Annotated in this window: 192 protein-coding genes, 4 tRNA genes, 1 pseudogene and 2 riboswitches (2 of these 199 cut by a window edge); of the genes and pseudogenes, 110 read left to right on the top strand and 87 right to left on the bottom strand. The window is 49.4% G+C overall.

What is annotated here, in order from left to right:
* The 3 genes in view from HGH92_RS05620 to HGH92_RS05610 are tightly spaced (at most 28 nt apart) and all read left to right on the top strand, a layout consistent with a single transcriptional unit that may run on beyond the window.
* Positions 1-529: the 3' end of a HEPN domain-containing protein gene (locus HGH92_RS05620; RefSeq protein ID WP_168869764.1), read on the top strand. 1,583 nt of this gene lie to the left of the window's left edge; only the last 529 of its 2,112 coding nucleotides appear in the window; its start codon lies off the left edge, out of view; its stop codon occupies positions 527-529.
* Between the two features lie 28 nt (positions 530-557).
* Positions 558-1,334: a uroporphyrinogen-III C-methyltransferase gene (gene cobA / locus HGH92_RS05615; RefSeq protein ID WP_168869763.1), complete on the top strand. Its 777-nt coding sequence runs from the start codon at positions 558-560 to the stop codon at positions 1,332-1,334.
* A complete protein-coding gene (locus HGH92_RS05610) occupies positions 1,335-1,925 on the top strand; it encodes a bifunctional precorrin-2 dehydrogenase/sirohydrochlorin ferrochelatase (RefSeq protein WP_168869762.1) in 591 nt (196 codons plus the stop codon).
* Here HGH92_RS05610 and HGH92_RS05605 read toward each other — a convergent pair whose 3' ends face one another.
* On the bottom strand, positions 1,926-2,267 hold the full coding sequence (locus HGH92_RS05605) for a DUF488 domain-containing protein (RefSeq protein WP_168869761.1): 342 nt from the start codon (positions 2,265-2,267) through the stop codon (positions 1,926-1,928).
* Positions 2,268-2,320: 53 nt separating this feature from the next.
* On the opposite strand from HGH92_RS05605, the gene HGH92_RS05600 reads away from it, so the two are divergent.
* Positions 2,321-2,971 carry an HD domain-containing protein gene (locus tag HGH92_RS05600; RefSeq protein WP_168869760.1) on the top strand — a complete coding sequence of 217 codons (651 nt, stop codon included), beginning with the start codon at positions 2,321-2,323 and terminating at the stop codon, positions 2,969-2,971.
* Between the two features lie 112 nt (positions 2,972-3,083).
* On the opposite strand, the gene HGH92_RS05595 is transcribed toward HGH92_RS05600, so the two are convergent.
* On the bottom strand, positions 3,084-3,605 hold the full coding sequence (locus tag HGH92_RS05595) for an acyl-CoA thioesterase (RefSeq protein WP_168869759.1): 522 nt from the start codon (positions 3,603-3,605) through the stop codon (positions 3,084-3,086).
* A 338-nt stretch (positions 3,606-3,943) separates the two neighbouring features.
* On the opposite strand from HGH92_RS05595, the gene HGH92_RS05590 reads away from it, so the two are divergent.
* The 3 genes from HGH92_RS05590 to HGH92_RS05580 all read left to right on the top strand — a co-directional run bounded on the left by HGH92_RS05590 (position 3,944) and on the right by HGH92_RS05580 (position 8,676).
* Positions 3,944-5,596: a CTP synthase gene (locus tag HGH92_RS05590; RefSeq protein ID WP_168869758.1), complete on the top strand. Its 1,653-nt coding sequence runs from the start codon at positions 3,944-3,946 to the stop codon at positions 5,594-5,596.
* Positions 5,597-5,827: 231 nt separating this feature from the next.
* Positions 5,828-7,672, top strand: a complete 1,845-nt coding sequence (gene yidC / locus HGH92_RS05585; RefSeq protein ID WP_168869757.1) for a membrane protein insertase YidC — start codon at positions 5,828-5,830, stop codon at positions 7,670-7,672.
* 74 nt (positions 7,673-7,746) lie between these two features.
* On the top strand, positions 7,747-8,676 hold the full coding sequence (locus HGH92_RS05580; protein WP_168869756.1) for a M20/M25/M40 family metallo-hydrolase: 930 nt from the start codon (positions 7,747-7,749) through the stop codon (positions 8,674-8,676).
* A 3-nt stretch (positions 8,677-8,679) separates the two neighbouring features.
* Here HGH92_RS05580 and HGH92_RS05575 read toward each other — a convergent pair whose 3' ends face one another.
* The 5 genes from HGH92_RS05575 to HGH92_RS05555 all read right to left on the bottom strand — a co-directional run bounded on the left by HGH92_RS05575 (position 8,680) and on the right by HGH92_RS05555 (position 10,792).
* Positions 8,680-9,300, bottom strand: a complete 621-nt coding sequence (locus HGH92_RS05575) for a SprT-like domain-containing protein (protein ID WP_168869755.1) — start codon at positions 9,298-9,300, stop codon at positions 8,680-8,682.
* 6 nt (positions 9,301-9,306) lie between these two features.
* Positions 9,307-9,636 (bottom strand): hypothetical protein, encoded by a 330-nt coding sequence (locus HGH92_RS05570; protein WP_168869754.1) that lies wholly within the window; start codon positions 9,634-9,636, stop codon positions 9,307-9,309.
* A gap of 56 nt (positions 9,637-9,692) precedes the next feature.
* Positions 9,693-9,866, bottom strand: a complete 174-nt coding sequence (locus HGH92_RS05565) for an AtpZ/AtpI family protein (RefSeq protein ID WP_168869753.1) — start codon at positions 9,864-9,866, stop codon at positions 9,693-9,695.
* A 16-nt stretch (positions 9,867-9,882) separates the two neighbouring features.
* Positions 9,883-10,302: a polymer-forming cytoskeletal protein gene (locus tag HGH92_RS05560; RefSeq protein ID WP_168869752.1), complete on the bottom strand. Its 420-nt coding sequence runs from the start codon at positions 10,300-10,302 to the stop codon at positions 9,883-9,885.
* A 157-nt stretch (positions 10,303-10,459) separates the two neighbouring features.
* Entirely contained in the window at positions 10,460-10,792 is a 333-nt protein-coding gene (locus tag HGH92_RS05555; protein WP_246496591.1) for a hypothetical protein, read from the bottom strand.
* A 270-nt stretch (positions 10,793-11,062) separates the two neighbouring features.
* On the opposite strand from HGH92_RS05555, the gene HGH92_RS05550 reads away from it, so the two are divergent.
* From HGH92_RS05550 to HGH92_RS05540, 3 genes are all read left to right on the top strand, one after another.
* Positions 11,063-14,113, top strand: coding sequence for a tetratricopeptide repeat protein (locus tag HGH92_RS05550; protein ID WP_168869750.1), 3,051 nt, complete (start codon positions 11,063-11,065; stop codon positions 14,111-14,113).
* Positions 14,114-14,354: 241 nt separating this feature from the next.
* On the top strand, positions 14,355-16,757 hold the full coding sequence (locus tag HGH92_RS05545) for a transglycosylase domain-containing protein (protein ID WP_168869749.1): 2,403 nt from the start codon (positions 14,355-14,357) through the stop codon (positions 16,755-16,757).
* Between the two features lie 162 nt (positions 16,758-16,919).
* The gene (locus tag HGH92_RS05540; protein WP_168869748.1) at positions 16,920-18,077 is read left to right on the top strand and encodes a thioredoxin family protein; all 1,158 of its coding nucleotides are present in this window, start codon (positions 16,920-16,922) and stop codon (positions 18,075-18,077) included.
* Between the two features lie 71 nt (positions 18,078-18,148).
* On the opposite strand, the gene sucC is transcribed toward HGH92_RS05540, so the two are convergent.
* A complete protein-coding gene (sucC, locus tag HGH92_RS05535; RefSeq protein ID WP_168869747.1) occupies positions 18,149-19,360 on the bottom strand; it encodes an ADP-forming succinate--CoA ligase subunit beta in 1,212 nt (403 codons plus the stop codon).
* 128 nt (positions 19,361-19,488) lie between these two features.
* On the opposite strand from sucC, the gene HGH92_RS05530 reads away from it, so the two are divergent.
* The 8 genes from HGH92_RS05530 (at position 19,489) to HGH92_RS05495 (ending at position 27,980) form a co-directional block, all read left to right on the top strand.
* The gene (locus HGH92_RS05530; protein ID WP_168869746.1) at positions 19,489-20,310 is read left to right on the top strand and encodes a purine-nucleoside phosphorylase; all 822 of its coding nucleotides are present in this window, start codon (positions 19,489-19,491) and stop codon (positions 20,308-20,310) included.
* 39 nt (positions 20,311-20,349) lie between these two features.
* Positions 20,350-22,308, top strand: coding sequence for a putative porin (locus HGH92_RS05525; RefSeq protein WP_168869745.1), 1,959 nt, complete (start codon positions 20,350-20,352; stop codon positions 22,306-22,308).
* A gap of 173 nt (positions 22,309-22,481) precedes the next feature.
* A complete protein-coding gene (locus HGH92_RS05520; RefSeq protein ID WP_168869744.1) occupies positions 22,482-23,498 on the top strand; it encodes a hypothetical protein in 1,017 nt (338 codons plus the stop codon).
* A gap of 84 nt (positions 23,499-23,582) precedes the next feature.
* Entirely contained in the window at positions 23,583-23,978 is a 396-nt protein-coding gene (locus tag HGH92_RS05515; RefSeq protein ID WP_168869743.1) for an HYC_CC_PP family protein, read from the top strand.
* 80 nt (positions 23,979-24,058) lie between these two features.
* Positions 24,059-24,604 (top strand): heavy-metal-associated domain-containing protein, encoded by a 546-nt coding sequence (locus HGH92_RS05510; RefSeq protein WP_168869742.1) that lies wholly within the window; start codon positions 24,059-24,061, stop codon positions 24,602-24,604.
* Positions 24,605-24,622: 18 nt separating this feature from the next.
* Positions 24,623-25,477 carry a hypothetical protein gene (locus HGH92_RS05505; protein ID WP_168869741.1) on the top strand — a complete coding sequence of 285 codons (855 nt, stop codon included), beginning with the start codon at positions 24,623-24,625 and terminating at the stop codon, positions 25,475-25,477.
* 6 nt (positions 25,478-25,483) lie between these two features.
* Complete coding sequence (locus HGH92_RS05500; RefSeq protein ID WP_317166379.1) at positions 25,484-26,053, top strand: AraC family transcriptional regulator; 570 nt, start codon at positions 25,484-25,486, stop codon at positions 26,051-26,053.
* A gap of 253 nt (positions 26,054-26,306) precedes the next feature.
* Positions 26,307-27,980, top strand: a complete 1,674-nt coding sequence (locus HGH92_RS05495; RefSeq protein WP_168869740.1) for a murein L,D-transpeptidase — start codon at positions 26,307-26,309, stop codon at positions 27,978-27,980.
* A 73-nt stretch (positions 27,981-28,053) separates the two neighbouring features.
* Here the strand turns inward: HGH92_RS05495 and HGH92_RS05490 are convergent, their stop codons facing one another.
* Together HGH92_RS05490 and icd are read right to left on the bottom strand one after the other, a co-directional pair.
* Complete coding sequence (locus tag HGH92_RS05490) at positions 28,054-29,283, bottom strand: NADP-dependent isocitrate dehydrogenase (protein WP_168869739.1); 1,230 nt, start codon at positions 29,281-29,283, stop codon at positions 28,054-28,056.
* 288 nt (positions 29,284-29,571) lie between these two features.
* Complete coding sequence (icd, locus tag HGH92_RS05485) at positions 29,572-30,843, bottom strand: NADP-dependent isocitrate dehydrogenase (RefSeq protein WP_168869738.1); 1,272 nt, start codon at positions 30,841-30,843, stop codon at positions 29,572-29,574.
* A 190-nt stretch (positions 30,844-31,033) separates the two neighbouring features.
* Here icd and HGH92_RS05480 point away from each other — a divergent pair, with 190 nt between their 5' ends.
* The 6 genes from HGH92_RS05480 to HGH92_RS05455 all read left to right on the top strand — a co-directional run bounded on the left by HGH92_RS05480 (position 31,034) and on the right by HGH92_RS05455 (position 35,550).
* On the top strand, positions 31,034-31,639 hold the full coding sequence (locus tag HGH92_RS05480) for an SGNH/GDSL hydrolase family protein (RefSeq protein ID WP_168869737.1): 606 nt from the start codon (positions 31,034-31,036) through the stop codon (positions 31,637-31,639).
* Positions 31,640-31,682: 43 nt separating this feature from the next.
* A complete protein-coding gene (locus HGH92_RS05475) occupies positions 31,683-32,351 on the top strand; it encodes an FAD-binding oxidoreductase (RefSeq protein ID WP_168869736.1) in 669 nt (222 codons plus the stop codon).
* A 255-nt stretch (positions 32,352-32,606) separates the two neighbouring features.
* Positions 32,607-33,347, top strand: coding sequence for a LiaF transmembrane domain-containing protein (locus HGH92_RS05470; protein ID WP_168869735.1), 741 nt, complete (start codon positions 32,607-32,609; stop codon positions 33,345-33,347).
* 48 nt (positions 33,348-33,395) lie between these two features.
* Complete coding sequence (locus HGH92_RS05465) at positions 33,396-33,749, top strand: DUF4288 domain-containing protein (RefSeq protein ID WP_168869734.1); 354 nt, start codon at positions 33,396-33,398, stop codon at positions 33,747-33,749.
* Positions 33,750-33,770: 21 nt separating this feature from the next.
* A complete protein-coding gene (locus HGH92_RS05460; protein WP_168869733.1) occupies positions 33,771-34,835 on the top strand; it encodes a sensor histidine kinase in 1,065 nt (354 codons plus the stop codon).
* Positions 34,813-35,550, top strand: coding sequence for a LytR/AlgR family response regulator transcription factor (locus HGH92_RS05455; RefSeq protein ID WP_168869732.1), 738 nt, complete (start codon positions 34,813-34,815; stop codon positions 35,548-35,550). Before HGH92_RS05460 ends, HGH92_RS05455 begins: the two co-directional genes overlap by 23 nt.
* Here HGH92_RS05455 and HGH92_RS05450 read toward each other — a convergent pair.
* Entirely contained in the window at positions 35,545-35,934 is a 390-nt protein-coding gene (locus HGH92_RS05450; protein WP_168869731.1) for a thioesterase family protein, read from the bottom strand. The genes HGH92_RS05455 and HGH92_RS05450 overlap by 6 nt on opposite strands.
* Before the next feature lie 102 nt (positions 35,935-36,036).
* Here HGH92_RS05450 and HGH92_RS05445 point away from each other — a divergent pair, with 102 nt between their 5' ends.
* Together HGH92_RS05445 and HGH92_RS05440 are read left to right on the top strand one after the other, a co-directional pair.
* Positions 36,037-36,462 (top strand): MarR family winged helix-turn-helix transcriptional regulator, encoded by a 426-nt coding sequence (locus tag HGH92_RS05445; protein ID WP_168869730.1) that lies wholly within the window; start codon positions 36,037-36,039, stop codon positions 36,460-36,462.
* Between the two features lie 47 nt (positions 36,463-36,509).
* Positions 36,510-38,102 (top strand): MFS transporter, encoded by a 1,593-nt coding sequence (locus HGH92_RS05440; protein ID WP_168869729.1) that lies wholly within the window; start codon positions 36,510-36,512, stop codon positions 38,100-38,102.
* Between the two features lie 9 nt (positions 38,103-38,111).
* Here HGH92_RS05440 and HGH92_RS05435 read toward each other — a convergent pair whose 3' ends face one another.
* The gene (locus HGH92_RS05435) at positions 38,112-39,983 is read right to left on the bottom strand and encodes an Nramp family divalent metal transporter (protein ID WP_168869728.1); all 1,872 of its coding nucleotides are present in this window, start codon (positions 39,981-39,983) and stop codon (positions 38,112-38,114) included.
* A gap of 75 nt (positions 39,984-40,058) precedes the next feature.
* Positions 40,059-40,718 (bottom strand): metal-dependent transcriptional regulator, encoded by a 660-nt coding sequence (locus HGH92_RS05430; RefSeq protein WP_168869727.1) that lies wholly within the window; start codon positions 40,716-40,718, stop codon positions 40,059-40,061.
* Positions 40,719-40,847: 129 nt separating this feature from the next.
* Here HGH92_RS05430 and HGH92_RS05425 point away from each other — a divergent pair, with 129 nt between their 5' ends.
* Complete coding sequence (locus tag HGH92_RS05425) at positions 40,848-41,798, top strand: hypothetical protein (RefSeq protein WP_168869726.1); 951 nt, start codon at positions 40,848-40,850, stop codon at positions 41,796-41,798.
* 163 nt (positions 41,799-41,961) lie between these two features.
* On the opposite strand, the gene HGH92_RS05420 is transcribed toward HGH92_RS05425, so the two are convergent.
* From HGH92_RS05420 to HGH92_RS05405, 4 genes are all read right to left on the bottom strand, one after another.
* A tRNA-Val gene (locus HGH92_RS05420) sits at positions 41,962-42,036 on the bottom strand.
* A gap of 32 nt (positions 42,037-42,068) precedes the next feature.
* Positions 42,069-42,143: transfer RNA gene (locus HGH92_RS05415), tRNA-Val, on the bottom strand.
* A gap of 38 nt (positions 42,144-42,181) precedes the next feature.
* Positions 42,182-42,256, bottom strand: a tRNA-Val gene (locus HGH92_RS05410).
* A 200-nt stretch (positions 42,257-42,456) separates the two neighbouring features.
* On the bottom strand, positions 42,457-44,610 hold the full coding sequence (locus HGH92_RS05405) for a cation:proton antiporter (RefSeq protein ID WP_211092537.1): 2,154 nt from the start codon (positions 44,608-44,610) through the stop codon (positions 42,457-42,459).
* Positions 44,611-44,777: 167 nt separating this feature from the next.
* On the opposite strand from HGH92_RS05405, the gene HGH92_RS05400 reads away from it, so the two are divergent.
* The 4 genes from HGH92_RS05400 to HGH92_RS05385 all read left to right on the top strand — a co-directional run bounded on the left by HGH92_RS05400 (position 44,778) and on the right by HGH92_RS05385 (position 47,937).
* Positions 44,778-45,086 (top strand): ATP-dependent Clp protease adaptor ClpS, encoded by a 309-nt coding sequence (locus HGH92_RS05400; RefSeq protein ID WP_168869724.1) that lies wholly within the window; start codon positions 44,778-44,780, stop codon positions 45,084-45,086.
* A gap of 15 nt (positions 45,087-45,101) precedes the next feature.
* Positions 45,102-45,740, top strand: coding sequence for a leucyl/phenylalanyl-tRNA--protein transferase (gene aat, locus HGH92_RS05395; RefSeq protein ID WP_168869723.1), 639 nt, complete (start codon positions 45,102-45,104; stop codon positions 45,738-45,740).
* 57 nt (positions 45,741-45,797) lie between these two features.
* The gene (locus HGH92_RS05390) at positions 45,798-46,406 is read left to right on the top strand and encodes a DinB family protein (RefSeq protein WP_168869722.1); all 609 of its coding nucleotides are present in this window, start codon (positions 45,798-45,800) and stop codon (positions 46,404-46,406) included.
* A 115-nt stretch (positions 46,407-46,521) separates the two neighbouring features.
* Positions 46,522-47,937 (top strand): MFS transporter, encoded by a 1,416-nt coding sequence (locus tag HGH92_RS05385; protein ID WP_247654830.1) that lies wholly within the window; start codon positions 46,522-46,524, stop codon positions 47,935-47,937.
* Positions 47,938-47,945: 8 nt separating this feature from the next.
* Here HGH92_RS05385 and mtaB read toward each other — a convergent pair whose 3' ends face one another.
* On the bottom strand, positions 47,946-49,223 hold the full coding sequence (gene mtaB / locus HGH92_RS05380; RefSeq protein WP_168869720.1) for a tRNA (N(6)-L-threonylcarbamoyladenosine(37)-C(2))-methylthiotransferase MtaB: 1,278 nt from the start codon (positions 49,221-49,223) through the stop codon (positions 47,946-47,948).
* A gap of 102 nt (positions 49,224-49,325) precedes the next feature.
* Here mtaB and HGH92_RS05375 point away from each other — a divergent pair, with 102 nt between their 5' ends.
* From HGH92_RS05375 to priA, 3 genes are all read left to right on the top strand, one after another.
* A complete protein-coding gene (locus tag HGH92_RS05375) occupies positions 49,326-49,775 on the top strand; it encodes a DUF4258 domain-containing protein (RefSeq protein WP_168869719.1) in 450 nt (149 codons plus the stop codon).
* A 70-nt stretch (positions 49,776-49,845) separates the two neighbouring features.
* Complete coding sequence (locus HGH92_RS05370; RefSeq protein ID WP_168869718.1) at positions 49,846-50,619, top strand: lysophospholipid acyltransferase family protein; 774 nt, start codon at positions 49,846-49,848, stop codon at positions 50,617-50,619.
* Positions 50,616-53,057 carry a primosomal protein N' gene (gene priA / locus HGH92_RS05365; RefSeq protein ID WP_168869717.1) on the top strand — a complete coding sequence of 814 codons (2,442 nt, stop codon included), beginning with the start codon at positions 50,616-50,618 and terminating at the stop codon, positions 53,055-53,057. Before HGH92_RS05370 ends, priA begins: the two co-directional genes overlap by 4 nt.
* On the opposite strand, the gene HGH92_RS05360 is transcribed toward priA, so the two are convergent.
* Positions 53,058-55,031, bottom strand: a complete 1,974-nt coding sequence (locus tag HGH92_RS05360; RefSeq protein ID WP_168869716.1) for a hypothetical protein — start codon at positions 55,029-55,031, stop codon at positions 53,058-53,060. It abuts the gene before it with no gap.
* 14 nt (positions 55,032-55,045) lie between these two features.
* The gene (locus HGH92_RS05355) at positions 55,046-55,702 is read right to left on the bottom strand and encodes an oxidoreductase (protein ID WP_168869715.1); all 657 of its coding nucleotides are present in this window, start codon (positions 55,700-55,702) and stop codon (positions 55,046-55,048) included.
* Positions 55,703-55,744: 42 nt separating this feature from the next.
* Here HGH92_RS05355 and murB point away from each other — a divergent pair, with 42 nt between their 5' ends.
* Positions 55,745-56,758 carry a UDP-N-acetylmuramate dehydrogenase gene (murB, locus tag HGH92_RS05350; protein WP_168869714.1) on the top strand — a complete coding sequence of 338 codons (1,014 nt, stop codon included), beginning with the start codon at positions 55,745-55,747 and terminating at the stop codon, positions 56,756-56,758.
* A gap of 110 nt (positions 56,759-56,868) precedes the next feature.
* Here the strand turns inward: murB and HGH92_RS05345 are convergent, their stop codons facing one another.
* From HGH92_RS05345 to HGH92_RS05325, 5 genes are all read right to left on the bottom strand, one after another.
* Positions 56,869-57,831: a YpdA family putative bacillithiol disulfide reductase gene (locus HGH92_RS05345; protein ID WP_168869713.1), complete on the bottom strand. Its 963-nt coding sequence runs from the start codon at positions 57,829-57,831 to the stop codon at positions 56,869-56,871.
* Positions 57,832-57,844: 13 nt separating this feature from the next.
* Positions 57,845-58,537 carry a type 1 glutamine amidotransferase gene (locus tag HGH92_RS05340; RefSeq protein ID WP_168869712.1) on the bottom strand — a complete coding sequence of 231 codons (693 nt, stop codon included), beginning with the start codon at positions 58,535-58,537 and terminating at the stop codon, positions 57,845-57,847.
* 81 nt (positions 58,538-58,618) lie between these two features.
* On the bottom strand, positions 58,619-59,506 hold the full coding sequence (locus tag HGH92_RS05335; protein ID WP_168869711.1) for a class I SAM-dependent methyltransferase: 888 nt from the start codon (positions 59,504-59,506) through the stop codon (positions 58,619-58,621).
* A 138-nt stretch (positions 59,507-59,644) separates the two neighbouring features.
* Positions 59,645-60,604, bottom strand: coding sequence for a YeiH family protein (locus HGH92_RS05330; RefSeq protein ID WP_168869710.1), 960 nt, complete (start codon positions 60,602-60,604; stop codon positions 59,645-59,647).
* 94 nt (positions 60,605-60,698) lie between these two features.
* Positions 60,699-61,538: a hypothetical protein gene (locus tag HGH92_RS05325; protein WP_168869709.1), complete on the bottom strand. Its 840-nt coding sequence runs from the start codon at positions 61,536-61,538 to the stop codon at positions 60,699-60,701.
* 181 nt (positions 61,539-61,719) lie between these two features.
* On the opposite strand from HGH92_RS05325, the gene HGH92_RS05320 reads away from it, so the two are divergent.
* Complete coding sequence (locus HGH92_RS05320; RefSeq protein ID WP_168869708.1) at positions 61,720-62,244, top strand: hypothetical protein; 525 nt, start codon at positions 61,720-61,722, stop codon at positions 62,242-62,244.
* A 2-nt stretch (positions 62,245-62,246) separates the two neighbouring features.
* Here HGH92_RS05320 and HGH92_RS05315 read toward each other — a convergent pair whose 3' ends face one another.
* The 11 genes and pseudogenes from HGH92_RS05315 to HGH92_RS05265 form a co-directional block, all read right to left on the bottom strand.
* On the bottom strand, positions 62,247-62,624 hold the full coding sequence (locus HGH92_RS05315) for a hypothetical protein (RefSeq protein WP_168869707.1): 378 nt from the start codon (positions 62,622-62,624) through the stop codon (positions 62,247-62,249).
* A 99-nt stretch (positions 62,625-62,723) separates the two neighbouring features.
* Positions 62,724-63,293 (bottom strand): hypothetical protein, encoded by a 570-nt coding sequence (locus tag HGH92_RS05310; RefSeq protein ID WP_168868725.1) that lies wholly within the window; start codon positions 63,291-63,293, stop codon positions 62,724-62,726.
* A 55-nt stretch (positions 63,294-63,348) separates the two neighbouring features.
* Positions 63,349-63,786: a phosphohydrolase gene (locus tag HGH92_RS05305; RefSeq protein ID WP_168869706.1), complete on the bottom strand. Its 438-nt coding sequence runs from the start codon at positions 63,784-63,786 to the stop codon at positions 63,349-63,351.
* A gap of 95 nt (positions 63,787-63,881) precedes the next feature.
* Positions 63,882-65,813, bottom strand: a pseudogene (gene nagB / locus HGH92_RS05300) (glucosamine-6-phosphate deaminase); the annotation flags it as partial.
* Between the two features lie 127 nt (positions 65,814-65,940).
* A complete protein-coding gene (locus tag HGH92_RS05295; protein ID WP_168869704.1) occupies positions 65,941-68,235 on the bottom strand; it encodes a beta-N-acetylhexosaminidase in 2,295 nt (764 codons plus the stop codon).
* Between the two features lie 26 nt (positions 68,236-68,261).
* Positions 68,262-69,035, bottom strand: a complete 774-nt coding sequence (locus HGH92_RS05290) for an endonuclease/exonuclease/phosphatase family protein (protein ID WP_168869703.1) — start codon at positions 69,033-69,035, stop codon at positions 68,262-68,264.
* A 105-nt stretch (positions 69,036-69,140) separates the two neighbouring features.
* Complete coding sequence (locus tag HGH92_RS05285) at positions 69,141-70,025, bottom strand: alkaline phosphatase (RefSeq protein WP_168869702.1); 885 nt, start codon at positions 70,023-70,025, stop codon at positions 69,141-69,143.
* Positions 70,026-70,105: 80 nt separating this feature from the next.
* A complete protein-coding gene (locus tag HGH92_RS05280) occupies positions 70,106-70,870 on the bottom strand; it encodes a copper homeostasis protein CutC (RefSeq protein ID WP_168869701.1) in 765 nt (254 codons plus the stop codon).
* Between the two features lie 83 nt (positions 70,871-70,953).
* On the bottom strand, positions 70,954-72,006 hold the full coding sequence (locus tag HGH92_RS05275) for a N(4)-(beta-N-acetylglucosaminyl)-L-asparaginase (RefSeq protein WP_168869700.1): 1,053 nt from the start codon (positions 72,004-72,006) through the stop codon (positions 70,954-70,956).
* A gap of 32 nt (positions 72,007-72,038) precedes the next feature.
* On the bottom strand, positions 72,039-73,004 hold the full coding sequence (locus HGH92_RS05270) for an ROK family protein (protein WP_168869699.1): 966 nt from the start codon (positions 73,002-73,004) through the stop codon (positions 72,039-72,041).
* Positions 72,976-74,892: an MFS transporter gene (locus tag HGH92_RS05265; protein WP_211092536.1), complete on the bottom strand. Its 1,917-nt coding sequence runs from the start codon at positions 74,890-74,892 to the stop codon at positions 72,976-72,978. Before HGH92_RS05265 ends, HGH92_RS05270 begins: the two co-directional genes overlap by 29 nt.
* A 194-nt stretch (positions 74,893-75,086) precedes the next feature.
* On the opposite strand from HGH92_RS05265, the gene HGH92_RS05255 reads away from it, so the two are divergent.
* Positions 75,087-76,427 carry a sugar MFS transporter gene (locus tag HGH92_RS05255; protein ID WP_168869698.1) on the top strand — a complete coding sequence of 447 codons (1,341 nt, stop codon included), beginning with the start codon at positions 75,087-75,089 and terminating at the stop codon, positions 76,425-76,427.
* Positions 76,428-76,662: 235 nt separating this feature from the next.
* Entirely contained in the window at positions 76,663-77,838 is a 1,176-nt protein-coding gene (galK, locus tag HGH92_RS05250) for a galactokinase (RefSeq protein ID WP_168869697.1), read from the top strand.
* Between the two features lie 100 nt (positions 77,839-77,938).
* Here galK and HGH92_RS05245 read toward each other — a convergent pair whose 3' ends face one another.
* Positions 77,939-79,333: a Gfo/Idh/MocA family protein gene (locus HGH92_RS05245; RefSeq protein ID WP_168869696.1), complete on the bottom strand. Its 1,395-nt coding sequence runs from the start codon at positions 79,331-79,333 to the stop codon at positions 77,939-77,941.
* Between the two features lie 260 nt (positions 79,334-79,593).
* Between HGH92_RS05245 and HGH92_RS05240 the strand changes: the two genes are divergently transcribed.
* The 14 genes from HGH92_RS05240 to HGH92_RS05175 all read left to right on the top strand — a co-directional run bounded on the left by HGH92_RS05240 (position 79,594) and on the right by HGH92_RS05175 (position 100,748).
* Positions 79,594-81,651: an alpha-L-fucosidase gene (locus HGH92_RS05240; protein ID WP_168869695.1), complete on the top strand. Its 2,058-nt coding sequence runs from the start codon at positions 79,594-79,596 to the stop codon at positions 81,649-81,651.
* Between the two features lie 414 nt (positions 81,652-82,065).
* Positions 82,066-82,860: a GNAT family N-acetyltransferase gene (locus tag HGH92_RS05235; protein ID WP_247654829.1), complete on the top strand. Its 795-nt coding sequence runs from the start codon at positions 82,066-82,068 to the stop codon at positions 82,858-82,860.
* Between the two features lie 57 nt (positions 82,861-82,917).
* Positions 82,918-84,108: an argininosuccinate synthase gene (gene argG / locus HGH92_RS05230; protein WP_168869694.1), complete on the top strand. Its 1,191-nt coding sequence runs from the start codon at positions 82,918-82,920 to the stop codon at positions 84,106-84,108.
* Between the two features lie 15 nt (positions 84,109-84,123).
* Positions 84,124-85,107, top strand: a complete 984-nt coding sequence (gene argC, locus HGH92_RS05225) for an N-acetyl-gamma-glutamyl-phosphate reductase (RefSeq protein ID WP_168869693.1) — start codon at positions 84,124-84,126, stop codon at positions 85,105-85,107.
* A gap of 33 nt (positions 85,108-85,140) precedes the next feature.
* On the top strand, positions 85,141-86,265 hold the full coding sequence (locus HGH92_RS05220) for an aspartate aminotransferase family protein (RefSeq protein WP_168869692.1): 1,125 nt from the start codon (positions 85,141-85,143) through the stop codon (positions 86,263-86,265).
* A 5-nt stretch (positions 86,266-86,270) separates the two neighbouring features.
* Positions 86,271-87,221 (top strand): N-acetylornithine carbamoyltransferase, encoded by a 951-nt coding sequence (locus tag HGH92_RS05215; RefSeq protein ID WP_168869691.1) that lies wholly within the window; start codon positions 86,271-86,273, stop codon positions 87,219-87,221.
* Between the two features lie 2 nt (positions 87,222-87,223).
* Positions 87,224-88,012 (top strand): acetylglutamate kinase, encoded by a 789-nt coding sequence (gene argB / locus HGH92_RS05210; RefSeq protein ID WP_168869690.1) that lies wholly within the window; start codon positions 87,224-87,226, stop codon positions 88,010-88,012.
* 3 nt (positions 88,013-88,015) lie between these two features.
* On the top strand, positions 88,016-89,080 hold the full coding sequence (locus HGH92_RS05205; RefSeq protein ID WP_168869689.1) for a M20 family metallo-hydrolase: 1,065 nt from the start codon (positions 88,016-88,018) through the stop codon (positions 89,078-89,080).
* A 21-nt stretch (positions 89,081-89,101) separates the two neighbouring features.
* Complete coding sequence (gene argH, locus HGH92_RS05200) at positions 89,102-90,436, top strand: argininosuccinate lyase (RefSeq protein WP_168869688.1); 1,335 nt, start codon at positions 89,102-89,104, stop codon at positions 90,434-90,436.
* A 68-nt stretch (positions 90,437-90,504) separates the two neighbouring features.
* Positions 90,505-91,176, top strand: a complete 672-nt coding sequence (locus HGH92_RS05195) for a hypothetical protein (protein ID WP_168869687.1) — start codon at positions 90,505-90,507, stop codon at positions 91,174-91,176.
* Positions 91,177-91,308: 132 nt separating this feature from the next.
* Positions 91,309-91,758 (top strand): hypothetical protein, encoded by a 450-nt coding sequence (locus HGH92_RS05190; RefSeq protein WP_168869686.1) that lies wholly within the window; start codon positions 91,309-91,311, stop codon positions 91,756-91,758.
* A gap of 211 nt (positions 91,759-91,969) precedes the next feature.
* Positions 91,970-95,338 (top strand): hypothetical protein, encoded by a 3,369-nt coding sequence (locus HGH92_RS05185; protein WP_168869685.1) that lies wholly within the window; start codon positions 91,970-91,972, stop codon positions 95,336-95,338.
* A gap of 61 nt (positions 95,339-95,399) precedes the next feature.
* Positions 95,400-99,806 carry a DUF6443 domain-containing protein gene (locus HGH92_RS05180; RefSeq protein ID WP_211092535.1) on the top strand — a complete coding sequence of 1,469 codons (4,407 nt, stop codon included), beginning with the start codon at positions 95,400-95,402 and terminating at the stop codon, positions 99,804-99,806.
* Between the two features lie 3 nt (positions 99,807-99,809).
* Positions 99,810-100,748 (top strand): hypothetical protein, encoded by a 939-nt coding sequence (locus HGH92_RS05175; protein WP_168869684.1) that lies wholly within the window; start codon positions 99,810-99,812, stop codon positions 100,746-100,748.
* Positions 100,749-101,600: 852 nt separating this feature from the next.
* Here the strand turns inward: HGH92_RS05175 and HGH92_RS05170 are convergent.
* The gene (locus tag HGH92_RS05170) at positions 101,601-103,976 is read right to left on the bottom strand and encodes a TonB-dependent receptor (RefSeq protein ID WP_168869683.1); all 2,376 of its coding nucleotides are present in this window, start codon (positions 103,974-103,976) and stop codon (positions 101,601-101,603) included.
* Between the two features lie 12 nt (positions 103,977-103,988).
* A riboswitch (TPP riboswitch) is annotated at positions 103,989-104,084 on the bottom strand.
* 201 nt (positions 104,085-104,285) lie between these two features.
* Between HGH92_RS05170 and HGH92_RS05165 the strand changes: the two genes are divergently transcribed.
* The 4 genes from HGH92_RS05165 to der all read left to right on the top strand — a co-directional run bounded on the left by HGH92_RS05165 (position 104,286) and on the right by der (position 107,208).
* Positions 104,286-104,693 (top strand): single-stranded DNA-binding protein, encoded by a 408-nt coding sequence (locus HGH92_RS05165; protein WP_168869682.1) that lies wholly within the window; start codon positions 104,286-104,288, stop codon positions 104,691-104,693.
* Positions 104,694-104,802: 109 nt separating this feature from the next.
* Positions 104,803-104,874, top strand: a tRNA-Met gene (locus HGH92_RS05160).
* Positions 104,875-104,988: 114 nt separating this feature from the next.
* Positions 104,989-105,858 carry a GTPase Era gene (gene era, locus HGH92_RS05155; RefSeq protein WP_168869681.1) on the top strand — a complete coding sequence of 290 codons (870 nt, stop codon included), beginning with the start codon at positions 104,989-104,991 and terminating at the stop codon, positions 105,856-105,858.
* 36 nt (positions 105,859-105,894) lie between these two features.
* Positions 105,895-107,208 (top strand): ribosome biogenesis GTPase Der, encoded by a 1,314-nt coding sequence (gene der, locus HGH92_RS05150; RefSeq protein ID WP_168869680.1) that lies wholly within the window; start codon positions 105,895-105,897, stop codon positions 107,206-107,208.
* A gap of 44 nt (positions 107,209-107,252) precedes the next feature.
* On the opposite strand, the gene HGH92_RS05145 is transcribed toward der, so the two are convergent.
* From HGH92_RS05145 to topA, 3 genes are read right to left on the bottom strand one after another with little or no spacing between them, the layout of a single operon-like run.
* Positions 107,253-107,582, bottom strand: coding sequence for a hypothetical protein (locus HGH92_RS05145; RefSeq protein WP_168869679.1), 330 nt, complete (start codon positions 107,580-107,582; stop codon positions 107,253-107,255).
* A 37-nt stretch (positions 107,583-107,619) separates the two neighbouring features.
* Positions 107,620-108,492 carry a transglutaminase-like domain-containing protein gene (locus tag HGH92_RS05140; protein ID WP_168869678.1) on the bottom strand — a complete coding sequence of 291 codons (873 nt, stop codon included), beginning with the start codon at positions 108,490-108,492 and terminating at the stop codon, positions 107,620-107,622.
* Between the two features lie 29 nt (positions 108,493-108,521).
* Positions 108,522-110,876: a type I DNA topoisomerase gene (gene topA / locus HGH92_RS05135; RefSeq protein ID WP_168869677.1), complete on the bottom strand. Its 2,355-nt coding sequence runs from the start codon at positions 110,874-110,876 to the stop codon at positions 108,522-108,524.
* Between the two features lie 333 nt (positions 110,877-111,209).
* On the opposite strand from topA, the gene HGH92_RS05130 reads away from it, so the two are divergent.
* From HGH92_RS05130 to HGH92_RS05115, 4 genes are all read left to right on the top strand, one after another.
* Complete coding sequence (locus HGH92_RS05130; RefSeq protein ID WP_168869676.1) at positions 111,210-111,974, top strand: Rossmann-like and DUF2520 domain-containing protein; 765 nt, start codon at positions 111,210-111,212, stop codon at positions 111,972-111,974.
* 149 nt (positions 111,975-112,123) lie between these two features.
* Entirely contained in the window at positions 112,124-112,645 is a 522-nt protein-coding gene (locus HGH92_RS05125) for a KdsC family phosphatase (RefSeq protein ID WP_168869675.1), read from the top strand.
* Positions 112,646-112,658: 13 nt separating this feature from the next.
* The gene (locus HGH92_RS05120) at positions 112,659-113,600 is read left to right on the top strand and encodes a geranylgeranylglycerol-phosphate geranylgeranyltransferase (RefSeq protein WP_168869674.1); all 942 of its coding nucleotides are present in this window, start codon (positions 112,659-112,661) and stop codon (positions 113,598-113,600) included.
* Between the two features lie 25 nt (positions 113,601-113,625).
* The gene (locus tag HGH92_RS05115; protein WP_168869673.1) at positions 113,626-114,198 is read left to right on the top strand and encodes a Maf family protein; all 573 of its coding nucleotides are present in this window, start codon (positions 113,626-113,628) and stop codon (positions 114,196-114,198) included.
* 361 nt (positions 114,199-114,559) lie between these two features.
* Here the strand turns inward: HGH92_RS05115 and HGH92_RS05110 are convergent, their stop codons facing one another.
* Both HGH92_RS05110 and HGH92_RS05105 read right to left on the bottom strand, forming a co-directional pair.
* A complete protein-coding gene (locus tag HGH92_RS05110) occupies positions 114,560-115,741 on the bottom strand; it encodes a homoserine dehydrogenase (protein ID WP_168869672.1) in 1,182 nt (393 codons plus the stop codon).
* Between the two features lie 60 nt (positions 115,742-115,801).
* A complete protein-coding gene (locus HGH92_RS05105) occupies positions 115,802-116,980 on the bottom strand; it encodes a trans-sulfuration enzyme family protein (protein ID WP_168869671.1) in 1,179 nt (392 codons plus the stop codon).
* 180 nt (positions 116,981-117,160) lie between these two features.
* Positions 117,161-117,279: riboswitch (SAM riboswitch) on the bottom strand.
* Positions 117,280-117,408: 129 nt separating this feature from the next.
* Between HGH92_RS05105 and HGH92_RS05100 the strand changes: the two genes are divergently transcribed.
* Positions 117,409-118,710, top strand: a complete 1,302-nt coding sequence (locus HGH92_RS05100; RefSeq protein WP_168869670.1) for a DUF2851 family protein — start codon at positions 117,409-117,411, stop codon at positions 118,708-118,710.
* Positions 118,711-118,875: 165 nt separating this feature from the next.
* On the opposite strand, the gene HGH92_RS05095 is transcribed toward HGH92_RS05100, so the two are convergent.
* Positions 118,876-119,283: an OsmC family protein gene (locus tag HGH92_RS05095; RefSeq protein ID WP_168869669.1), complete on the bottom strand. Its 408-nt coding sequence runs from the start codon at positions 119,281-119,283 to the stop codon at positions 118,876-118,878.
* 187 nt (positions 119,284-119,470) lie between these two features.
* Here HGH92_RS05095 and HGH92_RS05090 point away from each other — a divergent pair, with 187 nt between their 5' ends.
* The 5 genes from HGH92_RS05090 to HGH92_RS05070 all read left to right on the top strand — a co-directional run bounded on the left by HGH92_RS05090 (position 119,471) and on the right by HGH92_RS05070 (position 127,329).
* The gene (locus HGH92_RS05090; RefSeq protein WP_168869668.1) at positions 119,471-120,307 is read left to right on the top strand and encodes a hypothetical protein; all 837 of its coding nucleotides are present in this window, start codon (positions 119,471-119,473) and stop codon (positions 120,305-120,307) included.
* A gap of 36 nt (positions 120,308-120,343) precedes the next feature.
* A complete protein-coding gene (gene lipA, locus HGH92_RS05085) occupies positions 120,344-121,243 on the top strand; it encodes a lipoyl synthase (protein WP_168869667.1) in 900 nt (299 codons plus the stop codon).
* A 384-nt stretch (positions 121,244-121,627) separates the two neighbouring features.
* On the top strand, positions 121,628-122,962 hold the full coding sequence (locus tag HGH92_RS05080; RefSeq protein ID WP_168869666.1) for a TolC family protein: 1,335 nt from the start codon (positions 121,628-121,630) through the stop codon (positions 122,960-122,962).
* Positions 122,963-122,980: 18 nt separating this feature from the next.
* Positions 122,981-124,117 (top strand): efflux RND transporter periplasmic adaptor subunit, encoded by a 1,137-nt coding sequence (locus HGH92_RS05075; RefSeq protein WP_168869665.1) that lies wholly within the window; start codon positions 122,981-122,983, stop codon positions 124,115-124,117.
* Positions 124,118-124,146: 29 nt separating this feature from the next.
* Positions 124,147-127,329, top strand: a complete 3,183-nt coding sequence (locus HGH92_RS05070) for an efflux RND transporter permease subunit (protein WP_168869664.1) — start codon at positions 124,147-124,149, stop codon at positions 127,327-127,329.
* Positions 127,330-127,406: 77 nt separating this feature from the next.
* On the opposite strand, the gene HGH92_RS05065 is transcribed toward HGH92_RS05070, so the two are convergent.
* The 4 genes from HGH92_RS05065 to HGH92_RS05050 all read right to left on the bottom strand — a co-directional run bounded on the left by HGH92_RS05065 (position 127,407) and on the right by HGH92_RS05050 (position 131,513).
* Positions 127,407-127,724, bottom strand: coding sequence for an SdpI family protein (locus HGH92_RS05065; RefSeq protein ID WP_168869663.1), 318 nt, complete (start codon positions 127,722-127,724; stop codon positions 127,407-127,409).
* A gap of 164 nt (positions 127,725-127,888) precedes the next feature.
* Positions 127,889-128,599, bottom strand: a complete 711-nt coding sequence (locus HGH92_RS05060) for a hypothetical protein (protein ID WP_168869662.1) — start codon at positions 128,597-128,599, stop codon at positions 127,889-127,891.
* On the bottom strand, positions 128,580-128,801 hold the full coding sequence (locus HGH92_RS05055) for a hypothetical protein (protein WP_168869661.1): 222 nt from the start codon (positions 128,799-128,801) through the stop codon (positions 128,580-128,582). Before HGH92_RS05055 ends, HGH92_RS05060 begins: the two co-directional genes overlap by 20 nt.
* 6 nt (positions 128,802-128,807) lie before the next feature.
* Complete coding sequence (locus tag HGH92_RS05050) at positions 128,808-131,513, bottom strand: AsmA family protein (protein WP_168869660.1); 2,706 nt, start codon at positions 131,511-131,513, stop codon at positions 128,808-128,810.
* Between the two features lie 131 nt (positions 131,514-131,644).
* Between HGH92_RS05050 and HGH92_RS05045 the strand changes: the two genes are divergently transcribed.
* Positions 131,645-132,238, top strand: a complete 594-nt coding sequence (locus HGH92_RS05045; protein WP_168869659.1) for a TrmH family RNA methyltransferase — start codon at positions 131,645-131,647, stop codon at positions 132,236-132,238.
* 486 nt (positions 132,239-132,724) lie between these two features.
* On the top strand, positions 132,725-133,114 hold the full coding sequence (locus HGH92_RS05040) for a hypothetical protein (protein WP_168869658.1): 390 nt from the start codon (positions 132,725-132,727) through the stop codon (positions 133,112-133,114).
* Between the two features lie 238 nt (positions 133,115-133,352).
* On the opposite strand, the gene HGH92_RS05035 is transcribed toward HGH92_RS05040, so the two are convergent.
* From HGH92_RS05035 to HGH92_RS05015, 5 genes are all read right to left on the bottom strand, one after another.
* Positions 133,353-134,039 (bottom strand): hypothetical protein, encoded by a 687-nt coding sequence (locus HGH92_RS05035; protein WP_168869657.1) that lies wholly within the window; start codon positions 134,037-134,039, stop codon positions 133,353-133,355.
* A gap of 5 nt (positions 134,040-134,044) precedes the next feature.
* The gene (locus HGH92_RS05030; protein ID WP_168869656.1) at positions 134,045-137,314 is read right to left on the bottom strand and encodes a type VI secretion system Vgr family protein; all 3,270 of its coding nucleotides are present in this window, start codon (positions 137,312-137,314) and stop codon (positions 134,045-134,047) included.
* A gap of 127 nt (positions 137,315-137,441) precedes the next feature.
* Positions 137,442-138,890: a hypothetical protein gene (locus HGH92_RS05025; RefSeq protein WP_168869655.1), complete on the bottom strand. Its 1,449-nt coding sequence runs from the start codon at positions 138,888-138,890 to the stop codon at positions 137,442-137,444.
* Between the two features lie 137 nt (positions 138,891-139,027).
* On the bottom strand, positions 139,028-141,403 hold the full coding sequence (locus HGH92_RS05020) for a ribonucleoside-diphosphate reductase subunit alpha (RefSeq protein ID WP_168869654.1): 2,376 nt from the start codon (positions 141,401-141,403) through the stop codon (positions 139,028-139,030).
* Between the two features lie 133 nt (positions 141,404-141,536).
* The gene (locus HGH92_RS05015; protein WP_168869653.1) at positions 141,537-142,511 is read right to left on the bottom strand and encodes a ribonucleoside-diphosphate reductase small subunit; all 975 of its coding nucleotides are present in this window, start codon (positions 142,509-142,511) and stop codon (positions 141,537-141,539) included.
* Between the two features lie 449 nt (positions 142,512-142,960).
* On the opposite strand from HGH92_RS05015, the gene HGH92_RS05010 reads away from it, so the two are divergent.
* Both HGH92_RS05010 and HGH92_RS05005 read left to right on the top strand, forming a co-directional pair.
* Entirely contained in the window at positions 142,961-143,602 is a 642-nt protein-coding gene (locus HGH92_RS05010; protein WP_168869652.1) for an ATP-binding cassette domain-containing protein, read from the top strand.
* A 1-nt stretch (position 143,603) separates the two neighbouring features.
* The gene (locus HGH92_RS05005; RefSeq protein WP_168869651.1) at positions 143,604-144,725 is read left to right on the top strand and encodes a hypothetical protein; all 1,122 of its coding nucleotides are present in this window, start codon (positions 143,604-143,606) and stop codon (positions 144,723-144,725) included.
* 194 nt (positions 144,726-144,919) lie between these two features.
* On the opposite strand, the gene HGH92_RS05000 is transcribed toward HGH92_RS05005, so the two are convergent.
* Together HGH92_RS05000 and HGH92_RS04995 are read right to left on the bottom strand one after the other, a co-directional pair.
* Complete coding sequence (locus HGH92_RS05000) at positions 144,920-145,492, bottom strand: NADPH-dependent FMN reductase (protein WP_168869650.1); 573 nt, start codon at positions 145,490-145,492, stop codon at positions 144,920-144,922.
* A gap of 17 nt (positions 145,493-145,509) precedes the next feature.
* Positions 145,510-146,988: a hypothetical protein gene (locus HGH92_RS04995; protein WP_247654828.1), complete on the bottom strand. Its 1,479-nt coding sequence runs from the start codon at positions 146,986-146,988 to the stop codon at positions 145,510-145,512.
* Between the two features lie 229 nt (positions 146,989-147,217).
* On the opposite strand from HGH92_RS04995, the gene leuC reads away from it, so the two are divergent.
* The 6 genes from leuC to HGH92_RS04965 all read left to right on the top strand — a co-directional run bounded on the left by leuC (position 147,218) and on the right by HGH92_RS04965 (position 153,139).
* Positions 147,218-148,615 carry a 3-isopropylmalate dehydratase large subunit gene (gene leuC, locus HGH92_RS04990; protein ID WP_168869648.1) on the top strand — a complete coding sequence of 466 codons (1,398 nt, stop codon included), beginning with the start codon at positions 147,218-147,220 and terminating at the stop codon, positions 148,613-148,615.
* A 21-nt stretch (positions 148,616-148,636) separates the two neighbouring features.
* Positions 148,637-149,386 carry a methyltransferase domain-containing protein gene (locus tag HGH92_RS04985; protein ID WP_168869647.1) on the top strand — a complete coding sequence of 250 codons (750 nt, stop codon included), beginning with the start codon at positions 148,637-148,639 and terminating at the stop codon, positions 149,384-149,386.
* A gap of 14 nt (positions 149,387-149,400) precedes the next feature.
* Positions 149,401-150,000, top strand: a complete 600-nt coding sequence (leuD, locus tag HGH92_RS04980; RefSeq protein ID WP_168869646.1) for a 3-isopropylmalate dehydratase small subunit — start codon at positions 149,401-149,403, stop codon at positions 149,998-150,000.
* A 39-nt stretch (positions 150,001-150,039) separates the two neighbouring features.
* Entirely contained in the window at positions 150,040-151,119 is a 1,080-nt protein-coding gene (gene leuB, locus HGH92_RS04975) for a 3-isopropylmalate dehydrogenase (protein ID WP_168869645.1), read from the top strand.
* Positions 151,120-151,146: 27 nt separating this feature from the next.
* Positions 151,147-152,652 carry a 2-isopropylmalate synthase gene (locus tag HGH92_RS04970; RefSeq protein WP_168869644.1) on the top strand — a complete coding sequence of 502 codons (1,506 nt, stop codon included), beginning with the start codon at positions 151,147-151,149 and terminating at the stop codon, positions 152,650-152,652.
* A 124-nt stretch (positions 152,653-152,776) separates the two neighbouring features.
* Positions 152,777-153,139 (top strand): hypothetical protein, encoded by a 363-nt coding sequence (locus tag HGH92_RS04965; protein ID WP_168869643.1) that lies wholly within the window; start codon positions 152,777-152,779, stop codon positions 153,137-153,139.
* Between the two features lie 67 nt (positions 153,140-153,206).
* Here the strand turns inward: HGH92_RS04965 and HGH92_RS04960 are convergent, their stop codons facing one another.
* Complete coding sequence (locus HGH92_RS04960; protein ID WP_168869642.1) at positions 153,207-153,884, bottom strand: M15 family metallopeptidase; 678 nt, start codon at positions 153,882-153,884, stop codon at positions 153,207-153,209.
* 145 nt (positions 153,885-154,029) lie between these two features.
* Between HGH92_RS04960 and HGH92_RS04955 the strand changes: the two genes are divergently transcribed.
* From HGH92_RS04955 to HGH92_RS04905, 11 genes are all read left to right on the top strand, one after another.
* Entirely contained in the window at positions 154,030-154,812 is a 783-nt protein-coding gene (locus tag HGH92_RS04955) for an SDR family NAD(P)-dependent oxidoreductase (RefSeq protein WP_247654827.1), read from the top strand.
* Between the two features lie 75 nt (positions 154,813-154,887).
* On the top strand, positions 154,888-155,643 hold the full coding sequence (locus HGH92_RS04950; RefSeq protein ID WP_168869641.1) for a hypothetical protein: 756 nt from the start codon (positions 154,888-154,890) through the stop codon (positions 155,641-155,643).
* A 24-nt stretch (positions 155,644-155,667) separates the two neighbouring features.
* Positions 155,668-156,519, top strand: coding sequence for a fumarylacetoacetate hydrolase family protein (locus HGH92_RS04945; protein ID WP_168869640.1), 852 nt, complete (start codon positions 155,668-155,670; stop codon positions 156,517-156,519).
* Positions 156,520-156,525: 6 nt separating this feature from the next.
* Entirely contained in the window at positions 156,526-156,855 is a 330-nt protein-coding gene (locus HGH92_RS04940) for an L-rhamnose mutarotase (protein ID WP_168869639.1), read from the top strand.
* 109 nt (positions 156,856-156,964) lie between these two features.
* The gene (locus HGH92_RS04935) at positions 156,965-157,792 is read left to right on the top strand and encodes an amidohydrolase family protein (protein ID WP_168869638.1); all 828 of its coding nucleotides are present in this window, start codon (positions 156,965-156,967) and stop codon (positions 157,790-157,792) included.
* Positions 157,793-157,815: 23 nt separating this feature from the next.
* Positions 157,816-158,598, top strand: coding sequence for an SDR family oxidoreductase (locus HGH92_RS04930; protein WP_168869637.1), 783 nt, complete (start codon positions 157,816-157,818; stop codon positions 158,596-158,598).
* Positions 158,599-158,655: 57 nt separating this feature from the next.
* Positions 158,656-159,894: a sugar MFS transporter gene (locus HGH92_RS04925; RefSeq protein WP_168869636.1), complete on the top strand. Its 1,239-nt coding sequence runs from the start codon at positions 158,656-158,658 to the stop codon at positions 159,892-159,894.
* Between the two features lie 62 nt (positions 159,895-159,956).
* A complete protein-coding gene (locus HGH92_RS04920) occupies positions 159,957-160,733 on the top strand; it encodes an MbnP family protein (protein ID WP_168869635.1) in 777 nt (258 codons plus the stop codon).
* Between the two features lie 8 nt (positions 160,734-160,741).
* Positions 160,742-161,806 (top strand): cytochrome-c peroxidase, encoded by a 1,065-nt coding sequence (locus HGH92_RS04915; RefSeq protein WP_168869634.1) that lies wholly within the window; start codon positions 160,742-160,744, stop codon positions 161,804-161,806.
* A gap of 70 nt (positions 161,807-161,876) precedes the next feature.
* A complete protein-coding gene (locus HGH92_RS04910) occupies positions 161,877-162,182 on the top strand; it encodes an ArsR/SmtB family transcription factor (RefSeq protein ID WP_168869633.1) in 306 nt (101 codons plus the stop codon).
* Between the two features lie 43 nt (positions 162,183-162,225).
* Positions 162,226-163,188: a zinc-binding dehydrogenase gene (locus HGH92_RS04905; protein ID WP_168869632.1), complete on the top strand. Its 963-nt coding sequence runs from the start codon at positions 162,226-162,228 to the stop codon at positions 163,186-163,188.
* 66 nt (positions 163,189-163,254) lie between these two features.
* Here the strand turns inward: HGH92_RS04905 and HGH92_RS04900 are convergent, their stop codons facing one another.
* The 4 genes from HGH92_RS04900 to HGH92_RS04885 form a co-directional block, all read right to left on the bottom strand.
* On the bottom strand, positions 163,255-163,827 hold the full coding sequence (locus HGH92_RS04900) for a DNA-3-methyladenine glycosylase I (RefSeq protein WP_168869631.1): 573 nt from the start codon (positions 163,825-163,827) through the stop codon (positions 163,255-163,257).
* Positions 163,815-166,016 (bottom strand): DUF4954 family protein, encoded by a 2,202-nt coding sequence (locus tag HGH92_RS04895; RefSeq protein ID WP_168869630.1) that lies wholly within the window; start codon positions 166,014-166,016, stop codon positions 163,815-163,817. Before HGH92_RS04895 ends, HGH92_RS04900 begins: the two co-directional genes overlap by 13 nt.
* Positions 166,017-166,030: 14 nt before the next feature.
* Entirely contained in the window at positions 166,031-167,866 is a 1,836-nt protein-coding gene (glmS, locus tag HGH92_RS04890; protein WP_168869629.1) for a glutamine--fructose-6-phosphate transaminase (isomerizing), read from the bottom strand.
* Positions 167,867-168,132: 266 nt separating this feature from the next.
* Complete coding sequence (locus HGH92_RS04885; protein WP_168869628.1) at positions 168,133-170,502, bottom strand: S9 family peptidase; 2,370 nt, start codon at positions 170,500-170,502, stop codon at positions 168,133-168,135.
* A gap of 101 nt (positions 170,503-170,603) precedes the next feature.
* Between HGH92_RS04885 and HGH92_RS04880 the strand changes: the two genes are divergently transcribed.
* Entirely contained in the window at positions 170,604-171,140 is a 537-nt protein-coding gene (locus tag HGH92_RS04880; RefSeq protein WP_168869627.1) for a histidine phosphatase family protein, read from the top strand.
* Between the two features lie 93 nt (positions 171,141-171,233).
* Here the strand turns inward: HGH92_RS04880 and mgtE are convergent, their stop codons facing one another.
* A complete protein-coding gene (mgtE, locus tag HGH92_RS04875; RefSeq protein ID WP_168869626.1) occupies positions 171,234-172,610 on the bottom strand; it encodes a magnesium transporter in 1,377 nt (458 codons plus the stop codon).
* Positions 172,611-172,669: 59 nt separating this feature from the next.
* On the bottom strand, positions 172,670-173,545 hold the full coding sequence (locus HGH92_RS04870) for a bestrophin family protein (RefSeq protein ID WP_168869625.1): 876 nt from the start codon (positions 173,543-173,545) through the stop codon (positions 172,670-172,672).
* 146 nt (positions 173,546-173,691) lie between these two features.
* Between HGH92_RS04870 and HGH92_RS04865 the strand changes: the two genes are divergently transcribed.
* The 6 genes from HGH92_RS04865 (at position 173,692) to hutG (ending at position 180,576) form a co-directional block, all read left to right on the top strand.
* Positions 173,692-174,105 carry an SET domain-containing protein gene (locus HGH92_RS04865; protein ID WP_168869624.1) on the top strand — a complete coding sequence of 138 codons (414 nt, stop codon included), beginning with the start codon at positions 173,692-173,694 and terminating at the stop codon, positions 174,103-174,105.
* 372 nt (positions 174,106-174,477) lie between these two features.
* The gene (locus tag HGH92_RS04860; protein WP_168869623.1) at positions 174,478-174,969 is read left to right on the top strand and encodes a MarR family winged helix-turn-helix transcriptional regulator; all 492 of its coding nucleotides are present in this window, start codon (positions 174,478-174,480) and stop codon (positions 174,967-174,969) included.
* Positions 174,970-175,007: 38 nt separating this feature from the next.
* Positions 175,008-176,576 carry a histidine ammonia-lyase gene (hutH, locus tag HGH92_RS04855; protein ID WP_168869622.1) on the top strand — a complete coding sequence of 523 codons (1,569 nt, stop codon included), beginning with the start codon at positions 175,008-175,010 and terminating at the stop codon, positions 176,574-176,576.
* Positions 176,554-178,224 (top strand): urocanate hydratase, encoded by a 1,671-nt coding sequence (gene hutU / locus HGH92_RS04850; RefSeq protein WP_168869621.1) that lies wholly within the window; start codon positions 176,554-176,556, stop codon positions 178,222-178,224. Before hutH ends, hutU begins: the two co-directional genes overlap by 23 nt.
* 119 nt (positions 178,225-178,343) lie before the next feature.
* Positions 178,344-179,591, top strand: coding sequence for an imidazolonepropionase (hutI, locus tag HGH92_RS04845; protein ID WP_168869620.1), 1,248 nt, complete (start codon positions 178,344-178,346; stop codon positions 179,589-179,591).
* On the top strand, positions 179,575-180,576 hold the full coding sequence (hutG, locus tag HGH92_RS04840) for a formimidoylglutamase (RefSeq protein WP_168869619.1): 1,002 nt from the start codon (positions 179,575-179,577) through the stop codon (positions 180,574-180,576). Before hutI ends, hutG begins: the two co-directional genes overlap by 17 nt.
* Positions 180,577-180,663: 87 nt before the next feature.
* Here the strand turns inward: hutG and HGH92_RS04835 are convergent, their stop codons facing one another.
* Positions 180,664-181,491, bottom strand: coding sequence for a CHAD domain-containing protein (locus tag HGH92_RS04835; protein WP_168869618.1), 828 nt, complete (start codon positions 181,489-181,491; stop codon positions 180,664-180,666).
* A gap of 105 nt (positions 181,492-181,596) precedes the next feature.
* Between HGH92_RS04835 and HGH92_RS04830 the strand changes: the two genes are divergently transcribed.
* Positions 181,597-182,187, top strand: a complete 591-nt coding sequence (locus HGH92_RS04830) for a hypothetical protein (RefSeq protein ID WP_168869617.1) — start codon at positions 181,597-181,599, stop codon at positions 182,185-182,187.
* 96 nt (positions 182,188-182,283) lie between these two features.
* Here the strand turns inward: HGH92_RS04830 and purU are convergent, their stop codons facing one another.
* The gene (gene purU, locus HGH92_RS04825; RefSeq protein ID WP_168869616.1) at positions 182,284-183,150 is read right to left on the bottom strand and encodes a formyltetrahydrofolate deformylase; all 867 of its coding nucleotides are present in this window, start codon (positions 183,148-183,150) and stop codon (positions 182,284-182,286) included.
* A 65-nt stretch (positions 183,151-183,215) separates the two neighbouring features.
* Between purU and HGH92_RS04820 the strand changes: the two genes are divergently transcribed.
* Positions 183,216-183,689 carry a metallophosphoesterase family protein gene (locus HGH92_RS04820; protein WP_262888726.1) on the top strand — a complete coding sequence of 158 codons (474 nt, stop codon included), beginning with the start codon at positions 183,216-183,218 and terminating at the stop codon, positions 183,687-183,689.
* Between the two features lie 32 nt (positions 183,690-183,721).
* Complete coding sequence (locus HGH92_RS04815; RefSeq protein WP_168869614.1) at positions 183,722-184,795, top strand: DUF4421 domain-containing protein; 1,074 nt, start codon at positions 183,722-183,724, stop codon at positions 184,793-184,795.
* Here HGH92_RS04815 and HGH92_RS04810 read toward each other — a convergent pair.
* From HGH92_RS04810 to HGH92_RS04800, 3 genes are all read right to left on the bottom strand, one after another.
* Entirely contained in the window at positions 184,792-185,373 is a 582-nt protein-coding gene (locus HGH92_RS04810; protein ID WP_168869613.1) for a TIGR00730 family Rossman fold protein, read from the bottom strand. The genes HGH92_RS04815 and HGH92_RS04810 overlap by 4 nt on opposite strands.
* Before the next feature lie 15 nt (positions 185,374-185,388).
* Entirely contained in the window at positions 185,389-186,018 is a 630-nt protein-coding gene (locus HGH92_RS04805; protein ID WP_168869612.1) for a hypothetical protein, read from the bottom strand.
* A 90-nt stretch (positions 186,019-186,108) separates the two neighbouring features.
* Positions 186,109-188,382 carry an aconitate hydratase gene (locus tag HGH92_RS04800; protein WP_168869611.1) on the bottom strand — a complete coding sequence of 758 codons (2,274 nt, stop codon included), beginning with the start codon at positions 188,380-188,382 and terminating at the stop codon, positions 186,109-186,111.
* A gap of 294 nt (positions 188,383-188,676) precedes the next feature.
* On the opposite strand from HGH92_RS04800, the gene HGH92_RS04795 reads away from it, so the two are divergent.
* Positions 188,677-188,898, top strand: coding sequence for a PspC domain-containing protein (locus tag HGH92_RS04795; RefSeq protein WP_168869610.1), 222 nt, complete (start codon positions 188,677-188,679; stop codon positions 188,896-188,898).
* Positions 188,899-189,051: 153 nt separating this feature from the next.
* On the opposite strand, the gene HGH92_RS04790 is transcribed toward HGH92_RS04795, so the two are convergent.
* Together HGH92_RS04790 and kdsA are read right to left on the bottom strand one after the other, a co-directional pair.
* Positions 189,052-189,459 (bottom strand): hypothetical protein, encoded by a 408-nt coding sequence (locus HGH92_RS04790; RefSeq protein WP_168869609.1) that lies wholly within the window; start codon positions 189,457-189,459, stop codon positions 189,052-189,054.
* A gap of 68 nt (positions 189,460-189,527) precedes the next feature.
* Positions 189,528-190,349, bottom strand: a complete 822-nt coding sequence (gene kdsA / locus HGH92_RS04785) for a 3-deoxy-8-phosphooctulonate synthase (RefSeq protein WP_168869608.1) — start codon at positions 190,347-190,349, stop codon at positions 189,528-189,530.
* A 252-nt stretch (positions 190,350-190,601) separates the two neighbouring features.
* Between kdsA and HGH92_RS04780 the strand changes: the two genes are divergently transcribed.
* Positions 190,602-191,540 carry an NAD-dependent epimerase/dehydratase family protein gene (locus HGH92_RS04780; RefSeq protein WP_168869607.1) on the top strand — a complete coding sequence of 313 codons (939 nt, stop codon included), beginning with the start codon at positions 190,602-190,604 and terminating at the stop codon, positions 191,538-191,540.
* A gap of 118 nt (positions 191,541-191,658) precedes the next feature.
* Here the strand turns inward: HGH92_RS04780 and HGH92_RS04775 are convergent, their stop codons facing one another.
* The 9 genes from HGH92_RS04775 to HGH92_RS04735 form a co-directional block, all read right to left on the bottom strand.
* Positions 191,659-192,906, bottom strand: coding sequence for a sulfate adenylyltransferase subunit 1 (locus HGH92_RS04775; protein WP_168869606.1), 1,248 nt, complete (start codon positions 192,904-192,906; stop codon positions 191,659-191,661).
* Positions 192,907-192,939: 33 nt separating this feature from the next.
* A complete protein-coding gene (cysD, locus tag HGH92_RS04770; protein WP_168869605.1) occupies positions 192,940-193,848 on the bottom strand; it encodes a sulfate adenylyltransferase subunit CysD in 909 nt (302 codons plus the stop codon).
* Between the two features lie 39 nt (positions 193,849-193,887).
* Entirely contained in the window at positions 193,888-194,571 is a 684-nt protein-coding gene (locus HGH92_RS04765; protein WP_168869604.1) for a phosphoadenylyl-sulfate reductase, read from the bottom strand.
* Positions 194,572-195,055: 484 nt separating this feature from the next.
* Positions 195,056-195,475, bottom strand: coding sequence for an RrF2 family transcriptional regulator (locus tag HGH92_RS04760; RefSeq protein WP_168869603.1), 420 nt, complete (start codon positions 195,473-195,475; stop codon positions 195,056-195,058).
* A 160-nt stretch (positions 195,476-195,635) separates the two neighbouring features.
* A complete protein-coding gene (gene dapB, locus HGH92_RS04755) occupies positions 195,636-196,352 on the bottom strand; it encodes a 4-hydroxy-tetrahydrodipicolinate reductase (RefSeq protein WP_168869602.1) in 717 nt (238 codons plus the stop codon).
* A gap of 37 nt (positions 196,353-196,389) precedes the next feature.
* Positions 196,390-197,091 carry a DUF5683 domain-containing protein gene (locus HGH92_RS04750; RefSeq protein WP_168869601.1) on the bottom strand — a complete coding sequence of 234 codons (702 nt, stop codon included), beginning with the start codon at positions 197,089-197,091 and terminating at the stop codon, positions 196,390-196,392.
* Between the two features lies 1 nt (position 197,092).
* On the bottom strand, positions 197,093-198,001 hold the full coding sequence (locus tag HGH92_RS04745) for a ParB/RepB/Spo0J family partition protein (protein ID WP_168869600.1): 909 nt from the start codon (positions 197,999-198,001) through the stop codon (positions 197,093-197,095).
* Entirely contained in the window at positions 197,998-198,798 is an 801-nt protein-coding gene (locus HGH92_RS04740; RefSeq protein ID WP_168869599.1) for a ParA family protein, read from the bottom strand. Before HGH92_RS04740 ends, HGH92_RS04745 begins: the two co-directional genes overlap by 4 nt.
* Positions 198,799-198,866: 68 nt before the next feature.
* Positions 198,867-199,547 carry a metal-dependent hydrolase gene (locus HGH92_RS04735; protein WP_168869598.1) on the bottom strand — a complete coding sequence of 227 codons (681 nt, stop codon included), beginning with the start codon at positions 199,545-199,547 and terminating at the stop codon, positions 198,867-198,869.
* A gap of 398 nt (positions 199,548-199,945) precedes the next feature.
* Here HGH92_RS04735 and HGH92_RS04730 point away from each other — a divergent pair, with 398 nt between their 5' ends.
* From HGH92_RS04730 to lon, 4 genes are all read left to right on the top strand, one after another.
* Complete coding sequence (locus HGH92_RS04730; RefSeq protein ID WP_247654826.1) at positions 199,946-201,202, top strand: metallophosphoesterase; 1,257 nt, start codon at positions 199,946-199,948, stop codon at positions 201,200-201,202.
* Positions 201,203-201,358: 156 nt separating this feature from the next.
* The gene (locus HGH92_RS04725; RefSeq protein WP_168869596.1) at positions 201,359-202,267 is read left to right on the top strand and encodes a hypothetical protein; all 909 of its coding nucleotides are present in this window, start codon (positions 201,359-201,361) and stop codon (positions 202,265-202,267) included.
* Between the two features lie 112 nt (positions 202,268-202,379).
* Complete coding sequence (locus HGH92_RS04720) at positions 202,380-202,988, top strand: porin family protein (protein WP_168869595.1); 609 nt, start codon at positions 202,380-202,382, stop codon at positions 202,986-202,988.
* Between the two features lie 270 nt (positions 202,989-203,258).
* Positions 203,259-205,661, top strand: coding sequence for an endopeptidase La (gene lon / locus HGH92_RS04715; RefSeq protein ID WP_168869594.1), 2,403 nt, complete (start codon positions 203,259-203,261; stop codon positions 205,659-205,661).
* Positions 205,662-206,032: 371 nt separating this feature from the next.
* Here the strand turns inward: lon and HGH92_RS04710 are convergent, their stop codons facing one another.
* The gene (locus tag HGH92_RS04710) at positions 206,033-206,767 is read right to left on the bottom strand and encodes a pyridoxine 5'-phosphate synthase (protein ID WP_168869593.1); all 735 of its coding nucleotides are present in this window, start codon (positions 206,765-206,767) and stop codon (positions 206,033-206,035) included.
* Positions 206,768-206,987: 220 nt separating this feature from the next.
* On the bottom strand, positions 206,988-208,316 hold the full coding sequence (ahcY, locus tag HGH92_RS04705) for an adenosylhomocysteinase (protein WP_168869592.1): 1,329 nt from the start codon (positions 208,314-208,316) through the stop codon (positions 206,988-206,990).
* A 487-nt stretch (positions 208,317-208,803) separates the two neighbouring features.
* Between ahcY and HGH92_RS04700 the strand changes: the two genes are divergently transcribed.
* The 4 genes from HGH92_RS04700 to HGH92_RS04685 are packed head-to-tail and all read left to right on the top strand — an operon-like array spanning position 208,804 to position 221,829.
* Positions 208,804-216,120: a Calx-beta domain-containing protein gene (locus HGH92_RS04700; RefSeq protein ID WP_168869591.1), complete on the top strand. Its 7,317-nt coding sequence runs from the start codon at positions 208,804-208,806 to the stop codon at positions 216,118-216,120.
* A 35-nt stretch (positions 216,121-216,155) separates the two neighbouring features.
* Positions 216,156-217,070 carry a type IX secretion system membrane protein PorP/SprF gene (locus HGH92_RS04695; RefSeq protein WP_168869590.1) on the top strand — a complete coding sequence of 305 codons (915 nt, stop codon included), beginning with the start codon at positions 216,156-216,158 and terminating at the stop codon, positions 217,068-217,070.
* Positions 217,071-217,104: 34 nt separating this feature from the next.
* A complete protein-coding gene (locus tag HGH92_RS04690) occupies positions 217,105-219,306 on the top strand; it encodes an OmpA family protein (RefSeq protein WP_168869589.1) in 2,202 nt (733 codons plus the stop codon).
* A gap of 36 nt (positions 219,307-219,342) precedes the next feature.
* A complete protein-coding gene (locus HGH92_RS04685; RefSeq protein ID WP_168869588.1) occupies positions 219,343-221,829 on the top strand; it encodes a Calx-beta domain-containing protein in 2,487 nt (828 codons plus the stop codon).
* Positions 221,830-222,107: 278 nt separating this feature from the next.
* On the opposite strand, the gene HGH92_RS04680 is transcribed toward HGH92_RS04685, so the two are convergent.
* From HGH92_RS04680 to rplU, 7 genes are all read right to left on the bottom strand, one after another.
* Positions 222,108-222,602 carry a GNAT family N-acetyltransferase gene (locus tag HGH92_RS04680; protein ID WP_168869587.1) on the bottom strand — a complete coding sequence of 165 codons (495 nt, stop codon included), beginning with the start codon at positions 222,600-222,602 and terminating at the stop codon, positions 222,108-222,110.
* A 10-nt stretch (positions 222,603-222,612) separates the two neighbouring features.
* Complete coding sequence (locus tag HGH92_RS04675) at positions 222,613-223,248, bottom strand: DsbA family protein (RefSeq protein ID WP_168869586.1); 636 nt, start codon at positions 223,246-223,248, stop codon at positions 222,613-222,615.
* Between the two features lie 130 nt (positions 223,249-223,378).
* Positions 223,379-224,119, bottom strand: a complete 741-nt coding sequence (locus tag HGH92_RS04670; protein WP_168869585.1) for a PrsW family intramembrane metalloprotease — start codon at positions 224,117-224,119, stop codon at positions 223,379-223,381.
* On the bottom strand, positions 224,116-225,804 hold the full coding sequence (locus tag HGH92_RS04665; protein ID WP_168869584.1) for a helix-hairpin-helix domain-containing protein: 1,689 nt from the start codon (positions 225,802-225,804) through the stop codon (positions 224,116-224,118). Before HGH92_RS04665 ends, HGH92_RS04670 begins: the two co-directional genes overlap by 4 nt.
* Positions 225,805-226,326: 522 nt before the next feature.
* A complete protein-coding gene (locus HGH92_RS04660; protein ID WP_188103555.1) occupies positions 226,327-226,722 on the bottom strand; it encodes a hypothetical protein in 396 nt (131 codons plus the stop codon).
* A gap of 64 nt (positions 226,723-226,786) precedes the next feature.
* Positions 226,787-227,065 (bottom strand): 50S ribosomal protein L27, encoded by a 279-nt coding sequence (gene rpmA / locus HGH92_RS04655; protein ID WP_078672044.1) that lies wholly within the window; start codon positions 227,063-227,065, stop codon positions 226,787-226,789.
* 53 nt (positions 227,066-227,118) lie between these two features.
* Positions 227,119-227,421, bottom strand: a complete 303-nt coding sequence (gene rplU, locus HGH92_RS04650) for a 50S ribosomal protein L21 (RefSeq protein WP_168811125.1) — start codon at positions 227,419-227,421, stop codon at positions 227,119-227,121.
* Between the two features lie 389 nt (positions 227,422-227,810).
* Between rplU and HGH92_RS04645 the strand changes: the two genes are divergently transcribed.
* From HGH92_RS04645 to rseP, 3 genes are all read left to right on the top strand, one after another.
* The gene (locus HGH92_RS04645; RefSeq protein ID WP_168869583.1) at positions 227,811-229,310 is read left to right on the top strand and encodes a GH3 auxin-responsive promoter family protein; all 1,500 of its coding nucleotides are present in this window, start codon (positions 227,811-227,813) and stop codon (positions 229,308-229,310) included.
* 63 nt (positions 229,311-229,373) lie between these two features.
* Entirely contained in the window at positions 229,374-230,540 is a 1,167-nt protein-coding gene (locus HGH92_RS04640) for a 1-deoxy-D-xylulose-5-phosphate reductoisomerase (protein ID WP_211092534.1), read from the top strand.
* An 85-nt stretch (positions 230,541-230,625) separates the two neighbouring features.
* Positions 230,626-230,686: the beginning of an RIP metalloprotease RseP gene (gene rseP, locus HGH92_RS04635; RefSeq protein ID WP_168869582.1), read on the top strand. It continues 1,286 nt past the right edge of the window; only the first 61 of its 1,347 coding nucleotides appear in the window; its start codon is at positions 230,626-230,628; its stop codon lies off the right edge, out of view.

Below are 230,686 nucleotides of genomic sequence, written 5' to 3'. Positions count from 1 at the left end.
CAATGAATATTATGACCGTCAGGGTGAAAAATATTTCTACGAACTGCTGAAACCACTGGCTGATCTCAGCACCATCACCCCGGCAGATTATATCGATTGGGGCCAGGCGGAAGACTACGCCACCGCTATCGGTGTAGGTGAGTGCGCCGGCGTTATCATCGACCTGGTAGCTACGCTGCTGCTGGAAGCGGAAGAAAAAGTCGAGCTCGCCAATATTGCCATCAGTAAAGGCGCTTATGCAGATGGTATCTACCATGCTTACTCTTCCTTCGTACAGGGCGCCAAAGCGCTGCTGCTCGGTGAAGGCGTAAGCGGCAACACCCAGATCGGTATCATCAACGATTTCGATAAAAACTTCGTGGCCACCGGCAAATTCAGCTTTGAAACTGACTTCAAAACACTGGTGCTGCAGATTAACGGTAACGAGCCTACGGAAAATTTCGCTAAAACCTACTTCCAGCAGGCACTGTCTTTTTATAATGCAGCCCAGGCTTACCGGCAGAAATCCGCTGAACCGGCGCAGGCATAATTTTGATCATCTTTTAATACTACACATCATGCAACAGATACAACCGAAACTCACATTGGTAGGCGCCGGTCCCGGCGATCCGGAACTGATTACCGTGAAAGGAATGAAAGCTATTCAGGAAGCGAAGGTGATCCTCTACGATGCCCTCTCCAGCAACGAACTGCTGGATTACGCTCCTGCCGGTTGCCTCCGCCGCTTTGTCGGAAAACGTGCTGGCATGCATGTGTATTCCCAGGATGAAATCAACCGCATGATTGTAAAATATGCGCTCAGCTACGGCAGCGTGGTAAGGCTCAAAGGCGGCGACTCTTTCGTGTTTGGCCGCGGTCAGGAGGAAATAGCATTTGCCCAACAATTTGGCATCACGGCAGAAGTAGTACCGGGCATCTCCAGTGCTATTTCTGTCCCGGGTGTCAATAAAATCCCGGTAACCGCCCGCAATGTCAGCGAAGGCTTCTGGGTGATCACCGGCAATACCCGCAATGGTAACCTCTCCCGCGACCTGGAATACGCTATCCAGGCCAACACCACCGTGGTAATTCTCATGGGCATGAGCAAACTGGCGGAAATTGCCGGCATCTTTGCCAACAGTGGCAGAGGCGATACCCCCGCCGCTATTATCCAGAACGGAACACTGCCCAACCAGCAAATCGGTATGGGCCGCGTGGCCGACCTGCAGGAAATTGCAGCTGCGCAACAGTTATGCAATCCGGCTATCATAGTGGTAGGGGAGGTAGTACGATTTCATGAAGATTTTGCCACCCTGCAGTCTAAAGTAGCCGAAGAACTCAAAATCGCTGTATAAATGGAAAATCAGTTATTTCCGGTTTTTTTTAAGCTCAACCGCCTCCACGTCCTCGTGGTAGGCGGTGGCCATATTGGGCTGGAGAAAGCAAATGCCATCCTGCAAAACTGCGCGGAAAGCAATATCACCGTCGTATCGCTGGACTTTCTGCCTGAACTGCAAGACATCGCCCGGCAGTATCCCAATGTGGAGCTTATCCGCAAACCTTTCTCCTGCGGGGACCTGCTGGGAAAAGATCTGGTCATTGCCGCCACAAATGACAAAACATTAAATTATACCGTCTGGGAAAAAGCGAAAGGCGCCAAAGTACTGATCAATGTGGCAGATACGCCGGAGCTGTGTGACTTCTACCTGGGATCTATTGTGCAGAAAGGAAACCTGAAGATTGCCATCTCCACCAACGGCAAATCGCCCACCGTGGCCAAACGGCTCAAACAGGTATTGCAGGAGGCCATCCCCGATGCCCTTGATGAAGTATTAAATAAATTACATATCATCCGTGACAAGCTGAAAGGCGACTTCGCCGCCAAAGTAAAACAGCTGAACAATATCACGGAGGTGCTTGTGAAACCGGAAAACGAAAACGCCTGATTAACCCTTCAGCACTTCCAGCAGTACCTGCGCCTGGTTGTGGACCGTATCTTTAGCCCCGTACAATAATGTTACCCGGTGATGTCTGGCCCGCTGCCGGATATCCTCCAGCAAATCCTTTTTCTCTTTCAGCTCTGCCAGATAACGGGTACGGAACTCTGCAAATTTCCCGTCCTCATGATGAAACCATTTCCGCAGGGCCTCGCTCGGCGCTATGTCTTTCAACCACTCGTCCACATGGGCTTTATCTTTGGACAGTCCCCGCGGCCACAGGCGGTCTACCAGGATCCGGTATCCGTCGCTTTCGGAAAAATCTTCATATACGCGTTTAACCTGTATCATATCCTGATAACGGCCGGATGGCGGGAAAAGTTTTACGTATTATCTTTACCGTTATGCAAAATAATCAGGAAATCATTGATGCCACCGTAGCCTATGTGAAGGCATCGCTGGAAGGAGCGGAAGGAGGCCACGACTGGTGGCATATTTACAGGGTATGGCAATTGTCCCGGCAGATTGCCGCCCATGAAACCGCCGACATGCTGGTAGTGGAGCTGGGCGCGTTGTTGCATGATATTGCGGATTCCAAGTTCCATAACGGCGATGAGACCATTGGTCCCGCCCGCGCCCGTGCCTTCATGGTAGCGCAGGGATTGTCCGAGGAGATCATCGTTCATGTGGAAAACATCATCCGGTATATTTCATTCAAAGGCGGTCACAATGACAATGCTTTCCGTTCCCCGGAACTAAGCGTGGTACAGGATGCTGACCGGCTGGACGCCATTGGCGCCGTGGGCATCGCCAGGGCCTTCAACTACGGCGGGTTTAAGAACCGCGCCATTTATGACCCCACAGTGAAACCTAATATGGTGATGACGAGAGAGGAATATAAAACCAACACAGCGCCTACCATTAATCACTTCTACGAAAAACTGTTGTTGCTGAAAGACCGGATGAACACCCATACGGGCAAAGCCATGGCGGCGGAGCGGCATCAGTTTATGGAAATGTTCCTGGAGCAGTTTTATAAAGAGACCGGCTTCTGAAAATGACAGTTATATATTAAAGACAGCAAAGACGGCAGAAAATAACATATTAAATCAACAGTACACGCCTCGAACAATAAATGTAGCCCAGGGCTTAAGCCCTGGGATGAAATTATTTATCGAAGAACAGCGCTTTCAGTTCGTCTGCATCCTCCGGTTTCATTTTACCGCCCAGGATAAGGCGTAGCTGGCGGCGGCGGAGGGCGCCGTCATATAATCTTTTTTCCTCTTCCGTGTCGGTGATAATGCCGGGAACGGGGCGGGAGTTACCGTTAGGGTCAAGGGCCACAAATGTCATAAAAGCTTCATTGGATTTGTAGCGGTATTGTTGTACCGGGTCTTCTCCCCACACGCGCATGTGTACTTCCATGGAAGTATTGAAGGCGCGGCTTACTTTGGCTTCTATATGTACCACATTGCCCAGTTTAATGGGGTTCTCGAAAGAAATATTATCTACGGAGGCGGTGACCACAGGGGCGCTGCAGTGTTTCATACAGGCCAGTGCGGCAGCAATGTCCATCCAGTACATCAGGCGGCCTCCCATGAGGTTGCCGAAAGTATTGGTATCGTTGGGCAGAACGAGTTCCGTCATCTGTATGAGCGAGTCCTGCGCTCTCTTAGGCGTTAAAGTCATCTTTTTATTTATGTATTTCGGACGCAAATTTACAGTTTCTATTTGTTAGGAACGAAAGTCTCTGTAATAACAGCAGGTGTCAATGCAGGTTTTTAACAAATAATTTCGCTCACTTGAAAATTCTTTAAAACCCACTGTGGTTCAATGATAAGAGCTGAAGAGAAACCCGCAAAAATTAACAAACAAATAAAGCCACTGCGTAAAAAACTTGGGAGCGAAGCAAATTTGTGTAACTTTGCATGACCTCCGGAAGTAGTTTACTTGACAGGTATAACACCAAACGCAATCTGGCACTTCCCCCATTTAGGTCAAGTATTTTTAGCTGAATTTTAGTTTTTATGGCAAAATATATCTTCGTTACGGGAGGTGTTACTTCCTCTTTGGGTAAAGGAATTATAGCTGCTTCGCTGGCAAAACTCTTGCAGGCGCGCGGCTTTAGAGTGACTATTCAGAAGTTCGATCCATATATCAACGTGGATCCGGGAACGTTAAACCCTTATGAGCACGGGGAATGTTACGTAACAGAAGATGGCGCGGAAACCGATCTGGACCTCGGACACTATGAGCGTTTCCTGAACACGCCTACGTCCCAGGCCAACAATGTTACCACCGGCCGTATTTATCAGACTGTTATCAACAAGGAAAGAGAAGGCGCCTACCTGGGCAAAACCGTACAGGTGATCCCGCACATCACTGATGAAATCAAACGTCGTATCCTCCTGTTGGGCAAAGACGGCAAATATGATATCGTGATTACTGAGCTGGGCGGTACCGTGGGCGATATTGAATCGCTCCCTTATATTGAGGCTGTACGTCAGCTGCAATGGGAACTGGGCGAAGAAGACTGCCTGGTGGTACACCTCACCCTTATTCCTTACCTGCGCGCAGCGAAGGAACTCAAAACCAAACCTACTCAGCACTCAGTGCGCCTGTTGAGCGAATATGGCGTTCATCCGGACATCATCGTTTGCCGTACGGAAGAGCCGATGTACCGCGATCTGAAAAAGAAAATCGCCCTGTTTTGTAACGTACAGGTAGATGCGGTGATTGAAGCGAATGATGTACCGACCATCTACGAAGTGCCGCTGGAAATGATGCGCGAAAAACTGGACGTTTCAGTACTGAAAAGACTGAACCTGCCTGTGGAAAAAGAGCCAGAGCTCACCAAATGGCGTGAATTCCTGGACAAGCTCAAATATCCGAAATCCAAAGTGACCATCGGTCTGATCGGTAAATATGTAGAGCTGCAGGATGCTTACAAATCTATTCTCGAATCATTTATACATGCCGGTTCACTCAACGAGTGCAAGGTAATTGTACAGAATATTCACTCTGAGCATATTACACAGGAAAATGTGTGCGAAAAGCTGAAAAACCTCGATGGTCTGCTGGTAGCGCCGGGCTTCGGTCACCGCGGCATCGAAGGTAAAATTGTGGCTATTCAGTATGCCCGTGAAAACAACCTGCCTTTCTTTGGTATCTGCCTTGGTATGCAGATGAGCGTCGTGGAATTCTCCCGCAACGTGCTCGGCTGGAAAGACGCGCACTCCGTGGAAATGAACCCCGACACTTCCCATCCGGTGATCAACCTGATGGAAGAACAGAAAAAAGTGACCGCCAAAGGTGGTACCATGCGCCTGGGCGCTTATACCTGCGACCTCACACCGGGTTCCAGGGCTTCTGAAATTTATGGCGGCGCTACTACCATCAGCGAAAGACACCGTCACCGCTATGAGTTCAACAACGAATACCTGGAGCAGATCGAAAAAGCCGGTATGATTCCTTCCGGTAAAAACCCTGAAAGCGGTCTCGTGGAAATGATCGAAATCCCGGGACATCCTTTCTTTGTGGGCTCCCAGTTCCACCCTGAGCTGAAAAGCACCGTGGAAAGCCCTGCACCGCTCTTCGTGTCGTTTATTAAAGCCGCTAAACAATACGCGGAAAATAAAAACGGTAAAACGAAGGTGGCAGAAGAAAAAATCGCCCAGTAATCTTCAGATATAATAATTGTATAATGTATAAAATTTAAAATGCAGCGGATAGGCCAGGCAGCCATATTCGCTGCATTTTAAATATATAAATAATCGGAAAATCAGGAGTGGCCGATATTTTAGCCGGGCCCAACATGGGTTTCACCTGTTTAACAGGCCTTTCACCTAAAAAGGGGTGCTCAAATGATAAATCCTGCTTACCTTTGCTGCCTAAATTTTTAATTGCATTTCATGGATAGAAATTCGGTTATTGGGTTTTTACTGTTAGGTGTTTTACTGGTAGGATATATTTTCTATAACCAGAAACAACAGGGAACCATCGCCAGGGAGAAAGCCCGGCAGGATTCCATTGCAAATCTGAACAAGCCTAAAGCGCCTGTTGCCGATTCACTGATGGCCACTGCTAACGGAGGAACACTGGATTCAGCCCACCAGGCTCAACTGGCCGGCGAATTTGGTCTTTTTGCCACCGCTGCGGTAGCACCGGTGCAGACAACAGTGATGGAAAACGATGATGTTAAAGTTACCTTCTCTAATAAAGGTGGTCAGCCAATCAGTGTTCAGCTGAAAAAATTCAAGACTTCTGAAGGCGGTCCATTAATGCTGGCACAGGGATCTTTTAACCGTCTCTCTGTAGAAGTACCTGCCAGCGCCACTAAAGTGCTGAACAGCGCTGACCTGTTTTTCACTGCCGGCCCTGTACAGAAACTGGCAGACGGCGGACAGTCCATCAGCTATCGCCTGAATACTTCCAATCCTGCGGTATACCTGGAATTTGTGTACGGTATTAAACCTGGCAGCTACATCGTTAATTATAATGTGCATGCTGTTGGTTTCCAGAACATCCTGCCAGGCAATCAGAACTACCTGACCCTGCAATGGAACAGCCAGAACGACAAACAGGAGCATGACATGGAGAACGAGCGCCTCAACAACCAGGTGCACTACATGTTTGCCAACGATAAACATGACTATTTCACGCTGCAACGTACCAGCCACGAAAAACTGGACAACAAACTGAAATGGATCAGCGTAAAGCAACAGTTCTTCAATACCACCCTGATCGCTAAAAGCGGCAGCTTCGACGCGGCAGACGTGAACACCAAAGTGCCACAGAGCGGCAATATCGTGGGACAGGCCTTCACCTCCCTCACGATCCCTTACAACCGCGCCAATGATTTCTCTTTCCCGATTGATATCTACTATGGCCCTAACCACTACAAAACACTGAAGTCTTTCGATCTGGGCCTGGAAAAAATCATTCCGCTGGGCTCCGGTATCTTCGCCTTCGTAAAATATGTGAACAAATGGATCATCATCCCGGTGTTTAACTTCCTCAGCGGATTTATCGGTAACTATGGTGTGATCATCATCCTGCTCACTATCTTCATTCGTTTGCTGATTGCGCCTTTCACTTACCAGAGCTATGTGTCTCAGGCCAAGATGAAAGTGCTGAAACCGGAAATCGATGAGCTGCGCGCCAAACACGGCGATGACCAGCAGGCTTTCGGTATGGACCAGATGAAACTGTTCAAGAGCGCCGGTGTGAACCCGCTGGGCGGCTGTTTACCAGCCCTGCTGCAGCTGCCGATCCTGGTGGCCATGTACAGCTTCTTCCCGTCTTCCATTGAGCTGCGCCAGGAAAGCTTCCTGTGGGCAAAAGACTTGTCTACTTACGACTCTATCCTGAACCTGCCGTTCAACGTGCCTTTCTATGGCAACCACGTGAGCCTGTTCACCATCCTGATGACCATCACGAGCCTGGTCCTGGCCTTCTACAACCGTGGTATGACTGATCAGAGCAATCCGGTGATGAAGTACATGCCTTACATCATGCCTATCATGCTGTTGGGTATCTTCAACCGCCTGGCTGCCGCGCTTACTTTCTACTACTTCCTGTCCAACGTGATCAGCATCCTGCTGCAATGGGTGCTCCAGACTTTTGTCATCAACCACGACAAGATCCACGCACAGATCCAGGAGAACAAGAAAAAGCCTGTTTCCAAATCCAAATGGCAGGAAAAGCTGGAAGAAGTTCAGCGCCGCCAGCAGGACATGCAACAGCGTAAAAAATAAGCAGCAGATAATTATCCAAATAAATAGTAAAGCCCCCAGCCCTCCGCTGGGGGCTTTTTTCAACCGATAGTCATATGAAGAAAAGCTTGTTATTGATGATGCTGCTGGCAGGAGGAATGTCTGCCGCCTATGCACAGGACACCATCCCTGATGCCCGCCGCATACAGGAAACCGTGAATTATCTCGCTTCCGACAAACTGAAGGGCAGAGGTACTGCCGAAAAAGGAAGCCGTACCGCCAGCCGTTATGTAGCCCGGCAGTTTAAGAAACTGAGACTGAAGCCCGCCAACGGCGGCAGCTATTTCCAGGATTTTACCTTTGACCGCAACGCGCACAAAAATATCCCGAGCCGTAACGTAGCGGCTTTCCTCGATAACGGTGCCGCCCGTACGATTATCATCGGCGCGCACTATGACCATCTGGGCACCGCCGGTCTTTTCGATGGCAAATATCCGATAGGCCAGATACACAATGGCGCCGATGACAATGCGTCCGGTGTGGCCGGATTGTTGGAACTGGCCCGTCATTATGTGAAAAACGCTGGTAAAGAGCCATTTAATTTCCTGTTCATCGCTTTCGGGGGTGAGGAGCTGGGACTGCAGGGGTCGAAATATTATACTGCACATCCGCTGATGCCGCTGGACAAAGTACATTTTATGCTGAATATGGACATGATAGGCCGCTACAATCCGGAAAGAGGCATCGGTATTGGTGGCTATGGCAGCGCACAGGAATGGCCGGAAGTGTTTAAAGATGTGCAGCAACCCGGCATAAAATACTTCACTGATGCAGCCGGCAAGGGTGCGTCCGATCATCATAACTTCTATATCAGTAAAGTGCCGGTATTGTTTTTCCACACTGGCGGGCATGATGATTACCACAAGCCCACAGACGACGCGCCTAAATTGCAGGCAGCGTCCGAAGCGGGTATTCTGCAGCTGGGGATTCAGCTGATCAATAAAGCCATGGCTTTCCCGGAATTACATTATGTGGGAGAAAAATAAGGACTAGTTCAGCACTTCTACTTCGTAGACAGGACTGAACAGATAAATACGTTTAGACGCTACCTCTTCACAGCGGTAGCGTTTTCTTATTCTTTCTCCTTTGCGGAAGATGCGGCCGTCTTTGGTTTTGAAGAGTTGATGCAGGGGGAGCTGTTCTACAAGGAAGTGCGTGTCTTTGCGGTCGTCGTAATTACGGAGCACACGCATCAGGTTTTCGTCGGCGCAGCTGCTGGCCGCGGGGTTGGTCATGCTCTGGCGTACGGCCTGTTCCACGTCATGTGGCAGGTATCCTTTGCCTACAAAGCCGCGGAGAATGTCAGAAAATTCCTGTTTCCATTCCTTGCCATGTGCCGGTACCCGGTTGGCGTATTTGTTAAAGGTGGTAAGGTGAGCGATTTCATGCAGTAAGGTAATAAGAAAAGAATACCTGTTCAGCGATCCGTTGATGCTGATCCGGTGTCCTTTTCCATTTCCATCGGGGTGACGGTAGTCACCCAGTATGCTTTGCCTTTCCCGGGTGATGGTGAGATGGACTTTATATACCTGTAAAAACTCCATCACCTGGTCAAAGGTGCCTTCGGGCAAATAGGACGCTAATGCATGCAGGGGCGCCTCTTTTTTCACAGCCAATTACTTTTTAAGCCTGGTAAGCCGGAAGAGGCTCCATGTTTCAAATACGGTGTACAACAGGTACAGGGACAACAGCAAAAAGATGGTCACTTTACTGACGTCGGGCCGGTAAACGAGCACATAAATGGCAATACCAATTACGCACAGCATCAGTTTGCTGAGTGTGGAACCGTATACAGCGCGGATGAAGGCATTGTGGTTGGCAGAGGCGAGCCCTTTGCGGCTCATCAGGTAGGAGGCCAGTGTGATAAGTGCCATAGCCAGATTGCCGGCCAGCAGCACATAAAAGTGTATGCCGGTTTCCAGCAATCTGGGCTTGAAAAATATCATCAGGCCGTTTAGAACGCCAAAAATCGAAAATAATCTGATTAAAAATCTATCGCTCATTACCGACGGGTGTCTTTTATAATTTGCCACAAAAGTATGGCTAAAGCCAATAAAGAAAAAATGATCAGGAACAGGGGGAACCGCCAGCCCATTTTCTGGTCCAGCTTGTACCCCGCAAACACTCCCAACCCTAATGTGGTCATCATTTGAAACGCCAGTCCGGCATAGCGCATGACCGGATTATTACGTTTATTCGGCTTCCTGGAGGACGGATTTTCCATGTTTCTGCGTTTCTGGCTGCTGGTCGTCCATGTAGCAACGGCCGTTGAACTTGGCAGTAGGCTCCATTTCGAAATGAGCAGTATACACATCTCCCTTTACGAGTGCATTCCCTTTCAGGAACAACAGCTCTTCCACTTTGATGATACCGGTCACTTTACCGAGGATGTCTGCGCTCTGACATACCAGGTCGCCGGTAATGTCGCCTTCCGGACCTACCACGATTTTAGCTTTGGTGGACACCAGCCCGTTTACCTGGCCGTCTATCCGGATATCTCCTTCACATACGATATCGCCCTGGATAGAAGTGCCGCTGCCTATAATGTTAATAGTCGACGTGGGTAACAGGTTCTTGCTATCACCCTTAGAGTTTGATTTGTTATTAAACATAGGTTTTCAGGTTTTTCAGCTTTAATAATGTAAATATATTTAAATATTTTGTTATTTGATTATTTGGTTATTGGGCAGAGATATGGACATGGCTATTCTGAACAATCAATCACAATCAATCAAATAACAAAATTCCTAAATGGCAAAATTTCTAATTTTAATACGTGCTGTTATCTACTTTCGGCACTTTTAACATGGTGGTATCCAGTTTGCCGGTAAATTCCCCGTTGATCACCTGTTTGATGTTTTTCAGGTAGAGATCCCGTTGATTAATGGCTGTTTCCAGTGAATCCGCCCGCATTTTCAGGTGGATGAACTCCTTGCGTTGTTTCAGGTCTCCATAGCCCGGGATATAATAACGTAATGGCGTAAATACTACTGTGGCCACAGTAATGGCTACCAGTAATACAAACAGGGTGCTCAAAGCTATATAAACACTCATTCTGGACAGTTTGAAGGAGGTCACTTCTTCATAGGTGTCATCATTCATAATCACCAAACGGTATTTATGACTGAGTTTTTCAAGGTTTCGTCTGTTGTTTTTTTTCCCCTTCTTGGCCATTTTTTTGGTGTGCTTATAGAGATTTATTCGTTTTCAGGCGGCTAAAGTTAATCAATCCCACCAATCAATCCACTATTTTATCCTATCTTTAAAATATTTTTTCAAACTTACAGTTATATATACAGCCTATACACCCTGGCATCCATGAATCGCTATAAATCGCTACGTCATTATCCGGTATTAATTTTTTTGTTGTGCATGGCTCCGGCGGTTTTGGCTCAAATCAAGCCCCGCAACCAGGCGCAGCAGCAGCAGCCACGACAACAGGACCCTCAAAGTCAGTCCCAAAAGCCGCTACTCAACAAGCCGCTCTTCAAACCAAAAGAGCCACGCATACAGGACAGGCGGCCACCTTCCGAAGTGATGCTGGAAAAAAAACACTGGACTTTCAAACGCAGGTTCTTTCAGAACCTGGCGACCCGCTATAACTATTACTTCCATGCCCGGGTGAAGCTGGACAAGGTGGTGAAAACCGTCAACCGCGACGGGCAGGACAATTACAACGTACTGCTGCCATTTTACCCTACCAGCCTGCAAAGTCAGGGATTCAGCAAAACGGAACTGGACTCCGTGATCGAAAAAACCAATATGGCCATCCAGTTGCACGACCCCCGCGGAAAATGGATCGACGACTGTTTCCTGCTAATGGGTCGCGCCTACTTCTATGAAGGCGATCTGGAAAATGCCAATAAAACCTTTCAATATATCAACCTCACTTTCGCGCCCAAGAAAAAAGACGAATACAAAACCGTTGTGGGCGCCAGTGAAAATGATCATATTTCCATTGCCACCCGCGAAAAACGGAAAGGTATCCTCGGCCGCTTCAAACACGTGTCCGCCCGTAACGATGCCTTCCTCTGGCGTGCCAAAACCCTGCTGGAACAGAAAGAATATGATGAAGTACAGGCACTGCTCAATATCCTGAGCACCGATCCTTACTTCCCGGCCCGCCTCGATGGCGGCCTGGCCGAAGTGAGGGCCTACAGCAACTATATCCAGGGCCGTTACCCCGAAACGATTGAACCGCTGAAAGTAGCCATCGATAAAAGCCGCGACAGGGTGGCCAGGGCCAGGATGCATTTTATCCTCGGTCAACTGTACCTGCAACAGCACCACGCCGATTCGGCCATGGACAAGTTCCGCGATGTGATCGCGTCCAGGCCGGACCCTATGATGGACTTTCAGGCCCGTCTCCAGATCGCTAAAATCAACGCAAAAAAAGAAGGGGGACTGGCGCGCAGCCAGGACGGTCTGCGCCACATGCTGAAGAAAGAGCGCTTTAGCCGCTTCCGGGACGCCATCCTCTACACCATGGGCACCCTCGCATATCCCGCAGATGCGGAAGCAGCCCTTGGTTACCTGCAGAAATCACTCAAAGCCGGTGGTGACAACATGGTGCAGCGTACGCTCACCTACAAGGCCATCGCCGATATCTATTATGATCAGCGCCAGTACCTGGACGCCAAAAAATATTACGACAGCACCGCCGGCACCATGACGCCCGACTTCGTGGATGCGGCCACTGTCAATGTACGCAAAACAGTTCTTGCCGACGTAGCTGCCAAACGTGCTGTAATTCAGCGGGAGGACAGCCTGCAGCGGATTGCCGCCATGCCGGAATCCGACCGCAACATTTTCCTCGCTAAAATGGCGGCCACCCTTAAAACAGCCGCTGCGGAAAAGAAAAAGAACGATGCCATGCAGGGCGCCAATTCCTATGACAACCCGGCCTTCGGGATGAACAACAACGGCGCCTACAGCCCCAAAGAAGAAAAAGGGGACTGGTATTTCTATAATCCTGCCAGCAAATCGACCGGTTACTCCGAGTTCAAACGCCGCTGGGGCAGCCGCCAGGTGGCCGATAACTGGCGTCGCAGCCAGGCCGGCAATCTCCATGTGGCCAATAACAACGACGCTCCGGTACAAATGAGCACCGACGGCGCCACTGCCGCTGCTACACCGGAAAACCTGCCACCAGACAGCATTACCGGCGAACGCCTGGCACAAGGGTTGCCGCTGACACCGGAGAAACTGGCCAACTCCCATAAACTGGACCAGGACGCCCGTTTTGAACTGGGCAAACTGTATTACGATAAACTGGAAAACTATCCGCTGGCGATAGAAACCTACGACTCGCTGCTGCTCAAATATCCGGACCACCCGCGTAAACCGGAGATACTCTACTCCCTATACGTATGGCATGGTAAACTGAACCACGCTGCTGATGTGGCCCGCTTAAAAGATATCATCCTGAAGCAGTACGGTAATACCAACTACGCGGATATCATCCGCTCCGGCGGCAACCGCGATACGGATTTAGCCCGGAAAAAGACTATCAGCGCCACTTACGATTCCGCCTATACGGCTTTCCGCAACGGAGACGTGGCCGGTGCGCTGGCTATCAAACACCGCGCTGACAGCACCTATGGCGTTAACTTCATGCAGGGCAGGTTTGACCTGCTGGAAGCCATGGCTATCGTTAAGCAGGACACCCTCATTGGCGTGGACAGTACCCAGGCTTCCCGTAAAGCCGTGCTGGCGGTGATGAACAAATACCCAGGCGACGAAGGTATCCATCAGCAAACACAAGCCCTGCTGGACGCGCTAGATCATCGGAATGAACTGGTAAACTATCTCGCTAAACTGGAAATAAGGAAAGATAATAATGGCGGCCCGCTGCTGGATGAAAATATTTCCATGAAATATCCCTGGCAGAACCCGCAACCGGTGCTGGTAGACAGGATCAATGGCGCCAAAACACCGGCAGCCCTGGCAGATTCTGCCCATGTTTCCAACCAGATAGCCGGTAATGTGCCTACTGCGCCTATCGCTACGGTAGCGCCACCGCCGCCGCCCAAGCCGATAACGCCTTATAAACTGTCGGCAGACAACCCGCACTTTGTTGTGCTGGCGTTTCAGCGCGTCTCCAAAGAACTGATGGACGAAGGGCTGAACCAGTTCACCCGCTACAATGCCTCCAAACATGCTACCGATAAAATCGAAGTGGGCAGTTTTGTGTTGTCTCCTTCCGAAACCATGCTGATATTCAGAATATTCGCGAATGAAGACAAAGCCCTGAACTATTTCGATGAAATCCGGGAAGAAGCCGCTGTCAGCATTATCCCGCGGATAAGGCCTGCCGATTATTCCTTTTTTGTCATATCAAGAGATAATTTCATATTGCTTAACAGCACGAAAGACCTGATCGGTTACAGGAAGTTTTTTTCGGACAATTATGTAACACAATAATAGCAAGTCTTTTACAGCAAACTCAGGGGCTTGCGCCGGATAAGGGAATGTTAAATCCGGCAGCAATACCGGCCGGCATCATTAAATCTGCAAATATTTAATAGATTTGTGGGTCAAACTGTTAGTAAACAGGCCTGTTTATTGCTGTTAGAGGCTGTTTATTAAATATCTATTTTAACAGCCAACGATAGCAACTGTCCAAAAAACTCGGCGTACGCCGCAAAACAAATTAATATAGCGCATGAAAAAATCGGTGAAAATATTGTGGCGTGTAGCGTTTGGTATTTTAGCACTGTTCGTTCTTTTAATCTTACTGATCAACTTCAGGGTCATCGGCAATATGCCCTCCATGGAGGAACTGGAAAACCCGCGCGCCGCGCTGGCTTCCGAAGTAATAGCTGATGACGGGACCATATTGGGCAAATATTATCAGGTTGACCGCTCCAGCAGCGATTTCAATGAGATCTCCAAAAATGTGATCAATGCCCTGATCGCTACGGAAGAAACCCGCTTTTATCAGAACTCCGGTATCGATGCCAAAGGCACTATGGCCATCCCTTTTTACCTGCTGATCGGTAAAAAGCGCGGTTCCAGCACCATCACCCAGCAGCTGGCACTCAACCTGCAAACAGATAACCTGGGTAAACAGCGTGCCACCAATCCCGTTAGCAGGGCTTTCCAAAAACTGCAGGAGTGGATCATCGCCGTGAAACTGGAAAGAAACTTCACCAAACAGGAAATCCTGACACTGTACCTGAACACGGTCGCTTTCGGTGATAACGTATATGGTATTGAAAACGGCGCCCGTACTTTCTTCAGTAAAGATGCCGGTCACCTTTCCATCGAGGAAGCAGCGATACTGGTGGGCATGCTGAAAGGCAATACCCTCTACAATCCCCGTCGTAACCCGCAGCTGGCCCTGGCCCGCCGTAATACGGTGATAGACAACATGGTGGATGCCAATTTTATCACCCCTGCAGAAGCTGCCGCTGCTAAAAGCAAGCCTATTGTATTACACTATAATAAGATAGACCACAACAAAGGACTGGCGCCTTATTTTCGCGAAGTGCTGCGTGATGAGGTGAAAGCCTGGTGTAAAGACCATAAAAAAGCAGACGGCACGCCGTATAACCTTTACCGTGACGGCCTCAAGATTTATACTACCATCAACCCACGTATGCAGTTGTATGCAGAAGAGGCGGTGTCCCGTCACCTGCAAACCCTGCAGAAATACCTGTCTAACCAAAACGACGTGAAAACAGGCAACGTGTGGAAAAAATGGCCGCAGTACCTCGATAAATACACGAAAGAATCTGACCGCTACCGTAACATGAAAGAAGCGGAGGCTTCTGATGAAGATATTACCAAGTCCTTCAACACCCCGACCAAAATGAAGGTGTTTGCCTGGAAAAGCTTTACAGAACCGGACCTGAACGAGATTGATACCGTGATGACGCCGCTGGATTCCATTAAATACATGCGTGCGGTGTTACAGGCCGGCTTCATGGCCATGGACCCTGAAAGCGGTGAGGTAAAAGCCTGGGTAGGCGGTCCGGATTTCCGTTACTTTAAAAATGACCACGTAGCTAAAACCCGCCGTCAGGTTGGCTCTACCTTTAAACCGTTCCTGTATTGCTTTGCGATCATGAACGGTATGTCGCCCAACACCATGCTGCCCAACGAACCGATCACTATCGGCAACTGGACACTGACCCGCAACTCTGAAGGCAGCGTAGGCGGCAGTATCTCTATGGCAGGCGCATTGGCCAGATCTCTCAACCTGGTGTCCGCCTATCTGATTAAACAGATTGGCGCCAAAGCCTTTGCAGACTTTGCACAGAACAAAATTGGCTTCACCAGCAAAATAGAACCTTATCCATCCATCGCGCTCGGGGTATCTGAAATATCCCTGTACGAGATGTTGCAGGCCTACACCATGTTCCCGGCCAGAGGTATCAATACCAAACCGATCTATATCACCCGTATAGAAGACCGTTACGGTAATATCCTCGAAACCTTTGCCCCGGTGAAACGTGAGGTGATCAGCGAGAAGGAAGCATACACCATGGTGAAGATGATGGAGGGCGTATTGCAGCCCGGCGGCACCGGCGCCCGTATGCGCGGCACTTATAAAATGCAGGGTGAAATGGCCGGTAAAACCGGTACCACCAACGATAACACCGACGGCTGGTTTATTGGTTACACCCCTAAACTGCTGGCAGGCGCCTGGGTAGGTTGCGAAAACAACTTTATCCACTTTGCCACCACCGGTATAGGTCAGGGCGCCAATACAGGCCTGCCTATCTGGGCCTATTTCATGCAGAAAGTATTTGCCGATAATACACTGAAAGTTACCAGCAGTGATAAATTCCCGGTGCCGGCCAATATGACGGATGAAACCTACTCCAACTTTGACACCAACGTGAAACCCGGTGCAGAAGCGGAAGATATCGGCAACGGTTCCGAATCCGACTACCAGACCAATGAGGAAGACATGTACTCACCGGGGGCTGACAAGCCGGCGCAGGAAACCACCAGGCCCAAAGAGGAGAAGCCGGTAACGCCAAAGCCTAAAGAAGATAATAAAGACAAGGGAACACCTGCCACACCCAAAGCAGTATATCCTCCTAAAAAAGATAGTTAATCATAACAGGGGCTGACCATAAAGGTCAGCCCTTCGTTTTTTATATCATCGCCCTGAATTGCCGTCTATCCAATATCCTATAGGATTACAGGGATATTACTTACTATTGCGGTCTTAGAAAACCAAACCAACCAACCAACAACCAAACCATTAAAAAAGCGTATGCAAAAGCTAACCAAAGCATTGCTGGTAGCTGCGTTATTGCCTGTTATGGCCGTAGCGCAGGTCAGTACCCAATTCATTAAAGGCAGCTGGAAAGAGCTCACCAACAGGGCCAGGAAAGAACACAAACCTATTTTTATCGACACCTATTTTGAAGGTTGCCATGCCTGTAAAGACATGGAAGTAAAAGTTTTTCCACGGCCGGAAGTAAAAAAGTACATGGAAGAAAATTTTATCTGTACCGGTTATGACGTGTTTAAGGAAGAATTTGGGATGGAGATGTGCCGCAAGTATTTTATGCGCGGTTTTCCCACTTACCTGGTTATTTCCGGTGACGGCCAGTTGCTGGACAGAAGCTCCGGTTACCAGGAGCCTGACAGGTTCATGGCCTTTCTGAAAAACAATATTGTCCGTTACAAAGCCGGTAAAACACTGGCCGGTTTTGGCAACAGCCTTTCCTCCAAAGACCCCGCTTTCTACAGGGCCATGTGGGACAAGAATTACAAAGGCGGAGATAAAGACGAGATTGCGGGGTATCTGGCCAAACAAAAAGACAAGCTGGCCGAATCCACTTTTAAGGTAATGCAGATGACCGCTGTGCTGCCGGATGATTACCGCACATTTTACCTGAAGAACCGGGGCGCTTACCTGGACCGTTTCGGTGAAGATCTGAACATCAATATCATGGACAAGCTGCTGAAGCAGGATATAGCTGCGCTGCCAGCCGCCCTGGACAAAGCCGCATTTGACGTGTTCCTGCAAAAGCAGCAGGCCGTATACCGCCCGGAGGATTGGAACTATGTGCAGATGTATTATGCAGAAAACTACCTCTATAAAAAATGCAAAGATGTCAGGGCATTTCTCGAGTTTGCCGCTGCGCATCCGGACCGCAACGAAAACAGGGTGCGGTATATGCAGTTTTACCTGGGAGCGGAGTTAGCCAAAGATGCTGCCTTAAAAGCGCAGTACCTGAAATGGGCGGATGCGGTGGTGACTGCCGATGCCAGTCTGGAAAACCTGCAAGGGCTTGTACGGATGAGCAGGGGAGTAGACCAGGCGCAAGCCAGGAAATTCCTGGGCTGGGTGATTGATAAAAAGAAATCCTGGGGGGATGATACAGCGAAAGAAGAGGCCGAATTGAAGAATTTTGGCAGTTAAGGCCCGAAAAATCGAAAAAAAAAGCGGAGATCTGCTGATCTCCGCTTTTTTAATATCTGATAATCCAATGATTAGTTCAGTGCTTTGTTCACCAGGTCAGCAGCTTCACTGAGGAGGGTAGCAGACTGCACTTTCAGGCCGCTGGCTTCGATCAGTTCTTTTGCTTCTTTGGCGTTGGTACCCTGTAAGCGTACAATGATCGGAACGTTGATGTTGCCGATGGATTTGTAGGCGTCGATAACACCCTGGGCAACCCTGTCGCAACGAACGATACCGCCGAAGATATTGATCAGGATAGCTTTTACTTTAGGGTCTTTCAGGATGATGCGGAAGCCTGCTTCAACGGTTTGTGCGTTGGCAGTACCACCTACGTCCAGGAAGTTGGCCGGATCACCGCCGCTCAGTTTGATCATGTCCATGGTCGCCATGGCCAGACCGGCGCCGTTAACCATGCAACCTACGTTACCGTCCAGTTTCACGAAGTTCAGGTTATATTTACCAGCTTCCACTTCGGTTGGATCTTCTTCGGTGATGTCGCGGAGGGCTTCCAGGTCAGGGTGACGCATCAGGGCGTTGTCATCCAGGTTTACTTTGGCGTCAACGGCAATGATTTTCTCGTCGCTGGTTTTAAATAACGGGTTGATTTCCAGCATGCTGCAATCCAGTCCTACGTAAGCGTTGTACAGGTTGGTAACAAATTTCACCATGTTTTTGAACGCTTCGCCGCTCAAACCGAAGTTGAAAGCGATATTACGGGCCTGGAATGGTTGCAGGGCCATGTTTGGCTTTACCCATTCTTTGTATATTTTTTCAGGAGTACTGTGCGCTACTTCTTCGATATCCATACCGCCTTCAGTAGAATACATGATCACATTCTGGCCTTTAGCGCGGTCCAGGAGGATAGACAGGTAAAATTCCTTTACCGGATTAGGGCCAGGGTAATAAACGTCCTGTGCTACCAGTACTTTGTTTACCAGTTTGCCTGCTTCGCCGGTCTGTATGGTTACCAGTGTGCCACCCAGGATGTTGCCCGCAATGGTTTTCACATCTTCCGCATTTTTTCCTACAGCCACACCTCTCTGCTCAGTTCCACGGATTTTACCTTTACCGCGTCCACCAGCGTGAATTTGCGCTTTAACCACTGCAAACTCATTACCATACTGCACCTTCAGTTGCTTGTAAGCTTCGGCCGCTGCTTCCGGTGTTTCTACCGGAATGCCTTCCTGAACCGGTACATTATATTTTTTCAACAGTTCTTTAGCCTGGTACTCGTGTAAATTCATCGCAATAAAATTTGCCGCTAAAATAGGTCATTATGATTTAAATATAAAACCGCATTCATTTGTGAATTAAAAAATAACTTTGCGCGGGTTTGTTTTTTAAATCCGACTTTTAATTAATGCATAAACAGATGAGTGAATTAACGGACCAGATCAAAGAAGCTGGGGATTATATCAGAAAACACTGGCAGGAGACGCCTGTGGCCGGGGTGATATTGGGAAGCGGGCTGGGTAACCTGACCGGTGAAATAGAACAAAGCATCGAAATATCTTATCGTGATATTCCCCATTTCCCCGAATCTACGGTGGAAGGGCATTCCGGGAAGCTGATACTGGGATATATGCAGGGCAGGCCTATTGTTGCAATGGCCGGCAGATTCCACTATTATGAAGGGTTTTCCATGAAACAGGTCACTTTTCCGGTAAGGGTGATGAAGGAACTGGGCATTCATACCCTGTTCATTTCCAACGCTGCCGGCGGTATGAACGCTGACTTTAAGGTGGGTGACCTGATGATCATCAGGGACCATATCAACCTGCAGCCGGAGCACCCGCTGCGTGGCCGTAATGAGAATACACTGGGGCCCCGTTTCCCGGACATGAGCGAACCCTATTCCAAAGAACTGATCCTGTCAGCGTTTCAGATAGCTGCAGCCAACAATATTGACCTGCATACCGGCGTATATGTAGGCGTACAGGGTCCTACTTTCGAAACCAGGGCGGAATATAAATATATGCACATCATCGGCGGAGATGCCGTAGGCATGAGCACAGTACCGGAAGTGATCGTAGCGGCACATGCCGGCCTGAAAGTCTTTGCCATGAGCGTTATCACCGATATCGGCATCCGTGAGGAAGAAAATGTGATCACCCATGAGGAAGTACTGGAAGCGGCCCATGCGGCAGAACCCAAGCTAACGCTTATCTTTAGTGAATTAATCCGGCAACTATAAACGTTTTGTCATTTTCGGATGAGGCAATTTCTTATTATCATGGTCCTGCTGTTGGCAGGTAGTCATTCCTTAATGGCACAGTTCAATACCAGCCGGTTCGGCAATACGGGCGGTGGCGGCGGCTCCAGTAAAATGCAGCGAGACACGATGCACCACCACGAAGAGCCGGACACGCTTACATTGACTTACCGTTACCTCGGTGAGCCGACGGATTTTACCATCGACTCGTCTGTGGCGGATTTCAATATCGACTTCCTGAAAGTGCCGGCCAACTATATGACGCTGGGCAACAGTGGTTCAGCTGCCCGTAATATCATCTTTACACCGCTGATGAAACCCGGATTTGACGCCGGTTTTCATGCGTACGATATCTATGGCTTCAACCACGCCAATGCCAGGTTTTATAATACCAACCGTCCTTATTCCGAACTGAACTACCTTGTAGGCAGCAAACAGGAGCAGGTGATTGGCGTAACCCACACCCAGAACCGTACGGACCGTTTTAACTTCGCCTTCGACTACCGCAAGGTGAACGCGCCCGGCTACTACCGCACGCAAACCACCAACCACGATACCTACCGGCTCACCGCCCGTTACCAGAGTAAGAACAAGCGGGCCAATACTTATCTCAGCTTTTACTACAACAAACTCAATGGGGGCGAAAACGGCGGCATCAAAAGCGATACCTTCCTGGCGAATAAAGACTACAGAAACCGCCAGAGCATTGATGTAAACCTTGGTAACCAGGAAGTGACCCAATATGCCTTCTTCGGTACCAAAATTCCCGTAAAATCGCAGTACCAGGAAACCGGGCTGCTGATCCAGCAACAGTACGACTGGGGCCGCGGAGATACCCTTCACATCAACGACTCGACGGACTATTACCGCTACCGGCCTATTTTCCGGGTGCAGTACACGTTTAACTTCCAGAACAACAACTACCAGTTCATCGACAATAGTCAGGATACTTTTTTCTACACCCGCCATTATGGGTTTGACTTCATCAGGGCCGGTGATACCATCCAGGCCAAACATCAGTGGAAAACAATCTCCAATGACCTGTCGCTGATACAGTTCCCGGTGCTGGGCAACCTGGGCCACTTTATTAATCTCGGCGCCCGCTTTGAAAGCATTACCGGCACCTTTCTCGATGCAGACATCAATTTCACCAATCTTGCGCTGCACGGGGAATACCGCAACAAAACCCGCAATAAACAATGGGATTTCTCTGCCCGTGGCGAGTTTTACGTAGTGGGCCAGAATATCGGGGATTACAGTATTTACGGTAGTTTGCGACGACATATCAATGACCTGCTGGGCGATGTGAAGTTGTCTGTCAGCAACGTGAACCGGGAACCATCTTACGTATACAAGTTTTTCAACAGTAACAGGGATACGTGGTACAACAGTACTACTGCCAAGGAAAATACCACCCAGCTACAGTTTGCGGCCGAAAACCCCAAACTGAAGTATAGCCTGGCAGTGAACTATTTCCTGTTCACCAACTACACATACTTCAAGGATTATTTCCATAGCGCGCAGTCACCCAACCTGTTCAACCTGTTACAGGTGGTGTTTAGCAAGAAATTCACCATCCGCCCGTTCTCCTGGTATGCGGAAGTGGCTTTCCAGCAGCGCCATGGCGAAGGTCCACTCAACGTGCCAGCTGTCTGGACACGTCACCGCTTTGCTTTCGAGAAATTGTTGTACCGGAACCTCAACCTGATGACAGGGCTGGAATTCCGCTACAATACCTCCTATAACGCTGACGACTACTCGCCGTTGCTCGGACAGTTTGTTTACCAAAACACGACCAGCGTGAAATACAATGCACCGGACATTGCTGCGTTTGCGCATTTCCGTATCAAGTCTTTCTCCGCGTTTGTGCGTGCAGAAAACCTGAACGTGTTCTTCACACAGAACAACCATTCCGCCCCGCTGTACCCTTACAATAACTTTGATTTCAGACTGGGACTGCGTTGGTGGTTTATTAACTAATCAGGCAATTCATCATGCTGCATCTTGTATCTCTGAGAAGATACAAGATGCAGATAAATATCCTATATTGACAGCCGTTTTAACCCGTAACCTATATTTATGGAATGTGCCCTGTCGGTAATTGCGTTCCGCGGTTAGCCTTATCGTCCAAATAAATATTAACATCTTATACTATGAAACGTTTTATCCTTGTCGCCCTGCTGCTGCAATGCGCCTTTGCAAGCACTATTTACGCGCAAAACGAACCTGTAGAACAGGGAATGGTGCAGATTTTTGGAAATGAAGAAGGCGCCGCCTGGCTGAACGGTGGTGATTCCTGGCAGAATATTACCAAAGGGTATTACATGCCGATAGATCATATATTTTCCAACCCGGTGAAAGCCGGATATGTAAGACAGTACTATGTATTAGTTAGAATGGCGGATAATATGAGCTGTGGCAATATGCAGTTCCGTTTTTGGTTTCCCTGGGCGCATAGGCCTGGCCATCAGTTTGATATTGGTAGGTCCTGGGGGGCTATCTACGAAGGTACCTTTTATGCCGTGCAGATACCGACTACTATTGCCCAGGCAGTAGCGGCAGGAACAAATGCGCAGGGCGCGAATTTATATTGGAGAATTGATGGCCGAATTGTCGGTTGTGACGGCGTTGGGTCTGCTGTTGCAAAAATATCCGGCATCTATCTGAGAGCTGTAGATGTTTATCAGGGAAGTACAGCTGCTGTAACGCTGAATACTGACGGTGAAAACGGAGTGTCCACAAAATATGTATTAGGTGGCACCTGGGGGACTATCGGTATAAGAGAAGGCAAAGTCGGCATTGGTACTTTTAATCCTACTGCACTGTTGTCTGTCGCTGGTGATATATATGCTAAAAAAGTAAAAGTAACCCAAAACGCTGCCGACTGGCCGGATTACGTGTTCCATCCTGATTATAAACTTCCTTCACTGGACAGCACCGCTGCTTTTATCAACGCAAACCGCCACCTGCCGGGCATACCTTCTGCGCAACAGGTAGCGCAAAACGGGCAGGATTTAGGGGAAATGAACCGGTTATTGCTGCAAAAAGTAGAGGAGCTCACTTTGCATATGATTGAAACGCGGGCAGAGAACAAAGCCTTAAAAGCAAGGGTGGAGCAGCTGGAAAAAGGGCAGGCATCTCCCGGAAAACAAAAAAGCAAAAAACGCTAACTGAATGTTAAAATAACCGGCGCATCCGGAAACTCACCTTGTCTGTCATAAAAAACAATTTATTGTAGTACTTTTGTACTTGATATGAAACGTTTTTTTGCCATATTTTTTGCTGTCCTGTACACGCTGTTAACCAGCGGGTTCACGGTAAACGTGCATTATTGCATGGGCAAACTGGCGTCCGTAAAATTGCAGAACGTTCCTGATGAGGACCAGTGCAAGAAATGCGGCCGGCCGGTAAAAAGTATGGACTGCTGTAAAAACGAGGTGAAATTCTGCAAGGTGACTACCTCCCATCAGGCGGCCAAAGCCCTGCAGCAGGATGCGCCGGTAACGGTTGACTTACAACTGCCGGTAAAAATCCTGGACACTCCTTCCTTGTTGTCCCTACAGCTGGCGCAAAGCAGCTATCCGCACGATCCGCCTGATATAGGCGCTGCTACGCCCGTTTTCCTCCGTAACTGTGTTTTCCTGATCTGATAACAGCTTCCTATTACTGTTTTCCGCTGCGCGGAAGACTATAGGTATTGCTGTATTTTTTAATTTATAAACATCAGATCATGAAAATATTATCCATTCTTTTACTCGCATTTGGTATCTCCTTTGGCGCCCAGGCGCAATATAAAAAAGCCAGTCTGCAGGCTTCCGGCCTCACCTGTGCCATGTGTTCACGCGCTACCCTGGAATCGCTCCAGACGTTGCCGTTTGTGGACAAAATAGATACAGACCTTGACAACACGACTTTTATCCTGCATTTCAAACCGGACGCAGCGGTCAATATCGACGCCATCAAACAGAAAGTGGAAGATGCCGGTTTTTCCGTAGGTAAACTGGTCGTGACTGCCAGCTTCAGCGACGTAAAGGTGCAAAACGACACCCACGTGCCTTTTGCAGGCAGCACGCTGCACTTTATGCATGTGAAAGACCAGGTGCTGAACGGTGATAAAGACATCACTGTCATCGATAAAGATTTTGTTTCTGCCAAACAGTTTAAAAAATACGCCACTGAAACCAGCATGTCCTGTTATAAGACAGGAGTGATGGCCGACTGCTGTACACCGCACGATGCCAAAGCTTCCAAAAGGATTTATCACGTCACTATTTAATCCTTACGGCTTCAGTATATGCGCAAATTTTTAATGATGGCTGTGGCGTTCTTTGCCTTCAGCCAGATAACAACAGCACAGGAATTATACGTTAACACGGAACCGGCCAGCAATATGCCTGCCAACTCGCTTGGTATCCGGCTTACCAACAAGTTCTTCAAAATGGAGCATGATGGTACCACCGGTATGCGGTTTGAGCCGGAAGTGATGTGGGGTGTCAATAAAAAACTGATGGTGCACGCTATCGGTTATGCGGCCAATATGATGCAATCCTCCATTCGGATGGAAGGCGGCAGCGTCTACGCTAAATACCGTTTTCTGTCGCTGGACCAGCAGCATGCACATTTCAGAATGGCGGCCTATGTAAAAGGTTCAGTCATCGACAATCCATATGTGCCGTCCACGCATGCCACCAAAAAGCCGTACGCCAATACAGACCTGGACCTGGAAGGGGCTACCTCCGGTGTGAGCGGCGGGGTTATCGCCACACAGCTGCTGCATAAGCTGGCACTGTCAACTACGTTGGGGTATTCCCGTTATATGAACAATATAAAGGACAATATCCCGGAAGGGTTCCCGAAAAATTCCGTAAATTATAGCCTGTCCGCAGGATATTTAGTGCTTCCGGTAAGATATAAGAACTTTAATCAGACCAATCTGAACCTGTATGTGGAGCTGTTGGGCAAAACCAATACAGACGCTGCAGGAAGAGGTTCTTATCTGGATATCGCGCCGGCTGTGCAGTTTATTTTCAACAGTACTACCCGGTTGGACCTTTCTTACCGCACACAACTCACAGGAGATATGGCGCGTAATTCATTCAACTCATTTATGGTACGTATTGAACACAACATTTTTAACATTAAAAAATAAACCTGCGTGAAAACAGATCTGTTCATAAAAAATATGGTTTGTCCGCGCTGTATTAAAGTAGTCAAATCAGTGCTGGAGGCGGTCCCGCTTACAGTGACCGACATTCAGCTGGGAAAAGCTACCGTGGATGGAAAGGTTACTGAACAACAATTGCAGGCAGTTTCAGTTGCTTTGCAGGCGGAAGGCTTTCTACTGATAGACGATAAAAAACAGCAGCTGGTAGCTGCCATTAAAAACATCGTTGTGGAAACCGTCCACTATTCAGAGTTGGATGACATGAGAGAAAATTTCTCCTCGCTGTTGGCCGGTAAACTGCAAAAGGACTATCATTACCTGAGCAGCCTCTTTTCTGAAATGGAAGGAGTGACCATCGAACAATACATCATTCAACAAAAAATTGAACGGGTGAAAGAACTGCTGGACTACAACGAATTGAGTTTAAGTGAGATCAGTTATAAAATGGGGTACAGCAGCGTGGCGCACCTGTCGGCACAGTTTAAAAAAGTGACCGGCCTTACGCCCAGCCAGTTCAAGCAACTGAAAACGCCCAAGCGTATTCCCCTTGATAAACTATAATTGTTAGAAGTTAGTTGTTTTAGTTTTAGTTGAAAGAGAGGCTACTGCTCACCGTAGCCTCTTCTTTAAAAATCGTGGGAGATGAAAAAAGTATTATTGTCAGTCCTGAAATTCATACAGTCTTTGTTCACCAAAAAAGAATGCTGCCGTTAAGGTGGTATCTGGTGCCGACAGTCATTGTCCCGGAGCGATTGCTCCGGGATTTTTATTTTTGGCATGGAAATTATATATCTTTACCCATCGATTTTTTCAGATGAAGTACAAGACTCTTATTTTTAGTTTGTTGTGCGGCTCCGGAATGTGTTTGTTGTTAGCCTGTGGACATGGAAAGAAGCACGCAACCCCCAAAAAGAAACAAATTGTCGCCAACATCCGGCAGCTGGACGAAGTGGTAAAAGAAAGCATTACCGAGAGGCTGTCAGCTATTCAGGACAACGATGGTGTGATGGAAGACAGTCTTCCCGCCTTCCGGCCTCAGGCCCTGCAGGACTTTTACAAGGAAAAGGAAAATGCCGGCCGCTGGTCGAAAGACGGTGTGCCTAACGCTGCCGCCGCTACGTTGATAGATGCTATCAAACAGGCGGAAGACGTAGGCCTGCTCCCGGCGCATTATCACGAACCGGCGCTCAACACGGCCTGGCAGCAGCTCAGCAACGATCCGGCAGCTAAAAAAGATGCCGCCCTGTGGGCGCGTATGGACGTAATGCTCACCGACGCCTTTATGAGAATGGCGTCTGACCTGCGTTTCGGAGCAGCGCCGCGCGACAGTGTGACGCTGAAAGCCGACTCCCTTTTCACCGACGCACAGCTGACCGCCAAACTACACCAGGCACTGGAACAGGGAGAGGTGACCACCCTGCTGCATGACCTCGAACCTACGCATCCGGGGTATGTGGCGCTGAAAGAAGGCATTCGTTCCTTCAAGGAAAAATATGCGGCCTATCACTGGGACACCTTACCGCTGAACTATACAGACACGCCGGCTTTCCGGCTACTGGTGGTTGACCGGCTGGTGCAAAGCGGCCATCTGGACACTACCGGCAGGGAAATAGACAGCACCCTGCTGAAGACCGGCGTAAAAGCATTCCAGAAAGAATTTAACATCTATCCGGACGGTGTGCCTGGCAAAAGGACGGTAATGGCCATGAACCGCTCGGTGCACGACTGGGTGATGCAGGCCGCTGTAAACCTGGACCGCTGGCGCAAACTGCCGGACACACTCCCCAGAACATATATCATGGTTAACCTGCCCGGCTATACGTTGCAGGTAGTGGACAGCGGGGAAGTGAAACTGGAATCGAGAGTGATAGTAGGTACGCCCCGTACCCGTACGCCTATTCTCAATTCCTACATGACCAACTTCATGCTGTACCCCTACTGGCGCGTGCCTTACAGCATTGTGTTCAAGGAAATGCTGCCCGCTATCAAGAAGAATGTCGGCTATCTGGCTTCTAAAAACCTGGAGGTGATCGATGCTTCCGGTAACGCCGTAGATCCGTCAACGATAGACTGGAGCAAACTGTCCAAAGGACATTTCCCGTATGTGCTGCGGCAAATGGACGGAGTGGACAATTCCCTGGGCATTATGAAGTTTAACTTCCGTAACAAATACAGTGTATACCTGCATGACACCAATAACCGCGGACTGTTCAAAAACTCCATGCGCGCCATGAGCCATGGTTGTGTGCGGGTGCAGCAGTGGGACAGCCTGGCGCAGTACCTCGTTTCATCGCCGGACACGGCCAATCACAAAGGAGACAGCGTTCGGGCATGGATTGAGCGGGAAGAAAAGCGACAGGTAGATCTTACCCGCCGTGTTCCAATTTACTTCCGTTATTTTACGGCAGAAGGTAAAGAAGGCACACTGGTATTTTACGACGATATCTACGGAGAAGATAAAGTGGTGCGTAAACAGATGAAATTATAAGTACACGACTATACGAAAAGCAAAGCCCCGGTCCATGGACCGGGGCTTTGCTTTTATGACAGATAATTTTGCTTTATTTAGCCAGTTTCGCTTTCAGGGCTTTGTCCAGCTCTTCCAGGAATTCTTCTGTGTAGAGGTAGTGTTTGCCGTGCTCCACTTTATTGCCGTGGATACAAACCGCGAGGTCTTTGGTCATTTTGCCGCTTTCCACAGTTTCGATACAAACCTGTTCCAGTGCCTGGCAGAAGTTGATCAGTTCCTGGTTGTTGTCCAGTTTGCCACGGAATTCCAGACCACGGGTCCATGCGAAGATGGAAGCGATCGGGTTGGTGGAAGTTGGTTTACCGGCCTGGTGGTCACGGTAGTGGCGGGTTACGGTACCGTGGGCTGCTTCTGCTTCCATGGTTTTGCCATCAGGCGTAACCAGGGTGGAAGTCATCAGGCCGAGGGAACCGAAGCCTTGTGCAACGGTATCAGACTGAACGTCGCCATCATAGTTTTTACAAGCCCATACAAAGTTGCCATTCCATTTCAGGGCAGAAGCAACCATGTCATCGATGAGGCGGTGTTCGTAAGTGAGACCGGCAGCATCAAAGGCAGTTTTAAATTCCTGCTGGTAGATTTCTTCGAAAATATCTTTGAAACGACCATCATATTTTTTCAGGATGGTGTTTTTGGTGCTCAGGTACAGCGGCCATTTTTTCATCAGGGCCTGGTTGAAACAAGCGCGGGCGAAGCCTTTGATGGATTCGTCGGTGTTGTACATTGCCAGTGCAACGCCGTCGCCTTTGAAGTTGTATACTTCATGTTCGATCACGTCACCGTTTTCACCTTCAAATTTGATGGTGAGTTTGCCTTTGCCTTTGGTCACAAAGTCAGTAGCGCGGTATTGGTCACCGAAAGCGTGACGGCCGATGCAGATAGGAGCAGTCCAGTTAGGCACCAGGCGTGGCACGTTTTTCATGACGATGGGCTCACGGAACACAGTACCATCCAGGATATTACGGATAGTGCCGTTCGGTGATTTCCACATTTGTTTCAGGTTAAATTCTTTTACGCGGGCTTCATCAGGAGTGATAGTTGCGCATTTGATACCAACGCCTGTTTCGCGGATAGCGTTAGCTGCATCAATAGTCACCTGGTCGTTGGTCGCATCACGATGTTCCATGCCCAGGTCAAAATATTTGATTTCTACGTCCAGATATGGAAGTATCAGTTTGTCCTTAATGAATTTCCAGATGATCCGTGTCATCTCGTCTCCATCCAGTTCTACCACCGGATTAGCTACTTTAATTTTTGACATTACGGTTTTTTTTAAAAAATTAGATTAAAAGCAACAAAAACGAACAACTATTCAAGCAAGTCCCTAAAAGGGATAATCACGAAAAATACGAATAGCTGGGAAAATTACAAAACATTTTCATAAGATGGCTTGTAAAGGGCTTTCTGCCAGATGTTCATTACATCAACAATATACAATAAGAAAGCAAAGGAGTGAAGATCTCCCTGTAATGATTATGTTAATACATAATATAACCATTACAGGGAGATCTTCACTCCTTTGCTTGTGTATCTGTCTGAAAGACGGGTATTAGTGTTGCATTTGTTTGATCACTTCGTCCGCGAATTCGCTGGTTTTTACCAGGGTGGCGTCGTCCATCAGGTTGTAGAAGTCAATGGTAACGCGTTTGCGGGCGATAGCAGTGCTCAGGCCATGCACGATGATATTGGCTGCTTCTTTCCAGCCCATGTATTCGAGCATCATTACCCCACTGAGGATAACGGAAGACGGGTTCATGGTGTTGGTGTTGGCGAAGCGTGGCGCAGTACCGTGTGTGGCTTCAAACACAGCATGACCGGTGAGGTAGTTGATATTGGCGCCCGGAGCGATACCAATGCCACCTACTGCAGCAGCCAGCGCGTCGGAGATATAGTCACCGTTGAGGTTGAGCGTAGCTACTACTGAGTAGTCCTGAGGAGCCAGCAGTATCTGTTGCAGGAAGTTGTCCGCGATCACGTCTTTGATCAGCAGTTTACCTTCTGCGATAGCTACTTTCAGTTCTTTATTGGCAGCTTCTTCGTTTTGGTCTTTTTTGGTTTGTTCCCACTGTTCCCAGGTGTACACTTTATCACCAAATTCTCTTACCGCCAGTGCATAGCCCCAGTTTTTGAAGCCGCCTTCGGTGAATTTCATGATGTTACCTTTGTGTACGAGGGTAACAGAAGGACGTTTATGCTCGAGTGCATAGAGGATGGCAGCGCGTACCAGTCTCTCGGTACCTTCGATAGACACCGGTTTGATGCCGAGGGAAGAAGTTTCCGGGAAACGGATTTTTTTCACGCCCATTTCATTTTGCAGGAAGTTGAGCAGTTTTTCACATTCAGGCGTACCTGTCATGTATTCGATACCGGCATAGATATCTTCTGTGTTTTCGCGGAAGATCACCATGTCCACTTTCTCCGGATGTTTTACCGGAGAAGGTACTTTGTTGAACCAGCGTACAGGCCTTACACAGGCGTACAGGTCCAGCTCCTGGCGCATGGCCACGTTCAGGGAACGCATACCGCCACCTACCGGGGTGGACAGGGGGCCTTTAATAGACACCAGGTACTCTTTCAACGCATCGAGCGTTGCAGCAGGCAACCATTCGCCGGTTTCCTGGAAGGCTTTTTCGCCTGCCAATACTTCTTTCCATTCAATTTTCCGCTCGCTACCATAGGCTTTTTCCACAGCTGCGTCGAATACACGGACACTGGCTTTCCAGATATCCGGACCAATTCCGTCGCCTATAATAAATGGTATGATTGGGTGGGTAGGGACCTGTAACAGGCCATTGTTCATCGATATTTTTTCTGCCGGCATAAAACGGTTTCTTTATGCGTTAACTTAATTGTTGTAATCGGGTGCAAAGGTACGGCATTCCGGTTTAAGGCGGGTGAACTTTTGCTTAAATCTGTGTGAAAAAGAGAGCGTATATAACTTTTTGCTTATGTTAAGATTAATGCTATTTTGCTGTTCCTTTTTTTGTCACAACAAAATTGCAGATACCCTTATGGTCCCATATTCTTTCCTGGCGCTGGGTGACAGCTATACTATCGGTGAAAGCGTGGCGGAAACGGAACGTTTCCCGGCGCAGACGGTCCGGCTGCTCCGTCAAAAAGGCATCGCCGTCAATGACGCTAAAATAGTGGCCACCACCGGCTGGACCACCGACGAACTGGAAAAGGGCATCCGGGAAGCGCGTATTACCGGCACTTTCGACCTGGTGACGCTGCTGATAGGGGTCAATAACCAATACCGCGGCCGCAGCCTGGAGGAATACCGGGAGCAGTTTACGCAGCTGCTGCAACAGGCCATCGACTTTGCCGGTCACCAGCCGTCGCATGTGATAGTGCTCTCCATCCCTGACTGGGGCGTGACACCCTTTGCGGCAGACCGCGACCGGGCCGCCATTGCCCGGGAAACAGACGCTTTTAATACGGCTGCCAAAGACATCGCAGCGGCGCACGGCGCCCACTGGCTGGACATCACGCCCTATACCCGGGAAGCCGCCCGGGACACCTCACTGGTGGCTGCCGACGGCCTTCATCCTTCCGGGAAAGACTACGCCCGCTGGGCCGCAGACCTCGCCGGGCTTGCTGCACATATACTGCGTTGAGCAAAAAATATCCTATATTCATATCAAACTGAAAACCTACTCTATGGAAAGCCATATCGTTAAAGTATTGTCCGTAACCCCTGTCACCCACAACGTAAGACGCTACAAGGTAGAAAAGCCGGAAGGATACACGTTTGTCCCCGGCCAGGCCACAGAAGTGGCAGTGAACAAACCCGGATGGGAAGAGGAACGCCGTCCCTTTACATTTACCAGTCTGAATGAATGGGACCACCTGGAATTCACCATTAAAAGTTATCCCGACCATCACAGCGTTACAGACCTGCTGGGGCATATCCAGCCAGGCGATAGCCTAATCCTGCACGATGTATGGGGAGCCATCCACTATAAGGGAGAGGGCGTTTTTATTGCGGGCGGCGCCGGCGTTACCCCGTTCATCGCCATTTTCCGCGACCTGCAACGCAAAGGGCAACTGGGCAACAATAAACTGATTTTCTCTAACCGTACCTATGCTGATATTATTCTTAAAGAAGAATTTCAGCAAATGTTGGGTAACAACTTCATTAATACCATCACCAGGGAAGAAGTGCCGGGCTACGACCACCATATTGTAGATGAAGCATACCTGAAAAGGAAGATTTCCAATTTTGACCAGCATTTTTATATCTGTGGGCCCGACCCGATGGTGCAACAGCTCCGGGAAGTGCTGGAGAAACTCTCCGGCAAGGCAGATCTTGTAACGATCGAAATTTAGCCCCGGGGCTAAAGCCCTGGGCTACGTTTAGTTTGCCAGCAGTTAATATTCACCTTCATGATTCATTTTCTTGCCTAATAAATCCCTTAATGTAGCCCGGGACTTCAGTCCTGGGACAGCAGAGGGTATTTTCACCGGCCTTTTCCTGCTTTTCACCGGTAAAACCGCATTTTTAGCCTAATGGCCCTTTTACAGCCGGTGCCGCCGTCCTACTTTTGTATCGTTAAAACATTCCAGCCATGAAAACAAAAAACAATGATAAATGATGATTTGATCGCCAAAAGAAAGAGAGGACGCAGTATTGGCGGTATTATCCTTATCCTCATCGGTACTTCCCTGCTGTTGCAGCGACTTGACCTGGATATCCCCAGCTGGATATTCTCCTGGCAGATGATCCTGATCGTAATAGGCCTGGCACTGGGCTTCAAACATAACTTCAGAGGCGGTCCCTGGTTTGCCATGATCACCGTAGGCGGCATTTTCCTGGCAGGTGAAATTATGCACTGGCCTTATAACACGGCCAAGTTTATCTGGCCGGTCGTACTGATCGCCATCGGGGTAACGGCCTTATTTAAAAGGCATAACGAACACATGTTCAGCGATGCCCGGTATTTCGCGAAAGACCGTACCAGCAGTGATATCTCTTCTGACATGGACACCATCAACATATCATCCTGTTTCAGTGGCCTGGAAAAGGTGGTCACCTCCAAAAACTTCAAAGGCGGCTATGTCTCCAACGTATTTGGCGGTACAGACCTCAACCTGATGCAGGCAGACATCAACGGTACTGTGACTTTGGAAGTGACCGCCATCTTTGGTGGATGTGAGATTGTGGTACCGGCCAACTGGACCGTGAAAGTAGACATCTCTACCATTATGGGCGGCGTAGAGGAAAAACGCCCTGCCGCCCTGCTGGGAAGTATTGATAAAGACAAAGTATTGCTGCTGAAAGGCTCCTGTATCTTCGGCGGAGTGGAGATCAAAAGCTTCGCTTAAAAGGACCTTACCAGCGCATTATCTTACCAACTTTTTAAATCTTATTGTATGTATTGGTTTGTTGCTAAAGTAGTTTATCAGATCATTTGCGGTAATGGCTCTCATACGCCGCAATTCGATGAACAGTTGAGACTGATCAGCGCCATCTCCAAAAAAGAGGCCTGGGAGAAAGCAAGGGAAATCGGAATGCAGGAACAATATGCCTTCAAAAACCAACAACAGGAACTGGTACAATGGAAGTTCATCAACGTACCGGAAGTATATACCCTTGATCAACTGACAGACGGCATGGAGCTGTATTCCCGCATAGAAGAACCAGGAGATCCCAATTCCTATATCGCCTGGTTGCAGATGAAATCCGCACAATTGCAGGGACAACAATATATTGAAGTGAACGTCTAAAAAGACAAAAAAGGCGCGCTATTGGCAAAAGAATTATACAAAGGAAACTCCCGGTGGAGTTTCCTTACCTCCTTCCTGATCTGGCTGGTGTTGTATGCAGCCCTGCTGTATTACTGGTTTGATCTGACCGCATGGCAGGCTATTTCAGACAGTTCCGTACACGTTGTCCTGCTGGGCGGCGCCGGGTTCCTGATCAGCCGTAACCTGTCGTATTACCGTCCGGGCGCCGGTATCAACAAGTTTCTGTATGTAACAGTGGTTAGTTCCGTGATGGCCGCCCTTTGGGTATTCTTCACCCACTGGCTGCTGGAAACCACCTTTGATACCGACCCTGTATACCTGCGCTGGCTTAATAATGCCATCCCGATCCACTTTATTGTGGGATGTATGATCATCGCCGGTATTGGCTACCGCAGCCAGCTCTGGTACGATGAAGAAGAGGAGCAGGGCGAAAGGGAGAGGAGAGAGGCCAACGAAGCCATTATCCGGGAGGCTGAATTGTACAAGCTGCGGCAACAGTTACAGCCACACTTTCTGTTCAACAGCCTTAACTCTATCAACGCGCTCATTATGCTGCGTCCGGAACAGGCCCGTGAAATGGTGCTCAAACTGTCCGACTTCCTCCGTGGCTCCCTGAAACGGGAAGACGACCACTGGATCTCTCTGAAGGAAGAACTACAGTATCTCCAGTTATATCTCGATATCGAGAAAGTGAGATTCGGACATCGTTTATCCACCAGCGTTAGTTATGATGAGGCGGCGGAAGCGATGTATGTGCCGCCCATGCTGCTGCAGCCAGTGGTGGAAAACGCCATTAAATTTGGTCTGTATGATACGGTAGGGGATATCTGTATTACCATCAGGGCGTATGTGGAAGACGGGATGTTGCTGCTGGAAGTGAAAAACCCGTTTGACAACGAACTTCAGCAGCCCAATAAAGGCACCGGTTTCGGGCTCACCTCTATCAGGCGGAGGCTGTACCTGCTGTTTGCGCGGCAGGACCTGCTGGAAACAGGCGCTGAGGAAAATATTTATACCACGCTGATTAAAGTACCACAAACACATGATAAAAGCAGTAATAATTGATGATGAACCTCTGGCACGTGAAGTGGTAAAGGAATTCCTGTCAGGCTATCCGCAGGTGCAGCTGATGCAGGAATGCAACGATGGTTTTGAAGGACTGAAAGCTATTCAGCAGCACCAGCCGGACATTATCTTCCTCGATATCCAGATGCCGAAGATCACCGGTTTTGAGATGCTGGAACTGGTAGAAACCATGCCTGCCGTGATATTCACCACCGCTTTTGAAGAGCATGCGCTCCGTGCTTTTGAAGTACATGCTGTGGATTACCTGCTGAAACCCTTTTCCCGCGATCGTTTTGACAAAGCCTTTCAGAAATGGCTGGAACAACATAACAGCAATGCCGCCGCTACGGCCGCACTGCTGGAAACAGCCGCTGCCACGCCATTACAAAACAATCGCGTAGTGATCAAGATCAACGGGAAAATTAAGATCATCCCGGTGCAGGATATTCACTACCTGGAGGCAGCAGATGATTATGTGAAGATTGTGACGCAGGAAGGCAGTTTCCTGAAAAACAAAACCATGTCGTTTTTTGAGCAGACGCTGGACCCGCAGCAGTTTACCCGGGTACACCGTTCGTATATTCTGAATGTGAACCAGGTAACGCGCATTGACCCTTATGAGAAGGAAAACCACCTGGCCATCCTGCGCAGCGGCGCCCGGGTGCTGGTGAGCAAAACCGGTTATCCCCGCCTGAAAGCGGCGCTGGGCTTATAAAGCGGCAAAACGCCGTTCCAATTTCTCTTTAAGCAGTATTTTCTGTGCCTGTGTGCCGCGTGCTATGAGCCGGTTGCCCACATGCGCTTCATAACTGCATATGATTTCATTTCCCTGCAAAGCGGTGATGGTAGCGGTAAAATGTACTTCGCTGCCTTGCAGGGCCGGTGAAAGATGTTCTACTGTCAGCATGGTGCCGATTCCTTCCTCTTCTTCTGTTTTCATTTCCAGTACAAACATGCGGCAACACCACTCTGCATCACGGCCCAGGGCAAAGGTAGCATACACGGGATGTACCCGGCCGCTGTCAAAAGCAGCACAGTCTTCTGCCCGTACGTGACGGGTAAACTGTTTCACATCGCCCGGCTGAAAGATGCTTCGCATAATTCGGTTTTTGCCTCTCAAGTTAAGTTTTTCCCATAATATCATTTGGTTGAATATTCAACTAAATTTCGTACCTTTGTATAGTTTAAAACAAACAAGACAATGGACCAGTCACCACGGATCAGCTTATTAATTTCCCAGGCGCTGGGGCTTTACCGGTTGCGCATCAATGCACTGCTGGCGCAGCACGGGATTGATCTCACGTCCGAAATGGTGACCGTTCTGCGGGTGCTGTGGCAGCGGGAAGGGCGTAAACAGCAGGAGCTGGCAGATCTGTTGCATAAAGACAAGGCCAGCATTACCAAGGTTATCCACAACATGGAAAAAAGAGGCCTCGTGGCCCGTGCAGCTGATGAAACCGACGCCCGCAATAAAAAAATCGTGCTGACACACAGCGGACAGGCCCTGAAAATGAAAGTATTGCCGGTGCTGGACCCGTTCCTGGACAGCCTCACGGCGGATTTTGACGAAAAAGAACTGGCTGCCGCCAGAGCGGTGCTGTCTGCCATTATCCGCCGGCTGCAATAAAAAATTTGCCTAAATAGTTGCATGTTCAACGATAAATCATTCCTCTTATGGCTTATGCATTGTCACCATACCGGTCATTTGTGCCCAAAGCGGTAAAAGGGCCGTCGATGGTCCTGTTGATCATCCTGCAGGCTTTTGTGCTAGGCATCACCAGCACCACAGCATCGCGGCTGGCGGCGTTTTATGGGATAGCGCCGGAAACGGTCGTATGGTTTTCGCAGGCCGGCGCCATCGGGATGGTAGCTATCATTCCGGTATACTACCGGCTGCGGCTGTATTTTCAGAAATCGGATTTATTGCAGCTGGCGCTGGGGTTGCAGATAATACTGTCGTTACTGTGTTTTACGGTCAACAATGCGACTTTGCTGCTGGTCAGCAATTTTTTCATCGGTATGTTGAAGCTGGCCTGCCTGCTGGATTTCATCTCTTTGTTGACCAATGAGTATCCTGTTATGCGCCACAGGGCGATGTTTTACGGGATCTATTATACCATTGCCCGTTTTGGGGGAGAACTGGCGGATATTTTTGTAAACCCTGTACTGGAAGATCATGACTGGCGCGATATCTATCTGATATCCGCAGCGGCGGCGGGAATATGCATAGTACTTTGTGCGCTGTTGTTTCACCGCCGGCGGACACACCGTCGAATACCGCTGTACCAGGTGGACTGGCTCAGCATGCTGTTGTTTGTGGCCGCAGCATTTCTTTTTTCGTATGTGCTGACGTATGGTAAGACACTGGATTGGTTTGATGATGACACCATGGTGTATGCGCTGTTGGGATGCGGTATTACCGTTGTGTTATTCATATACCGGCAGTTCAGCGTGAAGCGGCCGTTCTGGGACCTCAGGGTATTTGGTCTTTACCGGCAGGTGCCGTTGGGTATTGCTTTCATGGTGGTGTTGTACGTGTTTTACAGCACTGGTTTCCTGTTCAACTATTACGCCGGGTATAATTTCCGGGAGCAGGAAAATTACTTGTCGCAGATGGCTGTTATCACGTTGTGTGCTTATATGATCAGTTTCCCGTTGACCGGCTGGCTGCTTTACAAAGGGGTACAACGGCGTGTCATGCTGAGCATTGGTTTTATGCTGTATAGCGGCTCGCTGTATCTTTTCAGCCATAATATTCAAACTGCGGCTGCCTTTGAAGCGTTGGTGATACCGTACGGGATGCAGGGCATGGCTTATGGCCTGGTGCTGACCACTCTTTCCACCTTTGCGGCCACCAATATACCGCGGCGTATGAATGGCCACCGGGTGATGGGCAGTTTATCCTTCCGGTACATTATCGGTTCCTTTGCCGGTTACGCTTTGTACAGCAACTGGTTGTTCAGGGACACTGTTACCCATGCCTCCTGGCTGTCCGAAAGCCTCACTCCCGATAATCCGTTGTACGGCAGGGAGCTGGGCAGTTTCAGGGCTTTATACCTTTCACACGGGATGGACGTGCAGCACGCTACGCTGGCGGCGCAGGCCATGGTACAAAAGAAACTGCATCTGCAAGCCATGCTCGTAAGTATACGTGACATCGCATTGTATGTAGCCGTTATTGCAGCCATAGCCGCCGTATTGGTGCTGTTGGTGCGCCGGTTCGAAATGCACGAAGTAGCGTCGAAAAACAAATATAAAATCGTATAGTCGTAGCAGTTACTGCACCACCAGCACCGGTACTTTTACAAAGTGGCGTACCTGGTTGGCCGTTTCCCCGTATATCCAGTCTTTGATGCCTTTGTGGCCATGGCCGCCGAGCACGAGGAAGTCTGCTTTTTCATGGTTGACGATGCGGGCAATTTCTTTGGCACGGTGACGGAAGCCGAGCATGCCACGGGCTTTGATGCCGCGGCTGTTCAGCAGCGCCAGGTAGGTGTCCAGCTGTTCCTGGTCCTTGCGTGTTTCGAAGTCGTCGGATTCTGTACCGAAGTATTTGGCGGACGCGCTTTCCACGATGTGTATCAACAGGTACTCCGTATGCTCGTTACCGTGAGCAATGGCATTAGAGATGATCTGTTCGTCTTTTTTGCTGAACTCCAGCGCCATGGCGATGCGTTTGTATTCAGGCTTTTCCAGTTCTCCGAGGGACACCTGCGGCGTATGGATACCGCCGGACGTTTCCTGGCGGTAGCGGCTGATGAGCGGGTATATCACGGTTACGATCAGCAGCACCACAAAGCCGACAGAGGCCAGGATGATGATGCCGTCGATGAAAACATTACCGTTGCCGGAAATGTAGCCCATTGCTTCTGTGTACACCATGCGCATATTCAAATATACCAACAAAGCAGTGATGGCCCAGCTAAGTACTTTGGTGACGGGTTTGATGGCGAATTTGCCCATGGTGTGTTTATCGCTCACGAAGTGGATCAGGGGGATGATAGCGAAGCCCAGCTGCATGCTCAGCAGTACCTGGCTGAAGACCAGCAGGGCGCCTACCTGGTTTTCCCCGGCGATAAGGATGACCAGGAAAGCCGGCACGATGGCCAGCAGGCGGGTCAGCAGCCGGCGCAGCCATGGATTGATGCGCAGGTGCAGGTAACCTTCCATGATGATTTGCCCGGCAAGGGTGCCGGTCACGGTGCTGCTCTGTCCTGCGGCAATCAGCGCCACGGCGAAGAGGATGGGCGCGAGCTTACTGCTCAGTAACTGTTCCAGCAGCTGATGCGCGTCCTGTATTTCCGCAATGTCCGTGCGTCCGGTTTTAAAGAATACTGCTGCTGCCAGGATGAGTATGGCGGCGTTGACAAGGAAAGCGAGGTTGAGCGCGATGGTGCTGTCCACAAAGTTGAGTTTCAGCGCCTGTTTGATGCCTGCGTCGTCCCGTTTGATCTTACGTGTTTGCACCAGTGCGGAGTGCAGGTAAAGGTTATGCGGCATCACGGTGGCGCCGATGATACCGATAGCAATATACAGCGCGGTATTATCGGGGATGGAAGGGATGAAGCCCTGTGCCACCTCCCGCATATCCGGTTTGGCCATGACCAGCTGCACCATGAAGGAAACACCTACGATGGCCACGAGCGCCACGATAAAGGCTTCCATTTTGCGGATGCCGTAACGTTGTAATACAAGCAGCAGGAACGTGTCCAGTACGGTGAGGCTGACGCCCCATATCAGCGGCAGGCCGGTGAGCAGTTGCAGCCCGATGGCCATGCCCAGCACCTCCGCCAGGTCGGTGGCCGCAATGGCCACTTCCGCCAGGAGGTAGAGGATGAAGTTGACGCTGCGGGGATATGTTTCCCTGTTGGCCTGTGCCAGGTCGCGGCCACGAACGATGCCCAGCCGGGCGCTGAGACTTTGCAGCAGCAAGGCCATCAGGTTGCTCATTAACAGTACCCATATCAGTTTATAGCCATACTGGCTGCCGCCGGCGAGGTCGGTGGCCCAGTTGCCGGGGTCCATATAGCCTACGCTGACAAGGTAGGCAGGCCCGAAAAAGGCGAACAGCTTTTTCCACTTTGATTTATTGCTGGTATCTATGCTCTGATGTACCTCACTCAGCGACGTTGCACGATTGTAGTCCATAATTAATTCAATTGCGAATTACGAATTACGAATGCGGGCTCCTTTGTTGGCCGTAATTCGTAATTCGTAATTTTTTTAAACGGGTCTTACCATGATATTTTTAGCCACCTGCTCACTGATGGTGAGAGAAGGCGCGTGTTTCATTTTTATTTCGATGGAATTGTCGTATTCATAATGCGTGACAATTTCCAGTTGCGTGCCGAGGCGGATACCTTTGGCGTTCAGAAAGGCCAGCAGGGCCACTGACTGGTCTGTAACGGCAGTGACCACGAGCCGCTTGGCGTTGGCCTGGTCCAGTGAAGTCTGCGGGCGTGGTTTGGCCATCCGGCCGTGCGCATCGGGGATAGGGTCTCCATGCGGATCTACCGTCGGATTGCCCAGGTATTCACTGAGCCGGGTGGTCAGTTTTTCACTGCGCACATGTTCCAGTTCTTCGGCCAGCTCATGCACTTCTTCCCAGCTGAAAGCCAGCTTGTCTACCAGGAAACACTCCCACAGCCGGTGACGGCGCACAATCTGCAGGGCGGTTTTGCGGCCTTCCGTGGTCAGGGTGATGCCTTTATATTTTTCATAGTCTATCAGTTGTTTCTCTTTTAACTTCTTAGCCATGTCGGTTACAGAGGCCGGTTTGGTGTCCAGTTCGTATGCCAGTCCGTTGGTGGTAACGGCTGTATCCCCTTCCTGGAGCTTATATATGGCCTTCACGTAGTTCTCTTCTGCAATGGATAAGTTCATATCGTCTAAAATATTATTTAGACAAATCTAAATAATTATATTGAACTTTTCCCCATCCGGTATGTTTTTTGATTTTAGCTGCGCACATATAAAAATTATATCTAACTTTTCGCCCTGAATCAACTTTTCATGAAGCGTTACCTGTTATTATTATTGACAATTGTTGCACTGGCAGCCTGCAAATCCAAAAAGAAACCTGGCAGAGGCGCTGATGAGCCCATGACATTCGAAGACTTCCAGGAATTATTTACGCCCGGAACATTACCGTATAAACTCAATGCAGACACCCTGCAGCTGAAACAGGCCGATTCACTGGCCGTTGACGTGGCAGATGTGAGCCGCTTCCTGACAGACACGCTTCTGAAGGGTGACTATGGTAAAACAGAAAAGGTAAAACTGTTTCCACTGGCCCGTATCCAGGGAAACCTGACCAACTACATGGTTATTAAAGCGGTGGGCCGCACACAGAGCACCGGTTATCTCTGTATACTCGACAAAAAAGGAAAATACCTGAACCGTTTGCGTATAGCCAACACCGGTAGTGCAGACGGTACTGTTGTCTCCACTTCCATCGACAGCAAAAATGTGATCAAGGTAAGCTCGGAGAAAAAACTGAGCGGCAGCAATACCGCCCTGAAAGAGGATTTTTATGCGGTGGGCAAAGATGGTTCAGTACAGTTGATCATGACCAATTCCAATGGCCCTACCACGCCGGGCCAGATCTTCAATCCCATCGATACATTGCCGCGCAAACATAAATTCTCCGGTGATTATACTTCCGGCGACATGAGCCTGATCTCCATTCGGGATGGCGAGGACGGAAAAACTTTCCAGTTTTTCATCACTTTCTCTAAAGACAACGGCAACTGTAAGGGAGAACTGAGTGGTAAAGGCCATTATATAGCCGGTAACAGAGGGGAGTTTAAAGACAAGGAATCGTCCTGCGGCATCGCCTTCCAGTTCTCCGCAGGCAGGGTTACCATCCGGGAAATAGGCGGCTGTGGCGCGTACCGCGGCATTAAATGTTTCTTTGAAGGGAACTATGCTAGAAAAGCAGAGAAGAAGAAAAAGAAAGTGTAGGAATTTTTTGATTTTATAGATCGATAAAAGAGAAGACCGAAGCGAGTGAATACTTGCTTCGGTCTTCTCTTTTTATTCCGAAATCAAAAAATTCGTACTTCAGAAAATCATTCAATTTTTTCCAAAAAAAAAGCCACTCAGTATTACTGAATGGCTTCGTATGTGGGAGCTACTGGATTCGAACCAGTGACCCTCTGCTTGTAAGGCAGATGCTCTGAACCAGCTGAGCTAAGCTCCCGAAAAAGATCTTTTAAATGACGATGAAGTGTGTGGGAGCTACTGGATTCGAACCAGTGACCCTCTGCTTGTAAGGCAGATGCTCTGAACCAGCTGAGCTAAGCTCCCTAAAAAAGATCCTTTCAATAATTCAAAAAACTGAAGTGTGGGAGCTACTGGATTCGAACCAGTGACCCTCTGCTTGTAAGGCAGATGCTCTGAACCAGCTGAGCTAAGCTCCCTTCTTTCTTGTTTACCGCCGAGCCTTTCGTTCGATGGGATTGCAAAGGTATAAACTATTTTTATTCTACCAAATATTTTTTGAAACTTTATGAAGGTGTTCGCTTCAAACCCTTTATTGTAAAGGGTTTGAAGCGGGTGAAAAATATTTGTCGTTATGATATGACGGATGAATTGTATACATAATGTATGATGATGACCGTTATTTTTTAGGCCCTTTGAAGATACGTTTGAACGCTTTGCCGAGTTTGTTCAGATTGGCCAGTTGCTCCTGTATAGGCGCCAGGGTGAGGTCCTCGGGCTGCAGTCCGGCTTCCAGGTAGTCTATTTCTGTTTGTTCCGGATACAGCAGGATCACATTATTGTCTTTGAAGTGACGGCTCACTTTAGCCGGAATGTTTTCCAGGTAAGCGTGATAAGACAGCGTGCCTTTGCGGGCTGTAACCACTACCACCAGGTCGTCGCGGGTCACTTCCCGGGAAAGGACAAGGAAATCCTCGATCGTTTCAAATTGTTTGAAAGTGACTTCCACGCTCAGTTTGGACTGTGTGATAAAGGCTTCCGTGAGGGACTGTGTTCTGGCGTTGGAGAACACCAGCAGTTTGGCGCCGGCCTGTTTGGCCAGCAGAAACATTTTCTGCATATAGTGCAGGAATCCCAGTTCATATTCTGTATTAGGCGGCAGTACCAGTACCATCTTTTTGGTGGTGCTGAGCGGGTACAGGAAGTTACACACATATACTGTTTCCCATACACTCTGCAACACGTTGTCCATGGTGGTACCGAAGATGTTGCCGAAGAGACGGTCGGTAGTGCTGGTTTTGTCAGTCCATCCCAGCACCACATCGCTGATCATCAGTTCTTTGGCGGCGCGGGCAATGCCATCGGACACATTGAGGTCGATGCGGGTCACCACCTGCACGTTGCTTTCGGTGGCCGCGGCGTGTATGATGGCTTTTTCCATCATTTTATTGGTCAGATGGATCTTGTCGCGTGCTTCGTCATTGTCCTGCACCACAGCCAGCGGATAGATAGGCGTGGGGACGTTGGCATCCTTGATCATCACGGCAAAGTCCAGCAGCGCTTCGATACGGTCCGGGTTGGAAACGGGCACCAGTATACGTTCCGGTTGGTCCGGCAGTTCTGGTTTTTGTTCTGCTTCCTGCAGTGCCAGCCGGCGCCCGGCATTTTCGGTAACGAAAGAGCCTACCAGGCAGGTGATGAGAATGAGCACTACGGTGCCGTTGAGCACATGTTCATCGACGATGCCCATATTAAAACCGATGAGGATCACGGCGATGGTGGCGGCGGCGTGTGCGCTGCTCAGGCCGAAGATCACATTGCGTTGGGTAGGACTGTATTTAAAGATCAGCTGGGTGAAGAAAGCGGCAAACCATTTACTGCTGAGGGCCATAATGGTGAGCGCCCCTGCAATGATAAGCGCCTCTGGGCCTTTGAGCAGTACGCGGAGGTCTACCAGCATGCCCACGCTGATCAGGAAAAACGGAATAAAGAGCGCGTTGCCTACAAACTCGATGCGGTTCATCAGCGGGGAGGTGTGCGGGATCAGCTGGTTGAGCGCCAATCCGGCGAGAAACGCGCCGATGATGCCTTCTACGCCGGCCAGTTCCGCGAGGAAAGCGGCAGCGAACACGAGGGCCATTACGAAGATAAAGTGGGAGGTTTTATCGTCCTTGATCTTCTTAAAAAACCAACGTCCGAGCATGGGCATCAGCCAGAGGATGATCAGGGCGAATATCGTCAGGGATATGCCCAGTCTCACCCAGAAGGCGGTGTTGAGGTTGCCTGCCTGCGCCCCGGTGATAACGGCCAGTATCAGCAGCACGGCGGTATCGGTAATAATGGTGCCGCCTACGGCCACCGTCACGGCTTCGTTTTTGGTAATACCCAGCCTGCTGGCCAGCGGATAGGCTACCAGCGTATGCGTGGCGAACATGCTGGACACCAGCAGGGTGGCCTTGAAATTAAAATGCAGTACATAAGTGCATACCACAAAACCCAGCAGCAGCGGGATGAAAAAGGTCAGCGCGCCAAACACCATACTGCGGTAACGGTTCTTGCGGAACTCCGTCATGTCCAGCTCCAGGCCGGCCAGGAACATAATGTACAGCAGGCCTGCTTTGCCAAACAGATCGATACTGCCCTTTTCAATAATGCCGAAGCCGTGATCACCAATGGCCATACCGGCAAGTATCAGTCCGATGATACTGGGGATACGGAATTTGCGGAGGATGATCGGGGCCAGCAGAATAATAAACAGTACCAATGAAAAAATAGGTACCGGATCTTTCAGGGGCAGATGGGTATCCATCAATAAAACCAAGCTATGGACCATAAACACATTGTTATTTTGTTTATTATCTGTTCACCGTTTACTGCGCCGCAGGTGGCGCGAAGCAGCGAATATGAAAATAAACAAATCTTAAATAATCATTTCTCTGGGTCAAATATGAATAAATTAACGAATAATCCATGTAATTTTGCGTAAAGCTTTATTTAAAAATGAGCGAAAGAACTAATACAGAGGTATTTACGGAAGAGTTAGAGGACATCCTGGTGGCCGAAGATGAACAATTTCCCTTCAGCCTGGTGGTGTGGAATGACGATGTCAATACCTTCGATTGGGTGATCGCTTCCCTGATTGAAGTATGCGGCCATACCCACCAGCAGGCGGAGCAATGTGCCCTTATTATACATCACAATGGTAAATATGCTGTGAAGGAAGGGGAATACCACAAGCTGCGCCCTATGTGGGAAGCGCTGGTGGAAAGAGGTATCAGCGCCACTATCGAGGAGATGGCGGACCGCTAACCGATTTTATTTTCCATGCCCGTTTTCCGTCTCAATAAACAACTGCTTTTTCCCCCGGTACATCTTGCCGAGCCGGATGGCCTGCTTGCCGTAGGTGGTGACCTTTCCGTGGAAAGGCTGCTGCTGGCCTACCGTTCCGGTATTTTTCCCTGGTTTGACGAACGACCCATACTCTGGTGGAGCCCCGATCCCCGTTTTGTATTGTTTCCGGCCGACCTGAAAGTGTCTTCCAGTATGAAGCAGGTGCTGCGCCGTCAACAGTTCCGCATTACCTACAATGCCGATTTCCCTGCTGTTATTGCACGTTGCAGCCGTATACCCCGCCGCGGCCAGGACAGCACCTGGATCACAGCGGAGATGCAGCAGGCCTATATCCGCCTGCATCAGGCCGGCTATGCCATGTCTGTGGAAAGCTGGCTGGACGACCAGCTGGTTGGCGGCCTCTATGGTGTTAAAATAGGTCCCTGCTTCTTTGGCGAATCTATGTTTGCAGCCGTCAGCAATGCCTCCAAGGCGGCTTTTGTCACTTTTGTACAGGCATATGCAAAGGAGCTGAAGCTGATCGACTGCCAGGTGGAAACGGAACATCTCGCCTCGCTGGGCGCAGGTTTCATCTCCCGCGAAACTTTTCTTGACCTGATACAGGAACCCTGATTTTTGTATAGTTTTGGTGTGACTTACAACCCCATCTCTCCACCAAAACTTAATTCCATGAAAAAACTGTTTTTATCACTGGCCGTGGTGTTGCTTTCCGGCTTCACCCTACCCCCGCTGCATACTGTCAGGCTGGAAGACAGAACGCTGCTGATCAATCAGCTGAAAGAATCGAAGGAAAACCTGTTGAAAGCCGTGGCCGGCCTTACGGACGCGCAACTGGAATTCAAGCCTGCAGCTGATCGCTGGTCGGTGATCGATTGTGTGGAACATATCACCATCGTTGAAAAGGCGATGATCGACGAGGAAAAGAAGATGGTGAATGAACCGGCCAACCCGGAGCGCAGAAAGGATATGAAGATGACTGACGACCAGATCCTGCAAGGGGTGGAAGACCGCAGCCATAAGTTCAAAGCGCCGCCTTTTGCCCAGCCCAAACACAGCTATGCTTCGCCGGCGGACGCCATCAATGCTTTTGTGACGCAGCGCGACCAGCTGATTGATTATGTCACCAACACCAAAGACCAGTTGAGGGAACATATTGCAGACAATCCCAACATTGGTACTGTAGATGCGTACCAGCTATTACTGTTTGATGCCGCCCACGCTGTCAGGCATACCAAACAAATCGAAGAAGTGAAGGCTGATCCGGGTTTCCCGAAATAGCCGTTCATCAGTCCGATGTAGATGGCATTATCATTGAACCCTCTCTGTATCTTTTTTCAGAAGCATTATGTGGAAACCTGTTGCAAAGCTTACGCAGGAAGATACGGAGAGGGGTATGAGGCTTGTTATTGGTGACGGGCTTGCGGCTGAAGTGATGACAACGCTCACCAGCGGCGCCTTTCTGGTTGCTATGGCGCTGATGTTAGGGGCCAGTAATCTACAGATCGGGGTGTTGTCAGCGTTGCCTACCTTCACCAATATTTTCCAGTTAATATCCATCTGGCTGGTAAGGCGGTCCAATAATCGTCGGGCCGTGACCGTTATCTGTACCATTCTGGCAAGAATACCGCTGGTAGTGATCGGCGTGGTGCCGTTGATTTTTCCGGGGGCGGCCGGTATTCAGTTCCTTATTGTTTTCCTTTCTGTCTTTTATTTTTTTGGTTCACTGGCCGGACCATCGTGGAATGCATGGGTGAAGGACCTGGTGCCGGAATCCATGTTGGGCAGTTACTTTTCAAGAAGGGGCAGTTATACGCAAACACTGAACGTGGTGCTTAGCCTGGCTGCCGCGCTGGGCGTAGACTATATCAGGAAGCAATATCCGCAGTATGAACTGGACACCTACTATTTACTGTTTTTACTGGCAGGGATAGCCGGGCTTACCGGGGCGGCGATATTGTCGCGTGCGCCGGAGCAGCAGGTGTATATGGACAAGGAGAATATTTTCCGGTTGTTGAAGCGGCCGTTGTCTGACCTGAACTTTGTCCGCCTGCTGGTATTCAACTCTGCCTGGGTATTTGCCATGAGCATAGCGCAGCCTTTTTTTACGGTGTATATGATGAAGGGAATGGGGCTTTCATTATCCTACATCACGGTACTGACGATTATCAGCCAGTTGTTCGGCATCTTCACGATCCGCATCTGGGGCACGTTTGCGGACCGTTACAGTAACAAGACCATCATTGCTATCAGTGCGCCGTTGTATATTATCAGCCTGATTTTATGGTGTTTTGTGGGCATCTACACAAAAATGTACGCTAATATCATCCTGTTGGTGATTGTACATATATTGATGGGCGTAGCCAACGCCGGTATCAACCTGTCTATTACCAACATTGGTTTAAAGCTGGCACCTGCCAAAGATGCTATCGTGTACCTGTCGGCCAAAAATATTATCACAGCGGTGTTTTCCGCACTGGGCCCTGTGGCAGGCGGTATACTGGCCGACTTTTTTGAGCATAAGTCATTGAAGGTGGACGCCGTCTGGAAAGGAGAAACACACAGTCTTCAGCTTCATCTGGTGGCATTACATGAATGGAATTTCCTGTTCCTTATTGCCGCAGTGATAGCCGTTATCTCTCTGGAGATGCTGATGGTAGTGAACGAAACGGGTGAAGTGGAAAAGAATACCGTTGTGCGTATTATGCGCAGCAGCATCAAAAATAACCTGAAAGATTACTATCTGATCGGCAACCTGATTACGCTGCATGACCGGTTCTGGGGGTATGTACTACGCCGTAAACCTTCCTGATAGCGGATTTATCGCAGTTCCCAGTCCACCAGCTGATTCACCCATTCTTCGCGGAAGTGGGTGGTCACACGGATGTAGTTATCGGTATAACCTTCCATCATGCCGTCTTTGCTGTGGCTTTCAAACAATACTTTACGGGTTTGGTTCAGGTGTTGTTCCTGGAAGTACTGTTGTTTTTTGTGGCTGAGGTTACGCAATTGTTTATTGCGTTCGTGGCGAATGTTGACCGGCACTACAGGATTGATTTCGAGTGCGGGGGTATTGGCCCTTTCGGAATAGGTGAATACATGCAGATAGGACACATCGAGGCCGTGAAGGAAATCGTAGGTGTCCTGAAAATGGGCATCGCTTTCAGAGGGGAAGCCAACGATCACGTCTACCCCGATGGAGCAGTGTGGCATGAACTGTTTGATGAGCGCTACTTTTTCCGCGTACAGTTCGCGGCGGTACCGGCGGCGCATGAGGCCCAGTATTTCGTTGTTGCCGCTCTGCAGCGGTATATGGAAATGAGGCATGAACCGCTGGCTGTTGGCCACAAATTCTATGATCTCATTGCTGAGCAGGTTGGGTTCTATGGAAGAGATGCGGTAACGTTCGATGCCTTCCACTTTGTCCAGTTCCTGTATCAGTTCATAAAATGATTCTTCTCTTTTTTTGCCGCCGTGGAGGCCTTTGCCGAAGTCGCCCAGGTTAACGCCAGTGAGCACGATTTCCTTTACGCCGCTGGCTGCCAGCTGAACGGCATTTTCCACTACGCTGTTAACACTGTCACTGCGGCTTTTGCCTCTGGCCATGGGGATGGTGCAGAAGGTACAGCTGTAGTCGCAGCCATCCTGTACTTTCAGGAAGGTGCGGGTACGGTCGTTAACGGAATAGGAGGCATGGAAGGTATTGACATCTTCGATGTCGCAGGAGCAGATTTTGGCGCTGTTGCCTTTGGTGAGCGTTTTCAGGTGCTCGGTGATGTTGAATTTTTCAGCGGCGCCCAGTACCAGGTCCACCCCTTCAATAGAAGCGATTTCCTGTGGTTTGAGCTGGGCGTAACAGCCGGTGATGACCACCATGCTTTCCGGTGCGCGGCGCTGGATACGACGTACCAGCTGCCGGCATTCCTTATCGGCGTTATCTGTCACTGAGCAGGTGTTGATGACATACACATCTGCCGTATTCTCAAAATCCGTCTTAACAAACCCGTCCTGTTCCAGCAACCTGCTCAAAGTGGAGGTTTCTGAAAAATTCAGCTTACAGCCGAGTGTATGAAATGCTACTGTTTTAACCTGTTCCATAAAGGAGGGCAAAGGTAGGAACTTTTTATGTCATAGTTTGGTAAGTAATTATTAAGTAATTTAGGGCCGCTTTTCTTAAAAGGTGAGTCTGTTAATCGAACTATGAGATCATTGCAAAAGTACCTGCCCGTTATTTTACTGGGATTATTATTGTTTGCCGGCTGGCATCAGGAGTGGTGGAAAGGAAGCGATAAAAAAGCTTCTGCGCCAATTACGGACAAGCCCGTAGTAACCCCTTCCGGCAGAATGTCTGCCGATGTACCTGAAGGAGCGCTCAACCGGCAGGCACAGCTGGAATATACAAGGCATGCCATTTGTCGGATGGAATGCCGTCATGTGACAAAAGAAGAAGTGCAGGAAATCCTGTCCACTGGTACTGTAAATCCGGCAAAATCCAATCCGAACGACCAGCCATGCCCTACCTATGCACTGGAAGGCTATTCCCATGAAGGGCAGCACCTCCGTATTGTCTTTGCTCCATGTGACCAACAGCACGCGAAAGTGATCACCTGTATTGACCTGGAAAAAGACTGGACCTGTGCCTGCGAGTAGTACACGCAAAGGCGGATAAGACAGAAAAAAGTCGTAGTTTTCCGCCATCATTCACATTTACAAGGCGTTTATGAATTTTCTACTGAAACCGTTGCGTGTAATTTATGTTGTGTACGCCGCTATCGTTTTCCTGTCCATCATGTTCCTGATCCTGCCGCCAATTTTCCTGGCGTCATTGCTGGGGAAGGAAAAGGGTGGAAATATCATTTTTTATTTCCTGCGTTTCTGGGCGCATGTGTGGTTTCCGGCAGTAGGGATGAGGGTTACCCGTAAATATGACTGTGAAAAAGAGAAAGATAAAGAACCTTGTATCTATGTGGTGAACCACCGTTCCTACCTGGACGCGGCCATTGCCGTAAAAGTAATGCGGCTGCCGTTCCGCCCGCTGGGGAAAGTGGAAATGGCCAAAATTCCCGCATTCGGCTTCATTTATAAAAACTCTGTCGTGTCCGTGGACCGGTCCAACGCATCGGCCCGTGCACGAAGCGTGAGAGAGATGATGAGTGCCCTGAAGGCCGGTATCTCCATCCTGGTGTTCCCTGAAGGGACCACCAACGAATCCAATGAGCCATTGCGCCCGTTCCACAACGGCGCCTTCCGGATGGCCATCGAAATGCAGATTCCTATCAAACCAGTGTTATACGTTGATGCCGGAGACCGGTTGCCTCATACCGGCCCTATGCATCTCAACCCCGGTAAATGCCGCGTGGTGTTTCTGCCTGCCATCCCGGTGACAGGGCTTACCCTCGATGATATCAACAGCCTGAAACAACAGACCTATGACATCATGGACCGGGAACTCCGGAAATACCGTCATTATCCAACATTGCAACCCGTAGGATGAAGTACGCTGATGTAATACTGCCGCTGGCCCTTCCTAAAAATTATACGTATGCAGTCCCTGAAAGCATGGAGCATGCTTTACAGCCGGGAAGCCGTGTGGCAGTACAGCTCGGAAAACAAAAAAAGTATGCGGGCATCGTGAAGGCGGTGCACGAACAGGCGCCTGCCTATAAGACCAAGCCACTGCTGGATATGCTGGACAAAGACCCTGTCGTATATCCCACACAGTTAGCCTTCTGGTCATGGATAGCCAGCTATTATATGTGCAGCGAAGGAGAAGTCCTCAACGCCGCGCTTCCAGCGCACCTGAAGCTTTCCAGCGAAACACTGTTGTTGTATAATGATGCCTACGGCGATGATTTTACCGCCCTCGATGATGACGAATATCTCATCGCGGAGGCGCTGCATATCCGTAAAGAACTGCGCATTGAAGAAGTGCAATTGATCCTCGATAAATCGGAAGTGTATTCCGTCATCAAAAAACTGATCGAGAAAAAAGTATGTCTCATTTATGAAGAGCTGAAAGAAGTTTACCGGGAAAAAAAGGAAAATTTCGTACAGCTGCATGCCGACTATCACGACGAAGAACAGCTGGCAGCGCTCTTCAATGATATGGGCCGCGCACCCAAACAAATGGAGCTGCTACTGGCTTACCTGCACCTGCAGAAAACGGAAGGCAGCGTAAAACAAAATGATCTGCTGAAGAAATCAGGCGCCACCACGGCCCAGCTGAAAGGGCTGGTCGACAAAAATATTCTCTGGATAGAAAAAAGGACAGTCGACAGAATCCGTACCGGCAAGGTGGACGCACAGATCGACTTCAGCCTGAGCCCTTCACAGGAGGTGGCCTTGCAGGCTATCCGCCGTCATTTCGAAGAGAAGCAGGTAACCTTGTTGCATGGTGTTACCTCCAGCGGCAAAACACAGATATATGTGAAGATGATGGAAGAATGCCTGGCCTCTGGCCGGCAGGTGCTGTATCTGTTGCCCGAAATAGCGCTTACCGCGCAGATCATCACACGGCTGCAGAAACACTTCGGCAGCAGCATTGCCATCTATCACTCCCGCTTCAGCAACAACGAAAGGGTGGAGATATGGAACAAAGTCAAAAACGGCGAAGTGCAGATTGTGCTGGGCGCGCGTTCCAGCCTGCTGCTGCCTTTCCGCGACCTGGGACTGATCATCCTCGATGAAGAACACGACGCTTCCTATAAACAACAGGACCCCGCGCCACGCTATCATGCGCGTGATGCGGCCATCTATTATGCCAGCCTCTTCAAAGCCAAAGTGCTGCTGGGTTCTGCTACACCGGCGCTGGAATCCTATTACAACGCGCAGCAGGGCAAGTATGGGCTGGTAGAGCTGAACGAACGTTTCGGCGGCATACAGATGCCTGCCATCGAAGTGGTGGACATCAAACAGGAAATGGCCGAAAAAACCATGGACGGCAATTTCACGCAGGCATTAAAAACAGCGATCACCCAAAGCCTCACAGAGAAAAAGCAGGTGATCCTTTTTCAGAACCGCCGCGGGTATGCGCCGTTCCTGCTATGCACCACCTGTGGCTGGATACCGCATTGCAAACAATGTGATGTATCACTGACCTATCACCGTAATCAGGATAAACTGCATTGCCACTATTGCGGCACCCGTTATCCCTATGTGTATACCTGCGAAGCCTGTGGCTCACAATCGCTCATCCCGAAAAGTTTTGGTACCGAAAAGATAGAAGACGATCTGCAGCAATTGTTTCCTGAAGCGCGTATTGCGCGTATGGACGTGGATTCTATCCGTAATAAGGACAGTCACAATAAAATGATCCGTTTGCTGGAAGAGCAGGAGATCGATATCCTGGTAGGCACGCAGATGGTGGTGAAAGGACTGGACTTCGATAACGTGAACCTGGTGGGCATCCTCAGTGCCGATAGCCTGTTGAGCTATCCCGATTTCAGGGTGAATGAAAGGGCGTTTCAACTGATGGAGCAGGTGAGCGGCCGTGCCGGCCGTAAACACGGAATGGGAAAGGTGTTGATACAGGCCAGCAATACCCGTCATCCTATACTGCATTTTGTGAGCGAACACGATTATAAGAGCATGTATGAAGCGGAGATTGCCGAGCGGCAACAGTTTGGCTATCCACCTTTTTTCAGGGTGCTGAAGCTCACGTTGCGACATAAAAACCAGCAGGTAGTGGAGCAGGCCGCGCAGATACTGGCCAGCTGGCTGCAGCCGCATATCGGCGCGCAATTGGTAGGACCGGCGGCGCCACTGGTGGCAAGGGTCCGGAACAATTACCTGCAGGAGATGCTGATCAAACTTCCCCGTGACAGCAGAGTGATCGCCCATGTGAAACAGGTGTTGCGTGAGTTTTTCGTGCAGTTGCTGGCAGAGAAACGTTTCCGCTCTGTGGTAATTGTGCCGGACGTAGACTGTGTATAACTATTGTTTTTTCACCAGCGTCAGCTGTTGAAGCTGTAGTTTTTTGAACCGGTCAAGAATATTTCCCAATACTTTTTTGTCTTCTCCTTTTAACTCGCTCTGGCTGTACCATTCGATGATAAAAATGTGCAGCCGGCTGTTTTCTTCCTCACATCTCATTTTGAGCCCCAGTACGTTGTTATGGGAGATATCTGCCGTGAAGGCTGCTTTGTCGGCCAGGGTATATCCTGCCGGCAGATCAATGTGCACACGCTTTTCCTGGTAGTAGGGAAAGGCCAGTTGCACCGGTTTGTCGCCTTCCGGGAGATGGTATTGGTAGTTCTGAACACCGGCCAGTAACTGGCCGATGCTGAGCAGGTAATGATCGCCGTCCTGCACAATGAGAGCGGGTGTTTCCAGGGTGCTGTTGATCACCACTGGTTTGTCGAGTGGCGTGTTGGTGAACTTTTCATTCTGTGCTTCCACAGATACGATCGTGCGTGCGCCCGGCATAAAAGGCAGCAGCGCGTTGAAGATATTGTTGCGTGCCTCTGTGGTAGTGGCCTGTATGAAAGCGTTTTTAGCATTGCTGCCGCCATAGCCGCCGAAGGACTGTGTTACTTTCCATACAGGGTGGCTCAATGAGCTGAGGCTGGCTTCCAGCGTGCTGTTGCTGAAGGTGTACTGTGGTTGCGGCGTCATGATGAAATCGGTGAGCACTTTGCTTTCTGTACCCACCAGCGTATCACGGCAGCGAAGCGCGAGCGTATTGCTCCACAGGGGCGGATAGCACGGATAACGTGTATTCATCTCCGTTGGGGCCAGCGCCTGTTGCTGGGCCGGGAAATACAGCAGGATATTGTTAGCCGCGGCACGGTTTACCAGGTTTTTCTGTAAGGGAATGGTATCGCGCGAAGCGGTAGCCAGCAGCTGCACGGGAATATTCAACGTGTAATATGCTGCCATCATGAGTTTCACCATGCCGTTCCGGTCTGTCTGTTTGGTACGGATGATGGTGCTCAGGTCTTGTGGTTCAAAGAAATCGCTGGCAGGCCGGAGGCTATAGTTTGTTTTGATATATTGTTCCACCAGGTATATCAGCTGTGGTACCGGGAGGCGGTATTTCAGAAAGGGCCAGCGGTCCAGTTCTTTCTCCAGTTGTTTCTGTTCATTTTTATTAACGGACACATAAGGGATATAGAGGTCCTGTCCGAACTGTTGCCACGAGAGGCGGGTGGTGTCCCTGCCTTCTGTGGCGGTGCTCAGGGCAAAATCGATGCGTTGCAGCTGTGGCAGGAAGTAATAGAAATCATTGTTTTGCAGTGCCGGCACCTGCTGCAGTGCTACGCGGTGGTAGTGGTTGTTGCCGGCCACGCTGTCGGTAATGCCGGGTACGCCGTTGGCCGCATGAAAGTTGAATTGCAGGCTACGGGGAGCTACCAGCATAAACTGTATCTGTCCGCTGGCGATGCCTGACTGGAGATAATCCGCGCCGGCGTAGTCGAACAGTTCTTTGAGGCTCAGTTCATATTCCAGTTCTCCGCCTGCCTGTACCCGGATATTGTTGACCACCACCGCAGTGCGGCCATCATTGAGTTTGAGCGACCTGGTCTGGTCTGTCAGGTTGATGGTTTTGCCATCGGGGAGGAGGGACCGGATACGAAAGCCACGCAGCAGTTCATTGGTTTCCAGCGTCAGGGCCAGCTGGGTGAGGCTGTCGGCAGCAGCGGCGGTATTGATGTGTATTCTCTTGTAAATAGTTTTATAGTGTGTGACGGCTTCTGCTTTATCGCGGTTCGTGATATTGAAGTCGCGTGATATTTTGTAGCTGGTGATGTAATAAGGTGCTTCCGCGGCGGCGCCGGTGAGCGCAACCGTTTCAGGCTGTGCATTGTCTTTCCAGGTATCGGGATAGTAATTGTTAATCTGGGCGGATGTTAACAATGGCAAGCTGGCAATGCATATAACGGAGAGAAAGAATATAAGTCGTTTCATGATAGCGAAGGTATCTAAATTCCTAAATTTTGTATGGCATCGGATTCAAAGATATGAATGCCGGGGTCGAACTGTTTGGCGACCCTCACCATTGCCTGGGCCACAGTAGCGGCTTTAATGCCCCGGTATTTCTTCCAGCGGCCCTGCAGCAGGAAATAAAACAGCTGGATAAGATACTTGCCCAGCCATTCTCCGAAGCGGAATTCCTTTCGTTCACCGAGAAGAAAAGAAGGCCGGAAAATGTAGGTGCCGACAAAGCCCATGGCCAGTACAGCTTCTTCTGTTTGTCCTTTGGTGCGCAGGTAGAAATTGGAAGATTTTGGATTGGCGCCAATGGAAGAGATCATCAGGAACTGCGGAATGTCTTTGCGGCGGGCGATGGTGGCGCACCTGATGTTGATACCGTAGTCCACTGCGCGGAAATTCTCCTGTGTGCCGGCTTTTTTGATGGTAGTGCCGATGCAGGAAAAAAACACGTCTCCCTCAATGGCCGCCGCCAGGCTTTTTTCGTCATCAAAGTCAACAATGATGCTTTCCAGTCCCGGATGCTGATGCGCCCAGGGCTGCCGTACCAGCACCTTCACCTTGCTGAAGTAGTTGTCCTGCAACAGTGCGGCTACCAGATGGGTACCGGTAAGACCTGTTGCTCCGATAACGATAGCTGTTTTCATACAATTTCTGATATATTTGCTGCTATATAAAGTTAAGCTATTATGGTATCAGAAAATGTGTTGCTGCAATCCTATAATACATTTGGCATCCCGGCAATGAGCCGTTATTTCGCTTCGTTTGACAGTGAAGCTGCGTTGCTGGCCCTGCTGGATGAGCCACGGGTAAAGGGATTGCCCCGGATGATCCTGGGCGGTGGCAGCAACATCCTGTTTACACAGGATTTTGATGGGCTCATGCTCAAAAATGAAATCAAGGGCATGAAGGTGGTAGACGAGGATAACGACCACGTATATGTGAAAGCCGGCGCCGGCGAGAACTGGCATGGCTTTGTGCAGTACTGCCTGGCCGCCGATATGGCCGGTCTGGAAAACCTGTCGCTGATACCAGGCAATGTAGGCGCCAGCCCCATGCAGAATATCGGCGCTTACGGCGTGGAGATAAAAGACACGTTCCATTCACTGGAAGCCTTGCACCTGGCAGACCGCAGGGTTGTCACTTTTACGAACAATGACTGTGCGTTCGGGTATCGTGAAAGCGTCTTCAAAAAACAATACCGTAACCAGTTTGCTATTCTGAACGTTACTTACCGGCTCAATAAAACACCCCGCTTTAATACCAGCTATGGCGCTATCAACGAGGAGCTGGAGCGTATGGGCATCAAAGAGCTGTCCATACAGGCTATCAGCCAGGCGGTGATCAATATCCGGACATCCAAGTTGCCTGACCCCGCTAAAATCGGTAATGCCGGCAGCTTTTTCAAGAACCCGTCTATCGATGCGGCCAAATATGAAGCGTTAAAAGCGACCTTCCCGCAGATTGTTGCGTATCCGTTGGCTGACGGGCATTTCAAGCTGGCGGCAGGCTGGTTGATAGAACAGTGCGGCTGGAAAGGCTACCGTGAAGGCGATGCCGGCGTGCACGCGAAACAGGCACTGGTGCTGGTGAATTATGGTCATGCCAAAGGCAGTGAGATCTATGCGCTGTCTCAACGGGTGGTGGATAGCGTTCAGGAGAAATTTGGAGTGGAACTGGAACGGGAGGTCAATATACTCTAATTACAAATTAGGAATTACGAATTACGAATTACGAATTAAGGGCTGTTTTATTGGGAAAGTTACTAAGTAATCTCACCATAAAACAGCCCTTAATTCGTAATTCGTAATTCTTAATTCGTAATTGACTGTATGATTTTGTCTGCGTGTTCGCGGGAGTTTTCGATAAACCACACGTGTGTGTCCATGCCGCCACAGACTACGCCGGCCAGATAGATGTGCGGCATATTGGTTTCCATGGTCAGCGGGTTGTACACAGGCAGTTTTTTAGCATCGTCGGAGAGCTGGATGCCTGCTTTTTGCAACAGTGAGAAATCAGGCTGGTAGCCCGTCATGGCGATCACAAAATCGTTGGCGAAAGATACTTCTCCGTCCGGTGTATCGATGGTCACCGATTGTTCGTCGATGCTTTTGATGGTGGAGTGGAAATATGCTTTGATAGATCCTTCCTTGATCCTGTTTTCGATATCCGGTTTGACCCAGTATTTTACTCTTTTGCCGATCTCTCCTTCCCGGACTACCATGGTCACCTGCGCGCCTTTGCGATAGGTCTCCAGTGCAGCGTCTACGGCAGAGTTGTGAGCGCCTACCACTACTACTTTGCGGGTAGCGTAGTAATGCGGGTCTTTATAGTAGTGTGTCACTTTAGGCAGCTGTTCGCCGGGAACGTTCAGCAGGTTGGGGATATCATAGAAACCGGTGGCGATGATCACATGCCGGGCATGATACGCGCTTTTGGTGGTAGTGATGAAATACTCGTTGCCATTGGGCTGCAGCTCCCTGACTTCTTCAAACAGGTTGATATTAAGTGCTTCCGAGGTGGCCACACGTCTGTAATATTCCAGCGCTTCCGGCCGTGAGGGCTTGGGATTGATGGACACAAAAGGAATACCGCCTATTTCCAGTCTTTCTGAAGTAGAGAAGAAAGTCATGTACAGGGGGTAGTTGTAGAGGGAGTTGACGAGGCAACCTTTTTCGATGATGACATAGCTGAGCCCTGCTCTTTTTGCGGCCAGTCCGCAAGCTATTCCGATGGGTCCTCCTCCAATTATCAGTACGTCGTAAGCAGCGATCATAATGTCGTTTTATTTATAGTCCGGCCAGGTAGTCCAGCAGCCGGAACATGGTTTGATTATTTTCGTTGGCCAGGTGCAGGTATTGTTCTATTTTCTCCGGTTGCTGCACGAAGGGCGCATGGTGTTTAAAAGCGCTGAAGCAGTTGCGCAATATCTCCAGGATGGCCACGCTGTTCATTTCCATATGAAATTGCAGTCCGATGATGCGGTCGCCGTATATGAACGCCTGGTTGCTGCATGCGGCCGATGCGGCGAAGCGGGTGGCGCCGGCGGGTATATCGAAAGTGTCGCCATGGAAATGGAAGGTGTTGAGGTGGTGAGGCAGCACTTTTTCCAGTGGTGCGGCCTGTTCCTGGAACGTGATGTCTATTGGGAACCAGCCTATTTCAGGTTGTTTTTGCGGGTATACATTAGCACCCAGTGCGTGGGCCAGTAGCTGTGCTCCGAGGCATATGCCTAGTATTTTCTTTCCGCTGTCCATTGCTTTTTGGATGAGCTTCGTCTCGGCCGGTATCCACGGATATGGTTCATATACGCCCATGGTGCCTCCTACAATGATCAGCAGCTCCGCTTCTTCCAGGCCGGTGGTGTCGGGATCGTCATCATACCAGCGGGTATGGCTGGTAGTATGCCCTCTCTGGGTTATCCAGTCTGCAATGCTGGCCAGGCCTTCAAAAGGCACGTGTTGAAAATAGTGGATATGCATGGTTAGTGCTGGTAAATGGTTACCCGAAGATACGTTGCAATCCTGAAGTTTGGCAACCCGAATTTACCAGCGGAGAGATGGTTATCTCAGCTCGCTTTTCACGACCCTGAAGTATTCGTAGCCTTTCATCTTTTTGCTTTTCTCACCAAAATATTGCTGACGGTACTTATCGGCGCCGCCGTCATAGCGGACGATCATATTACGTTCATGCATAAACGCAGTGATGTTCCTCGGGTCGAGGCCATAGTCCCAGTTTTCTCCGGCACGGCGCAGGGTGTCGTTGATCCGGGAGAAGCCACGGTACTGTTTGGGGTTTTCCAGTACGGCCTTATCCGGATAGGTGACGATTACCTGTGTACCGGAAGGAAAGCTGCGGATAAAGCCGAACATCGCTTCAGCGTGACGGGCTTCCAGATGTGTGGTGAGATTTTCCCAGAGAAAGAGCGTTTTGTTGTAATGCCGCTGGTTGACAAAATAGGGGGAGATGACGTCGGCGAGAAGTTCTTTGTTCATATCCAGTTTCACATAATCCGGATGTACAGCTGGTGACTGGATCAGTTCCCAGAGACGTGTCCGTTTGAAGCTTTGTGTGTCCGGATGGTCTACCTCAACAAAACTGACCGGTTTATCGATATTGAGACGGTATGCCCTGGTATCGAAGGTGGCGCTGAGAATGATGATCTGATTGATCCCTTCTTCGCGGACTGCCTGTACCACCATATCATCTATCAGTTTGGTGCGGGCTATGGCGGCGGTGTGTGTGCCGGGCCATCGTAGCTGGATATAGGCTGCCAGCAGTTTCCGGAAAAAGGGAATACGGCAGCCGGAGACCAGCGTCTGATGGTAACCTGATAAAAAGGCCGCTGCGTACGGATCATGAAATAGCCGCTCTTCAGCTGGTTTGGTACTCTCAATGGCCCGGAATACAGCCATGTATGTTCCGGACCTGGTAGATGGCGCCTTACTCATAAGGACTTTAACTTGGTGGTTGTGTGGTGAATAGTTCCTCGGGGAGATCTCGGTCGTCTATTGGTTATTTTTCACTTGACTTGGATATCAAATATATTGTAAAATAATCAATTTGAGTCCGGGAAAATCACCCCCTTATTATCCCACCAGTTGAAGGATTGCGATCAGGGCGCCAACGCTGATACATACCCAGAGCAAAACACCCTGTAACAGCGGCTGCCAGCCGATGCCCCGGAAAGCCTGCCGGGTAAGGCCTGTGCCGATCAGGAAGAGGGTGAGGGACAGGGCGGTTTTGGCGCTGTGTACCAGCAAAGGCCCAACGGTACTGACAGCAGGCACCCAGGTATTGAGTACCATAGCCAGCAGGAACAGGCCAATGAACCAGGGTATTTTTATTTTGCCGTTGCTGTTCCGGAAAAGCAGGGTGGTAATAAAAGCCACAGGCATGATCCAGAGAGCGCGGGAGAGCTTAACGGTGGTGGCTATCTGTAGGGCGGTTTCGCCGTATTTATTGGCGGCGCCCACTACAGAACTGGTGTCGTGGATGGCAATAGCGCTCCACATACCAAACTGTTGCTGGGAGAGGTTTAACCAATGTCCTACCGCGGGAAATACAAACAGGGCGAGGGAGTTGAGCAGGAATACGATGCCCAGCGCTACAGAGATCTGTTTTTCCCCTGCTTTGATCACCGGGGAAATGGCGGCAATAGCGCTGCCGCCGCAGATGGCAGTGCCACAGGCAATCAGGTGGGAGGTCGGCTTTTCGATTTTCAGCAGTCTGCCGGTGATAAGCCCCAGCAACAGTGTGCCGGTAATGGAGACCACCGTGAACAGGAAACCGGCTTTACCGGCCTGTAAGGCAGCATGCACGTTCATGCCGAAGCCCAGTCCTATTACAGACAGCTGTAGCAGCCAATGGGTTATTTTAGGGGTGATGTGCGCAAAAGGGTTGCCGGTGGTTTGTGCAAGCGCCAGCCCGAGCAGCAGGGCAACGGGTGGTTGTACCACTGGCAGCAGCGTGGCGGCTGCTGCAGCGATAAATATAATTTTAGCTAAAGGAAGGTCTTTGTGTGTATGTCCTGTCTTTTGTAGTTGCATGGCAGCATTGATTTTTCAGACAAAGGTCTGTTCATTTGCTGCCGGAGTCAAATGGTCAAAAGTGATATTCCATAACTTATAGTTATGGCCTTGATTAGTCCACAGAAAGGATAAATTTATTGAACTTGCCTGCAAAATCTTCCTGGAGGCTCTTTTCAATGCCGCTGAAGTATTGTATGGCAAAGTTGCGTTGCAGCCTGCGGGTGGTGGTGCCGGGCAGTTCGAGAGGACGGGAATGAATCACGCCGATCAGTTGTTTGCCCTGACAAACCAGTACCAGCCGGTACAGCGGACTGGGATCATCGATGCCGCTTTCGTAGTTGAAATACAGCGTATAGGGGCGCAGGGTTTTATCTTCCTCCAGTTTAAAATTGCGGATAAAGGGTTGCATATCTTCTTCCCGGTGATCTTTATGTTCCCGGAGATAGTTGATCAGCGCGGTTTCTATGACGGTACCGCCGCGGATGTTTTTCTTTTCCGTATAGCCGCTGAGGTTAGCCCACATTCTTTCGCCGTTGGTGGCTACGGGGAGGCGTATATCTTTTTCCAGCACGCCGGCGTCGGTACCGTTGACTTTTAGTTTGCGGCCTTTGCGGAACAGCGGTTTTGTATATTCCGTGGAGGTGATGTCAATATCTACGCTGACAGGGTACCAGCCGTCTTTCGCCGGGGCGCAGTGGACCGGTATATAGTCGTTGAGGGTGGCAATGACATCGCCTTTGGGACCGGAGCGGATGACCGTACCGGGAGATACTCTTTCTCCGATGACAGCCGCGCCAACGCTGGCAGCGAGCTTTTTGTTGGCAGGTTTCTTCTTGGCAGTTGTGGTAGCGGCACCGGTAGTGGTTTCGTCTTCATTACCAAACCTGCTGTGTTTATCTGAATGGCAGGCAAACAACAACATCACCAGTGCCAAATAACAAAAATTCTTCATAATTGATTGGTACACAGGAGCCTAAGATAGTTAAAATTATCCAATCAGGCGTGAGGTTTCAGGGATCTGAACGGAATTGAATAATTTTATGTGCATTAATTTTTAGATGATGATACCAGACGAGTTATCGAATTTACTGGATTTGTATGCGGAAGATGAATATAGTTTTCAGCTAATAAAAATGGATTTTACTGCGGAAAAGCCGGTTATTACCATAGCCATTACCGTTAATGCTGATGAGGTGGATAGTTTTACACAGTATTGGGAAGTGATGGCGGAAGGATATGTAAAGAGTAGTTGTACCCGGCGTTACTTTGACGGATTGTATTGGGATAATGATCACCCGTTGTTATGGGAATACACGATGGAATCGGGATCGTTGTATTTCAATGGCAGGGTAACAGATATGCCGGCCTTGTTCATGGAATTATGGGTGGCGCATCAGCAGGAAACGGAGCGGTGGTTGTCGTTTGATCAGTACCTTGAAGAGGACAGGCTGAGTGCATTAACGCACGGCGCCGGCTTATTGGCACAAGGGCCGGTACGCTTGCTGAACGTGTATGCTGCCTGCCTTGACAGGCATGGAATCAGCTGGTCCATGATCGAGGGGCGCCGTAGGCATGACTTTATGGAAAGGGGAAAAATATTATTTCTGGGCAGCGACTACATCATTGCCCGGCACTTTGACTTTCGTCGTTTGTCCTGATATCAGTATTCGGAGAAGATAACGTCGTCGCCTATCTGAAGCCGGCGGATTTCCTTCATGCTGGAGAAGGGATCGAGCGGCGACCAGGCGGAGGAGGTGAACAGTTGCACCGGGCGGCCCTGCAGTTGCTGCTCCAGGCTGCTCATAGTGGCTGATGGCAGGGAAGCGGGTTTGATATAGTAGATCCTTGGATCATTTTTGAGATGGATAACGTAACCGGGCGAGCTTTTGGTGATTGTTGTTACCTGGCCGGTAACGGGTTTGCAACTGGCTTTACTGAGCCGGCGGGTGGATGGGATGCCGGAAATGAGCAGTATCAGCACAAAACAGGCTACAATTAACAGCGTAGCCGGGCCTTTGGTGTTGGCTTTGTTATTCATCGTTGGCAGTGTGTTGTGGTGGTATAGGTAATGCTCTAATGTACGAAAATATATGAATAAAAAAAGCAGGCTGTAAGCCTGCTTGGTATCAATAAGTTATTACTTTTTCTTGGTCTCGGTATCATCTTCCCACTCTTCGCTTTCGTCCCAGTCTTCGTCTTCATCCCAGTCATCTTCATCTTCTTCGATCAGGAGGCTTTCATCGGAGCCTGGTTCGATGTTGTTGGCGCGCCAGTGGGCGACTATTTCATCATTTTTTTTCTGTACGGCATCGAAGCTGGTGATTTTTGCATCTTCAAAGCGGACTTCCACATCGGGGAGTGCTTTGATGGCGTTAAAGCATGTCTCCAGGAGGGTGATGTTGGCCGGTGCATTACGCAGCGCGCTGTAGGAAAGCCGGATAGCGTCAAAAGGGCCGCTGTTGTGAAATACTTCTTCGCCGTTAAACATCGGGAAAAGCCAGATCAGAACGTCGTCTCCGGTTTCTTCGTCATTCAGGATACCAAAAAAGTCGTCCAGCTGCTCAAATCCGAGCGGGGCCAGTTGGGCAAAGGTCTGGCTTCGGGCGGGAAACTTCGGATGTTCTTCCCCGGTAATCAGGAACAGTTCGCTGAAGCGGGGTTTCTCTTTGGCAATAAACCGGAAGTCAATGAGGATATCGTTTTCCATTGATGGCTTTTCGTTTATACTGTAATTTAATGGTTTAATCGGAAAGGTATTTAAATTATTTCTCCTGGATAAGCGCTGCAGCGATCTTGCGGTAGGCGTTCAGGTACTTGTTCAGTCGGGTAACATCTTTGTCCTGCACGGTCGTCATCCGGCGGATGTCCATGTTGTCTGTCAGATCATTGAGCTTAACGGTAGCGGCCAAACGGTTTTGCAGGGTACGGTTTACAAAATGTTCGTAATCCTCTTCTTCAGATTCTTTCGTGACGCAGCGAAGCGCTTCCAGCAGGTGGGGCGCCAGGCCTTCACGGGCAAGGTCTTCAAAGGTCCATGGACTGTCTTCCACTACATCATGCAATACACCGACGATTTTCTCTTCGTTGGTACGTCCCATTTGCATGACACGGAGCACATGGGTGATGTAGGGCTGGCCATATTTGTCCACCTGGCCCTGGTGGGCCTCAGTGGCAATAGCGATTGCACGGGTTAAATCCATGTGGTAAATGTAGTATTTTTCGTGTTACACCAGATAATAAAAAAGCGAAGACCATCATCCGGTGATGGTCTTCGCTTTTTATGGAGAGTACGGTATTACATGAAGTGGTAACGTACAAACGCTTCCATCGCGGAGTATTTCTGCAGGCCCAGCTGGTCGTACAGGTTAGCGGTGTTGGCGTTGCGGTCTTCCGCACGTTGCCAGAATTCGCGCAGGTCGGTACCCTGGAAAGGCACCACGTCTTTCTGGCTCTGGTGGATGAAGATACCGAGGCGTTTCTGAAGCACCTGGTCGGGGCTCATGGGTACCGCCATTTCGATTTCGTGGATATCCCATTCCTGCCATGCGCCTTTGTAGAGCCATACCCAGCAGTCTTTCATCCACTCTTCGTGTTTCAGCCTGTCGAGGGCCGCGAAGATGATGTCCAGACATACTTTGTGGGTACCATGCGGATCGGCGAGGTCACCGGCGCAATAGATCTGGTGAGGTTTTATTTTGCGGAGCAGGTCTACTGTCAGCTGGATATCTTCTTCACCCATTGGTTTCTTTTCCACGAGACCTGTTTCGTAGAACGGCAGGTTCATGAAGTGGGCGTTTTCTTCTGCGATACCTACGTAACGGCAGGTTGCTTTGGCTTCGCAACGGCGGATCAGGCCTTTGATAGCGCGGTTTTCCGGCGTATCCTTCTGGCTTGGTTTTTTACCGCGGATAAAGGCTTTGGCTTCATCCAGGATCTGGGAGCTTTTGCTTTTATCAATGTCGAACATGCCTTCGAAACCTACGGCGAAATCGATGAAACGGAGCAGGAACTCGTCGGTAACGGCGATGTTGCCGGAAGTCTGGTAGGCTACGTGCACGTCGTGGCCTTGTTCGTGCAGACGGATAAAGGTACCGCCCATGGAGATGATGTCATCGTCCGGGTGCGGAGAGAAGATCAGCACGCGTTTTTTGGCAGGCTCGGAGCGCTCAGGATGGTTAGGCAACTGAGGACCAGGTTTGCCGCCAGGCCAGCCGGTAATGGTATCGCGGATGGCGTTGAATTCTTTGATATTGAGCTCATAGGCAGAACCATATTGTACGATCAGGTCGTTGAGACCGTTTTCGTTATAGTCTTTGTCTGTGAGCATCAGGATGGGCTTGTTCAGCTTCAGGGCCAGGCTGGTCACGGCTTTGCGGATCAGGCTGGGCGTCCATTCGCAGTCACCGGTGAGCCAGGGTTCTTTGAAGCGGGTAAGCTCGGCAGAAGCCTGTTCATCGATCACGAAGGTGCAGTTAGGGTGCTGTTGCAGCAGGGAGGCAGGCACCTGGTCTGAGCTGTGGCCTTCTACTGAGCGGCAAACGATTTTAGCTTTGTGGGAGCCCCATGCCATCAGGATAACCTTTTTGGCTTTGAAGATGGTGCTCAGGCCCATGGTGATGGCCAGACGAGGCACCTGGCTCATGTTAGGGAACTCGTAGGCGTTAGCCAGACGGGTGCTGTTGTCCAGCGTTACTAGGCGGGTGTGCGAGTTAATGTTGGAACCCGGCTCGTTGAAGCCAATGTGGCCGTTGTTACCGATACCCAGGATCTGGATGTCGATACCTCCGGCGTCTTCAATACGTTTGTCGTAATCAGCGCAATATTTTTTGATCTGATCTTTCGGTATAGTGCCATCAGGAATATGGTACTGTCCTTCCGGGATATCGATGTGATTGAAGAGGTGTTCTTTCATAAAGCGGTTGTAGCTCTGCAGCGCATCCGGCTCTATGGGATAATATTCGTCGAGGTTAAAGGTGATCACATTTTTGAAGCTCAGTCCTTCCTCCTTGTGCAGACGAACCAATTCGGCGTAGAGATATTTAGGGGTGGAGCCTGTAGCCATGCCCAGTACGCATTTTTGATTGGCAGCCGCCTTTTCGCGAATTAACGCGGCTATTTCCTGCGCTACTGCTTTGGAACCCTCTTTGGCAGAAGGGTGGATTTCCACGGCAATTTGCTCAAAGCTGTCAATCAGTTCGATTTCCTGATGATTAATCGTCATTTGTAAACGTTTTTGATTAGATGCGGTTTAAAAACGAGCCGGAAAATTAAATAAAATACTGCTAATGTTCGCTAAAATTTAGCTCTTATTTAATTTAAATTTATTTTCCCGGGGCTTCAGCCCCGGGGGGCAATTATTGTATGATCATTTCATCTACAAAGAGCCAGGCCGGGTTACCGGCGCCTTCTCCTCCGGCAGGAATAGTGCCGAAGTTGGCAGCGCTGAGTTTCACGAAACGGCCACGGGCCTCTACCTTGCCTCGTACCTGGTTGATACCGGTTTGATTGAAGGTGGTTTGTTTATATATCTCTTTATAGGTCTTGCCATCTTCTGAAACGGAGAAGGTGACCTGTTTGGGAGGATAAATCCAGTTGGCCCGCAGGTTCAGCGTGTTCAGGCCTACCAGGCGGATGTCCTGGATGCTGTCCAGTTCCACCACGGCTTCCATGTTTTTGCCGTTGTAGCCAAACCACTGGCCGTCATTATAGGAAGCGATGCCTTCAATGCCATTTACCAGCGCGAAGCTGCTGCCCGGATCATAATCCTTGCTGGGCGGCGCTGCGAGCGTCACTTTTTTACCCAGTGCTTTGTGGAAGATGAAATGCTGGCTGTATTCATTACCGAAAGGTTTGTCGCCTTGGAATACCTGCGCCCGCAGGGTACCTGACTGCTGTATCTGCACCGGGCCGCTGTAGGCTTTTGACTGCAGGGAAGGAGCGGTGCTGTCGAGGGTATACACGATTTTGCCGCCATCCAGCTTGCTGTCGAGTTTTACTTCCACGCCGCCTTTTTTATTGTCGGTCACGGCGCCTGTCACTTCAAACACATGTTTGGCGTAGTTCACTTTCTTCTGGTCGAGGCGTTTTACATGTACTTTAAGCCTGTCCACGAAGTTATCGTAGTTGCGTTTGCCGGCCGGCGTCCACAATACTTCTGCCAGTGCGGAAGCGCGGGGATATACCATGTACTCGAGGTAATCGGTATTGGCGATGTATTCGGTCCACAGGTTGGCCTGTGCGCCTTTGATGTATTTAGCTTCTTCCTTGCTCAGCTCCGCGGGCACGGGTTCGTAGCTGTATACTTTGCTGACAGGGGTATAGCCGCCGATAGCCAGTGGTTCGTTGTGGCCCTGTGACTGGTAATGGTCAAAGTAGCAGTAGCTGCCTGGCGTCATAATCACATCGTGATGCTGTTTTGCGGCGGCGATACCGCCTTCAATGCCTCGCCAGCTCATGACGGTGGCATTAGGGGCGAGGCCTCCTTCCAGGATTTCGTCCCAGCCAATAATCTGACGGCCTTTGCTGTTCAGGTATTTTTCCATGCGCTGTATGAAGTAGCTCTGCAGGGCATGGGCGTCTTTCAGGCCTTCCTGTTTCATGCGGGCCTGGCATTTAGGGCATTTTTCCCAGCGCACTTTGGGGCATTCATCACCTCCGATGTGGATGTATTTGCTGGGGAACAACGGCAGTACTTCGTCCAGCACATCCTGAAGGAAGGCGTACACGCTGTCGTTGCCGGCGCAATACACGTCGTCATACACGCCCCAGCGCGTGCCTACAGCGTAGGGCCCGCCGGTACAGCCCAGGTTGGGATAGGCGGTGAGGGCAGCCAGCGCGTGGCCGGGCATTTCTATTTCAGGGATGACGGTCACAAAATGATCAGTAGCATATTTCACCACTTCTTTCACCTGCTCCTGTGTATAGAAGCCACCATAGGGCTTTCCGTCATATTGTTGGTTGTTCTCGGTGTAATGTCCGGCCATGGTCTCTTTACGTTTGGAGGCCACTTCCTGCAGGCGCGGATATTTTTTGATCTCGATGCGCCAGCCCTGGTCTTCCGTGAGGTGCCAGTGGAAGGTGTTGTATTTGTGCATCGCCAGCAGATCGATATATTTTTTGATGAATTCCACCGGGAAGAAGTGACGGCCCACATCGAGGTGGAGGCCACGGTAGGCGAAGCGGGGAGCATCGGTGATGCTGACGCCGGGGATGTACATGGCATCGGCCTTTTGTACGGGCAGCAGCTGGATGAGCGACTGTATGCCGTAAAAAGTGCCTGCGCCGCTGTTACCGTTGATGGTCACGCCCTTGTTGTCCACATTCAGCGTATAACCTTCGGCGTTAGTGCTGTCGTTGCCGGTATGCAGGGTAATGGCGTTTCTGTCGCCTGTCTCTTTGATATCCAGTTCATAACCGGTGAATTCCTTCAGCCAGGCATTGAAGAGGGCCGCTGTTTTGCGGTCAGCTTCGCCGGTAGCGACAATCACGGTGTGTTTGTCGAGCAGGAATGAATCCTGTTTTTCTGTTATGCTGGCCGGCATCGGGATGATGCTTACTTTTCCTTTGGGCGCATCTGCATGGCGGGAGCCGGAGCAGCTGCCCAGGGCGGCGGTGCCACCCAGAAGGCACAGGTAGAACAATTTTTTCATTGACACTTTTAGCATTTCGATGATAGTTATTTCAGTTCCAGTTCACTGAGCACGGGGCGGTGGTCGGAAGCTACCGCTTCTTCGATGATCCTTGCCCCGGTGACATTCCAGCGGTTTTGCGGGTGGACCATGATATAGTCCAGCTTTACGCGTGGAGAGTCGGCAGGGAAGGTAGGCCCCATCTGCTGGGTAGCGTCAGTGAATATCTTTTTCAGTGTTTTTATTTCTTTACTGGCGGGAAGCGCGTTAAAGTCGCCGGCGAGGATGACAGGTGTTTTTGTTTCCTTAAAGTAGGCCGCCAGCTGGTTGGCCTGTGCGATACGATTGGCCGCGGGCTTTTCTGCATCGAGGTGGGCGCTGACAAAGTGCAGCAGGCTGTCGCCTGGCAGTTTTACGGTGATGATGCCGGCCACTCTCGGCTCCACTTCTTCCTTCGTGACAGAAGGTAAAGGAAGCGTAATGGCTTCCGTGATAGGGAAGCGGGAGAGGATACCGGTGCCATAGCCACCGCCATCGAAGTTCATTGCTTTGGCAAAGTAGGTGTACATGCCGGTGATCGCTGCCAGTTCTTTAAGCTGGTCGGTGTTTTTAGTGCGTTGGGTAGCACTGTCGACTTCCTGCAGGGCTACCAGGTCCGGATTGGTAGCGAGGATCACGTTGGCAATCCCCTGAAGGTCGAGCAGGCCTTTCATGTTTTCACCGTGATGGATGTTGTAGGTCAGTACTTTCACTTTTTGCACCTGGGCTGTGAGTGATAATCCTGTCAGACAAACGACGGTGACGAGCAGCAATCTTTTCATAACATATATGATTTAGGGATTTTCGATTTTTTGATTTACGGATTTCGGGATTCAATAACAAATCATCAAATAAATCCCAACATCCGAAAATCAAAAAATCGAAAATCATTTAAAAGCTTCAGTTACAGGTCTTCCGGTCCATACCTGTGGTGTTTTCAAGCCAAAGATCCAGGCGATGGTGGCAGCGGTATCGTACGTAACAACACTGGTGCCAAGCTCTTTGTTTGCCTTTACGCCCGGGCCGCGGATAATCCAGGGAATCTGCATTTCTTCCATGGTTTTGCCGCCGTGGCCTTTTTTGATACCGCCATGATCGGCAGTGAGGAGGATAATGGTGTTATCCCAGATGCCGGCATCTTTGACAGCCTGCAGGATTTTGCCCAGCAGTTCATCGTTCTTTTTCACCTGGTCGAAGTAAGGCTGGATATTGTGACCAATATTGTGCCCAACACCGTCCGGCTGATCAAAATGTATAAAAAGGAAGTCCGGTTTTTTCTCTTTGATATAGGCTACAGATGCTTCGGTAGCCAGACTGTCATTGTCTTTGGTGCCAAGGTCCTTGTTGACCGCCGCTTTGGGGAAGAGGTACCCGATTCCTTCCCAGCTGTAGATCACGCCAATTTCCGCTTTGGGTTTTTGTTCGCGCAGGATGGTGTAGATAGAAGGGAACATGCCGTATTGATCGAGTGTGCGGGACGGCAGTTCGGGTTTACGGCTGTCCCATTCGGTATAGCCATGTATTTCCGGTCCGGCGCCCATGACCATGGAAGCCCAGTTGACAGCGGAAGAGGAAGGCAGTACACTGCGTGCCTGCAGTGTCCACGCGCCTTCTTTCATTAGCTGTTTCATATTGGGATTGTCCACTTTCGGAAAACAATAAGCGCCAAAGCCGTCCATGCCTATCAGGATGACATGTTTTACGCCTTTGACCTGTGCCTGCGCGAATAGACCGCCCAGCAACAGTCCGGTTGCGATGATCAGTTTTTTCATTTCGTTGTTCACTTTTAAAAGGCTTGCACGGCCGTACAGGGGCCGTGCAGCATATATTGTATATTCTCTGCTAATATAGACTACTGGTTGATCTCCTGCAAGGCTTTTTCCCCTCTTTCACGAATTAATAATACTTCCTGGCGCTGGGTCTGGGAGATGCCGTATTCAGGTACGCCGGGAATGCCGCCCATGCTGACATTGGGATTGCGGTACACCATACCGCTTTCTTCATAGGCTTTCGCGGTGGTATGGAATTCTGTTACGCCGGTGGTTTTGACCAGGTCTGCGATGTTATTGGCCCTGACGCCGGAGCCGGCCATGATGGCGATGCGGTCGTTGGCGCGTTCCACCAGGTCTTTCAGCAGGGATGCCCCTTCCACGGCGGTATTGCGGGCGCCGGAGGTGAGAATGCGCTCGCAACCGATCCCGATGATATCTTCCAGTGCTTCAAACGGGTTGTCGGTCATGTCGAAAGCACGATGGAAAGTGACGCCCATCGGCCATGCCAGGTCGACCAGTTCTTTGCAGCGTTTTTTGTCGACCCGCCCGTCCGGCGTAAGGATACCGATCACGACGCCATTACAGCCGAGTTCTTTGCAGAGGACGATATCTTTTTTCATCACTTCAAATTCCAGGTCGGAGTAGAGGAAATCGCCGCCTCTGGGGCGTATGATGGGATAGAGGTCTATTTTTACTTTTTCGCGGGCCACCGCGATGGTAGCGTAACTGGGGGTGGTGCCGCCTTCCAGCAGGTTATCGCACAGTTCAATGCGGCTGGCGCCTCCTTCTTCGGCTGCGATGCAGGAAGCAACAGAGGCCGCGCATATTTCGAGGACAAAAGACATGTCATGACAATTACGAATTGCGAATTACGAATTACGAATTACGGTTTCATTCGTAATTCGTAATTCATAATTTGTAATTCCGGTTAAAAATGGTGTTTCCCGTCTATCAGCGTGTTGTTCACATCCTTGCTGAGCACAGCATAGCTGAATCCTTTCTGGAGGCAATAAGCGCCGTATTGTCCTTTTTTATTGAGGGCAAGGAAGCCTACCTGTATTTCCTTTGCTTTGGAAGGGCTTCTTTTCACGATGCGCTCTACGGCTTCTTTACAGGCTTTCTCCGGTGGATATCCCTGGCGCATCAGTTCCACGACGAGGTGGCTGCCGACGATTTTAATCACTTCTTCGCCGACGCCGGTGCTGGTGGCGGCGCCTATTTCGTTATCCACATAGAGGCCTGCGCCGATGATGGGGGAGTCTCCTACGCGGCCGTGGAGTTTGAAGGCCATTCCGCTGGTAGTGCAAGCGCCGGAGAGGTTGCCTTCCGCGTCCATGGCCACCATGCCGATAGTATCGTGGTTGTACACGTTCCCCGGCAGCATCAGCGGATTGAAGGCCGTAGCGCCGTTGGTGGGTGAGTACGATTTGTTTTCTATGTTGATGACCGGTTTGTATTCGGATGTTTTGAGCCATTCTTTCCAGGCTTTCTCCGCTTCCGGCGTGAGCAGGTTTTCTTTTTGGAAACCGTTGGCCAGTGCGAATTGCAGGGCACCGTCGCCGACCAGCATCACATGTGGTGTTTTTTCCATGACGAGGCGTGCCACGGAGATGGCGTGGGTGACATGTTCGAGTGCAGCCACGGAGCCGGCGTTGCCGTGTTCGTCCATGATACAGGCGTCGAGGGTCACGCGGCCGTCGCGGTCGGGATAACCGGAGTAGCCTACGGTGTGGTTATTGGGATCGGCTTCAGGCACGCGTACGCCGGCTTCTACGGCATCGAGGGCGCGACCGCCTTTTTTAAGAATTTCCCATGCGGCTTCATTGGCAGCACGGCCAAAATCCCAGGTGGAGAGCACGATGGGTTTTCCTTTTACGGGCGCTTTGGCCTGCGCGCGTGCAGCCGTAGCTGTTACACTGTCTAAAGAGAAAACAGCGGCACCAAGGGCCGCTGTTTTCAGAAAACTTCTTCTATTTTTCATATTATTTTTATTAGCTGTCAGATAGCCATGGGCTAGTCTTTCATTTCCCAGGCCAGGGCGCTGGCACCGAGGATGGCGGCGTCGCTTTCCTTCAGTTCAGAGAACAGCAATTTAACTTTATTCTGGAAGATGGGCAGCAGATTTTTTTCCATGTGCTCTCTTACCGGTTTCATGATCACATCGCCTGCCTGTGTGAGGCCACCAAAGAGGATGATGGCTTCAGGGCTGGAGAACATCACGAAGTTGGCCAGGGCGGCGCCCAGTATCTGGCCGGTGAACTCGTATACTTCCATGGCCAGCGGATCGCCTTTCATGGCAGCTTCGTAGATCAGTTTGGAATTGATTTCCTCTTTGGTGTGCTCGCGCATCATGCTGGGCACGTCCGGCCGGGTGGCGAGGAATTCGATCGCGGTGTTGGTAACGCCGGTCGCGGAAGCGTAGGCTTCAAGAGAGCCGTAGGCGCCGGTGCCCGGGTGGTAACGGCCACCAGGGATCACGATGATGTGACCCAGTTCGCCGGCAAAACCATCGTGACCATAGATCAGCTGCCCGTTGGCAACAATACCGCTGCCTACGCCGGTGCCGAGGGTGATCACGATAAAGTCTTTCATGCCGCGTGCTGCGCCGTAGATCAGTTCGCCCAGGGCGGCAGCGTTGGCATCATTGGTTAATACAGCCGGTAGCCCGAATTTTTTCTCGAGCAGGCTGGCTAAGGGAACTACGCCTTTCCAGCGCAGGTTCGGAGCATATTCAATATTACCGTTGTAATAGTTGCCGTTGGGAGCGCCAACGCCAATACCTTTGATATTTTCGATTCCTCCTACCTGTGCTATCAAACCAGATAACTGTTGGTGAAGTTCATCCAGAAAGCAGTTTACATCTTCATGTTTATTCGTTAACATACGACCATCACACAAAATATTACCTCTGCGATCTACAATGCCGAATTTGGTATTAGTCCCTCCGATATCAATGCCCACCACTAGTTGCTGACTCATAATCGATTCCTTGAGATTTTAATATGTTTTTAACTCTGAATGCAAAAAATGCAAGATAAGCAAAGCACAGCGCCGGAATAACATAGGAGGCGTGGATGCCGATGCTTGGGATGTCTGCCAGACCGCCCTGTACCGGAGGTACGAGAGAGCCGCCGAGGATCATCATGATCAGGAACGCAGAGCCCTGACCGGTGTATTTGCCCAGGCCGCCGATAGAGAGGGCGAATATGCTGGGCCACATTACGGAGCAGAACAGGCCGCCGCTGATGAAAGCGAAAGTGGCCAGTGAACCGCTGGTGAAAAGACCTACCAGTACAGTGCCTACGCCCAGCAAACCAAATATCATGAGGGTTTTGGCTGGTTTATCCTGACCGGCGAAGAAACCGATGATCTGGATAGCGATACAGATGGCATATGGATACAGTCCGCTCACGTCGTTGCCTTTGATCACATTGGCACCGAGGATCACGCCATAGGCAACAAAAGGCACGATCACGCACAGTATTTTACGGGTGGTTTTGGATACATTGAATACGCTGATGGCGCCTGTCCAGCGGCCGATCATCATACTGCCCCAGAAGAGCGACACGTAGGGGTCCAGTTCAGATTCCGCCAGACCTTTCGGTGTGAGGAAGCCCGGATGTTTCAGCAATGCGCCGAGGTTGCTGGCGATGGTCACTTCCACGCCCACATAAATAAAGATGGCCAGCATGCCCAGGGTAAGCTGTGGATATTTCATGGCGCCCCATCCTTCGCTGCCACCGGCAGAAGCCATTTTGGCAAAGAAGAGGATACCGATGATACCTACGATACCAGCCACGAAGAAAGGCAGTTCATATTTCAGGAACAGTCCGAGGAGGATCAGGATAAACATGAGGGTGATGCCGATGATGGATTTCGTGGCTTTGGGCGAAGTTTCGAATACTTCGTCGTCCTGGCTTTCCGGCATTTTCACAAAAGCGAAGATGGCCGCAGCAACGAGGAACAGTACGATAAGCAGGATATACAGCGTGTTGATTTTGCTGATGTCTGTGCTGACATCGCCGCCCTTGATGTTGCCGAACAGCAGCATGCTCACGATGATGGGGCCGATGGTAGTACCGAAGGAGTTGATACCGCCGGCGAGGTTGAGGCGGTGAGCGCCTTTGGCAGGGTCGCCCAGCAGGATGGCAAACGGGTTGGCCGCTGTTTGTTGCAGGGAGAAACCAAGCGCCACAATAAAGAGGGCCATCAGGATCAGGGCAAAGTAACCGAAGGTAACTGTTTGCCGGTGGTCGGCAGACAGGGTGTTGATCACTTTCTCCAGGCTGGATTTATGGAAGATGCCGGCGTATTGATGATGCTCTTCGTCTTTGGTGAATCCCTGCGGTATTTCTGCAAGGAGATGCGGGTTGTTAATGTATTTGTCGGCCGCTTCATTACCGGAGATCAGCAGCGCGTAAGTGTCTTTTTCTTTTTCGCGGCGGATTTTCACCTGGCGGTCAGATGTTTGCAGTTGTTGTTCCACCTGGAAACTGCTGATGTCGCTCAGGGTTTCCTGGATGGGAACGATCTTTTCTTTGTTGACACAGGGGATCATGATAGCGGACCCCAGTACAGAAATTAATAAACCGTAAATAATACCCTTCTTATATCCTATTTTATTGAGGATGTCCACTTTTCTTGCCGCAGATGCCAGATACAGGATGAGGGAGCCGATAAAGTAGGCGCTGTAAAAGGAGAAGTCAATCAGCTGAGATTCAAGTTGGGTAAGGTTAAAATGAGATTTGCAGAAAGGGATAAATATACTGTTCGATGCAGCCAGGAAACCCCAGAAAAAGAACACCAATATTAGCACAAAAAACGACGGGTGTGTACTTTGTGCGCCTTGCTTTGTTTGCTGAGCCATAAACGTGTTAAGTTACAGTGAAATTTTGCCGGATAAATGTATAATATTTTTTTAAGGAATTTCTAAAAAACCCAATAAACCGTTGCATTTTTTTTCGATAGTAAAACGTTTTAGCTAATATATTTATGAATTATAGCATAAAATATAACGGAGTTTCACTATGTTCGCGTTTATCTAAAATCAAACAGACAGCTATGTCCAACCAAACAGCAACAATGAATATACCCAAACAGGCGGGGTACGGCCAGGCGATGGCGATCATCTGTATTTTGTTTTTCGTATTTGGCTTTGTTACCTGGCTTAATGGAACGCTGATCCAGTTTTTCCAGATTGTGTGTGAACTGAACGTGTCGCAGGCGCTGCTGGTGACGATGGCCTTTTTCATGGCTTACTTCTTTTTATCGATTCCTTCTTCTTTTATCCTGAACAAGACAGGGTTTAAAAACGGTATGGCGTTAGGGCTGCTGATCATTGCGATCGGTTCCCTGGTATTCATTCCTGCGGCTAACGCCCGCAGCTTTGGCATGTTCCTCACCGGCCTGTTTATACAGGGCGCGGGACTGGCGCTGCTGCAAACAGCCTCCAACCCGTACGCCAGTATCATCGGCCCCAAGGAAAGCGCGGCCAAACGCATTTCCATTTTGGGCATCTGTAACAAAACTGCCGGCGCACTGGCGCCGCTCATCCTGGGCTCCATCATCCTGAAAGGCGCAGAGAAACTGGAGGCAGACATCGCTGCCGCAGTAGATCCTGCACAGAAATCAGCGCTGCTCGACAGCCTTGCTTCCCGCGTGATCGGTCCATATGTGGCCATCGCCATTGTACTGACCATCCTCGCTTTCCTGCTGAAACGCTCCTCCCTGCCGGAAATAGACACTGACGCGGAAGATGCCGGCACTGCTGCCGCCACTAACGGCAAAACCAACGTGTTCCAGTTCCCGCAACTGGTACTGGGCGTGATCTGTATCTTCGTTTACGTAGGTGTGGAAGTAATGGCCGGCGACGTAATTGGTCAGTATGGTAAAGCACTGGGCATGAGCATCGCAGACACCCGCTACTTCACTACCTTCACCCTGGTGGCCATGCTGGCAGGATATGTAATTGGTATTGCCACCATTCCGAAATACCTCACCGGGAAAAAAGGCCTGCAGATCTCAGCAGTACTGGGCGTGCTTTTTACCATTGGCGCGTTCCTGAACACCGGCTTCTCCGCAGTGACCTTCATTGCATTGCTGGGCCTGGCCAACGCACTGATGTGGCCCGCCATCTTCCCAATGGCCATCGACGGCCTGGGCCGCTTCACCAAAATCGGTTCCGCCCTCCTTGTAATGGGTATCGCCGGTGGTGGTGTAATACCGCAGATATACAGCGGCATGTTCGATCAGCACAGCATGTTCAGCTTCCTGTACAGCAGCAGCATTGATTTCAGACATGCATTCCTGTATTGCATGGTGCCCTGCTATCTCTATATCCTGTTCTATTCACTGGTAGGAGATAAGATCGGTAAAAACAAGTCCGGCGTCAAGGCGATATAAAAAAGATACCCGGGGTTTATTCCAGGGATAGTAAATGATACACAACATCGGCCTGCATATGGTAATGATTTATCATGTGCAGGCCGATCTCGTTTTTCGCAGCACCAGGGCCGAAGCCCGTACTATGGTTTGTTCAGGCAGTGTTGAAAAAAATTTCATCTTCTGTACAACATTCTTCTCTTTTCTGCTTTTTTTTATATTTTTAGGTGTAAAATTTACGTTTAATAAATTTCTGATGATACAACAAACAAGGGAGAAATTCATCCAGCTATTTGGAAAAGAGCCTCTGATCGTAGTTTCCCCGGGAAGAATTAACCTCATCGGTGAACATACTGACTATAATGACGGTTTTGTATTGCCTGCCGCTATTGATAAAAAAATCGTTTATGCGGTAGCGTTGAACGGTACCCGTCAATGTAACGTACACGCGGTGTTCACGCATGAAACGGTGTCTTTCAGCCTCGACAATGTAGTGCCTACTCCCGGATGGATCAACTACCTGATGGGCGTGGTATACCAGCTGCAACAGGGCAACTATCCGGTGGAAGGGTTTGACTGTGTGATCGCAGGCGATATCCCGGTAGGTGCAGGCATGTCTTCTTCCGCAGCTGTGGAAGGCGGACTCGTAGCGGCGCTGGACGAAATTTTCCAATACGGCATGAGCCGCATGGACATGGCTTTGCTGGGCCAGCGGGCAGAACACTCGTTCCCCGGCGTGAAATGCGGTATCATGGACCAGTTTGCCAATCTGCATGGTAAAAAGGACCAGGTAGTACGACTGGACTGCCGCAGCCTGGAATACGAATATTTTCCTTTCGACTTCCCGGAATACCGCATTGTGCTGTGTAATTCCATGGTGCATCATTCCCTCGCTTCATCAGAATACAATGTTCGCCGCCAGCAATGTGAGGAAGGCGTAGCCACCATCCAGGCACAGCATCCGGAAGTGAAATCGCTCCGCGATGCTACCATGCCCATGCTGGAAGCTGTAAAAGTACAGTTGCCCGCCAAAGTATATGACCGCTGTAAATATGTGATTGAAGAAATTCAGCGTGTGCAGGACGCCACAACACTGTTGAAAAAAGGAGACCTGCAGGCTTTCGGTCAACTGATGTATGCTACCCACGAAGGACTGAGCGCGCTCTACGAAGTAAGCTGCCCGGAACTGGATTTCCTGGTGTCCCTTGCCAAAGAGAGACCGGAGGTGGCCGGCGCCCGCGTAATGGGCGGTGGTTTCGGCGGTTGCACCATCAACCTGGTAAAACAGGATAAGGTAGATGCTTTCCGTGATTTTGTGACAACACGCTACCAGCAACAATTTGGCAAAGTGCCGGAGATTTATGTGACGACGATAGAAAACGGCACTACGGTGCAGAAAGTTGCCGCAGCCGCGCCTGATGCGCGCGTATAAAGATGGATAACCTAAGGTTATTGTTCATATTGTATTATTGTATTAAAAGAAAATCGCCCGTCGGCAATTGCCGGCGGGCGATTTTCTTTTATGCTGATCACTAGTACTGATCGTCCAGTGCAAAGATCGGTTTCCTGTTCATCCAGCGACCGCGGGTGAAGTCAGGGATGTACTGCACGCTGCCGCCTTCGAGAATAGATTGTTCGCTGAGCGGAGTGATAGCGTACCAGGTAGCCATATCGTATACATCGAGCTGGTAAGGAGCGCCGCGTTTGATGCTCTCCACGAAGGAGTTGAGCACGTACCAGTCCATACCACCGTGGCCTGCGCCTTTAGCGTCGTTGGCGTAACGTTTCCACAGCGGGTGGTCGTACTTGCCGAAGTAGCTGTCAGCATCTTCCGGTTTGCCGGTTTTTTCCCACTGGTCGAACGGGCTTTTCTTTTCGATATATATGGAGTCCTGATCATCCATCCACAGGCCGTTAGTACCCTGAACGCGGAAGTTGAGGGAGTAAGGGCGGGGGGAGTTGGTATCGTGGGACAGCATGATGGTTTCACCATTGCTGGTGGTCATCAGGGAAGAAACGATATCGCCGAGTTTGAATTTCACTTTTGCGTTCGGATGGCTTTCGCTGCTGTTGTCCACGATGTATTTGTGGAGACCGCGGGATTTGGTGGCCACGGAAGTGATGGTCATGAGGCGGTTGCCGCGGTTCATGTTGATCACGTTACCGATAGGGCCAAGACCATGGGAAGGGTAAAGGTCAGCGTTACGGTGAACGGAGTGGTTGGTCCTCCATTTGGCTTCAGACAGCGCGTTTTCGCCGAATTCCACGCCACCGCCATAGTATTGTTTACCGTTGTTGAATTTCACTGCGCGAAGGTCGTGCTGGTAGCCGCCCTGCAGGTGAGTGATTTCGCCGAACAGGCCCTGGCGCGCCATGTTCAGTACTGCCATCACGTCTCTGCGGTAGCACACGTTTTCCATACCGAAAACCTGAACGCCGGTAGCTTCGCTGGTGTTTACCAGTTCCCAGCATTCCTGGATGTCGGAGGCGCCGCATACTTCCACCGCCGGGGTTTTGCCGGCTTTCATCGCTGCAATGGCCATGATGGAGTGCCATTCCCAGGGGGTGGCGATGATCACCGCATCGATGTCATCTCTTTTCAGCAGGTTATGATAATCTTCCGGACCGTTGGTGTATTCAGCCACTTTTCTTTTGCCGCCGTATACCTTGGTGATCATGTCTCTTGCTTTGGGAACGGTGTAGGCCGTGTCGGGGTCTGCAAAAGCTACCACGTCAACGTCTTCACGGTGCAGGCAGAGGCTGAGGTGACTCAGGCCGCGGGCGCCTACGCCGATCAGACCAATTCTTACCTTGGGTTTCTTTTCATTGGCAAACAGTTTAGCAGAGGAGCCGAGCATAGAGAGGCCTATACCTGCGGCCGCCGTGTTTTTGAGAAAACTTCTGCGATGCAGTGGTTGTTTATTCATTGTTCAGTTTTTAATATCGTATAATGATACGTTGTGAAGGGAATAAATTTATAAAATTTGCCCCGTGTAAACCAACCCGGATATCTTTTTTATTACATTTTTGTGATAAACGGCGAAAACGCAACCGATTGTTGGTTAATATTCAATTATGAATAGAGAATACCCGATCAACTCTGATAAAGGATGGAGATTATCTTCGCTCAGCATGAAACAGGGAAAGATTTTGGAGCTGACCTGTAATCCGTAATTTATCCAGTGAAATGAAAAAGACCAGTTTATTATTCGCCGGCTTATTGGCCTGTGGCATGGCCTCGGCACAGAAAATCCAGCCTTATGGCGCGCTGCCGTCCAAAGCGCAGGTGGCCTGGAATGACATGGAATATTACATGTTCATCCACTTCGGGCCCAACACCTTTACCAACAAGGAGTGGGGACATGGTGATGAAGACCCGAAGGTGTTTAATCCTACCCGCCTCGATGCCCGTCAATGGGCACGTACCGCCAAACAGGCCGGCATGAAAGGCATTGTGATCACCGCCAAACATCATGACGGTTTTTGTTTGTGGCCCTCCAAATACAGTACCCATACTGTTCGTGAGAGCGCATGGAAAAACGGGAAAGGCGATGTGCTCGCGGAACTGTCTGCCGCCTGTAAGGAGTACGGCCTGAAGTTCGGCGTGTACCTGTCGCCGTGGGACCGGAACCATCCCGAGTATGGTACCGCCACTTACAACCAGGTATTTGCCAATACTTTGGAAGAAGTGCTTTCCGGCTACGGCCCTGTATTTGAGCAGTGGTTCGATGGCGCCAACGGAGGTAACATCAAACAGCCTTATGACTGGGACCTGTTCCATAAAGTAGTCTATAAACATCAGCCTAACGCCGTTATTTTCAGCGACGTAGGCCCCGGCTGCCGCTGGGTGGGCAATGAAAACGGCATTGCCGGCACTACTAACTGGAGCACGCTGAATGTGAAAGGATTTACGCCCGGCGCGGGCGGCCCTCCCACCAAATCGCTCAACGAAGGCAATGAAGACGGTGAAAAATGGATACCCGCAGAATGCGACGTGTCTATCCGCCCGGGATGGTTCTACAGCCCGGACACCGATGACAAGGTGAAACCTGTCAATACCCTGCTGGATATCTACTATGGTTCCGTAGGTCGTAACGGCAACCTGATCCTGAATGTGCCGATTGACCGGGAAGGGGTGATCCATCCGAATGATTCCACCCGTTTGATGGAGCTGCGCCGCGTGCTGGACGCTTCCTTCAAAACTAATCTCGCAAAAAATGCGGTAGTAACGGCAACGGATACACGTAAAAATAATCCTGAAGTGAAAGTGTCCCATCTCACGGATGGTACCAATGCTACCTACTGGGCTACGCCGGACAACGTCACCAAAACGACGGTGAAACTGGCATTTAAAAAGCCGGTGACTTTCAACCGGGTGGTGTTACAGGAGTACATCGCGCTGGGACAGCGGGTAAGCGCTTTCAGCGTAGAAATTCTGGACAAGGGCGTGAAGAAGGAGATCGCCCGGGAAACCACTATCGGGCACAAGCGCATTCTGCGCCTGCCGGACTATACCACTACCGAGGTATATATTAATATATTAGACGCCAAGGCGGCGCCGGTGATCAGCGAAGTACAGCTGTATGAAGCACCCGGTATGCTGGCCACACCGGAGATCCATCGCGACAAAGATGGCAGGGTGACCATCACCGCCGCCTCTGCCGATCCGGAAATACATTACACGACAGATGGCACCGCGCCTACGCTCCAGTCTCCGTTGTACACACCGCAGACCGTTATCAACCTGCCACAGGGCGGCGAGGTGAAAGCCCGCGCTTTCCTGCGTAAAACGAATGCGGCCAGTCCGGAAGTGAAAGCCCGTTTCGACGTAGCGCCCGCCAAATGGCAGGTAGTGGCTCCTGCCGTTGCGGAAGCAGCCAGGGCTATCGACGGGAATCCGGCCACCGTGTGGGCATCTGACAAAAAATCGACACAGTATCCGCATCAGCTGGACGTTGACCTTGGTGAAACGCTGACACTGAAAGGGTTCACCTATACGCCTACCACCAATGAGCATGTTGGTGGCGTGATCTACGGTTACGCTTTCTACACCAGCACTGATGGTAAAAGCTGGGGACAACCGGCAGCCACCGGCAGTTTCGCCAATATCAAAAACAACCCGGTGCAGCAGACCGTTACCTTTGCCCCGGTGAAAGCCAGATTTATCCGGTTGGTGGCGCTCACGCCCGCTACAGAAAAAGACAATCAGGCCAGTGTGGCCGAATTGGGAATAATTACCAAATAGTATATAAAAAACTAAAGTATAAGGCGGCTGGACCCTGACGAGTTGGGTACGGCCGCCTTTTTGTTAACGGTTTGAAAAAAATCGGCATTCCCCAAAAAAAATTCGATTGATTAAAAAGATATTATTATAACTTTGCGGTTAATCTAAACTAAAGACAATATTTATAACAATTTAACGCTGAACTGAAGTTGGAAAAAACCGCAACTCATACCAACATCTCTGCATATCATCCCGCTTTAAATAAAGGGGTATATTCTGTTGGGTTCAATGTCTTTAGATTTCTTTCCCGACGACCCAGGATTTGATAGCGCTTGTCATACAACCGCTATCGCACCGGATATCCCCATGTCCGGTGAATGTTCCGTAATGGAATACTTCAATCTGTTTATTGATTCACGATTTCAATTTTAAAAGTTGGAAAATCAGCATATCATCGTTAGGGTAGCCACACCTGACGATATACACTATTCAAAAACCATCACCGATGAGATGGAAGCGTCTGCAAAAGCGCGTGGGACCGGTATTGCCAAACGTTCACCGGCTTACGTGGAGCTTAAAATGCAGGAGGGCAAAGCTGTTATTGCGTTAACCGAAACGGGCGACTGGGTGGGCTTTTGTTATATAGAGGCCTGGGGCCATGGAAAATTTGTCGCCAACTCGGGGCTGATCGTGAATCCTGCCTTCCGTGGGCATGGCGTGGCTAAGTCTATCAAAAAGAGAATTTTTGAACTGTCGAGAGAAAAATATCCTGAGTCCAAAATCTTTGGCCTTACTACCGGTCTTGCCGTGATGAAGATCAACTCTGAACTGGGTTACGAGCCTGTTACCTATTCCGAGCTGACCGACGATGAAGAATTCTGGAAAGGTTGCCGCAGCTGTGTGAACTTTGATATCCTCACCAGCAAACAGCGGAAGAACTGCCTGTGCACAGCGATGCTGTATGATCCGGCAGAGAAGCTGAAAGAAGCGGAAGAGCGGGCCATAGCCGACGCCAAAGCCAAACAGGAAGCTGCAGCGACCACCGCGCAGCCTGTCAACCAGCTGTCTGTGACCGCTGCCGGCCAGATCCATCACGAGAAAAGACGCCGGAGATTTAAAGGAAACATAAAGCTCTACGAACGCTGGTTAAGATTTAAAAGATTTGTTTTGCTTAACAGCAAAAAAGAAGGCGGCGCTACCGGCACCAGGAAAAAATTCTTCCTGTTCTGAAGTCTGCCACACACTGTCTGAAATAATTGTTCTGAATATATAAATGATGTCGTAAAAATGAAAAAAGTAGTACTGGGATTTAGCGGAGGACTTGATACTTCCTATTGCGTTAAATATCTGACCGAAGAAAAAGGATATGAGGTGCATTCCGTAATCGTCAACACCGGTGGTTTTTCCGAAGAAGAGCTGCAGGAAATTGAGAAACGCGCTTATAACCTGGGCGTTAAAAGTCACAAGACTGTTAACGCGGTCCGTTCCTACTACGACGGCGTTATTAAATATTTGATTTTCGGTAACGTACTGAAAAATAACACCTACCCGCTGAGCGTGAGCGCAGAGCGTATGAGCCAGGCACTGGCCATCGCGGAATATGTGAAGGAAGTAGGTGCTGACGCAGTAGCACATGGCAGCACCGGCGCTGGTAACGACCAGGTGCGTTTTGACATGGTGTTCCATATCATGATCCCTGGAGTGGAGATCATCACGCCCATCCGTGATATGAAGCTGAGCCGTGAAGAAGAAATTTCCTACCTGCAGTCCAAAGGCATGAACGTGAACTTCGAGAAGGCCATGTACTCCATCAATAAAGGTATGTGGGGCACTTCCGTAGGAGGTAAGGAAACACTGACTTCCAACGGTATGTTGCCGGAAGCAGCATGGCCTACCCAGCTGACCAAACAAGGCGAGGAACAAGTAAAACTGACTTTCGAAAAAGGTGAACTGGTTGGTGTGAACGACCAGCAATTCGGTCACCCGTCTGAAGCTATCCAATATCTGCAAACGATCGCAGGACCGTTTGCCATCGGCCGTGACATCCACGTAGGCGATACCATCATTGGTATCAAAGGCCGTGTAGGCTTTGAAGCCGCTGCGCCCATGGTGATCATCAAAGCACACCACGCCCTGGAAAAACATGTGCTCACCAAATGGCAACTGACCTGGAAAGACCAGCTGGCACAGTTTTACGGCAACTGGATGCATGAAGGACAGATCATGGACCCGGTCATGCGCGACATCGAAGCGTTCCTGCAACACACACAGGAAAATGTTTCCGGTGAAGTGTTCGTTACCCTGATGCCTTACCGCCTCCAGGTAACCGGTATCCAGTCGCCTTACGACCTGATGAACAGCAAATTCGGCAAGTACGGCGAAATGAACAGCGGCTGGTCCGGCGAAGACGTAAGAGGCTTCAGCAAAATCTTTGGTAATCAGACAATGATCTGGCATCAGGTTAAAAATTCTCTCTAAAATCAGCATCGAAAAATGGCGAATGATAAAAGGGTAAGAGTAGGCATTGTTGGTGGGGCAGGCTATACAGGCGGAGAAATGATCCGGTTGTTGCTGAACCATCCGGACGTATCCATTTCGTTTGTGCATAGCCGTAGTAATGCAGGTAATCCGTTGTACGCAGTACATGCCGACCTGCTGGGCGAAACAGAACGGTCTTTCACCGCCGAGCTGAGCAACGATATTGACGTGATGTTCCTGTGCCTTGGGCATGGTGAATCCAAAAAATTCCTGGAAGCGACCGATATCGCTCCTCACATAAAAATAATAGACCTGAGCCAGGACTTTCGTTTAGGCGAAAGCGTTAAGGGAAGGGAATTTGTGTACGGGCTGCCGGAACTGCAGCGTGAGCTGATCAAACAAGCTAGTAACGTGGCCAATCCCGGTTGTTTTGCTACGGCTATCCAGCTGGGCATCCTGCCGCTGGCCAAAGCCGGTCTGCTGAAAGAAGTACATACCACCGGCATCACCGGCTCCACCGGCGCCGGTCAGAGCCTGCAGGCCACTTCCCACTTCACCTGGAGGGCTAACAATATCTCCACTTACAAAGTGCTGAACCATCAGCACCTGAAAGAAATACGACGAAGCCTGGTGCAGTTGCAGCCCGGCTTCGGAGAAGCGGTCAATTTTGTACCGGTACGCGGTGATTTCCCCAGAGGCATCTGGGTGACCTCTTACCTGCAATGCGACCTGACACTGGAAGAAGCAGTGCAGCTGTACAAAAACTACTATGCCGGTCATCCTTTTACGCATGTGAGCGAAAAACAGATAGACCTGAAGCAGGTGGTGAATACCAACAAGGTATTGCTGCAACTCGAGAAAGTGGGCGACAAACTCGTGATCCACTCTATTGAAGATAACCTGGTAAAAGGTGCTTCCGGTCAGGCTGTACAGAACATGAACCTTATGTGCGGGCTGGATGAAACGGCCGGACTGAAACTGAAGTCCATCGTGTTCTAACCGTTTTTATCATTTTCAATTTTACCTGACATCATGAAACTTTTCGACGTTTATCCAGTAAACGACATCGTTATAGATAAAGCTGCCGGTTCCAACGTATGGGACGATAAAGGCACCGAATACCTGGACCTGTACGGTGGTCATGCCGTTATTTCTATCGGCCATACGAATCCGCACTATGTAAAAAGACTGACAGACCAGCTGCATAAAGTAGGCTTCTATTCCAATTCTGTGAAGATGCCGCTGCAGGAAGAACTGGCCGCTTTGTTGGGCAAGGTTTCCGGCAAAGCAGACTATCAGCTGTTCCTTTGCAACTCCGGCGCCGAAGCCAATGAAAACGCCCTGAAACTGGCATCTTTCTACAATGGTAAGAAGAAAGTGATCGCATTCCGCAAATCTTTCCATGGAAGGACTTCCCTCGCTGTAGCAGCCACTGATAATCCGAAGATAGTAGCGCCTGTGAATGAAACCGACAACATCGTGTTTTTGCCATGGGAAGATGAAGCTGCGCTGGAAGCCGCTTTCAAACAACATGAAGTGTCTTCTGTTATCATTGAAGGTATTCAGGGCGTGGGCGGTATCAACGTGGCCAGCGAATCTTTCCTGCGGAAGATCAGAAGCCTGTGCGACGCGCACAACGCCGTGTTTATCGCTGACTCCGTGCAATGTGGTTACGGCAGAAGCGGTAAATTTTTCTCCCACGATTTTGCCGGTGTGGACGCCGATATCTACTCCATGGCAAAAGGCATGGGTAACGGTTTCCCGATAGGTGGCATTATCATCTCCCCGAAATTCAAAGCAGTGCATGGTATGCTGGGCACCACGTTTGGTGGTAACCACCTGGCCTGCGCAGCAGCCCTCGCCGTACTGGAAGTGATCGAAAGCGAAAAGCTGATCGATAACGCCGCCAGCGTAGGTGCGTACCTGATGGAAGAACTGCGGAAGTTCTCCCAGGTAAAAGAAGTAAGGGGTCGTGGTCTGATGATCGGTATCGAGATGCCGGAAGAGCTGGCCCATGTTAGAAAGAACCTGCTCGGCGTTCATAAGATCTTTACCGGAGAAGCCAAGCCGAACGTAATACGGCTGCTGCCTTCCCTGGCATTGACCAAAGCCCATGCAGATCAGTTTTTGGAAGCGTTTAGAAAAGAAGTCAAATAGCAATAATGAAGCAGTTTATTTCAACAGCAGATGTGCCCAGTGTCCCGCGGTTGGTGGACATTGCCATGAACTACAAGAAAGATCCTTTTATCGATAAGGAATTGGGAAAAAACAAAACGTTGGGAATGATTTTCCTGAATCCCAGTTTGCGAACACGCTTAAGTACACAGGTAGCTGCTAAAAACCTGGGCATGGAAGCAGTGGTGTTCAATATCGACAAAGAGGGCTGGGCACTGGAGATGAATGATGGTGTAGTGATGAATGGTAATACCACCGAACACGTAAAAGAAGCTGCCGCTGTGATGGGGCAATACTTCGACATACTGGCTATCCGCACCTTTCCGGGGTTGAAAAACAAAGAGGAAGATTATACCGAAAAATATATCAACCAGTTCATTAAATACGCCGGTGTACCGGTGGTGAGCCTGGAAAGCGCTACCCTGCACCCTTTGCAGAGCCTGACCGATGTGATCACCATCAAGGAAAACTGGCAGCAGCCCCGCAAACCGAAAGTGGTGATGACCTGGGCGCCACATGTAAAGTCGCTGCCACAGGCTGTTCCGAACTCTTTCGCACAATGGATGAATGCCTGGGGAGAAGTGGATTTTGTGATCGCGCATCCGGAAGGCTATGAACTGGACGAGAAATTCTCCGGCAACGCCCGCATAGAACACAACCAGGACAAGGCACTGGAAGGCGCTGACTTTGTGTATGTGAAAAACTGGTCTTCGTATAGGGATTACGGTAAGATCACCTGCACAGACCCCAGCTGGATGGTGACCAATGATAAACTCAAACATACCAATACCGCCAAGGTAATGCACTGTCTGCCGGTGAGAAGAAATGTGGTGATCGCAGACGAAGTACTGGACGGGCCTCAATCCATTGTGATCCCTGAAGCGGGCAACCGTGTATGGGCTGCACAGGCGGTATTAAGCGAAATATTGAAAGGATAATCATGATTGATCTGTTTATTATCAAAGTAGGCGGAAACGTCATCGATAACCCGGTATTGTTGCAGGCTTTCTTAGAAAAGTTTGCAACGATACCCGGTAAAAAAATACTGATACATGGTGGTGGTAAAATCGCTACCCGTATCGGTGACCAGCTGGGCATCGAATCCAAATATGTAGATGGCCGCCGCATCACCGATGCAGCCACCATCGATGTAGTGACCATGGTATATGGCGGGCTGGTGAACAAACAACTGGTCGCCAAACTGCAGGCCGCGCAATGTAACGCCATCGGGCTTACCGGCGCAGATGCCAATATCATTCCTGCCACCAAAAGACCGGTGAAAGAAATCGACTACGGTTTTGTAGGCGACGTAAAACCGGAGATGGTACAGGCCACTGCGCTCAAGGCGTTGCTGGAAGCCGGCCTTACGCCGGTGTTTGCACCGCTTACCTATGATGGTAACGGTCAGATGCTGAACACCAATGCAGACACGATCGCCGCTTCGCTGGCCATTGCCTTGTCAGCCAGTTACCAGGTAAGGCTGATTTACTGCTTCGAGAAAAAAGGCGTGTTGCGTGACCCGCAGGACGACAACGCAGTCATCAACCTGATCAACAAAGAAATCTACCAGCAGCTGCTCGACGAAAAAGTATTGACGGACGGCATCCTGCCTAAGTTACAGAACGCCTTCTCCGCCATCGATAACGGTGTGAAGGAAGTGCTGATAGGACACGCCGACGATGTGCTGAGCAACACCACTGATACAGTGGCGGGCACTTTAATATGCTAGTCTATGTGGAACGAAAAATTATATGACGTGGCTGTGGCGCTGTTAAAACAGCTCATAGCCACGCCTTCTTTAAGCCGGGAGGAAGACGGTACCGCCCAGGTGATCAGTGACTTCCTGACCGCCATGGACATACCACACGAACGGCACCTTAACAACGTGTGGGCTGTCAATAAACATTTTGATCCGTCCAAACGTAATATCCTGCTGAATTCCCACCACGACACCGTGAAGCCTAACCCGCAGTATACCCGCGACCCTTTCAGTCCGGATGTGGAAGACGGCAAACTGTTTGGCCTGGGCAGCAATGATGCCGGCGGCTGCCTCGTCAGCCTGATCGCCACTTTCCTGCATTTCTATCACCGCACAGACCTGGAATATAACTTTGTGCTGGCGGCAACCGCAGAAGAAGAAATTAGTGGTGCTAACGGTATCGAAAGCATCCTCGACAAACTGCCTGCTATCGATTTTGCAGTAGTGGGAGAGCCTACGCTGACACAGCTGGCCATCGCTGAAAAGGGGCTGATGGTGCTGGATTGCACCGTTTACGGCAAGGCGGGCCATGCTGCCCGTGAAGAGGGCGAAAACGCGTTGTACAAGGCATTGCCCGATATTACGTGGTTCCGCGATTTCCGTTACCCGAAAGTATCAGAGACGTTAGGTCCGGTGAAGATGAGCGTCACCGTTATCAATACTTCCAACAAAGCGCACAACGTAGTGCCGGCCGATTGCAGTTTTGTCGTAGACGTACGCGCTACCGACCAGTACACGCTGGAGGAGCTGCTCGATATCATCCGTGCGAATGTGCAATGTGAAGTGAAGCCCCGTTCCATGCGGATGCGACCTTCTTTTATCCCGATGGAACATCCTTTTGTGCAGGCAGGCATTACGCTGGGCAAAACATGGTATGGTTCACCCACCACGTCGGACCAGGCGCTGATACCGGCAACCTCCGTGAAGATGGGGCCTGGTGATTCCGCCCGTTCCCATACAGCAGATGAATTCATCTACCTGGAAGAAATCAGGGCAGGTATCGATAGTTATATCCGTACCCTTGAAATGATCCAGTAATTTGTTGATAAAATATTTTTTATGAAACTGTGGCAAAAAGACAAGGCATCGCTGGATGCCGTAGAGAAATTCACTGTCGGCAAAGACCGTGAAATGGATGCTTTCCTGGCGCCGTTCGATGTGCTGGGCTCTATGGCGCACATCACCATGCTGCAAAGCATCGGGCTGCTGGAAGCTGATGAGCTGACCGTCCTGAAGCAGGAGCTGAAAAAGATATACCAGGATATCCAGGATGGCAACTTTGTGCTGGAAGATGGGGTGGAAGATATTCATTCACAGGTAGAATTATTGCTGACACGTCGTTTGGGCGAAGTCGGTAAAAAGATACACAGCGGCCGTTCCCGTAACGACCAGGTGCTGGTGGACCTGAAGCTGTTTCTCCGTCACGAGTTGCAGACGATGGTGTCTTCCGTAAAAGCCCTGTTTGACCTGCTGCAACAGAAAAGTGAAGCATATAAAGATCATCTCATCCCCGGATATACCCACCTGCAAATCGCCATGCCTTCCTCTTTCGGGCTGTGGTTTGGCGCGTATGCAGAAAGTCTGGTCGATGACCTCACCATGCTGCAGGGCGCTTACAAAGTGGTGAACAAAAACCCGCTCGGCTCTGCTGCCGGTTACGGTTCTTCGTTCCCCCTTGACCGTGAGATGACCACCCGTTTGCTTGGATTTGATGCGCTTAATTACAACGTGGTATACGCCCAGATGGGCCGCGGTAAAACGGAAAAGATAGTCGCCTTTGCGCTGGCCGGCATCGCCGCCACCATCGCTAAAATGGCCATGGACGCGTGTTTGTTCATGAACCAGAATTTCGGCTTTATCAGTTTCCCGGATGAACTGACCACCGGTTCCAGTATCATGCCGCACAAAAAGAACCCCGATGTATGGGAACTGATCCGCTCTCATGGTAATAAGTTGCAGGCGTTGCCCAATGAAATCGCCATGATGATCACTAACCTGCCTTCCGGCTACCACCGAGATCTGCAGCTGCTGAAGGAGAACCTGTTCCCCGCTTTCCAGACGCTGCGCGACTGCATCGATATGAGCCGCCTCATGCTGGAAAATATCCGCATCAAAGAGAACATCCTCGATGATGAAAAATACCAGTACCTCTTCAGCGTGGAAGTGGTGAACAACCTGGTGCTGCAAGGCACACCGTTCCGCGAAGCGTACAAGCAAGTCGGCATGGACATCGAGCATGGAACTTTTGCACCTTCCAAAGAAGTGAAACATACCCATGCCGGTAGCATCGGCAACCTGTGCACAGCGGAGATTGCAGCACAGATGGACAGCGTGATCAAAGGGTTTCCTTTTAACGCGGTGGAGAAGGCGATAGAGCAGTTGCTGGTGAGTTAAAGTTGTCTTGATGAGAAATATTGGCCCTCTTCGCGATTAGGCGGAGAGGGTTTTTTATTTTAGTGGATATGAATAGTCATCTATTGAATAGAGTAGGATGGTTACCAACGATTTGTTGGAGCATATTAATTCCTGCGTTGCTGGCTATTTGCTCCACGCAGGTAAATGCACAAATGCTAAAACGTGTTGCGTTATCTAAGGCGGAACGAAACAATGGCTTTTTTATGAAGTTCGGATATTATCCAAAAGATGATTTTGCTGACTGCGGATTAGTGCTGAAAAAGGATGGGACCTATACCTATTGGCAACATACATGCTTGTCCGGAGGGAGGAGTGAAGGAAGGTGGACAGTAAGGCAACGGATATTGACGCTGGAAAGTACGCTGCAACAGGACAATATTTCGGTATTGCTGAGTGATGACGATGGAGCGTTTGTAGACAGCTTAAAAATCGCCATAGTGAGAAATAGCAGGAACGAAGCTCTTCATGATGTATTTGTGCTGGTGAATCATGATACTGTCAGGTGTCTTCCAACCATAGGGTTGTGCGTGGGAACTTTTGAAAAGATAAGCCGGGTGAAAGTTGTTTTTGAAAATGGCATGTCTTCAGCGTGGATACCTGTGGAAGCGGGTAGGAATAGGGTTTCGTTGGTTGTTCAGACAGAAGAAGAGATAGCATCCTATGTTGTTATGCACAACCGGAAGTTTAAAGTGAAGGGGAGATATCTAATATACCTGTAAATATGAATTACTATGCATTAGTGGGAAAAGTTGAATATTTGCTCGCATTTAACTAAGATCGGCCTGGAGCCGGAATGATTAAGAGCCGGACCGGAAGTGAGTTCCTAAATAATAAAATCGAATTTCAAACTTATGAAAAAGCTTATAGCTACAGCCTTCATAGTTATTTGTCTAGTTTTTGCATGTAACATGTTTTCTGCAGGTAGTTTTCCCTATGCAGAAATATATCAATACAAAACAAACAAGGACTCATTGATATATATGTTTGAGTTGTTGAAAATAAGCGATAGTTCTATACTAGTCCCCGAAGGATATGGATTTGATGATGGCCTGCGTGATGCTTCAGGCCACTGGTATTACATTTATTTCTATAATAAGAGAAGAGATGAGATAATGCTGACATGGGTCAGAGAGGGCATAGATAACACCTACACAAATTTTGCTTTTGTGGCGGTTAAGAGAAGGGAAGATGTTGGTAATTGGAAAAATATCAATAAAGATTTTGATAGGTCTGGGAATAAAGCCAGGAAGGCAGAGTTTAAGGCTTTAATATTAGATCGTTTACCAATTGTGGAGAATTAAATGAGATACTTTATGATCTATTTAAGTGTGAAAAAAAATTATGACTTTAAAAAAAATTATTAAATTTATGTCTTGCATGATATGTCATTAGCATGTAAAACCTAACCGAAATCAAATATTACCCGGCGTAACAGCCGAAAATTGTTAACCCGGGAACCAAATAATTACTATTTACCCGTTCTTGTACCGAGCTATGAAATTTTATTACCGATTGTCCCTGTTTTTAATTTGTTGTGTTGGCTCCGTTCAGGCCCAAAAACTGGCGCCGCAATTGTACCAGGTCATGCCTCCTTCACCGGATGCTACTGCTTTCCAGAAATTAGGCAATATTCCCGTTACCTTAAATACAGGTCTTCCTCAGATCGATATTCCGATATTCAGTTATCAGGGAAACAGTAACCAGCTGAAATGTAATATCAGCCTGACTTACCATTCGGGTGGTATTAAGGTGGAAGATATTGCTTCCAAAACCGGACTGGGATGGACGCTGAATATGGGAGGAGCGATTTCACGGATGGTCCGGGGAATCCCTGATGACAAACCGGGCGGCTATATGGACAATAGCATTACCATCCCTGTAGAAGCTGGCGGCGATGAATTCTCAACAAACTACCCCACCTACAGAAATTTTTTTGAAAAGAACTTTGACAGTGAGATGGACATTTTCAATTTCAATTTCAATGGACGGAGTGGCCGGTTTTATATTGGAAAAGGAACTATGCCTGACAGGATTGTTATTGAACCCTATCAGAAACTGCAGATTAGCTTTAATCAGGCGAGCGGCCTTGATATTACAAGTTTTACCATCACGGATGAAAACGGCATAAAATACGAATTTGCCGCCAGGGAATCCGGTGGCAGTATGACGTTAGGTCTTGATGGGCTCAATGAAGGAACCAATCTGTCCGGCACTACCAGTTGGTACCTGACAAAAATAATTTCACCTTCAGGAGGTGACGAGATTGTTTTTGAATATACCACGCTTGGATATTCCTACAAAAGCGCCATTACAGAAAGCTACTATATTAATCCTGCTGTTTCAGCATCTCCACAGTTTAACAGGATTTATAACCAAATGTCGGTGACCGCTGTGTATCCTACACGTGTACGCCTGCCGGATGGGTCGGAAGTGACATTTACTTATGACACTGCCGAGCGGCTGGACATTCCCGGCATGAAAACTTTGAAAAAAATCTTGATCAATAATCGGAATGGTTATGAGTTTAACTATCAGTATACCGGAGGCCTGGAAAATGGTCAGCCTGATAGAAACAGTTATCGGTTGATGCTTATCTCTTTACAAGAGGTGGCCAATGGAGGAGTTACCAAACCGCCTTATGAATTCAAGTATTATCCCGGGAATTTACCACCCAGAAATAGTTTCGCTATTGACCATTGGGGATTTTATAACGGGGAAACCAGTAACACGACAGCGCTTCCCAGTATAACCTTTTCCTTTAATGGCAATACCTATAATGTCCCGGGCGGGAGCAGGGAGGTTAATTTAGATGCTTCTCTTGTTGGCACGCTCAACAAAATCGTTTACCCTTCAGGTGGTTATACTGCTTTTGAGCATGAGAACAACCGGGCTTATATGTACAGAGGAGAGGAAAAGGAAATCAACAAGTACCTCGACCAGCCAGCCAATCAGTTTGGACAGATATTGCCACTGGATATTGCGGGACTGCAAAGCGGCCTGATACTCAATTGGAAACTTACTGATCCGCAGTTTGCGACTAATGTGAATACCATTGAAAACTCGTACCACACGGCAAATTTCAAATTCAGACTGTATAATCCGGCAGGCCAGGTAATTTATACATCCGACGATTATACCTACCGTGAAATGGCGGAGAACTGGCACAACATTCCCAATATTACCAGTGCGGTAAATGGTTGTTACCTGAAAATATTCTTTAACGAAAATCAGGATGCTTCCCTGCTGAATATCCTGAAAAACAGTAACGCCTATATGACGGTTTCCTGTCAGTACCGATCATTGATAGTGTCTACAGAGATGACAGTGGGCGGCTTACGGGTAAAGAGAATAACAGACTATGATCCTATTCAGCGTACTTCGCAATACCGTGACTTTAAATACCTGACGCCTGATAGCTCTAGTTCCGGTATATTGCCGGTATATCCCAGGTACGACTATACGATAAACGGAGCTTATTTGGCAGCAAGTTCCAACAGAAGTTCCTCCCCTTATGCTAACCAGGATGGTTTTATTTACTACAAACGGGTAGAGACCATTATGGGCAACGGTGACATGGGCCGTATCATTTCCTCGTATGACACTAATCTCCTGCCCACGAGCGGAGCGCCGACGCCTACGGATTATCCTTATATGTATTGGGGAATCCCTTCCTGGTGCCTGGGTAATCTCAAAGAAGAAGAGGTAAAAGATAAACAAGGGCGGACTGTGAAATATACTGTCAATCAATATGATCTTACTTTCACAGTACATAATGCACCACAGTTCCGTTGTCTTTATATGACCAACATGTCAATGGAAAAGCCCTATCTCGGTGGATTCTATGCTAAATCATACTCTCCTGGTTCCGGAAGGATCATCAAAACCAGTGAAAATGTCAAGGAATATAGCTACGAACTTAATTCAGCTCCTTTTCAGGAAACGATCCATCAGTATGGGTATGATTCTGCTTACTATCAGTTGAAGCTGGACCGTAATCTGTCAGATCCGAATAACATCATCATTACCCGGTATAAATATCCCAATGACTTTCCGGCATCGGCGGTACACCAGGGTATGGTGAGCCGTAATATCATAGCGCCAATTGTTGAACAGCAGGAAGAGAAGAATGGTGTGCTGGTAAAAAAAATCGAGGCGAGGTATAGGGATTGGTTTAATAACGGGAAGGTATATATGCCGGAGTCTTACTACGTACAGGATGGCACGGGCCCAAATGAAATGCGGATGCAGTTCTATGCTTATGATGACCGCCAGAATATCCTGTTGCAATCTAAAGCGGGGGATGTTTTACAGGCAATTATCTGGGATTACAACAAACAGTATCCTGTAGCAAGCGTTACTGACGCCAGCACTGCTGAAATTGCCTATACTGGCTTTGAAGCCGACGGAACAGGTAACTGGAACATTTCTTCCGCAGCACGTAATACAAATATCTCTGTCACCGGTAAAAAGTCCTATGACCTTGGTAGTGGTAACATTACGGCTGTTTTGCCAGCTAACAGCAGAGCATCTAAAGTGGCTTACTGGTCAAATGGTGGAGCTGCTACGGTAAATGGTGTTGCCGGTACTGCTATACTTAGCCGGAAAGGCTGGACATTATATGAACATTTGTTGCCGGCAGGTACACAGAATGTCATAGTATCAGGGAATGTAACGATCGATGACCTGCGTCTTGCGCCGCAATCGTCTCTGATGACAACGGTAACATTTGAACCAGGAATCGGGATGTCCAGCAATACGAATGAGCGGTACAGCACTGCCTATTACGAGTATGATAGTTTCAACCGGCTGTTGCAAATCACCGACCAGGATGGAAAAATTCTTAAACGTTACGACTATCAGTATCAGGCTCCTGTTCTGTAACAAGTTCCGTTGTAGCACACTTTGATGGCCTGTCTGTGCGGCCATTAGTAAAAGAAAACCTATGAGAGAAAGAAATATATTCCGCTTTAGCAACTATTTTCCGGCTTTGCTGGCCATTGTTTTGTTATCAACAGGGGGACATCTCTATGCACAACAACCTGGCGGAGGCTCTCTTCCTTCGGCCACGCCGGTGAATATACCCGCTGCCTATACGAATCCGACCGTCAATTATGTAAGGACCTGGGAGCCCTCTATGCCAACAACAGATCCGGCGGTGGTGATTGCCGGTGGGCGCACTGTTGCTGAGGTAAAGCAGGCGACACAGTATATTGACGGCCTGGGTAGACCATTGCAGACAGTGGCAAAAGGAATGAGCGCTTCGGGCAATGATATTGTGACGCCGGTGATATATGATGCTTTCGGGCGCGAGCAGTATAAGTATCTGCCTTATATGCATCCGGCTGCCGACGGAAAATTTAAAACAGCTCCTTTTAATGCTCAACAGTTGTTTTATGGAGATCCTGTTTTAAATCCCGGAGCGAAGGACGAAAAGATATATTACAGCCAAACAGAATTTGAGGCTTCCCCTTTAAATAGGGTATTGAAGACTTACGCTCCTGGCAATAGCTGGGCTACCCGTCCAGTGACGCACCAATACCGGTTTAATACGGTACAGGATTCGGTGCATATCTGGAGTATTGGTGCGACTGGATTGCCGGCAAATTCCGGAAATTACGACGCCGGACAATTATCGGTAAGTATTGCTACAGATGAAGATGGTGGCCAGGCTGTGGAATACAAAGACAAAACGGGGCTGCTGATATTGAGGAAACAACGTGCGACTGCCAATGCAGGTACAGCGCATATGGGCTGGTTATGCACTTACTATATTTATGATTATCTGAATAACCTTCGTTTCGTTATACCGCCATTGGGTGTTGAAAAGATCATTGCGGGTGCAAGCGTGGCTTCTGTGGCAGACGGGCTGTGTTTTCAATATACCTACGACGGCAGGAACCGGATGGCTACCAAAAAAGTACCTGGTGCCGGCTGGGCGGAGATGGTATATGACATCCGTGACCGCCTGGTGTTCACCAGAGACTCCAACCTCCGGGCGCAAAAACAATGGCTGGTCACTTTTTATGACCAGCAAAACCGGCAGGTAGAGACTGCGTTGTATAACAGGGATATATCCCGTGAAGCCTTACAGGCACAGATGAATATAGCTGGTAGCAATGCTTCCGGCAGTTATACATTTCCCGGCCCCGTCGACCTGGTAGTTGCCTATTATGATAATACGATTAGTACCTACCAGGCAACCAACTCAGTGACGCTGGAAAGTGGATTTGATACCGGGGATGGCGCTGATGCAGATGTTAAAATTGATCCGTCTATGAATGGCGGGACTGTTAATGTGGTGGTAAGTAATCCGCTGCCTGATGTATTCAGCAATGGTACATTGACGCCCTTGACGTTTACTTTTTACGATAGTTATGGTTTTTCAGGTGTACAAAGCCCGTTGACCAGCGATCTCAGTAAACCTACCGATCAGGGTAATGCATACGTTGAGCCGGTAACGATCAGTAACCTCGCTAATGGGTTGGTGACGGGAACGCGCACACGTATATTAGGGACAGACACCTGGCTGGCAACGACCACCTATTATAACGATAAGGGGCGGGTAACCCAGGTATTGGCAGATAATGCTACCGGTGGTATAGATGTAGTCACTACCCGTTATAATTTTAATGGTAAAGTTGTTAGTACTTACCATCGTCATAAAAACAGGCGGAGCGGTGTTACTCCGCAAACTACCCTGCTGACCGTAATGTTGTATGATGACCAGGGACGTGTGAAAGCAGTTAATAAACAACTGAATGATGTTACGCAGGTACGCACGGTAGCGCGTAATACTTATGATGAGACTGGTCAGCTTGTACAAAAAGAAATAGGCATTAAGGGTAATGATGCACCACTGGAAACGCAGCGCTACGAATATAATCTTCGGGGGTGGCTGCGCAGTATTAACAAAGACTATCTGAATAATGGCGCCGGTAACGCGCATTTCGGCCAGGAGCTGAGCTACGATTATGGATTTACTAACCAGGCATTCAATGGTAATATTGCAGGTATACGCTGGAAAGGATGGAACGATCCGGTGCAACGGGCGTATGGATATACTTATGATTCAATAAGCCGCCTGAAGGGGGCTGCTTTCTCTCAGTTTACTTCCGGCAATTGGTCGAATAATGACGTTGATTTCACGGTTAAAAACATCAGGTATGATGCTAATGGTAACCTGTTGAGCATGTACCATCGGGGATTAGTCAATAATGCTTCCGCTGATGTGGATAAGTTAGCCTATCGTTACAATGCCAATAGCAATCAGCTGCAATCCGTGTATGATACCGTACGGGTGAAAACCGGCCTGGGTGACTTTACCGACAGTCAGGCTGATGGCATCGACTATAACTACGATGGTGCAGGTAACCTTGTTAAAGATGAGAATAAACAGATCGCGTCTATTACCTATAACCACCTCAATTTACCTGAGTTGATTAGTATTACCGGTAAAGGAAATATCCGCTTCATGTATGACGCCACGGGTAACAAAATCCGTAAGACCGTAACAGACAATACAGGTGGTGTTGCAAAAGTAACCACTACAGATTATCTGGGAGGTTTGGTATATGAGAACGATAGCCTCCGCTTTGTATCACATGAAGAAGGACGGATCAGGCCTGTCTATCAAACCACGGGAACGCCAGCTTTTGTATACGATTATTTTGCAAAGGATCATTTAGGGAATACGCGGTTAGTACTGACGGATTCATCGAATTTGTCGATCTATACGGCTACGATGGAGACCCCCAGTGCTGCTAAGGAGAACCTGTTGTTCAGCAACATTGATAATACCAGAAGTAATAAGCCGGTGGGATATCCGGCAGATGAAAGCGCCGGTAAAAATGAATCTGTAGCGAAATTAACCGCAACAGGAACTGGTAAGAAGATAGGGCCGTCTCTGGTGTTAAGGGTTATGGCGGGGGATACCATTCAGGTAAGCAGTAAGGCGTTCTATAAATCCAATGGTCCGGCTAACAAAAATAATCCGGTTGTTCCGGCGGAAAATATGGTGGCAGATCTGATTGCGGCATTTGGAGGAACTACTTCTGCTGATGCAACGCACGGTAATGCTGCGTCTGCTGGCAATACACCATTCAATGCTAATTTTTACAATCAGGATTACCGCCAACTGAAGGAAAAAGAACCGGATCAGCAACCAGGAAAGCCGAAGGCATACCTCAATTATGTACTGTTTGACGACAAATTCAAAATGGTGGAGGAAAATAGCGGTGTGAAGCAGGTGAAAGCTGAACCGGACCAGCTGCAAACCCTCTCCCAGGACAAGATGGTCATTAAAAAGAGCGGATTTTTGTATGTTTATACCAGCAATGAAAGTCCGCAGGAAGTATTCTTTGATAACTTAGTAGTGGCGCATAGTGGCGGGCCGGTGATTGAGGAAACGCATTATTATCCCTTTGGGTTGACGATGGCGGGGATAAGCTCTAATGTATTGGCTGGTTCGCGTTATCCGGAAAATAGATTGAAGTATAACGGTAAAGAATTGGAGAATAAAGAATTTAGCGATGGCGGTGGTTTAGAATGGTATGATTATGGAGCGAGGATGTATGATGCCCAGATAGGGAGATGGCATGTTGATGACCCTCTGTCAGAAGTTAATAGGAGATGGTCAACTTACAACTATGCATACAATAACCCGGTTAGATTTATCGATCCAGATGGAATGGAGCCGGAAGACATTTCAGAAGTTGATGTCGCTGCAATTAGGAGGCAAGAAAACTTTATAAAGGAGATGAAGGCCTCTTTTTATTATTATGTTCTTCATATCGGTGATCCTCCTTCCGAAAATAATAGTAGCGAACAACCTTCTTCAAGCTCAGGGAGACAAGTTAAGATTTCCGATCTTCCTAAGGCGCAGAATATGGGAGCGTTTTTGAGTGGAACAATAAATTACTTGCAGGATGGAGACATGATTACAGGAAGTGAGTTGCTTGGATTTATTAATCCTCGTAAAGATGTGGAAGGAGAGCGACAAGCTTTTAACATTTTATCAAATATTACGAATATACTTGTTAAAAAGGAGGATAACTCCAGTGTTGAGTTGATAATTAATACAATTAATGGTAAAAATGTTGAGGATAAAGTAAAGACTGGTGCTGGAAATTTAGAAATCACTATTCACTCTGGAAAATCTAGAATCGTGATGGAGAAAAGAGAAGATGGGGGCGTTGGTATTAAATTGCAGAAGGTTGGTGTTAGCAGAGGTTGGCTCACTTTGTCTACTAGTATCTTGCCTGCAGCCGTAATTAAAAATGATGCATTTAATCTTTCGTTCTTGGTTAAGAATAAGCATTTAAGAATGCCTGCAAATTTAAAATCAAATTAAAGTATGGCGAGAGTATTGATTCTTTTGATGTTTTTTGTTTTTAGATTCAATGTATTAAAGGCAGCAAATATTGTTCTTTCTGCATCTGCCAGCGGAAGGTTTATCGTTTTTGAGAATACTCGGAATCAAAAAAAGGTGTTGATGAATCTTTCCGAAAAGAAGATGTTACGCGAATTAGATAGTTTATCTACACCAATAAGCTGGATCAAAGACTCTATTTTGATTTGTAAAGAAGAAAAGAACAACCAGATACTTATTTGTTCTTATAGTTTACATGGAAAGAAATATGAAGTGCTTGACTCACTTTCGAAGGAAATATGGCAGTTGTTGGGACGCGCTGATTTTGTTAGTTATCCCCTAAACGTCGACTTGTGGAGCGACCTTTTTTTTATTTATGTACAAGAAAGTAAAATATATAAATATTCGTTTAAGGAGAAAATATCTGAATGTATATTCGATCTGAAATTATCCTCAGAAGAGATGATAGACAATATATCTGTAAATAACGATTGTAAGCAAATAGCAATAAGTCTTAAAAAAGACGGAGAAGGGAAACATGTGATCATTTACCCTATTAAACAGCAAATAAAGGTATTGAATGAATTTAAAACTAATGAGCTCTCCGGAAGCTTTTGCTATTTTTTAGATGCCAATAATATAGCTTCATTTACTGTGACTTCAGAGGATGGTGATTTAACGACTCGGATTGAGGTATTTAATATAAAAAAAAATGTCAAAAGGAAGGTAGCTACTATAGAACATTTAAGTCTGTTCTATCCATTAGCAATTCCGTTTCAGAATAAAATTGTTATTAATTCATTCTCTCCGATTCCTTTTAGTGTCGATTTGAAAAAAGATAGTCAGAGTTTTAGTCGATTTTTAAACAAATGGTTGACACTCTTTAACGCTATTACAATTCATTATTCCTTTACTGCTGGTTAAGAGAGATCAGGGGTGCTTCGATTTAATTATAGAGGCGCTAAGTGAGCTAGATTGTGATTCTGCCAATATAACTGTTGTGGGGAGTCCAGATTGATAAATCAGTTATTCCTACTTATATAATCGCAAATGCCAGCTTGTTCTGCAAGCTGGCATTTGCGTATTGATAAAGATTGGAGCTTTCAATCCTGAGAGCCTTAAAACTACTATTCGTCTTGATGGTGATCGGAAAGAGGTATATACGAGAGCAATACGATAATATAACTATAAAAATTATGAAAAAGATATTGGAAGCACTTATAATGCTATTATTGATCGCCACCGTGCTAATAGAAGTTTACTGTGCTAATTGTGCTATAATTTTAGCTGTTCTTTATTATGCTTTACTTGCATGTGTATTAAGTCTTTATAGAAATATAGTACTTAATAGAAATTACTTTGATAAAACTAAAGAACGACCAATTGTCATAATTTTTAAAATTGCATGCTTTTACATGGGATTAGGATGCGCATTTTTTCTAGGCCGTAATTGGTCTGATTATCCGCTATATTTATGTATACCTCGAATACTTTTTTGGATAGTGATTGCACTATTTCCAATACTATATTTTAGGAATGCAAGGAGGAATAGCTATGAAGATTCCACCGATATCTAGGTTGGGTTAGAGTTTTGGAAAACGTATTATTAGCCTTTTGAATGAGCAATGGTATGGATATCTCTATGCGTTGGGAGGGTTTCCATTATCAGGAGAATAGATGGAGGTATATAGGGGCTAAATAGACAATGCTTATTAATTGATAAAGGCCAGCTTGCTAGACAGGCTGGCCTTTTTTGTTTAGATAGAGATTTATTACTTAAAACCCTACATTCACCCCAACAAAGAAATTAAACCCTGCCATCGGATAATAATAATTGCTGTACACCACCTTGTTCTGCTGCAGGTCATAGCTGCTATAAGTACTACCATTCGGCTCATACTTCGCATCAAAGATATTATTAAGCAACAGCTGCACACCTAACTCACGGAACAACGGCTGCGGCACTACGTAATTGAAGCGCAGGTTGTTCACATAGTAGGGGTTCAGGCTGGCGATTTTGCTGGAAGTATTGTCCATATACTGACGGCTGACGTATTTACCGATCAGGTCAACGGTCAGTCCTTTCAGCGGACGGGCAGTCAGCGTATAGCCGCCAACGAAAGAAGGGGAGAAGGAGATATCTGTTTTATTGTAGGTTTGGGTATGGGCAACACTGTTGTCGTCGTAGGCAACGGCGTTGTAGTCCAGCACTTTGTTCTGGCTGAAGGCGGCGTTGGCGCCGACAGTGAAGATCTCGCTTAGTTTCACGTTGCCACTCACTTCCACGCCTGCACGATAACTCTTCGGGATATTAGTGCGGACGTAGGCGCCTACATCGGTGAGCATGCCGGTTTGTACCAATTGGTTTTTGTAGTTCATGTAGTACACGTTGGCCTGCAGGGAAGCGATGTTGTTGCTCCAGGAGTAACCGGCTTCTACGTCGCGGAGTATTTCCGGTTTGGGCTGGGCTACGCCGTAGTTGGATTCGAAGTCCACGCGGTTAGGCTCTTTGTGCGCGATGGCGATAGACGCGAACACACGGCTGAGCGGCGTGAGGTAATAAGATATACCGGCTTTGGGATTGAAGAAGTTGTAGTTCACGTGCGGCATATAGGTGGGAGCAGCTTCGAAGCCGTCCATGTTGTACGCGATGTTGCGGTATTGCAGTTCGGCGAAGGCGCGCAGTGCTTCGGTGATTTTATATTCTCCTTTCCAGTAGATATTGAAATCGTTTTTATCGGCGGGGTAACGGTAGTATTCATGGTCTTTGTCGATGCCGGCTTTGGCCCATATCACTTTACCGTAGTGGTCGCCGGTGTAGCGGTTCCAGCCGCCGCCCAGGCTCCAGTTGAATTTGTTGCCGGTACGGTTTACGGAGAATACGCTGCCGTAGAAGTAGTTGTCGAGCCATAGTTGTTGCACGAGGTCGGTGGTATCTATGGTAACGCCGTTGTGTTGGTATGGAGGCAGACCATAATCCGCGAGGGCTTTATTGGCTTTGTAGTTTTCGTAGTAGCCACGGCCGCGGGTGAGGTGGAGGGCTACGTTGAAATTAAGGCTGGAATTAATTTCCTGGTTCAGGAACAGCTGGTAGTGGTCCTGTTGGTAGTTATCTGTTTCGTTGTCATAGGGTGTGCCTGGTTTTTCGGTGCCGGCGGAGTTGTAGGTACGGTTTGTTTTGAGCAGTGCTTCCGGCACGCCGTTCCACGCCTGGTAGGTTTTTTCTTTACCGGAAAAAACGTTGAGGCGGATGGCTGTTTTCCGCGAAATGTAGGCCGCGGAGGTGTAGAACGAGCGGAGATCGGAGGTGGCGCGGTCTATATATCCGTCGGAGGAGATTTTAGAGAGGCGCGCGTCGATGGTGAAGTGGTCGTTGATGAGGCCGGAACCGGCTTTGACGGTGTTTTTCCAGCTGTTGAACGAACCGTAGCTGCTGCTGATTTCGCCATAGGCTTTCTCGCGGTATTCGTTGGTACTGAGGTTGAGCGTGGCTCCGAAGGCGGCGGCGCCGTTGGTGGACGTGCCTACGCCGCGTTGCAGTTCGATGCTGCTGACAGAAGAGGCGAAGTCGGGCATGTTCACAAAGAAGGTGCCTTGCGATTCCGCGTCGTTGATGGGGATACCGTTGACGGTCACGTTGATGCGGGTGATATCAGAGCCGCGTACGCGCATGCCCGTATAGCCGATACCGGTGCCTGCGTCAGAATTGGTGACTACGCCGGGCTGCTGGTCCAGCAGCTGTGGCAGGTCCTGGCCGAGGTTGCCTTTTTTGATATCGGCGGCAGTGAGCGTGCTGTTGACGAACGGCGCGTTTTTACCGGCACGGAGACTGCTGATCTCTACCGGTTTCACCAGCAGACCGGTTTCTTCGAGAACGATGTCTGCCACCTGTGTATTATTGGCGGATTGTATTGTTGTGGTGTATGATTTGTAGCCGATATAGCTGGCTTGTAGTATATAACTTCCTTTTTTAGGGAGATGGACAGAGAAGTGTCCCTGCCGGTCTGTTAAGGCGCCGGTTTGATTCACAGATATGGTAACGCCTTCCAGTGGCCTACCGTTGGTTTTGCTGGTAACGGTACCAGTAACCAGGGATTGTGCATGTAAAGTGCCTGCCATAGACAGCAGCACCAGCAACATCAGCTGTTTCATTTCTAGTATGTCTGTTTTCGTTTTTTTAAATTCCTAACCAGCATTACCTGGTCCAGGTTCTGTGGGTGTGATCTCAGCCTGAAAAGTAAGGCACCCCATAAATCGCGGCGGAACGGTTGATCTCCTTGCGAAGCCACAAAGGTAGCACAAAAAAACATCTTTTGCGGTTTTGCTTTTCTGCCGGGGCTTTTACGTGAAGGAAAAATACTTTGCGCTCTTCTCCTGTGTGAAACAAAAAATTGCTTAATTTCCTGTTACACTTCTCTCAATCATCTTGTATTTAATTTTTAACCATTAAATCTTTATGAGATGATGAAACTTCAGTTTATCGGCTATCTGGGCCGGGATGTTGTCAGGAAAGAAGTGAACGGCAACGTGGTGCTCAATTTTCCGGTGGCCGTTAACGAGCGTTTCCGGAACCGTGACGGGGTACTGGAAGAACGGACCACCTGGGTGGACTGCTCCCTGTGGGGACGGGAAACCATGGCCGCGCACCTGCACCAGGGAACGCTGGTGTACGTGGAAGGCGGCCCCAGGGTGGAAGGGTATATTTCCCGCACCGATCAGCCTGCCGCGGCCTTAAGGCTCCGGGTGTACCACCTGCAACTGCTCAGCCGTAAGGATGACGACAGACGCCGTCCCGCTCCTGTAGAGGTCCCGGCCGTTCCGGAACAGGAACTGGTGGAAGAACAACCCGCCGATGATCTGCCCTTCTAAAAAAGACATGCATTCCAATATGAAAGCCAACCGGTTATGGTTGGCTTTTTCATTTTCTTTGAAAAAAGTTTTGGTGCGAATGAAATTAATACTATCTTTGCACCCTCATTGCGAGGTAGAGCAGAGGTAGCTCGTCGGGCTCATAACCCGAAGGTCAGTGGTTCGAATCCGCTCCTCGCTACAAAAGAGCGCATCAGCGCTGGTAAAGAGACCAGAAAGAGCCGAAGAAATTCGGCTTTTTTTATTTCCGTAAGTTTGAGTAGAGAAAAAGCAGCACAGCCTTTATTAGATAGTCATGCACAAAGCAGGTTTTGTAAACATATTCGGTAAGCCCAATGCGGGGAAAAGTACCTTGCTCAACGCCATCATCGGCGAAAAGCTCGCTATTATATCACCCAAAGTGCAAACCACCAGGCACCGTATCACCGGTGTCATCACCGAACCCGGTTACCAGATCGTATTCTCGGACACCCCGGGTATCATCGACCCGAAATACAAACTGCACGAGAAAATGATGGGTGCGGTAAAATCCGCACTGGAAGATGCAGACGTCGCCCTGCTGATCATGGACGCGAAAGACTCGCTGGAAGAGAACCTCGAACTGTTCGATTCCCTGCGCCTCAAAGTGCCGGCCATCCTCATCCTCAACAAAATGGACAACCTCTCCAAAGAGGATATGGACACGCTGATGGAGAAAGCGAAAGCATGGGGCAAAGCAAAAGTAGTGGTGCCTATCTCCGCCAGACAGAAAAAAGGTATCAAGGAACTGATGCAGGAAATCGTAGCGCTGCTGCCAGAAGGCAACGCGTTCTATCCGGACGACACCCTAACGGACAAGTCTACACGTTTCCTCGTGGCGGAAATGATCCGGGAGAAAATCTTCCAGCTGTTTGAAGAAGAAATCCCTTATCATACCACGGTGATCGTTACACAGTACCAGGAAAAAGAAACACTGACAAAAATAGCAGCAGAGATCATCGTTACCCGCGAAACACAGAAAGGCATCATCCTCGGCGAGAAAGGCAAATCCATCCGTGAGCTGGGAACACTGGCCAGACAAGACATCGAGAAATTCATCGAACGCAAGGTATTCCTCGAACTGCATGTGAAAGTACGTGGCAAATGGCGGGACAATGACCTGTACCTGAAAGAATATGGGTACTAGTCAGTAATTTTAAAAAGTAGTAATCATAATAATACAATGGCTGGATTTACAGTAGCTATAGTGGGCCGCCCCAACGTGGGCAAATCAACGTTGTTCAACCGTTTGCTGGAACAGCGCCGCGCTATCGTGGACGATCAGAGCGGTGTTACCCGCGATCGTCAGTATGGTATCGCTGACTGGAACGGCAAATCGTTCAACGTGATCGATACCGGTGGGTTTGTGACCAATAGCGATGACGTTTTTGAGCGGGAAATCCGCAAACAGGCGAAAGTGGCCATGGATGAGGCTAACGTGCTCATCTTCATGACGGACGTAACGACGGGTATCACCGACCTCGATACGGACGTGGCCAACCTGCTGCGCCGTACTTCCAAACCGGTATACCTGGTGGTCAATAAAGTAGATAACGCCCAGCGCCAGCTGGAAGCCAACGAGTTCTACAGCCTCGGCTTCGAAAGAACTTACTTCCTCTCTTCCATGAGCGGCAGCGGCACCGGTGAACTGCTGGACGATGTGGTGTCCCATATCACTGATGATATGGATGACCCGAACCTGGAAGCTGATGTGCCGAAAATCGCCATCATCGGCCAGCCGAACGTGGGCAAATCATCCCTGCTCAATGCACTGGTAGGGGCAGACCGTAACATCGTTTCCGATATCGCCGGTACTACCCGCGATACCATTCATACCCGGTACAATATGTACCAGAAAGACTTTATCCTGATCGATACGGCCGGTATCCGCCGCAAACAGAAGGTGAATGAAGATCTGGAGTTCTACTCCGTGATCCGCGCCATCAAAGCGGTAGATGAGGCAGACGTGGTAATGTTGCTGCTGGATGCTGAAAAAGGCATCACCGCACAGGACCTCAGCATCTTCAGCCTCGCTGCCCGTAAAGGTAAAGGTGTAGTGGTGCTGGTCAACAAGTGGGACCTGGTGGAAAAAAGCACCAACACGGCACGTGATTATGAAAAGGAACTGAAGAACCGCCTGGCGCCATTCTCCGATGTGCCTATCATCTTCACTTCCGTGGTGGAAAAGCAGCGTATCTTCAAAGCGATCGAAACGGCGCTGGAAGTATATGAGAACCGCCTGCGCAGAGTACAGACCGCCCGTCTCAACGAGGTGATGCTGAAAGCAATTGAAGCGTACCATCCACCGGTAGTAAGAGGGGTGCCCATCCGTATTAAATACGTAACGCAACTGCCTACGCACACACCTGCGTTTGCCTTCTTCTGTAACCTGCCCGATGATGTGAAGACGCCGTACAGGAACTATCTGGAAAACCAGCTCCGTACCAACTTCAACTTTAGCGGTGTGCCAGTGAAGATCTTTTTCCGGAAAAAATAGCCGTAAAAAAAGGAAATGAATTGATTTTGTATTCTGAAATTATTCTATACCTTTGCCGCGGTTTTAAAAAAATAAAACAAACTGAAAATGAAAAAAGTATTTGTATTTGCAATCGCAGCTGGTATGTTCTTCGTAGCTTGTAACGGTGGTAGCACTCCTGCTGCTGACTCTACTGCTACTACTGTAGACACAATGAACGCTGCTCCTGTAGCTCCTGCTGTAACTGATTCTGCTGCTGCTGCTGTAGCTCCTGCTGCTGACTCTGCTGCTAAAGCTCCGGTTGCTGATTCTGCTGCTGCTGCAACTCCTGCTAAGTAAGCGAATATTATTGCTAATAATATCAATTCTTGCAAGAATAAAAAAGCCGATCGCATGCGATCGGCTTTTTTATTTGGTTATGATCATACGTTTTTATTCTTCAAGCAGAGACGCCAGGTTGCTTAATTCATCCTGACGGTAGGCATCTTTATCGTCCCGGAAACATTTCGCCAATTCTTCCAGCAGGAACTGGATAATGCGTTTGTTGGACTGTGGTTTGAAATAAGATGGCACAGATGGTACGGAAACCCTTTTCAGATAAGTATCTACGTCCTGTTGGGTATAGATCTGGCCCTGAATGGGATCGATGAAGAACAGGATGCGCTGGTCGTTCGGTTCTACGGGTTCATCAAAATCGATGAACGTATCAAAATACGCCAGTATGAACTGCCGGGGGATATTGACCGCATATACCGGCAGGTCCAGCATAGCACACAGGCTTTGATAGATAATGCCGTTGGTAAGAGGATTGCCTTTTTTGGATTCTATCACCTGGTTGATGAAAAACTGGTTTTTCCGCTGATAGGACACTTCTTCCCCTTTGAGTCCGAAGTAATTATAGATCATGCTGTTGAGCACATTGATCTTCTCCAGTGGTGTCAGGTAGTTATTCAGCTCCAGCCAAATATTGCGTTTGATGCGTTCTATTTCGTTGAGCACCTGTGAAGGCACCAGGTCGGGGAACTGGTAGCGGGCCACCAGGATGGCGCCCTGCATCAGGTCCTGCAGTTCCGACAAGCTCCATGCACGCAAGGCCGCCTGCAGGTCCTGGTAATGGACCCGGTGGATCAGCAGTTCTATCCTTTCCTGTATGGACTCGTCCACGGTATTCTCCCATAAATTCTCCAGGTTGGGAATGATATCCTTGCCGTACAGCAGAATTTTGCTGGCAACGGTGTCGAATACTTCCTGGTCCGGATCATCCAACAGGTGGAACAATGCATTTATTTCCTTGTTTTCGTGCATACGCAATGGTAATATGCCCGGGTTACGGGTTATTCAGCTTTCTTCTTCCGCGGCGGCGCTTTTTTCTTGGGCGGATTGGCTTTGGCATCTTCGATGATGGCTTTGGCTTCTTCCACGGTCAGGTCCGCAGCGGTGTCAATTTTCTCTTTCGGTATCTTGTAGTTCTTCAGGCCCTGTTTGATATAGGGGCCATAAGGACCTTTCAGTATCTGGATTTTTTCCTTCTCAAATATTTTGATGGTCCGTTCGTCTTTGGCAGCTCTTTTTTCCACGATGAGGGGAGCTACTTCGTCCAGTTCCACGGTGTACGGGTCCATTTCCTTTTTGAGGGAGTAGAACTTCTTGTCGTGCTGTGCGTACGGACCGAAGCGGCCGATGTTGATGATCACGTCTGAATCTTCAAACTGTCCGAGGTTGCGGGGCAGCCGGAACAGTTCCATGGCTTCTTCCAGGGAAATGGTTTCGATGCTCTGGGTGGCTTTCAGTTTGGCGAAGCGGGGTTTTTCCTCGTCTTCCACCTTACCGATCTGGATCATCGGGCCATAGCGTCCCATGCGGGCCACAATGGGCTTGCCGGTAGATTCTTCTACGCCCAGCTGGCGTTCTCCTTTTACGCGTTCAGCGTTTTCCAGCGTGTTTTCCACATCTTTATGGAAAGGGCTGTAAAACTCTTTCAGCATTTTGTTCCACACCTTTTTGCCGTTGGCGATTTCGTCGAACTCTTCTTCAATTTTAGCGGTGAAACCGTAGTCCATCACGGAATTGAAGTACTGGTTGAGGAAATCGGTCACGATCATGCCGAGGTCTGTCGGGAACAGTTTGGATTTTTCGGCGCCGGTGTTTTCGCTTTCTGTCTGCTGGCTGATTTTGTCAGCTTTGAGCACCAGAATGCGGAATTCTCTTTTAATGCCTTCCTTGTCCCTTTTTTCCACATATCCTCTTTTCTGGATGGTGGTAATGGTAGGGGCGTAGGTAGACGGGCGGCCGATGCCCAGTTCTTCCAGTTTTTTTACGAGGCTGGCCTCCGTATAGCGGGGCGCAGGGCGGGAGAATCTTTCGGTGGCCTTCATTTCCCTGAGGTCCAGCGTTTGTTTCACGGCCAGTGGCGGCAGTGACCCTTCCTGTGCTTCGTCTTCGTTGATATCTTCATCATCGTGGCTTTCCATGTATACTTTCAGGAAGCCGTCAAATTTCAATACTTCACCGCTGGCGGTCAGTTCTTCCTTGTTGGTGGAGATATTGATTTTAGCGATGGTTTTTTCCAGTTCAGCGTCAGCCATCTGGCTGGCGATGGTCCGTTTCCAGATCAGTTCGTACAGTTTGCGGGTATCGCTGTCGTCTACGGTGGGGTTTTCCATGTAGGTGGGGCGGATCGCTTCGTGCGCTTCCTGGGCGGATTCGTTTTTGTTTTTGAATTTGCGGAACTGGTGATAGCGGTCGCCAAAGCTGGTTTTGATCGCTTTTTCAATTTCCGCTACCGCTGTATCAGAGAGATTCACGGAGTCAGTACGCATGTAGGTAATAAAACCGCTTTCATACAGCTTCTGGGCCAGCAGCATGGTTTTAGACACGCTGTACCCCAGTTTGCGGCTGGCTTCCTGTTGCAGGGTGGAAGTGGTGAAAGGAGCGGCAGGTGATTTTTTGCCGGGTTTTACCTGTATATCTTTAACGGAATAGACAGCAGCCACACATTCTTTGAGGAATTTCTCCGCATCTTCCGCTGTTTTAAATTTATTAGGGCCTTCGGCCTTAAAGGAGATGTTTTTACCGTTGATGTCTTTGCCGGTGAACCATGCCTCTACCTTAAAGGTGCTAACGGCGGTAAAACCGTTGATTTCACGTTCTCTTTCCACGATGAGGCGTACCGCTACAGACTGCACACGACCGGCAGAAAGGGAGTTACGCATGCTCATTTTACGCCATAACACGGGAGAAAGCTCAAAACCCACGATCCTGTCCAGGATACGGCGGGCCTGCTGCGCGTTTACGCGGTCCATGTCCAGCTTGCGCGGGTGCTGTACGGCGTTTTCGATGGCCGGTTTGGTGATTTCGTGGAATACGATACGTTTGGTTTCTTTCGGATCGAGGCCCAGTACCTCGCACAAATGCCATGAAATGGCTTCCCCTTCACGGTCCTCATCCGTTGCCAGCCAAACCTCATCGGTTTCCTTTGCCAGCTTCTTGAGGTCTTTTACCACCTTTTCTTTATCTTCCGGTATTACATATTTAGGCCTGAAGTTATTTTCGATGTCTATCCCCATGTCGTCCTTCTCCAGGTCACGGATGTGCCCGAAGCAGGATTTGACTTCAAAGTCCTTGCCCAGAATTTTTTCAATGGTCTTGGCCTTTGCCGGGGACTCTACTATAACTAAATTTTTTGCCATGTATGCTTCTTTAATATGCTGCTAAATACGTAAAAAATCGTAAAATAAATACTAATAGGGTTTGCAATTATATAAAAGTACCTTCAAATTAAAAAATAAGGCCCCTTGGTAAAAGTACGAATTACCCCCTATCGATGATGAATTCCAGACCATGAATTATCAATGAAGGGGTGCTATCCCTATGATGGTATTAGTCATCTGGTTATTTAAACTTTTCTATATAATAAATAATATTAATTTGTTTAAACGAATAATTAATAATAAACCATTAAAGAACATCTTAATTCGTAATCCGTCATGCGTAAATCGTAATTGGATTCGTATTTTTAGTTTATGGATATTGTAATCATTGGTACCGGAAATGTGGCCCATTGTTTCGGACAGTTGTTAAAACTGCATGGCCACCAGGTCAAGCAGGTGGTAGGCCGTAACCCCGAACATGCCAGGGAGCTTTCGGAGATGCTGAACTCCACTTTCACCACTGACCTGATGGATATTAATATGGAGGCAGACGTTTATCTGCTGGCGGTCAGTGATGCGGCCATCCCGGAGCTGAATGACCAGCTGCGCCTGGGCAAGCGGATCGTGGCCCATACTGCGGGCGCCGTGCCCCTGAGCGCTATCTCCCGGATATCGGTCAATACCGGCGTGCTGTACCCGCTGCAGTCCATCCGTAAAGAGCTCAAAAACTATCCGCCTATACCCATTATGCTGGAAGCGGGCAATGATGATGTGCTGAAACGCCTGCAGGCCATTGCCGGCAGCATCGCTTCCCGTATCACCATCGCCGACTCGGAACAGCGCCTGAAATACCACTTCACCGCAGTACTGTGCAATAACTTCACCAACCATCTCTTTGCTGAAGCGAAGGCCTATTGTGACCGGGAACAGCTGGATTTCACCCTGCTGCAACCTATTATTAAGGAGACATTCGACCGGCTGGAGAAACATGCTCCCGAAACGGTGCAAACCGGTCCGGCGCTCCGTAACGACGAGACCACCATGGCGCTGCACCGTACCCTGCTGGCCGGCAATGAGCACCTGAAACGGGTATACGATGTGATGAGTGAAGCCATCTACCAGTTACATCATAAATAATTACGAATTACGAATTACGAATTACGAATTACGAATTACGAATTTTGGCTGCTATACAGCCCCGGTTCTATAATAAAATAATGAAATATATTTTCAACGCTTCCTAAATTCGTAATTCTTAATTGGTAATTCGTAATTACATTTGTTGGATGAACGTACTAGCTTTATTCAAGCCTATCACCACTTTCGTGCTGGATGTGGACGGGGTACTGACGGATGGCACACTGCAGTTATTGCCCGGCGGGGAAATGTCACGCAAAATGAACATCAAAGACGGTTACGCCTTACAACTGGCTGTAAAAAAGGGGTACCGGGTGGTCATCATCTCCGGCGGAAAATCGGAGAGTGTGGTCAGCAGGCTGCAAGGCCTGGGTATTACTGATATCTATACCGGTATAATCGATAAAAAAGAGAAACTCCAGGATTATGTGTTTGAACATGACCTCACCTGGGAAGAGATCCTGTACATGGGCGACGACATCCCTGACTATCAGGTGATGCAACTGGTAGCCCTGCCTACCTGTCCTGCTGACGCGGCCAGCGAGATCAAAAGCATCTCCCGGTATATATCCCCGGTAGCAGGCGGACAAGGCTGTGTGCGGGAAGTAATAGAAAAAGTTCTGAAGCTCAACAATCACTGGCTGATGGACGAAGGCATTGCATCGAAATAATAAACAGTACACTATGAAGCTCTGGGCTGCGTTTTTTAAGCTGGTGAGATATCCCAACCTCATTTATATTGCCCTTACCCAGTTCCTGTTGCAGTATTGCGTGGTAGCACCGGTATTGCACAGCAGCGGCGAAGAGCCCTCCCTCTCGGTGGCGCAGTTCGTGTTGCTCAGTTTCTCCACAGTGCTCATTGCGGCTGCGGGTTATATTATCAACGATTATTTTGATATCAACATCGATATTGTCAATAAACCGGACAAAATGGTGCTGGACAAAATCATCAGCCGCCGATGGGCCATGGCCTGGCATACCATATTTAATATGGCCGGCGTGTCGCTCGGTTTTATCGTGGCCTGGAAAACGGGCCAGATTTACCTGGGCTTCACCCAGGTGATCTGCTCCCTGCTGCTCTGGTTTTATTCCACCTCCTTCAAACGCCAGGTATTGATCGGTAACGTGATCATCTCCCTGTTGACCGCCCTGTCGGTATCAGTGGTGGGCTTCTACGAGAAACAGATCTACGAAAGCTTTGAAGCGATCCTGTCGCCCACCGGCCGTAAACTGATACAGATCATCGGCGTATATGCGCTGTTCGCCTTCATCATCTCCATGGTGCGCGAAATCGTGAAAGACCTGGAAGACATGATCGGTGACAGCAAAGACGGTTGCCGTACCATTCCCATCCTCTGGGGCGTGCTGCCGGCCAAAAGGCTGTGCAATATGCTGCTGCTGGCCCTGCAGGTGACCATCATAGCCGTGGAGGTAAGGGTGTGGCTGCTGGGCTGGTATATCGCTATCGCCTACCTGGTGCTGCTGGTACAGGTGCCCTGCGTATATGCCTATACGTTGCTCAAAAAAGCACACCTGCCGGAACATTATCACCGTGTCAGCTCCGTCGTAAAATGGGTCATGCTGACCGGGATCTTATCAATGGTATTTTTTAAATGCTATCTATAGCACAACCCAATATCAAAATATCAAAATGTACAAAGGTGCTCCCGTAGTGCTGGCCTCCCAGTCGCCCCGCAGAAAACAATTGTTGGAACAGGCGGGCATTCCTTTCGAAGTGAGAGTAGTGGAAACAGCAGAAACATATCCTCCCGGACTGGAAATCGAACAGATTCCCGTGCATATCGCACAACAAAAAGCCGCTGCCGTCATGACGCTGTGCAAACCGGAAGAAATCATCATAGCAGCAGATACCGTCGTGGTGCTGGACGATACCATCATCGGCAAGCCCAAAGACCGCGATGACGCCATCCGTATCCTGACAGCCCTCAGCGGCCGCGAACACCGGGTCATCACCGGCGTAGTGATCCGCCGCAACGGCACTGAAAAAGCGTTCTCCCAAACAACCACCGTACATTTTAAGCCGCTCACCACAGAACAGGTAACCTACTACGTGGATAACTTCAAGCCATACGATAAGGCCGGCGCATACGCTATCCAGGAATGGATCGGAGCCGTAGGCATCGATAGCATCCACGGCTGTTTTTATAATGTAATGGGACTGCCTGTGAGCAAAGTGGCGGAAGTGCTGGCTTCCCAGGACTGAAGCCCTGGGTGACGATTAGTTTCAGGTCCTTAATTGGAAGAGAATTGAGTAACATTTTATAATCCAAACGTAGCTCACACCAGAGAAAGGAGTTCTTTCATCAGAAGACAATTGAACAACAGATTAGCATATATGTAGTTCACACCAGAGAAAGGCTTCTTTCATCAGAAGACAATTGAACAACAGATTAGCATATATGTAGTTCACACCTGAGAGAAAGGCTTCTTTCATCAGAAAGAAATTGAAGAACAAAACGTAGCCCAGGGCTTCAGCCCTGGGACGCGTGGCGCCAAAATAAATTAGGCCGGTCCAAACGGACCGGCCTGTATATGTGGTTGGTTGTGCCTTCGGCACCAATGTTTTATTCGAGGACCAACAGGTTAACGTCTTTCTTTTTCAGCCAGCCTGCTTCTTTCAGTTTCTGCAGGTTGATAGTGCCTACCACGTATCTCCACTCTGGTGATTCATATTTTTCAGAGATATTGAAGAACTCGGCCAGGTCTACCTGATCGGGTGTTTTGTAGCGCAGGTACACTTTCAGTTTCACATCGTTGGTGAAATTGGGCTGGTTGTTTTGTTTGATTTTTTTGTATTCATAACGGTAATTGTAAAGCAGGGCGGAGATGTCTGAGAGGACAGCGCTGCCGGTGGCGGTACCGCCGGCTCCTTTGCCTACGAAGAACTGTTTATCGGTGAAGGCGCTCTCGAGGAGGATGCCGTTGTATTCGTTGTACACGTCGTACAGCAGGTTATGCTCTTTTACGAGGTGGGGCAGTACGTAGGCGAACACGCTTCCGTTCTGGCGGCGGCATTGCGCTATCAGTTTAACGGTACAGTTGCGTTGTTTGGCAAACTGGATATCGAAATCGTTGAGGTGGTGAATACCGAAGTTGTACACTTCTTCGGGTTTCACGAAGGTGCCGAATGCGTGGAGGAGCAGGATCACGAGTTTGAATTTCGGATCGTAGCCTTCGATATCGAGGGTGGGGTCTGTTTCGGCGAAGCCCAAGTCCTGCGCCTGTTGAAGGGCGGTTTCAAAGCTGAGGTTTTCCTCAAATATTTTGGTGAGGATATAATTCGTAGAGCCGTTACAGATACCTTCCACTGCGTTGAGCAGGTCGTTATCGTAGTATTCTTCCAGGTTGCGGATGATGGGAATAGAGGCGCAGCTGGAAGCTTCATAAAGGAAAGGCACTTTGTTGGCGGATTGCAGTTCGTACAGTGCCGGCAGGTTTTCCGCGATCATGCGTTTGCTGGCGCTGACAACAGCTTTGCCGTTGCGCAGGGCGGTGCTGACGATATCGAAAGCGGCTTCCGTATCGTTGATCAGTTCCACCACTACGTCGATAGTAGGATCTTCAAGGATTTCATTTTTATCCGTTGTAAAATAGCTACTGTCGATAGGTCTTGATTTGTTGGGGTCTTTAATACAGATTTTTTTGATACGTGCATTAATACCTTTGGTCCTGTTCAATACCTCGTACAGACCCTGGCCTACTACGCCGAAACCGAAAATACCCAGATTGATGATCTTGTTTTCCATACTTTAGTTCATAATTGGTTGGTGCTATCAGTGTTCCTGGCGGGTGGCCCGGGCTGACAGCTATTGTAAAACAGTAATTTGTTTGCCGGCCGGATGGTTTAATTTATCCAGCGCTTGTTTCAGGTCGTTGATGAGGTCTTCTGCATCTTCGATCCCTACGGAGAGTCGGATACAGGAGTCCTGCAGGCCTGTTTTTTTCCGGAATTCTTCCGGGATGGTGCGGTGTGTCATAGTGGCCGGGTGGGCCAGCATGCTTTTCACGCCGCCGAAGCTTTCCGCCAGTTTAAACAGCTTGGTGGCGTTAACGATGCGGATCGCATTTTTAATATTGTCGGCTTTAAGCGAGAAGCTGACGAGGGCGCCGTAGTTCTTCTGCTGTTTGCGGGCAATATGATGATTTTTATGGGTGGCCAGTCCGGGATAGAACACTTTGTCCACCGCCGGGTGTGTGGCGAGCCAGTTGGCGATGGCGCTGGCGTTGCTGCATTGTTTCTCGAACCGGAGGTAGAGCGTTTCAATGCCGCGGATGGTGAGCCATGCTTCAAACGGGCTCAGGATGCTGCCGGAGATGTTCTGGTTGTACCGTATCTGGTCGGCCAGTGCTTTTGAATTCACCACTACCAGTCCGGCTATGACGTCACAGTGGCCGGCCAGGTATTTGGAGGCGCTGTGGATAACGATGTCCGCACCGAGTGTCAGTGGCTGTTGCAGCAGCGGGGTGCTGAAGGTATTGTCTACCGCCAGCAGGATATTATGTTGTTTGGCGATCTTGCTGACAGATTTAATGTCAGATACGCGCAAAGTAGGATTGGTGGGGGATTCCAGCCAGATGATACGGGTGTTGGGCGTGATGGCGGCCAATACCTTGTCCAGGTTGCTGGTGTCCACAAAGTTTACTTTGATGCCAAAACGTTCGAACATGTGGTTGAAGATCTGGAAGATGCCACCATAGGTATCTTCCACGGCCATGATCTCGTCGCCGGATTTCAGCAGTTTGAGCACGGCGTCAATGGCAGACATGCCGCTGGCGAAGGCGAAGCCGGCATATCCTTCTTCCAGGCTACAGATGAGCTCTTCCAGCACTTTACGCGTGGGATTGTTGGCCCGCGAAAATTCAAAACCCTTATTGATGCCCGGTGATTCCTGCACAAAGGTGGACGTCTGATAGATGGGCACTGAAATGGCGCCTGTCAGTTCGTCTACCGGAATGCTGTGAATCAGTTGTGTAGCTGTTTTCATGTTAATAAAATTTTAATGATGTCACGAAGGTCACGCAGTTTCGTGCAACTTTATCATTAAAAATCTATTTTAACAACCTTATTTCCAGGAAGTGGGTGGGGAGAAGGCATAAAAAAAGCCCTTCCGGGTGTTGGAAGAGCTATGAATCAATTATATATCTGGTGAAGATTTATCTCTGCCAACTTATCTTTCCCCGGTACACCGGGGCAGGAATTAGCACCTTTTTCCCGACCAATGCTGGTCTGGAATGGTTGCTAAGGCATCGCAGGGCCAAGTCCCTCCGCCTTTCTGGATAAGTGATGTTAAGAACTGGGTGCAAAGGTAACAGCAGTTTTATCAATTTTCCAAATTTGACGCACAAAAATATTTTCCGGGCGCCGGTGTTTTATTATCTTTAAAGACATTGTTTTACTGACCAACCATATCTTATGCACGTTAACCCCCCGCTCACGGAAGCGCTGTTCCAGCATATCTGGAAGTGCCGCCTGTACCGGCATGAAGGCCTGGTGACCACCACCGGCGAGGCTGTACAGGTCATTCATCCCGGCACGCATAATCATCATAGCGGCCCTGATTTCACAGGCGCCCGGATAAAAATCGGCCCTGTTTTGTGGGCAGGGCCTGTGGAGCTGCATCTGCGCTCGTCTGACTGGTACCGTCATGGCCATGCCGGCGATGCGCAATACGGTCATATCATCCTGCATGTGGTGTACAGGCATGACCTGCCGGCGGGCATCGGTGGGCATATACGGTGCCTGGAGCTGCAGCCTTATATTTCCAACCTGTTGTTGCAGCGTTACGAGGAGCTGCGGCAGTCGGCCGCTTTTGTGCCCTGCAGCGCCCATGCAGGCCGGGTGCCGCCACTGGTGTGGACATCATGGCAGGACCGGCTGCTGGCCGAACGCTGGGAAAGGCGGCAGCGGGAGCTGCTGCACTGGCTGTCGGTCAACCGCCACAACTGGGAAGAGACCTGCTACTGGGCGGTGGCCCGCAGCTACGGCGCACCGGTCAACGCTCCGGCTTTCCTGGCGCTGGCACAGTCGCTGCCCTACCGGTTACTACAGCAGTACCACGACCGTCCGCCGGCCATCGAAGCGCTGTTGTTCGGGCAGGCCGGTATGCTGGAAGATACTTTTACTGACGTATATCCTTTACAGTTACAGCAGGAATACCGGCAGCTGCGACAGCAGCACCGGCTGGAGCCGTTGCCGGCCCATGGCTGGCGGTGGCTGCGGATGCGGCCCTCATCGTTTCCGTCTATGCGCATCGCTGCATTGGCGGCGTTGCTGCAGGGCAGCCGGCGCCTGTTTACCGCCATGCTGGAAGTGGCCGCCCGGCGGCAGCTGGAGCAGCTGTTTTTCGTACCCCCGTCACCGTACTGGCTTACCCATTACCGCTTTGAGCACCCTGTAAAACGTGCCCGTCAGCCGGGGCGGCAGGCACTGCACGCCGTGCTGATCAACAGCGTGCTGCCATTGATGCACCTGTACGGCAGGTACGGGCAACAGCCCGACTACCAGGAGCTGGCACTCACCTTGTTGCAGGAACTGCCGCCGGAAGACAATCATATCATCCGCGAATGGGGGCAGCTGGGCGTGGCACCCGGACAGGCATCAGGCTCCCAGGCCATGCTGGAACTGAAGCAGTACTATTGTGAACAGAAGAGATGCCTGGAATGTGCGGTGGGAACGCGGATCATATCACAAAAGGAATTTCCGCAAAGACGCTGACAGCAAAGACCAAAGGAAAACGCCGAAAAGCTGAAAGGACGAAGGAATAAAAGAAAGAAACCCGCGGAATAAAAAACCTGAATCAGAACGTGACCCTGGGCTACGTTCTGATTCAGGCTGTTTCTTAGAGTGGGCCGCCGGTTAAGGCGAGGCCGGTTTTATTTACTACCAGTTAAACGTAACGTCCTGTTTAATGTCCGGATGAAGGCTGTAGGCTACCGGGCAGGTGTGGGCGGCCCTTTCCAGGATGGTCCTTTCTTTTTCGCCCAGGTTATGGCCGGCCGGCATGTCGAAAACCACAGTGATACCGGTAATACGGCGTGGTTCTGTGCCCATGATCTTGGTGATGGCAACTTTGGTGCCTTCAATATTCCAGTTGTTGTCTCTTGCTTTGATGCCCATGATGGTGAGCATGCAGTTGCCCAGTGCGGTGGCTACCAGGTCGGTAGGAGAGAAGCGCTCGCCTTTACCCTGGTTGTCAACCGGGGCGTCGGTTTCAATCACAGTGCCGGACTTCAGGTGCGTAGCGCTGGTCCTCAGATCGCCGTTATAGATAATTTCAGCTGTTGCCATAATTTTTTATTTTTAGAAGATGTTATTGCTGTTGGATATCGCCCGTAAAATAAATGTATTTTTAGTAGATCAGGAAGACCGGAGAAGATGGCCTGGCAAACTCAAAAAAAATTAGGTACGTTTGTAATATTAATATAACAATACCTTTGTTCAAGCGTTTATTTATTACAATAATAGCCCATTCACTGTGAAGAAATTATACATCATCCTATTTTTAGCAACCATCAGCGGCGGGTTGTACGCACAGACAACAGGCCGGGAATCTGCGTCCTCCCAGAAGAAAAGCGAAAAAGAACAGCGTAAATTGAAACGGATTTCGATCTTCCGGGAACAGGAAGAGGGGGAGAACGTGTTCCAGCGTGACTTTTCCGCGGGCGCCCGTCTGAACACCGATGGCTGGTCCGGCTTTGTGGAAATGGGCTACCGCAAAAGCAGGAAGGTGGTGAATTATTTCCAGTTTGAGTTCGCCGAGAAAAAAGACCCCAAGGAAACCAAGCGCCAGGGCAATGGCGGCAGCGGCTTCTCCTTTACAGAGCGGCCTTTCATATATGGTAAAGTGAATAACTTCTACCAGGCCAAGCTGGGTATCGGTCAGCGTTACCTGATCGGGGGCAAAGCCAATAAAAACGGGGTAGAGGTAGATGCTATCTACTATGGCGGTATCACCTTCGGGCTGCTCAAACCGTACTATCTGCGGGTGAAAAGCCAGGAAGGGCCTGAAAAGGAAGTCAAATATGACGTCAACGATCCTAATAACAACTTCCTGAAAGAAGATAAGATCATTGGTGCTGCCGGATTCGGCAAGGGATGGGGCGACCTGGACTTTGTGCCTGGCCTGCATGCCCGGGCCGGCCTCCGTTTCGACTGGGCCCATTTTAATGAGATCGTGAGCGCCCTGGAGGTAGGAGTAAATGCCGAAATGTATTCAAAAAAGATACAGATTATGGCAGAACAGAAAGATAAACAGTTGTTTTTTAATGCATATGTCAGCTTGCAATTTGGTAAGCGCTGGAATAGGAGATAAGTGTTAACTTTGTTTTTTTAAAGAAAGGAGTTAACGATGCAAGAACTACCCGTTATAGCAGCAGAACCAGCCACCACCAGAGTGAAGAAGCCAGACTGGCTGCGCGTTAAGTTACCGATAGGCGAGAACTACAAGCAGGTAAGAAACCTGGTAGATACCCATAAATTACATACTATCTGCGAAAGCGGCAACTGTCCCAATATGGGCGAATGCTGGGGAGCCGGCACAGCCACTTTCATGATCCTGGGCAATATCTGTACCCGTAGCTGCGGCTTCTGTGCTGTGGCCACCGGCCGTCCGGAAGCCGTGGACTTCGATGAGCCGCAGCGTGTAGCCGAGGCCATCTATCTCATGAAAGTAAAACATGCGGTGATCACCTCCGTAGACAGGGACGAGCTGAAAGATGGCGGTTCCATCATCTGGGCCAATACCATCAACGCAGTAAGGGCGCTGAACCCGGAAACCACCATGGAAACCCTCATCCCGGACTTCCGTGGCCAGTGGGAAAACCTGCAGCGTATCATCGACGTGGCGCCTGAAATCGTTTCCCATAACCTGGAAACAGTGGAACGCCTCACCAAACAGGTAAGAATACAAGCCAAATACCACCGCAGCCTCGAAGTGATCCGCCGCCTGAAAGAAGGTGGTATGCGCACCAAGAGCGGTATCATGCTCGGACTGGGCGAAACCAAGGAAGAAGTGGTACAGGCCATGCAGGACCTCTACGATAACGGTTGTGACGTAGTAACACTGGGCCAGTACCTGCAGCCTACCCCCAAACATCTGCCGGTAGTCCGCTTCGTTCATCCCGATGAATTTGCCGAGTTACGTGAGATAGGTTACAACATGGGACTCGACTACGTAGAGGCCGGCCCGTTAGTAAGATCTTCCTATCATGCGGAGAAACATATTTTCAGCGGTCGTAATAAAGGATGACCGGGAAAGAATTTCAAGTAATTGTTAAAATCCACCCAATGGGTGGATTTTTGTTTGGAGAAGGTTATCTTAGCGCCTCAATTTTAATTTTACCTAAGTAACAGACGGTCTGTTACCCAACCTACTTCGCTGTTATTGGATGTTGTTCAAAAGGTCAAACCTGCCGGTGGACAATACCACGGTATAACCAGAATAACCAGCAATTTTATCGAGCCTACCTGTTTTCCTGCGATTGCAGCATGTCGTGGTCATTACTGTTATGTTTGACTATGTGCAGTGGAAATCTTTAGCATTAATGGAGCATGAACAGCCCGTGCAGGTCTGCCTGCTGACGCCTCATGCTCACGATTGGTACAATGAAGAACTGAATGTCAAAAGCCTTTTATGAAAAGAGCATTTTACTTTTTGGCAGCTGCCTGTGGGATAATGTTATCGCCACCGCTGTATGCGCAGCAACCTGCTGACTCCCTTTTAACCAGCGCTACGCTGCAGGATTGTATCCGGTATGCACTGGGCCATCAGCCTGTGCTGAAACAATCACAGATCGATGAAGCCATCACCGACCGGACCGTCAAAAGCAAGCTGGCCGACTGGTACCCTCAGATCAACCTGGACTATAACCTCCAGCATTACATGGAATTGCCCACCTCTATCTTTGGTGGTAATGCCACTAAAGTGGGCGTAGCCAATACGTCCACCGCCGGATTTGGGCTTAACCAGAACATTTTTACCCGCGACCTGTTGCTGGCCTCCAATACGGCCAGGGATGTACGAAAACAAAGCAAACAGAATACCGTCCGTACTCAGATTGACGTGGTGGCTGATGTGAGCAAAGCGTATTATGATATCCTGCTGACCAGCCAGCAGATACAGGTACTGGATGAAGATATCATCCGGCTGGAACGCAGCCTGAAAGACGCCCGTAACCAGTACGAGAGCGGCACAGTGGATAAGATCGACTTTAAACGCGCTACCATCTCGCTGAACAATGCGCGTGCCCAACAGAAGTCCGCCCGCGAACTGCTCACGGCCAAACAAGTCTACCTGAAACAACTGATGGGCTATCCGGAAAGCGCCGGTAACGTGCCATTGGTATATGATACCGCTCAGATGGTGCAGCTGGTGACAGGCGCCGATACCGCGCTTACCGCCAACTATGAGAACAGGATAGAATATCAACAGCTGCAAACACAACAGAGCCTGCAGAAAGCCAACCTGCAATACAATAAGTGGAGCTTCCTGCCTTCTGTGTCTGCCTTTGTGAATTATAATTTTGTCTGGCAGAACCAGACCTTCAGCAAATTGTATAACACCGATTATCCCAACTCTCTGCTGGGACTGAAACTGTCGCTTCCTATTTTCCAGGGCGGCAAGCGGATACATAATATCAAAATGGCCGAGCTGCAGCTGCAGCGCGTTGACTGGGATTTCGCGACCCTGAAGAACCAGATCAGCACACAGTATGCACAGGCGATGGCCGCATATAAAAGTAACCTGAACGACTTCAACACGCTGAAAGATAACGTGGCGATGGCACAGGATGTCTATAACATGCTGCAACTGCAATACAAGGAAGGCATCAAGACATACCTGGACGTGCTGATTTCAGAAACAGACCTGCGCACCGCGCAGCTGAGTTATTACAACGCTATGTACCAGGTGCTGTCCAGCAAGATAGACCTGCAAAAAGCATTAGGAACCTTAACTGCTAATTATTAAATGGTAACCGGATCGGATATGAAAAAAATGAACCACTTTGTCTTAATCAGCGCTACCGGCCTGTTGGGCTTCGCCGCCTGTAAAGGGCCAGCCCAGAAAGGAGCGCCAGCCATGCCCCCTACATCGGTTAATATTACGGAGGCATCCGAAGCGCCGGCCGTTTATTATGATAAATTCCCCGCTACCGTCACCGCACTCAACAATGTAGAACTGCGTTCCCAGGTAGCCGGTTTTATCACCGGTATTTTCTTTAAGGACGGAGAAGTTGTGCAGCAGGGAAAACCTTTATACGAAATAGACCGCCGCAAATACCAGGCTGCCTATCTTCAGGCAGAAGCCAATATCGCCAGCGCGAAGGCCAACTATAACAGGGCCAAAAAAGATGACGAACGCTACAAACGCCTCGCTGAGCAGGATGCGGTAGCCCGTCAGATACTGGATAATGCAGAAGCTACGCTGGAAACCACGCGCAGCGCGCTTGCGGCCGCAGAAGCCAACCTGGCGGCAGTACGCACGGACCTGGACTATTCCCTCGTGAAAGCGCCGTTCACCGGCCGTATCGGTATTTCTCAGGTGAGGCTGGGCGCACAGATTAGTCCTGGCACCACGCTGCTGAATACCATCTCCAGCGAGAATCCTATCGCGGTGGATTTCGTGATCAACGAAACAGACCTTCCCCGCTTCGCTGCCATGCAGGGCAAAAGCATCGGCGCCGGGGATTCCACTTTCCGCCTGCAACTGCCTGACGGTACCATGTACCAGCATGGCGGCCGTATACTGGCTATCGACCGTGGGGTGGACAACCAGACCGCAACCGTGAAAGTAAGGATTGAATTCACCAACCCGGAGAACCAGCTGAAAGACGGGATGAGCTGCGTATTGCAGGTGCTCAACGAACAATCCGGTCATCGCCTGCTGCTGCCTTACAAAGCTGTTACCGAACAAATGGGTGAATACTTTGTGTTCGTGGCAAAAGATACCATCGCCGTACAGAAAAAAGTACACCTCGGACCTAAGATCGCCGACAAGATCGTGATCATGGACGGTATCCAGGCCGGCGACAAAGTGATCACAGAAGGCTTCCAGCGTCTGCGCGACAGCGGCCGCATAATGATAGGAATGCCACCCGCACAGGGCGCACCGCAGAAGAAATAGTTTATTAGTAGAATCAACAGCAGAAACTCATGATTGCAGATACTTTTATAAAAAGGCCGGTGACCGCAATAGTGATCTCTATTGTACTGGTGCTGGTAGGGATACTGGCGATGATGAACCTGCCCATAGGGCAGTATCCTGAGATCTCGCCCCCTACCGTGCAGGTGACCGGTAACTATACCGGCGCGGACGCGCAAACGGTGGAACAAACCGTGGCCACGCCCGTGGAAGTGCAGGTAAACGGTACGCCCGGTATGACCTACATCTCCACCAACAATACCAGTAGCGGTCAGATGAGCATGACGGTCAACTTTGAAGTAGGTACCGATATCAATATTGCCGCACTGGACGTGCAAAACCGTGTAGGCATTGCACAGCCCACCCTGCCACAGGAAGTACAGCGTTTAGGCCTCACCGTTAGAAAGCGTAATCCCAGCATCCTGATGCTGGTGGCCTTGTACTCACCCAAAGGCACACACGATATCACCTTCCTCGACAACTACACCAACGTGTACGTAAAAGATGCGTTGCTGCGTGCGAAAGGGGTGGGCGATATCTTCACCCGTGCCGACGACTTCAGTATGCGTATCTGGCTGAAGCCCGACAAGCTGGCACAGATGGGCGTTACCGCCGAAGACATCCGCGCGGCGCTGGCGGAACAGAACGCGCAGATCACTGCCGGCTCCGTAGGTGCGCCACCGCAACAGACAGGTCAGACTTTTGAATACAATATCTTCACCAAAGGGCGTCTGACTACGCCGGAGGAATTTGGCAATATCATTGTCAAAACCCGCCCGAACGATGGTTCCCTGGTATATCTGAAAGATGTGGCCCGCATTCAGCTGGGCAAGTTCAATTACTCCGGTAACAACTTCGTGGATGGCAAACGTGCCGCCTACCTCCTGGTATACCAGGCCCCGGGCAGCAATGCGCTGGAAACGGCCGCTAACGTGACCGAAGCAATGGAGCAACTGAAGAAACAGTTCCCTAATGATGTGGATTACGTAGTGCCGTTCGAGTCAGTGTCTGTGGTGAAAGTGTCCATCGAAGAAGTGTTGCATACACTGGTAGAAGCGCTGATACTGGTGGTGATCGTGGTATTCCTGTTCCTGCAGAGCTGGAGGGCCACCATCATCCCGATCCTGGCCATCCCGGTGTCTATCATCGCCACATTTATCTTCTTCATCCCGCTGGGCTTTACCATCAATACCCTGACGTTATTCGGTTTCGTACTGGCCATCGGTATTGTGGTGGATGACGCCATCGTGGTGGTGGAAGCGGTGCAGCATAACATAGACCACGAGAAGATGTCGCCGAAAGACGCCACCATACAGGCTATGAAAGAGATATCCGGTCCGGTGATTGCCATTGCGCTGATCCTGGCGGCAGTATTTGTGCCAGTAGGATTTATCCCGGGCATCGTAGGACGCCTGTACCAGCAGTTTGCTATCACCATCGCCATCTCCGTACTGATCTCCGCTTTCGTGGCGTTGTCACTCACGCCGGCGTTGTGTATGCTGCTGCTGAAGCCTATGCATCTCGATAAAGATTCCAAAGGCCTTAACAAGTTCTTCTATAAATTCAACCGCTGGTTTGGTCATACTACTTCCCGTTACTCCATAGGTGTGAAAAAGAGCATCCGTTATGCCCGTTTCGGCATTATCCTGCTGCTTTGCATCTTCGTAGGTACGGTGATGTTGTTCAAAGCCAAACCGTCCGGCTTTATCCCCACAGAAGATGAAGGCCGTCTGATCATCACCTTCGACCTGCCGGAATCATCTTCCACAGAACGTACCGTGGCGGTGATGAGCCAGATGATGAAAGACCTCGACGAAACGCCGGGCATCAATCACTATGCGGCACTCGGAGGTCTGAATGCGGTGAACTTCTCCACGAAGTCCAACAGTGCCACTATCTTCTGTTCCCTGAAACCCTGGAGCGAACGTAAACCGGACTCCCTCCAGATCTTCGGAATGGTGGCTGCCGTGCAGAAAAAACTCAGCAAATACAAAGAAGCCAATGTGGTGGTGATCCCGCCGCCGGCCATCCCCGGTCTGGGGCAGACTGCCGGTTTCTCCTTTGTATTGCAACAACGTGGAAGCGGTGATATCAAGGCTTTTGAAGGTGTGTTGCAGCAGTTCATTGCCGCTGTCAACAAACGGCCGGAAATAGCACGTGCGTTCTCTTTCTTCACCGCACGTACCCCTGGTTACCAGCTGGACATCGATCGTGAAAAAGCGAAGAAAATGGGTGTGAAGATCTCTGACATTGCCACCGCTTTACAGACGTATATGGGTAGTGCCTATATCAACGACTTCACCGTATATGGCCGTAACTTCCGCGTGGTAACACAGGCGGACTCTTCTTACCGTGGAGATATTAAGAACCTGGGCCAGTTTTATGTGCGTAACAGTTCCGGTACCATGGTGCCGTTGAGCGCGCTCACATCTTACAAAGTGATTGAGAATGCGCCGGTGATCTCCCACTATAACTTGTTCCGCTCCGCGGAAATCAACGGTAACCCTGCTCCCGGCTACAGTAGCGGCGACGCTATCAATGCCCTGAAAGAAGTGGCTGCGCAGGTATTGCCGGAAGGATATGGGTATGAGTTCTCCGGTCTGAGCCGTGAGGAGATATTATCCGGCTCCAAAACCGTATATATCTTCGCGTTATCCATCATCTTCGTGTTCCTGTTCCTGGCAGCGCTGTATGAAAGCTGGTCAGTACCGTTCTCTGTACTGCTGGCAGTGCCTATCGGCGCCTTTGGCGCGATCACGGTACTCACGTTCCTGCCTAAACTGAGCAACAACGTATATGCACAGATTGGTTTGATCACGCTCATCGGTCTGTCGGCCAAAAACGCCATCCTGATCGTAGAGTTTGCCAAGGAGCGTGTGGACAGAGGCATGGACCTGGTGACTGCCGCCGTGGAAGCCGCCAAGCTGCGTCTGCGTCCGATCATCATGACATCGCTGGCGTTCCTGCTGGGTATCATGCCGCTGGTATTATCTTCCGGCGCCGGCGCCGAAGCCCGTAAAACCATGGGCTGGACGGTACTGGGGGGTATGTTTACCGCTACCTTCCTGGCCATTTTCATTGTACCGGTGCTGTATGTAGTCATCACCCGACTGGCATATGGTAAAGAGAAACTACAGAAAATGAAAGAGAACTATCAGGCAGTGCCTGAACATGACATACAGGGTAAACTGTAACGATAACAAGTAAAACAGTACATATTAGCAGCCCCCATTGACATAAAGTCAATGGGGGCTTTTTTTATTGGTGACCGCTATAAATTGTCATTGATTTCTCCCGGGGATTCGGGTTCTATTTGCTGGAGCCGCCATTCTGTATAACCTACCATGTACATAGCGCCTGTTACTACCGCCCCTACGGTGATGTACCAGAACCAGTCTGTCTGGCTGTCGAAGAAGAGGGCGCAGGCGATGCCGGTGGGGATCAGTATGATACCGATACGCCTGGAAATATAGGCGGCATGCTGATTAGCAGCCTGCCACATTTCAGGGCTGCGGGTGGCAAGGGCACTACGGTAGCCGTACCACGATCTACTGCTTTTAGGTGGGTAACGCCGGATAAAATACCCCATAAAGACGAAGATTATCCCAGCGAAAATAGCTGCATTACAGTAGGTAGAATGCACGAATTTCATGAACATGGGAGAGGGGTTTGGTTACTATAAGTTACGAAAAAATACAGTTGGGGTAAAAAGAAAAAAGCTCCTGCGCGTGTCAGAAGCTTTTTTTCGGTTAATTAATGTTTCAGTTGTTGTTTGATTGATTGTAGTTCTGTGCTCAATTGCCCTATGGCAGCCTGTTGGGATTGAATCGTTTTTTGCTGTTCAATCAGGTGCAGGGTTAGCTCTTCTACTTTCTGTAACAGCTTTTTGTTCATCTCTCCTACGTCCAGCCCGTCAGCTTCCACTTCTTTGGCGGATGGAATGTCCGGCAGGTGCTGGTGCCGGGCGATGTATTGTTCTATTGTCTGCAAGGAAGGTAGTGTATAAGCAGGACTGAATACGTAATCGGGCCAGTCACTGATGGTTACCTTCACCCTTTTGGCTTTGATACCGCCGCCTACAGTCAGCTTTTCGGTGGCAGTTGCATCGATGCCGACATTACCGCCGTTTGTAGCCAGCAGAATAGCTCCGCCCGCTCTTTCATTGGCGAGTGTGATATGAGGATTGCCTGCGGCGCCATAGCCAAACCAGCCGCTACGCAGGCCCGGATTTTGGCTGCTGGCATAAAAGGCCATATAGGCATGGTCCAGTGAGCCGGCATTCAGGAAAAGAGATCCGCCGCCTTTGGTAATAGAGACTTCTCTGTCTGTACGTACGCGGCCGTCCACATCCTCCATGATTATTTTGCGCCAGGTTTCCCAGTTGGCGCCTATTGCGCCCTGTCGGTAGTAAAGACCGCCGTTGTTGAAGTTCAGCTGATGCGACTTATCGCCGGAGGCATCCAAAGGTCATCATACCGGAGAACGTACCGGAACCGGGTACGCTCACTGTTTCTCTGGCTTTAAAATCAAAGCGTACAGTCTTGTCGAACTGGATAGGCACTTCATTGACATTGCGGGTATCCTGAACGGACACACTGGAAGCTATCTGGGCTTTGCTTTCCATGGCCAATAACAGGACGGGATAAAACAGGATGAGTTTTTTCATGGTATATTATTGTTTGGTAGAATCAGCTGCCGGTTTTTTCTTGCCGAACAGGCCGTTGAGCGTGTTTTTTACGGACTCTCCGGCTTGTTTGCCTACGTTTTCCAGGGGTTTGCCACCTGTGTGCGCAGAGTCTTTTTTACCGCTTAACTGGTTTTTAAGTTCATCTTTTAATGCATTGACCGCATTGTTTTTAATCTGGTTCACAGAATCACGCACCACGTTTTTCACAGTATCTATTTTATTTTTCACCAGTTCAGCGGCCTGGTTTTTCAGGTTGTTGGCGCTTTCTTTCAGGTCTGTTTTCAGGGATGGTTTCATGATGTTGCCAGCCATAAGCACCTGCAGGTGAACGCTGTCGCCCAGGTTAACGGGGATGCCTTTGTTCTGTGCCTGTGACACGAGGTTGTTCACCAGGCTGTTGCCGGCAGCGCCCATGAGGCTGCGGGGCAGCGCCAGTTGCAGGGTGTAGTCGAGCGACTGGTCGAAGCCGTGTGAACCGGCGATGTTCATGGTAATGCCGTTGACCGCTACTTTGAACGGATTCACTTTTACGCGACCGTTTTCAAAGGCAAAATAGTTTTTGATATCTCTCAGGGAGATGTCTTTCAGCTGGGAGATATTGAGTGTGCTGGCCAGTTGGTCCACCGGTGCAAATTGTTTCAGGAAACCTTGTATCAGCAGCAGGTTACCATCGCCGGTGAGGGTATTGAGCACAGGGCTCATGTCTTTGCCGAGTTTGCCGTGCATTTTCAGCTGTGACGTGATTTTGCCGGAGAGGAATTTGCCGATGGGCATCAGTTTCTGTACTGTATTGAAAGTGTTGAAAGTCTGTTGCACGTCGAGGTTCTGCACATCGTAGGCGACGTTAACGTCGGGGTTGGTCTTGCTGTTTTTGGTGCTGTAGCTGCCGTTGATTTCCATGGTGCCTTGCAGCGCGTTGGCTTTCAGCTGTTGCATGGTGAGGGTTTCATCTTTCAGCAGCAGGGTGCCTGTCACGTTGTTCAGTTCTGCTTTATCATACAGCACTTTGCCCACAGCGGTTTGCAGGCTGATGTTCAGATTGGCAGGCACAGCGAACGGCATCATGGCAGCGGAATCCACTTTAGCAGGGGCTTTGTCGGTGCCGGCTGTAGTAGTGGCCGTGGTGCCCATGAATTTATTCACATTCACCTGATCGGCTTTGAAGTTAAGTTTACCGTCGAGGGGAGCGTTTTTAAACGTATAGGCGAGCAGGTTATTTACTTCACCGTTGGCATCGAAGTTGGTGCCCAGGTATTGACCGCTCAGTTCTTTCACGGTCACGTTTTTGGGATTGAACTGGAGAAAGAGATTTTTTACGTTGACGCCATCGGGGTAATCCGGGCTTTTATACAACATATTGCTGAGTTGCAGTGTGCCGGCGGCATAGAAGCGGTCGTACTGTTGTTTTTCGATGGCGCTCATATTGCCTTTGGCGGAGATGTCGGCATCGAGGAGGCCGTTCAGGCTGGTGCCGGCGCCCAGTTTCACGAACTGGGTGATTTTGGACAGGTCTATTTTGCCTTTGGCGGCGCCGTCCAGGTACATATCGGATACCGGTGTTTTCACCAGCAGGCGCAGGTCCAGTGGTGTATTGTCCATTTCGAGATGGGCAGTCGGCATGTCTACTATAGTATGATCAGGCACACCATCGGGATTGCTGACTTTCATCGCGATCTGGATATTTTTCACCGGTTTGGGCAGATCAGGATATTGGAAGAAACCATTTTTTACGTTGAGGTCCAGTCCGAAGGCCGGCATCTGTGTGGAGGAGTAGTTACCTTTTACATAACCGCCGAAGGCAGCGTTGCCACTGGTTTTGATCTTATCGAAATCAGCTTTGTAGATGGCCGGGACGAGGGAGAGCAGGTCTTTGAAGTCGGTGGAAGGAGCTTTAAAGCTCAGGTCCATGCCGTAGGTGGAATCGTTGACCAGTTTAAAGAAACCCTGCAGGGCCACTTCCAGGTTGTTGAGCGCTGCTTTGCCTTCTTTTAGTGTATACGTGCTCGTAGTATTATCTATCTGAATATCAGCGTCCAGTTTGGTTTTTACACTGGAGAGGTAAGGGATAGGGCCATAGCGGAAAGTGATGCCGTCTGCTTTGGTGCTGGTAGAGAGGGTGAACTTATCCTGGGTGAAGTCTCCTTTACCCTGATGGGTAAGTCCATCGATGATCAGTTGCATATTGCCTTGCTGGTCGTCATAGTTGATCAGCGCATCTTCAATTTTATATTGCTGGAGGCTCAGGGCGAAAGTGGTTTTGCTGGTATCTGCCGGCTTGGCCTGGGCAGTATCCGGTTTGGTGATGTTCCAGTTGGCCGCGCCGTTTTTATGTACCACAGCGTATATGCGTGGGTTGATCAGCGCCACGTTATAGATATCCATTTTGCCGCCTTTGATGACACTCATCAGATCGAGGGCTACATCTATTTGTTTTACAGCCAGCAGGGTGTCTCCGTCAAACTCGCCGGTACCGGTCACCTGGAGCTCGTCCAGTCCTACCGCCAGCCGTGGAAAATGCCGGAAAAGGCTGATATCCACGTCTTTAAAGTCTACTTTAGCTGTCAGGTGTTTATTGAGTTCTGTTTTCACTTTGGCCATGATCTTGTCCTTAAAGAAATAAGGAATGGCGATGGCTGCCAAAATGAGTACTACCAGTGTAACCGCTACAATCTTCAGGATTTTTTTGAGCATAGGTTATCTTTTGATTTTTATGAATGTGAAGGTAGTTTTTTCCGGGAAAGGATCAAAGTCTGCCGAGAGGTAACCTGGCAGCTTCCTGTCATTTTTACTATTTTTGCGGTATTCGCGAAAATATCAGACGTATGACACCAGAAAGGAAGGAGCGGTTATTGACCACCCTGAACAGGCGGCAGGCCAATTTAACGGTTGTATTGGAAGATGTGCAGGACCCGCATAACGTTTCTGCCGTATTACGTACCTGCGATGCCGTAGGCATACAGGATGTATATGTTATCAGTACCATGGCCCCGCGCCAGAAGAAATGGGGGCACAGAAGCAGCAGTAGTGCTGCTATGTGGCTGACCATCCATCAGTTTGATAATGTAGAGGAATGTATGGCCGCGCTGCGCGCCAAATATGACAGGATATATACCACGCACCTGGCAACAGATGCGATCAGTCTGTATGATATCGACTTCACCGGCTCTGTTGCACTGGTATTCGGCAATGAACAAATGGGTGTCAGTGAAAAGATCAGGTCCCTGTCGGATGGAAATTTCATCATCCCGCAAATGGGCATTATCAAATCGCTGAACATATCCGTGGCCTGTGCTGTCAGTATCTATGAAGCCATGCGCCAGAAAACGCTGGCCGGTCATTATGATAAGCCGGGGTTGCCCCCTGAACAATATAACGCTCTTGCGGAACAGTGGGGGTATAAAGAGGAGGGGGAATAAACTCCTCCTTTTTTGTTGGGGGAATTGAGGTATTTTGTAGATACTTGTAGTGAATGGGTGTGTTGTTAACTATTGAATTATCTCCTGAGTATATATCCTTGATTGAGCTGAAACCAGTGAGAAAACGTAGCTTCATGAAAAAGTATTTCCCGTACTTGTAATTATCGTTCTCATTATATCATTGTTATTGACGGTTTCTCCGAGGCATCGCTCTTTCCATAGTCTTTATCATTGGAATAGTGGTGTGTCCGGCCTGCGAAGTATCCAGCTGGAAGACGGCGGTTCAGGTTCCCTGATGGGATTTGAAAGTTACGGGATTATGACTGGATAATTCAATTTAAATACAGCGAGTGGGTTGACAGTTGGCCATGTTGTTTGATGAACTGAAGTGTAAGTAACACGGGTGAGCGGCTGGTGAAATAACAAAGTAAAAGATAAGTTCGCAATGAAAAAAAACTGGATATTCTACTAAAGAAAATCGAATCGTTGCAGAGTTATGAGAAAGCCGTAATGATGGCTTTTGTACTGATTTTTCTTGCCTTTGGCTTCTGGAATGGGAAGCAGCGAGCTAACAGGCTCTATGAAAATGGCTACTGGACAACTGGCATTGTTGTTGAACGCGGCACAGATTATAAAGGTAGATTGGCTTTTAACTATGAGTTTTATGTTGATGGGAAAAGATACTTTAATCAGGCTTCTGGTATAGGGATACGTCCCGGGGCTTACCAGGAGTTCATCGGGAAGTCGTTGCCCGTGATATATAACTCAAAAGATCCTTCAGAGAATGACATGTCGTTGCGTCCAGGTGATTTTTCATCCCATGGACGGGAACTACCTGATAGCTTGTTTTGGATTTTAGATTGCGTGGAGAAATAAGCTCGGGCATGAGCATTTATTTTATTTCTGAAAAGTATACATGCTTCGAATGAACATACACCTTGATTTCATTTACGTCCGGCAGTAGTTGGGACATATCCTGTTACAGGTGGATGCTGCCGGAAATGTGGTAAAGGATAATTATTTTGAACTGCAGAGAACCGGATTTTAAATAACAATGATCGGTAAATGTTATGAGAAGCCAGAAATCGCTTGCCAGGATAATATATACAATTAACTACCGCATATAAAGCGCCTGTGGGTAGACTCCTTTATACGCACTCAGTTGCTCTGATTTGATCATTTCACCGGTATTCCCATCGATGAAATACAGCCTGCCTTTCATTCCTATCTTGTCACCCAGGTCATGTACTTCCTGCAGGAGGTATACCTTCCACAGTTTTTGCAGGGAGGAATCCGTGGAGTAAAACTCAATCTCCAGCTTATCGCGGTTCATACCGGTATGTATGTTAATATCTCCTTTGTTGGTTAGAAAAGTCAGTAGTTTGTTGTAGTCGAATTTTCCAAATTTCTTGTCTTCATTGACTTCTCTGGGTTTGGTGCTGGTGCTGTCAAAGTAGTACCAGGTGCCGATTTTAATGAGACTATTTTTTATGCCCAGCAATTTTCCTTTTTCTTTGATATGACCGTTGTTTTTATAATATGATTTATAGATGGAGTAAAAATCCGGTTTAGGTGGAATAATGATCGTTCCTGTTATATCAGGGTATATTTCTGCCCCATCCTTCATAAAATAAGAATACTCGGTGGTGCCTTTTTTATAGTTCGCATAATTGTTATCCCAGCTTTCAAAATCGAATTTTTCAAATGTGGCGTCCATTTTGTCTTTTTTTTGAGCGACTACAGCTGTTTTACAACCAGTAATAGATATGGTAATGATCAGTCCTATAAATAATTGCTTCATGTTTGTCAGATCTTAGAATTTATTATTTTCCATTGCCAGTACCAGGTACTAACTCTGTCAATAGCAGTGTGAGCAGCGCCGGTCACTTTATCTTTCGTCAGATGGGAATAGTCCATCACATTATCCGTTGACATGGCCTTGTATATATACTCCTCTCCGTAGAAGGTATGTGGCAACCCCAGTCCATGAAGGCATTCATGCCCAATGGTGGTGGCGCTGTGCGTCTTGAACATCAGGCCGTAATCTGTACCAAGGTTGGAATACCCGCCTACGCCCGTTCCTGTTCCATCATCCGCAAGCACTTGCTGATAGGTATTTGCCAGAAAGAAGAGCTTGAAGTGATTCGTGAAAGTACCTGGATAACGCTTCTCCAGCTCCGTCTTCAGGAAACTGTCCAGTGACACGTTTTTGCTGCCGGAACTGGATTTGATATTTGTTCCTTCTACATTGTACTCTGCATTAAAATCGATGGTCTGATGGTTTTTCGTATGGTCCCTTACATCTAAAGATACAAAATCGTTGCGTTTACTATCAGGATTCATTGTTTTTTCAACGAGATTGATGCCAATCAGCGCTTGTTTAAGGTTTCGTTTGATCTCATTGAGAGAAGAAGGGCTGCCGGTGCCAGCATTGGTCCGGACCTTCACAATTACGATGTCTTTGACCATCTTCTTTAGAGGTGCAACTATTTTTAAGATCCCTGCGGGAAAGCGGGCGATCTCCTGTTTGCTTTGTGGATCAAGGCTTATTGCCCACACTTTGATTTCTTTATCGTCATTAAAATCCGCTTTACAGGTGATCGTCACGTCAATCTTACTGCTGATCTTCTCTTTGAGAATGGTATGCTTATCGATGCTTACCAGTGGATGTTTTTCATCCATAAGCGTATTGTCCATTTCGAATATCAGCTTGTCTGGCTTTTGTTCTGTTTTGTCTACCTTTTTGATTGTCAAATGCAGTTCCAGATCGGCTTCGCCGGACTCGAGGACAGTCTTCGGATTGGCAGGGTCGGTTTTTCTGGGCAACAGCGCTAAAAAGGGAATGTAGTAAGGAATATTGATCGGCTTACCTTGAGCATCTTTATCAAATGAATAGGTGTAGTTACCGTACAGACCTTTTAGCCTTGTTAACCGGTCGTACGCTGTAAATGCCGCGGGCTGTGGGTCTGCATGAAAGTTCGCAGTCCAGGAATTGACATCCGCATTGCGTTTCGTATTGGCATCGGTGACTGGCAGCGTATAGTATTGACCAATGAGCGAGTCATACGACACGTCGCCATCCAGGCGGGTGTCACCGATCCTGAACCAGTCAAAACCGAACTGCCCCTTCCATCGTCGCTGAGGACGGAAATGCACAATGGCTGTAGCAGTAAGAAGATTAGGTGCGACCTCGTATGTTACAGCAGTATTGCTATGTTTATTAGCCTCCTGTACTTTGATCTCTGCTATCCCTTTTGAGTTAATGGTAGCGCTCTCATTGGAATGGAGAAATATTTTTTTCTGCCCAGCAAGATAAAAGTCCTCTGCCTCTATTTTCATTTCCCCTTCAGGTGTGTTAATCAACGCTTTGCCGGCCTGTAAATGCATGTATTTAGTCACCAGTTGCCGCAACTCCGGCGTGGTGACCAGCATCTTAGCCATTACGTTCATCATGATCTGATTGCCGGCGCTCATATTGAAAGTGTTGCCGACAAGGATGCTAAGTGTATTATTGGCCACCAGGTTCAGGTCACTGGCGTTCAGGTTCGTCGTTTGCGGTGCGCGGATATTCACATTACTGCTGGCGGCATTCACAACAATACTGCCGTTGCCGTCCATCAATACTGTATTGCCACTGGCATCCTGCAGTGTGATGCTTTTACCTCCGTCATCATACACTATTTTATTGCCGCTGCGCGTCTGGATGGTTTTGATATCATTATCGGCGTTGCCAAATTCCGTGTTGGCGTCAGCGTGATAAACAGTGCCAATAACATAAGGCCGATGAGCATTTTTGCCTTCGAATCCTATCATCACTTCCTCCCCGTTTTCAGGAATAAAGAAATGTCCTTTATTGTGTCCTCCATGCGGAGCGGCTATTCTGATCCATGGCGTTTTTTCTGGGCCATTCATCCAGTGGAATTTCACCCTTACTCTGCCCATGCCTCTTGGGTCTGCATTGTCGGTCACAAAAGCACTTTGCACTTCGCAGAGTGGATCTTCGGGAATGACTACCGGTGGTACACGCAACGAGCCTGGAACAGCCGTAAAATGGTTACTGTAATCGCCCTTGGTATCGACAAAGTGTTCAACGGCTATAACGAGATATTCTCCATAGTCTTCAGTGCTGCCGCCATTAAAAACATTATTTCCCGTGATTTCAGTTCTGCTGCCAATGGCTACACCAGGGTGACCACTTTGTCCGGTAAGCATTATCATTTTAGTGCTTTCTATGGCGCCATGTAAGGTGGCCATATCATCCTGTTGTTTTTTGCTGTCGGCATACCTGAAGTTCCATTGTTTGGGTTGCGTTCCGAATATGGTTTGCGCGTTTTCCAGCACTTTAGTGCCTAAAGCGTTTAAACCGGCTTTTTGTCCGACTTCTTTCCCGGTGCTGGTATATATAAGACTGTTCTGATAGTCCCACCCAATGTACTGTCTGTCCGTGGGCCGGGCATTCAGATGGATGTTAAAATGACTGAGCGTACTACCATATACAAGTTGGGTTTTGGTATCTCCTGATGGAGGAGCCATCACCAGCCCACTGCCATTCCAGTATAGCCATTCTCCCTGCTGGGCGCAAAGCCGGTGCAGAAATGCCCAAGCGGTTTCTTTATACTGCACGGCATACTCGAATACCTGTTTCGACACCGGCATGAACTTCGGTGCCAGTAGCTGGTGAGGAAAGTGTTTTAATACATCTTCTGCAATGCCTTTGACGGTTTGGTTTTCCCAGCTTTTGCAATGAGGGCCATTGTCCAGAATGATAGTAGGGCTATAACCGGAAATAATGACATTCCCATACTCTCCGTTCACTCGCGAAGTTTCTACATTGGTGATGATACCATTGAATTGTAGTTTACCACTGAGCCCAATACCTGAAATATGCGCTTCGAAGGTGTTACCGATCATATCCTGTGATGAACTGAATATCCCGGAAAGGCCGTCAATGGTCTGTGATGTGCAGGTCAGCGTAAAACGATGATGCTCGAAGATGCTTTGGGTCAGCGTAAAACTGGAATATGTTGATATCGGGGTGCCGTTGATACTAAACACGGCGTCGGTTAATTGCGCCATAGATCGCCTGATGAAGGGTTACTAAACAGTTATCTTCTTGTAAGATACTATTTTTAAATGGTATAGATGGCGCAATGTGTGAGAGAAAAACAGTTTACATGATAAGTTTTTTGTTCATTGTCAACGCCTAAAAATTATACCCCATCCTCACCTTAATCGGATCCGTCCTCGGCACATGCTGATTATACAAAAAGTCAAACAGCACCATCATATTACCTTTCAGTTTACTGTTGATTTTATACTTTTTGCTGATGCCGATAAGTCCGCTGGGCGTCCATGACTGGCCTATGCCGTCAGGGAGACTGGCAATATCAGGCTGATAGTTCTGTTCATAGCCGCCGTTGAGATAGAAAGTGCCTTTCAGTTTCCAGTCGATGAAAGAACGGATACTGGCGCCCTGACCGCTGAAGTGGATATCATTGAAACCGGTACCCAGACCGAGCTTGTACGAAGCGCCGATGCCTGCGCTACCGTTTTTATGGAACTTATAGGCTACCTGGCCGGCGAGGTCGCTGGTGGTGGGGAAAAATTTGGTGCTACGCTGAAACTGGATATTGCTGCCGAATTCCAGTCGTTGCAGAAAACTTTTGGTCTTCAGCTCTTTGGGTTTGAAATTGGGCATATCGGCGGCGTTGTCAAGGTCAGGGAATTTGCTTTTCAGCTCGTTGATGCGACTGCGGGCTTCGGCCATCTGTTGACCGACAGCGGCGCCGGCATTGGGGCCGCCACCCAGCCGTTGCTGGATAAGCTGCTCCACCTGTGAGCGGGTTTGCAGGCCGGCGAGGTCCTGTGGATTGGCACTTCCTCCCTGGAGGTTGAACAGACCGGCGATCTGGGAGTGTTTCTGCATGAAATCATTAAAAGCGGGTACTTTTTTGATGATCTCCATGGCTTTCTGTTCTGCTTTTCTTTTATCCTTGAAGACTTCTTTATACTCTTTTAACTGCTGGGCGTAATAGTAGGCTTCCTTGTTCATTTTCTGAAGGTCTTTGGTGAAGCCGGTATATTGCGAGAGTTGTTCTTTGAGTTGCTGTTTCCGTTCGCGGATGAAGGACTTGATAGCTTCGGCCTGTTGCAGTTTGTCTTTGAGTGCGTCCATGGACTTGGTGGCGTTGCCGAGTTTATCGGTGATGCCTTTGCTCTGTTTGAGCAGGTCGTTGGAGCCTTTGAGGAAGGCGAGTGAGTTTTGCAGGCTGTCCAGGTAGGGGCCGCCGGGCTGGGAGAGCATGGATGGTACTTTCACTTTGCCCAGTTTTCCTTTGAGGCGTGCCTGGAGGTTACCGAGCGAGTCGATGCTGCGGGTGAAGATATTTTTAGCCGCCACACTGTCTATTTTGGCCAGTTTTTTCTGCATGGCCTGTTCTTCTTTGAGGAAGCGTTTGAGTGCTTTGTCGGTGCGTGCGGTCACCTGTTTATTGAGCTTGTCGGCTTTGCTTTTGGCGGTGGAAATGAATTTCTCCGGTACCTGTTGCACTTTGGCGGCCACGCTGTCTTTTTTGGCCAGAATATCTTGTGCCAGTGTTGGTTGCAGGGAGAAACAACAGAACAGGAATATAGCTGTGTGAATAAGTTTCATAAATAGGTACGGGTTACAAATAGTCAGGTGCTATCGGGCGGTAAGATAGGAATTATCTGGCACATATAAACGAAAAATCCCCGGCCGCTGAGACCGGGGATGTTGATAATTATACTTATAAACCCTTTTGCAAGTTATCAGGCGCTGCAGGTCACGCAACCTTCTTCCATGGTGCATACAGCCCCTTCGGGGATGTCGTCGATGGATATGTCACCGCCTTTGGCGATAACAGGTTGGATTTGCTGGCCGCCTTGTTTTTCAACGGTAAACTGTACCGCCTGTGTGGCTGCCTGTGTACGCAGATAATACATGCCGGTTTTGAGGCCTTTTTTCCAGGCGTAGAAGTGCATGGAAGTCAGCTTGGCGGCTGTAGGAGTGTCTACGAACAGGTTGAGCGACTGTGACTGGCAGATGAACGCGCCGCGGTCGGCTGCCATGTCTATCAGGCTGCGTTGTTTGATTTCCCAGACTGTTTTATACAGTTCTTTGATATTAGCCGGGATCTCGTTGATATTCTGGATGGAACCGTTGGCGGAAATGATTTTTGTTTTCATGTCATTGTCCCACAGGCCCAGTTCCACGAGGTCTTTCAGCAGGTGTTTGTTCACTACCACAAATTCACCGCTCAGCACGCGACGGGTGTAGATGTTGGAAGTGTACGGCTCGAAGCACTCGTTGTTGCCCAGGATTTGGGAAGTAGAGGCGGTCGGCATCGGAGCCAGCAGGAGGGAGTTGCGGATACCATCTTTAATGATGGATTTTTTCAGCGCGTCCCAGTTCCAGCGGGAAGATGGTGTTACGCCCCACATATCGAACTGCAGCACGCCTTTGGAGGCTGGTGAGCCCGGGAAGGTTTCGTAGTGACCGTCTTTTTTGGCGAGATCGTTGGAAGCGGTCAGACCGGCGAAGTAGATGGTTTCAAATATTTCGCTGTTCAGTTTTTTAGCTTCATCGCTTTCGAAAGGATAACGCATCAGGATAAACGCATCAGCGAGGCCCTGTACGCCCAGGCCGATCGGGCGGTGGCGCAGGTTGCTGCGTTCTGCCTCTTCTACCGGATAGTAGTTGTGGTCGATGATTTTGTTCAGGTTCAAAGTGGCCTGATAGGTCACTTCAAACAGTTTCTGATGGTCAAAAACGCCTTCGTTCACGAAGCGTGGCAGCGCCAGAGAGGCGAGGTTACATACGGCCACTTCGTTAGCGTCAGTATATTCGATGATCTCTGTGCAGAGGTTGGAGCTTTTGATGGTGCCCAGGTTCTGCTGGTTGGACTTGCGGTTGGCGGAGTCTTTATACAGCAGGTAAGGGGTGCCGGTTTCAATCTGGGCGTCCAGGATAGCGAACCACAGGTCCTGTGCTTTCACGGTTTTGCGGGCGCGGTTTTCCTGTTCGTATTTTTCGTACAGGGCTTCAAATTCTTCACCCCAGCATTCGTGCAGACCGGGTGCTTCGTGTGGGCAGAAGAGTGACCAGGTGCCGTTGGCTTCCACGCGTTTCATGAACAGGTCTGGCATCCAGAGGGCGTAGAAGAGGTCGCGGGCACGCATTTCTTCTTTACCATGGTTTTTACGCAGGTCCAGGAATTCGAAGATATCGGCATGCCATGGTTCCAGGTAGATAGCGAACGCGCCTTTGCGTTTGCCGCCGCCCTGGTCCACATAACGGGCAGTGTCGTTGAATACGCGCAGCATCGGGATGATACCGTTGGAGGTACCGTTGGTGCCGCTGATATAAGAACCGGTAGCCCGGATGTTATGAATGCTGAGACCGATACCACCGGCGCTCTGGGAGATCTTGGCGGTCTGTTTCAGGGTGTCGTAGATACCTTCGATGCTGTCGTCCTGCATGGTGAGCAGGAAGCAGGAAGACATCTGCGGTTTCGGTGTGCCGGCGTTGAAGAGGGTAGGCGTGGCGTGTGTGAACCAGCGCTCGCTCATCAGGTTGTATGTTTTGATCGCGGATTCGATGTCTTCTTTGTGGATACCTACAGACACACGCATGAACATGTGTTGAGGGCGTTCCACCACTCTACCGTCTGTTTTCAGCAGGTAAGAGCGCTCCAGTGTTTTGAAACCGAAGTAGTCGAAGGCGAAATCGCGGTCATAAATGATGTTGGAGTCAAGGATGTCTGCATTTTTCTCGATGATATCCCAAACTTCGTCAGACAGCAGGGCTGCGTTCTTGCCGGTTTTGGGATCAATGTAGTTATACAGTTTGCGCATCGTTTTGGAGAACGATTTTTCTGTATTCTTATGCAGGTTGCTTACAGCTATGCGGGAGGCCAGCAGGGCGTAGTCCGGATGTTTGGTGGTGAGGGACGCCGCTGTTTCAGCAGCCAGGTTGTCCAGCTCCGAAGTAGTTACGCCGTCATATAAACCCTGGATCACTTTCTTGGCCACGTCTATTGCGTCTACATATTCCGTATTAAAACCGTAGCACAGTTTTTCGATACGGGCAGTGATTTTGTCGAACTTCACTGCTTCTTTTCGTCCATCTCTCTTGATTACGAACATGGGTTTGTGAATTTAAGAGGTTAGATAAATGAGTTTGAAATTTGGGGATTTTTTGATTTTGGAATTTTGTTTGTTGGATATTTTAAACATCTCCCGAAATCAAAAAATCATACATCAAAAAATCCCGAAATGATTAAAAGTCTTCTTCCAGGCTGAAGGTCTGCGCTTCTTTGCTGCCGCCCATTACGCCTGACTTCTGATAGTCACCCACACGTTTCTCAAAGAAATTGGTCTTGCCCTGCAATGAAATCATTTCCATGAAGTCAAAAGGATTGGACGCGTTGTATATTTTGGTATAGCCCAGCTCGGACAACCATCTGTCGGCCACAAACTCGATGTACTGGGACATCAGGTCGGAGTTCATGCCAATCAGGGCTACCGGTAAGGCTTCGGTAATGAATTCTTTTTCGTAGCTCACCGCATCGCGGATGATGGTGTGTACCTGTTCTTCGCTGAGTTTATTTTCCAGCATGCTGTATAACAGGCAGGCAAATTCGCAGTGCAGTCCTTCGTCACGGCTGATCAGCTCGTTAGAGAAGGTCAGGCCTGGCATCAGTCCTCTTTTCTTCAGCCAGAAGATGGAACAGAAGCTGCCGCTGAAGAAGATGCCTTCTACCGCTGCAAATGCCACCAGGCGTTCCGCGAAGGTGCCGTTCTCGATCCAGCGCAGCGCCCATTCCGCCTTTTTCTTCACCGCAGGTACTGTGTCGATGGCGTGGAACAGCCGGTCTTTTTCTGCCGCGTCTTTGATATAGGTGTCAATCAGCAGGGCATATGTTTCGGAGTGAATATTTTCCATCATGATCTGGAAACCGTAGAAACAACGGGCTTCCGGGATCTGTACTTCACTCATGAAATTTACGGCCAGGTTCTCATTCACGATTCCGTCGCTGGCGGCAAAAAATGCAAGTACGTGGGATATAAAGTGGCGCTCGCCGTCATTCATGCTGGCCCAGTCTTTCATGTCTGCACTCAGGTCTATCTCTTCGGCCGTCCAAAAACTCGCTTCATGTTTCTTATACTGCTCCCATATCCTGGGATATTTGATCGGTAATAAGACAAAACGGTCCTTGTTCTCTTTTAAAAGAATTTCATTCTCGTTACTCATAATAATATTTTTTATATCGGGTCGCGGTTCTCGGTTTTTCCTAGTGGGGTTGGTATACTGAAAAATTCGCATATCTCACATGTACCACCTGCCTGTTTCCAGCATCTATATCCTAAAACTGATTACGTCCGGGATTACAAATGTAAGGAACGACATTAGCGGGGGAGGTTTTAGTTTTCAACAGGTGTGGAAAAACAATGTGAACATTGTTGGAATGTAGTGCCGGCGTATGTTTCACGGTGATGTGGAAAACCCTGGGTATAACATTTTTTCTTCATGAAAAAAGCATGACATTTTAAGGGGATATATACATAAAAACACCATAGACCGACTAACAGTATGATGATCAGCATAAAAAAAGCCGCTGGCAAATTTTTGTTAAATTGAATACCGGAATATATTATTATAAGGATTAATTTTTCATATTTACGGCAGATCAACTTATGCGTATGTCCGAACCGGTTATAGTCCTTCATGCTGTCAAAAAAAATTACCAGAGTGTACCCATTCTGGATATCCCCCATCTGGAATTGCCGGCCGGCATATACTGGCTACAAGGTGAAAACGGCGCCGGCAAAACCACCTGTATGAAAGTAATGGCCGGCCTCATACCCTTCAAAGGGGAAATCCGGCTTCGTGGGGATGTCAGCAGCAAAGACCATCCGGTGGCCTTTCGCCGGCTGATCAACTACGCTGAGGCGGAACCGTTCTACCCGGCTTTCCTCACCGGCCGCGATCTGCTGGAGCTCTACCTCGGCACCAAAGGGGGCGACCGCCAACTGATCGCTGAAATAGCCGAACGAATGGGTGTGCATATCTTTGTCAATAACCCGGTGAGCACCTATTCCAGCGGCATGCTCAAAAAATTGTCGCTGCTGCTGGCCTTTACGGGCAACCCGGCGGTGATACTGCTCGATGAGCCCCTCATCACTATCGATACCCGCACGCTGGCGATCATGTACGACCTGGTCCGCACCCGCCATGCTGCCGGCGTTACCTTCCTTATCACCTCCCACCAGCCGCTGGACCCGGAAGAGGTCACCATCACAGGCACTCTTCGGATCGCGGAAAAAAATATTACGCTCAATTAATATGCGTTCAGTTACGGCCATCCTGCAAAAAATATTCACTACCCGGTTCTATATACAGAACACGGGCTTCTTCCTCGTGCTGTTCTATCTCATGTTCGGCGTGGTGGACAGCGGCAGCCTGCTCAATTATCACAAAGGGCTCATGATGGGCTTCCTGGAAGGCACGTCCTTCCTACTGATCGTGCTGGGACTGTGGGCGCTTTACTGCCTCAAATGTGTAGGCTTCGTGATGAAAGTAATGCAAACCCAGGGCTACGAATTCCTGTACCCCGCCATGGGCAGCATGAACAAAAACAGCCGCCTCCGCGAATGGTTCCTCATTCATAACGCCATCTACCTGCCGGTATGGATCTATGGCGGAATAGCGATGGCCGTGGGCATCCGGCACCACTACTACGGTCCTTCCATTGTTATCCTGGTATTTAATGTGATCATGGGCCTCTGGCCACTGGCGCTGTACGACAGGAAACTGTTCCGGCCGGATACCTTCTTTTTTACCGGTTATCTGCAACGCTGGATCAACCGCCGCTTTACAAAGCCGCCGGTACTGTATTTCCTGTATGAACTGTTTACACAGTTTCCCCGCCGCATCCTCACGGCCAAACTGGTATCTGCGCTGATGTTATGGCTTACTTTTTTCCTCATGCAACAAGGCGATTACTTCGATCTGCGCGGCCTCCAGCTGGGCGTCATGTTAAGCGTGCTGCTGCATCTTCAGCTGCTCACACATCACCGCGCCTTCGATGATACGTGGCTCAGTTTCATGGAAAACCTGCCTGTCAGCACCTTCCGTCATTATATCCGCATGGCGGCCATCTACCTGATCATGTGGATACCTGAAATGGTGATGATCACGGTCAACGCCCATACGAAAACAACGGCCTTGTCACTGCTTATGGTTTTCTGCCTGGCGCTTTCCCTGCTGATGTTTTTCCGCTCGCTCCTATATTTTCCGAAGATAAATAACGAACTGCACGTACGTTATGTACTGCTCACCTGTTTTGTAGTACTGTTTATGGTGCTCGGACATTACGAATGGCTCGCTATCCTGGTGCTACAGGTGCTTTCAGCGATTGTGTTCTTTAGCAAATACCGGCAGTACGAACCGTATATAGAGCCGTAAAATTTATCTTCCAAAACAACCACTGTATTAAAAGCAAAGCGGGCTGACCGATAAGGTCAGCCCGCTTTGTATTTTCGTGTAAACGGCTTTTTTTATTGCAAAAAATCATTCCCACTTGCCAGCATTAAGGACTATGATCTTTATCCTGTCACCTTAACCGGCAACAAGCATTCACCTAATTGTGGCCCAGGGCTTCAGCCCTGGGTACCGCGGGGAAAACGATCACTCAGTGTTGCCAGCGATTCCAGCATCAGCGGTAATTGTTTGCGGATAAATTCATCTGTCAGGTTGCCTGATTCGTCGAACTTATGCTGCGCATTGGCAATCATGATTTCCGGTTTGTTCACCACATGGGCATTGAGGAACACCATTACCTGCCGCAGATGGTACTGCATGCGGGCGGTGCCTACGTTGCCCTGGCTGGCGCCCAGGATAGCCACGGCTTTTTCGTTGAAAGGTTTGTCTGGATGCCTGGAGAGTACGTCTATCACGTTTTTCAGGCCACCGGGAACGGAGTAGTTATATTCCGGTGAAACAAAAATAACGCCGTCAGAGGCTTGTATTTTCTCTGCCAGCGGCACTACCTGTTCCAGCAGTTCCGTATGTACGTCGGCGTTATACATAGGGATGTGGTCATAAAACACCTGCTCAATGGTGATGTGCGACGGTGCCAGCATTTGCATGGCTTTGAGAGCCATCTCGTTGTAGGACCCTTTTCTGAGACTGCCACAGAAGGCAATAAAATGATACTTTTTTTCGACAGACATGGTACTGCTTTAAATGATTAAATTCTTCTTTCTTTATTGATGAATTTCCGGTGAATGACTTCCTGCACAGGGATGTTCTCGATCTTGCTTTCGAGCCACGAGATAATGTCCAGGTAGAGGAAGGACCGGCGTTCGTAAGGGTCTTCGGAAATCTGTTCCAGTCTGTCTTTCAGGTCCACAAAGGCGCTGCGCAGCTCTTTGGGGTTGGCGTAAATATAACGGCGGAGGAACTTCATGATCGCTTCCATTACCAGTCCAAGGTCTTTGTGTTTGGAGATGAAGTGGTAAACGGATTTGATGAGATATTCCACCAGACTGTAATTTTCCAGTTCGTAGTGTGCAATGAGATGCAGTATACGGGCAAAACACTGAATATCGGCGCGCAGGTTGCCGATCTTCAGGTTGATGATTTTGTTGAGATAAAAAATCGCTTTGCTGTTATCGCCGCTACCGAAATAGAGGCAGGCGATTTTGTAATAAAACACCAGCACCCGGTGCTGGTCTATCTTCAGGGTGTGGTTGCTGATCTCAGACTCCAGCTCGGGCACCATGGCCAAACCCTGGCTGAAAGTGCCTTCCAGGAAATAGCGGTTGATCTTGGCGGTGTACAGGTATACGAACGCCGAAGTACGCGTGTTTTCGTGGAAACTTTCTTCGTTGGCCCGGATGAATGTTTCCAGGTCGCACAAGGCTGATTTGAATTTCTCGAAATTGGACGTATAAAAATGGGCTGTCAGCAGGTTGTGCTGTGCCTTGATGTACAGGTCCATATCGGTTTGTTGCAGCCTGGGGTATTGTTTGAACAGGTCTACCCATTTCTGGGTGTACCGGTAGTACATCACAAAGTCCTGTAAGATATAATAGTACCAGCAGGATGCCTGGTACAGGTATATTTTTTCATAGAAGCTCATCTGCGAAGCGTCGCGCTGTGGCAACTGGCCTTCAAAAAATGATTTCACCATGTCGGCGTCCCGCTCGTTGCGGGCATGGCCCAGCTTCAGGTACAGGCCGTACATGCGGAGGGAGAGGGTGCTCAGCCGGCTGATATGGGTAAGCTGATGTTCTATCTGCCGGGATTCGGAGCTGAGGGCTTCCGCCCGGTTCTCGAGGCTGCGGGTGATATGCCGCGATTCAATCAGCTTTTCAAACTCCACAATTTCGTAGCTCATCATCACCTCTTCCTGCTCCAGGGCCATGGTTTTGGCTTTGGCCAGCACTTTAAGGCTCTGGTTGTACAGTCCTTTATTATACAGCACCCGGGCATGGTCCAGCTGTTCCCGCAGGTCTATCAGCGGGTCTTTCTGTTTATAGAGCTGCCGCAGGCTCGAAAGGAGATGTTTGTACAGGTGTGCCTTTACGTTGGACAACTGCTGTTTTTTCAGGTCCGGCACTTTCTTCAGTATCTGCTCCTCGTCGTAGTCCTTCATTTTGTCCAGCGTATTGAACAATTGAATGAACAATACGTCGTCTTTGGTATTATTCTTATTAAATGCCAACTGAAAATTCCGCTTTTCGGCTTTAGTTAGCGTTTTTATTAATATGAATAAAGCATCACTTTGGCTGTTGGGCATCGTTAATAAATTCTTATAAGTAATTGATATACAAACAATTGTTGTATATCAACCTATTTTAAAAGTTGTAATTATAGCAAATTTAGCGATATGGCAATTAAATATTGCCCATTAGATTTGAAGGTATAAACAATTTAAAAGGAAAGCATTAAGGATGGGAAAAACGTTATTTGATAAGATCTGGGACAGCCATATCGTGATGAGTAAGCCGGAACATCCGGACGCTGTGTATATCAACACGCACTTTATCCATGAAGTAACGAGCCCGCAGGCATTCGACGGCCTTCGCAAACGTGGCATCCCGGTATTCCGCCCACAGAAGACCAGGGCTACCGCCGACCACAACGTACCTACGCTGGACCAGCACCTGCCGATCAAGGAGGCCCTGAGCCGCCACCAGGTGGAGATGCTCACCAAAAACACAGCGGAATTCGGGGTGGAGCTGTACGGTCTCGGTCATCCCTATCAGGGAATCGTACACGTGATCGGTCCGGAGCTGGGCATCACCCTGCCAGGCATGACCATCGTGTGCGGTGACAGCCATACCAGCACCCACGGTGCCTTCGGCGCCGTAGCCTTCGGTATCGGCACCTCCGAAGTGGAGCAGGTACTGGCCACCCAGTGTATCCTGCAATACAAGCCTAAACGCATGAAAATAGAGGTGAACGGCTCCCTGAAAAAAGGTGTGCTGTCTAAAGACATCATCCTCTACATCATCTCCAAAATATCCGCTTCCGGCGCTACCGGCTATTTCGTGGAATATGCCGGCGACGCTATCCGCAACCTCAGCATGGAAGCCCGTATGACCATCTGCAACATGAGCATCGAAATGGGCGCCCGCGGCGGCCTCATCGCTCCGGATGATATTACGTTCGACTATATTAAAGGACGCCAGTTCGCGCCACAGGGCGCCGACTGGGACAAAGCGCTCGCTTACTGGAAAACACTCTATTCCGATAACGACGCCCAGTTCGATAAAGTGCTCACCTTCGACGCTGCCGACATCGAACCTCAGATCACCTACGGCACCAACCCCGGCATGGGCATGGGCGTTACCCAGCATATCCCGGCACTGGACCAGGTGGAGGAAAAAGAAAGACCTTCTTTCAAAAAATCACTGGAATACATGGACCTGGAACCAGGCAGCGCGCTGCTCGGCAAAAAAATAGACTATGTGTTTATCGGTAGCTGCACCAACTCCCGTATCGAAGACCTCCGTCTGGTGGCCGACTACGTGAAAGGCAAACGCAAAGCCGATGATGTGGTGGTATGGATCGTGCCCGGCTCCAAACAGGTGGAGGCACAGGCCAAAGAAGAAGGTATCGACAAAGTGTTTGCAGCAGCTGGTTTCCAGCTCCGTGAACCTGGATGCTCCGCCTGCCTCGCCATGAACGAAGACAAAGTGCCTGCCGGCATGTATTGCATCTCTACGTCCAACCGCAACTTCGAAGGCCGCCAGGGCCCTAACGCCCGCACCTTCCTGGCCAGCCCGCTTACCGCTGCCGCTGCTGCTCTCACAGGCCGCGTGACAGACGTCAGAGACAATTTCTAACTATCAAAATTGCTAAACAATATGATTTGGGACGCCGACTTATATAAAACAAAACACGCCTTCGTGTTTGAATATGGCAACAGCCTGATCGGTGACTGGTTGCAACCACAGGCAGGGGAAACTGTCCTTGACCTGGGCTGCGGTACCGGAGAACTCACCGCCCAACTGGGGGCCACCGGCGCCCTGGTCACCGGTATCGATGCTTCGCCCGAAATGATTGCCACCGCAAGGCAGTCATTCCCGGAAGTGGCCTTTGAAGTGGGCGACGCTACCAATTTCTCGCTGCCGCAACAGTTTGATGCTGTTTTCTCCAACGCCACCCTGCACTGGGTACGGGAAAAAGAAAAGGCCATCAACCGAATGTACACGCATCTGAAGAAAGGCGGCCGCCTGGTCATCGAAATGGGAGGCAAAGGAAATGTGGACAGCATCCTGCGCACACTCGACAGGGTAATGCAGGCCAAAGGCTACCACTACGCACCTTTCTGGTATTTCCCTTCCCCCGGCGAATACGCTACCCTGCTGGAAAACGCCGGCTTCCGCGTGGAGAGGGTCCATTTCTTTGACCGTCCCACTAAACTGGCCGATCCTGAAAAAGGCATCGTCGATTGGCTGGAGATGTTCGGCAATCACTTCTTTGCCAACATTCCGGAAAATGATAAACAGGCTATCCTGCAACAGGTGCAGCAGGAGCTGCGCCCGCAGGTGACCCGCGACGGACAGCTCTATGCAGATTATGTGAGACTGCGCGTAGCCGCTACAAAAATCTAAATGACATTATTACTATGAGTAAAATATTTCAACATCTTGTTTCATCTGCGGTACCTGTGCCCATTGAAAATATTGATACTGACCAGATCATCCCGGCCCGCTTCCTGAAAGCTACCACCCGCGAAGGTTTTGGTGAAAATCTGTTCCGTGACTGGCGTTTCGATGCCAACAATCAGCCTAAAGCTGATTTTGTGCTCAACAATCCCCTGTACAGCGGTAAAATCCTGGTAGCCGGTAAAAACTTCGGCTGCGGCTCCTCCCGTGAGCACGCGGCATGGGCCATCGGCGACTACGGGTTTAAAGTGGTGGTGAGCAGCTTCTTCGCGGATATCTTCAAAAACAATGCGCTCAATAATTTCATCCTGCCGGTACAGGTCAGCGAAACCTTCCTCGACAAGGTGTTCAAAGCCATCGAAGCAGATCCGAAAGCGGAGCTGGAAGTAGACCTGGAAAACCAGTTTATCCGTATCGTGGCCAGCGGCGAACAGGAAAGCTTCGATATCAATGCTTACAAAAAAACATGTCTGCGTAATGGTTACGATGATATCGACTATCTCCTGAGCCTCCGTCAGGACATCGAAAAATACGAAGGCACACGGTCATTTAATTTCTAACAATCACTAAAACAACAACATAAAAAAGCAATATCCTGTATGGGCGTAGAGAAGAAAATACTGGTAATACCCGGCGACGGCATAGGCCAGGAGGTAACCACCTGGGGACAGAAAGTACTGACTGCAATAGCTGCCAACTATCACCACCAATTCACGTTTGAAGAAGGTATCATGGGCCACGTAGCCATCGAAGCTACCGGCGACCCGCTGCCTGAAGAAACGCTGCAGAAGGCTAAAAACAGCGATGCTATCCTGTTTGGCGCCATAGGCCACGCGAAATATGACAACGATCCCACGCTGAAGGTAAGACCAGAGCAGGGGCTGTTGAAGATCCGCAAGGAACTGGGCCTGTACGCTAACCTACGCCCTATCAAACTGTTTGATGAACTGCTGGAAGCTTCCAGCATCAAACCGGAAATTCTCCGCGGCTCAGATATCCTCTTCTTCCGCGAGCTCACCGGCGACGTGTACTTCGGCGAAAAGAAAAGAACAGAAGACCGCAACACTGCTTCCGATCTGATGATCTATCATCGTTATGAAGTGGAGCGCATCGCACGTAAAGCATACGAGGCTGCCCGCTCCCGCCGCAAAAAGCTCTGCTCAGTGGACAAAGCCAACGTACTCGAGGCCAGCCGCCTGTGGAGAGAAGTGATGCAGGAAGTAGCAAAAGAATATCCCGACGTGGAAACAGAACATATGTTCATTGACAACGCCGCCATGCAGCTGATCAAAGACCCGAAACGTTTTGACGTGGTGGTAACAGGTAACCTCTTCGGTGATATCCTCACAGACGAGGCTTCCCAGATCGCCGGTTCTATGGGTATGCTGGCTTCTGCATCCGTAGGGGACACCGTAGGTTTCTATGAGCCTATCCACGGCTCTGCACATGATATCGCCGGTAAAGGCATCGCCAACCCGCTGGCGTCCATCCTGTCTGCCGCCCTTATGCTGGACATTTCCTTCGGCCTCAAAACCGAATCACAACGCGTGATCAAAGCAGTGGAAGCTACGCTCCGCCAGGGCTACAGGACCATGGACATCGCCAACAAACATACCGAGAACGAATTCATCATGGGTACAGATGCCATGGGCGCCAAAGTGTTGGAAAACCTGAACTAATTTCTTCATCGAAAATATTACACTATCATGGATAAAAATCGTGTATACGTCTTTGATACCACCCTGCGTGATGGCGAACAGGTCCCTGGTTGCCAGCTGACTACTGTCGAAAAAATTATTGTAGCTAAAAAACTCGAAGCGCTCGGTGTAGATATCATTGAAGCCGGCTTCCCTATCTCCAGCCCCGGTGATTTCCAGAGCGTGGTGGAAATATCCAAAGCAGTAACAGAGCCTGTTATCTGCGCCCTCACCCGTGCCAATACCACCGATATCGACGCTGCTGCGGAAGCCCTCCGTTTCGCTAAACGCAAGCGTATCCATACCGGTATCGGTTCTTCGGATATCCATATCAAACATAAATTCAACAGCACCCGCGAACAGATCGTGGAGCGCGCGTTTGCCGCCGTAAAATACGCCCGCAAATTCACGGACGACGTGGAGTTTTTTGCGGAAGATGCCGGTCGCGCAGATAACGCATTTCTCGCACAGATGATCGAAGCGGTGATCGCTGCCGGTGCCACCACCGTCAACATCCCCGACACCAACGGCTACTGCCTGCCCGACCAATACGGCGCTAAAATCAAATACCTGACAGAACACGTTTCCAATATCGATAAAGCCATTATCTCCGTTCACTGCCACAACGACCTCGGTCTGGCCACTGCCAACACCATCGCCGGTGTTATGAACGGTGCCCGCCAGGTGGAATGTACGATCAACGGTATCGGTGAACGCGCCGGTAACACTTCCCTCGAAGAAGTGGCCATGATCCTGAAAACACACCACGGACTGGGTTATCATACCAATATCAACTCTAAAGGCATCTACGAAATCAGCACGCTGGTGGAGAAAATGATGCGTATGCCGGTACAGGCCAACAAGGCTATCGTAGGCCGCAACGCTTTCGCGCACAGCTCCGGTATCCACCAGGATGGTGTGCTGAAACACCGCGAGAACTACGAAATCCTCAACCCGGAAGACGTAGGCATCAACTCCAACGCCATTATCCTCACCGCCCGCAGCGGCCGCCATGCCCTCAAGCATCACCTCGAGCGCCTCGGCTACAAAATGGATAAAATCAACCTCGACGAAGTGTACCAACGTTTCCTCGAAATGGCCGACAACAAAAAGGAAATCAACGACGCCGACCTGCTGCAGCTGATGGGCGATGGTGACAGCAAAAACTATGGCGACAAAGCCATTAAAGTGACCTTGTTGCAAGTAGTATGCGGTGATCCGCTGCGCCCGATGGCTACCGTGAAACTGCGTATCAACGGGGAAGACCGTGAAGCCAGTGCTGCCGGTAATGGCCCGGTAAACGCCACTATCAACGCTATTCACGCCATCATTAAAGATGATATTGAACTGGATGAATTCAGCATCCAGGCCATGCATGGCGGCAGCGAAGATGTAAGTAAAGTAAATATGCGTGTGAAACACAACGGCCAGTCCTTCTACGGTTTCGGTTACTCTACCGATATCGTGAATGCCTCTGTGCATGCCTATGTAGACGCGCTTAATAAGATATACTAACTATTGCCAACAGAACGTATAACGGAGTTGCGGTGAACAACCCGCAACTCCGTTTTTTTTGTGTAGCATGGTTTTTGTTGACTGCGTTCACACAAATCAACTAGAGTCATTTAAACTACACAGTATGAAATTTAACCATGTCTTGTTGGGCATTGTATGCCTTGCTGCGGCTGCATGTCACAAAACCACCTGCACATCGGAGAACTATCCTCCGATAAAAGCTTCCCGCGTAGAAGGGACCGCTGACAGTATCCGGTTTAACCTGAGTTATTATACCTCCCGTTGCGAGCGTTTTTCCGGATTTAAAGAATTTGATTCCGCCGGTGTTCATGTGGTGTACATCAAAAGTTTCTTCGAGTCATGCGATTGTACAGACACGCTTCAAAGAACAGAACGGCCATTTGCAGTTAAAACGCCGGGCCCCGGTACCCACTACTACAAATGGGGACCATACAATGGCGCTATTGATACCGTCGTGATACACTAGAAAGATATCGGACATAAAAAAGAGTTGCGGTAACTGGCCCGCAACTCTTTTTTTTGTTGTACATATCTTAAAACAAAATATCCATCAGCGGATATTTTTTATAATCCGGGAGATAAAAATGCCACCATTCCGTGCGGGAGCCTTTAAAACCGTATTGTTTCATGGTGTCGCGCAGCAGTTTGCGGTTAGCCGTTACTGTTGGATCGGAGGGGACGTAGTTCTCATGCGCTTTTTGGGTGAAATCATCGAAGTCCGTAGGCATGGCCACGGGCTTTCCTGTTTTAAGGTCGGCCATGGACAGGTCTATCGCTACGCCGCGGTTATGTCCTGAACCTTTGCGCGGATCGGCGGCATAGAGGTCGTTGGGCACAATTTTAAACATCTCCTCAGTAACCCGGTAGGGGCGGTAGGCGTCGTATATCAGGAGGGTATATCCTTTTTTGTTCAGCGCTGACTGTACGGCTTTCAGCTTCTCGGCCGCAGGCCGGCGCAGGAAGATCTTTGTGTGGGTATATAATCGCTGATGGGTGAAGTTATTGGTGGTGGCATACCGCACATCTTTGCGGATATGGGGGATGAACGTCTCCAGGTCCACCAGCTGCTGACTGCTGTCCTTTTTTACCAGTTGGGCATACTGTTCAGTGCTGCCTACTATCAGCAGGCCGTATTTATTGGGTTTGATCTGCTGTGCGCCGGCATATTGTAAAAGGCTCCCTAACAGGGCTGTCAACATCAGTTTTCTCATGGGCTTAAATAATAAAAAGTCGTTCATTTGCTCCGGAAATTATTGAATTTTGCGAAAATTAGGCAAGAAAGTATGAAATACAGTGAAAATACAATTGTAAATCGCTTGGTAAAATAGGTATTTTAGAACCCTTAAATTTTTTAATATGGAGCTGTTCAGATTAGATCACAAAGTGGCGGTTATCACCGGTGGTGGTAGCGGCATAGGACAGGCGATCGCAAAAAGCTTTGGCGCCCAGGGTGCAAGGGTGCATATTATCGAGCTGAATGAAGAAGGGGGCCGGAGCACGGCAGAAGAAATCAGGGCGGCAGGCGGACAGGCGGAAGTACATGCCTGCAACGTGGCCGACCAGGCAGCGGTGATCAACGTGATGGACAGCATTGTGCAGCAGGCCGGTAAACTGGACATCCTGGTAAACTGCGCCGGCATTGCGCATGTGGGCAATCTGGAAAATACCGCCGAAACGGATTTCGACCGGGTATACCAGGTAAATGTGAAAGGCACCTATAACTGTATGTACGCAGTTATTAAACAAATGAAAGCACAGGGCGGCGGCGTGATACTTAATATCGCCTCCATCGCTTCCAGCGTGGGCATTCCGGACAGGTTCGCCTATTCCATGAGCAAAGGCGCGGTACTCACCATGACGCTGTCTGCTGCCAAAGATTACCTCGGCAGCAATATCCGTTGCAACTGCATCTCTCCGGCAAGGGTACACACGCCATTTGTGGATGGCTTCATCGCTAAAAACTATCCCGGCAAAGAAGCCGAAATGTTTGAGAAACTGAGCAAAACCCAGCCTATTGGCCGTATGGCCAAGCCGGTGGAAGTAGGGCACCTGGCCCTGTACCTCTGCTCCGACGAGGCTGGTTTTATTACCGGATGCGACTACCCGATTGACGGCGGTTTTATCAGGTTAAATAATTAATAGATTGAATGTGATGAATATTGCTGAAGGTTATTATCTTTCAATCTATTCATTCATCAATCATTAATAACGATTATGCAACATTTTCGTGTATGGCTGGCAGGGCTGGCAGTATTGGCCTTTACCGCCTGTAATTCGGGGACCGGAAAAAAGAACAACGGCACCGATACGGCTGCCGCACTGGTGCCTGCTACTCCGGCAGGTTCAGTGGAAGTGGCTATTACGGGCAAGGATAAAGACACCCAGCAGATCACCATTAAGTTTCAGATAAAAGATCTGAAAAAAGAAAAATCATTTGAACAGGCCGTCCTGAAAGACGCGCCCGATGCGGAACTGTTTAAAGTCCTGTGGGACGAGCCCAACAGCGCCTACATCGGCGTACTGAAGCCTAATCATGCGGTAAGGTATTACCATGCCAGCCAGGATGATAAGGGAGACCTGAAGATACTGTGGGCCACTGCCCCGCCGAAACGTATCTGGGAATACATGGAAAACACCATGGGCCTGGGTAAAGTGTCTGCTTCCGCTGAACTGACTAAAAAGTACAGCAAAAATATGCAGTCAGGCATGATCATCGCCGACTTCATTGTTGAAATCAGACCGGACAACACACCCGACAGCGTAGAGCTGTACGTGGAATTCGGCGGCGTACGCAAAAGCATGTACATCGGCATCCCTGCAGGCTATCAGCCTACCATCCAGCAAACATCAGATGCTGACCATGTGTACTTCTCACTGGTAAAAGACGGCAAGGCGGAACCATTCATCGACCTGAAAGTGGAAAACGGCCACCTACAGGTGAAAACACTGAAAGAAATCAAAAAAGACTAAAGGATAACAATAAAAAATATTGAAATGAAACTGATCAGGTTTGGTTTACCGGGACAAGAAAAGCCGGGCATTGTTACAGCAGCAGGCATGTTTGACGTCAGCGCTTTTGGTGAAGATTTTGGCGAACAGTTCCTGGCTTCCAACGGCCTCGAACGCCTGTCCCAATGGTGGGAACAAAAAGGCGCTTCCTGTCCGCAGGTGCCTGCCGGCACCCGTTTGGGCGCGCCGTTCCAACGGCCTTCCAAAATTGTGTGCATCGGTCTGAACTACGCTGACCACGCCCGCGAAACCAATGCGCCGATCCCGACAGAACCAATCGTGTTCTTTAAAAGCACTACCGCACTGGTAGGCCCCAACGACGACCTGGTGATTCCGCGCAACAGCGAAAAAACCGACTGGGAAGTGGAGCTGGCCGTGGTAATCGGCAAAAAAGCCTCCTATGTTGAAGAAAAAGACGCGATGGACTATGTGGCCGGCTACTGCCTGCACAACGACTACAGCGAGCGCGCCTTCCAGCTGGAAAGAAACGGTCAGTGGGTGAAAGGAAAAAGCTGCGACACCTTCGCTCCGATGGGCCCCTGGCTGGCTACCAAAGATGAAATCAAAGACGTGAACAGTCTGCGTTTATGGCTTACCGTTAACGGCCAGAAAATGCAGGACGGCAACACTTCCAACTTCATCTTCAATGTTGCGTACGTAGTGTCTTACCTGAGCCAGTTCATGACACTGCTCCCCGGCGATGTGATCTCCACCGGTACACCGGCAGGCGTAGGCCTCGGCATGAACCCGCAGGTTTACCTGAAACCAGGTGACGTAGTGGAACTGGGCATCGATGGCCTGGGCACTTCCAAACAATCAGTAGTGGCCTATAAATAACCGCATATGAAACGTTATTGCCTGGCACTGGACCTGGTCAACGAACCGCAGCTGATAGCCGAATATGAAGACTATCACCGCAACGTATGGCCGGAAATCAAAAAAAGCATTACCGACAGCGGCATCCAAAATATGGAAATATACCGTGCCGGCAACCGCTTGTTTATGATCATGGAAGTGAACGATACTTTCTCTTTTGACACCAAAGGCGCCATGGACGCTGCCAATCCTAAAGTACAGGAATGGGAACAGCTCATGTGGAAATACCAGCAGGCATTGCCGGTAGCGAAGCCCGGAGAGAAATGGATCATCATGGATAAGATTTTCTCACTGTAATATTTTGTTATTCAGGAATTTGATCATTTGGATTTTCCTGAATGATCAGGTTCCTGAATAACTAAACAGCTCAATAAATAACCAAGTAACAAAATATCTAAATAATCAAATGGTTATTGACGCACATCAGCATTTCTGGCAGTATGATCCCGTCCGCGACGCCTGGATAGACGATTCCATGCAGGTCATCCGGAGGGACTTTTTCCCGGAACACCTGGAACCGATACTGGCTTCCAATGGCGTACACGGCTGTGTGGCAGTTCAGGCCGACCAGTCGGAAAACGAAACCGCTTTCCTGCTGGACCTGGCAGATAAACATCCGTTCATCAAAGGCGTGGTAGGCTGGACAGACCTGCGCAGTCCCAATGTACGGGAACGGCTGGCCGCTTATACCGCCCACCCCAAACTGAAAGGTTTCCGGCATATTGTGCAGGGAGAGCCTGACAACAATTTCCTGCTTGGAGAGGCTTTCTGCAACGGCATCGCCGCGTTGGCTGAATTCGGCTTCACCTACGACATACTCGTATATCCGAAACAGTTAGCCGCCACGGCTGCTTTCGTGGAAAAATTCCCGGACCACCGCTTCGTGATCGATCACGTGGCGAAGCCGGATTTCAAAACCGGCGCGCTGGACGAATGGGCCGCCTATATGCGTCGCATCGCCCAGGCACCCAATGTATACTGTAAGCTCAGCGGACTGGTAACAGAGGCCGACTGGCAGCACTGGCAACAGGAACACTTCGAACCGTTCCTTGATGTGGTGCTGGAATGCTTCGGTCCCAACCGGCTCATGTTTGGCTCCGACTGGCCCGTTTGCCTGCTGGCAGCGGAATACGCCCAGGTGAAAAACATCATTGTCAGCTACATCGGCAAACTGTCAACAGCAGAACAAAACAACATAATGGGAGGCAACGCCATCTCATTTTATCATCTATAAAAAACAAGTACAACACCACGCATATGGATTTAGGATTACAGGGAAAAGTGATTATTGTTACCGGCGGTGCCAAAGGTATTGGAGAAGGTATTGCAAAACTGGTAGCAGCGGAAGGAGGCATTGTCGTAATTGCCGGCAGAAATGAAGCAGATAACAGCAAAACCGTCAACGAGATCATCGGGGCGGGTGGTCAGGCTTATGGTATCCGGGCCGAGCTGTCTAACGTGGACGACTGCCGCAAAGTGATCGCTGAAACCATAGAAAAATACGGGAAAATTGACGGCCTGGTGAACAACGCCGGCGCTAATGACGGTGTAGGACTGGAAAGCGGTAGCCCGGAACGTTTTATGCAATCGCTGCAAAACAACCTGTCCCACTACTACAACCTGGCCCATTTTGCGCTGCCATACCTCAAAACCACCAAAGGCAATATTGTGAATATCGGCTCCAAAGTAGCTACTACCGGTCAGGGCAACACCTCCGGTTATGCAGCTTCCAAAGGCGCCATCAATGCGCTTACCCGCGAATGGGCAGTAGAGCTGCTGCCATATTCTGTGCGTGTCAATACGGTCATCCCGGCCGAAGTATGGACACCGCTGTACGAAACCTGGATCAATTCTTTGCCCAATCCAAAGGAAAAACTGGCTTCCATCACCGCCAAAATTCCTTTTGAGCACAGAATGACCACCTCCGAAGAGATCGCCAACACCACCGTGTTCCTGCTGTCTCCCCGTTCATCACATACAACCGGACAGATATTATTCGTAGACGGAGGTTATACACACCTCGACAGGTCCATCAGCTGAGCATTTGCCGACTAAACTGATACATTACACTTTTACCTGAAAACAAAACTCTTCGTTATGGCCGGAGGCGCAGTAAGTAATTCCACCTATACCAGCAGCCCCTCGAGCGGGAAACAGGCTGGCAACTACCTTTTCCCGTTTATACTGGTGACCAGTCTTTTCTTTTTATGGGGCCTCGCATACGGCCTGCTGGACGTGCTGAACAAACACTTCCAGGAAGTGCTGAACATTACGCCTAAACGCTCGACGCTGTTACAGGGCGCTTACTTCGGCGCTTATTTTATCATGGCTTTGCCCGCCGGCATGTTCATGAACAGGTTCGGCTATAAGAAAGGCATTATTATGGGACTGCTGCTGTATGCAGCGGGGGCCTTCCTTTTTTATCCGTCAGCCCGGGCACTTAATTTTGATTTCTTCCTGCTGTCATTGTTTATTCTGGCCTGTGGGCTGGCGTGCCTGGAAACGGCTGCTAATCCATATGTGACTGTACTGGGACCAAAAGAATCTTCCGAGCAGCGATTGAACCTGTCGCAGTGTTTCAATGGGCTGGGTTCCTTCCTGGGCCCGGTGATCGGCGGCGCGCTCTTTTTTGGCAGCGGAAAAGATGATCTGACCACCGTACAGCTTACCTATATCGTGATTGGCGTAGTAGTGCTGATGATCGCTGGTTTCTTCTACCGTACCAAACTGCCGGAAATCAAAGAGGCCGAGGCGGAAGGAGAAGCGGTATTAAAAGATGAAAGGCCCCTGTTTGCCCATAAACATTTTGTAGGCGGCGTGGTGGCGCAGTTCTTTTATGTGGCGGCACAAGTGGGCGTAGGCGCTTTGTTTATCAATTATGCCACCGAATACTGGCAGGGAACGTCCAACGAAAAAGCGGCCTATCTGCTGTCTGCTGGCATGGTGTTGTTCCTGGCTGGCCGTTTCGTAGGCACTGCTCTGATGCGTAAAATCGCTCCCAACAAACTGCTGGCAATTTATGCGTTTGTCAACGTGCTGCTATGCGCCTTTGTGATGACAGGCAGCGGCGCAGCTTCCGTATATGCGCTGATAGCAGTATTTTTCTTCATGTCTATCATGTTCCCGACCATCTTCGCTCTGGGAGTAAAAGATCTGGGAAAACATACTAAAAAAGGTGCTTCTTTTATCGTGATGTCTATCGTGGGCGGGGCATCTGTTCCTTACCTGATGGGCGTGGTGACAGAAAAGTATTCTACCGCCATTTCCTATGGTATCCCAATGCTTTGTTTCGTAGTAGTGTTCTACTATGGCTGGCGGGGATACAAGAGAAGCTAGGCCCTTTTTAATCCTTTAATCCGCAAAATCATCGTATCTTCCTGATCACAAAAAGGAATACCATGATCTTGCGGATTTTTACTTCCTATATCTTCCGTTGTGTCCTGATATGCCTGCCTGTCCTATGGCTCTGCGGATGCGCAAAAAAAGATAAACCCTCTGACCCGCCACCGGTATTCTATACCCGGTTGTCGCTGGACATCTCCCATGAAATGAATGGCAGCCCGCTGGTCAGGAATACCAGCACTTATTCCAATCCTTTAGGAGAGAAGTTCATTATCACCAAATTCCGTTATTACCTCAGCAATTTCGCACTGGTGGATGACGCCGGGAAAACCGTCCCGCTGGCATCGGCCTACTTCCTGATAGATGACGCGGTGGACTCCACCAAACGCCTGGTGCTTGATAGTGTGCCGGTGGGCAATTTTACGGCGGTCCGTTTCCTGATAGGAGTAGACAGCGCCCGTAATAACAGCGGCGTACAGTCCGGTGCTTTAGCCCCGGAAAACGGTATGTTCTGGACCTGGAACAGCGGTTACATCATGGCCAAAATGGAAGGCACCTCCGATGCCGCAACAACGCCCATGCAGGGATTCGAGTGGCATGTGGGCGGATTCAAAGAGCCTTATAACGTACTGCGAACGGTGCAACTGCCGTTAAGCTTCAGGGTGATACCGTTCATGGCCGCCATACCGCATTTTAGCATGGTGGCCAGTGTAGATAAATGGTTCACGCCCAACGAGGCCAGCTTCGCCAAGACTGCGATTATCATGGGCCCGGGCGCTGCGGCAGTTAACATCGCCAACAATTATCAACAGATGTTCTCTATTAAAAACTGATACCGCGCATGCGTCATAAAGCGTTATATATCGCTGCTGCCTTCGGGACACTGCTCCTCTTCGCCCATGCCTGTAAAAAGGAAAATAAGGGCGGAACGGGTGGTTTCCGGACAGACCCGTTGACGCTGTCCCTGCCACCGGGATTCCCGGAACCGGTATACAATTTCTCCAACAACCCGCTGACCAAACAGGGCGTAGCACTGGGACGCTTTATTTTTTACGATTACCGTCTCTCCAAAGACAGCACTGTGTCCTGTGGATTTTGCCATCAGCAGTTCGCCGCCTTCGGACATTTTGACCACGCACTGAGCCACGGCGTAGGCGGACAACAAGGCACCCGTTCGGTGCCGGTGCTTTTCAACATGATCTGGCAGAAAGCGTTTATGTGGGACGGTGGGGTAAACAACCTGGAAATACAACCACTGACGCCGCTCACCGATCACAAGGAAATGGGCGTGGACCTGCAGGAACTGTTGAAAAAAATGCAGGGCGATCCGAAGTACCGGCAGCAGTTCAGCGCAGCCTTCGGTACAGAGGAAGTCACCAGTGAACGGATGTTCAAAGCCATTACACAGTTTGTTGGCACCATGATTTCCGGTAACTCCCGTTATGACAGCATCATCCGCAAGGTGCCGGGAGCAGCCTTCTCGCCCGACGAAGCCGCCGGTTATACGCTGTACCAGCAGAAGTGCGCGGCCTGCCATAAAGAGCCGCTGTTTACGGACCTCAGCTATCGCAGCAACGGTCTGCCTTACCTCCCCGCACTCAACGATGTGGGCCGCATGAAGATCACCGGAAATACCGCCGATTATCTCAAATTTAAAGTGCCCTCCCTGCGGAATATCCTGAAAAGCTCTCCCTATATGCACGACGGACGCTACTTCGATATCTTCCAGGTATTCGACTTCTATGATCATGGCGTAAAGGACACCGTTACCACCGACGCCCTGGTAAGGAAAGGCCTTTCGCTGACAGACCAGCAAAAGCGCCAGCTGTACCTGTTCCTGAATACCCTCACCGACTATACGCTGATCAACAATAAAGATCTCTCTGAGGTGTTGATAGCGCCATAAAAACAGCTAAAATCATCAAGACCATAAATTTAAATTTCGGGATTTCGGAAAATCCCGATATGTTTGTGCCATGGAATTGATGTTGGTTTTAAAGGCGCTCAGTAATGAAACAAGGGTAAACATACTCATTTGGCTCAAGCAGCCTCGTCTCCACTTTCCTGCTGAAGAATTACTGGACTACGATGAAAATCTGGGCGTTTGTGTAAGCGACATTACCCAAAAGGCCGGTTTATCTCCATCCACAACATCAGACTACCTGAGCTTACTGCAAAAATGCGGACTTATTGAAGCTACCCGCGTAGGCCAGTGGACATACTACAAACGCAATGAGACAGCGATGGACACGCTGAAAAAATTAATCCAGAAAACATTCTGATTTTTTTATTTAAACATTTCGAAATTTAGCGAAATATCGAATTATGAAAGCAGTTGTAATCAACAATTATGGGGGACCGGAAGTCTTGCAGTTAAAGGAAGTAACCACTCCTTCCATAACAGATCATTCCCAGGTGCTGGTGAAGGTAAGGGCCACTTCGGTCAATCCGCTCGATTACCAGGTAAGGAGAGGGGATTACGCCTCACTCTTCGATTTGCCCCTGATAACCGGTCACGATATTGCAGGCGAGGTGGTAGCTGTAGGTAAAGCCGTGAAAACATGGCGACCCGGGGATAAAGTCTATTACTCCCCACGTTTTGGTGGCCCCGGCAGTTATGCTGAGTATCATCTCACAGATGAATCCTCGTTGTCGGGAATGCCGGCTAATCTTAGCTATGAAGAAGCTGCTGCTGTTCCGCTTATCGGCGGAACGGTATGGGAAATGCTGATGGTACGGGCTAAACTAAAAAAAGGGGATACTATTCTCATTCCCGGCGGCGCCGGTGGCATCGGAACACTGGCCATACAGGTGGCTAAATCACTGGGGGCATTTGTGTATACGACCGGGCAGGACATTTTACAGGAGCAACTGCGGCAGCTTGGGGCGGACGTGGTCATCGATCATCATAAAAAAAACTACTTGGAAGAGGTCCAGGCTTACACCAAAGGAAAAGGAGTGGACGTGATAATCGATACAGTAGGAGGCCACACGCTCTCAGACAGTCCACATGCCTTGGCCAGCTATGGCAACATTGTAACGCTGGTGGATATTGCCTTGCCGCAAAACCTTATCCATGCCTGGGAGAAAAATGCCACCTATCATTTTGTTTTTACCAGGCAAAGCAGGGACGAGCTTCATCATATTACCGGCTTAATTGAAGCCGGACAGGTAAAGCCGGTAATAGACAGTGTGTATCCGATTGAAGATGTTAAGAGCGCTCATCAAAGAATGGAAGACGCAAAGCGGGACAGGCCTCTGTTGGGTAAAATTGTACTGTCATTATAAACAGTCTGTATGCAGAAAGAGAGTGCCTTTGGGGGCACCCTCTTTCATAATGTATTCTAGGGAAGTTTATCCCTTTGATCTTTTATAGCAGTCTGCTATGTGATCATTCACCATGCCTGTGGCCTGCATATAGGCGTAACAGATAGTAGACCCTACGAACTTGAACCCGCGTTTCAGCAGGTCCTTGCTCATAGCGTCGGAGATGGCGGTTTTAGCCGGTACTTCCTGTAGTGATTTAAAATTATTGACAATGGGTTTGTGATTGACAAAAGACCAGATATACTTGTCGAAAGTGCCGAATTCCTTTTGCACGGCCAGGAAGGCTTTGGCATTGGTAACCACGGCGTTGACCTTCAGTTTGTTGCGGATGATCCCTTCGTTTTCCAGCAGTTTGGAGATTTTTTTATCATCGTACCTGGCTATTTTTTTCGCATCCCAGTTATCAAAAGCTTTGCGGTAGTTTTCTCTTTTGGTCAGCACGGTATACCAGCTAAGGCCGGCTTGTGCGCCTTCGAGGCAAAGCATTTCAAACAGGTGCTGATCGTCATGATTGGGCGTTCCCCATTCATGGTCATGATAGTCTTTATACAATTGATCTTTGAGGCTCCAGCCGCATCTGGTTTTTTCTACAGTTCCCATTCATTGATGATTTTTCTGACCCGGTTTTTATATTCGCCCAGTTCATTCAATGTCTCGTTGATGAAGGCATTGTCTTCGAGGCTGCCTACCACTACGTTCATCTCGCTGGCGTTTTCGTAGGCCAGTTGGCGGAAAGGGTTTTTATAATCTTTTTCCCTTGAATGGCGGATGTTGTGTGCTATCCATTCCATCGTACGGGTTGAGTCTTCCAGCCATTCTGCGAGTAATGCAGGGGTAAAGTTTTTCAAAGGTACTTCTTTTATTTCCAGCATGCTGGCAACGGCGTGCTGTAGTTTATCGGAAGCATATTCTTTACCAATTTCGATGTACTGTTCGTGCAGTTGCGGCCAGCTGGCGATTTTGTTTTTCCGGATTTTTTGTTTGAGCAGGTTGACAGTTTCCGCTTTCATCAATTGTCCGCCGATGTTGTGCCATTCGCCGCGTTTGGCTGTTTTGACGGCGGCCTGCAAAGCGAGGAATGACGGTTTGTTGGCGGCAATGATATTTTTCATGCCATAGAAAACGATCAGTTCGCGGAAGAGGGCGTAGGCTTTGTGTACTTTCAGCAGCTGCACCTGGCGGGAGCTGTTTTCCATACCGCCGGCCAGTACCGTCAAACGGGCAACTTCCTCGGGTTGCTGCAGTAACAGCTCTTTTCCTTTTTTACGTAGGTCCTTCTCCGTTAGTTCCTTTTTAGGCGTGTTCTCTGGCAGTGCGTACCAGGCCTTGCCCACGGCAGCTTCCATGATGGCCAGCCCCTGGAACATTTCTTCTACGGAGTCAGGTGCGAGGTAATCGTATTCTATCAGCTGTGTTTTATCGGTGCGTTTGTCGCGGTCCACATACTTCCAGGAATTGCGGGCAATGGCGTACATGTTGTGCATAAACCAATAGCCGGGCATGATCTTCAGCCGGTTGTCATGCTCATCGTTCAGTACCAGGCAGAAAGGGATATTGATATGCAGTTCAGACATATAATTGCCCTTGGAGATGAGCGTGAAGCTGGCGAATTTGGAATTGTGTTTCAGGCTTACGCACAGCCCCGGCCAGAACCCTCTGCCGGCGATTATTTCACCGTCAGCGCCGCGGGAATTGTGGTTGGACCCGATGGTGGCGCCGGCGGCCATATTGCTTTGGCCCATGACAAGCGCGGCACAGAGGAACGAGTTGTTATGATGCTGTTCATGTGCGGGAAATATCAGGGAGTTGAGCACTTCGCAGCAGGAGATGGTCGCGTTATTGCCGAGGTATGAATTGATCAGACGGGCGCCGTATTTCAGTTGTGAATGGGAGGCCATCACAAAACGCACGGCTTTTACACCGTAGAACACGCGGCAGCCATAGCCGATGATGCCATTCACCAGTTCGCACCCTTCCCCGATCTGGGAAGCAGCTTCGCTGCTACTGTTGATGGTGAGGTTTTTCAGCTTGTTGGCGCCTTTAAGGTAGGCATCGGTACCGATGGTCACGTCTTTAATGATCTTACAGTTTTTGATCACGCAACGATCGCCTACCATGCCATAGTAACCGCGGCGTTTATCGAACTGTTTTTCGGTGAAGGCCTTGAACTGTTGTTGCAGCTGCTGGTCGTCACGGGAGCGTGTCCAGAGATAGGCGTCGCCTGGCAGCATGCCGTCGAAGGGCATAACGCTGCGACCGCCGTTTTCGTTGCAGAGCTCCAGTTGTATACGGCCGCTCTCTGATTCACCTTCTTTTAAAATGCCGTTCCCAAACTTGGCATAGTCGGTAGTGGCCATCTCGTTGACATTGGCAACAATTACTTCGTTGCCCAGGATATAATGAGAGAGGTAATTGACATTATGTACTACCACGTTGTCACCGAAGTCGCAGGCGCAGATGGTGCTGTTGTACAGTCCTACCGGCAGCCGGAGGTTATGGAACTCGAGGTAATATGGTTCCAGTTTACCGATGCGCACCATGCCAAAGAAATGGCAGTGCTGCACCAGCTGCGGATTAAATTCGTTGGACACAAAAATATTGTTCCAGTCGTCTGAACTGTTATCATTGCGCACGAGGGATTCCACCTCATGCGCCAGCAATCTTCTGTATTCGCCTTGCCGGCTCCATTGCTCATTACGCAGGTAGTATTCGTCTTTTCCCTTGGGTAGCGGGGACTCAATAAAATTGTACCCCAGTTCGGATAGTGGTTTCTTTTTGATATTGTTCATGGATAAGATCTAAGTTATTCAACAGTCACACTCTTCGCCAGGTTTCTCGGTTTGTCTACGTCAAACCCTTTCATGACGCCGATGTGATAGGCGAGCAGTTGCAGGGGGATAACGGAGACAATAGGTGCAACGAGTTCATCTGCTGAAGGTACAAAAATAACGTCATCAGCCATGGGCGGAATGATGTGGTCGCCTTCCGTCACAACCGCTATCACTTTACCTTTACGGGCTTTAATTTCCTGTATGTTGGATACGATCTTTTCGTAGTAGCTGTCTTTGGTGGCCACGATCACCACAGGCAGGTTTTCGTCTACCAGTGCAATAGGGCCGTGTTTCATTTCCGCAGCGGGATAACCTTCCGCATGGATGTAGGATATTTCTTTCAGTTTGAGCGCGCCTTCGAGTGCTACCGGGAAATTGTAACCACGGCCTAGATAGAGGAAGTCGCGGGCATCCTTGTATTTGGCGGCGATCTGCTGTACCTGGTCGTCCAGTTTCAGGGCGGTCGCTACTTTTTCAGGGATCTGGTCCAGTTCATCTAACAGGTGCTGAAAACGCTGCGGGGTAACGGAACCTTTCTCTGCGGCTATTTTCAGGCCTACGAGGCACAGTACTGCCAGTTGCGCCGTGAAGGCTTTGGTGCTGGCCACGCCGATTTCAGGGCCTGCGTGCGTATAGGCGCCGGCGTGAGACAGGCGGGCGATGGAGGAGCCTACTACGTTACATACGCCGAGGATAATGGCGCCTTTCTCTTTGGCCGCTTCAATGGCCACCAGGGTATCGGCTGTTTCGCCGGACTGGGAGATGGCGATGATCACATCACCGGGGCCTACTACCGGATTGCGGTAGCGGAACTCAGAGGCATATTCCACTTCCACGGGGATGCGGCATAACTCTTCGATCATATATTCCGCTACAAGGCCGGCATGCCAGGAGGTGCCGCAGGCAACGATAATAATACGTTTGGCGTTGCTCAGTGTTTCAGCATATTCACGGATGCCGCCCATGGTGAGGGTGCCTTTTTTCGCATCGAGACGGCCACGTAAACTGTCAAAGATAGTTTGCGGCTGCTCAAATATTTCTTTCAGCATGAAGTGGGCAAAGCCGCCTTTCTCAATGGCTGCCAGCTCAATGTCCAGCTTCTGTATATAAGGTGTTTGTCTTTCGTTGGAGATATTTTTGAGGATCAGCTCATCTGCTTTAATGATGGCAATTTCATAATCGTTGACATATACTACCTCTTTGGTGTATTCCACGATGGGGGAAGCGTCCGAGGCGAGGAAATGTTCGCCTTTGCCTACGCCGATCACCAGCGGACTGCCTTTGCGTGCTGCTATCAGCGTGTCCGGATTATCTTCGTCGATCAGTACGATCACATAAGCGCCTACTACTCTTTTCAGGGCTATGCGCAGCGCTTCTTCCAGGGGGCACTGGTTCTGCTTTTTGATTTCCTCGATAAAGTGCAACAGCACTTCTGTATCGGTATCGCTTTGGAAAACATGGCCCTGTTTGACCAGTTCCTGTTTCAGCTGTACATAGTTCTCGATGATGCCGTTATGTACCATTGACAGTTTACCGTCACTGGAAACGTGGGGATGCGCGTTGCGGTCACAGGGCTCGCCATGCGTCGCCCACCGGGTATGCCCGATGGCGATGGAGCTGCGCATATCGTAGCTGGACGCGTACTCTTCCAGCGCCGCAACTTTATCTTTCTTTTTGTATACCCGCAGCCCGTCATTGATGATGGCTACGCCAGCGCTGTCGTAACCGCGGTATTCCAGTCTTTTAAGGCCTTTCAATACTACCGGGTATGCTTCTCTGTGCCCGATGTAAGCTACAATTCCACACATGTGTTTAAGAGTGTTTTTTAATGAGGGTGTTCATGCAATATCGCATTAATTGATAAAATAACATCAGTTGATGTTAATAAAATATAATATAAGATATGGTTTATACGCGTGCGTTTTTCACATAACGTGCATTCCCGCAAAATGAAAATAAAATGAAAAAAGGGAATATTGTGCGCGATTAACCGAATGTTAATATCCGGACCATCGTTCACTATATTCCCCCTTATGAATTACATAGGATGTATGTATTAGTACACCCTGTGTGGTTATTTCAATAACGTATTATCAAACAAATGTAAGATTCTTTTGTATTCATCGGTCCAACTGCTGGGAGTTGTAAATCCGTGGTCTTCCACGGGGTACACGGCCAGTTCCCAGTTGTCTTTTCCCAGCTCTATCAGTCGTTGTGTCAATCTCACGATATCCTGGAAATGTACGTTGGTATCTACCATACCATGACACATCAGGAGTTTGCCTTTCAGTCCTTCTGCAAAATAAATGGGAGAAGAGCGGCGATAGGCAATACTGTCGGTGAATGGTTCATTCAGGATATTGCTTGTATAGCCGTGATTGTAATGCGCCCAGTCAGTAACAGAGCGTAAAGCGGCACCGGCAGCAAAGACGCCTGGTTTGGTGAACATCGCCATCAGCGTCATAAAGCCGCCATAGCTGCCACCATAAATTCCAATGCGGCCGGCGTCCACCTGCAATTTCTCTGCCAGATATTTGGCGGCGTCCACTTCATCGTCCAGGTCTTTGCCGCCCATATAGCGGTAAATGCCGGTGCGCCAGTTACGGCCGTAGCCGGCACTGCCGCGGTAGTCCACGTCCAGCACGATATAACCTTTGTCTGTCAGCAGATTGTGGAACATGTATTCACGGAAATAGCTGCTCCACCACTTGTGCGCATTCTGCAGATAACCTGCGCCATGCACAAAGATAACGGCGGCGCCGTTTCGCTTCGCCGGGTCCGGCGTATACAACCGGGCATATACAGGCTGATTGTCACGCGCTGTAAAAGTGATCACCTGCGGGTCGCGCCAGGGATAGGATTTAAACTCGGCCGACTGCGCCATATTGGTGACCTGCACCGGCTTGCTGCCCGGGCTGTTGGGCTGGATGTACAACTCCCACGGTTTGGTGGAATAGGAATAACGGTAAGCGATCCATTTTTCATCCGGTGAAATGCTCACTTCATTCGCTCCTTCCATGGTGGTGATGCGTTCTGCCTTTCCACCGTTAACGGCTATACGATAAAATTGTTTTTCGCCGGGATGCACTTCGTTGGTGGAGATGTAAAAATGTTTTTTATCGTTGGACAGATAAACGTCCTGTACTTCATAACTGCCTTTGGTCAGTTGTTCGGTCTGACCTGTCACTACCTGCGTGGTGTACAGGTGGGAATACCCGGTGGCTTCTGACTGGTACCAGCAGGTGTTTTCATCGGTCCAGCCCAGGCTGGTATTGATCTGCCATCCGCTGATGCCGGGACCGCCGATCCAGGCTTCGTCACGCTGACGGTTCAGTGATTTCACTTTTCCGGTAGCGGGATCAATCAGTACGATCCAGCGGTCTTTGTTGTCAAGGGATCGTATATCTGCAATAACATGGGTGCCCCTGTCTGACCATAACGGTGCATTGACAAGCACACCACGCACTTTGGCGCTGTCCCTGCGGGGATAGTCTTTGCTGTAGTCCGGCAGGTCCCTGATACCTGGCAGGTCTGTTACCACTACCGGCAATACGGTGTCTTTTTCGCGGTCGTAAAGGTAGCAGTCAACTGCTGTCTGCGGTCCGCCTACTTTGTCACGGGAATGGATATCCGTAGTAAAACCGGAAGCGGTGACAAATTCGGGAACGATGGTATTTTTACCACCTGCTTCCCTATACAGCTGATAGGTGACATAACGGCCGTCAGGGCTTATCTGCGCGCCGTCCAGCTTTTTATCGCCGAGGTACAGTTTACGCAGTGGTTTGGCATCGTTTTGTTTATTGAAAGCGATGGCGGCGTCCTTTTTTGCTTTTTTGTCACGGATGACAGCCAGCAGCTCAAGCTGTTGTGCTTTCAGGTATTTCTCCTGGTCATTGCCTTTTTCGAGATCACTCTTTTCTGCCGGCGGTTTCTCGCCATTAGTGAAGTTGGTGAGCTGGGTGGTAACGCCGGTAGACCTGTTCCAGGCAAAGAGGTCCTGGTTCTGCGTGTACACTACCTGCTGCCCGCCGAAACTGAAGACAGGGTTGGTTTCTGCAGCGGTGGTTTGGGTAATGCGAATGGTTTTGCCGGACTTTATCTCCATCAGGTAAATATCTCCCTGGTAACCATAGGTAAGCAGGGTTTTATCTGTATTGTAGCTGCCTCTCGCCCTGGCTGCCAGCAGGCCGCGGTCTGCGGCCGGCGTTTTTACCGGCGTATGGTTTTTGATACCGGCGGCATAGAGGGAGTCAGACAGCTGCTGGTCCGGGTTCCAGCTGAAATAAACGGTCTGGTTGTCGGTCCCCCAGAAAATATTATCGGGGGAGGTGCCTATCCACTTAGGATCGCGCATAATTTTTTCTACCGTAAGGGGCCCTGGTTGCTGGGCATAGAGACTGTTGGCTGATAAAAAAATAATGGCGGGCAATACCCATTTTGTCATAGCGGTTCAGTATTTTGTTGGGTGATAAATGTAACGGTTTAATCATAAATTGCTGCAAATTTTGGATAGACGCCGGTTGGCTGTCTTTCACTATCCTGCATATGCGCTTACTGCCCATCATATTTTGTCTCTGCATACTGGCGGCCTGTAAACCCAAGGCGCCGGTACGGCAACCGGTACCAGTATCGGAAGACACTACTTTTCTGACAGGTACGTTCTACCTCGTCCGCCATGCGGAACGTTATCCCGGAGGCATGGATACCTCCCTCACAGCGGAAGGTTTCCAACGCGCCGGCCTTTTATATGAACGGCTGAAAAACGCCCGTCTCGACAAGATTTACCTGACGCCCTACCGCCGCTGTATCCAGACGGCCGACAGCCTGCGGATCAAACAGCACCTGGACACCTGCTTTTATCAGGCAGATACCACCGGGGAATCGTTGATTTATGAAATTACGCGGCATGGCGACTGGGGAAAACGTATCCTGGTCATCGGCCACAGTAATACGCTGGTGCCGGCGCTGCGTGGGCTGCGGGCCAAACCGCATATGGCGGCCATCGGGGAAGATGAATATAACTGGCTGTTTATTGTTCATAAAACGTCAGCAGGGACCACGCTGACAGAAGACTGCTACTAATACTCGTCTCAAAAGACTTTTTCATCGAAACCAAAAAGCCGGCTGTTTCAGCCGGCTTTTTGAATATCGTAACCCTGAGCTTCAGCCCAGGGACTATAATAAAATACCTTTCATCAATGTATAAGCCACGGAGAAATAAATCAGCAGCCCTGTCACGTCCACCAGTGTGGCCACAAACGGGGCGGAAGACGTGGCGGGGTCGGCGCCGGCTTTCTTCAGAAGAATAGGCAGCATGGAACCGGAGAGGGTCCCCCATAATACTACGCCTACGAGGGAAAAGCCTACGGTGGTGCCAATCAGCACGGTATGTTCGCCGTAGGTGTGAAAAAGGCTGTTCCAGAGCAGGATGCGGATGAAACCGATGAATCCCAGCACGCTGCCCAACAGCAGGCCGGAGATGATCTCGCGCCGCATCACGCGCCACCAGTCATTGATACTGATTTCGCCGAGCGCCATGGCCTGTATGATCAGGGTGGAGGCCTGGGAACCACTGTTGCCGCCGCTGGAAATGATCAGGGGCACAAACAGCGCCAGTACCACGGCTTTGGCTATTTCGTCTTCAAAGAAGCCCATGGCTGTTGCTGTCAGCATCTCGCCGATGAACAGTACCACGAGCCAGCCTACACGTTTTTTAACCAGCTTCAGCAGCGGCATATCGAGGTAGGGCTCGTCCAAAGCTTCGGTACCACCGATTTTCTGGATGTTTTCGGTATGTTCTTCGTTGGCGATCCACAGGATATCATCGATGGTCACGATGCCCAGCAGGATGCCGTTATCGTCTACCACGGGCAGCGCCACACGGTTTTCCATGCGGAACACCTGGACGGCTTCTTCCTGGTCGTCGTTGGCACGGAGGGAAACGAAGCGGTCGTCCATCAGGGTATGTACCACTGTATCGGTGGCTACCAGCAGGAATTCGCGGATACGGAAGTCGTCCAGCAGGTGGCCCCGCTCATCGATCACATATATAACGTCAATGGTTTCACTGTCTTTGCCATGCTCCCGGATATAGTCCAGCACCTGTTTCACGGTCCACTCTTCCCTGACAGCGATATAGTCGGGCGTCATGATACGCCCTACGCTGTTGTCCGGGTAGCCCAGCAGGGAAAGGGTGATCCTGCGCTCTTCAGGGTCCAGCAGTTTGATCAGCTCTTTTACCGCTTCACTGGGCAGTTCTTCCAGGAAGGCGGTACGGTCATCGGCCGGCAGTTCGTTCATCAGCTCTGCGATCTTGGCAGGGGGCAGGGCCCGGATCACATCTTCCTGCAGGGGGAAGTCCAGGATACGGAAAGCTGCCGCCGCTCTGCTGATCGACAGTTGATGGATGATGATGCCCGCATTATCGGGATCTTCATGGATCAGTTCTGCTATATCCGTAATTAACTGGTCGTCCAGGTACACCGAGAGCTCGCGATAGTTTTTTTCTTTCTTCAGTGTGCTGAATTTCTCCAGTAATGCTTCATTTTCCATGTACTAATTTGACTCTATGCGCGAAAATAAGTTAAAATAAAACGCCTCCGGGGTTATCACTATAATAATTCTCCGATGTGTTTGCGGATATTATTGGAAATAGTGTCGGTAGGCAGGTCGTTGGCATCAAAGCCAAACGGGTCCTCAATTTCTTCCGCGATCAGCTCAAGGCTGGCCAGTACAAAAAAGATGAATACTACCATGGGGATAATGAGGTACCCCAGGCTGAACACATACCCGAAAGGCATGGTCATAATATAGAAGAAGATGAATTTTTTGATGAATACGCTGTAACTGAATGGGATAGGGGTGCTTTGGATACGCTCGCACGCGCCGCATACTTCGGTGAAGGTCTGTAACTCGCTGTTGAGGACAATCAGCTGTTCGCCGGTCAACTGTCCCTCCCGTTGCAGGTCTGCCACTTTCTGCATGATCCGCACGGCCAGCTGGTTTGGAATGTGTTTGGAAGGGTCCAGCGGGGCCTGGCCTTCGGGCAGGGCTTCTATCTCTTCAGCCTTGTATATTTTCCGCAGATGGTTTTTCAGGCCGAAGGCATAGTTGGGGATCATAACCCGGAAGAATGCCCGTGCTTCGGTGTTACCGGCCGGCAGCATGGCATGCAGTTTAATGGCCAGGTTGCGGCTGCTGTTCACCAGCGAGCCCCACTGGCGGCGGCCTTCCCACCAGCGGTCATAGGCCGTGTTGGTCCGGAATACCAGCAACAGGGATATTACAAACCCCAGCAGATTGTGCATCAGGGATATGTTCTTGACTTCACTGTTGGACGCCAGCTTGAAGACGGATATCTCCAGCCAGGCTACAATAGCAGAATAAATGGCCAAAGCGATAAACATGGGAAAGAGCTTCCGCACCGTGTCCGCTTTGTGGATACGGAAAATAAAGGTAAACCAGTCCTTCGGGTTGTAATTGATCATAAACTTACAGTTAGCATCGGGTAAAAGTAACCACCGGCACCATAAAAGAAAATTATTCGGGCCGCAAACCTAAAATTTTTCAACATGATTTTGATAACTTCTTCCTTTAACTTTACTTTACGCCTTCTTTTATTTGAATAAGTGCTATGATAAAGCCATACTTGTACATTGATAAGTCTAAGGGAAAAGGCCGCGGCGTATATACCAAAGAACGGATACCCGCCGGTACCAGGATCGAAACGTCGCCCGTGCTGGTCCTCTCTTACGACGATACGGAGATTGTCGACAAAACGAAGCTCCATAACTATATTTTCCTGTGGGGAGTGCGTGAAACCCGCTCCTGCATTGCACTGGGCTTCTGTTCCATCTACAACCACGACTATAATCCCAACTGCGAGTACGAGATGGATTTTGATGCCGAAACCATGAGCATCATTACCCGCCGCGATATCAAAAAGGGAGAAGAGCTCTTTATCAACTATAACGGCGATGTGGAAGATGATTCCCCCGTTTGGTTTGATATGAAACGTCTGAAAGAAGACCAGGCAAAGTCCAAATAAGACCACCGGAAAGGAAGACCGTACCAAAACAGCTTCCCCTTTCAATACATCTACCACCGGCCCGGGCGCGGATTCCCTTCCCAGGCCAGGCCTGTGGCTGATATGTTGAAAAAAATCCCGGCATCCCTTGGCGCCTGGTTATTTTTTCATAATATTGTATAAGTGCTTATATAATTTGTTCTTTGGCGATCTTGATATATAGCATACTGTTATAATTAATTTAGGTCGATGATAACCGCGGATGACTACCAATAACCGCTCACCGCATGTTTATCATCTTTTTTTAGGATAGATATATAAGCGCTTATATAATTTAGGTTGACATAACGGATTCCCAATTCGTCATTCGTAATCCGTAATTCGTAATTGAATATGAGTTTTTATCCTTCACTCGGGTATCTGGTCTTCGGCAGCCGCCTGCGCCGGCTCAGCGAATACTTCCTCGCGGAAGTAAATAAGGTATATGAACAGGCTGGCATTCCCTTCGACGCCAGCTGGTTTCCGGTATTCTACCTGCTCTCCGGCCAGCAACCGATGCCTATCATCGATATCGCTGCACAACTCGAGATCTCCCATTCGGCCGTCAGCCAGATGGTGACCAACCTGCGCAAAAAAGGACTGCTCAAAACCACGCCCTGTAAGGACGATGGCCGCCGACAGCTCGTCGCCTTCACCAAAAAGGGAGCAGACATGCTGCAACAGATACAACCCATCTGGCAGGCTATTTCCACAGCCATGGAGGAACTGGTCACGGAAAACAAACAAAGCCAGCAGCTGCTGGCTGCTATAGCCCAGGTGGAACAGGCGGTGCAGCAACAACCGCTCTCGGAAAGAGTGATCAAATCCATCCAAAAGAACGACTAATCATACACCAGCAATCTTTATCCATAAATCAACTAACCATGAGTGTTATTTTTAAATACGGTATCGACCAGCTGACAGTAGGCGTGGTGCTCGACATTGCCGCAGGCAGAATAAAGGGCGTCCTCACACCGGAAGTCATCACCAAAGTCAATACCAGCAATGGGTACGTGCAACAGATCGTATCGCGGCACACAACGGTGTACGGTATCAACACCGGCTTCGGTCCGCTCTGCGATACCAAAATTTCAGAAGAAGACACCCGCGCGCTGCAGTACAATATCCTGCAAAGCCACAGCGTAGGCGTGGGCAATCCCATCCCTGAAGAGATCGCACGCATCATGCTCATCACAAAAGTGCATGCATTGGCACAGGGTTACTCCGGCGCAGCGCTCTCCACCCTGGAACGTATTATCTGGCATATCGAAAACCATGTGACGCCACTGGTGCCTGAAAAAGGCTCTGTAGGCGCATCCGGCGACCTGGCCCCGCTGTCGCACCTCTTCCTGCCTTTGATTGGCCTCGGAAAAGTATGGTACAAGGGGCAGGTGACCACTATGGAAGCAGTACTGCAACAGGAAGGTATCCAACCGGTGGTGCTTGGCCCTAAAGAAGGACTGGCGCTGATCAACGGCACCCAGTTCATCCTCTCTTTTGCGGTAAAAGCAGTGCAACGCCTGTACAACGCACTGGAAGCGGCAGACATCATCGGCGCGCTCTCCCTCGAAGGCCTCATGGGCACTCATAAACCTTTCGACCCACGCCTGCACGCTATCAGGCCTTTCCCAGGCAACCAGCTGGTAGCGCACCGCCTCAAAACCATGCTCGACAACTCCGAGATCATGGCTTCACATGTGGACTGTGGCCGCGTACAAGATCCATACTCCCTCCGCTGTATGCCACAGGTACACGGCGCTTCCCGCACAGCATGGCTGCACCTGCTGGAGCTCACCACTATTGAGCTCAACGCGGTGACAGACAACCCGATCATTTTCAGCGATACCGACACTATCAGCGGCGGCAACTTCCACGGTCAGCCCATGGCGCTGCCACTGGACTACGCCACCGTAGCGGCAGCAGAACTGGGCAATATCTCCGACAGGCGCAGCTACATGATGATCGAAGGAAGATACGGCCTGCCTAAACTGCTCATCGAAGACGCCGGCCTTAACTCCGGGTTTATGATACCACAATACACCACCGCCGCCCTGGTAACAGAAAACAAAACCCTCTGTTTCCCTGCCAGCGCCGATAGCGTGCCTACCTCCCTCGGACAGGAAGACCACGTGTCTATGGGCTCTATCAGCGGCCGTAAACTCAACCAGGTGATCGGCAACCTGGAATACATCCTCGCTATCGAACTGCTCTATGCCGCACAGGCAGTGGATTTCCGCCGGCCGCTCAAATCCGGTCCCATCCTGGAGGCAGTACACCGCTACGCCCGCCAGAAAGTGACTTTCGCAGATAAAGACCGCATCTTCGCCTACGATATTGAAGCATTACACCAAATCATCACGGACCAGTCTCTTGTGCGCGTAGCCAATGAAGCAGCCGCACAACATCAATTACCTTTAAATGGCATCTACCATGACCAGTTTGGACTTTATTAAACAATACGCGGCACATCCGCACTACAAAGCGCCCCGTGGCGCACAGCTGCATGCTAAATCCTGGCAGACGGAAGCACCGCTGCGCATGCTGCTCAACAACCTCGACGCTGAAGTAGCTGAAAACCCCGATGAACTGGTGGTGTACGGCGGTATTGGCCAGGCCGCACGCAACCGCGAAGCACTGGAGAAAATTATCAAAACCTTACTGGAACTGGATGAAGACCATTCCCTGCTGGTACAGTCGGGCAAACCGGTAGGCATCGTGCGCACCCATCCGCAGGCGCCCCGCGTAATGCTGGCCAACAGTAACCTCGTGCCAAAATGGGCCACCTGGGAGCATTTCAACGAACTGCGCTCCAAAGGCCTCATGATGTACGGACAGATGACCGCCGGCAGCTGGATCTATATCGGCACACAAGGTATTCTTCAGGGTACCTACGAAACCTTTATGGAATGCGGCCGTCAGCACTTCAACGGCAACCTGGCGGGTAAACTGATCGTTACTGCCGGTATCGGCGGTATGGGCGGCGCCCAGCCACTGGCGGCCACTATGGCCGGCGGCGTGATGCTGGCTGCTGACATCGATCCTACCCGCATTCAGAAACGTATCGATACCCGCTACATCGATCGCATGACCTACTCCTATGAAGAGGCCGTGGCATGGGCCAAAGAAGCCATGGCTAAAGGAGAACCACTGTCCATCGGCCTCGTCAGCGATGCCGGCGATATGCTGGAACGCCTGCTCAAAGACAATATCATCCCTGATATGCTCACCGACCAGACTTCCGCACATGACCCTATTAACGGTTACGTTCCCAATGGCATGACGCTGGAAGCCGCGCTGGAACTACGTAAGAAAGACCCTGCCCGCTACCGTGAGCTGTCGCTCAAAAGCATGGCCCGCCACGTTGGCTTTATGCTGGAGATGCAACAAAAAGGCGCAGTCACTTTCGACTACGGCAACAACCTCCGCGAATTCGCCAGGGAAGGCGGAGAACCCAACGCATTCAACTTTCCCGGTTTCACGCCTGCGTATATACGTCCGCTTTTCTGCGAAGGCAAAGGCCCCTTCCGCTGGGTAGCCCTCTCCGGAGACCCGGAAGATATCTATACCACCGACCGCGCACTGATGGAAGCTTTCCCGGAAAATACCCACCTGATCAACTGGCTGAAACAAGCACAGGAAAAAGTGGCCTTCCAGGGACTGCCCGCCCGCATTTGCTGGCTCGGTTTAGGAGAAAGAGAAAAAGCAGGCCTTATCTTCAATGAACTGGTAAGAACAGGCAAAGTGAAAGCACCGATCGTTATTGGCCGCGATCACCTCGACTGTGGATCTGTGGCTTCCCCTAACCGTGAAACGGAATCCATGAAAGACGGCTCCGATGCTGTCAGCGACTGGACGCTGCTCAACCTGATGTCCAATACAGGCGGCGGTGCTACCTGGGTGTCTTTCCACCACGGTGGCGGCGTAGGCATGGGATATTCCCAGCACGCCGGCATGGTCGTACTGGCCGACGGAACAGACCGCGCAGCGGCCTGTCTGAGCCGTGTGCTGTTCAATGACCCGGCGATGGGCATCTTCCGCCACGCAGACGCCGGCTATGAAAAAGCGCAGGAATGGGGCGATAAATTCGGCATCAACATATAACATGTAGGGATTTTTTGATTTACGGATTTTTTGACTTTTGGGATCTTGGGGCAATAACCTTCCGGCTCCCGAAATCGTAAATCAAAAAATCCCAACATTTCATGATTAATAAAAGCACCATGAAAATATTACTGGGCCCTTTCTCGCAAATCCTTCCCCTCAGTGGCTTACCGCTGAAAGGAACCTTGCAGGACGAACAGCTGACTGTTATTGAAAAAGGCGGTGTAGTGATCAGTGCGGGCAGGATTGTAGCGATAGGGCCATATAAAACATTGCTGCAGGAACATCCTGATTGTGAAGTGGCTTTCATTGACAGGCCGATGGTACTGCTGCCCGGCTTTATCGACTGCCATACGCATATCTGTTATGACGGCACCCGTAACCGCGACTATGCGATGCGTATCGCCGGAAAAAGTTATCTCGAGATAGCCCGCGCCGGTGGCGGTATCTGGGACTCAGTGACCAAAACGCGTTTAGCCGATCCTGTTACCCTCGTGGAAAATACGGTCGCCAGGGCCAATCGCCATTTGCTGGAAGGCGTTACGACCATAGAAGTGAAAAGCGGCTATGGGCTTAACTTTGAAAGTGAGGTGAAAATGTTGCGCGCTATTCAGCAGGCGTCCTTGCATACGGCTGCCACGCTGGTGCCTACCTGTCTGGCTGCCCATATGAAACCGCGTGATTTTTCCGGTACGGAAGAGGAATATCTGCAATGGGCGCTCGATGAGCTGCTGCCCGTGCTGAAAGCGGAATCCCTGACTGACCGGGTGGATATTTTCATCGAAGAAACGGCTTTCTCTGCGAAAGCGGCATTGACCTATTTGCAAAAGGCCCGTGAGCTGGGTTTTGCCGCCACCGTGCATGCAGACCAGTTCAGCGCCGGTGGCGCTGCGGTGGCCGTAGCGGCAGGCGCGCTGTCAGCCGACCATCTGGAGGCCAGCAGCGACCATGAAATTGACCTTCTCGCAAAATCTGACACCGTGGCGGTGGTTTTACCCGGCGCATCCCTCGGTTTGGGCATGCATTATGCCCCGGCACGCAGATTGCTGAATGCTGGTGCATCGGTGGCGATTGCGAGCGACTGGAACCCCGGATCTGCGCCTATGGGCGATCTGCTGGTACAGGCCGCTGTGATGAGCGCAGCAGAAAAACTGTCAACCGCTGAAGTATTGGCAGCCCTTACCTTCAGGGCCGCGCCGGCACTACAGCTGAAAGAGACAGGCCAACTGCAGGCCGGCTTTGCCGCCGATATGCAGGCATACCCCACCGCCGACTTCAGGGACATCCTGTACTATCAGGGTAAAATGAAACCGGCGAAGGTGTGGAAAAAAGGAGAATTAGTTCAATCTTATGATAACAAAGGATAGCTACCGGCCAACGGCCCCTGACACATGGACCGGCCGTACTGATGGTACAGAAACAGACCTGCTGCGCTGGCATCAGGTGGTCCGCACAGCAGACCTGTTGCAACAACCGCTTCCTGCCCTGCAAAAAGGACAGAAAGGGGTGGCATTCCTCGGGTTTGCCTGTGATGAAGGGGTACGCCGTAATAAAGGCCGCACCGGCGCCGTAGATGGCCCGGGCGCCCTGAGAAAAGCAATAGCCAACTTCCCCGCGCATTTTGAGGAAAATACCGTGTTGCTCGATGCCGGCGATATCGTTTGTGACGGTACTGCACTGGAAGACGCGCAACTGGTGCTCAGTGAGGCGGTGCAGGCACTGCTGACAGCAGGTTACCTGCCTGTTCTGCTGGGCGGCGGTCATGAAATTACGTATGGTCATGCCAGTGGTATCCGCAAATTTGTACGGCAGAAAGGCAACCTCGGACTGATCAACTTCGACGCCCATTTCGATATCCGTGTTCCGGGTGAAGAAGGGCCCAGCTCCGGCACTGGCTTCTGGCAACTGGCGCAGGACTGTAAAAACAACAAGGAAACATTTAACTACCTCGCCCTCGGTATCCAGAAAAACGGCAATACACGCCAGCTTTTTAATATCGCCGGAGAAGAAGGCGCTACCTATGTGGGCGCCGATGCTTTCCATCTGAACGATAAAGACACGCTGCTGGCGGCTATCCAGCATTTCCTCAGTCAGGTGGACCATGTGTATCTGACTACCTGCCTCGATGTTTTTGCGGCCGCATTTGCACCCGGCGTAAGCGCCACCGCTTACAACGGCATCCTTCCGGGAGGCCTGTTCCTGCAATGTTACAGGGCCATTATGCACAGCGGAAAAGTAAGGGGAGTGGATATCGCCGAACTGAACCCATCACTGGACCAGGACAACCGTACTGCCAAACTGGGCGCCGCTATTATCTTTGAAACGCTGATGGCGTATTGTGGGGAAGAGTAAAATTTTCAGATCGATAAAATAGAAGACCAAAGTGGGTGAAGCCATCCACTTTGGTCTTCTTATTGATGAAATCAAAAAATCGAAAAATCAAAAAATCCCCAAATCTCTCAGGTGCTTTGCGCTTTCCGCCAGCTTTTCTTTAGTCTCCCGTTGCAGGAGCTTAATCAGCTGTGGCACTTCTTCCGGCAACATGATTTTTTCCTTTCTGATATGAGTGGCCGTGTTTTTTATAAACACTAAAAGCTCGCTGGCGTCATGCCATTGGCCCAGCAACTCTCCTGCTTTTTTGCTATGCTGCAGTTGTTCCTGGTGCTGCTGGGTATGATGGGGCAGTTGCGTAACGATGCCCAGCTGGTAGTAGAGCCGTTTCATACGCTTGCGCAGGTCATGCCAGGAAGAGGCCGGGGCGTTGCTTTCGGGCAGCTTCGTCTCATTGTACATAGTAGCCACATGCGCTATGATGGCGTCGATGGCGGCCGTTTCATCGATATCCGCAATAGCTTCTTTAAAAGCATCCTCCAGCCGGGAGAGTTTTTTGATGGAAAGGCGTTCCATGGTGGCTGTCAGTGCATTGTCCGCCGTGGCTGACCGGGTTTTCAATAACAGGTGCGCTACGGAAAAACGCCAGCCGATGGTTTTTTCATGATGGGTAAGAAACTGTTCCTGTAGGCGGGTGTCGCGGGAAATACCGCCAATGTCCTGTAATAGCCGGAGCGTGCTGAGGTAGGACCGTGTTTTCAGGTGATAACCGGGTATCTCTTTCGCCACGGCCAGCAGGGCACGGATCTTTTTACTCCCCACCCGCAGCTGATGGATAGCATGTTGCCGCCGGGCGGGATGCGGGAGCTGTTCAAACGCGGTCACAACAGTGGCGCAGCTGGTCTCCAGATACTCGTGCAGAATGGTTTTCAGCATTATCTTAAAGTTAACAAAAAAAGGAGAAGCCCGGGGAAAATCAGGTATAAATACGTATGATTTTCCTTTTCGCTTTTCATAGTTTTGCGCAAAATCCACACGATTATGCAAATCATCCCCAGAATAGCGGCAGTTGTCTTGCTGGCTACTATCGGGCTTCCTGCGGTAGCGCAGAAAATCAAACTGATAGACGGAGATCTGTCTGCCCTGAAAAATGAAAAACAGGTGAATGTTGAATTTACCTATGACCAGCTGAAAGTCGGCAAGTTCGACAATGAAGCGGATTACATCCAGAAGAAAACAGCGGAATACAACCAGAAAGAGGCGGGTAAAGGCGATAACTGGGCCAAAGCCTGGAAAAACGACCGTAAGGACCGTTTTGAGCCCAGCTTTCAGTCGCTCTTCAACGAGAACAGCGATACCAAAGTAGGTAACTACGCCAGTGCCAAATACACCCTGGTGTTCCACACCACTTTCGTGGAGCCGGGCTTCAACGTGGGCGTGATGCGTAAAAACGCTTATATCGATGCGGAAGTGCTCATCCTGGAAACAGCCAGCAAAAAAACAGTGGCTAAAATCTCCGTGGACAATGCGCCTGGCCGCATATTTGGCGGTTTCGACTTCGATACCGGCGAACGTATCAAAGAAGCTTACGCTGTTTCCGGAAAGAAACTGGCGAAGTTCATCAACAAGTAATGATCCGGCGTCTGACATCAAAAGATCATATATACAAAAAATCCCTGCTGATGCTTATCAACAGGGATTTTTTGTTTAATGTCCTGTAGGGGTATCTTAAAACACAATTGTCTTGTTACCATGCACGATCACCCTGTTTTCAATATGGGCTTTCACGGCGCGGGTAAGCACCTGCCGCTCTATGTCGCGGCCCAGCATCACCAGGTCGTCTACAGCGTGTTTGTGGCTTACCCTGGCCACGTCCTGTTCAATGATAGGGCCTTCGTCCAGCTCATTGGTGACATAGTGGGCGGTGGCGCCAATCAGCTTCACGCCGCGCGTATAGGCGTTGAGGTAAGGGCGCGCGCCGGCAAAGGCGGGCAAAAAGGAATGATGTATGTTGATAATGCGTTGAGGGTATTGTTCTACGAAGCGGGGCGACAGGATCTGCATATACCGGGCCAGCACGGTAAAATCAATATCATGCTGCTGTAACAGGTCTATGGCTGCCTGCTCCTGTGCGGCTTTATTGCCGGCATCTACCGGCAGGTAGTGGAAAGGAAGGCCCAATGAAGTGCATTCTTTTTCCAGTTTGGTATGATTGGAGATCACCACAGGGATGTCTACGGCCAGCTCGCCACTGCGCCAGCGCCATAGCAGCTCCATCAGGCAATGGTCATAGGAAGATACCATAATGGCCATCTTCTTGCGCTGGTCGCTGTAATGGATCTGCCATTCCATCGCCAGCGGCGTGGCCACTTTTTCCTGGAAAGACTGCTCCAGCCCTGCTTTGTCAGCGATGTCCAGCTGTATCTCCATCCGCATGAAAAACAATCCTTCACGTGGATCAGTACTGTGTTGGCTCGCATCGAGTATATTTGCACCGAGTTGGAAAAAAAAGACAGAAACACCGGCTACAATACCAGGCCGGTCAGGACAGCATATCAACAGGCAGGCGATCGTTTGTACAGGGGAGTTTTGCATAGGACTAAAAATAAAAAATAATCATATAAAGCTATAAAGTATTTCCGTTGAAAAAAATCGGGTTAATGTCGGACACGCACAGCTATCTGCACCCACAGGTATTTAAGTACTTTGAAGAGGTGGACGAGATATGGCATGCAGGCGATATCGGCAATGTAGCGCTGGCCGACCAGCTGGAAGCTTTTAAACCTTTCAGAGCCGTTTATGGTAATATCGATGGCGCGGATATCCGTATCCGTTACCCCGAAACACTCCGCTTTACTGTGGAAGGTGTGGAGGTGTTAATGACCCACATTGGCGGCTATCCGGGGAAATATGCCCCCGGTGTCCGGGAGGCGCTGAAAAAAGATCCTCCGAAACTCTTTATCTGCGGGCATTCCCATATTTTGAAAGTAATGCCGGACCCGGCACTGCAATTGTTGCATATGAACCCGGGCGCCTGTGGCCAGCAAGGATGGCATAAAGTAAAAACCCTGTTGCGGTTCCGGCTCGATCAGGGCCGTATTGAACAACTCGAAGTAATTGAATTACCCGGCTGATCCTCCTGTGGATATATAACGACAAAAAACTTATGACCAAATCTGTAATATTAATATTGGCGATGGTATGTGGATGCGTTCGTGCAGGGGCCCAGGGTAAATTCTTTAAATGGCTGCAAACCGAGAATGATACGGCCTATATAGAAGATCATACGGAAGATATCACCTTCCGCCTGTATGGCTCGCGTAAATTCACCAAGTACGATATCATCGACAGAAAACAAAAGAGAGATATACTCTACCGCCCCAATACGCCCTTCAATATCGGCGTGGGCGCCAATTACCGCTTTATCGGTATTAACCTCGGGTTTAATTTCCCGTTTATCAACAGGGAGAAGGAAAAATATGGCAATACCCGCTATATTGACCTGCAGTCGCATATCTACCTGCGCAAATTAGTGGTCGATTTTTACGGTCAGTCGTATAAAGGGTATTATATCGCTAACCCGGAGAAGGTATTTGGAAAAGAATACGCACGGCAGAACCCCTATCCGCAACGGCCGGATATCCGTAATCGCGGACTGGGACTGAATGTACAGTATATCTTTAATGATAAACGTTTCTCTTACCGGGCGCCCAATCTGCAAAATGAATATCAGAAGAAAAGCGCGGGGTCTTTTATCGTGGGTGGGGAATTCTTTCTCGCGAACATAAAGGGCGACTCTTCGCTCGTGCCTTCCAACATTGTTGACACCACTTTTCTGCGGGAGCAGCACTATTATAAAAGCGGCATCGCCAGCCTGGCGGCCAATGTCGGATATGCCCACACGTTTGTTTACCGGCAGCATTTTTTCCTGTCGCTGTCAGTCACCACCGGCATCGGGGCTGCCAAAACCGGCCTGCATTACGATAATGGGGATGTGAGCCACAGCGTGGGGCTTCAGTTTAGCAATACGGTGAGAGCGTCATTGGGATACAATTCCAGCCGCTATTTTGCCGGTATCCACTATGTAGGCATGACCACCCGTAGCAAAATGCCTGCACCAAATACCTATCAGGCTTTCGGTACAGGCAATTTCAGGGTGAGCCTGGTCCGCCGTTTTGAGTTGAAGAAACCGCTGTGGAGGACCAGGGCGCTGAAAGAAACAAAAGAAACGATGAACTAACTCTGCGCCGGTGTGATCCACTTCGGCTTTTCGGCAGGACGGTACTGTTCCATCTTCGTCAGCAGCTCGTCGATCTGATCGCTGTACAGCAGCATGTCACGGTTGGAGGCGGACAGAAAGCCTTTCTCCGTCATGGTTTGCGACAGTTGGTGCAATGCATCGTAGAAGCCGTTGACATTGAGCATGCCAACAGGTTTCTGATGCAGCCCCAGTTGCCCCCAGGTGAGCATTTCAAACAATTCTTCCATGGTGCCAAAGCCGCCCGGCAGCGCAATAACGCCGTCAGACAGCTCGTTCATTTTGGTTTTGCGCTCATGCATGGTGTCTACCAGCACCAGCTCAGTGAGACCAGTATGCGCCAGCTCTTTCTGTTGAAGGAAATGCGGCAATACGCCAATTACTTTTCCGCCTGCCTGTAATGCGCCATCTGCTACGGCGCCCATCAGGCCTACTTTGGCGCCGCCATACACCAGGGTGATGTTGCGTTGCGCAAGCGCTGCGCCCAGTTGACGGGCCTGATCCATGTATACCGGATCAAGGCCGGCGCTGGAACCGCAAAAAACGACGATACTTTTCATATGCAATTGTTTCCGTTATAAGTTATGTAGTTCTGCCTGTATGTTTTGCCGGGCCTGCGTTTCATATTGTTGTTGAAAGTCAGGGGTCCGGTAAATGGCAGGCATCTCCAGAAAATGTTGTAATACTTTTTTTCTGCCGGGATGGTACAGTGTATCGGGATAGATACTGTATTCCCGGCGGATCTGTTGCGTATATGCCTGATAGTTGTCCGGGGCAGCTCCCAGTATCTGGAGATCGAAGTCCAGGAAATAATCCAGGTCACGGTCGTTTTGGGTGTTGATGTGTGTTTGTGTAGCCCGGATAAACGTATCCACGGCAGTAATTTTCTCCGGGGGAAAATTGGTTTGCCGAAGGTACTCCACCGCGGCCACGGCGCTGCGCTCTTCATTGTCCCGCCGCTGCACGTCGTATACGATATCATGAAAGAAAATGGCATACTGCACTACGTCTGATGCTGTAAGCTGACCGGCATGGCTGTGTTGCAACGTCAGCAGCTGGGTGATATGCTGGAGGTTATGATAATGTCTTTCCGGGGCTTGGTAGGCGGTCTGAATGTCCGCAAAGGTTTGTTGAACGAGCGTCGCGTCAGCAGTATACGGGTGATTCAGCCGTGTCCAGATATCGTGGATAACAGGAATGGGCATATGGCGATGATTTACCGGGGCAATTTAAAAAGAAAAACGGGCAGAATGTTCTGCCCGTTTTCCACATATCTGATTCAACCAGGGGTTGAATTATTTTTTGTTTTTGGCCGCTTCTGCACGGATTACGTTCAGCGCGCCGCCGGCTTTGAACCACTCGATCTGTTGTTCGTTGTAAGTGTGGTTTACAGCGAATTCATCGGTGCTGCCGTCTTTGTGGTGCAACACTACAGTGAGTTGTTTACCCGGAGCGAAGGTAGTCAGGCCCAGGATATCGATGGTGTCATCTTCCTGGATTTTGTCATAATCTTCTTTGTTAGCGAAGGTCAGACCGAGCATACCTTGTTTTTTCAGGTTGGTTTCGTGGATACGGGCGAAAGATTTCACCAGGATAGCACGAACGCCGAGGTGGCGGGGTTCCATGGCAGCGTGTTCGCGGCTGGAGCCTTCACCGTAGTTTTCGTCGCCTACTACTACCGCACCAACGCCGGCTGCTTTGTAAGCACGCATGGTAGCAGGAACAGCGCCGTATTCACCGGTCAGGGAGTTCTTAACGGTATCTGTTTTATCGTTGAACGCGTTTACCGCGCCGATCAGCATGTTGTTGGAGATGTTGTCCAGGTGACCGCGGTATTTCAGCCATGGGCCTGCCATGGAGATGTGGTCAGTGGTGCATTTGCCTTTTGCCTTGATGAGGAGTTTCAGGCCTTTCAGGTCTGTACCTTCCCATGCAGCAAATGGTTCCAGCAGCTGGAGACGGTCAGAAGTAGGGGATACGATCACCTGTACTTTGCTACCGTCCTGGGCAGGGGCCTGGTAACCGGCGTCGTCTACTGCGAAACCTTTTACCGGCAGTTCAAAACCGGTAGGTTCGTCCAGTTTCACATCTTCGCCGTTTTTGTTTTTCAGGGTGTCAGTCAGCGGATTGAAGGTGAGGTCACCTGCAATGGCCAGTGCTGTCACGATTTCAGGAGAAGCTACGAAAGCGTGGGTTGAAGCCAGGCCGTCGTTTCTTTTCGCGAAGTTACGGTTGAAGGAAGTGATGATGGAGTTCTTACGGTTAGGGTCATCGATGTGACGGGCCCATTGACCGATGCAGGGACCGCAGGCGTTAGCCAGCACTACACCGCCTACCTGGTCAAAGGTAGAAAGCAGACCGTCTCTTTCGATGGTATAACGTACCAGTTCAGAACCTGGAGTGATGGTGAACTCGGATTTCATGTCCAGTTGTTTGTCGATGGCTTGTTTGGCCAGGGATGCAGAACGGGAGATGTCTTCGTAGGAAGAGTTGGTGCAGGAACCGATCAGGGCCACTTCCAGCTTTTCAGGCCAGTTGTTTTCCTTGATAGCCTGAGCGAATTTGGAGATAGGCCATGCCAGGTCCGGAGTGAATGGACCGTTTACATGAGGCTCCAGGGTGTTCAGGTCGATTTCGATCACCTCGTCATAGTATTTTTTAGGATCTGCGTACACTTCAGCGTCCGGACGCAGGTGGTCTTTCACTGCATCGGCCAGGGCAGCAACTTCTGCTCTGCTGGTCACTTTCAGGTAATCAGACATTTTGGTGTCGTAGGCAAATACGGAGCAGGTAGCACCGATTTCAGCACCCATGTTACAGATAGTGCCTTTACCGGTGGCGCTCAGGCTGTCAGCACCTTCACCGAAGTATTCCACGATAGCGCCGGTACCGCCTTTTACGGTCAGGATACCTGCAACTTTCAGGATAACGTCTTTGGCGGAAGTCCAGCCACTCATTTTACCGGTCAGTTTCACACCGATCAGTTTCGGCATTTTCAGCTCCCAGGGGAGGCCTGCCATTACGTCTACCGCGTCAGCACCGCCAACACCGATAGCCAGCATGCCCAAACCACCGGCATTAGGCGTGTGGGAGTCAGTACCGATCATCATACCGCCGGGGAATGCATAGTTTTCCAGCACTACCTGGTGGATGATACCGGCGCCTGGTTTCCAGAAACCAATGCCGTATTTGTCGGAGATGGAAGAAAGGAAATCGTAAACTTCTTTATTAGTGTCAACAGCAGCCGCCAAATCCTGTGTGGCGCCTACTTTGGCTTGTATAAGGTGATCACAGTGTACTGTGGATGGAACCGCAACTTTTTCGCGGCCGGCAGTCATAAATTGGAGCAATGCCATCTGGGCAGTCGCATCCTGCATCGCTACACGGTCCGGCGCAAATTCAACGTAGGATTTGCCTCTTTCAAAAGGCGTGGTAGTTGGTGCATACAAGTGTGCGTATAAAATCTTTTCGGCAAGTGTGAGCGGACGGCCTAACAGCTGACGGGTTGCTTCCACTTTACCCGGTAGTGCCGCATACACTCTTTTAATCATGTCAATATCAAACACCATGGGAAAAAAATAATTTAAGAGCGGTTAAAAATTGCTCGCAAAATTAACTAAAAACAACAAGTTTTTAAATTAATTACTGAAGATACCGGCAGAATTTTACCCGGCCGGGCACCCTGAAAACAAGCCCGGCAAATTGGGCGCCACCTTTAAAAGAATTGTTAAAAAATGTTATATTAAGTTTTTGGCCCCTGTTTGGGACAACCGGCGCCGGCGCCGCTCCGCCCGCTCTCCTGTTAAATTACGGCAGTGACGGCCACCCTTGTTTTTCCGGCGAAAATTTGATACATTTGAAACATGAACCGGATTAAAGACTTTTTGGAATGGAAGGCCTTTGGCGTATGTACCGCCATCGGTGAGAAACTGGGCGTAGCCACCTCCAGGATCCGCTTCTTTTTCATTTATGCCACTTTCCTGACCATGGGATCGCCCGTCATCGTCTATATGATCCTCGCCTTCTGGATGAATATGAAGAATTATATTCTCAACGGAAGAAGAAACCCCCTGCGTTACCTCTGATTATTTTCTCATTTATTTATTTTGATAATGGGCCTGCGCTATAGCAAAACCTATTACAGGCGGCTTTTGTTTAAAGCCGGTTCCTGAAAAGACAAAGAGGACGCAACCGGCGCACCGGTCACATCCTCTCTGTCGTATAGCCTCATCTGGTAGTTATTCCAGATGGAAATTAGTCATACCATGATAATGGTTCTGCAGTTCATTCAGCGTAATAGGCGCATTCAGGTTCCTTGTTTCATCACGGTAATGCAACTGAAGCACGGGCTGATTGCCTGGCTCATGGATACGCACGGAGAACGGTCCCCGCACATACAGCTTGCCTTTGCCATTACCGGACTGGTTACTGTCCAGATGGAACTGCAATCTGAGTAAAGTCGCCTCGTCCAACGGAATAGAGTGCAGGTTGTCGAGATCGTACCAAAACTCATTCGTGTCATTATCGGTGGCCACAAGCACTTTTTTGTCCTCATGATCCACCTGTAGAATCTTCCCCGGTTTCTCTACACCGCCGTAATTGGTAATCACCGTATCTCCGGTTTTTAAATGGTGTAAACTGATCATAGTGAGCTGTTTTTAGTGTTTCATGAATTTACATAAAACAGCCCAAAACAACAAGGGGAAGCAGGCGCTTATAATTTCACCGCTACTTTACGCAGTTCCACCAGTTTTTCCAGCAGTTCTTCCAGCAGATCGAGCCGCAGCATGTTGGCGCCGTCAGATTTGGCACGGGAAGGCTCCGGATGGGTTTCAATAAACAGCCCGTCAGCACCGGTGGCAATAGCCGCCTTGGCAATGGTGCTGATCATCTGCGGATTACCGCCGGTAACGCCGCTGGTCTGGTTCGGCTGCTGCAAAGAATGCGTACAGTCCATTACCACCGGCTGTCCCAGGTGTTTCATCACCGGGATGTTACGATAGTCTACCACCAGGTCCTGGTAACCGAAAGTGGTGCCCCTCTCCGTTAAAATGATATGTTCATTGCCAGCCCCTTTGATCTTCTCTACGGCAAATTTCATGGACTCGCCGCTCAGGAACTGACCTTTTTTCACATTGACTACTTTTCCTGTCTCCGCTGCGGCCAGCAGAATGTCTGTCTGACGGCAAAGGAAGGCCGGGATTTGTAATACGTCCACATAAGCGGCGGCCATGGCGGCTTCGGCAGCGGAGTGGATATCAGAAGTAACAGGTACGTTGAATGTTTTGCCTACTTTCTGCAACAGTTCCAGCCCCTCTACATCACCAATACCGGTAAATGAATGTACGCTCGTACGGTTGGCCTTCCGGTAGGAAGCCTTGAAAACATAGGGAATAGACAGACGTTTGCAGATACCTGAAACTTTCTCTGCTACTTCCATCAGCAGCTCTTCTTCTTCTATTACACACGGACCGGCAATCAGGAAAAAATTTTCCGGATTGTATTGTTCTTTGAACAATGATTTTAAATGCTTCATAATTTTATAACTATTGGGTCGTTAATCGCCATGCAAAGATAGTCTTTCCCGGCATTAACAGGACCCCGTACAGACAGCTCTTCCCTATACGAAAAGTTAAAATTGTCATACTTTTGTAATCCCGGATGGGGAAGTCCACCCATTGCAGTTTTTATTGTTATAGCATTGTCATGCGCGTGGAGGGGTGGAACGGAAATATCGCCGAACCTGTTAATATTACGCTCTCAAATTATTGCTTACAATTTTCGGTATATGAAGAAAGATAAGATCCTGGTTATTGGTGCCTGCGGACAAATAGGCGTGGAGCTGACCCTGGCGTTAAGGAAAATGTATGGAGATGCCAATGTGGTGGCGTCGGACCTGCGCGAGGAACATGAGCTGCTGAAAGGAACAGGCCCGTATGTGTCGCTGGACGTAATGAACAAAGAGATGCTGCACGTATTGATCATCCGGCACAACATCACCCAGGTATATCTGCTGGCGGCCATCCTGTCTGCCACCGGCGAAAAAAATCCGCTGCTGGCATGGCATATCAATATGCAAAGCCTGCTCAACGTACTTGATATCGCCAAGGAAGAAAATATTGACAAAGTATACTGGCCCAGCTCTATCGCGGTATTCGGTCCTAACTCCCCGATGCAGGACACGCCGCAACACACCATCATTGAGCCGACTACCATCTACGGTATCAGCAAATTTGCCGGTGAACGCTGGTGCGAATACTACAACCACCGTTATGGCGTAGACGTAAGAAGCCTGCGCTATCCCGGCCTGATCAGCTATAAGTCTGCTCCCGGCGGCGGTACTACTGACTATGCAGTGGAAATCTTCCACGAGGCAAAGGAGCATAAAAAATACACCAGCTTCCTGTCAGAGAACACATATCTGCCCATGATGTATATGCCGGACGCTATCCGTGCTACCATTGAACTGATGGAAGCCGATGCCTCCAAAATATCTGTACGCTCTGCCTATAATCTCTCCGGAATGAGCTTCTCTCCAAAGGAGATCGCGGCGGAGATCAAAAAACATATTCCCGAATTCACGATCAGTTATGAGCCGGACTACCGCCAGCAAATCGCTGACGGCTGGCCCAACAGCATGGACGACAGTCTCGCCCGCGCCGACTGGGGATGGAAACATGAGTATGACCTGGAGAAAATGACGGCGGACATGCTGAAAAACATATAACCGTCCCCGTAAGGATGCGGTTTTAAGTCTCGCATATTATTGTTTGATTTGAGTATAAAATAAGGCCCGGTGATATCTTCACCGGGCCCTTTGTTTTTATATTGCTTTATTCAGTCCGTTATATTAAAGTTCCTACCGCAACAGTCGTGTTGTTAAACTCGTCAATCAGGATAAACGCGCCATTGGCAGGGTTTTCCGCGTATATATCGGCAAAGATGGGCTGGGCTGTTTTCAGAGTAATGCTACCGATATCATTTAAGCCCATGTCATTTTTGCCTTCGATGTGTTGATAACTGGTTACATCGATGACGAAGTTGACCTGCTGCACTTTTGCTTTCACGCGGTTGATGCCATGCTGGAGCAGGTAGGTTTTCCCGGCCACCAGTTTTTGCTGGTCCATCCAGCAGATATTGGCGGTGATTTCCTTGCGTTGTTCCGGAACGTTGTCTGTTTTTACCAGCATGTTGCCCCGGCTGCTGTCAATTTCATCTTCGAGGGTGATGACCACGCTTTCACGGGCATGGGCCGCCGGCAGTTGTTTTTCGAACTGCTCAATGGTTTTGATCCTGCTTTTTTGTCCTGATGGCAGGGAGATGATTTCATCGCCTACGTTGAAATGGCCACTGGCCACTTTACCGGCGAAGCCACGGAAATCGTGGTATTCGGTGGTACGTGGACGGATCACGCTTTGTATGGGGAAGCGGGCCGGGTGACGGCTGTCCTCCTGGTCAAAAGCGATCTGTTCGAGGTAATCGAGCAGGGTAGGGCCCTGGTACCAGGTGATGGAACCGGTGCGGGTGGCCACGTTTTCGCCATACAGGGAGGAGATGGGGATGAACTTCACTTCCTGTGCTTTATAGGAGGCGCTGGCCAGCAGCTGCTGGAAGTCTTCCACGATCTGATTGAAACGGGCCTCGTTGTAATCCACCAGGTCCATTTTGTTGACGCACACTACGAGGTACGGAATGCGTAACAGGTTGGCGATAAAAAAGTGGCGGTGTGTTTGTTCCACGATGCCTTTGCGGGCGTCGATCAGGATGAGTGATACCTGCGCATTGGAGGCGCCGGTCACCATGTTGCGGGTATATTCAATATGGCCGGGTGTATCGGCGATAATGTATTTACGGGTAGGGGTGGAGAAGTAGATATGCGCCACGTCGATGGTGATGCCTTGTTCTCTTTCTGCCACGAGGCCGTCTGTCAGCAGAGACAGATCGGTGAAGTCGAGCCCTTTGCGTTTGCTGGCGGCGTGGAGCGCCTCCATTTTATCCTGGGGGATAGAGTTGGTGTCGTATAAAAGACGGCCGATCAGGGTGCTTTTCCCATCGTCCACACTACCGGAAGTGGCTATACGTAAAACCTCCATATGCGTTCGCTTTTTTGCTGTAAGAAGTAAATGTTAAAAGTAACCTGCCTGTTTTCTTTTCTCCATGGCGGCTTCGGAGCGTTTGTCGTCTATACGTGCGCCACGTTCGGAAATTTTGGCTTCCATGATTTCTGCGATGATGTCTTCCAGCTTATCGGCTTCGGACAGTACGGCAGCGGTACAGGTCATGTCGCCAACGGTACGGAAGCGTACTTTCTGGCGGAAAGGCACTTCATCGGCGGTGGTGTTGAGGTAGGCGGAATAAGGCCAGTAGAGGCCATCCCGCTCAATGATTTCCCTTTCGTGCGCGAAGTAGATGGAAGGTATTTCCAGTTTTTCGCGGCGGATGTAGTTCCATACGTCCAGTTCTGTCCAGTTGGAGATGGGGAACACACGTACGTTTTCACCGATATTGATTTTTCCGTTGAGGATATCAAACAGTTCAGGGCGTTGCATTTTGGCGTTCCACTGACCGAATTCATCGCGGACAGAGAATATTCTTTCTTTAGCGCGGGCTTTTTCTTCGTCGCGGCGTGCGCCGCCGATGCAGGCGTCAAATTTTCCTTCCTCGATGGCATCGAGGAGGGTAACGGTCTGCAGGGCGTTGCGGCTGGCGTATTTGCCGGTTTCTTCCTGTACTTTGCCCTGGTCAATGCTGTCCTGCACATTACGGACGATCAGGTCCAGGCCCAGTGTGTTGACCAGCCAGTCGCGGAACTCGATGGTTTCCGGGAAATTGTGGCCGGTGTCCACATGTAACAGGGGAAAGGGCACCTTGCCCGGATAAAAGGCTTTCTGGGCCAGTCTTACGAGCGTAATGGAGTCTTTACCGCCGGAGAAGAGCAGCACCGGCTTTTCGAATTGGGCGGCTGTTTCGCGTAAAATGTATATGGCTTCATCTTCCAGCGCCTGTGGAAATTCCCAGTTTATCTGATGTGTCATGGGTGACAATGATTTTATGATTGCAAAGGCTGTTTTCTTTTATCCGTGCAGGCCGCATTCTTTCTGCGACTGTTCCCACCACCACCGGCCGGCGCGCGGATGTTCTCCCGGCTCGATGGCGCGTGTACAGGGCGCACATCCGATGCTGATAAAGCCTTTGTCGTGCAGTTTGTTATAAGGAACGTTGTGTTGGGAGAGGTAGGCCAGGACTTCATCATATCCCCAGTGGATCAGGGGATTGTATTTATAGAGGTGGCGTTGTTCGTCCCATTCCAGCGTCTGCATGTCGTGGCGGTTTTCGGACTGTTCGGCACGTAGTCCGGTGATCCATACTTTTACGCCTTCCAGCGCCCTGTTGAGCGGTACTACTTTCCGGACGCCGCAGCATTGTTTGCGGTTTTCCACGGATTCGTAAAAGCTGTTGGGGCCTTTTTCGGTGACCAGTTTTTCTACGGCCGCTGTTTCGGGATAAAACACTTCGATCGGCTGTTTGTAACGGGCAAGGGTGACGTCCATTACGTCATAGGTTTCCTGGAACAGGCGTCCTGTGTCCAGGGTAAATACCCTTACGGGTAAATGGTTACGCCAGATAATGTCTGCGATTACCTGGTCTTCCTGGCCAAAGGAAGTAGAAAACGCCACGGCACCCGGATACTGCTCCAGGAGATATTGTATGGCTTCTACCACCGGCTTGTTGGCCAGTGCGTTGGTAATGTCTGTCATGTAATCTTCCTTAAAGATAATTGCCTAGTGCCAGCGCGTACTTTTCAGTGACGCCGTACACAAAAATACATAAATCCTATAAAAAAGATAGACTATTGTGGTGAAAATTTGTCGTTTGTTGGGGAATGGGCTATGGGGGAGGGTTTGCCAAAACCTTCATAAAGAGAAACCAAAGCGCTTTATAGGTTCTCTGGTACTGCCAGGATCTTCATAGAGAGAAACCGAAGCACTTTATGGGTTCTCTGGTACTGCCAGGACCTTCATAGAGAGAAACCGAGGCACTCTATGGGTTCTCTGGTACTGCCAGGACCTTCATTGAGAGAAACCGAAGCACTTTATGGGTTCTCTGGTACTGCCAGGATCTTCATAGAGAGAAACCGAACAACAGATTGTGGCCCAGGGCTTCAGCCCTGGGTTGGGGCAAGGGGCAAAAAAAACCGGCAGGAAATCCCTGCCGGCCTGGATAATTTGCTCGCTGCGCTGTTTATGCGTTGCGGGTAAGAATATCTTTTAATGTTTTGGTTTCCAGCAATTTCAGGGTGGCGTCCCTTACTTTGCCCATCACTTCATTCAGGCCGCATACGGCTTCATCGCGACAGTTCTCGCAGCGCTCATAATAGTTGAGGCTTACGCAGGGCAACAGGGCAATGGGGCCGTCCAGCAACCGGATGATCTTGGCCAGTGCAATCTCTTTCGGAGGACGCATCAGATAATATCCGCCGCCTTTCCCTTTCTTACTGCCCAGAATACCGGCATTTTTCAGCTCCAGCAGGATGTTTTCCAGGAACTTGATAGAGATATTCTTCTCCTGAGCGATCTCAGAAATCAGGATAGGCCCTTTATCAACATTTTCTGCCAGGTGAATGAGTGCGTGAAATGCGTATTGTGTTTTTTTAGATAACATACTGACTTATTTGCATCCCTGGGGATGACGCTATCGGTGCTGCAATGAACATTTTTGACGTAACAAATATAAGCTCTTCTTTTGAGTTTTATGTTCCGGCAGCCTGCGTGGAGCGTGACAGGAATAAATAATAATTGATTTTCAAGCCATTATACAGTCTCTATAGGTTCAGCACGTCTCTCATCGTAAACACGCCTGTCTTATCTTTCAGCCATTCCGCTGCTACTACGGCGCCGGCAGCGAAGCCTTCACGGGAATGTGCGGTATGCGTGATCGTGATATCGTCGATGGGAGAAGAGTAGTGAATGGTATGAGTGCCTGGTGCGGGGTCTATTCTTTTGGAAATGATAGACAGCATGTCAGTCTGCTGTGTTTCTTCATTGACCCAGCCCTTTTTCCGGTCAACGGAAGCCAGCAGCTGTTCAGCCAGGGTGATGGCGGTCCCGCTGGGGGCGTCTTTTTTCTGGGTATGGTGGATTTCTTCCATCCATACGTTGTATTGGGGCTGGCTGGCCATCAGGTCTGCCAGTCTTTTGTTGACTTCAAAAAAGATATTGACGCCGATGCTGAAGTTGGTGGCATGTAAAAAGGCGTGGTGTCCTTTTTCGCATTCCGCATTCACTTCCGGCAGTTTCTCAAGCCAGCCGGTGGTGCCGCTTACAACAGGTACGTTGGCTTCAAAGCACTTTTGTATGTTATGGTAAGCTGTTTCGGGGGTGGTAAATTCGATGGCCACATCTGCCTGTCCAAGATGTTCTTTTTCCAGCAGGTGTTGGGCATCGTGGTCTATTCTCAGGATTACCTCATGACCTTTGGCTGTGGCAATGGCATCGATCGCCTTACCCATTTTACCATATCCTATTAGTGCTATTTTCATGACCCTTGCTGATATTTTTTAGTGGATGATGTGCTGGTTAGCGGCCTGCCAGCCAGGCAGACTTATGGTTTTTACGGCCGCCGCCGATGGCCAGTTTAACGCTGATGCCTAAACCCTGGTTGTTGATGATGGCCGGGGATACCCGCATGCTCAGTTCATCAGACATGTCCCAGTTGCGCAGGTGCGCAAATACCGTGGCATCGGCGATATTAAGCGTATAAGCCAGTACAAAGAAAAGAACGGAATAATCGATATTCTGACGGAAATAATCGCGGTTGGCTTTCAGGTACTGTGATGATTTATTGGCCAGCAGCGGGTCCGATATGTTCGTGTCAGGGTTACCGTCTACTGATAGCCGGTAGGCATCACGGTATTTCCGGTAGTTGTCCATGTTCCATACAAAGAAGTAGGTACAGGTACCGATGGCGGCATATACCAGCGGCATTTTCCAGTATTCGTGGTTGTACGCCTGTCCGAGCCCCGGCAGAATAGCTGAATACAGCGCTGCTTTGCGCGGGCTGTGCGGCGCACGCGGCGCCAGTTTGATAGACGCCGTGGTATCGGTCAGCTCAGTGCTTCTGGTAGTGTCTTTTACCGGATAAGGCAACGTATCGATGGGATGGGCAGTACGACGGGTAGTGTCCTGCCCTTTCAGTACAGGCGCCAATACCAGTAATGCCATACATACCAGTACATGACGACGAAATAAACGGAATAATCTTCCAGCCTTCTTAGCCACCTTATAAATCTATTTTTTCCAGGATGCTATTCAGTTCATCGTCTGAATAGAATTCGATCATAATGCTTCCTTTGCCATTCTTGCCTCTGTCCAGCTTCACTTTGGTAGAGAAGTGGGAGCTGAGGTTGTCTTGTATTTTCTGGAAAGCGGGGGGCAGTTTAGCCTTGACCGCTTTCTGCTGGTTACCTTTGTCGGCCTGGTTGATTTTGCGGGCCAGGTCTTCGGTTTGTCTTACTGACAGCCCGTTTTGCAGGATTTCATTGTAGAGGAACAGTTGGTTCTCCACATTCTCCACGCCGGTGAGCACGCGGGCATGGCCCATGCTCAGTTGTCCGTTGCGTACCGCTACCTGGATGTCCGGTGGCAGTTTGAGCAGGCGGATATAGTTGGTGACAGTGCTTCTTTCCTTGCCCATGCGGTCGGCCACCTGTTCCTGTGTGAGGGAACATTCGTCCATCAAACGCTTGTAGCTCAATCCAACCTCGATCGCATTCAGGTTTTCCCTTTGCAGGTTCTCCAGCAGTGCCAGCTCCAGCAGTTCCTGGTCATTGGCCTGGCGCACATAGGCCGGAATATCTTTCAGACCGGCCATTTTGCTGGCGCGCAGACGGCGTTCTCCTGCAATCAGCTGGAATTTTTTGTTACTGATCTTGGCCACTGTGATCGGCTGGATGATATCATGCAGCTTGATCGACTGACTAAGTTCCTGAAGGGCAACCTCATCAAAGTCACGACGCGGTTGCTTCGGATTGGTCACGATCTGTTCCAGCGCAATACGTTCAATACCCGTAGCGGCAGCTACTGCGTTATCGCCCAGGGCGCCGGCAGTATGCTTCAGGTCAGTGTCTATGTTCTGGAGCAGCGAGCGGATACCTTTCCCCAACGCCTCTTTCTTACTTGGATTGCTCATTTTAAGATTTTGTCTTTGGATTTAATTTTCGTGTAGTTATGCTTCTGCAGTATTTCCTTGGCCAGGTTCAGGTAATTGATGGCACCAGTGCTGGCTGCATCGTACATAATAACAGATTTACCAAAGCTGGGCGCTTCACCCAGTTTGGTATTACGATGGATGATGGTGTTGAATACGCTCTCTTCAAAATGCTGCTTCACTTCGTCCACCACCTGGTTACTGAGGCGCAAACGGCCATCGTACATGGTCATCAGGATACCTTCAATTTCCAGGTCTGTATTCAGTCTGCTCTGAACGATCTTAATGGTATTGAGCAATTTGCCCAGACCTTCCAGTGCAAAAAATTCACATTGTACAGGGATGATCACCGCGTTGGACGCCACCAGTGCGTTCACCGTGATCAGTCCCAAAGAAGGGGAACAGTCTACGATCACAAAATCGTAATCATCCTTTACCGCGTCCACCACCTGCTTCATCACCCGCTCACGGCTGGGATGATTGATCAGTTCCAGCTCTGCACCTACCAGGTCAATATGGGAAGGCAATACTTTCAGGTTGGGCGTATCAGATTCCAATATCACATCTCTGGCCTGAACATCGTTTACCATACAGTCGTACAGGCTCTGCTGCACATTACGCAGGTCAAAACCCAGCCCTGTGGTGCTGTTTGCCTGGGGATCAGCATCTACCAGCAATGTTTTGAATTCCAGCACAGCCAGGCTGCTTGCCAGGTTGATTGCACTGGTTGTTTTTCCTACCCCACCTTTCTGATTAGCGATTGCGATTACTCTAGCCATTGTGTAATTTAAAAAATTCAAAGGTTCATTTATAGGATAAAGGATTAAATAGCAGTATCGCCTCTTCCTCAAACCTCTATGGTACTGCCTATTTCAGGCAGCAGCAGCTCCACGCCGGCTTCGTCAAAAAGCTGCATGACCTCCCTCTTGTCTATCTTGATATACCCGAAGGTGTCATAATGGATGCCGATTATTTTTTCACATTCAATCATTTCAGCCGCGGCAATGGCATCTTCCGGGCCCATGGTGAAATTATCACCAATCGGTAAAACGGCAAAATCCAGTTCTGCAATGCCCGGTATCAGCTCCATGTCCATGGTCAGCGCGGTATCGCCACTGTAATAAAAATTGCCTTCGTCAGTGATAAATACAAATCCCATCGGGTTACCACCGTAAGTGCCGTCCGGCAGCCCGCTGGAATGCTGGGCCACCACGCACTTAACAGTGCCGAAATCAAATTTCCATTTGCCGCCGGTATTCATGGGGTGCAGCTTGGTCAGCCCCTGCTTGCCCGCCCAGGTAACAATCTCAAAATTAGATACCACCATGGCCCCGGTCTGCTTCGCCAGCGAAATCAAATCCGCCACATGGTCCTCATGGCCATGGGAAACAAAAATATAATCCGCCTGTATAGCCTGAACGTCTACCTTGCTGGCCAGCTCATTGTGGGTAATGAACGGGTCAAAAAGTATCCGCTTGCCTTTTATCTCCACTGCAAAGCAGGAATGACCGTAATTGGTGTATCTCATGGTCTCAATTTTAGGTAAAAAAAACGAATTACCGGTTATTAATGATGAATTTAAGCCTTCGCCCAAAAATCACTAACCCGGGTAATTAAATGTTACAAGCTACCTGAATCGGACAAAAATACAACGATTAGCAACAATTCCGGCGCTGTAGTATATTTATTTATTCACAAAGTGTCCTGATCAATATGAATCCGGGAATGGATGATATTTAATATATAATTAATATAAATACGATAAATAACCCCATTTCAACATTTAATTTAAAACCCTGCAATTTATCCGTGTGTTATTCGTCTGCATACCTGCCAGCTACCCGTTTTAACTTTTTCTGACGGATAACTTGTATTAATTTGCCTTTCTGTTATAATTTATATTAAATATTTGTAATGCGACCCGGATTGAATTCTATTATATTAGTCGTTTTTCTCCTGTTGTTGGACCTCTACGTATTTCAGGCGGTAAGAGCCATGGTGTACATGTCACTGCCCCGGGTACGGGTCATCGCCTATTCTGCCTACTGGGCCGTATCCGCCATCTGCATTATCATGGTCCTGCTGCTGCCCTATATTCACTGGCATAGCTGGCCCGCTCAGCTGAAATCCTACCTGATGGCCATATTCCTGGGACTGGTAGTAGCGAAACTGCTGGCGGTCGTATTCCTGCTGATAGATGATGTCCGTCGCGGTATCGTATGGCTGATTCAGCGGTTTGTCCCGGCACAAAGCACCGCTGCTGCGGAAGGTACGGTAAACGGCATCTCCCGCTCCCAGTTTCTGAGCCGTCTCGGCCTCATCGCCGGCGGCAGCCTTTTCGGCACCCTGCTGTACGGCTTCTCCAATAAATACAACTACCGCGTCCATAAACTCAAACTCGCATTTAAAAATCTGCCGGCCTCCTTCAGAGGGCTGCGCATCGTCCAGATCTCAGACATCCATTCCGGCAGCTTTGCCAACCGCGAAGCGGTGGTAAAGGGCGTTAATATGATCAACGCCCAGAAAGCCGACCTGGTACTGTTTACCGGCGACCTGGTCAACGACCGCGCGGATGAAATGACCCACTGGATGGATGTGTTCAGCCAGGTAAAAGCCCCTATGGGCGTGTATTCTACGCTGGGTAACCATGATTATGGCGACTATTATCCCTGGCCGGACAAAACACCGGCAGGCCATAGCGACATGCAGCAGAAAAACCTGGAACGCCTGAAGCAAGTGCATGGTGAACTGGGCTGGAAACTGATGATGAACGAAAGCGTGGTGCTGGAAAAAGACGGCGGGCAAATCGCCCTGCTTGGTGTGGAAAACTGGAGCGCTATCAAACGTTTCCCCCGTCACGGCGATCTGCGCCGGGCTTACGACGGCGTAAACCATATCCCTTTCAAAATCCTGATGTCGCATGATCCCACCCACTGGGATGCCCAGATACGCCCGGAATTCCCGGACATTGACCTCACCCTGGCCGGCCATACGCATGGCATGCAGTTCGGCGTGGAAATACCAGGCCTCAAATGGAGCCCTGCACAATACTTCTACAAGGAATGGGCTGGCCTGTACAAAGCCGGGGAACAACGGCTGTATGTGAACAGGGGCTTCGGTTTCCTCGGTTATCCGGGCCGCGTGGGGGTACTGCCTGAAATCACGGTTATTGACCTTGTATAGGCGCCAAGCATTTTAATTCAGGTATTGAAAACCAGACGCTTTTTTTTCAGTCACAAAGCGCCACGGGGAACTCACCGCCATAAATAGCCCGGTCACCGAATATCCAAATGCCCAAATGTCAAAATATGCTATATTGTGTGCAGTATCTCCTTTTCAATGCGCGTATTTCTGACATGTCTGCTACTGTTTTGCAGTGTTTTCGCTGAAGGCCAGTCCCTGGCCGACCTGGAAAGACAGTTGGATTCACTGTTGAACAAACAGCAGAAGAGTGAAATAGTGGCCGCGCTGAGCTATGGCAACAATCCTGCCTACGGTAGTAAGACGGTCAACCTTGACCAGCCTATTGTCATGAAAGCTTACCTTTCCCCCTCGCTGACATGGTACCATAAAAGCGGCCTGTTTGCAGGTGCCAGCGGTTATTATCTGTTTGATACAGATAAAAAACACTGGTTTGAATGGGACTTCACTGCAGGTTATGACTATACGAAGAACAGAAATTTTATTACCGGCATTTCGTATACCCGTTACCTTTTTAATGATTCTACGGATGTTCCGGCCACGCCGATCAACAACGAATTGTTCTCCTATTTTTATTACCGTAAGTGGTGGCTGCACATGGGCGTCAGTCTGGATTATGGCTGGGGAAACTATTCCAGCAATACGGCCCGCCTGAGAGAAAGGGTGACCGGCAGCGATTTTAATGTGATCGCCACGGTGCGGCATCCTTTTATTTTCGATGCAGTGCTTTGTTCCCGGGATGCATTGCTGTTGCAGCCTTCCCTGTCACTGACATTAGGCACGGCCAATTATTACAGTCAGCTGGCGGCTTTCCGTTACCTGACACGCTCTTCTAAAATGAAACTAGATAAAATGCGCCCGGGAAAGGTCATCAATTATGAAGACCATACTGGTTTTGAAGCCCGTGCCGTTGATTGCACTGTTAATGTTTCCTACCTGTTTAATCAATTTACCCTTTCTCCTTCCTTCACTGTTTTTAAGCCGTTGACCGGCGCAGACACGCAGCTGATGGGCTATTTCACCGCCCGCCTGTCTTACAGTTTTTGATTTTCTTAACAATAGCACGGAATTTGTATTTAGGGAATCTCCCCTGATAACGTAGGGGTATTTTACTGTTCGGGCGTCTATAATTTTAACCATTACTAACAACAATACAATTATGAAAAAACTGTTTCTCGCCGTTGCACTGCTTGCAATGACCGCTGTTACCACCTCTGTTAGCGCGCAAAAATTACTGCGCTTTGGTATTAAAGGTGGCGCCAACCTTGGAAAACTGGATGGTTCCGGATTTCAGGACGGATTTAAATTAGGTTACCACCTGGGTGGTTTCGCACAGTTAAACCTGGTAAAAGGTTTTGGTGTGCAGGGTGAAGTGATCTTTTCTTCCACTAAAACAGAAACCACTGATAATTTCAGTGACATCTATAAAAACGTAAGTACTTCAGATGACCGCAAAAAAGTCAACCTGAACTACCTGAGCATTCCATTGCTCGCAAATATCGACCTGGGAACTCCCCGTCTCAAACTGCAGGTAGGTCCTCAGTTCGGCGCACTGGTGAGCGACAGAAAAGTTTTTGGTGCTGCCAATACAGCCTTTAAAGGCGGCGAAATTTCCGGTGTGGCCGGTTTATGGCTGCAGCTGCCAATCGTGAATGTCAGCGCCCGTTACATCATTGGCTTCAATGACGTAAAAGGTATCGAAAGCGTTACCAACACCAGCAACTGGAAAAACCAGAGCATTCAGCTGGGTGTGGGTGTGACCCTGTAATTACGCCAGGCAACAAAGACGCCAAGACGCCGCGAAGCGAAGATCACATTGGAGAATAGTATATGATTGTTTCAAAACAGTACTATCTTCAACGTGATCTTCGCTTTTTTTATCAACACAGATTGTTTAGCCCTTCACTGCTTTGTATATTCACATAAATGTGACACATCGTCACTTGGCACCAAACTTGACAAGGTAGTAGTGCATAAAAAAACGAAGGTCTCAGCAGCATATTCTGCCAGAATGTCCTTCGGGCATTAAATATCTCAGATGAACAGATTTTATTTAGGAAATTCAGAAGATGAAATGGAGTTTATGCCTATTATCCCTTTGAATGAAGACGGGGAAGGTCAGGAGGAAGACAACATCCCCGACCAACTGGCATTATTACCATTACGCAATACCGTTCTGTTTCCCGGTGTGGTTTTACCCATTACCGTGGGCAGGGATAAATCCATAAAGGCAGTTAACGACGCATACAAGGCTGACAAATTGATCGGTGTGGTGGCGCAGAAAGACAGTACCATCGAAGATCCTAATGTGGCCGATCTTAGTGAGGTAGGTACGGTGGCCCGCATTGTGAAACTGATCAAAATGCCGGATGGTGGCACCACCATCATCATTCAGGGCCGCAAGCGCTTCAAGATAAAAGAAATTGTTGCGGAAGACCCGTATTTCAAAGCCCAGGTGGAACTGTTGCAGGACGAGGCCGCAGAAGACGACTCGGAATTTGAAGCCTACATTTCCTCCATCAAGGACCTGGCAGCACAAATTATCCAACTGTCTCCCAACCTGCCTTCAGAAGCAAGCATTATCCTCAAAAACATTGAGAATGCCTCTTTCCTTGTGCATTTCGTGTCTTCCAATCTTAACTCAGACCTGAAAGACAAACAGCAGCTGCTGGAAATCAATAACCTGCGTACCCGCGCGGAACTGTTGATGAAACTGTTGCAGACAGAACTGCAGCTGGCGGAGCTGAAGAACAAAATCACCAATAAAACCAAGGCCGACCTTGATAAACAACAGCGTGACTACTTCCTGCAACAGCAGATGAAGTCCATCAAGGAAGAACTGGGCGGTGATGCCAACGATCGTGAGCTGAAGGAGATGAAACGCAAAGCAGAAGGCAAGAAATGGTCTGCGGCCGCAGCGGAAGCTTTTGCCAAAGGCATAGAAAAACTGGAACGCATGCATCCCAGCACGCCGGATTACAGCGTGGTGTACAACCACCTGGACCTGATGCTGGACCTGCCCTGGGGCGAATTCACCACTGACAGCTACGACCTGAAAAAGGCGAAGAAAATACTGGACCATGACCATTATGGCATGGAGAAAATCAAGGAAAGGATACTGGAATACCTGGCCGTATTGAAGCTGAAAGGGGATATGAAATCACCGATCCTGTGTTTCGTAGGCCCTCCGGGTATTGGTAAAACCTCTCTGGGACGCTCTATCGCCAATGCAGTAGGCCGTAAATACGTGCGGTTGAGCCTTGGCGGCCTTCACGATGAAAGCGAGATCAGAGGGCACCGCAAAACCTATATCGGCGCTATGCCGGGCCGCGTGATACAGTCTATCCGCAAAATCAAATCTGCCAACCCTGTCATGATCCTTGATGAAATTGACAAGATCGGCAACGACCTGCGCGGCGATCCAAGTTCAGCCCTGCTGGAAGTACTGGACCCCGAGCAGAACAGCACCTTCTACGATAACTACCTGGAGCTGGAATTTGACCTGAGCAAGGTTTTATTCATCGCTACTGCCAATAATATCAATGCTATTCACCCTGCGCTGCGCGACAGGCTGGAGATCATCGACCTCAGCGGATATTCCATCGAGGAAAAAACAGAGATCGCCAAACGCCACCTGTTGCCTAAACAGAAAGAGGCGCACGGTCTTCAGGACACCAAGTTTAAACTCAGTAATGGTGTCATTGAGCACATTATTGCGGATTATACCCGTGAGAGCGGTGTAAGGGAGCTGGACAGGCTCTTTGCAGCGATTATGCGTAACCTGGCCAAAGAAGTGGCCATGGAGCGCAAAGTACCTGAAAACATTACTGATGCAGATGTAGAGCGGATATTGGGCAAACCCCGATATTCCAATGAGATCTATAAAGTGGGCAATCCTCCCGGCGTGGCCGTAGGTCTTGCCTGGACTTATGTAGGCGGGGAGATACTGTTTATCGAAAGCAGCCTGAGTGAAGGAAAAGGAGAACTGAAACTGACGGGTAACCTGGGCAACGTGATGAAGGAATCGGCGGTGACTGCATTGAGCTATATACAGTCCCACGCTGCGGAGCTGAAGCTGGACCCGAAAATCTTCCATACGAAGAACGTGCATGTGCATATTCCTGAAGGCGCGGTACCGAAAGACGGTCCCAGTGCCGGTATCACCATGTTAACAGCGCTGACTTCCGCATTCACCGGGCGTAAGGTAAGGTCTTACCTGGCGATGAGCGGGGAGATAACGTTGAGAGGGCAGGTGCTGCCGGTAGGAGGCCTGAAAGAAAAAATTCTGGCCGCCAAAAGGGCAGGAATCAAAGAAATTATCTTATGCTGGCAGAATGAGAAGGATATAAAGGAAATAAATCCTTCATATATCAAAGGCATGAAGTTTCATTATGTAAAGGAAATGAACCAAGTGCTGGAAATAGCGTTATTAAAGAAGTAGGCGGGAAAGGCAGTGATTACTGGTTAAAACTTTTATGACTGCCGGCCTCGTTTTTATAAAAGCGAGCATATTTTAGTTTTAGTATAAAGGCATTTTGTTGCCATTCCTGGCAGCAATTTTTTAAAAGTTCATATCGGTTTTGTTGTGACCCCGATATGAGCATCATGTTGATTGTTTTAAGGGTTCTTAAAGCCATTCCTCTCAGCGGAATGGCTTTAATGTTTAGGATGTTATTCCATTTCTTTCCCGTTAAAAAACCGGGAAAATAATAAAGCCCGGGGAGCTTAAGCCCCGGGCTTTATTATTCAATTTGCTTCCTGTTAAAAAGCCTGAAAGATATCTTAGCCCAGCGCTTTAGCCTGGGGAATTAATTAGTGGTCTGCCAGTTGTCTTTTATAGAGCTGGATGGTGTTTTCGAGGCCATAATAAAGGGCGTCCACTACGAGGGCGTGGCCGATAGACACTTCTTTCAGTTGCGGGATATGCAGTTTGAAGAAACGCAGGTTGTCCAGGTTCAGGTCGTGGCCGGCATTCAGTTCCAGTCCGATGTTGGTGGCTTCGCGGGCGGTATTTTTATAATCGTTGAACAGCTGGAGGTTCTGCGGTTGTGTACGGGCGTTCGTATATTCTTCCGCGTAAGGACCGGTATACAGCTCTATGCGGTCTGCACCGGCGGTTTTGGCGCCTTCCACTTTATCAGGTTCGGCATTGAGGAATATGGAAACACGGATACCGGCTTTTTTCAGTTCACTGATCACTTCCTTCAGTTGGGACTGGTGTTGGATAGTGTCCCAGCCGGTGTTGGAGGTGATGGCGTCCGGTGGATCGGGCACCAGGGTACACTGGTGTGGTTTTACAGACAGTACGAGGTCCATAAAATCCCTGGAAGGGTATCCTTCGATATTAAATTCGGTGGTGACAAGGGGTTTAAGGTCTCTTACGTCCTGGTAGCGGATATGGCGCTCGTCGGGGCGGGGGTGGACGGTAATACCGTCAGCGCCAAACCGTTCGCAATCCTGTGCCACTTTAAGAATGTCCGGAAGGTTGCCGCCCCGTGCATTGCGCAGGGTAGCAAACTTGTTGATATTAACGCTCAGCTTTGTCATGCCACAAAAATACTAATCAATTACGAATTACGGGTTACGAATTACGAATGAGGGCTGTTTGATCGCAGTATACATCAATAACCCTGACAAATAAAAAGACCTGAGCAAATGTATATTCGCTCAGGTCTTCGCGTTTTTAATTCGTAATTCGTAATTCGTAATTCGTAATTCGTAATTCGTAATTCGTAATTCGTAATTCGTAATTCGTAATTGAAACCTACTAGTATCTGTAGTAGTCTGGTTTGAACGGACCTTCTGCCGGAATGCCGAGGTATTCGGATTGAGCAGGGGTGAGCACGTCCAGTTCCACACCGATTTTTTTCAGGTGTAAGCGGGCTACTTTTTCATCCAGGTGTTTAGGCAGTACATATACTTTGTTTTCGTACTGGTCTGAGTTCAGCCACAGTTCCAACTGGGCCAGTGTCTGGTTGGTGAAAGAGTTGCTCATTACGAAAGAAGGGTGTCCTGTAGCGCAGCCCAGGTTCACCAGACGGCCTTCGGCCAGCAGGATGATATCTTTACCATCGATGGTGTATTTATCAACCTGTGGTTTGATTTCCACTTTGGTGTGGCCGTAGTTTTTATTCAGCCATGCAACGTCGATTTCGATATCGAAGTGACCGATATTGGAAACGATGCATTTATCTTTCATCAGTTTGAAGTGTTCGCCGTTGATGATATCGCGGCAACCGGTAGTGGTCACGATGATGTCTGCTTCTTTAACGGCATCGTTCATTTTTTTCACTTCATAACCTTCCATGGCAGCCTGTAAAGCACAGATCGGATCGATTTCAGTAACGATTACACGGGCGCCTGCACCTCTCAGGGATTCAGCGGAACCTTTACCTACGTCGCCGAAACCAGCTACAACAGCCACTTTACCGGCGATCATCACGTCAGTAGCACGACGGATAGCGTCTACACAGGATTCGCGGCAACCGTATTTGTTGTCAAATTTGGATTTGGTAACAGAGTCGTTGATATTGATGGCAGGCATAGGCAAAGTACCGTTTTTCATGCGCTCGTACAGGCGGTGAACACCGGTAGTGGTTTCTTCGCTCAGCCCTTTGATATGCTGGATCAGTTCAGTGTATTTGTCCAGTACCATGTTGGTCAGGTCACCACCATCGTCCAGGATCATGTTCAGCGGGCGGTCTGAGCCACCAAAGAACAGGGTTTGTTCAATACACCAGTCAAATTCCTGTTCGTTCAGGCCTTTCCAGGCAAATACCGGAACACCGGCAGCAGCTACAGCGGCGGCGGCGTGGTCTTGTGTGGAAAAGATATTGCAGGAGCTCCAGCGTACTTCCGCACCCAGGTGTACCAGGGTTTCGATCAGTACGGCAGTCTGGATGGTCATATGCAGACAACCGGCAATACGGGCGCCTTTCAGGGGCTTTTTATCGCCATATTCTTCTCTCAATGACATCAAACCGGGCATTTCGGCTTCTGCCAGCTCTATCTCTTTACGACCCCAGGCCGCAAGCGACATATCTTTTACCTTATACGGAAGGCTAAAGTCGATGTTGGATTTCGCAATTGTAGACATTAAATAAAGTTTTGTGCAAATCTAGGCTTATTTTAACTTTTAACATAATGACACCCCCCTCTATATCGCAGTGAGCCCCTAAAATTTTGTTAATCATTCCATTAGAGCGATCTCTCCCGCGACAAATCAAATTTAATTTGATTTAATATAAATTATGTTATAAGTTTGCTAATTAAAATATATGATTTAATATTTAATTGTTTAGTGGTAAAGAACAGTAAGTAGAGTATGAGCAATTATTTACCATCATAGTAAGCGCAATTAGTGTGTCTTATTCTTCCCCGATCCCTGGGTATTGATATCAGATAATTGCCGGCAACGCAAGGTTTTTCAGCTTCAGCTTATGGAGTATTCAGGTTTAAAAGTTTGCCGGGAGAGCCAGTTACGAGGCATATAGGTTTTACAAAGGACTGTTTTTTACATTTTGATTAAATCTATATGTATAAATAGAAATTTACACACGCATATGTTAGTCCTTTCCCATTCTATGAAAACGAAGCAGCAGCTATTGCCGGAAGGCAAAACCATGCTAAGGCGTTGCGTAACATTACTGTTCCTGTTCCTGCTGATATGCACCGGCATACAGGCGCAGTCACCACTGCCCGCTACCCGCGTGATCAACAGCACCGGCGGCAATACGGCCAGTGACGGCCTCCGGCTGGAAATGGACGCCACCGGCAGAATCCAGGTGTTCCGCAATGGTAAAACAGATTCTTATGTGGCCAACGGCCAGAAGGGATACGGCGACTACATCCGGGTGAAACACAGTACCAGCCCCATGACAGACCTGCAAAGTCTCGATACCACCGTTTGTTATATTTCCCCCGTCATCGGTAATGGATCCGCTGCATCCCCTTACAGGGTTTTTGTCTTTAATAAAATATATGATAAAAAACCGACGGGAGGAACAGACAACGAAGCACTCATTTATGTTACCCGCCTCTACACCTATATAGCTCCCAATAAATACTTCACGGTAGACTATTCCTTCAATGGCGCCAACATTGGGTATGACCTGATGATTTACCAGGAAGAAAGGCTCGCCATGCAACAGAATCCTGGTTTCGTGTACGATCCGGGCGATGACTACCAAGCGGGTATCCCCGGGTATTGTAACATGGGGTTCAGAAAAATCATTGACGTTACGACGAAAACAGCCCAATATGTAGGCGCTTACCATAACCCTGCAAATTGTGGGGTATCACAGCCTTACACTCACGCGTTTATTTCTGCTGAATCTACCGGGTTTATCAGTTATACTTTGCCCAATCGGCCAGACCTCCCGGGAGCGTATCAGGGAAGCAGTCCTCTGAACACCTATCCATATGACTGGAACGTCACCACTCCCTATGCTGATGCGTCTGACAGGATGTTGTGCGTGCAGACAGCACTAAGAAACAAACTGGCCAACAAGACATTTGGTACCCGTATTGCCGTAGGCTATGGCGACCTTAACGCTACACCGCCTACATCCTACCCGGATTACGACGCCATGTCCACGGCCGTTCAGGGGCTTACCTCCAATAACAATACGGCCGTTACCGTTGAATTTGCCGGCGACGCCAGTGACAATGAAGGTAATGCCGGCAACAACCACGCGCCGCAAAGCCTGAAACTGAAAGTGACCGGCGGTAAGCTCGACGTGCCCGTTTACGCAGAAATGAAAGTGGTGGCTGTTCCCGGTGAACAACATCCTGCCGTGGAAAACCAGGACTTCACCTATGAAATGGGCTTCATCATTCCGGCTAAAGATTATACCATAGCCGCCAATCAGATCGTGAGTGTTACCAACGTGACCATCAAAGGCAATGATAAACTGGAATACAGCCGCAAGCTCACGCTACAGTTGCAGAACATCGCGTGTAACGCACTGGTGCAACTCGGTACCAACAAACAAGCGACCTATACTATTATTGATGATGAAGACCGCACGCTGACCATCAACTTTACGCAAACCACCGTAAAAGAAGGTGATCCAAAGCTGGTAGGCACCATCTCCCTGCCCGGCACCACCACCGTAACTGAAGATACGTATGTAGACCTGTCCGTTGTCAGCGGTAACACCGCCACACCGGACCTGGACTTCACCATGGATAAAAAAGTGCTGATCGCTAACGGTACAGGCAGCGCCAATATCGAGATCACCGCCAAACCGGACCTGGTACTGGAAGCCAGCGAGACATTCAAAATACAAGGTGATGCCAATGTGCTGGGCATTGCTAAAACAGCTACCGGACCGGTAATCACCATTACGGACGATACCCGTAACCACGACGAAAATATTACCTTAGGCGTTACCGTTACCCCGGCAGACCCGGCCTATCCTGCGCTGACATTTAAGGAAGGATATACCAACGGTATCGTTAATGTAAGTTTGCCTACAGGTGTAACTACAGACATACCCATTACGGTTACCCTCGCAAAAGGCGGCACCGCTACAGACAATACAGATTATAACCTGACCATACCTGCCAACACTATCAATGGCAGTACCCCTGTCAGCGGTACCCTTAACCTGATAGACGACGGCCGGATAGAGGGAGATGAAACCATCGTCCTTACCGGTACTGTTACCGACGGCAGCGCGACTGCGTTTAAACTGACACCGGCAACCATCACGATTAAAGATGCACAGCTGCCACTCACGGCGCCGGCTATACTCCGTCTTTCCACCAACGATATTGATGAAGGCAATGCCACCGGAGCCAATTGCTGGATAGAACTACCCGCCGGCATCGTTGCCACCGACATTGCACTGAACTTCGATATTTCCACTGCTGCCGGTACCACCGCGCAAGCAGGTTCCTATACCGGTTTACCTGGTTCCATGACCATACCTGCTGGTGCAAAAGCATCTGTGCCACAGACCATCACGGCAGCAGCCAACCTGGTGCTGGAAGACGACCGTACATTGGTGATCCACGCCGCCCCGGCGGCCACCTCCATACCAGGTATAACTACCGGTGCAGATGTAACGCTCAACATCCACGATAAAACGGATGCCTCCGGAGTGACCCTGGCAATAGCGCCCGTGACCACTCCGCTGACAGAAGGCCAGGCCACGCCCTTTACCATCACGATGTCCGGTGGCTACAGCTCCGCTAAAAATATCAAAATAGCACTGGCTGCCAATCCCACCGGCACAGAAGCCAGCGCATCAGACTATACGCTGGTAAGCGAGATCGAACTACCGGCAAACACCATCGGTACCTATACCACACCGGCCAATGTGCTGACAGCCACGCCCGATATGATTATCGAGAAAGACGAAGCGCTGGTCATTACCGGTACCAATGCTATCTATCATAATATTACCGGTGCTACCGTCACCATCAATGACGCCACCAGAAGGAACACCGCGAATACCAAAGTGACCCTGGCCGTTCCGCAGACCACCATCACCGAAAACAACAGTACCACTATTACGGCTACACTGCCCGCCGGCGTTACCACAGAAATCCCCATTAATGTGGACCTGAGCGCCATCACCGGCACGGCTACCGTAGACGACTATACGCTGACCGGCCCGCTTCAGATCACTGCCGCCACACCGGCGCCGGTAGCTACTTTAAACATTCTGAAGGACAACCTGGTAGAAAACCAGGAAACCCTGACCATCACGCCGGCGGTTACCGATGCCTACAGCACTGCCTATAGCATCGATCCCGCCACGCTGGCCTTTACCATCAATGACCTGGAATACCCGTTGCTGGCCACCAATCCGATCATACTCAGCAGCACGCCTGCTACCATCAAAGAAGGCGACCCAACCGGCGCTACGCTGACAGCCACGCTGCCCAACAACTGGAAATCGGCCATCCCGCTGACCGTACAGCTGGTGAAAAACAGCGGCTCCACTGCCACAGACGACCGCCATACCGCTATTCTCAATAAACAGCTCATCATCCAGTCCACCGGCACTGCCTCCATGCAGGTGCTGGCCACAGACAATGATGTGCTGGACGATGACGCTGATCTGATCGTTGACGGTAACCCTGGTAACACCACATTACCTGTTACCAGCACTACTATTCATATCGCTGACGGCACCATCGATAAACCGGATGCGCGGAAAATCACCCTCACCGCCAGCAAAACACTGATACCGGAGGGAGAGAAGCTAAGCGTTACCGTTAGCCGTTTGTATACATCTGCCAAAAAGGTAGCTGTACAATTAGCCATAGACCCTGCTTCAGAAGCCAGTCTCGCTAAGAACGACTATTCCATGATCAACACGCTGCTGGAACTGGACAAGACAGACAAAACACATACCTTCGACGTTATCCAGACCAATACTGACCAGGTACTGGAGAAAGACGAGTCGCTGAAGCTCATCGCCACACTGGCGGGTTATACTGTGAACAACCTGGACCTGCAAATACAGGACCTTACCCGCACCGTTGCCGCCAACCGGGTACTGACACTTACGCCGTATAAAACGCTGCATGCAAAAGAAGGCGAAGATGGTTCCGTACATATCGCGCTGCCGGCAGGCGTTACCACAGAGGTGCCTGTCAGCCTCACACTGGTCCAGACCAACGGTGCTGCAGAAGCAGGCGCGGATTACCTCCTGAGCAATGCCTTCTCCTTTAATAACGCTAACGATACTACGATCTCGCTGAAGATCCAACCCGACAACCTGGTGGAAGGCCCTGAGAAATTCGAGATCACCACCACCGCCACAGACGGTATCAGTCCTTATACCGCCAATATTTTTGAAGTGAATATTGACGATGCGCAGTATCCGCTGACAGCTCCGATCAGGATTACCCGCTCACTGGCGGCCATCGATGAAGGCGGCGCAGGAGCTGCCATCGGTGTAGAACTTCCGAATGGCTGGCAGGCTGGTTTCCCGATTGTGGTGACCATTAATAAAGATGCCGCGTCCACCGCTGACGCCATCGACTATAAACCGCTGCCTTTTCCGCTGACGATCACTATCCCGAAACTGGCCACCGGCGCCGCGCACCCGGTATTGCTGGAAGCAGTGAAGGACCTGGTCCTGGAAGACGATGAAACGGTGATTCTTACCGGTACTACCGGAGATGTGAACATGCCGGTGCAGGGGGATACCGTGGTGATCCTGGATAGAACGCATGACGACCCGGCAACCGGTTATATCCACATTATCCCGGTAACGCCTGGTACTGCCGTAAAAGAAGGTGATACCTATACCGCCAAAGTTTCCCTGGCGCCAGGTGTTACCTCCAGCAAGCCGATTACCATTTCCCTGTATGCCGGTGCCGGTACACAGGCGAAAACGACCGACTACAGCGGGCTGCCGTCACAGGTGGTAATACCCGCCCTGCAACCGGACGTGAACTTCTCCGTACATGCGGAGACAGACAACATCATAGAAAAAGACGAGTTACTGCAACTGGTGGCCTCACCGAAAAATATGAACGGTATGAAGGGCGATACGCTCAACCTGATCATACAGGATGTGACCCGCCTGGACCCGAACAACCTGAAAGTGCAGGTGAAGATCGATTCTACCGTGCTTCATGAAGGCAGCACTTCCGCTGTGAAAGTGGGATTTGTGAACAGCCTGATTTCTTCTGAAGAAGACATTACCATCAATATTACCCGCGACGCAGCCTCCACCGCAGACGACGCTGACTATAGCGGCGTGCCTTCATCCGTAACACTGCCTGCGCTGTCTAACAATAAAGTATATACGCTGCAGATGACCAATGACAATGTGCTGGAAGGAGATGAGACGCTGCAACTGACCGCCCAGCTGGTAACACCGGGTTACACCCTTATTCAGCCGACGCCGGTACTGATACCGGAAACCGGTGATATGAGCGTACACCTGGCAAAAGACAAAGATGCCGCGGAGCCAGCTACCAATGGCGCCTACATCATTAAACTGCCGGGTACCGCCACCGCGGCCGCCGATGTAAAAGTAGTATTCTACATCAGCAGCATAGCCGGCACTACCAACATCGCGCCGATACAGACTTCCGCCACTATCCCGACAGGACAAAACAGTGTGTCCGTTCCCGTGAATGTGATAGACAACCTGGTGATCGAAGGGGACGAAGAAGTAAAAGCAGCCCTGATGCTGGCACAGATGAAACGGTTCAATAAGAACATCGGTTTTGATGTGAATGACCTAGACACGGCGCGCATGACAGTCTTTGATGATGAAAGTTATGCTACAGGCCCTAAAGCCACCGCCCGCGAAATGATGGCAGAGAAAACAGCCGATGCGTCCGAACCCAATACTCCGGGCTATTTCAGGGTACACTTCACAGACACTAACGTGTCGGCCGTGAAAGATGTGACCGTGACCTACCAGGTGAGCGGCAACGCCGCACCGGATGTCCGCTACCGTAAACTCAGCGGCACCGTTGTGATCCCTGCCGGTAAGAATTATGCTGATATCCTGGTAGACCCGATTGACAATACTATTGTAGAAGGCGATGAAAATGTGCAGATACAGCTGAAAACCATCACAGGCAATATCCCGGGCGTCACCTGGCCTTTGTCAGCCCAATCCCAGGCTGATGTGCTGATACATGATAACGATACGCTGGTAGTGTCCATCATCAACGACGGACTGCCGGTAGACGAAGGTAAACCGGTTACTTTCAGCATCCGTGCGGTGAACACCGCCGCGCGTGACCTGCCTGTCCGCTTCCAGGTGGAACAGGATGCCGCACGCAGCTTCACCGCTGCCGGCGCCACGGTGAATGGCAATACCATCACCGTTGTGTTACCGGCGCACAGCACCTCACAGGACTTCAACCTGACAGCCGTAGACAATGATACCAATGATGATGACGGCTTCCTGAAAACAACCATCCTGCCATACGTAAGTGGCAGCGGTACGCCCATCTACAAAGCAGGGGCTAACGCTTCCGCACAAACGGTGATTCATGACAATGACCCGCTGACACTAGCCTTTGCTGCGGATAAATTCAGCGTGAAAGAAGGAAACAAAGGAGAAAACACACCGCTCAGATTTGTGGTGAAAATGAACCGCAGAAGCTCCAGGGACATCACTATCAATTATGATTTTGAAGAATCCACAGAAGGGGTAAGTTATCCTTATCTGGACTTCAAAGCCACACCGGGCGTTGACTTCGACAACACCATCAAACAGGCGAAGATACCTGCGTTCCAAACCGAAGGGGCTGTAGTGGTGAACATCATCGGGGATGACGCCTTTGAACAGAACGAAACATTTATCGTGAAAATGCAGACCATAGCTGTGGCTTCCGGTCAGAATACTCCGGTGCTGGGTGACCCGGTTAAGGCCACCGGCGTGATCCTCAATGACGACCCGATGTGTAAGACCTGCGATACGGACGGCGACGGCCTGACAGACGAACAGGAAGACATTAACGGCAACGGCGATCCGTTTGACGATGATACAGATGGCGATGGTATCCCCAACTTCCTCGACCTCGATTCTGATGGCGACGGTGTTCCGGATGCTGTAAGCCGCTTCCATCTCGATAACAATAGGAAAATCGACTACCTCGACGGACGTGACGGTAAGATCAAGGTACATCCTGCCATCTCTCCGAACAACGATGGACAGGGCAATGACCTGATGTACATCCAGAACATCGAGAAGTTCCCGAAAAATGAAGTGGTGGTGTTTAACCGTTGGGGCGGTACCGTGTATAAAACAAGTAATTACGATAATAAATCCAACAGTTTCAAAGGCAAGTCCAATACCGGCGGCCAGTCAGGTGCTGATGTGCCCGATGGCTCCTACTTCTACCAGATACAAATCTGGGTAGACGGCAAGGTAGAGCGGTATACAGGATTTATTGTCATCAAACGTTGAGGTCATTATTGGTAAAAATATTCAAGCTGATACCTATGAACAAGCGATTTATGAAAGCTTTAGGGATTGCTGTCATGTGCTGTTGCTGCTGCCTGAAAGGGTGGGCGCAGCAACAGCCGATCTACTCCCAGTATATGTTTAACGGGATGATCATTAACCCGGCGTACCCTTCCATGGACGAGTCTTCCAGCCTTACTGCCGTAGGCCGTAACCAATGGGTGGGCGTAGATGGCGCCCCTAAAACAGCCACTGCTTCTTTTTATACGCCGCTAAAGGCTACCAATACCAGCCTGGGCGTGTCGCTGATGAATGAGAAGATCACCGTCAACTCCCAGACAGGCGTGCATTTTAATATATCCCAACGGGTAAAGCTAAACGAAAAGTTATACCTCGCTATGGGCTTAAAAGCCGGCATGTCGCAGTTCCGGGAAGACAACGCCTCCCTGTCTACTTCCGATCCGGTGTTCGCACAGAACCAGAGCTACTGGAAAACAGATGTGGGCTTCGGTTTCATGCTGTTTACCGACCACTTCTTTGTCGGCATCTCTTCTCCCACTTTTAAAAGTTTTGACCTGGGCAACAGTGTCAACAAAGTAGTGGTGCAATCACATTACTTTATTCAATCCGGATACCTTCTGACCATTAACGACAACGTAAAACTCAAACCCAATGTGTTATTGAGGATAGTAAAAGGCACCGGCGTGCAGTACGACCTCAATGCAAATATTCTTTTAAAAAATCTGGTATGGCTGGGCGCATCCTGGCGTTCCGAAAAAACGATGACCGGTCTTGTTCAAGTGCAGCTGAACAAAAACCTGCAACTGGGCTATTCTTACGATACCCCGATGCAGTCAAACCTGAAAGGCGCACAAACAGTTTCCCACGAAGTAATGATCAATTATCGTTTTTCCTGGTCCAAATGGAAAGTGGTGGCCCCGCGGTACTTCTAAAAAAAATGTTATGAAAACCCGATTCACGGAACGAATGCGAAATTACCAAGTTGGCCGCCTGGTGTTTTTCCTGGGTGTGCTGATCATGACTGGTTCCTGCTCTTTTGTTAAAGACCATACCTCCGGTAGTATGGGCAGCATGTCTAAAGTAAGAAGGGCAGAACGGTCATTTAAAAGACAGGAATATGAAAGAGCCATATCGCTCTGCAACGATGTAATTAACAATACGAGCGACGACGCTGCCCGCCGGCAGGCGAAGTTCCAGTTGGCCCGCATTTATTTTGAAACGCGGCAGTTTGAAAAAACTGTCAGCCTTTACGATGAGCTGCTCTACAAACCCAGTGATGATGTACTGGTGACCGATGTGACCACTTATATCGATCTGCTGAAACGCACCGGAAGAGTGGAAAAAGCACGTCAGATCAGTGAAGTGTATGCCAAAAATTATAAAAACAACGCCCGCTTCACCAACCTCCAGGAATCCCTGGTGAATTATTATAACTTCTTTAACCGCGACTCTCTCCGGAACGTAAAAGCAGACAGCCTCCGGCTTAGCTTGCCCGGATACCAGTACGGACTGGCCCTGTATAAAGACAATATCGTTTTTCTTTCCAATGATTTTAAGAAGAATGAAGCCCAGTCTTTCTATACCAACTCCAGGCTGTACATGATCTCGGAAGATGGGATTGAGCCGTTCAACAATAGCCTGAAAGGCATCTTACAGGTGGGACCGGCTTCTTTCTATGATCAGGGAAAACGGGTGATTTACACCTCCAACCGGTTTACCGATGTTAAAAACGATAAAAATTCTTTCATTAATTATAACAACGGTACGCAGCTGTTGACCTCTACCTACCAGGAAAATCACGACACGTGGAGCAAGCCGGTGCCGGTAAAACTGGGTAAATCTTCAGAATCCTCGTCTTTCCTGCATCCGTCAGTTGCATCAAATGGTAAACGTTTGTACTTTGCGTCCGATATGCCTGGCGGTCAGGGTGGTACAGATATCTACTACGCTGACTGGGATAAAGCGGAGAAACGCTGGAAAGCGCCTGTGAACATGGGCCCGAAGGTAAATACCAACGGCAACGAACTGTATCCGTTTATTGTGGGAGATAAATTGTTTTTTGCTTCCAACGGTTTACGGGGCTTCGGCGGACTGGATATATTCATGATCGATCTGTCGAAAGCAGAAGAAGGGCCGGTACACCTGCCTTATCCTGTGAATACCCAGTTTGATGATCTGAACGCAGTGCTGGACGAATCCAAGTTGTTATTATACTTTACATCGGACCGTTCCGGTGTACATGATAATGACCATATCTATGTGCTGAATCTGAAGAAAAATCCTTTGAAACAACTGGGACTGCCTTATCCCGGCAAGCCGGTAAATGACGAAGACAAAGTGCCTTATACCATGACGCAGACGGACAACCGTCCACAGCTGACTTTAGTAGGGGATAAAACCTATGATAACCTGGCTCCCGTTGCAAAAGCGGAAGTTAAGCCTGCTGCGCCCGCTGTGGCCAGTACAGCCGTTCCCGTTAGCACGCCTGTCCGTGAAGTAAAAGAATATACAGATAATATAGTAGACAGTTCTCCGGAGATGATACCGTGGCAGAACCTGGCTCATCCCGCACCAGCGGTTGCAACGACCACAACTGCTGCAACGGGCAATGCCACTGCCGCGCCTGACTATGGGCAGCGGACGGTGAGCAGTCAGCCGGAGCAGCTCAGCCGGCAGGCGACAGCTGCTGCGCCGGGGCGTTCTTCATCAACCGTAAAAAATAACATACAGGCAGACAGTGCGGTCATTCACGTGAGCGCCTATACGTTATCCGCCGACAGTGCCGCCCGTACAAAGGTATCCCTGTGGAGCGTGCCAGGGGCCGTTTACTTCGACCTTAATTCCTACATACCACAGGACAAGGAATGGAGCAAGCTCGATTCCATTTTTTATATCTGGAAAGCCCAGCCCCAACGGATGATCATCGTTAACGGGCATGCTGACATTATCGGAACAGAGAAATATAACCTCGCCCTGTCGAAAAACCGGGCGGTGTATATCCAGGAATGCCTGCTCAGTCGCGGCGTAGAAGCCGGTCGCATCCGTATCAACTACTTCGGTTCTACCAGGCCTGTATTGGTTGCCAGTCAGTATAAACTGGATGCTGACCGGGAGAAGTTCATCCTGCAACAGGGCGTGAACAGGCGGTGTGAGATCACCATACAGTAAAACGATTTTTTTTATTGCGTATATCAAACTAACAAAATGAACAAGATTGCATCACTAATGCTGTTACTGGGAATAGGCTCACAGGCCTTTGCCCAGGAAATGCCAGTTGTGTTCAACAAAAGCATGGGCGCTCCCAAGAACCAGTACCGGAAACTGGCCATTGCGGAGAACAATGCCATTGTTGCTATCGGCGGTGGATTGGATAACGGATGTATCACCAAATTATCCTCCACGGGAAATCCTATTTACAATACCCGTTTAAACAAAGGCGGGCTGGTAGCTTACCAGGACTTATTACTGCTGCCTAAAAATGAACTGGTGGCGGTAGGCGGCGGCACTATTGCCTACGGTAATGCCCGTATCACCAAACTGAGTGCCACCGGAGAAGTGATATTTGACAAAAGTATCGGTAATGGCCAGGGTGGTTATTTCACCAAAATCATTGCAGACCGTCATGGTAACTACATCACCGTTGGTGTAGACGGCAGCAAGCCTGCACAGGCGCGCATCACCAAAATGACTGCTGATGGCAAGATCGAGTTTGACAAAGGTTTTGGTGCTCACAACGTATTTACAAACGTATTAATCGACGAAGACGAAAATATTGTGGCTGTTGGTGGTGACGTAGGAGATGGCCAGGGTAAAGCTTTTATGGTAAAAGTAGACGGTAAAGGCGAAAAACAATTTGACCTCAGCTTTGGTAAGCCCGGCGCTGTATTTGAAAAAATGCTCCTGCTGGAAGACGGTTCTATCCTGGCGATGGGCGGTGGCGCTTATGGCACAGGCAACGCCAGCCGTATTGCCAAAGTGAACGCCGAAGGCCAGGTGGTATTCGATAAAGAATACAGCACCGTAGACGGCAAGTTCAACGCCATGAAGGTGAATGACCTGGGCCAGATTTTCGCCTGCGCGGAAGAAAAAGACAAAGGCCGTATCGTAAAACTGCGTCCTGATGGTACAGAGCTGTTCAACAAGGAAGTGGACGCCGCCCTGTATGCGCTGGAAGTAGGTAAAAACGGCAAAGTGGTGGCTGCTGGTGGCAACATCGGCATGAATACCGGTAAGATCGTGAAGTTACTGCCGGACGGCACACAGGTGGTCAACAAAAACCTGGGCACCGTATTCCAGCATCTGCTGCTCACCGAAGATGATGAAATGTGTGTGGTGACCAAAGAAGGCTACCGCCTCATTAAACTGACGCCTGACGGAGAACTGATGTTCGACAAACAACTGGGCAAATACGATACTAAAACCACGCTTGCGTCCCTGCTGATGAGTCCTTCCGGCGAAATCCTGGCAGCCGGCGGTGGTGATGAAGACGGTAACCGTATCATCAAAATCAGCCATGGCGTGTCTGTTAACGATATCGCTGTGTCTGAGCCGCTCAATGGCTTGTCTAACGCTTCACTGACCATCACGCTTTCCGGCTTCCTCAGAAGCAATGGTGTGCGTACACCGGTGAATGTACATTACAAAACCATCCCGCATAAAGATGGCGCCGGCCAGGGTGACTTCGATATCACAGAAGGCACTATCTCCTTCGTGCCTTCCGAATTTGCCGCAGGCGCTATTATCTCCAAAACCATCCAGATACCCGTGAAAAGCGACAACCTGCTGGAAGGTAAAGAGTCTTTCCATGTAGAAATCATGGACGCGTCTGACCTGCATCTTACCAAAGCCAAAGGTGAGGTGACTATCCTTGATCAGCCGGCCATGGTGAAATTCATTGGCGGCACTAACGGTGCAGAGCCTAATACCGATGTGGTATTCTCTGCGGGCCTGTTCAAACGCGACAACACGCCACTGGTCAACGCCACCGGCAAGCCGGTTAAGCTGACCTACAAATTCGGCAATGGCACCGCTTTGCCGGGTGCGGATTTTGTCAGCAGCATCAAAGCGCCCTTTGTTATTGACAATGGCGCCAGCACTGCGAGCCTGTCTGTGAAAGTAAAAGACGATAACCGTTTTGAACTGGCCGAGACCGTAGTACTGGTACTCAGCGAAATCAAAGCGGAAAACGAAGCTGTCGTGGGCTATAATGGCGATGTGACCTCTATTTCCGCTTCCCAGTATATCCAGGACCAGGCAGCGCATATCACGCTGGTAAAACTGACAGACGCCAACGAGTCTGCTACCGCGCCGGTAAGCATGTTCAAATGTATCCTTGTAAAAGCTGCTGATGGCTCTGTACAGACCAACTGCACCGGCAGCGATATCAATATCTACTTTGGAGTGGATTCCGTAAGTGCCGCCGCTTATGGCCGCAAGTTCGTGATCATGAACGGCGACATGGTGAAAATCACCGGTGACTGCGCTTTCAGCGAAACAGACATCCAGGTGGCCGTGGTGAACGACCGTATCAAAGAGTCGGACGCTGTTGTAGCCGTGAAACTGCGTGACGTGACCACCGCTAACAATGCCGGTATGCTGAAAATCTCTCCCGAGCTGAAACTGAACAAGGCCATAGCTGTTATCCATGATGATGATAACGAAGAAGGGACCGTGTTGACAGCTACCAAGTAAACCCGGCTTGAATCAATAACCGATATACGCTGTTTCAGGCAACACCTACGTTCCCGCATAGTCCTCTATGCGGGAATTTTCTTTAATAAACTTAAAAGCAGCATCATTTATATTAAAATATAAAAGATGCTGCTTTTTTTACTATTTGTAAATCCACGATAATCCGTTTATCGTAGGTAATGGTAGAAGGAATTAATAAAATAACTAAAGATAAAAGAGTTGTGTCTTTTAATGGTTAACTTGGGAATAGCCTGGTATGTCCTTACCGGGCTCTTTTTTTATAATGATTTCCTCATTACGTAATCTTCCATCAGATAACCATTACCGATATCGGTATCTTTCTCTTTATAGGTGGAGAATCCCATCTTCTCATAAAAAAAGCGGGCTTTATTGTAGCGGTTCACATCCAGTTCGAGGATGGTGGCACCTAATTTTTTTACCTGGCGGATAACAGTATCCAGCAGGAAGCGGCCTACGCCTTTGCCCTGGTAGCTGCTGTCGAGATAGATTTTATGCAGTTTATAGACACCTTCCGTATCGGTAGTGCTATAAGATGCGTAGCCGATAGGTCTTTTATCGTCCTGCAGGATGATGAACTTGTGGTTTAACTCCGCGATCTGTTTGGTAAGAGCGGCAGTGCTGTACATCATATCGATCATATAATCGATCTGTGCAGGTTCGAGGATGCGTTGGTAAGTTGGTCTCCAGATTCTTTCAGTCAACTCCTGTATAACGGGAATGTCGGCTACTGTTGTTGATTTTACGCGATACATGGTTTGTGTATTATAAACGGTTACTTTCCTCAATAATATTATCGACTGTTTGTTGCAGCCTGTCGAGCGGTGTATATCCTCTTGCGCATAGATACAGCTGTTTGCCTGTGTCCAGAATGGCGGCGGGGAAGCCGGTAATACCCCAGTTCTGCACCAGTTGAAACTCCTGGTTGGTTTCATACCGCAGGTGTTCATTATGCAGCCGGTCAATAAATTCATCTTCCGGCAGGCTGTATTTTCGGACCAGTTTCCGGTAGGTAGCGTCAAGGTTAAGGCTTAGCCCATCATAGTTAAGCGCATGTTGCATATCATGAGCGAAGGAGATGGCGTTTTCAGGCTGATAGGCCTTAAAAACGGTCAGGGCGACTGATGGTTTTTCTGAATCCATCATTTCTTCTGAAGGCAGCAGTTTCTCGAGAAAAGCGCTACCGAATTTTACCCCGGTCATTTCTTCCACGTTGGTGTGCTCCCGTTGGATATAGGCCGCCATCGTAGAGAACGGGTGGCGATTGTCTCCTACGATCATACCGCCGGAGAGGATATCAAATTCCATGTCGCCGCTGTGCAGTTGCTGAAACTGCATGACTACCGGTGTAAACCCGTAGCACCATCCACAAAGCGGATCATAGACATATATAAAGCGCATAAACAGGCATTTAGCTTTTCGCGGTTAGCTGTGCTTAGCCGTTGGAAAATGTGCAAGTCGCTGCAAAGATAACTAATCTCCGGGTTGAATTGACGTGTTATATGTTATCCCTTACAGGGCAGTTCCTGATTTAGAGCAAATCATCTTCGTCCCCGTCGAGCGGCGAGGGGCCTATCGCATCTTTGTCAAAGTGCCGGTGAAACAGTTTTTTCGACAGCATCATGTCTTTCCGGGTAGCCCTGTAAGACAGTCTGGCTGCGATGACCAGCGTAAATACCGCTGCGCCCAGCGCCAGGATGCTGTTACCGGAGAACAGGAAAAAGTCGAAGGAACCATGGAAAAACACGGCTATCAGCAGGCCTTTGAGCAGGAGCGTGTTTCTTTGATCCGGTATGAACTTGGCTAGTCCTACATAATATCCCATGAGTATGGCAAAAGTGGCGTGGGCAGGCACAGACAGGAACATACGGGCCACGCCTGTGCCAAAGCCGAATTGACTGACATAAGCGATATTCTCCAGTGTGGCAAAGCCCATTCCGATCATCACCGCATACACGATACCATCGAGTGGTTCGTTGAACGCTTTTTTAGGATACGCGTAGAAGCGCAGCACCAGAAATTTGGCGAATTCTTCAGAGAGGCCTACGATGCCGTAGGCAAAGAAGGCCGTATCAAAGAGGCTTGTATTGGTTTCCCGGAATCCATACATGGAAGCGAGCGCCTGAAACAGCAGCGGCATGACCACACAAGCCATGCCAAGGAGAAAGCTTTTCAGCAGGAGGCCAACCGGTTCGGGGTCGTATTTGTCCACTATAAACATCAGGAGACAGATAGCCAGTCCCGGGGCTACGGCCAGCGCCAGTAACATCATGAGAGGATATTTTTTTGTTTTTTGCGTTCCTGCAGGAAATTATCGAGCATGTCAACACTGAAGCTGCTAAGATTGTTGGCTTTGGTGACTCCTCCTTTTTGAGCTGCCAGCGTACCATAATGCACATCGCGGTATCCCTGAACGCTGTGTGCGTCCGGATCGATGGATATCAGCACTTTTTTCTCCAGCGCATAGGACAGCCAGGTCCAGTCGATATCCAGCCGGCGTGGGTGTGCATTGAGCTCTATCACCACGTTGTTGGCCGCACAGGCATCGATCACTGCTTTATGATTCACAGGATAGCCGTTGCGGCTCAGCAGCAGGCGGCCGGTCATATGCCCGAGAATGGTGGTATAGGGGTTTTCAACGGCCTTCAGTATTCTGGCCATTGCTTTTTCTTCCGTCATTTTCAGGTTGGAGTGCACAGAAGCGATGACAAGATCGAAGCGGGCCAGCACCTCATCGGGATAGTCCAGCGTGCCGTCGTTGAGGATATCGGCTTCAATGCTTTTGAAGATACGGAAGGGCGCCAGTTTTTTATTCAGTTCATCGATCTGTTCCTGCTGTGCAATCACCCTTTCGATGCTCAGGCCGTTGGCATAAAACGCCGAGCGGGAGTGGTCGCTGATGACGAGGTATTCGAAGCCCTGGTTTTTGGCGGCAACGGCCATTTCTTCGAGCGTGTCCACACCATCGCTCCACTGGCTGTGGGAGTGGATGATACCTTTGATGTCCGCCCGGGTAATGAGTGTAGGCAGTTGCTGTAGGCGGGCCTGTTCAATTTCGTGCTGTCCTTCGCGCAGGCAGGGTGGTATATAGGCCATGCCGGCGCCGCTGAAAATAGCTTCTTCAGAGGGAGCTTTGCGGATATGGGCAGCGCCGCCTGCGGCATTGAATTTATCAATAAAAGCGGGCGCGCCGGTGGTGCAGAAGAGGGTACTGTAGAAATCGTCGGCCTCACAGGCGTGGGTGACCACATTGAGCTTATCATTATATTTCCATACCTGATCAGCGCCGTTGGCGTCGCCGGGGGTGAAACCTGGCAGGGCAGCCATGTGCTCCCGCAATGTTTCCGGTGTGGCCGCGATCACGAATTCCAATTCATCGATGATCACCTCCTGGCGGCGGAAAGCGCCGGTAAGTGCCACAGGCGCAGGTGCCAGCAGTTCCTGTAGTTGTTTTTCCAGGTCCGTTGCTATGGATTCCACTTCCGCATATAGGAAGCGGTTGCGGTTAGACAGATAGAATTCTATATTCTGGCGGACGTTTTCCTGTGTTTTTTCGCCGAAGCCCTTGAGCAACAGGAGGCGGTTTTCGTTACAGGCGTACAGCAGTTCGCCCATCGATTCGATCTCCAGCTCTTTCCAGATGGTCGCTATTTTTTTCGGTCCCAGTCCTTTGATCTTCATGATTTCGAGGATACCGGGCGGGGTGATGCTGATGTAATTGGTGAGCAGGGAAAAGCTGCTGGTGTCGAGCATTTCGAGGATGCTTTTCCCGGTAGATTCCCCGATGCCCTTGATACGGAATATCTCGTCGCGTGGCGTGTCTTTGAGTTGTGCCGGCAGTTTTTCGATGGTGAAAGCTGCAGAGGCAAAGGATTTGGCTTTAAAGCTGTTTTCTCCGTGGATGTCCATTAGTTTGGACAGCAGGGAGAAATTATCGGCTATTGAATTATTGTCCATGTGGTAAAAATACGAATTCCATGCATTCCCAGGGCTGAAGCCCTGGGCTACGTTTTGTGCCGTGCTGTTTTTTCGGGGAGGGTTTTCAGGAGGGATATGGTTATGAGTATTGGGTATCAGGGAAACAGGCTGGTATCAGGAAAGAGGTTTATTGTAGTGTGAAAATGGTGTATGTAGCAGTGATATACAGAGGAATAGCTTTAAGCCAAAGAAAAGACATTTATTGTGGAAGGAAACCGTGTAGAGGGGGCGTGAAATACAGGAGGAATAGCTTTAAATCAGAGAAAACATTTATGACGGGCAGGAAAACCGTGTCACGGTACAATAACAGGTGAAAAATGCTAAAATGCTTTCAAGCTGCAAAGAACAGTATCTAAGTATGAACTAAGGGTTGTTCGTAAAAGAAAAACTACAACACAACGTAGCCCAGGGCTGAAGCCCTGGGACCGCTGCAAGCGGGCAATAAAAAAGATCCCGGCGTAGAAGCCGGGACCTTTATAACTACATTTTGTAAATCCGATCTTAGTTTGCCGGAGCAGCTGGTGCTTGAGGAGCAGCTGGTGCTTTTTTAGCAGGAGCTTTCTTCTTAGCAGCAGGTTTTTTAGCAGCAGCTTTCTTTTTAGGAGCAGCTTTTTTAGCAGCGGCTTTCTTTTTAGGAGCGGCTTTCTTAGCAGCGGCTTTCTTTTTAGGAGCAGCTTTCTTAGCAGCAGCTTTTTTAGGAGCGGCTTTCTTAGCAGCAGCTTTCTTTTTAGGAGCGGCTTTCTTAGCAGCAGCTTTCTTTTTAGGAGCGGCTTTCTTAGCAGCAGCTTTTTTAGGAGCGGCTTTCTTAGCAGCAGCTTTCTTTTTAGGAGCAGCTTTCTTAGCAGCAGCTTTTTTAGGCGCAGCTTTCTTAGCAGCTGCTTTTTTAATTGTTGCCATTGTTTTTTGAATTTGGGTTAGTAAAAAAATATTGGGTATAAAAAAACTTTATGGCTAACACTGATTAGGCTTCTGCCTGAGCAGTGGTGTCAAATGCTTTAACAGAAACGTAAGTCTTGTTTTCGCGACCTTTTCTGAATTCAACCACACCATCTGCCAATGCGAAAATGGTAAAATCTTTACCTACACCTACGTTTTGACCGGGATGGTAAACGGTGCCTCTCTGACGAACGATGATGTTACCAGAAATAGCAGGCTGACCACCGAAGATTTTTACTCCGAGCCTTTTGCTCTGGGAATCGCGGCCGTTCTTTACACTACCTTCACCTTTTTTATGTGCCATTGTATAATTACTTTAATAATTTGTCTAAATAAAAATAATAAGCTTAAAATGAATTAAGCTATTTCATTGATCCGGATCTTAGTGAAATGGGTACGGTGTCCAACTTTCTTTCTGAAGCCTTTTCTTCTCTTCATTTTGAAAGCGATCACTTTGTCACCTTGCACATGGCTCAGGATCTCTGCCTTTACTACTGATTTTACATCAGTGCCTACGGTCAGTGCACCAGCATTGTCTGTTAACAGTACTTCGGAAAACTCCACTTTGTCTCCAACTTTTCCTTGTAACTGCTGTACAAAAATTTCCTGGTCTTTTTCTACTTTAAATTGCTGACCTGCGATTTTTACAACTGCAAACATAATTATCCAAAATATAATTTCCGCAAAAGTATCAATTGTTTTCCAATTGAACAAAGATTTCCGGCTTTTTTTAATTCATATATGTAAATACGTATTAAAAGCCGGATAAAAACTTAATCTTTTCAAAGATACATACTTTCTTGAATTTTAAATTTTTTTAACAAATTCCGGGCCATCCCGGCCGGCTTTCCGGCAGGACATGACAAAGCGGTAAAAACAGTTATTTTACTGCACAACCCAACACAATTTTATATACTTTTGAATTTTGGATGTTGCGTTTTTGATCGACAGATTTATTGACAAATGGCTGGAAATCCTCCAAAATCAACAAAATCGGCGTATCAAAAAACAAAAAATGAACGTATACTCTCAATTATAAAATAACGGGCATGAAGTTTAAATCACTGCTAGCCAAACCATTTGCTTCTATTGTACACAACAAGATCAAGAAGGAAATGCTCAGGGCGGTGGAAGACCAGGAGGCCATCCTGGAGGAACTGATAAAGACAGGCAAGAAAACGGAGTTCGGAAATGAGCATAAGCTGGATGCGGTGCGTACCCACGAAGAGTTCAGACAAGCTGTGCCAATCAGGGATTATGAGCAGTTCAAACCTTATATAGAACGGATCAAAGAGGGCAAACAGAACGTGTTATGGCGGGGACAGCCTATTTACCTGGCTAAAACTTCCGGTACGACCAGCGGTGTTAAATATATCCCTATTTCCAAAGATTCTATTTCCAATCATATTGATACTGCCCGTAACGCCCTCCTTAATTATATGGGCGAAACCGGCAATACCGCTTTTGCTGACGGGAAAATGATCTTCCTGTCCGGCTCCCCTGAGCTGGAAAGGGTAGGAGGCATTCCCACCGGTCGCCTCAGCGGTATCGTCAATCACCATATTCCCCGTTATCTGCGTACCAATCAATTGCCTTCGTATGAGACAAATTGTATAGATGATTGGGAAACCAAGCTGGACCGGATAGTGGAGGAAACCATCAACCAGGACATGACCCTGATCAGTGGCATACCGCCATGGGTCCAGATGTACTTCGACCGCCTGATGGAACGTAGTGATGGCAGGAAGATCAAAGAGATATTCAAAAATTTTGATGTGATGGTATACGGCGGGGTTAACTTTGAACCTTACCGCGCCAAACTGATGGCTTCTATCGGTCACCCGATCCATACGGTAGAGACATTCCCCGCATCTGAGGGCTTTTTTGCTTTCCAGGATTCCCAGGAACAGGAGGGGCTGTTGCTGAACGCCAACTCCGGTATCTTCTATGAGTTTATTCCGGCACAGGAAATTTTTAATGAAAATCCTACCAGACTGTCGCTCAAAGAAGTGCAAACCGGTGTAAATTACGCTATGATCATCAACAACAACGCCGGATTATGGGGATACAACCTCGGTGATACTGTGAAGTTCATCTCCACCAATCCGTACCGTTTGCTGGTGACCGGCAGGATCAAACACTTTATCTCCGCCTTCGGAGAGCACGTGATCGGGGAAGAAGTGGAATACAGCCTGATGAAAGCCGCTACGGAAGAAAATGTGCATATCACCGAATTTACAGTCGCCCCCATGGTACAGACAAGCGGTGAACTGCCCTACCACGAATGGTTTGTGGAGTTTGAAAACGAACCGAAAGACCTGAAGGCTTTTGCCATGAAAGTAGACCACAACCTGCGTCAGAAAAATATTTATTACAATGACCTTTTGACCGGCAATATTTTACAACCCCTGAAAATAAGGACCGTACGCAAACAAGGCTTCATTGACTATATGAAGGCTATTGGAAAACTAGGCGGCCAGAACAAAGTGCCCCGTCTCAGCAATGACAGAAAGCTGGCCGATGAACTGACCAAATACGTGCAGCCATAATGTAAGATGTGACCACTGTAGCGTTCACATCACTGTGAAAGATTAATAAAGTAAATCACCGTAATGAATAAACGAAAAATTGCCATTTTCGGGTCCACCGGGTCCATTGGTATACAGGCACTGGAGGTGATAGCAGCGCACCCCGACAGATTCAGTGTGGAAGTGCTGACTGCACAACAAAATGCCGACCTCCTGATTGAGCAGGCGTTGAAATTCAAGCCCAACGCGGTTGTGATAGGCAGTGAGGAGAAATATAAACAAGTAAAAGACGTATTATTTGACAAAGGCATTAAGGTGTTTGCCGGCGCCAAAGCCATGGTGGAAGTAGCTTCCTGGAGCTCTATCGACATGGTGCTGGCCGCTATTATGGGTTTTGCCGGACTGGCGCCCACTTTGTCGGCCATCGAACAAGGTACGCCGGTAGCGCTGGCCAACAAGGAAACGTTAGTGGTGGCCGGTGATATCGTGATGGCCACTGCCCGCAGGAAAAACGTGCCCGTTATCCCGGTCGATTCTGAGCATTCCGCTATTTTCCAATGCCTGGTGGGAGAGCCTTTCAGCAAAGTGGAAAAAGTGATCCTGACTGCCTCCGGCGGTCCGTTCCTCGGCAAAAAGCCCAATTTCCTCATCAATGTAAAGAAAGATCACGCCCTGCAACACCCCAACTGGCGGATGGGCGCTAAAATAACGATCGACTGTGCCACCCTGATGAACAAAGGGCTGGAAATGATCGAGGCACGCTGGATGTTTGGTTTACACCCGGAAAACATCGAAGTGGTGATCCATCCGCAGTCCATTATCCACTCCATGGTACAGTTCGTGGACGGCTCCCTCAAAGCCCAGATGGGCCTTCCCGACATGAAACTGCCTATACAGTATGCGCTGGGATATCCTGACCGTCTGGCCAACGAATTTCCGCGGTTTTCGTTCCGGAACTATTCTTCGCTTACGTTTGAACAGCCGGATACCAAGACTTTCCGTAACCTGGCCATCGCCATTGACGCGATGCACAAGGGCGGAAACACGGCCTGCGTGATGAACGCCGCCAACGAAGAAGTGGTGCATGCCTTCCTGCGCAACAGGATCGGGTTCTTGCAGATGACGGAGGTAATTGAGGAAACAATTGCCAAAATTCCGTTCATCGAAACGCCCACGCTGCATGATTACTACGAGTGCGACCAGGCTGCACGTGAACACGCTGCAACCCTTATTAATGCTATCGTTATCTAAAATAACCGTTGAAAATTAACAAATAGTTTTGCCGGAATATCTGTTAAATCCGATATCTTGGGCAGATTAAAGCAGAAACAAGTAAATGACAACAGAGGTAATATTGGTGAAAGCCGGGCAGTTGTTACTGTCACTCTCTATACTGG

The organism is Chitinophaga varians (genome assembly GCF_012641275.1).
Lineage (GTDB): Bacteria > Bacteroidota > Bacteroidia > Chitinophagales > Chitinophagaceae > Chitinophaga > Chitinophaga varians_A.
This window is presented reverse-complemented; position numbering and strand designations above follow the sequence as displayed.

What these genes read in the sequence shown, in the direction of transcription:
- cobA (WP_168869763.1), top strand. Translation starts at nt 558, where the DNA reads ATGCAACAGATACAACCGAAACTCACATTGGTAGGCGCCGGTCCCGGC.
- HGH92_RS05610 (WP_168869762.1), top strand. Translation starts at nt 1,335, where the DNA reads ATGGAAAATCAGTTATTTCCGGTTTTTTTTAAGCTCAACCGCCTCCAC.
- HGH92_RS05605 (WP_168869761.1), bottom strand. Translation starts at nt 2,267, where the DNA reads ATGATACAGGTTAAACGCGTATATGAAGATTTTTCCGAAAGCGACGGA.
- HGH92_RS05600 (WP_168869760.1), top strand. Translation starts at nt 2,321, where the DNA reads ATGCAAAATAATCAGGAAATCATTGATGCCACCGTAGCCTATGTGAAG.
- HGH92_RS05595 (WP_168869759.1), bottom strand. Translation starts at nt 3,605, where the DNA reads ATGACTTTAACGCCTAAGAGAGCGCAGGACTCGCTCATACAGATGACG.
- HGH92_RS05590 (WP_168869758.1), top strand. Translation starts at nt 3,944, where the DNA reads ATGGCAAAATATATCTTCGTTACGGGAGGTGTTACTTCCTCTTTGGGT.
- yidC (WP_168869757.1), top strand. Translation starts at nt 5,828, where the DNA reads ATGGATAGAAATTCGGTTATTGGGTTTTTACTGTTAGGTGTTTTACTG.
- HGH92_RS05580 (WP_168869756.1), top strand. Translation starts at nt 7,747, where the DNA reads ATGAAGAAAAGCTTGTTATTGATGATGCTGCTGGCAGGAGGAATGTCT.
- HGH92_RS05570 (WP_168869754.1), bottom strand. Translation starts at nt 9,636, where the DNA reads ATGATATTTTTCAAGCCCAGATTGCTGGAAACCGGCATACACTTTTAT.
- HGH92_RS05565 (WP_168869753.1), bottom strand. Translation starts at nt 9,866, where the DNA reads ATGCGCTATGCCGGACTGGCGTTTCAAATGATGACCACATTAGGGTTG.
- HGH92_RS05560 (WP_168869752.1), bottom strand. Translation starts at nt 10,302, where the DNA reads ATGTTTAATAACAAATCAAACTCTAAGGGTGATAGCAAGAACCTGTTA.
- HGH92_RS05555 (WP_246496591.1), bottom strand. Translation starts at nt 10,792, where the DNA reads ATGAATGATGACACCTATGAAGAAGTGACCTCCTTCAAACTGTCCAGA.
- HGH92_RS05550 (WP_168869750.1), top strand. Translation starts at nt 11,063, where the DNA reads ATGGCTCCGGCGGTTTTGGCTCAAATCAAGCCCCGCAACCAGGCGCAG.
- HGH92_RS05545 (WP_168869749.1), top strand. Translation starts at nt 14,355, where the DNA reads ATGAAAAAATCGGTGAAAATATTGTGGCGTGTAGCGTTTGGTATTTTA.
- HGH92_RS05540 (WP_168869748.1), top strand. Translation starts at nt 16,920, where the DNA reads ATGCAAAAGCTAACCAAAGCATTGCTGGTAGCTGCGTTATTGCCTGTT.
- sucC (WP_168869747.1), bottom strand. Translation starts at nt 19,360, where the DNA reads ATGAATTTACACGAGTACCAGGCTAAAGAACTGTTGAAAAAATATAAT.
- HGH92_RS05530 (WP_168869746.1), top strand. Translation starts at nt 19,489, where the DNA reads ATGAGTGAATTAACGGACCAGATCAAAGAAGCTGGGGATTATATCAGA.
- HGH92_RS05525 (WP_168869745.1), top strand. Translation starts at nt 20,350, where the DNA reads ATGGTCCTGCTGTTGGCAGGTAGTCATTCCTTAATGGCACAGTTCAAT.
- HGH92_RS05520 (WP_168869744.1), top strand. Translation starts at nt 22,482, where the DNA reads ATGAAACGTTTTATCCTTGTCGCCCTGCTGCTGCAATGCGCCTTTGCA.
- HGH92_RS05515 (WP_168869743.1), top strand. Translation starts at nt 23,583, where the DNA reads ATGAAACGTTTTTTTGCCATATTTTTTGCTGTCCTGTACACGCTGTTA.
- HGH92_RS05510 (WP_168869742.1), top strand. Translation starts at nt 24,059, where the DNA reads ATGAAAATATTATCCATTCTTTTACTCGCATTTGGTATCTCCTTTGGC.
- HGH92_RS05505 (WP_168869741.1), top strand. Translation starts at nt 24,623, where the DNA reads ATGCGCAAATTTTTAATGATGGCTGTGGCGTTCTTTGCCTTCAGCCAG.
- HGH92_RS05495 (WP_168869740.1), top strand. Translation starts at nt 26,307, where the DNA reads ATGAAGTACAAGACTCTTATTTTTAGTTTGTTGTGCGGCTCCGGAATG.
- HGH92_RS05490 (WP_168869739.1), bottom strand. Translation starts at nt 29,283, where the DNA reads ATGTCAAAAATTAAAGTAGCTAATCCGGTGGTAGAACTGGATGGAGAC.
- icd (WP_168869738.1), bottom strand. Translation starts at nt 30,843, where the DNA reads ATGCCGGCAGAAAAAATATCGATGAACAATGGCCTGTTACAGGTCCCT.
- HGH92_RS05480 (WP_168869737.1), top strand. Translation starts at nt 31,034, where the DNA reads ATGGTCCCATATTCTTTCCTGGCGCTGGGTGACAGCTATACTATCGGT.
- HGH92_RS05475 (WP_168869736.1), top strand. Translation starts at nt 31,683, where the DNA reads ATGGAAAGCCATATCGTTAAAGTATTGTCCGTAACCCCTGTCACCCAC.
- HGH92_RS05470 (WP_168869735.1), top strand. Translation starts at nt 32,607, where the DNA reads ATGATAAATGATGATTTGATCGCCAAAAGAAAGAGAGGACGCAGTATT.
- HGH92_RS05465 (WP_168869734.1), top strand. Translation starts at nt 33,396, where the DNA reads ATGTATTGGTTTGTTGCTAAAGTAGTTTATCAGATCATTTGCGGTAAT.
- HGH92_RS05455 (WP_168869732.1), top strand. Translation starts at nt 34,813, where the DNA reads ATGATAAAAGCAGTAATAATTGATGATGAACCTCTGGCACGTGAAGTG.
- HGH92_RS05450 (WP_168869731.1), bottom strand. Translation starts at nt 35,934, where the DNA reads ATGCGAAGCATCTTTCAGCCGGGCGATGTGAAACAGTTTACCCGTCAC.
- HGH92_RS05445 (WP_168869730.1), top strand. Translation starts at nt 36,037, where the DNA reads ATGGACCAGTCACCACGGATCAGCTTATTAATTTCCCAGGCGCTGGGG.
- HGH92_RS05440 (WP_168869729.1), top strand. Translation starts at nt 36,510, where the DNA reads ATGGCTTATGCATTGTCACCATACCGGTCATTTGTGCCCAAAGCGGTA.
- HGH92_RS05435 (WP_168869728.1), bottom strand. Translation starts at nt 39,983, where the DNA reads ATGGACTACAATCGTGCAACGTCGCTGAGTGAGGTACATCAGAGCATA.
- HGH92_RS05430 (WP_168869727.1), bottom strand. Translation starts at nt 40,718, where the DNA reads ATGAACTTATCCATTGCAGAAGAGAACTACGTGAAGGCCATATATAAG.
- HGH92_RS05425 (WP_168869726.1), top strand. Translation starts at nt 40,848, where the DNA reads ATGAAGCGTTACCTGTTATTATTATTGACAATTGTTGCACTGGCAGCC.
- HGH92_RS05405 (WP_211092537.1), bottom strand. Translation starts at nt 44,610, where the DNA reads ATGGTCCATAGCTTGGTTTTATTGATGGATACCCATCTGCCCCTGAAA.
- HGH92_RS05400 (WP_168869724.1), top strand. Translation starts at nt 44,778, where the DNA reads ATGAGCGAAAGAACTAATACAGAGGTATTTACGGAAGAGTTAGAGGAC.
- aat (WP_168869723.1), top strand. Translation starts at nt 45,102, where the DNA reads ATGCCCGTTTTCCGTCTCAATAAACAACTGCTTTTTCCCCCGGTACAT.
- HGH92_RS05390 (WP_168869722.1), top strand. Translation starts at nt 45,798, where the DNA reads ATGAAAAAACTGTTTTTATCACTGGCCGTGGTGTTGCTTTCCGGCTTC.
- HGH92_RS05385 (WP_247654830.1), top strand. Translation starts at nt 46,522, where the DNA reads ATGAGGCTTGTTATTGGTGACGGGCTTGCGGCTGAAGTGATGACAACG.
- mtaB (WP_168869720.1), bottom strand. Translation starts at nt 49,223, where the DNA reads ATGGAACAGGTTAAAACAGTAGCATTTCATACACTCGGCTGTAAGCTG.
- HGH92_RS05375 (WP_168869719.1), top strand. Translation starts at nt 49,326, where the DNA reads ATGAGATCATTGCAAAAGTACCTGCCCGTTATTTTACTGGGATTATTA.
- HGH92_RS05370 (WP_168869718.1), top strand. Translation starts at nt 49,846, where the DNA reads ATGAATTTTCTACTGAAACCGTTGCGTGTAATTTATGTTGTGTACGCC.
- priA (WP_168869717.1), top strand. Translation starts at nt 50,616, where the DNA reads ATGAAGTACGCTGATGTAATACTGCCGCTGGCCCTTCCTAAAAATTAT.
- HGH92_RS05360 (WP_168869716.1), bottom strand. Translation starts at nt 55,031, where the DNA reads ATGAAACGACTTATATTCTTTCTCTCCGTTATATGCATTGCCAGCTTG.
- HGH92_RS05355 (WP_168869715.1), bottom strand. Translation starts at nt 55,702, where the DNA reads ATGAAAACAGCTATCGTTATCGGAGCAACAGGTCTTACCGGTACCCAT.
- murB (WP_168869714.1), top strand. Translation starts at nt 55,745, where the DNA reads ATGGTATCAGAAAATGTGTTGCTGCAATCCTATAATACATTTGGCATC.
- HGH92_RS05345 (WP_168869713.1), bottom strand. Translation starts at nt 57,831, where the DNA reads ATGATCGCTGCTTACGACGTACTGATAATTGGAGGAGGACCCATCGGA.
- HGH92_RS05340 (WP_168869712.1), bottom strand. Translation starts at nt 58,537, where the DNA reads ATGCATATCCACTATTTTCAACACGTGCCTTTTGAAGGCCTGGCCAGC.
- HGH92_RS05335 (WP_168869711.1), bottom strand. Translation starts at nt 59,506, where the DNA reads ATGAGTAAGGCGCCATCTACCAGGTCCGGAACATACATGGCTGTATTC.
- HGH92_RS05330 (WP_168869710.1), bottom strand. Translation starts at nt 60,604, where the DNA reads ATGCAACTACAAAAGACAGGACATACACACAAAGACCTTCCTTTAGCT.
- HGH92_RS05325 (WP_168869709.1), bottom strand. Translation starts at nt 61,538, where the DNA reads ATGAAGAATTTTTGTTATTTGGCACTGGTGATGTTGTTGTTTGCCTGC.
- HGH92_RS05320 (WP_168869708.1), top strand. Translation starts at nt 61,720, where the DNA reads ATGGATTTTACTGCGGAAAAGCCGGTTATTACCATAGCCATTACCGTT.
- HGH92_RS05315 (WP_168869707.1), bottom strand. Translation starts at nt 62,624, where the DNA reads ATGAATAACAAAGCCAACACCAAAGGCCCGGCTACGCTGTTAATTGTA.
- HGH92_RS05310 (WP_168868725.1), bottom strand. Translation starts at nt 63,293, where the DNA reads ATGGAAAACGATATCCTCATTGACTTCCGGTTTATTGCCAAAGAGAAA.
- HGH92_RS05305 (WP_168869706.1), bottom strand. Translation starts at nt 63,786, where the DNA reads ATGGATTTAACCCGTGCAATCGCTATTGCCACTGAGGCCCACCAGGGC.
- HGH92_RS05295 (WP_168869704.1), bottom strand. Translation starts at nt 68,235, where the DNA reads ATGAAAAAATTGTTCTACCTGTGCCTTCTGGGTGGCACCGCCGCCCTG.
- HGH92_RS05290 (WP_168869703.1), bottom strand. Translation starts at nt 69,035, where the DNA reads ATGAAAAGATTGCTGCTCGTCACCGTCGTTTGTCTGACAGGATTATCA.
- HGH92_RS05285 (WP_168869702.1), bottom strand. Translation starts at nt 70,025, where the DNA reads ATGAAAAAACTGATCATCGCAACCGGACTGTTGCTGGGCGGTCTATTC.
- HGH92_RS05280 (WP_168869701.1), bottom strand. Translation starts at nt 70,870, where the DNA reads ATGTCTTTTGTCCTCGAAATATGCGCGGCCTCTGTTGCTTCCTGCATC.
- HGH92_RS05275 (WP_168869700.1), bottom strand. Translation starts at nt 72,006, where the DNA reads ATGAAAAATAGAAGAAGTTTTCTGAAAACAGCGGCCCTTGGTGCCGCT.
- HGH92_RS05270 (WP_168869699.1), bottom strand. Translation starts at nt 73,004, where the DNA reads ATGAGTCAGCAACTAGTGGTGGGCATTGATATCGGAGGGACTAATACC.
- HGH92_RS05265 (WP_211092536.1), bottom strand. Translation starts at nt 74,892, where the DNA reads ATGGCTCAGCAAACAAAGCAAGGCGCACAAAGTACACACCCGTCGTTT.
- HGH92_RS05255 (WP_168869698.1), top strand. Translation starts at nt 75,087, where the DNA reads ATGTCCAACCAAACAGCAACAATGAATATACCCAAACAGGCGGGGTAC.
- galK (WP_168869697.1), top strand. Translation starts at nt 76,663, where the DNA reads ATGATACAACAAACAAGGGAGAAATTCATCCAGCTATTTGGAAAAGAG.
- HGH92_RS05245 (WP_168869696.1), bottom strand. Translation starts at nt 79,333, where the DNA reads ATGAATAAACAACCACTGCATCGCAGAAGTTTTCTCAAAAACACGGCG.
- HGH92_RS05240 (WP_168869695.1), top strand. Translation starts at nt 79,594, where the DNA reads ATGAAAAAGACCAGTTTATTATTCGCCGGCTTATTGGCCTGTGGCATG.
- argG (WP_168869694.1), top strand. Translation starts at nt 82,918, where the DNA reads ATGAAAAAAGTAGTACTGGGATTTAGCGGAGGACTTGATACTTCCTAT.
- argC (WP_168869693.1), top strand. Translation starts at nt 84,124, where the DNA reads ATGGCGAATGATAAAAGGGTAAGAGTAGGCATTGTTGGTGGGGCAGGC.
- HGH92_RS05220 (WP_168869692.1), top strand. Translation starts at nt 85,141, where the DNA reads ATGAAACTTTTCGACGTTTATCCAGTAAACGACATCGTTATAGATAAA.
- HGH92_RS05215 (WP_168869691.1), top strand. Translation starts at nt 86,271, where the DNA reads ATGAAGCAGTTTATTTCAACAGCAGATGTGCCCAGTGTCCCGCGGTTG.
- argB (WP_168869690.1), top strand. Translation starts at nt 87,224, where the DNA reads ATGATTGATCTGTTTATTATCAAAGTAGGCGGAAACGTCATCGATAAC.
- HGH92_RS05205 (WP_168869689.1), top strand. Translation starts at nt 88,016, where the DNA reads ATGTGGAACGAAAAATTATATGACGTGGCTGTGGCGCTGTTAAAACAG.
- argH (WP_168869688.1), top strand. Translation starts at nt 89,102, where the DNA reads ATGAAACTGTGGCAAAAAGACAAGGCATCGCTGGATGCCGTAGAGAAA.
- HGH92_RS05195 (WP_168869687.1), top strand. Translation starts at nt 90,505, where the DNA reads ATGAATAGTCATCTATTGAATAGAGTAGGATGGTTACCAACGATTTGT.
- HGH92_RS05190 (WP_168869686.1), top strand. Translation starts at nt 91,309, where the DNA reads ATGAAAAAGCTTATAGCTACAGCCTTCATAGTTATTTGTCTAGTTTTT.
- HGH92_RS05180 (WP_211092535.1), top strand. Translation starts at nt 95,400, where the DNA reads ATGAGAGAAAGAAATATATTCCGCTTTAGCAACTATTTTCCGGCTTTG.
- HGH92_RS05175 (WP_168869684.1), top strand. Translation starts at nt 99,810, where the DNA reads ATGGCGAGAGTATTGATTCTTTTGATGTTTTTTGTTTTTAGATTCAAT.
- HGH92_RS05170 (WP_168869683.1), bottom strand. Translation starts at nt 103,976, where the DNA reads ATGAAACAGCTGATGTTGCTGGTGCTGCTGTCTATGGCAGGCACTTTA.
- HGH92_RS05165 (WP_168869682.1), top strand. Translation starts at nt 104,286, where the DNA reads ATGATGAAACTTCAGTTTATCGGCTATCTGGGCCGGGATGTTGTCAGG.
- era (WP_168869681.1), top strand. Translation starts at nt 104,989, where the DNA reads ATGCACAAAGCAGGTTTTGTAAACATATTCGGTAAGCCCAATGCGGGG.
- der (WP_168869680.1), top strand. Translation starts at nt 105,895, where the DNA reads ATGGCTGGATTTACAGTAGCTATAGTGGGCCGCCCCAACGTGGGCAAA.
- HGH92_RS05145 (WP_168869679.1), bottom strand. Translation starts at nt 107,582, where the DNA reads ATGCGATCGGCTTTTTTATTCTTGCAAGAATTGATATTATTAGCAATA.
- HGH92_RS05140 (WP_168869678.1), bottom strand. Translation starts at nt 108,492, where the DNA reads ATGCACGAAAACAAGGAAATAAATGCATTGTTCCACCTGTTGGATGAT.
- topA (WP_168869677.1), bottom strand. Translation starts at nt 110,876, where the DNA reads ATGGCAAAAAATTTAGTTATAGTAGAGTCCCCGGCAAAGGCCAAGACC.
- HGH92_RS05130 (WP_168869676.1), top strand. Translation starts at nt 111,210, where the DNA reads ATGGATATTGTAATCATTGGTACCGGAAATGTGGCCCATTGTTTCGGA.
- HGH92_RS05125 (WP_168869675.1), top strand. Translation starts at nt 112,124, where the DNA reads ATGAACGTACTAGCTTTATTCAAGCCTATCACCACTTTCGTGCTGGAT.
- HGH92_RS05120 (WP_168869674.1), top strand. Translation starts at nt 112,659, where the DNA reads ATGAAGCTCTGGGCTGCGTTTTTTAAGCTGGTGAGATATCCCAACCTC.
- HGH92_RS05115 (WP_168869673.1), top strand. Translation starts at nt 113,626, where the DNA reads ATGTACAAAGGTGCTCCCGTAGTGCTGGCCTCCCAGTCGCCCCGCAGA.
- HGH92_RS05110 (WP_168869672.1), bottom strand. Translation starts at nt 115,741, where the DNA reads ATGGAAAACAAGATCATCAATCTGGGTATTTTCGGTTTCGGCGTAGTA.
- HGH92_RS05105 (WP_168869671.1), bottom strand. Translation starts at nt 116,980, where the DNA reads ATGAAAACAGCTACACAACTGATTCACAGCATTCCGGTAGACGAACTG.
- HGH92_RS05100 (WP_168869670.1), top strand. Translation starts at nt 117,409, where the DNA reads ATGCACGTTAACCCCCCGCTCACGGAAGCGCTGTTCCAGCATATCTGG.
- HGH92_RS05095 (WP_168869669.1), bottom strand. Translation starts at nt 119,283, where the DNA reads ATGGCAACAGCTGAAATTATCTATAACGGCGATCTGAGGACCAGCGCT.
- lipA (WP_168869667.1), top strand. Translation starts at nt 120,344, where the DNA reads ATGCAAGAACTACCCGTTATAGCAGCAGAACCAGCCACCACCAGAGTG.
- HGH92_RS05080 (WP_168869666.1), top strand. Translation starts at nt 121,628, where the DNA reads ATGAAAAGAGCATTTTACTTTTTGGCAGCTGCCTGTGGGATAATGTTA.
- HGH92_RS05075 (WP_168869665.1), top strand. Translation starts at nt 122,981, where the DNA reads ATGAAAAAAATGAACCACTTTGTCTTAATCAGCGCTACCGGCCTGTTG.
- HGH92_RS05070 (WP_168869664.1), top strand. Translation starts at nt 124,147, where the DNA reads ATGATTGCAGATACTTTTATAAAAAGGCCGGTGACCGCAATAGTGATC.
- HGH92_RS05065 (WP_168869663.1), bottom strand. Translation starts at nt 127,724, where the DNA reads ATGGGGTATTTTATCCGGCGTTACCCACCTAAAAGCAGTAGATCGTGG.
- HGH92_RS05055 (WP_168869661.1), bottom strand. Translation starts at nt 128,801, where the DNA reads ATGAAAAAACTCATCCTGTTTTATCCCGTCCTGTTATTGGCCATGGAA.
- HGH92_RS05050 (WP_168869660.1), bottom strand. Translation starts at nt 131,513, where the DNA reads ATGCTCAAAAAAATCCTGAAGATTGTAGCGGTTACACTGGTAGTACTC.
- HGH92_RS05045 (WP_168869659.1), top strand. Translation starts at nt 131,645, where the DNA reads ATGACACCAGAAAGGAAGGAGCGGTTATTGACCACCCTGAACAGGCGG.
- HGH92_RS05035 (WP_168869657.1), bottom strand. Translation starts at nt 134,039, where the DNA reads ATGAAGCAATTATTTATAGGACTGATCATTACCATATCTATTACTGGT.
- HGH92_RS05030 (WP_168869656.1), bottom strand. Translation starts at nt 137,314, where the DNA reads ATGGCGCAATTAACCGACGCCGTGTTTAGTATCAACGGCACCCCGATA.
- HGH92_RS05025 (WP_168869655.1), bottom strand. Translation starts at nt 138,890, where the DNA reads ATGAAACTTATTCACACAGCTATATTCCTGTTCTGTTGTTTCTCCCTG.
- HGH92_RS05020 (WP_168869654.1), bottom strand. Translation starts at nt 141,403, where the DNA reads ATGTTCGTAATCAAGAGAGATGGACGAAAAGAAGCAGTGAAGTTCGAC.
- HGH92_RS05015 (WP_168869653.1), bottom strand. Translation starts at nt 142,511, where the DNA reads ATGAGTAACGAGAATGAAATTCTTTTAAAAGAGAACAAGGACCGTTTT.
- HGH92_RS05010 (WP_168869652.1), top strand. Translation starts at nt 142,961, where the DNA reads ATGTCCGAACCGGTTATAGTCCTTCATGCTGTCAAAAAAAATTACCAG.
- HGH92_RS05005 (WP_168869651.1), top strand. Translation starts at nt 143,604, where the DNA reads ATGCGTTCAGTTACGGCCATCCTGCAAAAAATATTCACTACCCGGTTC.
- HGH92_RS05000 (WP_168869650.1), bottom strand. Translation starts at nt 145,492, where the DNA reads ATGTCTGTCGAAAAAAAGTATCATTTTATTGCCTTCTGTGGCAGTCTC.
- leuC (WP_168869648.1), top strand. Translation starts at nt 147,218, where the DNA reads ATGGGAAAAACGTTATTTGATAAGATCTGGGACAGCCATATCGTGATG.
- HGH92_RS04985 (WP_168869647.1), top strand. Translation starts at nt 148,637, where the DNA reads ATGATTTGGGACGCCGACTTATATAAAACAAAACACGCCTTCGTGTTT.
- leuD (WP_168869646.1), top strand. Translation starts at nt 149,401, where the DNA reads ATGAGTAAAATATTTCAACATCTTGTTTCATCTGCGGTACCTGTGCCC.
- leuB (WP_168869645.1), top strand. Translation starts at nt 150,040, where the DNA reads ATGGGCGTAGAGAAGAAAATACTGGTAATACCCGGCGACGGCATAGGC.
- HGH92_RS04970 (WP_168869644.1), top strand. Translation starts at nt 151,147, where the DNA reads ATGGATAAAAATCGTGTATACGTCTTTGATACCACCCTGCGTGATGGC.
- HGH92_RS04965 (WP_168869643.1), top strand. Translation starts at nt 152,777, where the DNA reads ATGAAATTTAACCATGTCTTGTTGGGCATTGTATGCCTTGCTGCGGCT.
- HGH92_RS04960 (WP_168869642.1), bottom strand. Translation starts at nt 153,884, where the DNA reads ATGAGAAAACTGATGTTGACAGCCCTGTTAGGGAGCCTTTTACAATAT.
- HGH92_RS04955 (WP_247654827.1), top strand. Translation starts at nt 154,030, where the DNA reads ATGGAGCTGTTCAGATTAGATCACAAAGTGGCGGTTATCACCGGTGGT.
- HGH92_RS04950 (WP_168869641.1), top strand. Translation starts at nt 154,888, where the DNA reads ATGCAACATTTTCGTGTATGGCTGGCAGGGCTGGCAGTATTGGCCTTT.
- HGH92_RS04945 (WP_168869640.1), top strand. Translation starts at nt 155,668, where the DNA reads ATGAAACTGATCAGGTTTGGTTTACCGGGACAAGAAAAGCCGGGCATT.
- HGH92_RS04940 (WP_168869639.1), top strand. Translation starts at nt 156,526, where the DNA reads ATGAAACGTTATTGCCTGGCACTGGACCTGGTCAACGAACCGCAGCTG.
- HGH92_RS04935 (WP_168869638.1), top strand. Translation starts at nt 156,965, where the DNA reads ATGGTTATTGACGCACATCAGCATTTCTGGCAGTATGATCCCGTCCGC.
- HGH92_RS04930 (WP_168869637.1), top strand. Translation starts at nt 157,816, where the DNA reads ATGGATTTAGGATTACAGGGAAAAGTGATTATTGTTACCGGCGGTGCC.
- HGH92_RS04925 (WP_168869636.1), top strand. Translation starts at nt 158,656, where the DNA reads ATGGCCGGAGGCGCAGTAAGTAATTCCACCTATACCAGCAGCCCCTCG.
- HGH92_RS04920 (WP_168869635.1), top strand. Translation starts at nt 159,957, where the DNA reads ATGATCTTGCGGATTTTTACTTCCTATATCTTCCGTTGTGTCCTGATA.
- HGH92_RS04915 (WP_168869634.1), top strand. Translation starts at nt 160,742, where the DNA reads ATGCGTCATAAAGCGTTATATATCGCTGCTGCCTTCGGGACACTGCTC.
- HGH92_RS04910 (WP_168869633.1), top strand. Translation starts at nt 161,877, where the DNA reads ATGGAATTGATGTTGGTTTTAAAGGCGCTCAGTAATGAAACAAGGGTA.
- HGH92_RS04905 (WP_168869632.1), top strand. Translation starts at nt 162,226, where the DNA reads ATGAAAGCAGTTGTAATCAACAATTATGGGGGACCGGAAGTCTTGCAG.
- HGH92_RS04900 (WP_168869631.1), bottom strand. Translation starts at nt 163,827, where the DNA reads ATGGGAACTGTAGAAAAAACCAGATGCGGCTGGAGCCTCAAAGATCAA.
- HGH92_RS04895 (WP_168869630.1), bottom strand. Translation starts at nt 166,016, where the DNA reads ATGAACAATATCAAAAAGAAACCACTATCCGAACTGGGGTACAATTTT.
- glmS (WP_168869629.1), bottom strand. Translation starts at nt 167,866, where the DNA reads ATGTGTGGAATTGTAGCTTACATCGGGCACAGAGAAGCATACCCGGTA.
- HGH92_RS04885 (WP_168869628.1), bottom strand. Translation starts at nt 170,502, where the DNA reads ATGACAAAATGGGTATTGCCCGCCATTATTTTTTTATCAGCCAACAGT.
- HGH92_RS04880 (WP_168869627.1), top strand. Translation starts at nt 170,604, where the DNA reads ATGCGCTTACTGCCCATCATATTTTGTCTCTGCATACTGGCGGCCTGT.
- mgtE (WP_168869626.1), bottom strand. Translation starts at nt 172,610, where the DNA reads ATGGAAAATGAAGCATTACTGGAGAAATTCAGCACACTGAAGAAAGAA.
- HGH92_RS04870 (WP_168869625.1), bottom strand. Translation starts at nt 173,545, where the DNA reads ATGATCAATTACAACCCGAAGGACTGGTTTACCTTTATTTTCCGTATC.
- HGH92_RS04865 (WP_168869624.1), top strand. Translation starts at nt 173,692, where the DNA reads ATGATAAAGCCATACTTGTACATTGATAAGTCTAAGGGAAAAGGCCGC.
- HGH92_RS04860 (WP_168869623.1), top strand. Translation starts at nt 174,478, where the DNA reads ATGAGTTTTTATCCTTCACTCGGGTATCTGGTCTTCGGCAGCCGCCTG.
- hutH (WP_168869622.1), top strand. Translation starts at nt 175,008, where the DNA reads ATGAGTGTTATTTTTAAATACGGTATCGACCAGCTGACAGTAGGCGTG.
- hutU (WP_168869621.1), top strand. Translation starts at nt 176,554, where the DNA reads ATGACCAGTTTGGACTTTATTAAACAATACGCGGCACATCCGCACTAC.
- hutI (WP_168869620.1), top strand. Translation starts at nt 178,344, where the DNA reads ATGAAAATATTACTGGGCCCTTTCTCGCAAATCCTTCCCCTCAGTGGC.
- hutG (WP_168869619.1), top strand. Translation starts at nt 179,575, where the DNA reads ATGATAACAAAGGATAGCTACCGGCCAACGGCCCCTGACACATGGACC.
- HGH92_RS04835 (WP_168869618.1), bottom strand. Translation starts at nt 181,491, where the DNA reads ATGCTGAAAACCATTCTGCACGAGTATCTGGAGACCAGCTGCGCCACT.
- HGH92_RS04830 (WP_168869617.1), top strand. Translation starts at nt 181,597, where the DNA reads ATGCAAATCATCCCCAGAATAGCGGCAGTTGTCTTGCTGGCTACTATC.
- purU (WP_168869616.1), bottom strand. Translation starts at nt 183,150, where the DNA reads ATGCAAAACTCCCCTGTACAAACGATCGCCTGCCTGTTGATATGCTGT.
- HGH92_RS04820 (WP_262888726.1), top strand. Translation starts at nt 183,216, where the DNA reads ATGTCGGACACGCACAGCTATCTGCACCCACAGGTATTTAAGTACTTT.
- HGH92_RS04815 (WP_168869614.1), top strand. Translation starts at nt 183,722, where the DNA reads ATGACCAAATCTGTAATATTAATATTGGCGATGGTATGTGGATGCGTT.
- HGH92_RS04810 (WP_168869613.1), bottom strand. Translation starts at nt 185,373, where the DNA reads ATGAAAAGTATCGTCGTTTTTTGCGGTTCCAGCGCCGGCCTTGATCCG.
- HGH92_RS04805 (WP_168869612.1), bottom strand. Translation starts at nt 186,018, where the DNA reads ATGCCCATTCCTGTTATCCACGATATCTGGACACGGCTGAATCACCCG.
- HGH92_RS04800 (WP_168869611.1), bottom strand. Translation starts at nt 188,382, where the DNA reads ATGGTGTTTGATATTGACATGATTAAAAGAGTGTATGCGGCACTACCG.
- HGH92_RS04795 (WP_168869610.1), top strand. Translation starts at nt 188,677, where the DNA reads ATGAACCGGATTAAAGACTTTTTGGAATGGAAGGCCTTTGGCGTATGT.
- HGH92_RS04790 (WP_168869609.1), bottom strand. Translation starts at nt 189,459, where the DNA reads ATGATCAGTTTACACCATTTAAAAACCGGAGATACGGTGATTACCAAT.
- kdsA (WP_168869608.1), bottom strand. Translation starts at nt 190,349, where the DNA reads ATGAAGCATTTAAAATCATTGTTCAAAGAACAATACAATCCGGAAAAT.
- HGH92_RS04780 (WP_168869607.1), top strand. Translation starts at nt 190,602, where the DNA reads ATGAAGAAAGATAAGATCCTGGTTATTGGTGCCTGCGGACAAATAGGC.
- HGH92_RS04775 (WP_168869606.1), bottom strand. Translation starts at nt 192,906, where the DNA reads ATGGAGGTTTTACGTATAGCCACTTCCGGTAGTGTGGACGATGGGAAA.
- cysD (WP_168869605.1), bottom strand. Translation starts at nt 193,848, where the DNA reads ATGACACATCAGATAAACTGGGAATTTCCACAGGCGCTGGAAGATGAA.
- HGH92_RS04765 (WP_168869604.1), bottom strand. Translation starts at nt 194,571, where the DNA reads ATGACAGACATTACCAACGCACTGGCCAACAAGCCGGTGGTAGAAGCC.
- HGH92_RS04760 (WP_168869603.1), bottom strand. Translation starts at nt 195,475, where the DNA reads ATGTTATCTAAAAAAACACAATACGCATTTCACGCACTCATTCACCTG.
- dapB (WP_168869602.1), bottom strand. Translation starts at nt 196,352, where the DNA reads ATGAAAATAGCACTAATAGGATATGGTAAAATGGGTAAGGCGATCGAT.
- HGH92_RS04745 (WP_168869600.1), bottom strand. Translation starts at nt 198,001, where the DNA reads ATGAGCAATCCAAGTAAGAAAGAGGCGTTGGGGAAAGGTATCCGCTCG.
- HGH92_RS04740 (WP_168869599.1), bottom strand. Translation starts at nt 198,798, where the DNA reads ATGGCTAGAGTAATCGCAATCGCTAATCAGAAAGGTGGGGTAGGAAAA.
- HGH92_RS04735 (WP_168869598.1), bottom strand. Translation starts at nt 199,547, where the DNA reads ATGAGATACACCAATTACGGTCATTCCTGCTTTGCAGTGGAGATAAAA.
- HGH92_RS04725 (WP_168869596.1), top strand. Translation starts at nt 201,359, where the DNA reads ATGCGCGTATTTCTGACATGTCTGCTACTGTTTTGCAGTGTTTTCGCT.
- HGH92_RS04720 (WP_168869595.1), top strand. Translation starts at nt 202,380, where the DNA reads ATGAAAAAACTGTTTCTCGCCGTTGCACTGCTTGCAATGACCGCTGTT.
- lon (WP_168869594.1), top strand. Translation starts at nt 203,259, where the DNA reads ATGAACAGATTTTATTTAGGAAATTCAGAAGATGAAATGGAGTTTATG.
- HGH92_RS04710 (WP_168869593.1), bottom strand. Translation starts at nt 206,767, where the DNA reads ATGACAAAGCTGAGCGTTAATATCAACAAGTTTGCTACCCTGCGCAAT.
- ahcY (WP_168869592.1), bottom strand. Translation starts at nt 208,316, where the DNA reads ATGTCTACAATTGCGAAATCCAACATCGACTTTAGCCTTCCGTATAAG.
- HGH92_RS04700 (WP_168869591.1), top strand. Translation starts at nt 208,804, where the DNA reads ATGAAAACGAAGCAGCAGCTATTGCCGGAAGGCAAAACCATGCTAAGG.
- HGH92_RS04695 (WP_168869590.1), top strand. Translation starts at nt 216,156, where the DNA reads ATGAACAAGCGATTTATGAAAGCTTTAGGGATTGCTGTCATGTGCTGT.
- HGH92_RS04690 (WP_168869589.1), top strand. Translation starts at nt 217,105, where the DNA reads ATGCGAAATTACCAAGTTGGCCGCCTGGTGTTTTTCCTGGGTGTGCTG.
- HGH92_RS04685 (WP_168869588.1), top strand. Translation starts at nt 219,343, where the DNA reads ATGAACAAGATTGCATCACTAATGCTGTTACTGGGAATAGGCTCACAG.
- HGH92_RS04680 (WP_168869587.1), bottom strand. Translation starts at nt 222,602, where the DNA reads ATGTATCGCGTAAAATCAACAACAGTAGCCGACATTCCCGTTATACAG.
- HGH92_RS04675 (WP_168869586.1), bottom strand. Translation starts at nt 223,248, where the DNA reads ATGCGCTTTATATATGTCTATGATCCGCTTTGTGGATGGTGCTACGGG.
- HGH92_RS04670 (WP_168869585.1), bottom strand. Translation starts at nt 224,119, where the DNA reads ATGATGTTACTGGCGCTGGCCGTAGCCCCGGGACTGGCTATCTGTCTC.
- HGH92_RS04665 (WP_168869584.1), bottom strand. Translation starts at nt 225,804, where the DNA reads ATGGACAATAATTCAATAGCCGATAATTTCTCCCTGCTGTCCAAACTA.
- HGH92_RS04660 (WP_188103555.1), bottom strand. Translation starts at nt 226,722, where the DNA reads ATGGCAACAATTAAAAAAGCAGCTGCTAAGAAAGCTGCGCCTAAAAAA.
- rpmA (WP_078672044.1), bottom strand. Translation starts at nt 227,065, where the DNA reads ATGGCACATAAAAAAGGTGAAGGTAGTGTAAAGAACGGCCGCGATTCC.
- rplU (WP_168811125.1), bottom strand. Translation starts at nt 227,421, where the DNA reads ATGTTTGCAGTTGTAAAAATCGCAGGTCAGCAATTTAAAGTAGAAAAA.
- HGH92_RS04645 (WP_168869583.1), top strand. Translation starts at nt 227,811, where the DNA reads ATGAAGTTTAAATCACTGCTAGCCAAACCATTTGCTTCTATTGTACAC.
- HGH92_RS04640 (WP_211092534.1), top strand. Translation starts at nt 229,374, where the DNA reads ATGAATAAACGAAAAATTGCCATTTTCGGGTCCACCGGGTCCATTGGT.